This window comes from Streptomyces sp. NPDC041205, from assembly GCF_055591765.1.
This window is the reverse complement of sequence record NZ_JBVIZH010000002.1, coordinates 173,015-401,799: the sequence shown is the minus strand read 5'-3', so window position 1 is coordinate 401,799 and position 228,785 is coordinate 173,015. Positions and strand designations below refer to the sequence as shown.

The following is a 228,785-nucleotide window of genomic DNA, read 5'->3' as shown; positions in this document are numbered from 1 at the left end:
CGTGAGCCGCCCCGTCGTCGGCATCACCGTCCCCACCGGGTACTCCTTCAACCTCGACGGCACGATGATCTATCTGACGATGGCCTCGCTGTTCATCGCCGACGCGATGGACCAGCCGCTGGGCGTCGGCGAGCAGATCTCGCTGCTCCTGTTCATGATGATCGCGTCCAAGGGCGCGGCGGGTGTCTCCGGCTCGGGCATCGCGGTCCTCGCGAGCGGCCTGCAGTCCCACAAGCCCGCCCTCGTCGACGGCGTCGGCCTGATCATCGGCGTCGACCGCTTCATGAGCGAGGCTCGGGCGCTGACGAACTTCGCGGGCAACGCGGTGGCCACGTTGTTGATCGGTACGTGGACCAAGGAGGTCGACCGGGAGCGGGTTGCCGCCGTCCTGGACGGCAAGCTTCCCTTCGACGAGCGGACGCTGCTCGACGACGACCACGGGGACGTGAGGCCTTCCCTGGAGAAGAAGCCCGCGCCTGGGGGCGACGATGAGGGCGCGTCGGGGCGGCCTGTTGACGAGGCGGCCGCTGTGAAGGTCTGACGGGGACGTCGACCTTGGACGGGGCCGGGGCCGGATCGGCCTTCGGCCTCGTCCTCAAGCGCCGGACGGGCTCATATCGGCCTTCGGCCTCGTCCTCAAGCGCCGGACAGGCTATTGCCCCCGCAGCAACGCCGAACCCAGGGGCGTCAGTACGTGGCGTACCGCGTTGCTCTGGCGGACGCTGGAGACCAGGCCCGCTTCGCGCAGGACACCGCGGCGTGTTCGCTCGCCGAGGAGAGGGAGACCCCGGCCCGGCGTGCCAGTTTCGTGGTGGTGGGGTCGCCGCCGAGTGCCTGGAGGACGGCGGCACGGGTGTGGCCGAGCAGAGGGGCGTGGGCCTCCTTCTGGGCGCCCGCCGTCCGGCAGCCGGTGTCCGCTGCCAGGCCGTGCTGGCCTTCGGCGAGCTGATCGAGCGCCTTGCCGATGCCCTCGCGCAGCGAGCCGATGTCATGGCCCGCCTTCGCCCAGGCCCTCTTGTTCGACACCAGGTTTCCGGTGTCGACCCCGGAGTCGGGCTCCGCCTGGTTCAGTTGCATTCGTGCGGTGTGCTGCTCGGCCGCTTCGGCTTTGAGCCGCTCCCACTCCTCCCACGCCATCCGTGCTCTTCCCCGTTCTGTCCGCCGTACCGTCGGGCAACGCGCGTGTGCCACTGCGACGTTGCATTGATCGACTTGTACCGTACGGCTTCGCGCGCGTGTGCCCGATCCGTTTCGGTCATCACGGCTTCTGAGTACGCGTACTCAGGCCCGGACGACCGACGTCAGGAATGCCGTCCAGGCGGGGAGGGTGAGGAGGAGGGCGGGGCCGTCGGGGTCTTTGGAGTCGCGTATGCCGACGTGAGGGCCTTCGGCGGGGTGGGGGAGCAGGTCGGCGACCTCTATGCAGTTGTTTCCGGTGCCGCCGCTGTACGACGACTTGAACCAGGCAGTCTCAGGGGCGAGTTCGGGCGCGGTCCGGTAGCGCGTGCTCATCGGGCTTCAGCTCTCTGACTAGTTCGGTCACGAAGTGGGCGGTGTCCTCCGGCGGCAGGGCCGAAGCGACCATGGCGTCGAACCGACGGGTGAAGCGGTCCACCTCGCGAGGCTTGTCCGAGGTGGAGACGGCTCCCCACGCGTTGTCGATCTGGACTCGCGGGGGCAGCTGGTCGCCGAGCTGGAGGATCGCGAAGTCGCTCGCGGACCGGTAGCCCGTGCGGAACGGCAGCACCTGAATCGTGACATGGCTCCAAGACGTCAGCTCAGCGATTTTTGCGTACTGCTCGCGCATCACCTCGGAGCCGCCGACGGGGTACCGCAAGGCGGCCTCGCCAAGAATGACGTGCAGCCGGACCGGGCTCTCGCGGGTCAGGATCTCCTGGCGCCTCATCCGCAAACTCACGCTGCTACGGATGAGTTCGGACGTGGTCTCCTCGATCGGTTTCTCGACCTCGTGGATCGCTTGGGCGTAACCCTCGGTCTGGAGGAGGCCGTACACCAGCGTGGGGTGGTACGCCTTCATGCTGCGTGCCTCGGGTTCCAGGCCGACAAAGCCCGGCATCCCGGCGGGCATCAGGCCTCGGTACTGGGTCAGCCAGTCCTGGCGGGACGAGTCACGGTTGAGGCTGATCAGAGCCTCGATCACGTCCTCGTCAGTCACCCCGTACTTGTCCAGGAGCTTCCGCAGGTCACCCACGTTGCGGAAGTTGAGGTCGCCGTTCTCGATGCGTTGGAGGGACGCCTCGGAGATGCGCAGACCCTGGGCCGCCTGCTTCCGGGTGAAGCCGCCCCCGCGATCTCCTAGCCCGCAGGTCTCCCGCAATTGCCTCAGTTGCAGGCCCAGTTCGAGTCGCTGAACGGTCCGCCCGCGCTTTGCCGCCATGTGCACCACCTGTGCGCTGCTGTACGTGCCACTCGGCTCCGTCCGCCGAGTGTGGCGTTCCCTCCGCCGGTCGCGCAGCCGTTTGTGCAAACTCGGGCATAGTCCAATTATCAACTCACTGATTAATCAGGCGGCTTTCGATTGAACCCGAACGCATCGCCCCGCGACCGTAGACCCATGACCAACTCCATCGGGCTCCCCACCCGAAACTGGTTCTCCAGCTACCCCCTGACCCCCGCCTCCGCCCGCCTCGCGCGACAGCACTCCCGCCTTCGGCTGACCGCCTGGCGCTGGCCGGGCGACCTCGACGACGCCGTCCTCGTCGTCTCCGAACTCGTCGCCAACGCAGCCCGGCACGGCAAGGTGACCGGCCACCACCTCTGGCTGCGCCTCGCCCTCGCCGAGGAGGACGAGCTGATCGTCGACGTATCGGACCCGAGCCGGGAGTTCCCCGGGTTCGAGGGCGGGGCCACCGCACCCGGCGAGGGTGGCCGCGGCCTGCTCGTCGTGCGTCAACTCGCCCACGAACTGGAGTGGTTCCTGCGGGACGGGCAGGGCAAGACCGTGCGCGCCACGCTGCCCCGCAGGGGGTGAGGGCGGGCGGGTGGGGAAGTCAGGCGCCCCGCTCCGGCACCCGCCCCGACGCCGCCTCGGAGGCCACCTCGGCCACAAGCGCCTGCGCCTCCGCCGGAGGCAACCCCGCCGCGCACAGGAACGTGACCGCCGCCGCCCGCCCGGCCTCCTCCGCCGCCATGAGGCCGTCGTTCACGGTCTCCATCAGGGCGAACATGATGTTCTCGACGACGTAGGCGAGGGCGTTCGCGGGCATCGGGGAGACGAACCGGCCCTCGTCCAGGCCCCGTTGGAGCATCGCGGTGCCGCGCTCGTGGACGGGGGCGAGGCGTTCGCGGATGCCCTCCATGGCGATGGCGCGCTGCGCGAGGGAGATCAGCAGGCGGTAGCGGTCGGTGACGTCCCAGACGGCGAGCATCGCGCCGGCGACGGCGCGCGGCGGGTCGTCGACGCCCTCGTACCCGGCGGCGTGCGCGGCGCTGACCGCCTCGACGGCCTCGTCGAGGATCGCGGTGACGAGGGCGTCGCGGCTCGGGAAGTGGCCGTACACGGTGCGGCGTACGACTCCGGCGGCGCGGGCGATCTGGTCCATGGACGCGTCCGGGTCCCGGGTCAGCTCGGTGAAGGCGACGTCGAGGATGCGGCGACGGTTGGCGTCGGCGCGGGCCTGCGCGGGGGACACGGCGACGGGCGCGGCGGCCGGTGCGGTGGCCGGTGCGGTGTCAGCCCCCGCGGAGGACGTGGCGGCAGCCCCCGCCGAGGGACCTGCGGAGGGCACGGGCGGCGTCGGCTGCGTACGGCTCATGGGCTCATTCTGCCGCCCAGCACGCACTTGCACACCGATGTGCAACATGACCGTCCGTCGCGTACATTGCACAGGGACGTGCAATTGCACAGCACTGTGCAAGATCTGTGCTGTGCGGGATTCGATGTCTGCCGTACGCGCCCTGCGGGCGATGGTGGAACGTTGCGAGGGGTGGACCCGATGCCTTTGCTGATCAAGGAGCCGGTCGAGCGGATGGACCGGCCCTACGCCCGCCGCTGGTGGGCCCTGCTGGTGCTGTGCCTGAGCCTGCTGATCGCCGTCATGGCGAACACCGCGCTCACGGTCGCGGCCCCGGACATGACCCGCGACCTCGACCTGTCCAGCTCCGACCTGCAGTGGGTCATCGACGCGTACACCGTCCCGTACGCCGCCCTGATGCTGCTGCTCGGCGCGATCGGCGACAAGTACAGCCGTCGCGGCGCCCTCGTCCTCGGGCTCGTGGTCCTGAGCGCGGGAGCCGGGGCCGGGGCGCTCGCGGACAGTTCGACCGCCGTGATCGTCGCCCGCGCGGTGATGGGCGTGGGCGCGGCCATGATCATGCCCGCGACGCTCTCCCTGCTCGCCGCGACGTTCCCGCGCGAGGAGCGGGCCAAGGCGATCACGCTGTGGGCGGCCACCTCCGGCATCGCGATCGCCGCCGGACCGCTGATCGCGGGCGCGCTCCTGGAGCACTACGGCTGGGCCTCGACGTTCCTGATCGACATCCCGGTCGCGGCGGTCGCGGTCGTCGGCGCCTTCGTCCTCGTACCGCCGTCGAAGGCCGTGACCACCGGCCGCATCGACTACGTCGGCGGGCTGCTGTCCGTCGTCTGGATCGGCGCGCTCATCTACATGATCATCGAGGGTCCGGGCTTCGGCTGGGGCGCGAGCGCGGTGACGGCCGCCGTGATCGCCGCCGTGGGCCTCGCCCTGTTCGTCGGCTGGGAGCTGCGGCACCCGCGGCCCGTCCTGGACGTACGGAAGTTCGCCGAGCGCGGCTTCTCCGGCGCCAACCTCGCCGTCGCCCTGTTCTTCGTGGCCGTCTTCGGCGCCTTCTACTACCTCACCCAGCACCTCCAGTTCGTCCTCCAGTACGACCCGCTGGAGACCGGCGTCCGCATGTTGCCGCTGGCCGGAGCGGTGTTCGTCGGCTCGGCGCTCACCGGCGTCCTCACCCCGCGCCTCGGCGCGAAGGTCATGGTGACGGCGGGCATGGTCGGCGGCACCACGGCCCTCGCCCTGCTCACGGCCACCGACGCGGGCTCCTCGTACGGCGACTTCGTGCCCTCCCTGATCATCCTCGGCGTGTCCCTCGGCTTCGCCGTCTCGCCGTGCACGGACGCCATCATGGGCGCCTTCCCGGAGTCCGAACTCGGCGTCGGCGGCGCCGTCAACGACACCTCCCTCGAACTCGGCGGCTCCCTCGGCATCGCCGTCCTCGGCTCCGTGCTCGCCAGTTCCTACGCCGACGGCCTCGCCGACGAGACCAAGGGCAGCAAGCTGCCGGCGTCCGCCCTGGACCAGGCGCAGGACTCCGTGGGCGCGGGCGGCGGCGTCGCCCAGGCCATCGGCGGCCAGGCCCGCAAGCTCGCCGAGCAGGCCGGGGCGCCCGGCACCACGCCCCAGAAGGCCGCCGAACTGAAGGCTCAGGCGGGCGAACTCGCCCAGGGCGCCGAGCAGATGAAGCACGCGGTGGGCTCGGCGTTCTCGGACGCGGTGGCGCACACGAGCCTGATCGGGGCGGTGGTCCTGGGCGCCGGGACGGTGATCGTGGCCTTCCTGCTGCCGAGGAAGGGCCAGGAGAAGCGACAGCCCGCCGAGGCGGCCCCCGAGGAGGTCCGGGAGACGGTCGAGGAGCCGGTGGCGTAGGGGCGGGGGCCTGCCCGACGGGTCCGCGCGGTGTCGCGGACCCGTCGGACGGGCCTCAGTCGCGTGGCGCGTCGGACCGGGCCGCGGCCTGGTTCTGTCGCCACTGGTCCATGGCCTGGCGCAGCGCCTCGTTCACGAGCAGGAGGAACTCGGCGGAGGAACCGAAGCGGGCCCCGGCCGGGGTCGCGGCGCCGAGCACCTCGGCGCCGCGCTGCGACGCGGCCGCGAGCACGTCGTTCATCTGGAACGCCGCGAGCGTGGACCGGAGCCAGATCTCGTCGTCGACGACATAGCGTTCGCGACGCGCGCCGGGGGCCCGGTCCCGCGTGATCATCCCTTGCTCTTCGAGGAAGGTGACCGCGTGCGAGACGGACGCCGGGCTGACGCCCAGCCGTTGGACCAGTTCGGCGGCGGTGAGGGCGCCGGAGTCGGCGACGAGCAGGCAGGCGAGGACCCTGGACATCATCCGGGGCAGGCCCTGCTGTAAGAGGAGTTCGGTGAAGGACTCCGTGAAGTCCTGGACCGCCTGCGGGTCGCGCCCGTGGCTGCTGTCGGGCAGCGGCGGCGCCGGCGGCGCGTCCTGCTTCTGGCGGCGCGCGCGGTGCCGGGTGGCCTCCTGCGCCCGGTCCGCCCCGTAGCCCTCGGGGCCGCCGTTGCGGGTGACCTCCCGCATGATCGTCGAGGCGGGCCGCTCAAGCCGGCGGCCGATCTCCGTGTATCCGAGCCCCTCCGCCAGTCCCGCGGCGATGAGTCGGCGGTCCTCATTGGTGAGTCTGCCTCCGGGCATGGGTGTTCCTCTTTCGTCTGTCGCCCCGCGCGGGGCTCGGTGCCCGCATCTGCGAAGTATGCGTTCATTCACAGTCCATTGCAATCGCGCATGAGCCGCCCCCTTGCGTTCAGTTCCAGACTCATTGCAATGGCAATCTGCGCTTCCCGACGTGAAGGGGGAGATTGGTCTTCATTAACCTTTGACGGATCGGTGAATGCAATGTACCTTCGTGCTCGTTCAGTGATTGCTGAACGCAGGAGACGGTACGCAGGGGGTTCGTGATGGGCAAGGGCAACGGCTTCTCCGAGGCAGGGCTGAACCGGCTTCGTGAGGTGCTGGCAGGGCACGTCGAGTCCGGCAGGATCCCCGGGCTCGTCGCCCTGGTCGGCCGGGGGGACGAGACGCACGTCGAGGCGGTCGGCACGATGCGGCACGAGGGCGGCGCGCCGATGGCCCGGGACACGATCTTCCGGATGGCGTCCACGTCCAAGCCGGTCACGATGGCGCCGGTCATGGTCCTGCTCGACGAGTGCCGGCTGCGCCTCGACGACCCGGTCGACGAGTGGCTGCCCGAACTCGCCGACCGCCGGGTCCTGAAGCGGATCGACGGCCCGCTGGACGACACCGAGCCCGCGCGCCGGGCGATCACCGTGCGGGACCTGGTCACCTCCACGTTCGGGCTGGGCATCGACCTGACGGCGCTCGGCACCCCGATCATGAACGCGGTGTTCGGGAGCGGCGTCTTCAGCCAGGGCGCGACACCGCTGCCCGGCCCCGACGCGTGGATGCGCGCCCTCGGTGAACTGCCCCTGATGCGGCAGCCCGGAGAGCACTGGCAGTACCACCTCAGCCACGACGTGCTCGGCGTGCTCGTCGCGCGGGTCACGGGGCAGCCGTTCGAGACCTTCCTGCGCGAACGCGTCCTCGACCCGCTGGGCATGAAGGACACCGGCTTCCACGTCCCCGCCGACAAGATGGACCGGCTGCCGCCCAGCTACGCCCCCGACCCGGAGTCCGGCACGTTCAACGTCTGGGACGAGGCCGTCGGCGGGCAGTACAGCTCAGCCCCGCCGTTCCAGGCGGGCGGCGGCGGCCTCGTCTCCACCGCCGACGACTACCACGCGTTCTTCCGGATGCTGCTCAACGGCGGCACGCACGGCACCGAACGGATCCTGTCCCGGCCCGCCGTCGAGCTGATGACCACCAACTGCCTCACCCCCGAGCAGGAGAGGGCCCGCACCACCCTGGCCCGCGACAGCGTCCAGGTGTCGTTCGGGCAGGGGCAGCAGGGCGGTTGGGGCTTCGGCATGGCGGTGCGCACCTACCGCGGCGACTACGCGCCCGTCGGCCAGTTCGGCTGGGACGGCGGCACCGGCACCTCGGCGTACGCCGACCCGCACACGGGCCTCACCGGGGTCCTGCTGACCCAGGTCGGCCTGACCACGCCGCACCCGGCGCGGCTCATCCACGACTTCTGGACCACGCTCTACCAGGCGATCGAGGACTGAACCCGACCCGCCCGCACCGACTCGACACTCTCGTACCGACTCTCGACACACTCTCGTACCGACTCGAAGGAGCACACCACCATGTCCGTCAACCTCACCGACCAGGACAAGTCCACCCTCCGCACCGCCGCGTACGGCGCCGTCGCGCTGATGGCCGCCGCCGACGCCGCCGGGAAGCCCGGCAAGATCGCCACCGAGGGCTCCATCGCCCTGACCTCCGCGACCGGCCTGGTCGGGCACGTCCTCGCCGAGTACCCGAAGGAGAGCGACCTCAGCGGCAAGTCCGTGGCCGATCTGGCCGACCGCGTGCTGCCGGACCTGACGGCGGCCATGGCCCTGCTCAAGAAGCAGGACCAGACCGAGGCCGGCAACTTCCGCACCGCCGTCCTCGTGGCCGTCGAGACCGCCGCCCGGGCCGCCAAGGGCCAGCCGAGCCCGGTCCTGGTCGACATGGAGCGCAAGATCACCGAAGCCCTCGACGCCGCCTGACGGCAGGCGGGGTGACGGAGGGGGCCGGGCCCGTACGGGCCCGGCCCCCACGGCTTTCCCGGCTAGGACGCGTACGGGATCCGTACGAACGACTGGTTGCCGGTCCCGACCGTGCTCGCGGCGTTGCCGATCGCGTTCCACACCTCGACGCGCACCGTGCCGTTCGTCATCGTGCCGTGTGCGCCGGTGGTTGATTTGAGCCCCTTGGACCGGGTGTAGTGCTCATATCCCGGTACCGGATCGGTGGCGAAGTACTGATACGTCTCGGTGCGTTCCCAGGAGCCGTCGCCCGTCCGGTCGTAACTCACCCGCACCTGCTGGCCGTTGGCGACCGCCGAGCCCGCGTCGACGAGCAGGTCGAACTCCGTTGCCCCGCCGCCGTAGGTGCCGTTCACGCCGGTGGCCGTGAACGTCTGCGGGCTGTGCGGGGTGCCGTCGTGGTTGGCGCCGCCCGCCGAGGCGAGGGTGGTGGCCGCCGCGGCCCCCGTCGACTGGCCGAGGGTGCCGCCCGGGCGCAGATGCAGGGTGGCGGGCGTGCCGGGGTCGCCGCCCCCGCCGCCGCGCGTCCACACCGCCACATAGTCCACGGCCATCGCACGGCCCGGCACGGTGGCCGCCACCGGGGTCGCCCGGCCCGCGACGCCGTCGGGGAACGCGCCGCCCATCGCCACGTTCAGGAGGATGAAGTAGCCCGCGTGGCTCGTCATGTTGTTCCACGCCTCGGCACCCACCCGGTTCTCGTCGACGCTGTGGTACAGCTGCCCGTCGACGTACCAGCGCAGGACGTTCGGGCTCGCCGACCGGTCCCACTCGAAGCGGTACGTGTGGAAGGCCGACTGGCACGAGGCTCCCGGGCAGGCGCGGCTCGCGCCGATGCCGTTCGTCTCGTTGCAGGGGCCGCCGGGGTTCACCCCGCAATGCAGCACGCCCCAGACCGAGTTGATGCCGTTGACGTTCTCCATCACGTCGAACTCGCCGATGCCCGGCCAGTTCCAGTAGTTGCCCCGGTAGGGCGCGCCCAGTGCCCAGAACGCGGGCCAGTAGCCGAGAGCCTGCTCGCCGGTGACGTTCGGCATCTGGATGCGGCCCTCGATGGCGAGGGTGCCGCCGGCCGGGGCCTTGAAGTCGGCGCGTCTGGTCTCGATCCGGGCCGAGGTCCAGTTGCCCGATCCGTCCCGCAGCGGGGTGATGCGCAGATTGCCGTTGCCGTCCAGGCCCAGGTTGTCGGGGGACGAGGTGTAGTTCTGGATCTCGCCCGTGCCCCAGTCCGCGGGGCCTCCGGGGTAGTTGTGGCCGGTGTCGATCTGCCAGTTCGCGGCGGAGGGCAGCGAGCGGGCGGGGCCGTTGAAGTCGTCGCTCCACTGAAGGGTCCAGCCGGGGGCCGGGGGGACGTCGCCCCGTGCCTCGGCGGGGCTCAGGAGCGCGGCGCACAGGCCCGCGGCTGCGAGCCCGGCGAGGAGGGGGGTGGTGCGTCTCGTACGGAAGAGGCGGCTCGTGCGGCTCGTGCCCATGGGGCACCTCCGTGAGGCTGGGGGAGGAAGTGGCGGGGACGTGGGGCGGATGGCACGGTGACGCTGTTCGCTGAGAGCGCTCTCAGGGTTTTGTAGTTGTGGGCGGCGGTGCCGTCAATGGCCGTACGCCGTCAACTTCTCGAAGAGGGTGGGGAGTTCGCCGTCGGGAGTCGCCGACAGGGCCGACCGGGTCCGGTCCGCCCGCAATCCGGTTGCGTCCCGCCCCGGCCGCCCCGCAGGCTGAGAAGCCATCACTGGCGTGCCGCCTGACCAGCGGCAGCCGGACGCGGCCTCACAAGGAGTGGACGACATGGACCAGGGGGAAGACGGCGTGACGGAGATCGAGGCGGAGGGCCCGTCCGGCGACGGGAGCGTCGGGTTCGAGCGCGTGAGCCAGCTGTTCGAGGAGTTCCTGGAGGCCGTGGCGCGCCCGGCGAGGGCCGACGGTACGGACCGGGACCTCACCGCGCGCCTGCGCGACCACCTCGGCATCGAGCCCGGCGAGGCCCCCGTGGTCAAGGCCACCTACGCGGCGTACGACCATCCGAACGTCCACCTCGCCCTGGAGCGTTGGTTCACGGCCGAGTCGCGCTCGTACGAACTGCTCGGCATGACGGGCTCCGACCACCGCAACCACTACTCGCTCTCGGAGATCATCGAATCCGCCGACCGCCACGACAGGTTCGTGGTCGGCGCCGTCGACTACACCCACCTGCCGATCTCGCCCGACGACGAACTCGCCTGCGTGTCCTTCGGGTTCTACCTCGGCACGGAGCGCACCCCCGACGGCGGCGAGGAGCGCTGCGTCGCCCTGCTGCGCGGCCCGAACGAGGACTACGGCCGTGAGAAGGTCCAGCTGGAGGTGCTCGCCGCGTCCCGCGACACCGCCCGGCGGCTGCTCGCCCGCGTCGACGCGTACCTGACCGAGCACAACATCTTCCGCGGCCAGGTCCTGTCCTTCCAGGGTGACGCCTTCGGCGAGGGCCTCGGCCCGTTCCGCTTCCACCGCCGCCCGGGCCTGACCCGCGACGACATCGTGCTTCCCGACGGGCTGCTGGACCGGGTGGAGCGGCAGGTCGTGGGCGTCGCCCGGCAGCGCGAGCGGCTGCGCGCAGCGGGCCAGCACCTGCGCCGCGGCCTGCTCCTGTACGGTCCGCCCGGCACCGGCAAGACGCACACGATCCGCTACCTCCTCTCCGGCCTGCCGGACTTCACCGTCGTCCTGCTCTCCGGCACCACCATCGGCGCCATCGGCCCGGCCTGCGCCCTCGCCCGGATGCTCCAGCCCGCCCTCGTCGTCCTGGAGGACTGCGACCTCATCGCCGAGTCGCGCGACTTCGGTGGCGGCGAACAGCCCCTGCTCTTCCAGGTGTTGAACGAGATGGACGGCCTCGGTGACGACGCCGACGTGGCGTTCCTGCTCACCACCAACCGCGCCGACCTCCTGGAGCCCGCCCTCGCCCAGCGCCCCGGCCGCGTCGACCTCGCCGTCGAGATCCCGCTGCCCGACCCGCCGGGACGGCGCCGCCTGCTCGACCTGTACGGCGGCACGCTCGGCCTCGACGAGGAGGTCCTCACTGAGGCCGTCGAGCGCACGGAGGGCACGACGGCGTCGTTCGCGAAGGAGCTGGTGCGGCGGGCGGTGCTCATCGCCGCCGAGCGGGACGCCGACACCGGCGCCGAGGACGTCCGCGCGGCCGTCGGTGAACTCCTGTCCGACCAGGACCAGTTGACGCGTCGGCTGCTCGGGGTGTCGGCGGACGAGGACCCCGACGACCCGGAGGACGAGTTCGCCTTCGACGATGATGACGATGACGATGACGATGACGACGACGGGGGCGGTGACGGAGGTGGCGGCTCTGGTGGCCGTCCGCGTCCCCGCCGCCCGGGGCCCGGACGCCTGGGGGAGAACGGCGGCGGGTTCTTCACGGCGGCTTCGTACCGTCCCCTGCCGCGGCGCTCTCCGTGACGGCCCGCCGCGGTGACGGCCGCGCGATGCGCTGACGGCTGTCGGCGGGATCTTCGGTCACCGAGTCGGCGCCCCCGGGTCCTCGTGCCGCAGCAGCCGCGCGATCGCCGGGACGGGGAACAGGAGCAGCGCCAGGTTCGGGATCCACCACGTCGGGGACCAGTCGCCGCGCAGCGCCCAGAACACCACGGCCTGGAGCCCGGCCGTGCTGGTGAGGGTGAGGGAGACGAGCATCAGGGGGCGCCAGGCGATCCGCTGCGGAGGGCCGCCCCGGCGCGCGCGGCGGCACAGGTGCAGGGACGCGAGTCCGGTGGCGCTCGCGGCGACGTCCAGCGGCAGGAACGAGTAGTTCCAGTCGCTCATCACCGGGTCGTCGTAGTCCTTGTACGCGTACTCGGCGGGGATCAGGCCGAGCAGCGCGGCGCTCCAGTACACGAGGAAGCCGACATCGGTGACCAGCATGGCGACCTTGACGGCGGTGAAGCCAGGGCTTGCAGGGCGGTCGGTGCGGGGCCGCGGGGGTGCCTGGACCATCAGTGCTCCAGGCCTCCGCCCACATACATGACCGCCACGCCGAGCGCGATGAGCAGGGCGCCCGCGACCGTGGCGAGGCGGACGCTCTCGTCGAACAGGAGCACACCGCCGACCAGCGCGCCGATGGTGCCGAGGCCGGACCAGACCGCGTACACGGGGCCGACGTCGAGGGTCTTGAGTGCCTGGGCGAGGAACACGAACGCGGCGCCGTAGCCGAGGACCACGAGGATGCTCGGGCAGAGGCGGGTGAGGCCGTGCGAGGCGCGCAGGGAGAGAGTGGCGGCGATCTCGGAGACGATGGCGCCCGCGACCAGGAGGATGCCCATCACCCGACCTCCTCGGTCAAGTCGGTGAGAAGCCGCCGCAGTCGGCGGTGGTCCTCGCCCTTGGGGTCGGCGAGGCCGAGGAGGCGGGCGGTCCACCAGCCGTCGACGGCCATGCGGACGAGCGTGGCGACGCCCGGGGGCAGGCCGTCCTGCTCCAGGCGCAGCTGCCATGTTCGATACCGCTCCTGGAGGATGTCGAGCACCTCCGGGCCGTTGGCCGCCGCGAGGAGGGCGACCGGGACCGAGTCGGACGCGGTGGTCTCGCCCTCGGGCGCCTCTGCCGGGATCGAGGCGTCGAGCCAGGCGCGCGCGAACGCGCCCGGTGGCGCGTCCGGGCCCGGCAGCACTTCTTCGAAGCGGTCCGCGAGCCGCTCCACCACGCCCTGTACGAGGGCCAGTCTGGTCGGGAAGTGGTAGAGCAGGCCGCCCTTGCTCACGCCTGCCTCCGCCGCCACCGCGTCCAGGCGGATGGCGTCCACACCCTGCTTGACCAGGAGTCTCTCCGCCGCGTTCAGGAGCCGGTTGCGCACGCCTCACACCGTCTTTCGGTCGTCGGTCGTTCTTCTTCTCTGATCACTCGCGGACCACTGGAAAGAGATCGCCGATCTTCTTTTAGATCTTGTTTTCCGTGGTCATGTTCCGAGTTTCCGACCGTCTGGACGGTCGAATGCAGGCTAGCATGGGCCAAGAGCGAGGTGCGAGGAGATTCCGCGGGGGGTGTCGTGGAAGCGGAACGGTTAATTCTGCATTTCACCGCACGGGGTTGGTCAAAAGATTGGTTGACGCTTTCGTCGAAGGTTGTCTAAAGTCGCTGCCTGGCTGATTCGGTCGACGAATCCCGGCCAGAATTGATCATCAATCGGGGGCTGCATGTTCGAGTCATCTGCGTATTAACTCTCTGTGTCAGCCGGTGGACGGGCCCTGACGCCCGTTGCCCGCGGGCCTCACGCTGCCCGCCGGGGCCGGTATCTGCCCAGGTCAAAGGCGACCTTTCGAGTCCGCTGCGGCAGCGGCGGACCGTGCACCGGTTCGCTCCCATGCTTCGGATGTTCCCGCCGGCGGCGCCTGTGTCTGCCCGTGCCCAGGGGAATCCGGTGGCATGCAAAGTCCTGCGCGCATCCCTGAATCCGGTGCGGTTACGCCGTGCCGCTTTGCTTTCGGGGACGCGCCTGAATTCACAGAGGGAAATAAATGTTCAATGCATCGGAACCGCCCGACCTATTCTCCCGCTGCGCGAGTTATACCGCGGCGTCCGACCTGATGAAGGCCGGTCTCTACCCCTACTTCCTGCCGCTCGCCGGACAGGAGGGAGCGACCGTCCGCAGGAGCGGACGGGAACTGATCATGTGCGGCTCGAACAACTATCTGGGTCTCACCGCCGACCCGCGTGTCCACGCCGCCGCCCGCGCCGCTCTCGACCAGTACGGCAGTTCGAGCACCGGATCGCGCTTCCTCAACGGCAACACCGATCTGCACGAGGAGCTGGAGGCCGAACTCGCCGACTTCCTCGGCAAGCCCGCCGCCCTGGTCCTGTCCACCGGCTACCAGGCCAACCTCGGCGCCCTCGCCGGACTGCTCACCCCGCGCGACTACGCCGTCGTCGACCGGGACGCCCACGCCTCCCTCGTCGACGGCTGCCGGCTCAGCGGCGCCAAGGTGCGCAGGTTTCCGCACAACGACGCCGAAGGCCTGCGGCGCACCCTGGAGCAACTGCCCGACACCGCCGCCCGGCTCGTCATCGTCGACGGCGTCTACTCCATGGAAGGAGACATCTGCGACCTGCCCGCCATCACCGCGGTCTGCGCCCAGTACGGCGCCCGGCTGCTGGTCGACGACGCGCACGGCCTCGGCGTCCTCGCGGGCGGCCGCGGCACCGCCGCCCACTTCGACCTCACCGACCAGGTCGACCTGATCACCGTCACCTTCAGCAAGGCCCTCGCCTCCCTCGGCGGCGCCGTCGTCGGCAGCGAGGAGGCCATCCACTACCTGAAGCACAAGGCCCGCAGCCTGATGTTCAGCGCCTCCATGACGCCCACGAGCACCGCCGCCGCGCTCACCGCGCTGCGGATACTGCGCGCCGAGCCGCACCTCACCACCGACGTCCGGGCCAAGGCCGACCACGTCCGGCGCGGGCTCACCGCCGCCGGGGTCGGCACCGGCGACAGCACCACGCCGATCATCCCCGTGCCGGTGCCCGACGCCGCCGGGACCCTCGCCATCTGGGAACGCCTGGTCCGCGCGGGCGTCTACGTCAACCCGGTCCTCCCGCCCGCCGCCACGCCCCGGCTGCGGACCAGCTACATGGCCACCCACACCCTCGCCCAGCTCGACCGCGTCGTCGAAGTCCTCGGCGCCGAGCCGGAGTTGCGGCGCGCCGGGGAACGGGTCGCCTCGTCGGTGAGCGTGGCGTGAACTCCCCGGCCGAAGAGGGGCGCGCGGGCGCGGCGCGGGGGCCCGACCGAGGCGGGCCGGGGGCCACTGGGTCCGGGGCCACTGGGTCCGGGGTCGTTGGGCCCGGGGTCGCTGGGCCGGGGGTTGCTGGGCCGGGGGCCGCTGGGCCGGAGGGCGCCGACTCCTCCGGCCCCGGCCTCGCCCTGGTCGCCGCGGCGAGCGTGGCCGGGGTGTCCGCCGCGGCCTGCTTCGACCCGGCGGGCGGCTCCGGCGTGCCGAGGCTGTCCCTGCTGGGCTGGGGGCTTGCGCTGGCAGCGGGTGCGGTGGTGGCCCACCGAGGGGTGCTTGCTCGGCGGGGTGGCACCGGGGCCTTCGCTGCCCGGGGCGGCTCCGGGGTGCTCGCTCGGCGGGGTGGCACCGGGGTCCTCGCCCGAGGTGGTGGCTCCGCCCGGCCCGACGTCTCCACCCAAGTTGGTGCCTCCGCCCACCGTGGCGCCCCCGCCCGCCCCGGCACCCTCCGGCCGCGCGGCGGCGACCTCCGCCCCGTAGTCGCCGCCGCGCTCCTCGTCCTCGGCACGGCGCTGCTGTGCGCGGGCGGCGGGGGCGCGGCCGCGGCGGCGGTGGTGGCGCTGTGCGTGTGCGGGGCCGGGGTGGGGTTCGTGGGCGTGTCGGGGGCGGCGGGGGTGTCCGGCGTCGGCGGGGCCGCGTCGGTGTCCCGGTACGCCGCCCTGGTCGTCGTGACCCTCGCCGCAGGCGCCCTCACCGCCGCCTGGTGGCTGCCGCAGGCGCAGGGCGCGGCGGGCACCTTCGCCTGCGCGGCCGGACTCCTGCACCTCGCCCGCGCGGCCCCCGCACCGAGATCGGTCCACTGATGCGGTGGCCCTCGCGCGGAGGCCGACCCGCTGCAGCGAGGCCTCCACGCCGAGACCGACCCGCTGAAGCACGGCCCCGCGTGGAGACCGACCGCTGACACGCGGCCCCCGCGCAGACCCGACCCGCTGACGCACAGCCACCGGCCCACGGGCCACCGCGACGACGGGCCCCGACCCGTCGACGTACGCCCCACCGAAGAAACGGACGCCGACCCCGTCGACGTACGGCCCACCGCGAGGGCGGCCACCGACCCGCTGCCGCCCCGAACACCGCCCACCGACCACCCACCGAACCTCACCCAGGGAGCCGCACATGTCCCGCATACGTCTAGCCGCCCGTGCCCTGCGTCTCGCGTTGAACCGGGCGCATGCCGATCCGACCGCGGACTACGACGCGGCCAGTTCCGACTACGACACGTTCTTCAGTCCCGTCATGGGCGGGCACTCCACCGCCGCCCTGGACGAGGTGCCCATCGCGCCCGGGGACCGGGTCGTCGAACTGGCCTGTGGCACGGGGCACTTGACCGCTGAGATCATCCGGAGGCTGGACGGGCGGGGCTCCGTGCGGGCCATCGACAAGTCGCCGGGGATGCTGGAGGTCGCCCGGCGGAAGGTGGACGGGCTCACCGAGGGCAGGCCGGGCCTGGACGTCCGGCTGTTCGTGGACGACATGGACGCGTTCATCCGGGCGCAGCCCGACCGCAGCGCCGACCTGGTCGTGGTGGGCTGGGCCATCTGCTACACGAAGCCGACGCGGCTGCTCGCGGAGATCGGGCGGGTGCTCAGGCCGGGCGGCCGGGTCATGGTCATCGAGACCCGGGCCGACGCCCACCAGGCGCTCACCGAGGGCCTGGAGAAGGTCTTCGCCGACGACCCCTCGCTGCTCACCAGCCTCATCCGGGTGTCGCTGCCGAAGAACGCGGCGGCGGTGGCCGGCTGGTTCGGCAAGGCGGGCCTGACCGTCACCGGCCAGCGCGACGGCGCCCAGATCATCCCGGCGCACACCCCGGCGGCCGTCCTTGAATGGGTGCAGCGCTCCGGCGCCGCCGCGGGCTTCAAGACCGCCGTGGACAACGAACGCCAGCAGCTCGTCCTCGACCGCGTCGAGGCGGCGCTCGCCGAACTCCTCGCCCGCAAGGGCACGCTGGAGATCCAGCACACCTTCGTCGTGGTCACCGGCGCCAAGCCCGTGGCCCCCCGCGCCCGGCACGGGGCCCGCACCGGCGAGGAGGCCGGCGTCGCATGACGAACCCGACCAGGGCCGCGGGACCGCCCGCGCCGACGCCGCCGGACGGCGACCGGACCCGGCCGGGCCCGGCGCGCGGCGCCGTACAGCGGGCCCTGCACCGCTTCGCCGGGAGACTGGCCGCCCGGCCCAAGACCGTGATCGCGGTGTGGGCGGTGCTCATCGCGGTGTGCACGCCGTACGCCCTCGGGCTCGACGACGTGCTCACCGACCAGGGCGCGTCCAAGGTCGTCCCCGGCACCAGCAGCGCCCGCGCCGACGAGCTGACGAAGAAGGCCTTCCCGCACCGCTCCGAGCGGGAGGTGACCGTCGTCGTCGAGGCGCCCGACGTGCGCGGCGGTGAAGTGCGGTCCCTGTTGGCGCAGTTGGACGGCAGGATCGCGAAGCTGCGCGGCACCGGCGAGGTCGAGCGCACGTCGTCCGCGTACACCCTGTACCGCGACGCGACCGCCGCGTTCCTCACCCAGGTGCGCGACGGCGCCCGCGCGGCGGCGGACGACCCGAAGGGGCGGCGCGCGTACGTGGACCGCGAGACGGGCCGTGGCCGGGTCCCGGCCGCGCTCGCCGGGCCCGCCCGCGAGGCCGCCGAGGCGCCCGGCAAGGCCGCCGTGCCCCGCATCGCGGGGAAGTTCGCGGCGGCCACCGACTGGCGCGACTATCCGCTGCCGGTGCCGGGCGACGCGGTCGCGCGGCTCATCTCCGAGGACGGCAAGTCCGCGCTCGCGTCCGTGAGTTACACGGACAAGGCGGGCGCCGACCCGGACGTGGAGTGGCTGCGCGACACCGCCCGCGACCTGCTCGCCGACAGCGGTCTCGGCAAGGCCGCCGAGGTGCACGTCACCGGGGAACTCGCCCTCATCCACGACACGTACGAGCAGGCGGAGGCCGACAACTCCCTGATGGAGTCGGTGGCGTACGTCATCATCTTCGTCATCCTGCTGGTGTTCTTCCGCGCCCTGGTGCCCGCGATCCTCACCCTCGCCGTCATCGGCCTGTCCATGAACGTCAGCCAGGCGGGCCTTCGGCTGCTCGGCGAGCAGGTGACACTCACTCAGTTCACCGTCACCATCATGACGTTCGTGATGCTGGGCGCGGGCGTCGACTACAGCATGCTGCTTTCGTCGCGCTACCGGCAGGAACGCCTCGCGGGACGCCCGCCGCGCGAAGCGGCCGTGCACGCCACCGTGCACGCGGGCGAGAGCATGCTCCTCGCCGCCGTCGCGGTGGCCCTCGCCTTCGGCGCGACCCTGCTCTCGCCGGTGGACTGGATCCCGCCGCTCGGCTACGGCGGCCTCATCGGCATCCCCATCGTGCTCGCCGCCGCCCTCACCCTCACGCCCTGCCTGCTGGTGCTGCTCGGCGACCGGTTCTTCGCGGTCGGCCGCGACCCGCTGTCCGACCTGGAACACCGGGGGGCGATGGGCAGGCACCTGCGCCGCACGGCGGAGTTCGCGCGCCGCCGCAAGGTGTGGATCGTGGTGGCGTTCCTCGCCGCGACCATCCCCTTCGCGCTGCTCGTCGCCGGGAACCGCTCCACGTCCGACCCGGTCGCGCTCAGCCCGGCCACCGACTCCCGCGACGGCTTCGAGACCGTCGCGCGGGAGTGGGGCGACGCGGCCGTCATGCCGACGATCGCCGTGGGCCGCGCCGAGTCCGGCGTCGTCCGCGACGGGCGCCTCACGCCCGAGGGGCGGGCGGCGGTGGCGAGGCTCACCGACCGCCTGGGCGCCGTCCCCGGCGTCGCCTCCGTGGACTCGGCGACCCACCCCTTCGGCACCCGCTGGTCCGACCGGCAGCTCGCGGAGGCGGGCCGCCCCCTCCTCGACGACTACGTCTCCCGCGACGGCACGCTGCGCTTCGTGATCGCCCTCGACGGCGACCCGTACGCCGAGGCGGCCGCCGCCACCGTCGACCGCGTCGAACGCGTCACCGCCGAAGCGGGCGGCGGCGTGGGGGAGTTGGAGGTCGGCGGCACCACCCAGGTCGACCGGCAGTACGGGTCCGCGCTCAGCTCCAGCTTCTGGCAGATGGTCGCGCTCGTCAGCGTCGGCGTCTTCGTGATGCTGATGTTCACGCTGCGCTCGCTGCTCGTACCGCTGCGCCTGATCGCCACCATCATGCTCAGCAACGTCTGGGCCGTCGGGCTCACCGTGCTGATCTTCCACCACTGGCGCGGCGAGGCGATCATCGACGATCTGCCGATCTTCCTCACCGTCCTGATGATGGGGCTCGGCATGGACTACGAGATCTTCCTCGTCACCCGCGTCCGTGACCTGCTGCGCAGCGGTCTGTCGCAGGAGGAGGCCACGATGCGGGCGGTCGTCGACACCGGGCGCGTCATCAACGCGGCGGGTCTCGTGATGGCGGGCAGCCTCGGCACGATGGCCCTGTCGTCCACGCTGATGCTCCAGGAGTACGGTGCCGGGCTCGGCCTCGCCGTCCTGCTCGACGCGACCGTCATCCGCATGCTCTTCGTCCCGGCCACCCTGCTGCTCCTGCGCAAGTACAACTGGTGGCTGCCCGGCCTCGGCGTGCGCAGGCGCCGCCTCGACAAGGCGACGGCGGGGTGACACGGATGACGCTGGAGATCCACGACGAGCCCGGCACCCCGGGATCCGGCACCCCCGGACCAGGGGCGTCCGGGCCGGGCGCGCCCCGGCCCGGCAGGCTCGACCGGCTGCGGCTGCACCACGCCGCGTACCCGGTGACCTCGGCCGCCGCGCTGTTCGCGGTGCTCGCGGCGGTGCGCGTCGCCGGGGCCTTCACCTTCGTGGTGATGGTCCTGTCCGTGGCGCTGAGCGCGGCCGTGCTCCTGGTCCTGCCGCGCACGGACTGGGCCGCCGCCGGGGTGCGCCGGTTCGCCCTCGCGCCCGCCGCCCTCGGCACCGCCCTCGTCGCCGTCGTCTACGGCCAGACGTTCCTCGCCACCCGGGACGCCTTCGGCGACGGCGACGACAACTGGACCACGTGGATGCCCAAGCTCTTCGAGGGCATGGTGCCGGGCGCGCCCTGGGCGGACGTCGTCGCGATGGTGCTCGCCCTCGGCGTGCTCGTGCCGCTGGTCGAGGAGGTCTGCTACCGGGGCGTCCTGTACCGGGCCGTGGAGGTGCGCTGGGGCGGCTACGCGGCCGTCGTGACCACGGCCGCCGGGTGGGCGGCGGTCCACGTCGGCGACTACGGCCTCAACCCCTTCAACCTGAAGGTGCTCTGCGGGCTGTTGCCCTCGGTGTTCCTGATGGGCCTCGCCCTCGGCGTCCTCAGGGCCGTCACCGGCTCCGCGCTCGCCTGCGCCGCCGCGCAGGGCGTCTGCAACCTGCTGCTCCTCGGGGCGGCGGCCGCCTGGCTGTGACGGCCCGGCTGTGACCGCCGCCCCCGACCCATGGTTCCGACAACACCAACACCTCTGTACGAAAGGGAAGTTCATGCCGCGACGCCTGTTCACCTCCGAGTCCGTCACCGAGGGCCACCCCGACAAGATCGCCGACCGGATCAGCGATACGGTCCTCGACGCCCTGCTGCGCGCTGATCCCACCGCACGCGTGGCCGTGGAGACCCTGGTCACCACCGGCCTGGTGCACCTCGCGGGCGAGGTCACCACCACCGCGTACGTCCCCATGGCCCAGCTCGTCCGCGACGCCGTCGTCGACATCGGCTACGACTCCTCCGCCAAGGGCTTCGACGGCACGTCCTGCGGGGTCTCGCTGTCCATCGGCGCCCAGTCGCCCGACATCGCCCAGGGCGTGGACACCGGCGGCGCGGGCGACCAGGGCATGATGTTCGGGTACGCCACCGACGAGACGGCGACGTACATGCCGCTGCCGATCCAGCTCGCGCACCGGCTCGCCCGCCGCCTCACCGAGGTCCGCAAGAACGGCTCCGTGCCGTATCTGCGCCCGGACGGCAAGACCCAGGTCACCATCGAGTACGAGGGCAGCCGCCCGGTGCGCCTGGACACCGTCGTCGTCTCCTCCCAGCACGCCGCCCACATCGACCTGGACGCGCTGCTCCTGCCCGACATACGCAAGTTCGTCGTGGACCACGTCCTGGAGGAACTGCGCGACGAGGGAACCGAGTTGGGGGCCGAGGGCTACCGGCTCCTGGTGAACCCGACGGGCCGGTTCGAGATCGGCGGGCCGATGGGCGACGCGGGCCTGACCGGCCGGAAGATCATCATCGACACGTACGGCGGGATGGCCCGCCACGGCGGCGGCGCGTTCTCCGGCAAAGACCCCTCCAAGGTGGACCGTTCGGCGGCGTACGCGATGCGCTGGGTCGCCAAGAACGTCGTCGCCGCGGGGCTCGCGCGGCGCTGCGAGGCGCAGGTCGCGTACGCCATCGGCCGCGCGGAGCCGGTCGGCCTGTTCGTGGAGACCTTCGGCACCGCGACGGTGTCCCAGGCCCGCATCGAGCAGGCCATCGCCGACGTCTTCGACCTGCGTCCGGCCGCCCTCGTCCGCGACCTCGACCTGCTGCGCCCGATCTACGCGCAGACCTCGGCGTACGGGCACTTCGGGCGCGAACTGCCCGACTTCACCTGGGAACGCACCGACCGCGCGGACGCCCTGCGCACGGCGGCCGGGGGCTGAGCCGGTGTCCGCCCCGACACGGGAGCCGGCGGGCGACGCGCTGCCCGGCACGCCCCTGGGAGCGGTGACCCCGACGGGCCCCGGCGCGCGGATCGCCGTCACCGGATCCATCGCCACCGACCACCTCCTCACCTACCCGGGCCGGTTCGCCGAGCAGATCGTCGCCGACCGGCTCGACCGCGTCTCGCTGTCCTTCCTGGCCGACGACCTGGAGGTACGGCACGGGGGCGTGGCCGCCAACATCGCCTTCGGGCTCGCGGGACTCGGCCTCAGGCCGCTGCTCGTGGGCGCGGCCGGGCGGGACTTCGCCGAGTACGCCGCCCGGCTGCGCGCCGCCGGGGTCGACACCTCCGGCGTGCGCGTCAGCGCCGAGCGGCACACCGCGCGCTTCGTCTGCACCACCGACCGCGACCAGAACCAGATCGCCACCTTCTACGCCGGTGCGATGGCCGAGGCCCGCGCCATCGACCTCGCCGCCCTCGTCCCGCGCCCCGGCGGCCTGCTCCTGGTGCACATCGGCGCGGACGACCCGGCGGCGATGCTGCGCCACACGGCGACCTGCCGGGCCCTCGGCATCCCGTTCGCGGCCGACCCGGCCCAGCAGCTCGCCCGGCTCGACGAGACCCAGACCCGCCAACTCGTCTTCGGGGCGAGCCTGTTGTTCACCAACGCCTACGAGGCGGGGCTGCTGTGCAAGCGCACAGGCTGGAGTGAGGACGAGGTCCTCACCCGCGTCGGCTCCTGGATCACCACGCTCGGGGCGGACGGTGTGACCATCGCCCGCGCGGGCCGGACGCCGCTGCGCCTCGCCGCGGTGCCCGCACGCCGGATCGCCGACCCGACGGGCGCGGGTGACGCCTTCCGCGCCGGTTATCTCGCGGGGGTCGCGCGGGGCTGGCCGGCCGACCGGTCGGCGCGCCTGGGGTGCGCGCTTGCCGCGCTGGCGCTGGAGTCGGTGGGCACGCAGGAGTACGAGCCCTCGCGGGTGCGCGAGACGGCTTACTTACCTTTTGGTGAGTACCTGACCAAATAGTAGGTACTTGTGGGTCGGATCGCGCGAATCAAGGATGGAGGCATGCCCGACGAAACGAACTCCCCGAACTCCACGAACTCCGCCGACCCCACCGCCACGCCCGTCACCGTCCTCGGCCTCGGCGCCATGGGGCAGGCCCTCGCGGGGGCCTTCCTCAAGGCCGGTCACCCGACGACCGTGTGGAACCGTTCGGCGGGCAAGGGCGAGGACCTGGTCGCCCAGGGCGCCACCCGCGCCGAGAGCGCCGCGGAGGCGGTGCGCGCGGGCGAGGTCGTCGTCGTGTGCGTCGTCGACTACGACGCCTCCCAGGCCATCCTGGAGCCGCTCGCCGCCGACCTCTCCGGGCGCGTCCTCGTGAACGTCACCTCGGACTCCCCGGAGCGCGCCCGCGCGGCGGCCGAGTGGGCGGCCGAGCACGGCATCGCCTATCTGGACGGCGCGGTCATGATCCCGACCGTGATGGTCGGCACCCCGGAGGCGCTGCTCTTCTATTCCGGTGACGAGGCCGCGTACAAGAAGCACGAGGCGCTCCTGAAGTCCCTCGGCGGCCAGGCCGCGTACGTCGGCGCGGACCACGGCCTCGCCGCCGTGTACGACCTGTCGATGCTCGACTTCTTCTGGACGTCGATGGCCGGTCTGGTGCACGGGTACGCGCTCGCCGCCAAGGACGGCGTCCCGGCCTCGTCGATCGCCCCGTTCCTGCGGTCCCACTTCTCGCTCCTCGCGATGCTGATCGGTGAGACGGCCAAGGACGTGGACCGGGGCGTGTACCCGGGCGAGGAGGGGAACCTCGCCATGGAGCTGGAGGGCGTTGAGCACATCCTGCACGCCGCGGAGCGCCGCGGCCTGGACGTGTCCGTGCTGCGCGGGGTGCGGGACGTGGCCAAGCGGGCGGTGGACCTCGGCCACGGCGCCGACAGCTGGACGGCGACGGTCGAGGGGATCCGCCACCCCCGCGCGTGACCTCCCCCGGCTCCGGTGCCCGGGCGCTGGCCTTGACCCCGACGTCAAGGATTACCGTCGGGGGCATGCGAATCGGCGAGCTCGCGGACCGGGTGGGGACGACCACGCGGACGCTGCGTTACTACGAGTCGCGCGGGCTGCTGCCCGCGCGGCGCGAGGGCAACGGCTATCGCGCGTACGGCGAGGACGATGTGCGTCTTCTCGAACAGATCAGGACCCTGCAGGACTTCGGGTTCGAGCTGGAGGAGACCCGCCCGTTCGTGGAGTGTCTGCGCTCGGGGCATCCGGCCGGGGACTCGTGCCCGGCGTCCGTCGCCGTCTACCGCCGCAAGCTCGGTGAACTCGACGCGCTGATCGGCGAGTTGAGTGCCGTGCGGGCGCAGGTCGGCGCGCAGTTGGCGCGCGCCGAGGAGGCGATGGCGGGGCTCGCCGCCGACGCGGGGGCGGCTCCGGGTGGTCCGGAGCCGCGGTGCGAACTGGGCGACGTGAGGGGTGTGGCGGGATGAGCGTGGTGAAGGCCGAGGGTGTCGGTGAGGCGACGGACGCGGACTTCGGGTTCGAGGTTCTTTCCGGGGACCGGCCGGTGCTCGTGCAGTTCACGGCGGAGTGGTGCGGGCCGTGCCGGCAGCTCACGCCGGTCCTCGGCGAGATCGCCAGGGACGAGGCGGAACGCCTGAAGGTGGTGCAGCTCGATGTGGACCACAACCCGGAGACGACGATGGCGTACGGGGTCCTGTCGACGCCGACGCTGATGGTGTTCCGCGACGGGGAGCCGGTGTGGCAGAGCGTGGGCGCTCGGGCGAAGCGGCGGCTGCTCGCGGACCTGGAGGGTGCGGGGGTGCTTTAGCCCTGGGGTCGGCCTGCCCCCGTGGTCGGGTCGGTCGTGGCCGGTCCCGTTCGTAAGAAAAGCCCCGGACGAATTGACGTCCGGGGCTTTTCTCTGCGTATATTGGATTCTTTCGCGAAGCCCTGCTCATTTGCATGCATTGCTGCGTGCGGGAGCGACGCGGGAATCTTTATAAGAGCACTGTAACTGGCGAGGGGCTGAATTGTCAAGCGAGGAATTGCGGGAAGAGCAGCAATTCGTCTCCGGGCTGTACGCGCGCCTCGACGCGCTGCGCGAGGAGGCCGAGTCCGCCGTGCAGGCGTCATTGGCGCAGGTGGGCAACGGGTCACAGGCACGTCTTGAGCGCGATGTCATGGTCGCCGAGCAGTCCGGTCTGCTCGCCGCCTTCGACGCGGGCGAGAACGGTCTCTGCTTCGGGCGCCTTGAATTCAGGGACGGCCGTGACCATCACATCGGGCGCATCGGAATCCGCGCGTCCGACATCGAGCGCACGCCTTTGGTCATCGACTGGCGGGCGGAGGTGGCGCGGCCCTTCTATCTCGCCACCGGACACACTCCGATGGGCCTGCGGCGACGCCGGCACATCACCAGCGAGGGCCGCCGGGTCACGGCCCTGCACGACGAGATCCTGGACCTCGCCGACACCACCCGCACCGGGCACGAGGCCGCCGACGCCGACGAGGTGCTGCTCGCCGCGCTCGACTCCGCGCGCACCGGCCGCATGCACGACATCGTGCAGACCATCCAGGCCGAGCAGGACCGCGTGATCCGTGCCCCGCACCAGGGGGTGCTCGTCGTCGAGGGCGGGCCCGGCACCGGCAAGACGGTCGTGGCGCTGCACCGGGCGGCGTTCCTCCTGTACGCGCACCGGGAGCTGCTGGCCAAGCGGGCCGTCCTGGTCGTCGGGCCCAACCCGGCGTTCCTCGGCTACATCGGCGAGGTGCTGCCCGCGCTCGGCGAGACGGGGGTGCTGCTCGCGACGCTCGGCGAGCTGTTCCCCGGGGTGACCGCGACCGGCACCGACTCGCCCGCCGCCGCCGAGGTCAAGGGCCGGGTGGAGATGGCCGACGTGCTCGCGCGGGCACTGCGGGACCGGCAGCGACTGCCGGAGCCCGGGGCGCCGTTGGTCATCGAGCACGACGACGGCGAGCTGATCCTGGACTGGGAGATCGCCTACGAGGCGCGGGACGCGGCGCGCGCGGCGGACCTGCCGCACAACCTCGCCCGGCCCACGTTCGCCTTCCACGTCATCGACGCGCTCACCCGGCAGCTGGCCGAGCGCATCGGCCACGACCCGTACGGCGGGCCCAACTTCCTCGGGCCCGACGACATCGCCCAGCTCGGCAAGGCCGTCGCCGTCAGCGCCGAGGTGCACGCCGCCGTCGAGGAGCTGTGGCCCACGCTGACGCCGCAGCGGTTCGTCGCCGAGTTCCTCGCCGAGCCCGTGCACCTGTCCGACGAGGACGCGGCCGCGGTCCGGCGGGCGCCGGGCGCCGACTGGACGTCCGCCGACGTACCCCTCCTCGACGAGGCCGCGGAGCTCCTCGGCGTCGACGACAGTGCCGAGCGGGCCCGAGCGGAGGCTAAGCGGCAGCGCGAGGTCGCGTACGCGCAGGGGGTGCTCGACGTGTCGTACGCCTCCCGCACCTACGAGTTCGAGGACAAGGAGGAGACCGACCCCGAGGGCGCCGAGGTGCTGCTCGCGCACGACATCATGGACGCCGAGCGGATGGCCGAGCGTCAGGAGGAGGCCGACCACCGCAGCGCCGCCGAGCGGGCCGCCGCCGACCGGACCTGGGCGTTCGGGCACATCATCGTCGACGAGGCGCAGGAGCTGTCCGCGATGGCCTGGCGGCTGCTCATGCGGCGCAGTCCGACGCGGTCGATGACGCTCGTCGGGGATCCGGCACAGACTGCCGAGGCCGGGGGTGTCGGCTCCTGGCGGGAGATCCTCGCGCCGTACGTCGAGGACCGCTGGGAGTACGCGCGCCTCGGCGTCAACTACCGCACGCCCGCCGAGATCATGGACGTCGCGGCGGAGGTGCCGCGGGCCGCGGGGGTGGCCGGGTTCGAGCCGCCGTCGTCGGTGCGGAGCACTGGCGTGCGGCCCTGGGCGCGGCGGGTCGACGATCTCGCCGCGGGGGTCGCCGACGCGGTCGCCGAGGAGGCCTCGGGGGTGGGGCGGCTCGCCGTCATCGCTCCGCGTGCGCTGCACGGTGCCCTCGCGGGCAAGCTGGTGGACGTGCCCGCGCCCGGGGGCGAGGTCGATCTGACGCGGGGTGTCGTCCTCATCGATCCTCGGCAGGCCAAGGGGCTCGAATTCGACACGGTGTTGGTTGTCGAGCCCGCTCTGTACGGGACCAGTGATCTGTACGTTGCCCTCACCCGGGCCACGCAGCGGCTGGGGATCCTCACGTCGGGGGAGCTGCCGGACTCCTTGGCCTCGCTGCTCTAGTCCCGCCGCTACCGCGGCGGGTTTCTCCCACCCGCCCACCCGTTGCTGTCGGACCAGTCGCACCCCTGGGGGGAGTGGGGTGGTGCGGTCGTTCGGCGGGTTGTGGCGGGTGGGCGGGGTGTTGCTGTTGGGCCTGGCGCGTCCGGGGGGCGCGGTTGGTTCAGCGGGGTTGTGGTGAGTGGGCGGGGCGTTGTTGTTGGGCCCGGAGTGCCCTGGAAGGGCGGGGTGTTGGGGTCGGGTCGGCGGGTTGTGGTGGGTGGGTCAGCGGCAGAGGGACTCTTCCACGACCTTGTCCACGTGGGACATCGCTGTCTTGTCCCTCGGCTGGGTCGTCACCGCCACGTTCGCCGCGCGGCCGTCCGCCGTCGCGCCGCCTCGGGTCTCGTAGCCGGGGAAGCTGCCGCCGTGGCCCCAGTAGACCTCGCCGGGGCGGCAGGGGAGGGGCTTGCTGACCAGGCCGAGGCCGTAGCGGGCGCCGGGGCCGAAGGTCTCGTCGGCGCCCTTGACGGTGGTGCGCATCTGGTCGAGCTGGGGCTTCTTGAGGAGGTGGCCGGTGAGGAGCTTGGTGTAGAAGCGGTTGAGGTCGGAGTTGGTGGAGACGAGCTGGCCGGCCGACCAGGTCCAGGACGGGTCCATCTCCGTGACGTCCTGCAGGGGCGCGCCCGGCTTCTCCTGGATGTAGCCCTGGGGGTGGGCCTCGCGGATGGTCGCGTCACGGGGGGCGGGGAAGTAGGTGTGGCGCAGCCCGGCGCGCTTGATGACGCGGCGGTCCAGTTCCTCCGCGTACGAGTGGTGGGTGACCTTCTCGATGATCATGCCGGCGAGGACGTAATTGGTGTTGCTGTACTGCCACTTCTCGCCGGGCGCGAAGTTCGCCTTGTGCCGCAGTGCGATGTCGACGAGGTCCTTGGGCTCGTAGTGCTTGAGGGGGATGTCGTACTCGGTGTAGTTGGGCAGGCCGCTGGTCTGCTGGAGGAGGTGGCGGACCTTGATGGCGTGGCCGTCGATGCCGTCGCCGCGCAGGAGGCCGGGGAGGTGCTTCTCGACCGGGTCGTCGAGGCGGAGCCTTCCCTCGGCCACCAGTTGCAGGACGACCACGGCGGTGAACGCCTTGGTGTTGCTGCCGACCCGCACCTGGCCGTCCCGGGGCACCTGCGCGCCGGTGGCAAGGTCGGCGACCCCCGCGATGTAGGTGCGGGTGCGGCCCGTCGGGTCCTGGACGCTCGCCAGCGCGGCGGGCATGCCGTCGTCGCGCACCAGCTTGTCCAGGCCCTGCTGCACGGAGTCCGGCCGGGTCGCGGCCGTCGCCGCGGACGGCGCCAGGGCGCCCAGGGTGAGGGCGCCGACGGCCACCGCGGCCGCCGCCGTCACGACGCGGCGCCGACCGCCCCGCTGCCACCGGGACGCATGGACGGTCTGCCTGTTCTGCTCACGCATGTGCCAACTCCTGGGAAGGTGCGAAACCGGCGGTGATCGCCGCCGTGATCAGCCTTTCCCGACGTGGCACCTCCGGGCGATCCGGCCACCCCGCCGCCTTCAGGTGGGGTTAGCCCCATGTCACCGGACGGCGCCTTCGGCAGAGGATGGTGCCACCGGGATGCCCCGGTCGGCTCGTATGGCGCCAGTGCGCCGAAGCCGTGCCACGTCGCTGACCTGCGTATTCGTGACACCAGTCAGAGTGTGGCGCCACTGATGACATCGGTGGTGCCATAAGTGGCTCGCCATGGCGCCATGAGTGTGCCATGATGGCGTCATGAGCAGCGCACCCCTCGGCCCCACGGTCGGGGGGCGCGCGTTTCGCGGAGTGAGTCGAAGGGGTCGGATCATGGAGACAGCGCAGAGCCAGGAGCGGACGGCACCCGGCGCCTTCACCGCCTTCGCCCGCTTCGTGCTCTGCGGCGGCGGGGTGGGAGTCGCCTCCAGCTTCGCCGTGGCGGCCCTCGCCTCCTGGATCCCCTGGGTCCTGGCCAACGCCCTGATCACCGTGGTCTCCACGCTCCTCGCCACCGAGTTGCACGCCCGCTTCACCTTCGGCGCGGGCGGGCGCGCGACCTGGCGCCAGCACACCCAGTCGGCCGGGTCCGCGGCGGCCGCGTACGTGGTGACCAGCGTGGCGATGCTCGTCCTGCAGCAGTTGGTGGCCGCGCCCGGCGCGGTCGTCGAGCAGGTCGTCTATCTGTCCGCCTCCGCGCTCGCCGGTGTCGCGCGGTTCGTGGTGCTGCGCCTCGTCGTCTTCGCCCGGACCCGCACGCAGGCCCCGGCCGCCCCCCGCCCCGCCCTGCCGGTGCCCGCGACCGTGGCCCGCGCCTCGGCCCCGGCCGACCCGGCGGCGCTCTGCTACGCGGCCTGACGGCGCCGCCCCTGACGGCACCGCCCCCGGTCGGCATCCCTGGCCGGGGGCGGACCCGGTCCTAGGCCGGGCGGAGCCAGATCGTCGCGAGCGGCGGCAGCGTCAGGCGCAGGGACGTGGGGTGGCCGTGGGACGGGGACGCGTCCGGCTTGAGGGTGTGGGGGTTGAGGGTGTCGCTGCCGCCGTAACGGGCGGCATCGGTGTTGAGGACCTCCTGCCAGGCCGCGTACTCCTCCGGGACGCCCAGGCGGTGGTCCCGCCGGACCACCGGCGAGAAGTGGGACACCGCGAGCAGCGGCGAGCCCTGCGCGTCCCGGCGGAGGAACGCGAACACGTTGTCCTCGGCGGCGTCCCCGTCGACCCACGCGAACCCGCCCGGGTCGGTGTCCCGCTGCCAGAGCGCGGGCACCGCGCGGTAGCAGGCGTTCAGGTCGCGGACCAGATCGCGGACGCCCCGGTGGTCGGCCTCCGCGCCGTACGCCGGGTCGAGCAGCCACCAGTCGGGCCCGTGCCCCTCCGACCACTCCGCGCCCTGCGCGAACTCCTGCCCCATGAAGAGGAGTTGCTTGCCGGGGTGAGCCCACATGAAGCCCAGGTAGGCGCGGTGGCTGGCGCGCTGCTGCCACCAGTCGCCCGGCATCTTCGACACGAGCGCCCGCTTGCCGTGCACCACCTCGTCGTGCGAGATCGGCAGGACGTAGTTCTCGCTGTAGGCGTACACCATCGAGAACGTCATCTCGTGGTGGTGGTGCTTGCGGTGCACCGGGTCCTTGGACATGTAGCCGAGCGAGTCGTGCATCCAGCCCATGTTCCACTTCAGGCCGAAGCCGAGCCCGCCGAAGCCGCCGGGTCCGGTGTGGTGCGTGGCCCGGGTCACGCCGTCCCAGGCCGTGGACTCCTCGGCGATGGTGACGACGCCGGGGCAGCGCCGGTAGACGGTCGCGTTCATCTCCTGGAGGAACGCCACCGCGTCCAGGTTCTCCCGGCCGCCGTGCTCGTTCGGCGACCACTCGCCGTGCTCGCGCGAATAGTCGAGGTAGAGCATCGAGGCGACCGCGTCCACGCGCAGCCCGTCGATGTGGAACTCCTCGCACCAGTACGTCGCGTTGGCGACGAGGAAGTTGCGCACCTCCTTGCGCCCGTAGTCGAACTCCAGGGTGCCCCAGTCGGGGTGCGCCGCCCGCGCCGGATCCTCGTGCTCGTACAGCGGCCGCCCGTCGAACTCGGCGAGCGCCCAGTCGTCGCGCGGGAAGTGCGCGGGCACCCAGTCCATGAGCACGCCGATCCCGGCCCGGTGCAGCGCGTCGACGAGATGCTTGAAGTCGTCGGGCGGGCCGAGGCGGGCGGTCGGCGCGTAGAAGCCGGTGACCTGGTAGCCCCAGGAGCCGCCGAAGGGGTGCTCGGCGACCGGCATCAGCTCCACGTGCGTGAAGCCCAGGTCGGCCACATAGGCGGGGAGCTGGTCGGCGAGCTGGCGGTACGTGAGGCCGGGGCGCCAGGACGGCAGGTGCACCTCGTACACCGAGAACGGCGCCTCGTGCACGGGGGTCTCGCCGCGCCGCCGCAGCCACTCCTCGTCCCGCCACACATGGGTCGACTCGTGGATGACGGAGGAGTTCGCGGGTGGCGCCTCCGTGCGGCGCGCCAGCGGGTCCGCGCGGAACGTCATGCCGCCGTCCGGCCGCGTGATCTGGAACTTGTACAGCTCACCCGCGCCGAGCCCCGGCACGAACAGCTCCCACACCCCGCTGCCGCCGAGCGACCGCATCGGGAAGCCGACGCCGTCCCAGAAGTTGAAGTTCCCCACGACCCGCACGCCCCGGGCGTTCGGCGCCCACACCGTGAAGCGGGTGCCGCGCACCCCCTGGTGCGTCATCGGCCGCGCCCCGAGCGCGTCCCACAGCCGCTCGTGCCGCCCCTCGCCCAGCAGATGCAGGTCGAACTCGCCGAGCGCGGGCAGGAACCCGTACGCGTCCGGGGTCTCCAGCTCCGTCTCGTCGTACGTCACCCGCAGCCGATACGCGTCCGGTACGGCACGCAGCGGCACCACGGCCGAGAAGAACCCGTCCCCGTCGTCGGCCAGTTCGGCCCGCAGCTCCCCGGCGACGACGGTCACGGCACGGGCGTACGGCCGCAGCGCGCGGAACGCCACGCCGTCGCCGGTGAGGTGGGCGCCGAGGACGGAGTGCGGGTCGTGGTGGGTCCCGTCGAGCAGCCGGGCGCGGTCGGCTTCGGGGACACGAGAAAGGGGGGCAAGGGGGGCGAGGGGCGAGAGTGGGGCGCCGGGGGAGACGGGAGCCGTGGGGGAGGTGGGAGGAGCAGGGGCGTCGGGAGAGGCGGTCGCCTTGGCCGTCGCCGTCGTCCGGGGCGTCTCGGCGGCGGGCGACGGGGCCCTGCCGCTCTTCGCGGGCACGGCGGCCTTGGCCGTTTTCGCCGTCTTCTTGGCTGTCTTCTTCGTGGCCTTCGTGGCCTTCGTGACGGTCTTGTCGGCGGCCGTCCTGGCGGCTGATTTGGCGGCCTTCTTGGCCGCCTTCGCCGTACCGGACGACTTCGCCGTCCTCGACGACTCGTCCGTACTCGCTGATGTGGCCGCCTTCGGGGCCCTCGTCGGCCGCGCCGGATCCGGCTGCGGGGGAATGCTGTCGGGCTCGTGTTCTGGCTGGTCCGACGGGGTGCGGGAGGTGGGGCGGCGGGTCACGGGGGCGGCCTCCTGTCAGCGGGCGGGGGATGCGCGGCGGGGCGGGGCGGCGGGGTGGCTGGGCGGTGAGGCGGTCAGAGGGAGGCGTCGGTGCCGGGGTCGGCGGCTCCCTCCCGCGTCGAGGACCCCGCGGCGAGCCGGTCGAGGGCGGCCAGCGGCACGGGCAGCCAGTCCGGGCGGTGCCGGGCCTCGTACACGGCTTCGTACACGGCCTTGTCCACCTCGTGGGCGCGAAGGAGCACCGGCGAGGTGCGGGGGTCGCGGCCGGAGACGTCGGCGTAGCCGGAGCAGTACGCCGCGCGGCAGGTGTCGGCCCACTCCGGGGACCAGGGGCGGTAGACGCGGGCGGCGTAGTCGAAGGAGCGGAGCATGCCCGCCACGTCGCGGGCGGCCGGCTGCGGCAGACGGCGTTCGGCGAGCGGGCGCGCGGGCTCGCCCTCGAAGTCGATGAGGGACCAGGCGCCGGACGGTGCGCGCAGGCACTGGCCCAGGTGCAGATCGCCGTGGACGCGCTGGGCCGTGAGGCCGGCGCCGCCCTCCCCGAAGTCACCGCCGAGGTCGGCGAGCGCGTCGTAGGCGGTGCGCAGCGCGGGCGCGTACGGGCGCAGCGCGGGGACGGCCTGCGCCGCCGCGTCCAGGCGTTCCGCCATGCCCCGTGCGAGCAGCTCGACCTGCGCGCGGCCGAGCGTCACCGTGGGCAGCGCCGCGGCGAGGGCGGCGTGCACCTCGGCGGTGGCGCGGCCGAGCGCGCGGGCCTCGGCGCTGAAGTCGGCACCCTTGGCGAGGACTTGGAGGGCCAGCTCCCAGCCGTCCGTCGCCCCGGCCACATACGGCTGGAGGACCCCGAGGACCAGCGGTTCGTCGGCGCCGTCGGCCGTCATCCACGCGGCGGGCGGCGGCACCCGGCGGCAGCCCTGCGCGGCGAGGGCGAGCGGCAGCTCCAGGTCGGGGTTGACGCCTGGCACCACCCGCCGGAACAGCTTCAGGATGAACGTATCTCCGTACACGAGTGAGGAGTTGGACTGCTCCACGCCGAGCGCGCGGGGCACGAGGCCGGGCGGTATGTCGACGCCGCGCGTGTTCCCCGCGGAGGGCGAGTCCGGGAAGTCGGGGAGGTCTGTGCCCCCGTGGACCCCCCGCGCCCGCAGGAACCGCAGCACGCCGAGCCGCCCCGGCAGCCGCAGCCGCTCCAGGAGCAGCGCGGCCAGGCGCGGGTCGTGCAGCGCCTCGTACACCGTGCGCCCGGCCAGCGCGCCGCCGGTCACATGGCCGATCAGCGCGGGCGCGAGCCGGGGCGGGAGCTCGGTGCGGACGCCGAGCAGCAACTGGTAGCAGTCGGCGGGCAGTTCGTGGTCGGCTCCCGGGGCGGCTCCCGGCAGTGACTGGCGTACGCGGACGAGCAGATGCAGCAGTCCCTGCTCGGCACCGGGCGGAAGCAGTTCCGTTGCCGCCACCAGATCGAAACCCGCGACCGGGCGGCCCTTGCCCGCGAACCACCGCTGGCGCGGCAGCCAGCCGCGCAGCAGCGGATCGAGGGACGCGAGGAGCGCGCCGGGGTCGGCACTGGGGCGGGTGGCGGCTTCCGACATGATGTCCCGTCCTTTCCGCGGCGCGGACAAGTCAGGTACCGAGGGAGGTGCCGAGCAGGGGAGGTGCCGTGTGCGGGAGGTGCCGAGCGGGGACGTGCCGTGTACGAGTGCCCTGTGCGGAGTGGGTCACGCCGGAAGAGGCCGACTCACGCCGCCTGTGACGGCGACCCTACGCCGAGTCGTCGCGCAGTCGGAACCAGTAGAACCCGTGCCCCGCGAGTGTCAGCAGGTACGGCAGTTCACCGATGGCCGGAAAGCGCACTCCGCCGATGAGTTCGACGGGATGGCGGCCGTTGAATGCCTGCAGGTCGAGTTCGGTGGGCTGGGCGAAGCGGGAGAAGTTGTGCACGCACAGGACCAGGTCGTCGCCGTCCTCACCGGTGGAGGGCGCCTCGCGCAGGAAGGCGAGCACCGCCGGGTTGGACGAGGGCAGTTCGGTGTACGAGCCGAGGCCGAACGCCGGGTTCTGCTTGCGGATCTCGATCATGCGGCGGGTCCAGTGGAGCAGCGACGACGGCGAGGACATGGCGGCCTCGACGTTGGTGACCTGGTAGCCGTAGACCGGATCCATGATCGTGGGGAGGTAGAGGCGGCCCGGGTCGCAGGAGGAGAAGCCCGCGTTGCGGTCGGGTGTCCACTGCATGGGGGTGCGCACGGCGTCCCGGTCGCCGAGCCAGATGTTGTCGCCCATGCCGATCTCGTCGCCGTAGTACAGGATCGGCGATCCGGGCAGCGACAGGAGCAGGGCGGTGAACAGCTCGATCTGGTTGCGGTCGTTGTCGAGGAGCGGGGCCAGGCGGCGGCGGATGCCGATGTTGGCGCGCATGCGCGGGTCCTTGGCGTACTCCGCGTACATGTAGTCGCGTTCCTCGTCGGTGACCATCTCCAGGGTCAGCTCGTCGTGGTTGCGCAGGAAGATGCCCCACTGGCAGCCGGACGGGATGGCCGGGGTCTTGGCGAGGATCTCCGACACCGGATAGCGGGACTCGCGCCGCACGGCCATGAAGATCCGCGGCATCACCGGGAAGTGGAACGCCATGTGGCACTCGTCGCCGCCGTGCGCGAAGTCGCCGAAGTAGTCGACGACGTCCTCGGGCCACTGGTTGGCCTCGGCGAGCAGCACCGTGTCGGGGTAGTGCGCGTCGATCTCCGCGCGGACCCGCTTGAGCAGGTGGTGGGTGCGCGGCAGGTTCTCGCAGTTGGTGCCCTCCTCCGCGTACAAATAGGGCACGGCGTCCAGGCGGAAGCCGTCGATGCCGAGGTCGAGCCAGAACCGCAGGGCCGAGATGATCTCCTCCTGGACGGCCGGGTTCTCGAAGTTGAGGTCCGGTTGGTGGGAGAAGAAGCGGTGCCAGTAGTACTGCTTGCGGACCGGGTCGAAGGTCCAGTTGGAGGCCTCGGTGTCGACGAAGATGATCCGGGCGTCCTGGTACTGCTTGTCGTCGTCCGCCCAGACGTAGTAGTCGCCGTAGGGTCCTTCGGGGTCGTTGCGGGAGGCCTGGAACCACGGGTGCTGGTCGCTGGTGTGGTTCATCACGAAGTCGATGATCACGCGCATGCCGCGCTGGTGCGCGCAGTCCACGAACTCCACGAAGTCCGCGAGGTCGCCGAACTCGGGAAGGACCGCCGTGTAGTCGGACACGTCGTAACCGCCGTCGCGCAGTGGCGACTTGAAGAACGGCGGCAGCCAGAGGCAGTCCACGCCCAGCCACTGGAGGTAGTCGAGCTTGGCGGTGAGGCCCTTGAGGTCCCCGATGCCGTCGCCGTTGCTGTCCTGGAAGGAGCGGACCAGGACCTCGTAGAAGACGGCGCGTTTGAACCAGTCGGGGTCGCGGTCCTTGGTGGGTGTGTCCTCGAAGGTGTCCTGGACGGGCTCGTTGAAGATCATGTTGTGGGTGACCCTCCGATCAGCGGTGAGGACGGTCGCAGGACGAGCACGTGCGCGGGGGCCCGGCCCGGGTCGAGGCGCACGTAGTTGGTCCTGCCCCAGTGGTAGGTCTCGCCGGTGAGCTCGTCGCGCACCGGCACGGACTCGTGCCATTGGAGCCCGAGCTGTGGCATGTTCAACGAGACGGTGGCTTCCTGGGTGTGGTGAGGGTCGAGGTTGACGACCACCAGAACCGTGTTCGAACCGCCGGTGTCCGCCGCCGACTTGGAGTAGGCGAGCACCGAGTCGTTGTCGGTGTCGTGGAAGTGCAGGTCACGGAGGGTGGCGAGGGCCGGGTTGGCGCGCCTGACCCGGTTCAGGGTGCTGATCAGGGGCGCGATCGTGGTGCCCGCGCGCTCGGCGGCCGCCCAGTCGCGCGGGCGCAGTTGGTACTTCTCCGAGTCAAGGTACTCCTCGCTGCCGGGGCGCGCCGGGGTGTTCTCGCACAGCTCGAAGCCGCTGTACACGCCCCACGTCGGCGAGAGCGTCGCGGCGAGCACCGCGCGCGCCGCGAACGCGGGCCGCCCGCCCTCCTGGAGGTAGGCGTGCAGGATGTCCGGGGTGTTCACGAAGAAGTTGGGCCGCAGGTAGTGCGCGGTCTCACCCGCCAACTCCCTTAGGTACTCGGTGAGTTCCTGTTTCGTGTTGCGCCAGGTGAAGTACGTGTACGACTGGTGGAAGCCGATCGCCGCGAGGGTGCGCAGCATCGCGGGGCGGGTGAAGGCCTCCGCGAGGAACAGCACGTCCGGGTCGGTGCGGTGGATCTCGGCCAGCACCTCCTCCCAGAACACGACGGGTTTGGTGTGCGGGTTGTCGACGCGGAACACCCGCACGCCGTGGCTCATCCAGAACCGCAGCAGCCGGACCGTCTCGGCCACCAGGCCCGGCAGGTCACGGTCGAAGGCCAGCGGGTAGATGTCCTGGTACTTCTTCGGGGGGTTCTCCGCGTACGCGATGGTGCCGTCGGCCCGGTGGGCGAACCAGTCGGGGTGCTTGTCCACCCAGGGGTGGTCCGGCGAGCACTGGAGCGCGAAGTCCAGGGCCACCTCCAGGCCGAGCCGCGCCGCCTCGGCCACGAACGCGTCGAAGTCGTCCAGGGTGCCGAGGTCCGGGTGGACGGAGTCGTGGCCGCCCTCGGGGGAGCCGATGGCCCAGGGCACGCCGACGTCGTGGGGGCCGGCCGACAGGGAGTTGTTCGGGCCCTTGCGGAAGGTGCTGCCGATGGGGTGGATCGGCGGCAGGTACACGATGTCGAAGCCCATGTCCGCGACGGCGGGCAGCCGCCCCGCGGCCGTGCGGAAGGTGCCGCTGACGGGCGGGGCGCCCTCGCGCACCACGGCGCCCTCCGAGCGCGGGAAGAACTCGTACCAGGCCCCGAAGAGCGCCCGTTCGCGGTCGACCCGCAGCGGGAACTCCGCGCTGGAGGCCAGGGGTTCGCGCAGCGGATGGCGGGTGAGGACGGCGTCCACCTCGGGGGTGAGGGCGGCGGCGAGTCTCGCGGCGGGCTGCCGGGTGCGGTCGCGCAGCGCCTCGGCGGCGGCGCGGAGGATCTCGGCGGGGGCGGTCGTTGCGGCCGGGGGCGTGGACACCTCCGCGGCGGCCCGTTCGTACAGCCGGGCGCCCTCCTCCAGGACCAGTTCGGTGTCGATGCCCGCGGGTATCTTGATCGCCGCGTGCCGTCGCCAGGTCGTCACCGGGTCGCCCCACGCCTCCACGGCGAAGGTCCACTCGCCCTCCCGGCCGGGCGTGACCCGCGCGCCCCACCGGTCGGTGCCCGGCGCAAGCTCCCGCATCGGGGTCCAGGGGCCGGGGCGCCCCGAGGGATCCCGCAGCACGACGTTGCCGCCCACCGCGTCGTGCCCTTCGCGGAAGAGGGTGGCGGTGACCTGGAACGTCTCGCCGACGACGGCTTTGGCGGGGGCGCGGCCGCCGAGCACGACCGGTGCCACGTCCAGGACGGGGACCCGTCCGGTACGGGGTCGTACGGTGAACTCCCTGGACGCCTTACGGGGTTGAGGCATGACCGCTCCTGTTCCGCGTGCGAGTGGGCGGAGATGAGTCGTGGAGGGGTTCCGCGGCGCACCCGCACCGGGCCCGTGGGGGGGCGTGTGCGCGTGCGTACCGGAGGAGCCTTCCCACGCTTCTCGGGTGGGCAATCCGGCGCTCTGTTAACTACTCGCGCGTAACGGCACGCACAAGACCGACCGCTCCCCGAGCATGGTCCGAAAGGAACGGAAACCGGCCCCGCCCGGGTGGGCGGAGCCGGTCCCCGCGCTGGCGCGCCGTCGGCGCGACCCGTACGAATTGGCCGATTACAGGCCGCTCACCTGCAGCAACCTGTTCGGCGACCCGGCCCCGGGGCCGGACACGCGGCCCTTGACGGAGCGCGCGACGAGCGCCTTGGCGACATCGGCGGGCCGTGCCGAGGGATGGCCGGAGAGATACAGCGCGGCCGCGCCCGCGACGTGCGGCGCCGCCATCGACGTACCCGACGAGACCGCGGACGCGGTGTTGTTCCTGTTCGACGCGGACCGGATCGCCACGCCCGGCGCGAACAGGTCGAGGCCCGCGCCCCGGTTGGAGAACGCGGCGCGGGCGTCAAGGCGGTCGGTGGCGCCGACCGTCAGGGCCTGCTCGACGCGGGCCGGTGAGGACTGGCTGACGGGCTTGTTCTCGTTGCCCGCCGCGACCGTGTACGTCACGCCCGACGCTATGGACGCGCGGACGGCCGCGTCGAGTTGGGCGTTGGGCGGGCCGCCGAGGCTGAGATTGGCGACCGCGGGCTTCCGTGCGTGCCGGGTCACCCAGTCGATGCCAGCGAGGACCTGGCCGAGGGTGCCGGTGCCCTCGTCGTCGAGCACCCGCACGGCCACGACCTTCGCCTTCTTCGCGACGCCGTACTTGGTGCCCGCGACCGTGGCGGCCACATGCGTGCCGTGGCCGTTGCCGTCCTGCGCGACCCCGTCGTTCTGCACGAAGTCCCGCCCGGAGCGGGCACGTCCGGCGAAGTCCCGGTGCGAGGTGCGCACGCCGGTGTCGATGACGTACACCGTGACGCCCGCGCCCGCCCGCCGCGGCGCGGTGTACGACTTGTCGAGCGGCAGCCGCTTCTGGTCGATGCGGTCCAGGCCCCAGGACGGCGGGTTCTGCTGGCGCGCGCCCGTGCGCACGCGGGTGTCCGGGACGACGGACGCGACCGCCGGGTCGGCGGCGAGGCGGGCCGCCTGCGCCGCGTCCGCCCGTACGGCGAAGCCGTTGAGCGCCGCGCTGTACGTGCGGTCGATGCTCGCCCCGTACCGCTCGGCGAGGTCGCGGCCCGCGTCGGACGCGGCGCTCGTGCCCGGCGCGAGCGTCACGACGTACCCGAACCGGGCCGCCCCCGGGCCGGTGGGCGTGTCGGGGCCCGCGGGCGCGCCGTGCGCGGTGGTCGGGACGATCGAGAGCGCGGCCGCCGTGACGGCGGCCGCCAGAACTCCCTTGATCCGTAGGTGTCTTGCCCGTGGTTCAGCCATGACTGGATTCCCTCCCCTGGGTCCGACGGCAGGTCCCGCCGGGGTGCGCGCGCGTCCGCGGGCACGGTGTTCGGCGGCGCCGTCCCCCGCAGCGTCTCGTGCGGGGAGAAGTGCGACAAGGCCGCACCAGCGGGTGGAACGGGTGCTATCGGCACGAAGCATGATCAAAGCGCCGTGCATCCAAGCTCTGACTTGGCGCCATACGAGCAAATCCGAGGATTGACTTGGGGTTTGGGGGTTCGGGAAGATCACATCAGGGCCCTGGGCGGCAACCCGTCCCGGACCCCCGCCGCAGTCCGGACTCCGGCGGGGGAGCGGGCGGGTGCCGACCCGACCCGGACCCACCGCGCGGACCGGCCGACCGGGCCGGCCCGCGCCGACCCGGGCCGGAGCGTCGGCGGGGCGTCCCCGTCCGCGTTGACAGCACGCGGAAACGCCGTCTGTAATGGGCGGGTGCCGCGTGGCACCGGCCGAAGAGCAGTGGGCGGGCCGGTGACCGGGTGAGCACCCACACCAAGGGACATGACCTTGCGTACACATCACTTCACCTCGCCGCGCACCGGCACGACGTCCTCGACGTGACCGTGCCCGCGCGCCGGGCCCTCCGAGCCTGAGCGCGCCCGCGCACCCCCCTTTTTTCTTCTTTCCTGCTTCCTTTCCTGCTGTCTTCTCGCGGTCCGCGTGCCGCGCACCCACCTGTCTGGAGAACCCCTTACGCATGTCCACGCCCACCCTCGCCGACAAGCTCCTCGAAGTGCACGACTGGCTGCGCGAGCAGCTGGTCCAACTGCGTGCCGAGGCCGCCGCGCACTTCGCCGAGCGCGCCGCCCACCAGGGGCCGGGGCAGCCGCCCGCGCCCGGCCTCGGGCTGCAGATCCGGCAGCGCTGCCTGGAGTTCTGCGACGCGCTGACCTTCCACCACACCGGCGAGGACGACCACGTCTTCCCCGGCGTCGCCGCACACCACCCGCACCTGCGGCCCGCCCTGGAGCGGCTGAGCGCGGAGCACCGCGCCATCGCCCGGCTCAAGGAGAGCCTCGTCGGGCTGCTCGCCGACCTCGCCGCGGCCGACCCCGGGGAGTTCCTCGGGGAGTTCGACCGGCTCGCGGCGGACCTGACGGAACATCTGGAGTACGAGGAGACCTGGCTGGTTCCGGTCCTCGCCGAGGTACCGTTCCCGCCGGTAGATCCCGCATCTGAGGAAGGAACAACAGTGACCACTGAGCAAAGCGTCGTGCGCGTCAAGGACTTCGACCACCTCGTCCTGAACGTCGGGGACGTCGAGCGCGCCCTGGACTTCTACTGCGGCACCCTCGGCCTGGAGCCGGTCCGGGTCGAGGAGTGGCGCGCCGGGAAGGTGCCGTTCCCCTCGGCGCGGGTCAGCCCGGTGACCATCATCGACCTGGTCTCGGGCGAGCGCGGCGAGTCCAACGTCGACCACATCTGCCTGGTCGTGGAGCCGCTGGACTGGCAGGAGGTCATCGACTCCGGCAGGCTCACCGTCCTGGAGGGCCCGGTCGGCAGATTCGGCGCCAGAGGCAGCGCCGAGTCGATCTACGTGCGCGATCCGGACGGGAACTCCGTGGAGCTGCGCTGGTATCCGCAGGACCGGTGACCGCGGGCCCTCACAGGACCCGGCCCGAGACGATCGGCCCCTTGCCCGACTCGGCGAACACCGCGCCGCCGAGGAAGAGGGGCGTGTACAGCGTCTTCGGCTCCGGGCCCGTGGCGGAGTAGGGGATGGACCAGGTGGTGACCCGCTCCGCGTCGCCGCTGAGCGGAACACCGCGGACGTCGTGCGAATTCACGACGAACACCCGGTCCCCGGACAGCGCGAGCGCCGTGGCGTCGCCGCCCGCGGGCAGGTCCCACAGCCTCTTCCCCGACCGCCAGGCGTAACCCGCCAGGCGGTTGGGGGTCCGGGCGCCGGGGGAATGGGCGATGACCAGGACGTCGGCGGTGCCCACCACCGGCGGGGCGAGCGGCTTGCCCGCCCCGATGGTCCGGCGCACGGCGAGGGTGTCCCCGTCGAGGACCCGCACCCCGTCCTCCGTCCGGGACCAGCAGACCACCGCGTCGCCGTGGCCGAGGAGGCTGTCGCACCGCGGCTTCGCGACGCGGGCGGTCCGGTCGCCGTCCTTGGCGGACAGCGCGACCACGCCGCCGTTCTCCAGGGCGGTGTACAGCGCACCGCCCCGGACGAGCGGGGTGCCCTGGGGCTTGCCCTTGATCGTGGTCCGCCAGATCTCGTCGCCCGTCACGGCGTTCCTGGCGCGCACGGTGGTGGTGTACGGGTCGGGGGCGCCGTCGAGGTTGAACTCGGCGGTGTACACCACCCCTCGCGTGTACGTCATCGAGATCAGGCCCGCGTACCCGGGCGCCTTGTGCCGCCAGACCACCTCGCCCCGCTTCACGCCGAGCGCGCTGACGCCTCGTTCGCTCGGGACGAAGACCCGCTTGGCGTCGGACTCGGGAGGAACCTCCTGGAAGCCGCTCGGCGCGGTGGAGAAGCCGGGCGTCGACCAACGGTCGGCACCCGTGGCCGCGTTGAGGGCCCGCGCGGCGCCGCGCCCGTCCCGGCACACGAGCGTGTCCCCGGCCAGGACGCAGCCCTTCCCCATGCCGTCCATGCCGCCGGACCGCTCGCGGGACCAGAACCGCCAGCCGTCCGGACGCTCGGCACGCCCGGCCGCCGACGGGCCGAACTCGCCGGAGTGGTCCTCGTTCCCGTACGCGGTGACCACACGGTCGGCCGCGACCCGCGGAGCGCTCGGCGCCTTCTTCGACGGTTCGCCGCCCGGACGGTCCCGCAGCGCGTCCGGCAGCGTCACGGCGGCCACCGCGAGCCCGGCCGTGGTGAGCGTCGCGGCCAGGACCCACAGCCGACGGCGGCCGCGCCGGGGCGTGGCGGCGGCGGGCGGCGGGACCGGCCGTGGCGCCGGAGCCGCGCCGAGCGTCGGGGACGGCTCGGCGCGCAGCCTGGGCCCCGAGCTGCCCGCCGTGGTCGCGGCGTCGGCGAACCCGCCCTGTTCGTGGGCGCGTTCGCGGTCCGCCACGGCTTCCCGGTACTCGGCGAAGAGCGACAGGACGTCGGCGGGCCACGGGAAGGGGGAGGGGCCGGGGGACGGGCCCGGGGACGCGCCGCTCTCGGGCTCGGACAGGGCTCTGGCGAGGTCCGCCGGGGTGGGGCGGCCCTCCGGGGCGGGACGCAGGCACGCGGCGAGGGTGTCGCGCAGCTCGGGCGGTACGCCGGACAGGTCGGCGTCGCCCCGCACGATGCGGAAGACGACGGCGGCCGCCTCCGGGTCGTCGAAGGGTCCGTGGCCGGTCGCCGCGTGGCACAGGACCGCGCCGAGCGAGAACACGTCCGACGCGGGCACGACCGCGTGCGAGCCCTCGATCTGCTCCGGGGCGAGGAAGCCCGGCGTGCCCACCAGGACGCCCGTCATGGTCAGGGCCGTCGCCTCGAAGGCCTGGGCGATGCCGAAGTCGATCAGACGCGGCCCCTCCGGCGCGAGCAGCACGTTGCCCGGCTTCAGGTCCCGGTGCAGGACCCGCGCCCCGTGCACGGCGGTGAGCGCGCGGGCGAGCGCGGCACCCAGCGCGCGCACCGCGGGGACGGGCAGCGGACCGCGGCGCTCGACCACGTCGGCCAGGGACGGGCCCGCGATGTACTCCGTGGCGAGCCAGGGGCGTTCGGCGTCCGCGTCGGCGTCCACCAGGGCGGCGGTGAACGGGCCCGTGACGGCCCGGGCCGCGGCGATCTCCCGCCGGAAGCGCACCCGGAACGCGTCGTCCAGGTCCAGGTCCTGCCGCACCACCTTCACCGCGACCAGCGCGGACGCGCCCTGCCCGTCCCGGCGCGCCAGGAACACCTCGCCCATGCCGCCCGCGCCGATCCTGGCGAGCAGGGTGTGCGGGCCGATGCGGCGGGGGGCGCCCGGAGGGAGGGGGGCGAGCATGGGACTCCTCGGGTCGGTTCAGGGGCGGTTCGGGCGGTTCGGGGCGGTGCGGGGGGCAGTTCGGGCCGGGGGACGGGCCTTGCCGGGGAGGTGGCTTGCCAGGGAGACGGCCTGCTCGGATTCGGCCCGCCGGGGATTCGGCCCGCTAGGGAATGGCCACCGACGAGATCCGGCCCTCGTCGTAGACGATGTGCGCCACGCCCCCGAGGGCAAGGACGGTCGGCGGGCGCAGCGTCTCGGAGATGACCGTGGCGGCCGCGTTCGGAGGCGGCTCGGGGCGGTCGCCGGGCGCACCCGGCACCGGAAGGCGGGTGGCCTTGCCGTCGCCGGGGCCGAGCGCAAGCGTGTACAGCGCCGCGCTGCCGGCGTAGACGACGCGGTTGCCGAGGATGAGCGGAGCCGAGGGCGGGACGTTGCCCTTCGGTGTCCGCTCGGAGTACAGGGACTTGCCCGTGCGCAGGTCGTGCACGAGGACCCGGCCCGCGCGGCCGTCCTTGACCACCGCCACGGCGTTGTTCACGGCGGTCACGACGGGCGCCGGGCCGCTGCCGTCGGACGACGGGTACGGCAGGGGGCCGTCCAGCCTCTTGAGGGTGCGTGGCGTCAGCCGCAGCATCGGCGGGCGCGCCGCCGAGCTGCCGCCCTCGTCGTAGGCGGCGCACAGCACCGCCTTCTCGGTCGCGAGGACCGCGCCGCAGGAGTCCGAGGACCGGCCGACGAGGTCACCGGTCCGGGCGTCGTACGCGGCGAGGCCCTTCTCCCGGTCGGCGTAGACGACTCCGTCGCGCAGGGCCCGTATCCCGTAGAGGTTGAGGTCCACCTTGGCCCGCGGGGCCTCGCCGAGCCGCTTCTCCCAGAGGGGGCGGCCGGTGGCGGCGTCGTACGCGTACAGGGACGGCGCCGGGTCGTCCTCCTGGACGAACGGCACCTGCGCGACGACGAGGACGACGTCGTCGTCGAGGAACGGGGTCCGGCTGAACACGCGCCGCTCGTCCGGGGGTTCGGCCTTCCAGAGGACCTTGCCCGTCGTGGAGTCGCGCAGTTGCAGGACGCCGTCGCGGGCGATGGCCGCCCTGCCGCCCCTGACGGCCGGTTCGAGGCGGTCGCCGGGCATGAAGAAGGACCCGCTCGGCCCGTAGTACGCCTCGTCCATGCCGCCCTCCGGGTCGACCTTCCCGGACGTCCACAGCCGCTTGCCGTCGCTCGTGCGCACGGCCTCGTACGTGCCGTTCGTGAGCAGGCACACGAGGGCGCGGGTGTCGGCGGAGCAGCCCATCGGAGCGTGGCCGAGCTTGCCGCGCCAGGCCTTCCAGCCCTTGGGGCGCTGGGTCGCGATCTGCGGCACGGACCCCGACGCGTCCGCCGTGCCGCCGCCGCTCACCTCGGCCCGCGCGATCAGCTTCCTGATGGCCGCGGGGTCCTTCGGGCCGGGCTCGACCCAGCCGCGCTCCGCGCTGTTCCCGGGGCCCTTGGTGCTCCCGCCCCCGCCATCACCCCCGCCCCCGTCCGACGTCCCAGGACCCCACACCGCGAGCGCGCCGCCGAGCGCCGCCGCCACCACGCCGACGGCGACGATGCCGAGGACGGCCCGGCGGCGCCGGGAGCGTGCGGGACCGGCGGCGCCCCCCGGCACGGGCGGCGGGGAGCCGCTCATCGTCGGCAACTGGTGCGCGCCGCCGGGACCGCGCCCGGCACCCGCCCCCGCCGCCTCGGCCGCCGACTGCCCCGCCGCGGCCCCCGCCTGCCCCGGCGCCGTCGCGGGCCCGTCCTGGGCCGTCGCCGGATGCCCGGCCCCGGCCGCCGCCTCCGGCCACACCGGCACCGGCAGCAACGGCCGCCCCGAGGCGCACAGTTGCTCCACGTCCCGGCGCGCCTCGGCTATCCGGGCGCGGACGGGCTCGGGCCACTGGGGGGCGTCCGCCGCCTCCCGGAGGGCGCCGAACCGTTCGACGAGGTCGGCCGGCGCGGGCCGTTCGTCCGGGTCGCGCACGAGGCAGGCCGCGAGCACCGACCGCAGCTCGTCGGGCATCCCGCCGAGGTCGGTCTCGGCCTGCGAGACCCGGTACAGGACGGCCGCCACAGGACCGTCGCCGAAGGGATCGCGCCCGGTCACCGCGTAGGTGAGCACGGACGCGAGGCAGAAGACGTCGGACGCCGCCACCACGTGTCTGCCGCCCGCCACGTGCTCGGGCGACATGAAGCCCGGCGTGCCCACGAGGAGCCCCGTCGACGTCATGGTGGACGCGGCCTGCGCCCGGGCCACGCCGAAGTCGATCATCTTGGGCCCGTCGAGGGCGAGCAGGACGTTCGCGGGCTTGAGGTCGCGGTGCAGCGCCCCCGCCTCGTGCACCCCGGCCAGGGCCCGCGCCAGGCCCTCGCCGAGGGAGGCGACGGCGCCCGCGGGCAGCGGTCCGTGGCGGCGCACGGCCTCGGCGAGGGTGGGGCCGACGACGTACTCCGTGGCCAGCCAGGGCTGTTCGCCGTCGGTGTCGCTGCCGACCAGGCGCGCCACGTACGGGTTGGTGATCGAGGCGGCGACCTCGGCCTCCCGCCGGAAGCGGCGCTGGAACACCGCGTCCGTCGCCAGCTCGTTGCGGATGGACTTGACGGCGACCAGGTCCCCGGGCCCGTACCCGGACAGTTCGAGCGGCCGCGCGAGGAACACCTCGCCCATGCCGCCCGCGCCGAGCCGCGCCAGCGTCTCGTACGGGCCGATCCGGCGTGGTGACGCCTCCCGAAGCTGGCCGATCATCCCCCGTACCCCCTGTGACCGCGTGAACTCTCGTGACCGGGGGTCACGTTATCCCTGCGGCAGCCCCTCTGGCGCGGCAGGTCCACGTCAATGTGGGGCGCCTCGGGTGCGCCCCGTGCGCCGTGGTTGCCGAGCCCGCGCGCCGCTACCTTCGATACGCCGACAACGTCACGTACGTCTTTCCGACAGAGGTGCCCCTTGAAAGCCATCCGTCGATTCACCGTACGTCCCGTCCTGCCCGCCCCGCTCGGCCCGCTCGCCGAGCTCGCCCGCAATCTGCGCTGGTCCTGGCACCCGGCGACCCGCGAACTGTTCCGCGACGCCGAGCCGGCCCTGTGGGAGGCCGCGGGCCGCGACCCCGTGCGGCTGCTCGGCTCGGTGCCGACCGCGCGGCTCACCGCACTCGCCACCGACGACGGCTATCTGCGGCGCCTCGGCGAGGCCGCGGACGACCTGCGCGAGTACGTCACCGGGGAGCGCTGGTACCAGGAGCGGCAGCGCGAGCCGGGCGGCGAACTGCCCGGCGCCATCGCCTACTTCTCGCCCGAGTTCGGCGTCACCGCCGCCCTGCCGCAGTACTCCGGCGGGCTCGGCATCCTCGCCGGCGACCACCTGAAGGCCGCGAGCGACCTCGGCGTGCCCCTCATCGGCGTCGGACTGCTCTACCGGCACGGCTACTTCCGCCAGTCCCTGACCCGCGACGGCTGGCAGCAGGAGCACTACCCCGTCCTCGACCCCAACGAGCTGCCCCTCACCCTGCTCCGCGAGACCGACGGCACCCCGGCCCAGGTGCGGCTCGCCCTGCCCGGCGGCCGGTCCTTGCGCGCACACGTCTGGCAGGCGCAGGTCGGCCGCGTACCGCTGCTCCTGCTCGACTCCGACGTCGAGGAGAACGACCCGGCCGCCCGCGAGGTGACCGACCGGCTCTACGGCGGCGGCAGCGAACACCGCCTCCTCCAGGAGATGCTGCTCGGCATCGGCGGCGTGCGGGCCGTGCGCGCCTACTGCCGGCTCACCGGGCACGCCGAACCCGAGGTCTTCCACACCAACGAGGGCCACGCCGGGTTCCTCGGCCTGGAACGCATCCACGAACGCGTCGGCGACGGGCTCGGCTTCGACGCGGCCCTGGAGTCCGTGCGCGGCGGCACCGTCTTCACCACCCACACCCCCGTACCCGCGGGCATCGACCGCTTCGACCGCGAACTGGTCGCCCACCACTTCGGCCCCGACGCCGAACTGCCCCGCATCGACGTCGAGCTGATCCTGCGCCTGGGCATGGAGACCTACCCCGGCGGCGAGCCCAACCTCTTCAACATGGCCGTCATGGGCCTGCGCCTCGGCCGCTGCGCCAACGGCGTCTCCACCCTGCACGGCAAGGTCAGCCGGGAGATGTTCCAGGGCCTGTGGCCCGGCTTCGACGCCGAGGAGGTGCCCATCACCTCCGTCACCAACGGCGTGCACGCCCCGACCTGGGTGGCCCCCGAGGTGATCCGGCTCGGCGCCCGCCAGATCGGCCAACGGCGCACCGACCAGGCCCTGTCCGTCGGCGGCTCCGAACGCTGGGACGCCGTCGCCGACATCCAGGACGGCGACATCTGGCTGCTGCGCCGCGAACTGCGCGCCCAGCTCGTCGACGAGGTCCGGCGGCGGCTGCACCTCTCCTGGCGCCAGCGCGGCGCCGCCACCGCCGAGCTGGGCTGGATCGACGAGGTCCTCGACCCCGACGTCCTCACCATCGGCTTCGCCCGCCGCGTCCCCTCGTACAAACGCCTGACGCTGATGCTCCGCGACCAGGACCGGCTGATGGAGCTGCTCACCCACCCCGAGCGGCCCGTGCAGATCGTCGTCGCGGGCAAGGCGCACCCCGCCGACGACGGCGGCAAGAGGCTCATCCAGGACCTGGTGCGCTTCACCGACGACCCGCGCGTGCGCCACCGGATCGTGTTCCTGCCGGACTACGGCATGGCGATGGCCCAGAAGCTGTACGCGGGCTGCGACGTCTGGCTCAACAACCCGCTGCGCCCCCTGGAGGCCTGCGGCACCTCCGGCATGAAGGCCGCCCTCAACGGCTGCCTCAACCTGTCCGTCCTGGACGGCTGGTGGGACGAGTGGTTCGAGCCCGACTTCGGCTGGGCCATCCCCACCGCCGACGGCGCCGCCACCGACGACCACCGCCGTGACGAGCTGGAGGCCGCCGCGCTCTACGACCTCCTGGAGCGCCGCATCACGCCCCGCTTCTACGAGCACGGCCCCGGCGGCCTGCCCGACCGCTGGATCGAGATGGTCCGCAGGACCCTGACCCGGCTCGGCCCGAAGGTGCTCGCGGGCCGCATGGTGCGCGAGTACGTGGAGCGCCTGTACGTCCCCGCCGCCCGCGCCCACCGCATGCTCGTGCCGGAAGCAGCCACCTCCCTCGCCGTCTGGAAGTCCCGGATCCGCGCGGCCTGGCCCCGCGTCGCCGTCGACCACGTGGAGGCCTCCGCGATCGGCGCCACCGCCGAACTCGGCGCCACCCTCGCCCTGCGCGTCCGCGTCCAGCTCGGCGACCTCACCCCGGACGACGTGGAGGTCCAGGCCATCGCGGGCCGCGTCGACCCGGAGGACCACATCGCCGACGCCACACCGGTACCACTGAAGCCCGCGAGCGGCCCCGACACGGAGGGGCGCCTCCTGTACGAGGGCCCCCTCGCCCTGGACCGCACGGGCCCGTTCGGCTACACGGTCCGCATCCTGCCCGCCCACCGCCTCCTGGCGGACGGCGCGGAGTTGGGGCTGGTGGCGGTGCCTTCGGAGGGGACGGGGGAAGGGGCAGGCGTCCTCATGCGGTGAGGGGAAGTGCCCCGAAGGGGCGCGGGGAACTGCGCGACCAGCCACAGCGGACCCGCGGGTTCGAACACAGTGGTGCGGGCGGCACCCGGGGTTCGGTACCCCCGGGTGCCGCCCGGCTCTACAGGCCCAGAGGCCCGGTTACTTGACGTTCACGCCGGTCCACGCGGCCTCGACGGCCTTCTGCTCGGCAGAGTCCGCGCCGTAGAGCTCGGAGGCGGCCTTGACCGTGTCCTTGCGCGCCTGCGCGTAGTCCGTCGTGGTGGTGAAGTACGTGGTGAGCGCCTTGAACCAGATCTTCTCGGCCTTCTCGCGCCCGATGCCCTCGACCTTGGAGCCGTCCTTGGTCGGGCTGTCGTACTTGACGCCGTTGATCTCCTTCGCGCCGCTGCCCTCGCTCAGCAGGTAGAAGAAGTGGTTGGCGATGCCGGACGAGTAGTGCACGTCGACGTTGCCGGCGTTCTCGTCCCAGTAGTCGAGCGACGAGCCGTCCTTGGAGGGCTTGTCCATGTAGCGCAGCGGGGTGCCGTCGCCGTTGATGTCGATCTTCTCGCCGACCATGTAGTCGCCCTTGTCCTGGGCGTTGTCGGCCTTGAACTCGACGGCGGCGGCGAAGATGTCGCTGGTCGCCTCGTTGAGGCCGCCGGACTCGCCGCTGTACTCCATGTTGCCGGTGGCCGAGGTGACGCCGTGGGTCATCTCGTGCGCGGCCACGTCGATGGACGTGAGCGGCTTGGCGTTGCCCTCGCCGTCGCCGTACGTCATGCAGAAGCAGGAGTCCTGCCAGAAGGCGTTGACGTAGTTGTTGCCGTAGTGCACGCGGGACGTGGCGCCCTTGCCGTCGCCCTTGATGCCGCTGCGGCCGTGCACGTCCTTGTAGTAGTCCCAGGTGAGACCCGCGCCGTAGGCGGCGTCGACGGCCGCGGTCTGGGTGTCGGCCGGCTTGCCGGTGCCCCAGGTGTCGTCCGCGTCGGTGTACAGCTTGCCGCCGCTGGAGCCGTGGTTCAGGTCGAGCGTCTTGTGGCCGCCGCGCCCGCCGTCGGTCAGCTCGAAGCCGCTGCCCGCCTTGGTGGAGCCCACCTCGACGTCGCCGCTGTACTGGCTGTGGCCCTTGCCGTTCTCGACGGCCTGGTACTGGAACAGCTTCTTGCCGGTGGCCGCGTCCGTGATGACGTGCAGCTCGCTCGGCGTCCCGTCCTTCTGCGTGCCGGTGACGACCGTCTCGAAGGCCAGGGTCGGCTTGCCCTCGGCCGCCCAGACGACCTTGCGCGGCGCGTTCGCGTCCGCCTTCTTCGTCTCGCCGGTCTTCGCCGCCGTCGACTCGGCGGCCTTCGCGACCGCCTTCGGCGCGAGCTTCGCGCTGGTCGACCTGACCTTCACGGAGGCCTTCGTGGCCTTGCTGACGCCCTTGACCGCGCCGCTCTTGGCGGTGTGCACGACCAGGTCGCCGCCGAGGACGGGCAGGCCGTCGTAGGTCCGCTCGTAGCGGGTGTGCGTGGTGCCGTCGCGGTCCTTGACGACGTCGCGGACGACGAGCTTCTCCTTGGCTCCGAGGCCGATCTTCTCGGCCGTGGCCGCCGTCTTCGTCTCGGCGTCCTGGATCAGGCCGGTGCGGACGGAGGCGGAGAGCCGCATGGGGGAGGCGGCGGAGGCCTCGGCGGCGTTGCCGCTGACGTCCTGCTGTGCGGAGGCGCCGGTGGTCAGTCCGGCGGTGAGCAGCGCTCCGGCGGCGACTGCGGTGGCGATGACCAGGGTGGAACGCTTCCTTGATATGTGGGGGGTCACGCAAGCTCCTTGTGTGGGGGAGCCCGGGTGGCATGGGGGACCACCCGGGCCGATAAGTGCTGTGCGGGATGTAACTGGTGCGCCGTGCGGGGGAAGCGTGCCATTTGGGCCAGGTACATGTCATGACCTTGATTGAATGTTGGCCAAAAGAAGTTCGTTGGCCGAAGGTCAAGGTCCGCAATGCGAACAGTGGGTGAAGCCGCGGGTGAAGAGGGGTGCCGTCCCGGGCGGTTGGCGGAAACATGCTGCCCGGGACGGCGTTGTCGTACGTCGCCGTGGCTACGACGTCGTGTTCATCGCGTCACGCCCAAGGCGTCCTGACTACGGCCGCGTACCGACGTTGACCGCGGCCCACGCGTTGGCGACCGCCTTGTACTCGGCGCTGGCCGTGCCGCCGAACAGCTCGCTCGCGGCCGTGAGGGTGCCGGTGCGCGCCGCCGCGTAGTTGGTGGTCGTGTTGAACTTCGTGGTGAGTGCCCTGAACCAGATCTTGGCGGCCTTGTCGATACCAATTCCGGTCACGGGCTTGTTGTCGTACGTCGGCGAGTCGTAGGAGACGCCGTTCACGACCTTCTTCCCGCTGCCCTCGCTGAGCAGGTAGAAGAAGTGGTTGGCGATGCCCGAGGAGTAGTGCACGTCGACGTTGCCCGCGCTGCTGCTCCAGTTGTCGAGCGAACGGCCGTCCTTGGAGGGCTTGTCCATGTAGCGCAGCGGCGTGCCGTTGCCCCGGATGTCGATCTTCTCGCCGACGAGGTAGTCGCCCACGTCGCTCGGGTTCTTGGCGTTGAACTCGACGGCGGCGGCGAAGATGTCGCTGGTCGCCTCGTTCAGACCGCCGGGCTCGCGGCTGTACTGCATGTTGCCCGTCGCGGCCGTGACGCCGTGGGTCATCTCGTGCGCGGCCACGTCGATGGACGTCAGCGGCTTGGCGTTGCCGGAGCCGTCCCCGTACGTCATGCAGAAGCAGGAGTCCTGCCAGAACGCGTTGACGTAGTTGTTGCCGTAGTGCACGCGCGAAGTCGCGCCGCGGCCGTCGTTCCTGATGCCGTTGCGGCCGTGCACGTTCTTGTAGTAGTCCCACGTCAGCGCCGCGCCGTAGTGGGCGTCCGCGCCGGCCGTCTCCGCGTTGGAGGCCTGGCCGTTGCCCCAGACGTCGTCCGGGCCCGTGAACAGCGTGCCGGAGCCGGACGTGCCGCGGTTCAGGTTGCGCGTCTGGTGGTTGCCGCGCGCCGTGTCGGTGAGCGTGTACTGCGTGCCCGACTTCTGCGTGGTGAGCTGCACCTGGCCGCTGTACTGCGTGTTGCCGGTGCCCTTGTGCACGCCCTGCCACTGGCGGAGCTTCTTGCCCGTGGCCGCGTCCGTGACGACGTGCAGCTCGTTCGGCGTGCCGTCCTTCTGCAGCCCGCCGATCACCGTCTCGTACGCCAGGACGGGGGCGCCGTCGGCGAGCCACACGACCTTGCGCGGCGCCTGCGCCGCCTTGGTCTTCGTGGACTTCTGCGACTTGGCCGCGCCGAGCGCCTGCTTCTCGGCCGCTGCGGGCTTCACCTCGGCCCCGGTGTCGGTGCCGGCGAGCCGGGCCTTGGAGGCGCGGTTGACGTCCGTCACCTTGCCGCTCTTGTCGGTGGCGACCACCATGTCGCCGCCGAGGACGGGCAGTCCGGCGTAGGTCCGCTCGTAGCGGGTGTGCGTCGTGCCGTCGCGGTCCTTGATGACATCACGGACCACGAGCTTCTCCTTGGCGCTGAGGCCGAGGGTGTCGGCGGTCGCCGCCTTCGCCGAGTCGGCGTCGCGGAGCAGTTCGGCGCGCTGCGACGGGGAGAGCTTCGCGGGCAGGGCGCCGGTGTCGACCTTGGTGCCCGAGGCCGGGTTGTCGGCTGACGCGGTGCCCGCCTGCACGGCCATGCCGAGGAGGGCGGCGACGGCCGTGAAGGTGCCGATGGCGGTGGTGCGTCGGCGGGCGGAACGTCTGCGGGGTGTGGGGGAGTTGCTCAACACGGACTCCTTCTGCGCGGCCGCTGGTGGAGCGGCCAGGGGGCGACCGGACGGCGGGTGACCGTCCGGGGCGGAGCAGGCAGTACGTGGTGCGGTGAGCTGAGGTGCGTGGTGCTGTTCGCTGTGGTGCGGTGCGCACGGTGCGGTGCGGTGCGCGGGAGCCGCCCACGCGTGAGTGCGCGTGCGACTGGTGAGGGGAAGAGTGCCATTCGAGACAGGGACATGTCAGGTCGGTGAACGTACTTTGGCTGGATTCCGTTCGGTGCCCGAATTTTTGAGTCCGGTATGCGGTTTCTCGCGGGGGCGCGGTGAGGGGGTGCGGTGGGGGTGCGGTGGGGACGCGGTGGGGTTGCGGTCCTTCGCCTTCGCTCCGGTTGGGGGGGCGGGGCCGTGCCGGTATGTCCGTGCTCGCGTGTGTCTCGTCGTCGACAGTTCCTGTGCGCCCGTCGTGGTGGGCCGAGCTGCGCGCGGACATACCGGCACGTCCCCTCCGGTTCGGATGGCGGGGATCGGTCCGGTGGGGGGTGCGGTCAATGCCGGCTGCCTCTACCTGCTGTGGGCAGCTGGGCCGTCCAGAGGGTGGTGGGGGTCCCGCCTGCTCGGGCGAAGCCGAGAGCTCGGGGGAGGGGGGGCACGGCCCCGGCCGATGGCGCCCGTGATGTAGAGGGGAGGGGAGGGGGGTGTGGCCTGGTAGGGGCGCGCTTAAGGGCGGGTGTGGCCCGTCGTGCGTTCGGTGTGGGCTGAGTGGGGGGTCGGCCACGGCTCGGGCGGCGGTGCTTCGTGGTGTAGGCCGGTGAGCGTGGCGCGGACGACGCGCTCCGCCTGGCGGTCCGCGGCCTCCGGGCCGTCGACGGCGATGAGGCCGTCGGCGAGCAGAACGGCGAGCCCGTGGACGGCCGTCCAGACGACGAAGTCGGCTCCGGGCCGGGTCGAGGCCGCCAAGTGGCCGGATTCCACCAGGAGGTCGAGCTCGGCGTCGAGGACCTGGTGGGGGTGCGGGGCCGGGCGGTCGACCCCGCACTCCTGCCCCTGCCCGGCCGGCGAGGCCCCCGCCCCGAAGGCCAGCCGCGTCACCGCCGGATCCTCCAGCGCCGCGCGCACATAGGCCTGTCCGACGGCCACGAGCCGCCGGTGCGGGTCGGTCGCGTCGGAGAGGCCGACGGCCCGGCCCATGCGCTCACCGAGCTGGCCGAGCACGCGCTGCGACAGCGCCCTGACCAGCGCGTCGCGCGAGGCGAAGTGGTGGTACGCGGCACTGGCGCTGACCCCGACCCGGGCGGACGCCTCCCGCAACGACCAGCCGTCGACGCCGCGTTCGCGGACCAGCGCCTCGGCGGCGTCCAGGAGCGCGCCGCGCAGGTCTCCGTGGTGATAGCGCCCTCGCCCCGTACCGCTTCCCGTGCCCTTTCCCATGCGCCGGATCTTAACAGCGCTCAGATTGGTGTTACGGTGCCCGTGCAATCTGAACGCTGCTTAGATTGGAGGGGTCATGGGCGCGCAGGGACCGCTGGAGGGGCCGGTGCGGGGGCCGGTGGAAGGGGTGCCGGACGGGGTGTCGGAGGGGGCGGGGGAGGGGGTGTCGCCGGGTGCGGCGGAGAGTGCGCGCACCGCGGCCGCGGAGACCGCCCCCGATCTGACCACCGCACCCCCGCCCCTCGTGCGCGGAGAGCCCGTCGAGGTGGCCGACGGCGTCCACGTGATCCCCGACGGGCGCGTGGAGCTGGTCCCGAACGTGGGCATCGTCGTGGGCGCGGACGCCGCGCTGGTCGTCGACACCGGCATCGGCCCGCGCAACGGCGCGTACGTCCTGGAGCGCGCCCGAGAGCTCGCGGGCGACCGGAGGCTCTATCTCACCGTCACGCACTTCCACCCCGAACACGGCTTCGGGGCCCAGGCGTTCAAGGGCGCCGCCACGATCGTCTACAACCAGGGCCAGCGCGCCGAGCTGCGCCGCAAGGGCGCCGCGTACCTCGACATGTTCAAGGGCCTGAGCGACACCGTGGCGGCCGAGCTCGAGGGCGTCACGCTGGTCGACCCCGACGTGACCTACGAGGGCCGCGCCGAGCTCGACCTCGGCGGCCGCGTCGCCGAGCTGCGGACGGTCGGCCCGGCGCACACGGCGTCCGACCAGACCGTCCTCGTCGACGGCCGGGTGCTGTTCGGCGGCGACCTCCTGGAGACCCGGATCTTCCCGATCGCCCCGTACTTCCCGCCGTACGACACCGACGTCGACGGCGACCGCTGGATCGCCGTCCTCGACGAACTCCTCGCCCTCGACCCGGAGATCGTCGTCCCCGGCCACGGCGAGGTGACCGACGCGTCCCTGATCCGCGACGTCCGCGACTACCTGGTGTACGTCCGCGCTGAGACGCACCGGCTGCGGACCGGGGGCGCCTCCGCCGACGAGACGGCCGCCGCCGTCGACAAGACCGCCCGCGCCCGCTGGAGCACCTGGGAACGGCCGGAGTGGATCGCCCTCGCGGCCCGTGCGTTCTACGCGGCCGGGGGCGCCGTCTGAGCACGTGCGGGTGTACGCCGACGCGCGGGCGTTGCGCGCGCCCGCCGAGTCCGGATGATGGGCCTCGTCGCGGTGCGGTCGACGCCTGCGGCGAGTGGTCCACCGTGCTCACCCCCGAGCCCGCGCGCCGGGAGCCGGGGGCCGACGAGCCGTGGCCGCTGCGCGTCGAGCCGTTGCCGGGGGAGTACGCCGACGCCTGCGGCCTGGGCCCGGACGGAGCCCTGCTCGTCCGCCCGGGCGGCCACATCGCGGCCCGTTGGCCCGCAGGCCCCGGACCGACACCACCCTCCACCAGGCCCTCACCGCCGTGGCGGGCCCGGCGCGCGCCTGATACGGCCCGCCCGGCGGAACCGCTACGCGCCGCTGCCCACGACGCTGTCCCGCCACGCCCGGTGCAGCTCCGCGAACGGGCCCGTCCCCGCGATGAGTTCGGCGGGTGTGCCGTCCTCCACGATCCGGCCGTGCTCCATCACCAGGACCCGGTCGGCGATCTCCACCGTCGACAGGCGGTGGGCGATCACGACGGCCGTGCGGCCCCGCAGCACGGTGTCCATCGCCCGCTGCACGGCCCGCTCGCCGGGGATGTCCAGGGAGCTGGTGGCCTCGTCGAGGATGAGGACGGCGGGGTCGGCGAGCAGGGCGCGGGCGAACGCGACGAGTTGGCGCTGGCCCGCCGAGATGCGGCCGCCGCGCTTGCGTACGTCGGTGTCGTAGCCGTCGGGCAGCGACATGATGAAGTCGTGGGCGCCGATGGCCTTCGCGGCGCGCTCGATGTCCTCGCGGGTGGCGTCCGGGCGGCCGATCGCGATGTTCTCCGCGACCGTGCCGGAGAACAGGAACGCCTCCTGCGTGACCATCACGACGCCCCGCCGCAGCTCGGCGCCCGCCAGCTCGCGCAGGTCCACGCCGTCCAGCAGGACCTGCCCCTGCGAGGGGTCGTAGAAGCGCGCGAGCAGCTTCGCCAGCGTCGACTTGCCCGCGCCCGTCGAGCCGACGACGGCCACGGTCTGCCCGGCGGGCAGCGTCAGGTCGAAGCGCGGCAGGATCTCACCGCCCGTGCGGTACGCGAAGCGCACGCCGTCGAACTCGACGGTGCGGCCGGGGTGCTCGGAGGCGAGCGGCGGCAACTGCTTCTCGGTGCCGGGCTCCGGCTCCGGCACCGAGGGCGTCTGCGCGAGCAGCCCCGCGATCTTCTCCAGCGACGCCGCCGCCGACTGGTACGAGTTGAGGAACATCCCGAGCCGGTCGATCGGGTCGTACAGGCGCCGCAGATACAGCACCGCGGCGGCGAGCACACCGAGCGCGAGCGTGTCCTGCGCGACGCGGTACGCGCCCCACAGCACGATGCCCGCGACGGCCGTGTTCGCGACGAGCCGCGAGCCCACCACGTACCGCGCCATCTCCAGGAGCGCGTCGCCGTTGGTGCGCTCGTGCCGGTGGTTGAGCGCCGCGAACTGCGCCTCGTTGGCCCGCTCGCGGCGGAACGCGCGCACCGGACGGATGCCGTTCATCGTCTCCGTGAACTTCACGATGACGGCGGCGACAGCGGTCGAGCGGACACGGAACACCTTGCCCGCGCGGCGCTGGTAGAGCCGGATCAGCGCGTACAGGGGGACGAACGACAGGACGGCGACCGCGCCGAGCCCCAGGTCGAGCCAGAGCAGCATCGCCGAGATGGTGACGAACGAGAGCACCACCGTGAGGAGTTCCTGAAGCCCCTCGTTGAGCAGCTCCCGCAGCGACTCCACGTCCGTGGTGGCGCGGGATATCAGCCGCCCCGACGTGTACCGCTCGTGGAAGTCCACGCTGAGCGCCTGCGCGTGCCGGAAGATCCGGCCCCGCAGATCGAGCAGCACGTCCTGGTTGACGCGGGCGGACGCCACGATGAAGGCGTACTGGAACGCCCCCGCCGCCCCCGCGCACACCAGGTAGGCCACGCCGACCGCGATCAGCGGGCCGTGGTCGTCCGCGCGGAACGCGGGCACGGCACGGTCGATGGCGTACGCGACGAGCAGCGGCCCGGCCTGGATGACGGCCTGCTGGACGAGGAGCAGGACGGCGGCCAGCGTGACGCGGGCGCGGCGGGGCGCGAGCAGGGAGCGCAGCAGGGCGCCGGTCGCGCCCGGGGGAGCGGGGAGGGTGTCCTGGTCGAAGGCGTCGTCCAGGGCTTCCTGGGCGGCCTTGTGGGACATGTCTGGTCTGTTCGGTCGATCCGGTCCGCCCGGGGGTTCGACGGTCGTGTCGGCGGGTGTGCCGGTCGTGTCGTCGGGCGTGACGGCTTTCTCGAAGGGCCCGGCGGGTTCGCCGGGCCGCTCGTCGCCCGGCTGGGTCTTCTTGTCGCCGACCGTGCTCATTCGTCCGTCCCCCCAGACATCAGCCATGCGTACTCGGCGTTCTCCCGCAGCAGTTCCTGGTGCGTGCCCACGGCCGTGACGCGGCCGCCGGACAGCAGCGCGACCCGGTCCGCGAGCAGCACCGTCGAAGGGCGGTGCGCCACCACCAGCGCCGTGGTGTCCTTCAGGACCCGCCGCAGCGCCGCCTCCACCAGCGCCTCCGTGTGGACGTCCAGCGCCGACAGCGGGTCGTCCAGGACGAGGAAGCGCGGCCTGCCCACCACCGCGCGGGCCAGCGCGAGCCGCTGCCGCTGCCCGCCGGACAGGCTCAGGCCCTGCTCGCCGACCTGGGTGTCCGCCCCCTTCGGCAGCCCGTGCACGAACTCGGCCTGCGCGACCGCGAGGGCCCGCCCCAACTCCTCGTCGCCCGCGCTCCCGTCGGCCCCCATGAGCACGTTCTCGCCCACGGACGCGGAGAACAGGGTGGGCTCCTCGAAGGCCATGGACACCAGCGTGCGCACGCGTTCGCGCGGCATCGCCGCGATGTCCTCGCCGTCGAGCGTGATGCGGCCGCCCGTCACCTCGTGCAGCCGGGGCACGAGAGCCGTCAGCGTGGTCTTGCCGCTGCCGGTGGCGCCGACCAGGGCCAGCGTCTCGCCGGTGCGGATGTGCAGGTCGATGTGGTCCAGTACGGGCGGGGTGTCGGCCGGGGCGTCGGGGTAGCGGAACTCGACGGATTCGAAGCGGATGCCGTCGGTCGGGGTGCCGTCGGCCGGAGTGTCGCCGGCCGGAGCGCCGCCGGTGGGGGTGCGGGGCGCGGGGACGGCGGTGACCGCGCCAGCCTTGCCCGTGCCCGTCAGCGAGTTGGAGTTGCCCGCGTCTGTCCCCGAGCCGCCCGAAGCCGTCCCCGCGTCCGACTCCGGCTCCGCGTCCATCACCTCGAAGTACCGCTCCGTGGCCGTCGCCGCCTCCTGGCTCATCGCGAGCAGGAAGCCGATCGACTCCACCGGCCAGCGCAGCGCGAGCGCCGTCGACAGGAACGCCACCAGCGTGCCCGTCGAGAGGTCGCCGTCGGCCACCTGGACCGAGCCGAGGACGAGCGCCGCCCCGATCGCCAGCTCCGGCAGCGTCATGATCACGCCGTAGATCGCGGCGAGGAGGCGGGCCTTGACCAGCTCCGTGCCGCGCAGCGTGCCCGACAGCTCGCGGAACGCCCGGGCCTGACTGCGGTGCCGCCCGAAGCCCTTGATGATCCGGATGCCGAGCACGCTCTCCTCGACGACCGTCGTCAGATCGCCCACCTGGTCCTGCGCGCGCCGCGCCACGGCGGCGTACCGCCCCTCGAAGTACGCGAGGAAGACCACCATCGGCACCACGGGGGCGAGCAGCACCAGGCCGAGCGTCCAGTCCTGGGCCAGCAGAATGGCCATGCCGACCGCGATCGTCGTGCCGTTGACCACCAGGAACGTCAGCGGGAACGCGAGGAACATGCGCACCAGCATCAGATCGGTCGTGCCGCGCGACAGCAACTGACCGGACGCCCACCGGTCGTGGAAGGCGACGGGCACCCGCTGGAGGTGGCGGAACAGGTCCGCCCGCATCTCCGCCTCCACCCCCGCGAGCGGCCGCGCGACCAGCCAGCGCCGGAAGCCGAACAGCACGGCCTCCACGACACCGAGCCCCAGCAGGAGCAGCGCCCCGAGCCAGACGCCCCCGGTGTCCCGGTCGGCCACCGGGCCGTCCACGATCCACTTCAGGACGAGCGGGAACAGCAGGCCCGTACAGGACGCCACGATGGCGACGAACGCCGCCGTGAACAGGCGTGTTCGTACGGGGCGCACATACGGCCACAGCCGTGTGAGCGTCCTGACGGCGGAGCGGCCGCCGGGGTCCTGGGCGGGTGCGTGTGTGGTGGACATCAGGAGCGAGCTTACGTTTCACCACTGACAGCGCCCACCGAGTTTTGGCCCGGTCCGGGTCGGCCGCTGGTCCTAGTCCGCGGGGCGCTGCCGCGCAGCCCCTGGGGGTCGTAGGGGGCCATCAACCGATCGGTGGATGGCGGTCGCGGCGGGATGGCCGATGTGGGGCGGGGGCCGTGACGGCGAGGCTTGTCGCATGCCTCCTCCCATCATCGAAGTCAGGGACCTGCGCAAGTTCTACGGCGGCCGGGCCGTCGTCGACGGCGTCTCGTTCGCCGTCGAGCAGGGCGAGATCTTCGGCGTCCTCGGGCCCAACGGCGCGGGCAAGACGACCACCGTCGAATGCGTCGAGGGCCTGCGCGTGCCCGACGCGGGGGCGGTGCGCGTCACCGGACTCGACCCGGTGGCGGACCACGCCCGGGTCACCCGCGTCCTCGGCGCGCAGCTCCAGGAGAGCGAACTGCAGCCGAAGCTCACGGTCCGCGAGGCCCTCGAGCTGTACGCCGCGTTCTACGCCCGCCCGGCCGACTGGCGCCCGCTCGCCGAGCGCCTCGGCCTCACCGACAAGCTCGACACCCGCTTCGCCAAGCTCTCCGGCGGCCAGAAGCAGCGCCTGTTCATCGCCCTCGCCCTGATCGGGGGCCCTCGCGTCGTCGTCCTCGACGAGCTGACCACCGGCCTCGATCCCCGGGCCCGCCGGGACACCTGGCAGCTGATCGAGGAGGTGCGGGACGGCGGGGTCACGGTCCTGCTCGTCACCCACTTCATGGAGGAGGCCCAGCGGCTGTGCGACCGCATAGCGGTGATCGACCGGGGCCGGGTGGCCGCGCTCGACACCCCCGCGGGGCTCATCGGCCGCTCCGCCGGCTCCACGGTCATCTCCTTCACGCCGTCGGTGCCGCTGGCCCCCGCCGACCTGGCCGCACTGCCGCGGCTCAGCTCCGCCACGGAGAAGGACGGCCGCCTCACCCTCAACGGCACCGACGCCACGGTCGAAGCCCTCCTCACCCTCCTGGCCCGCCACCGCGTCACGGCCCACCAACTCCGCGTCACCGACGCCACCTTGGACGACGCCTTCCTCGACCTGACGGCCACCGAGACCGACGCGTCCACCCCGGCCGACGGCCACGCGTCCACCCCGACCGACCCTCACGCGCCCACTCGCCCCGGACACCACGGAGCCCCGGCATGACCTCTCCCGCCGGCCCGGCCGGCCCCGCCAGCCCGGCCGCCACAGCCACCAGCCCCGCCGCCCCCGGGCCCGCGTCCGGTCCGCACGCCGCCCCGGCCCGCGCCCCCGGTGCCGCCCGAGCCGTCCTCAAGGCCGAAGTGCGGCTGTTCCGGCGCGAACCGGGCTCCCTCTTCTGGATCCTCGCCTTCCCCACGGTGCTCCTGGTGGTCCTCGGGTCCGTCCCCTCCTTCCGGGAAGCACAGGACGACCTGGGCGGCATCCGCCTGGTCGACGCGTACGTCCCCGTGACCGTGCTGCTCTCCATGATCATGGCGGGGGTCCAGGCCATGCCGCCGGTCATCACGGGCTATCGCGAGCGCGGGATCCTGCGCCGGATGTCGGCCACCCCCGTGCGGCCCGCCGCGGTGCTCGGCGCGCAGATGGGACTGCACGGCGCCGCCGCGCTCGGCTCGGCGCTGCTCTCCCTGACCGTGGGCCGGGCCGTCTTCGACGTGCCGCTGCCCCGGCAGATATTCGGGTACGCGGTCGCGCTGGTGCTTGCGACAGCCTCCGCGCTGGCGCTCGGCGCCCTGGTGTCGGCGCTTTCGCGCACCTCCAAGGCGGCGACGGCGGTCGGTTCGGCGGTGTTCTTCCCGATGATGTTCAGCGCGGGCGTCTGGCTGCCGGTGCAGGCGATGCCGGACACCCTCGCCCGGATCGTCGAGGCCCTGCCGTTCGGCGCGGCCGCGGAAGCGCTGAACCAGGCGGCGGCCGGGGACTGGCCGGGACCGGTCCACCTCGGCGTCCTCGTGCTGTGGACGGCGGCACTCACCGCGGCGGCGGCGCGATGGTTCCGCTGGGAGTGACCGGGGGCACAGCGGGTGCCGTCGGCCGCGTGGACGAGACTGGGCGCATGGCACGACCCGGCACGCCGAACGGCCCCGACACCCCCGCCGACTCCGGCAGGCCCCCAGCTCGGGACACCCCCAGCACCCCATCCGTCCCCAGCGCCACGCCGACGCCCGCCTCCACGCCGACGCCCGCCTCCACCCCCACCACCCTCGTAACCGAACGCTGGGAGCTGTTCCACCGCTGGGGCCCCCTGGTCCTCCTCGCCTTCGGCACCCTGCTCTCCGCGGCCACCGCCGATGTCGTCGGCATGGGGCGGGGCGCGTGGATCCTGGCGGCGGGGCTCGTCGCCGCCGCCGTGGGCCTGCAGGTCCGGTGGATCGGGGCCGCGCGCTCCCGCCCGGGGCCATCGTGCTTCGGGACCGCGTACTACTTCCTGCGCTGGGCGCTGGCGTTCACGCTGTCGTGGCTGAACCCGTTCTTCGTGTTCTACGCCGTGACGGGGTACTTCGGGTCCGAGCGGCTGCTGAGACACCGCCTGGTCCCGGTGGGCCTGTTCGCGACCGCCGTGACCATGGCGGGCGCGCAGGCGGGCGGGCTGCCGCCGCAGGGGCGGGTCGGCTGGGTGGTGTTCGGCGCGATGCTCGGCGTGAACGTCGGGCTGCTCACGGTCTTCGCGCACATCGCCAACAAGGAGGAGGAGCGCACCCGGTTCCACGAGCAGACCATCGACCAGCTCGAAGCGGCCAACGCCGCACTCCAGCAGGCCCTGGACGAGAACGCCGCGCTGCACGCCCAACTCCTGCTCCAAGCGCGCGAAGCGGGCGTAGCCGACGAGCGCAGACGCCTCGCCGCCGAGATCCACGACACCATCGCGCAAGGCCTCACCGGCATCATCGCCCAGCTCCAGGTCGTCGCGAACACCCCCGACCAGCAGCTCGCCCGCGAGCACCTGGACCGGGCCACCGGCCTGGCCCGGCACAGCCTCGGCGAGGCCCGCCGCTCCGTGCACAACCTCGCCCCGGTCGCCCTGGAGCACGACAGCCTGCCCAAGGCACTCGGCAAGACGGTCACCGCGTGGGGCGACCGCACGGGCGTGCGCGCCGACTTCACGGTCACCGGCACCGACGGGCCACTGCACGAGGAGATCGAGGCGACCCTGCTGCGCATCGTCGAGGAGGCCCTGTCGAACGCGGCCCGGCACGCGGCCGCGACCCGCGTCGGCGTCACCCTGTCGTACATGGCGGGAGAGGTCACCCTCGACATCCGCGACGACGGCCGCGGCTTCGACCCGCTCGCCAGGACCGCCCGCACCAGTGCCGGCGGCTTCGGCCTCACCGGCATGCGGGCCCGCGCCGAGCGCATCGCGGGCACCCTCACCGTCGAGTCGGAGCCCGGCGGCGGAACGGCCGTGTCGGCGCGCGTACCGTTGGTGGGCGATGAACACTGACGTGATCACCCTCCTCGTCGTCGACGACCACCCGGTCGTGCGCGACGGGCTGCGCGGCATGTTCGCGTCGGCGCCCGGGTTCCAGGTCCTCGGTGAGGCGGCCGACGGCGTTCAGGCCGTCGAGCTGACCGCCCGGCTCGACCCGGACGTCGTCCTCATGGACCTGCGGATGCCGGGCGGCGGCGGGGTCGATGCCATCGCCGAGCTGTCCCGGCGCGGTGCCCGCGCCCGCGTCCTGGTGCTCACCACGTACGACACGGACACCGACACGCTGCCCGCCATCGAGGCCGGTGCGACGGGCTATCTGCTGAAGGACGCCCCGCGCGACGAACTGTTCGGCGCCGTCCGCGCCGCCGCCGAGGGCCGCACGGTGCTGTCGCCGGCCGTCGCGTCCCGCCTGGTGCGACGCGTACGTGCCCCTGACGACGAGCGGCTGAGCACCCGCGAACGGGAAGTGCTCGCACTCGTCGCCAGGGGCACGTCCAACCGTGACATCGCGAAGGGGCTGTTCATCAGCGAAGCCACGGTCAAGACCCATCTCACCCATATCTACGGCAAGTTGGACGTCAAGGACCGGGCCGCGGCCGTAGCGACTGCCTATCGCCGCGGCATCCTCGACTGACCGTCCACGCGGTCGGCCGAGACCGGAATCCGGTCCTTGCGGCCACGTCTCCCCCCGGAGTCGTGACCTGACGGCCCATGGGTCCGCATCCACGCTCCCACCAGCGCGGATGAGCAGTGATCCCGCCTGGGACCCGGACGGGCCCGCCGGTCAGGGCGGGCCCGGGGCAAGGGTCAGGCGGCCTCCCACAGGGCGGGAGTGTTCGGCGGCTCCCAGCCGGGCTGGGCCTGGTGCGGCTGGAGGCAGCGGTAGGTGGCGCCGTCGTGGGTGACGGTGTCACCGGCCGCGTAGACGGAGCCCGCCGCCCAGGTGCCGCTCGGGTCACCGGGGCCGGGGCCCGGGTCCTGGCCGCCGCCCGTCGTCTTCAGCGTCAGCTGGTACTGCTGAAGGAGCGGGTTGATCGGCTGGTGGAAGGTGGTGCCACCGGAGCGGCAGTTGCCCGAACCGCCGGAGGTGACGCCCTGCGCCTGGCTGCCCGAGATGTACGAGCCGCCGGAGTCACCGGGCTCCGCGCACACGGTCGTGCGGGTCACACCGCTGATGGTGCCCTCGGGGTAGGTGACGCTGGTGTTGTGCTGCGAGATCGTGCCGCAGTGCCAGCCGGTGGTCGAACCGGAGCGGCAGATCGAGCCGCCCACCGGCGACTGCGTCGAGCCCGCGACGCTCACGCGCTGGCCGCCGGAGCCCTTGACGTACGGCGTCGACGTCCACTGCGCGTTGGCGGCCACCCACGCCATGTCCCGGCCCGGGAAGATCGAGGCGCGGAACGTGCCCTGGGCCTGCTGGTTGACGCCACGCGTGGTGGTCCCCGCACGCCCGCAGTGGCCCGCCGTCGCGAAACCCTGCGTGGACCCTTGCGTGATGGAGAAGCCCACGGAACAGCGGCCGCCGCTGCCCATGTAGTAGGCCTCGCCGCCCACGATGTCGTAGAACGGTCGCGGTCGTTCGCTGGTCCTCTCGACCTGGACCAGCCCGCGGTCGACCTTCGCCGCCTTCACCAGCTTGTGCGCCGCGGCGGCCTTGACGGCCTTCACCACGACCGCGTTGGACTTCACATCGACGAACCACACGGGCGCGTCGGCGGTACGCGTGCTCTTCGCGGCCCGGTCCAACTTGGCCTTGGTGGCGTCCAGTTGACCGAGGGAGTGGCGCACCACCAGGGCGCGGGCGCCCTCGGCCTCGATGGCCGCGACGTCCCGGGCGTCGGTGGTGGCGACGGTGAGCGAGGCCGAGGTGGCGCCGCTCACCCAGGCGCCCGCGAAGTCACGGCCGAGCGCGGACCGCAGGGCGCCGCCCGCGGCCCCCGCCTCCGCCTCGTTGGCCAGCCGCGCCTTGGCCTGCCCTGCGGTCAGCCGCAGATCACGCTGCATCGCCTTCAGGACCTCGGGCGACGTCTGAGCCACGGCGGCGGCAGCCGCGGCGTCACGGGGAGTGGGGGAGGGGGACGGGGAGTCGGACTGCGCGAACGCCGTGCCGGGAAGGCCGGCGAGCACGAGCGCACCAGCGGCGGCGAGCGCGGCACCCGCTGCCTGCGCGCGGCGGAGGACTTTACAACTGTCGTGAGTCGGGGAGGCATGTCTGAGCTGCATGGGGGTCTCTCCTCGGTGTGGACGGGGAGCGGCGGATCCCTGAAAGCGGGGAAGCGGGACCCGCGCGTTCTCCGGTCGACCACACCGTAGAAGGGTCAACAGGCGGTAAATAGATGCCAGTTGCCCCCCTACGCCAACGTTATGGACGGCGGGAACAGGAACAGCCCGTCCGGCGTTCGAGGGTGAGGCCGCAGGCCGATCGGGCTAACCCACTTCCGCCCCCGGCAAAGCCAGCCAAGCCGAATAGCTCTCACTGCGCGCCGCCGCCGCCGCATGCGCCGCCCGAGCATGCGCAAGCACCTCCGCCGCGCTGTCGTGCGCATACGTATCCGGATGCCACCCCAGCAGATGCCGCCAGTACAACGGCGCCCCCGCCAGCGGCCGCGTCACGATCCCCCCGGTCGGCGGAAACGTGGCCCGGCACAACCCCACGGCCCGCCCCACCTGCACCAGATGCACGCACGACGCGGTGTCGGTCTCGTACACCGAAGACGGCGCGAACCCCGCCCGCGCGCACGCCGCGGTGAAGCAGTCCCCGAAGCACCCGTCCCCGGGCACGTCCGTCCACGCCTCCCCCGCGAGATCGGCGAGATCGATCTCCGTGGCCCCGGCCAGCGGATGCCCGGTGGTCAGCATGACGAACACCGGATCACGCGCCACCTCGCGCCACACGAGCCGCTCGTTCTCCGGCGGCATGCTCGCCCCGCACGTCCCGACGAGCGCGAAGTCGAGCCGCGCGTCGGCCACCTGGGCGGCGATCTCCCGCTCCGACCAGGAGGTGTACGTGGACACGGGCTGGTCGGGGTGCGCGGCGGCGAGCCGGTCCACCAGCCCCCCGAGCAGCGGCCCGTGCGTACCGCCGAGCCGGAACCCGCGCCGGTCCTGCCATCCGCGCGTGAATCGCTCGGCCTCCTCCTGGAGTCCGGTGACGGCGGGCAGCACGATCCGGGCCCGGGCGAGCACGAACTCACCGAGCGCGGTGGCCCGCACCCCGGACCGCCCGCGCTCGAACAACTCCCCGCCCAGGGCCCGTTCGATCCGTTTCAGCTGGGTGCTGAGCGCGGGCTGCGCGAGGCCGAGCGCGGTGGCAGCCTTGGTGAGGCTGCCCGCGTCGGCGATCGCCCGGATCGTCTTCAGGTGCCGCAACTCCAGGTCCATGCGGTGAGCTTCGTCCGGGTCCGCGCCATGGGCAATACCTTGGTACGGACCTGAAAGCCCATCAAGTCCCTTGCGCGCCCCCCGTCCCAGCGTCCCCAGCCCCGGCGTCCCCGGGCCCCGCGTCCCCCGGCACCGCCCGCAGCAGCAGCACCGACCGCGCGTCCACCCGCACCGCCGCCCCCGCGGCGAGCAGCGCCCCCGGCGCGTCCTCCTGCTCCTCCAGGGAGGTGTCGACGAGCACTTCGTAGGCGGCGGCCCACGGCGGTCCCGGCAGGGCGAAGTCGACGGGACCCTCTGCCGTGTGCAGGACCGCGAGGAAGCTGTCGTCGGTGACCGCGGCGCCGCGCGCGTCCCGCCCCGGTATGTCGCGGCCCGACAGATACATGCCGAGCGTCGCCGCGGGCGCGTACCAGTCGGCCTCCGTCATCTCCGTACCGCGCGCCGTGAACCACGCCAGGTCCCGCAGCCCGTCGGCCGAGTGCGCCCGGCCGGAGAAGAACGCCCGCCGCCGCAGCACCGGATGCCGGTGCCGCAGCGCGATCAGCCGCGCGGTGAGCTCGAACAGTGCCCGCCATCCCGGCTCGTCCCGCAACTCCCAGTCCACCCAGCTCATTTCGTTGTCCTGGCAGTACGCGTTGTTGCTGCCGCCCTGGGTGCGCCCCATCTCGTCGCCCGCGACGAGCATCGGCACGCCCGTCGAGAGCAGCAGCGTGGTCATCAGGTTCCGCAGTTGGCGGCGCCGCAGCGCGGCCACGTCCGCGTCGTCCGTCTCGCCCTCGACCCCGCAGTTCCAGGACCGGTTGTCATCCGAACCGTCCCTGTTGCCCTCGCCGTTGGCCTCGTTGTGCTTGCGTTCGTACGTCACCAGGTCGCGAAGCGTGAACCCGTCGTGGGCCGTCACGAAGTTCACCGACGCGTACGGCCGCCGCCCGCCCCACGCGTACAGGTCGCTCGACCCCGAGAGCCGGTAGCCGAGGTCCCGCACATCGGGCAGCGCGCCGCGCCAGAAGTCCCGCACGGCACCCCGGTACCGGTCGTTCCACTCCGTCCACAGCGGCGGGAACGCCCCCACCTGATAGCCGCCGGACCCGACGTCCCACGGCTCGGCGATCAGCTTCACGCGCCGCAGGACCGGGTCCTGTGCGATGACCGCGAGGAACGGCGAGAGCATGTCGACGTCGTGGAAGGAGCGCGCGAGCGCCGCAGCGAGGTCGAAGCGGAAGCCGTCCACGCCCATCTCCGACACCCAGTACCGCAGCGAGTCGGTGATCAGGCGCAGCACGTGCGGCTGGACGACGTGCAGGGTGTTGCCGCACCCGGTGTAGTCGGCGTACCGGCGGGCGTCGCCCTGGAGCCGGTAGTAGCCGCGGTTGTCGATGCCTTTCAGGGACAGCATCGGCCCCAGCTCGCCCGCCTCGGCCGTGTGGTTGTAGACGACGTCCAGGATCACCTCGATCCCGGCCTCGTGCAGGGCCCGCACCATCCGCCGGAACTCGCCGACCTGCTGGCCGCGGGTGCCGGACGCCGCGTACGCCGCGTGCGGGGCGAAGTAGCCGATCGAGTTGTAGCCCCAGTAGTTCCTCAGGCCCCGGCGCAGCAGATGGTCCTCGTGCGCGAACTGGTGCACGGGGAGCAGTTCGACGGCCGTCACCCCGAGGCGTACGAGATGGTCGACGGCGGCCGGGTGCGCGAGCCCCGCGTACGTACCGCGCAGCGGCTCCGGGACGCCGGGGTGCAGCCGTGTGAAGCCCCGGACGTGGAGTTCGTAGATGACCGAGTCCGCCCAGGGGGTCTTCGGGCGCCGGTCGTCGCACCACTCGTCGTCCGGCGCGTCGTCGTGCACGACGACTCCCTTGGGGACGTACGGCGCCGAGTCGCGGTCGTCGCGCACGGTGTCGGCGACGTGCTGCTGCGGCCAGTCCCGCACATGGCCGTACACCTCCGGCGGCAGCGCGCCGTAGTCGTTGCCCGCGCCCGCGTCGACCGCGCGGGCGTACGGGTCGAGCAGCAGCTTCGCCGCGTTGAACCGGGCGCCCGTCCACGGGTCCCAGCGGCCGTGCACCCGGAAGCCGTACCGCTGCCCCGGCAGGACCCCCGGCAGGAAGCCGTGCCAGATCTCGTGCGTCAGCTCCGTGAGCGGGCAGCGCGTCTCGATGACCTGGCCGCCATGGCCGCCGCTGCCGCCGCTGCCGCCGTCCTCGTCGAACAGGCACAGCTCGACGGCCTCCGCACCGCCCGCCCACAGCGCGAAGTTGGTGCCCGCGACGCCGTCGGGCCCCACCCGGAACCGGGCGCCGAGCGGCGTCGGCGCCCCCGGCCACACGGTCCGCGCGGGCGCCTGCCGCGCCCGCGCCCCGCGCCCGCCGTTGGGCCCGCCGTTGGGCCCGGCGGCGGTGTCCGTGCCGTCGTCCGGCCGGCCACGGACCCGGGCCCGCGCCCGCTGGACTGCCTCCTGCTCGGCTGCGCTCGACACCTGCTTGCCTCCCGCGGCTCCGGCCGGTCGACGCGCGCGCTCAGGGCGTGCGGCGTCCCGGCCGCGGCTGCCCGCACGACGTCCTTGCTGTCTGTTCTGCCCAGCCGGTGCGTCGCACTCACGTTTCCCCGGGCGGGCACGGTCGTTGGGACCCACGTGAGACAGGCAACGAGGCGCGCTCGGCGCGCAGGGGCCGCGCTGGCCGCAGCGGTGGCATGGACAGGACTGGTACTGGGGGCCACGGGCTGCTCCGGCTCCGCGCTCGACGGGGCGCTCGGCAAGCCGCCGCGGCCCGCCGACGCGATCCGGGTCACGCCCGGCGACGGCGACAAGAACGTGCGCGCCGGGGAGCGCCTTGAAGTGCGGGTGCCGGACGGCCGCCTGGAGTCCGTGCGGGTGGTGCGGTCCCAGGACGCGCAGGAGGCCGAGGTGCGCGGGCGCATCGGCGCGGACCGCACGACCTGGCGCCCGGTGGACGACGGGCCGCTCGCGCTCGCCGCCAAGTACACGGTGGACGCGGTCGCCCTCGACGGCCACGGGCGGCGCACGGCGCGGCACACCACCTTCACCACGTTCGTCCCCGACGAGCGCTTCATCGGGTACGTCACGCCGGAGCACCGCGCCACGGTCGGCACCGGCATGATCGTCTCCCTGGAGTTCAACCGCGAGGTCGCCAACAGGACGGCCGTCCAGCGCGCCGTCCGCGTCACCGCGGAGCCTGCCGTGGAGATCCGGCCGCACTGGTTCGGCGCCACCCGCCTCGACTTCCGCCCCGAGGAGTACTGGAAGCCCGGCACCAAGGTCACCGTCGATCTGGACCTGCGCGATGTGAGGGCCGCGCCCGGCGTCTACGGCCTGCAGGACAAGACGTTCTCCTTCACCGTCGGCCGCAGCCAGGTCAGCCTGGTCGACGCCGCCGCGCACACCATGGAGGTACGCCGCGACGGCAAGCTGCTCTCCACGGTCCCGATCACCGCGGGCGCCCCGAAGACCACGACGTACAACGGCAAGATGGTCGTCACCGAGATGCTCGAGGTGACCCGCATGAACAGCCGCACCGTCGGTTTCGGGGGCGAGTACGACATCCCGGACGTGCCGCACGCGATGCGCCTGACCACCTCCGGCACCTTCCTGCACGGCAACTACTGGGCGCCGCACGCGCCCGGCAACACCAACGTCAGCCATGGCTGTGTGGGCCTGCGCGATGTGAAGGGCGGCAGTTCGCGGACGCCCGCGGGCTGGTTCTTCGACCGCAGCCTCATCGGCGACGTCGTCGAGGTCGTCAACAGCAACGACAAGAAGGTCGCTCCCGACAACGGACTCGGCGGCTGGAACATGGACTGGCAGGAATGGAAGACGGGAAAGAAAGCCACAGATGGGAAAAAGGGCGACAAGAGGCCGCGCCCCGGCCGCCCCTGACGGCCACAGGTCCGCACCGTGAACGCAGTTGGAACGGAACGGTGACATTGGCGGGGAGTCATCGCTTCGGGGCCTGTGGTTATCTAGCGCAGTGCGCGAGTCGGCTCATTCTCGACCACCGCGCGGGGCACTGGAGTGCGGGCCTGATCGGGCCGTGCGAGGGGAGAAAATCTTGAACGGGCGACCGATATCGGGGGCGTCGGCCCACGCGCGAAAGCGCGGGCGGCGGCGGGGCGCCAACACACTGTTCGCGGCGGCGTCCGGGGCGACGCTGCTGCTCGTCACCGCGTGCGGTGGCGGTTCCGACTCCGGCGACGGGGACGGCGGCAAGGGCAAGGCGGACGACAACAAGCCCTCGCAGGCCGTCGTCACCATCGCCCCCAAGGACGGCGCGGACGCCGTCGCCACCAGCGGGGCGCTGAGGATATCCGCGGCCAAGGGCAAGCTCTCCGAAGTGACGGTCAAGGACCCCAAGGGCAAGACCGTCCCCGGAAAGATCGTCGCCGATGGCGCGAAGTGGACCCCCGACCGGCACCTCGCCGCCGGGACCAAGTACAAGGTGCACGCGATCGCCAAGGACTCCGAGGGCCGTACGTCCGCCAAGGACTCGGCGTTCACGACCCTGGTGCCGAAGAACACCTTCGTCGGCCAGTTCAACCCGGAGGACGGCACCAAGGTCGGCGTCGGGATGCCGTTCTCGGTGAACTTCTCGCGCGGCATCACGGCGCCGGGCGCGGTCGAGAAGGCCATCGAGATCAAGACCGAGCCCTCCGTGCCCGTCGAGGGCCACTGGTTCGGCAACGACCGTCTGGACTTCCGCCCGGAGAAGTACTGGAAGCCCGGCACCAAGGTCACCGTGAAGATGAACCTCGACGGCGTCGAGGGCCGCCCGGGGGTCTACGGCAAGCAGGCCAAGACGATCACCTTCGAGATCGGCCGCAGCCAGGTCTCCACGGTCGACGTGAAGACCAAGAAGATGACCGTCGTGCGCGACGGCAAGGTCCTCAAGAAGATCCCCGTCACCACCGGCAAGCCCGGCTACGAGACGTGGAACGGCCAGATGGTCATCAGCGAGCGCCTCAAGGTGACCCGCATGAACGGCGAGACCGTCGGCTACGGCGGCGAGTACGACATCAAGGACGTGCCGCACGCCCAGCGCCTGTCCACGTCCGGCACGTTCATCCACGGCAACTACTGGGGCGGCGGCGCGTTCGGCAACTACAACGCCTCGCACGGCTGCATCGGCCTGCGGGACGTGCGCGGCGGCTACGACAAGCAGGTGCCGTCCGCCTGGTTCTTCAACCACTCGATGGTCGGTGACGTGGTCGTGGTGAAGAACTCGAACGACAAGATCATCGCCCCGGACAACGGCTACAACGGCTGGAACATGTCCTGGGAGAAGTGGAAGGCGTAGGCCTTCCCGGAAGGGGGGGCGGCGAGGGGAGCGCCCCGAAGGGGCGCGGGGAACTGCGCGACAAGCCACGACGAAGCCGCAGACGACCGACGCCACGGCGCGGCACAACCAGCGGAGCGCTAGCGTGCCCCGCATGACAACTGTGCATCTCGAAGTCGCCGAGGGCGTCGGCACGATCCGGCTCGACCGCCCCCCGATGAACGCCCTGGACATCGCGCTCCAGGACCGCCTGAAGGACCTCGCGGCGGAGGCGACCGCCCGCGACGACGTGCGGGCCGTCGTCCTCTACGGCGGCGAGAAGGTGTTCGCGGCGGGCGCGGACATCAAGGAGATGCAGGACATGGACCACGCGGCGATGATCGTGCGGTCCCGGGCCCTGCAGGACTCCTTCACCGCCATCGCCCGCATCCCCAAGCCCGTGGTGGCCGCCGTCACCGGCTACGCCCTCGGCGGCGGCTGTGAACTGGCGCTGTGCGCCGACTTCCGCATCGCCGCCGACGACGCCAAGCTGGGCCAGCCCGAGATCCTGCTCGGCCTGATCCCGGGCGCGGGCGGCACCCAGCGGCTGCCGCGGCTCGTCGGCCCGGCCAAGGCCAAGGACCTCATCTTCACCGGCCGCATGGTCAAGGCGGACGAGGCGCTGACCATCGGCCTGGTGGACCGGGTCGTGCCCGCCGCCGAGGTGTACGAGCAGGCGCACGCGTGGGCCGCGAAGCTCGCCCAGGGTCCGGCGTTCGCGCTGCGGGCCGCCAAGGAGAGCGTGGACGCGGGCCTTGAGGCGGACATCGACACCGGTCTCGCCATCGAACGCACGTGGTTCGCGGGCCTGTTCGCCACCGAGGACCGCGAGCGGGGCATGCGCAGCTTCGTGGAGGACGGCCCCGGCAAGGCGAAGTTCCGCTGAAGTCACGCCAGTTGAAGGCTCGTCAGCCAAAGTGTCCCCCGAAGGGGCGGATTATGGCAGGCTTAAGACAACCTTAAGGCAGCGCTCTCGCGGGCACTCCGTGATCACTTGTGAGCAAGAAGTCATCGCAGGTGGGGGCGGGTGCGGCAGAGGATGAACTGCCACAGGCATATGCCTGGACGGCCCCCCGGAACGGAAGCTTCCGGGGGGCTTATTCCGTCGGAACGGCCCCAATGCGGTCGTGGGGCGGCCATGATGGGGGGCATGGCGGGGCAGGAGGGTTTCGAACAGCAGCGGCGGCGCACAGGCGCGACCGCGGCGCGCTGGTCTCCGGCGGTGGAGGACGAACACGCGCTGAAGGCACTGGAGTTGTTCGGCAATCCGGCCGACGCCGAGGTCCCGCTGCCCTCGCGCCCGGAGTCCGCGGCCATCGCCCGCCGCCTCGCACAGGTGGTCGTCCTGCGTCACTGGGGCCTGACGCCCAAGCTCACCGAGGACGTCGTGCTCCTGGTGTCCGAGCTCGTCGGCAACGCCGTGCGGCACACCGGTGCCCGCGTCTTCGGTCTGCGTACGCTGCGGCGGCGCGGCTGGATCCGGGTCGAGGTGCGCGACCCCTCGCGGGGGCTGCCGTGTCTGATGCCCGTCCATGAGCTCGACATCAGCGGCCGGGGTCTGTTCCTCGTCGACAAGCTCGCCGACCGCTGGGGCGTCGATCTGCTGCCGCGGGGCAAGACGACCTGGTTCGAGATGCGGGTCACCGAACGCTAGCGCGTACGCGAAAGCCCCCGGGGCCGTGGGTGCGGCGCTGTCGGGGGCCTTCGAGCGGGACCGTGAACGACAGGGGTGAGTTCACGGCCGTGAAGACGACGTAGCTCGGGTCAAGGAGAGTCGCTCGTCCCCGACTATGGCAGACGGGCGCCACCGATCCCAAAGTCTCAAATGGGGCGTATCGGGTCAGAGTGCGACAGTTTAAAGGTGAATCCTTGGTGAGATAGAGCACTCACCTTGTAAACGATGGCTAAACGGTGGCCGCGTGAGGCGATAGGAAGGGCTGATGAGGCCCTCCTGGTCCAGGCCAGCGACCCGCAAACGTCCTGAATCAGGTCAATCATCAGCTTTCGCCACTGATCCCCATTAAATGGTCCCGTGACTGAGCGTGCAGACGGGACGGACCGCCGCCGAGTACTGCGCACGTCGGTGGGCCTGGCCCTCGCGGGCGCCCTCACCACCGGCTGCTCCACGACGGAGCACCGGAACAAGCCCCGGCCCACCGGATCCCCCCACCGCGGCCCCGCACCCGGCCCCCGCGGCTTCCCCGGCCTGCCCGTCCAGATCGCCCACAGCCCCCGCGGCCGCCCCGAGGTCGCCCTCACCTTCCACGGCCAGGGTGCCCCCGCCACCGCCCGCGCCCTGCTCGCCGAAGCCGAACGCGCGGGCGCCCGCGTCACCGTCCTCGCCGTCGGCACCTGGCTCGACGAACACCCCGCCTTGGCCCGGCGGATCCTCGACGGCGGCCACGACCTCGGCAACCACACCCTGAACCACCGGGACATCAACGCGCTGCCCGAGCGGGCCGCGTACGCGGAGATCACCGGCTGCGCCGAACGGCTGCGGCGGCTCACCGGCGGCATCGGCAACTGGTTCCGGCCCTCGCGGGCCCAGCGGGCCAGCCCGCTCGTCACCCGCCTCGCGCGCCGCGCGGGCTACCCGCACGTCCTGTCGTACGACGTCGACTCCCTGGACTTCACCTCGCCCGGCGCCGCGGCCGTCACCCGCACCGTCGCCGCCGAGGTCCGCGCGGGCTCCGTGGTGAGCCTGCACTTCGGGTACGCGGACACGGTCGCCGCGCTCCCCGCCGTCCTCGACGAACTCCACCGCCGCGGTCTGCGCGCGGTCACGACCACGGAGCTGCTGACCTGATGCGAAACCTGACCCTGGCCACGCGCGCCGCCGCCCTGCTCGCGAGCGCGGCCGTCCTCAGCGCCCTCGCGGGCTGCGGCACCGAGCGCGGGGGCCGCGAGACCAAGGCCCTCGCGACCAAGGCCCCCGTCAAACCGGCCGAGCCGAAGAAGATCCACGGTCTGCCCGGCATGCCTCCCGTCCTCGACCCCAAGGACGTCTACGCCGCCGACCGCCCGAACAAGCTCTCCCCGGTGGTCAAGGACTTCCCGTCCCGGGTCTACGTCCCCAACACCAACTCCAACACGGTCTCGGTCATCGACCCGGCGACGTACAAGGTCATCGACACCATCCCCGTGGGAGTCCAGCCGCAGCACGTCGTGCCGTCCTGGGACATGAAGACGCTCTGGGTCAACAACAACCGCGGCCACACCCTCACGCCGATCAACCCCAAGTCCGGCAAGGCGGGCAAGCCGGTGGAGGTCCACGACCCCTACAACCTCTACTTCACGCCCAACGGCAAGTACGCGGTCGTCATGGCCTCGCTCGACCGGGAACTCGTCTTCCGCGACCCGCACACCATGAAGCGCGTCAAGACCGAACCGGTGAGCTGCTACGGCGTCAACCACGCCGACTTCTCCCTCGACGGCCGCTACTTCATCGTGTCCTGCGAGTTCAGCGGCGAACTGCTGAAGGTCGACACGGAGAAGATGAAGGTCGTCGGACAGCAGAAGCTCCCCTTCGACGGGGCCATGCCGCAGGACGTGAAGATGTCCCCCGACGGCAAGAAGTTCTACGTCGCCGACATGATGGCCGACGGCATGTGGGTCCTCGACGGCGACACCTTCGGCAAGCCGAAGCTCCTGCGGACCGGCAAGGGCTGCCACGGCCTGTACGTCAGCCGCGACTCCCGCGAGATGTACGTGTCGAACCGGGGCGAGGGCACGGTCTCCGTCTTCGACTTCACCCAGGACAAGCTCACGAAGAAGTGGCGCCTGCCGGACGGCGGGAGCCCCGACATGGGCGGGGTCTCGGCCGACGGCAACACGCTGTGGCTCTCCGGCCGGTACGACTCGGAGGTCTACGCGATCGACACCCGGACCGGCGTCCAGGTGGCCCGCATCCCCGTGGGCGGGGGCCCGCACGGCCTGGCCGTGTACCCGCAGCCAGGCCGCTACTCACTGGGTCACACCGGCATCTTCCGCTGAGCGGCATACGCGGTGAACAGCTGACGCCCCGGGAGCTGAGCGCGACGGCGTCGGCGAGACCGTCGCGCAGGGTCTCGGCGCCGATCTCCGGCGTACTGGGGAAGGACTCGGCGTCCGGGTGCGCGCACAGGATCAGCGGGCCCGGCCACTCGGCACGCCCCGCTGATCCGCGCGACTGCGCGTCAACGGCGCCATCACCAGACGGTTCGGCAGCTCCAGTTTGCCCATGGGCAACGGTTCGAAGTACCCGGCCACGACGTCACTCCTCCAGGAAGGGGCCCCGCCACGGTCTGGGCGGAGGCACGCCTCGAAGGTCGCGGTGCGGCGCGGCCGGAACAACGCGCGATATCGCAAGAATCCCGGCGTGGGAGTGAATGATCCAGCGCGTTCGCCCGCCTCGGGGGCGGCGAGCGCGCCGGATCTCACCGAGGGCGGCGGCATCGAGGACACCGTCCGGCGCCACCGGTGCGCTGGCCAGGCCGTACTCCCTGCGAACCGCGCCCGGAGCGGCCGTTACCCTAGCCCCCGTCAGTAGGACACGAAGAAGGGGCGGACCCGGTGGCGGACATCGAAGAGGCACGCAAGACGTTCGAGCGATTCGACGCGGACGGCGACGGATTCATCACGGCGACGGAGTACAAGACGGCCATGGCGCAGATGGGGGACTGGAACGTCACCGAGTCGGTCGCCGAGGCCATCATCAAGTCCAAGGACACCAACGGCGACAAGCTGCTGTCCTTCGACGAGTTCTGGGCGAGCCTGAACAAGTAGCGCGTGCGGCACGGCCGCCCCGCGCCCACGAAGGGGCCGCACCCGGTGTCCGGGGTGCGGCCCCTTCGCACGCCGGGCGGGGCGGGGCCGCGGGTATCGTTCACTTCAGCTCGTCGTGTTCGCAAAGTCTGACGGGGGATGGTCATGACGTCGCCGCACTCGGCCCTGACGCGCCGCGGATTTCTCGGGGCGGCGGCGCTGGTCCCGCTGGCCGCCTGCGCCAAGGACGAGGACCCGGTCACACATCCACGCGGCACCACCTCGGCCCCGACCGAATCCCCGTCCGCGTCCGCCCCCGCCGCGCCGGACGCCCGCCGTCACCGCCGCCGATTCGCCGACCTGGAGCGCGAGTTCGACGCCCGCCTCGGCGTCTACGCCCTCGACACCGGCACCGGCGCCACCCTCGCCCACCGGGCGGACGAGCGCTTCGCGTTCTGCTCCGCGTTCAAGGCGCTCGCCACGGCCGCGGTCCTCGACGGCAACCCGCTGTCCCACCTCGACCGGCGCGTCACGTACAGCCAAGCCGATCTCATGAAGCACGCGCCGGTCACCGCGCGCCACGTCGACACCGGCATGACCATCCGGCAGCTGTGCGACGCCGCCATCCGCTTCAGCGACGGCACCGCGGGGAACCTGCTGCTCCGCGACCTCGGCGGCCCCGACCGCCTGACCGCGTACGCCCGCGGCCTCGGCGACAAGGTCACGCGCATGGACCGCGTCGAACCCGCGATCACCCAGGCCACCCCCGGCGACCCCCGCGACACCAGCTCGCCCCGGGCCTTCGGCGGCACGTACCGGAAGATCGTCATCGGCGACGCGCTCGCGGGCCGCAAGCGTGCCTTCCTCCTCGACCTCCTGAAGCGCAACGCCACCGGCGCCGAGCGGATCAAGGCCGGGCTGCCGCGCGGCTGGACCATCGCCGACAAGACCGGCACCGGCGACTACGGCACCCTCAACGACATCGCCGTCCTCTGGCCCCCGAAGTCCGCGCCGCCCCTGCTCCTCGCGATCATGACGAGCAAGGCCGCGAAGGACGCCCCGTACGACCAGGCGCTGCTCGCCGAGGCCGCCGCCTACGTGACGTCCGTGCTGCCCGGGAAAACCCCTCGGTAGGGTGGACGGCACATCGTGAACCGGAACAAGGAGCCAGACGTGAGCGAGTCGGGGGCCATCGCCCTGCAGCAGGAGATCGCCCGGGAACTCCAGGTGGCCGAGGTCTTCGAGGCCGAGCGCGAGATCGAGCGCCGGGTGGCGTTCCTCGCCGAGCGGCTGACCGCCACCGGGCTGCGCTCCCTCGTGCTCGGCATCAGCGGCGGGGTCGACTCCACCACCACCGGACGGCTCTGCCAGCTCGCCGTCGAGCGGGCCCGCGCCGCCGGGCACGAGGCCCGCTTCCACGCGATGCGGCTGCCGTACGGCGTCCAGGCCGACGAGCACGACGCGCAGCTCGCGCTCTCCTTCATCCGGGCCGACGACGTCCTCACCGTGGACATCAAGCCCGCGAGCGACGCCGCCCTCGACGCCTCGTTGGCCGCCGGGGTGCGCTTCCGCGACGCCCACCACCAGGACTTCGTGCACGGCAACATCAAGGCCCGGCAGCGCATGATCGCCCAGTACGCGGTCGCCGGGGCGCACGACGGCCTGGTCGTCGGCACCGACCACGCGGCCGAGGCGGTCTCCGGCTTCTTCACCAAGTTCGGCGACGGCGCCGCCGACCTGGTCCCGCTCACCGGCCTCACCAAGCGCCGGGTGCGCGCCGTCGCGGACGCCCTCGGCGCCCCCGCCGAGCTGGTGTGGAAGACCCCCACGGCCGACCTGGAGACCCTCGACCCGGGCAAGGCCGACGAGGACGCCCTCGGCGTCACCTACGACGACGTCGACGACTTCCTGGAGGGCAAGCCGGTGGACGCGCGCGCCTTCGACACGATCGTCCGCCGCTACCGCCTCACCGACCACAAGCGGCAGTTGCCCGTCGCGCCGTGAGACCACCGGCGCCGGTGCGGCCCCGCCGACCGCGAGGCCGGCCCCGCCGCATCGGCCCACGGGGCGGAACCTACGCGTCCCGCCCCCTGCGGTACCGCCCCGGCGCCACCCCGAACTGCCGCTTGAACGCCTTGGCGAACGCGAACTCCGAGGCGTAGCCGCAGCGTTCCGCGACCTCGCGCAAGGGCGTGTCCTCCGCGCGCAGGACGCGGCCCGCCGTCGTCATCCGCCACCACGTCAGGTACGCGAGCGGGGGCGAGCCCACCGTCGCCGCGAACCGGCGGGCGAACGGGGCCCGGGAAAGCCCGCCGAGCGCGCCCAGCTCCGCCACCGTCCACGGGTGTCCGGGGTCGGCGTGCACGGCCCGCAGCGCCGCCGCCACCGCCGGGTCGGCGAGCGCGGCCGCCCAGCCCGTCGGATGCCCCGCGCCGTGCTGCTCGCCCAGCCACCAGGCCCGCAGGATGTACAGCAGCAGCGTGTCGAGCAGCGCCGACACGATGGTGTCCGAGCCCGGCTTCGGGTCGTCCAGCTCGGCGCCGAGCAACTCCACGGCCGCGCGCAGCGAGCTGTGGGCGCCGACGCGGGCGGGCAGGTGGATCACCTCGGGCAGCTCCGACAGGAGCGGGTGGGCGTGGGCGCGGTCGAGGCGGTAGGCGCCGCAGAGGAGCACCGCGGCGGGCGGCTCGCCCGGCGCCGGGTCCGGCAGCCGCGCGGGCGGCCGCGGCCAGGACCCGTCCGGGTCCAGCTCGAACCGGTCGAGGGGCACACCGGGCTCGCTCATCAGGGCGTGCCCGCTGCCGTGCGCGACGAACGCGATGTCGCCCGGCGCGAGCGCGATCGGCTCCGTCCCCTCCCGCCCCGGCACCAGCCAGGCCGACCCCCGCAGCAGCACATGGAACCCGGCCCCGCTGGACGCCCCGAACCGCGCACCCCACGGCGCGTACTTGTCCCAGAGCGCGGAGTGCGGCCGCCCGAGCCGCATGGCGGCGATCGCGTCGCTGAGTACGTCCATGTCCGAACGGTAGCGCGCACACCGAGCCGCGAGACGCACGGACAGAAAACCGAGATCGGCGAGCATGGTTCGTCTCGGGGGAGCTGCATAGCGTGTGCGTCATGACGACGACAGCGACAACAGCGACAGCGGCAACGACGACGGCATCAACCACCGCTCAGGCAGTGCTCTTCGACGAGATCGGCGGACCCGAGGTCCTGAAGGTGCGCGAGGTGGAACTCCCCGCCCTGGGCCCGGACGACGTCCTGATCCGGGTCGAGGCACTCGGCCTCAACCGCGCCGAAGCCCTCCTGCGCTCCGGCACCTACTACTACCAGCCCACCCTGCCCGCCTCCCGCAACGGCTACGAGGCGGCCGGGGTGGTCGAGGCGGCAGGCGCGGGCGTCACGGACTTCGCGCCCGGTGACACCGTGCTGACGACCGGCAACTTCGAGCTGAGCGCCCACGGCGTGTACGCGGACCGCGTCGTGCTGCCGCAGCACGCGGTCGCCCTGCGCCCTGCCGACGTCGACGCGGTCACGGCGGCCGCCGTCTGGCTCACGTACACCACCGCCTACGGCGCCCTGCACCTGCGCGCGGGGATGCGCCCCGGCGACCATGTCCTGATCACCGGCGCGTCCAGCGGGGTCGGCACGGCGGCTCTCCAGGTCGTACGCCGAGCAGGCGCGACCCCCATCGCCACCACCCGCACCGAGGACAAGCGCCGCCAACTCCTCGACCTGGGCGCCGAACACGTCATCGTCACCGACACGGAAGACGTGGTGAAGGAGACGAAGCGCCTCACCGAAGGCCGAGGCGCCGACATCGTCCTGGACGCGATCGGAGGCCCCGCTTTCCAGACCCTCGGCGAGGCCGCCACGGAGAACGCCGCATACGTCCTCTACGGCTGGCTCGACGGCCGCCCTGCCACCGTCCCGATGACCTGGCCCGTAACCGTCCATGGCTACAACAACGCCATCGTCACCGATACCGCGGAGGGCCGCCGCCGCGCTGCCGCCTACCTCAACTCGGGCCTGCGGGACGGCACCCTGCGCCCCGAGATCGCCAAGGTCTTCGACGGCCTCGACCGGATGCCGGACGCCCACCGCCTGATGGAGGCGAACACCCACACCGGCAAGATCGTGGTGCGGCCCTAGCCGTCCTGGCGGCGGGGCGGCGCCGGTGCCGGGCTACGGCGTGGCCCAGTCCCGCAGCGCGTCCTCGCTCTCGAAGTCCGCCACGTTCTTGTCCAGCGGCGTCGACGTGTACTGGTGGATGCGCCACTTCGCCTGGATGCGGGGCTTGCCCGCCGGCACGTAGTCGGCGATCCAGAGGCCGTCGCCCGCGTACGACGTCGTGTCCCTGTTGAGCCAGAAGTCGCGGTTGCAGTACAAGATGGTCCGATGGTTCGGGCGCAGCCGCTTCACCTCGCGGATGAAACGGTCCTTCTCCGCGTTCGTCGCGGCCGTGTGGTCGCCCGTCCACTCCCAGTCGACGGCCAGGATGTCCCCGGCCTTCTCCGGTGCCTTGCTCACGAAGTACTCGGCCTGGGCGGTGATGTTGCCCGGCCACAGGAAGTGGTAGAAGCCGACGACGCAGCCGCCGTCGCGGGCGAGTTTGGTCTGGGCGGTGAGGCGGGGGTTGATGTAGGAGCGGCCCTCCGTCGCCTTGATGACGACGAAGGACAGCCCGTCGGTGGAGAAGGACGACTGGTGGGAGCTGACGTCGATGCCGCGCAGCATGGGGCCTCCAGCGGTGGGGGGGAGTGGGTCCGGCGGCGGGGCCGTGGGGTGGCCGAGTCCGGCGCGCGATGGGTGATCGGTTCGATCCTGATGGGTGAACGGTCAAAGGTTGACTGTTACTTGACCGTTCCCCGCGAGGGGTTGGTTCCACCCTCGTACTGGCGTTCCTTGCCTCCGCCCGTGTATGGAGTACGGGCACACGCGTCCGCCACCCCCCACTCACGGATACGGGATCCCACATGCCCCTGACCCGCCGCGCCTTCCTCACCGGCGCCACAGCCACCGCCGCCACCGCCCTGCTCACCACCCCCGCGTCCGCCGGGAGCCGCACGCGTGCGCTCGGCGTACAGAACTGGATGGCGGGCATCGACGCCGCGACGCCCCTGCAGCGCCTGACGATCCCCGGGACGCACGACTCGGGCGCCCGCTTCGGCGGCTGGTGGGTGGAGTGCCAGAACACGACGCTGGGGCAGCAACTCGGCTCCGGCATACGCTTCCTGGACATCCGGTGCCGGGCCTTCGAGGGGTCCTTCACCATCCACCACGGCGCGTTCTACCAGAACCTGAACTTCGACGACGTCCTCGGCGCCTGCCGGGACTTCCTGCGCGGCCAGCCCACGGAGACCGTCCTGATGCGCGTCAAGCAGGAGTACTCGCAGGAGAGCGACGCGACGTTCCGGGCGCTCTTCGACGACTATCTCGACCGGCGCGGCTGGCGCTCCCTGTTCCACATCGGCAACGCCTGGCCGCGCCTCGGCGAGGTCCGCGGGAAGGTCGTCCTCATCGCCGACAACGGCGGTCTGCCCGGCGGCATCCGCTGGGGCGACGGCGGCCTCTTCGACATCCAGGACGACTACAACGCGGTGCCCGCCGCCAAGTTCCCCAAGGTCGAGGCCCACTTCAGGAAGGCCGCGGCCCAGCCGGGCAAGCAGTACATCAACTTCGTCAGCACGGCCGCAGCGATCCCGCCGCGCTGGAACTCCGACGACCTCAACCCGCGGACGCACACCCTCCTGGAGAGCGCCGAGGGCCGCACCTGGCGCGGGCTCGGGATCGTCCCGATGGACTATCCCAACACCCGCGCCGGTCTGGTGGAGTCACTGATCGCGCACAACTAGCGCCCGTCCCAGGGGCCGGCGCGCGGTGGGGCTCAGCACTCGATGATGTTCACGGCGAGCCCGCCGCGCGCCGTCTCCTTGTACTTCACGCTCATGTCGGCGCCGGTCTCCTTCATGGTCTTGATGACCTTGTCGAGGGACACCTTGTGGCTGCCGTCGCCGCGCATCGCCATCTTCGCGGCGGTCACGGCCTTCACGGCCGCCATGCCGTTGCGCTCGATGCACGGGATCTGGACGAGCCCGCCGACCGGGTCGCAGGTGAGGCCGAGGTTGTGCTCCATGCCGATCTCGGCGGCGTTCTCGACCTGCTCCGGGGAGCCGCCGAGAACCTCGGCGAGGGCGCCCGCGGCCATCGAGCAGGCGGAGCCGACCTCGCCCTGGCAGCCGACCTCGGCGCCGGAGATGGAGGCGTTCTCCTTGAAGAGCATGCCGATGGCGCCCGCGGCGAGCAGGAAGCGGACGACGCCCTCGTCGTCGGCGCCGGGCACGAAGTTCATGTAGTAGTGCAGGACGGCGGGGATGATCCCGGCGGCGCCGTTCGTCGGGGCGGTCACGACGCGGCCGCCGGCGGCGTTCTCCTCGTTCACCGCCATCGCGTACAGCGTGATCCACTCCATGGCGCGGGCGTGCGGGTCGCCCTCGGCGCGCAGCTGCCGGGCGGAGTTCGCGGCGCGGCGGCGGACCTTCAGGCCGCCGGGCAGGATGCCCTCGCGGGACATGCCGCGGGACACACAGGCCTGCATGACGCGCCAGATGTCGAGGAGGCCCTCGCGGATCTCCTCCTCGGTGCGCCAGGCCTTCTCGTTCTCCAGCATCAGGGCGGAGATCGACAGGCCGGTCTCGGAGGACAGGCGCAGCAGCTCGTCGCCGGTGCGGAAGGGGTACTTCAGGACGGTGTCGTCCGGGACGATCGGGTTCTCGCCCGCCACAGCGTCCTCGTCGACCACGAAGCCGCCGCCGACGGAGTAGTAAGTCTTCTCCAGGACGAGCGCGCCGTCGGTGTCGTACGCGAAGATCGTCATGCCGTTGGCGTGGTACGGCAGGGCCTTGCGGCGGTGCAGGATCAGGTCGGCGTCGAAGTCGAAGGCGATGTCGTGCATGCCGAGGACGTTCAGGCGGCCCGTGGACTTGATCTCCTCGACGCGGTCGTCCGCCGACTCCACGTTCACCGTGCGCGGGGACTCGCCCTCCAGGCCGAGCAGGACGGCCTTGGGGGTGCCGTGGCCGTGGCCGGTGGCGCCGAGGGAGCCGTACAGCTCCGCGCGTATCGAGACGGTGTGGGCCAGCAGGCCCTCGTTCTTCAGGCGGCGGGCGAACATGCGCGCCGCGCGCATCGGGCCGACCGTGTGGGAGCTGGACGGGCCGATGCCGATCGAGAACAGGTCGAAGACCGAGATGGCCACGGGAGAACTCCAATGATGGGTGGTAGACGCCGTTGTCCGCCGGGTGGTGCGGGGGCAGCTTGCCGTGCTTGCGGGCACGTGGTGCGGGGCACCGCGCGCACTGTCCTCATGTCCAGTGTGCGCGGTGCCCCGGAAGTCCGTACCAACTAAAGCGTACGAAACTACTTCAGGCCGGGGTACAGCGGGTGCTTCGCGGCCAGAGCGGACACCCGGGCCTTGAGGGCCTCGGCGTCGAAGTCCGGCTTGAGGGTCTCGGCGATCACGTCCGCGACCTCGCGGAAGTCCTCGTCCTGGAAGCCACGGGTGGCCAGGGCCGGGGTGCCGATGCGCAGGCCGGAGGTGACCATCGGGGGGCGCGGGTCGTTCGGGACGGCGTTGCGGTTGACCGTGATGCCGACCTCGTGGAGGCGGTCCTCGGCCTGCTGCCCGTCAAGAGCGCTGTCGCGCAGGTCGACCAGGACCAGGTGCACGTCCGTGCCGCCGGACAGTACGGAGACGCCGTGCTCCTTGACGTCGTCCCGCACCAGGCGCTCGGCCAGGATCCGGGCGCCGTCCAGGGTGCGCTGCTGGCGCTCCTTGAAGTCGTCCGAGGCGGCGACCTTGAAGGAGACGGCCTTGGCCGCGATCACGTGCTCCAGCGGGCCGCCCTGGAAGCCGGGGAAGACCGCGGAGTTCAGCTTCTTCGCGAAGTCCTTGTTGCGGGCCAGGATGATGCCGCCGCGCGGGCCGCCGAGCGTCTTGTGCGTGGTGGAGGTGACCACGTCCGCGAACGGCACCGGGTTCGGGTGCAGACCGGCGGCGACGAGACCGGCGAAGTGCGCCATGTCGACCCACAGCTTCGCGCCGACCTCGTCGGCGATCCGGCGGAACTCGGCGAAGTCCAGCTGACGCGGGTAGGCGGACCAGCCCGCGATGATCACCTTCGGGCTGTTCTCCTTGGCCAGGCGCTCGACCTCGGCCATGTCGACCAGGCCGGCCGCGTCCACGTGGTACGCGACCACGTTGAACTGCTTGCCGGAGAAGTTCAGGCGCATGCCGTGGGTGAGGTGCCCGCCGTGCGCCAGGTCCAGGCCGAGGATCGTGTCGCCGGGCTGGGCGATCGCGAAGAGGGCGGCCTGGTTGGCGGAGGCGCCGGAGTGCGGCTGGACGTTGGCGTACTCGGCGCCGAACAGGTCCTTGACCCGGTCGATCGCGATCTGCTCGGTCACGTCCACGTGCTCACAGCCGCCGTAGTAGCGGCGGCCGGGGTAGCCCTCGGCGTACTTGTTGGTGAGGACGGTGCCCTGGGCCTCCATGACGGCGACCGGAGCGAAGTTCTCCGAGGCGATCATTTCCAGGGTGGACTGCTGGCGGACGAGCTCGGCGTCGACGGCGGCGGCGACGTCCGGGTCGAGCTCGTGCAGAGGGGTGTTCATAAGCGACATCGGAAGATCAGTCCTTACGCCGTGGTCAGCTGCCGGAGAACGCGGTGTACTCGTCGGCGGAGAGCAGGTCGCCCGGCTCCTCCGCCACGCGCACCTTGAACAGCCAGCCGCCCTCGAAGGGTGCCGAGTTCACCAGGGACGGGTCGTCCACGACGTCCTGGTTGGCCTCGACGACCTCACCGGAGACCGGCGAGTAGAGGTCGCTGACCGACTTCGTCGACTCCAGTTCGCCGCAGGTCTCACCCGCGGCGACCGTGTCGCCGACCGCCGGGAGCTGGGCGAAGACGACGTCGCCGAGCGCGTTGGCCGCGAACTCGGTGATGCCGACCGTCGCCACACCGTCCTCGGTGGCCGACAGCCACTCGTGCTCCTTGCTGTAACGCAGCTGCTGGGGATTGCTCATGGCCTGAATTCTCCTGTACGCGGGCGAGTGCTGATGAACGTGGGTCTTACGGACTGAGACGGGCGTGTGCCACCCCGGGCGCCGACGGGACGCGGAGGCGTCCGCGGACCAGGCGGGGCACGGGCGCGGACCGGTCGGGGACCGGCGCCGCCGGGCTACTTCTGGCGCTTGTAGAACGGCAGCGCGACGACTTCGTACGGTTCGTGCGTACCGCGGATGTCCACACCCACGCCCGCCGTGCCGGGGGCGGCGTGCGCCGCGTCGACGTACGCCATCGCGATCGGCTTGCCGAGGGTCGGGGACGGCGCGCCGGAGGTGACCTCGCCGACGACCTCGCCGCCGACGACCACGGACATGCCCGCGCGCGGGACCCGGCGGCCCTCGGCGATCAGGCCCACCAGCTTGCGCGGGGGAGCGGCCTCGGCGCGCTCGGCGGCCGCGCGCAGCGCCTCGACGCCCACGAAGTCGTCCGCGTGGGACGTCTTGTCAAACTTGACGACCCGTCCCAGACCGGCGTCGAACGGCGTCAGGGCCGTCGTCAGCTCGTGCCCGTACAGCGGCATGCCCGCCTCCAGGCGCAGCGTGTCGCGGCAGGACAGGCCGCAGGGGACCAGGCCCACCGGGGCACCGGCCTCGGTCAGCGCCCGCCACAGCTGCTCGGCGTGCTCGGGGGCCACGAACAGCTCGAAGCCGTCCTCGCCGGTGTAGCCCGTGCGGGCGATCAGGGCGGGGACGCCCGCGACGGTGCCGGGCAGGCCCGCGTAGTACTTCAGGCCGTCGAGGTCGGCGTCCGTGACCGCCTTCAGGATGCCGGGGGACTCCGGGCCCTGGACGGCGATGAGGGCGTAGGCGTCGCGGTCGTCGCGGACCACGGCGTCGAAGCCTTCGGCGCGCTCGGTCAGCGCGTCGAGCACGACCTGGGCGTTGCCGGCGTTGGCGACGACCATGTACTCCTGGTCCTGGAGCCGGTAGACGATCAGGTCGTCCAGGATGCCGCCGTCGGCCTGGCAGATCATGGTGTAGCGGGCGCGGCCGACGCCGACGGAGCCGATGTTGCCGACGAGCGCGTGGTTGAGCAGGTCCACCGCCGCGGGGCCGGTGACCGTGATCTCGCCCATGTGGGAGAGGTCGAAGAGACCGGCACGGGTACGGACCGCGTTGTGCTCGTCGCGCTCGCTGGCGTAGCGCAGCGGCATGTCCCAGCCCGCGAAGTCGGTCATGGTCGCACCGAGGTCGCGATGCAGGGCGTCCAGGGCGGTGTGGCGTGGGGTATTGCTCATCAGTACTGGCTCCCGGGGCATGACGGGCGAGGTCGATCCTCCCCATCTGTCATCGAACCTGAGAGGTTCACCACGTCCCGTGCGTATGACGGGTCATGACTTGCACCTTGGGTGGAGCCGCCCCTGTGACCGGTGTGGCCGGGTGTGACCGGGGATCGACCCGCTTTTCAGATGTGCCTCGCCCGCGCGGTACGGGGCCTGAGAGATTCAAGGGAGGAACTTGCTCCTTCGGCGCCCCGGGACGACGTCCGCGTCAGAGTGCGGTCACGTCTCCGGGAACTCTCCCGCGCGGATTCAAGCGGCCGGTATGGAGTTGGCGCGCACATCATTGCACGCGCCCCCGCTTCACGACAGCAGCAACTTCTTCACAACAGCGGCTACGGCGGAATGCCCTTGTGCGGCATTACCGTCTCTTTACACTCAACGGAGAAGTACTGGGGATGAGTGACGTGACCAGCATGGGGAGGCCGATCACGGTGCGCAGGAGCGGTGCTTATGCGACCACCACGGGTGCGGCGTTGCCCGGCAGCGACGTGGTGCCGCCGCAGCCCGGCGCCCCCGTGCGCGAGTGCCTCGGGTACTTCCCGCGGCCCGTCGTGCGCGACCTCAGGGACCGGGCCCGGCGCGGCCCGCGCCGCCTGGTGTTCGGCGCGAGCGACGTCGTGGTCGTGTCCGGGCTGCCCGGCAGCGGCAAGTCCACGCTGATGCGGCGCGCGGTGGCGGGGCCGCGCGTGGACTCCCAGGACACCCGGGACCGCTGGGCGGCCCGTATGCCCCGGCTGCTGCCGTACGCGCTCTATCGCCCCCTGGTCCGCCTCGCGCACTACGCGGGCCTGCACCGGGCGCTGCGCTCCGGCGCGGGCGTCGTCGTGCACGACTGCGGTACGCAGCCGTGGGTGCGCCGCTGGCTGGGCCGCGCGGCCGCCCGGCGCGGGGCCACGCTGCACCTCCTGCTGCTCGACGTGCCCGTCGAGGTCGCACTCGACGGGCAGCGCGAGCGCGGCCGCGGGGTCTCCCGGTACGCCTTCGCGCGGCACCGCAGGACGGTCGGCCGTCTCGTCCGCGCCGCCGAGCGGGGCGAGCTGCCGCGGGGCTGCGGCTCGGCGGTGCTCATGGACCGGGAGGCGGCGGGGGCGCTGCGGGAGATCGGGTTCGGGGGCTCAGGGGTCTGAGGGGGCTGAGGGGGCGGTGCGGCGGGGGTGCCGGTTAGGGTCGGGCCCGCAGCACAGGAGCAGGGCAGAGCGCAGAGCAGGGGTCGAGGACAGATGAACTATCCGGGGGACTACCCGGGAGGCGTTCCGGCACAGGGACCGGGCCCGGACCAGGGACATCCGCATGGGCATCCCCACGCGCATTCCCACGCACATCCGCACGGGCATCCGCACGAGGGATGGCCGGCCAATGAGCTGGAGGAGGTCCTGGCCGCGTCGCTCGGCGCCCCGCCGTCGGACGCGGTGGGCGCCCGCATCGTCGAGACGCTGGGCCGCGGCCGGGTCTGGGTCCCGCTCCCGTCCGGCGGCGGCCCCGACCAGGGCACGCTCGACCTGCCCACGCTGGAGATCGACGGGCAGGCGTACGTTCCCGTCTTCACGTCGGAGCAGCAGTTCCAGCAGGTGACGGGGGGCCGGATGAGCTGGACGGTGGCGCCCGCGGTGGAGTTCGCGCGCGGGCTTCAGCCGGAGCTCGGCATCGTCCTGAACCCCGAGGGCACGGTCGCCGTGCCGCTGCCGCCGCCCGCCGTGGCCGCGCTGTGCCAGGTGGGGCGCACCGAGCTGGACGGCCCGACGACCGGCGGCCGGGTCCGCCTCTTCGAGCCGGACTGGAAGGAGGACCCGGTCGACTTCCTGAGCGCCGCGTCCCGCGAGTTCCAGGCGACCGGGGTGGTCCTGACGGCCCGCCGCTGCCTGGCCAGCGTCGAGGGCGAGGACCCGTCCCTCTTCGTGGGCGTCGAGCTCTCCTCCTTGGAGGGCGACGCCCGCGACGCCCCCATGCAGGCCCTGACCCGGGCCCTCACGGCCTTCCCCCCTCCCTGGCCGGTCAACCTGGTCCTCCTGGACGCAGCCCAAGACCCGGTCTCCTCCTGGCTACGCACCCACATCCGCCCCTTCTACACGTCCCACTAGCCGACCACCGGAAGCTTCTCCCCACCCACCCCTGCCCTGGCGAGAGCGGACGGCACGGAGCCGGGGCCTGGGCCGGGTGGGGCGGGCGACGGGCTTGCCGGGGTTCGCCGGGCCGGACGGCAAGGCCCCCGGGGCCTGGTGAGGCCGCTGGCGGGACTGCCGGGCTGTCGGGGAGGTCGCTGGTGGGGCGCCGGCGAGGCGGATGGCGGGGTACCGGGGTGCCGTGACGTGCCCTCGCTTCGGGTCGCGGAGCGCCGACCTGCCCCCGCTTCGGGTCGCGGAGCGCTGTCCTGCCCTCGCTTCGGGTCGCGGAGTGCTGTCCTGCCCTCGCTTCGGGTCGCGGAGCGCCGACCTGCCCCCGCTTCGGGTCGCGGAGCGCTGTCCTGCCCTCGCTTCGGGTCGCGGAGTGCTGTCCTGCCCTCGCTTCGGGTCGCGGAGCGCCGACCCGCTCTCCCCCCCCCCCGGATCGCACAGCGCCGACCCACCCCCGCCCCGAGCCCCACAGCGCCGACCCACCCCCGCCCCGAGCCCCACAGCGCCGACCCACCCCCGCCCCGGGCCCCACAGCGCCGACCCACCCCCGCCCCGGGCCCCACAGCAACGGGTGGGCGGGTGGGGAAGCCGCCGCGCAGCGGCGGTAGAGCTTCCGCGCCTTGGACGGCGCGGACGGCACGGACGGCGCGCGCGACCGATGGCCCCGCAGGGGAGGGCGGCCAGGCGGTGGCGGGAAACGGGGGGAGCGGGGTGCCCGAGGCCCGATCAAGGCGACCACGCCAGAAGTAAGCTGGTTCCATTGACTCGGTCGGAGCCCGGCCGTGCGGACAGGTCGAGTACGTCGGGCAAGTCGTGAAGGGGCGGTTACGGGTGAGTGCGTCGGGCACGGCCGCGGGCGACGGGGCCTCCCCTGTTCGAGCGCGCCCGCGAGCTTGGGGAAACGTCGAGCACATGCTGCGCCAGGTGGCGCCGGGGCGTTACGACGCGTACGAGGCGCTGCTCGGAGCCCTCGCCGGCGACCAGGTGTGGATGCTGCTCTGGCACGGCCAGTCGGGTTCCCCCGACGCGCAGTACGGCAACATGGAGGTCGACGGCCTCGGCTACGCCCCCTGCGTGACCTCAGCCCAGGAGCTCTCGGCCAGCGGCTGGAACCGCGGCTACGAGGTGCTCGGCGGCCTCGACGCGGCCCGCGCCCTGTACCCCGACCACTACGGCCTGTGGCTGAATCCGCACGCCCCGGGCGGCGGCGTCGGCATCCCCTGGCTGGACCTGCGCCGCATCGCCAGTGGCCTGGACCTCCAGCCCGCGGGGCCCCTGCGCCTGACCGAGCCGGCCATCGAACTCCCGCAGTTCTACGCCCTGTTGAGTCAGAACGCCCACCGCACCCCGACGGTCCGCTCGCTGCGCCGCGCCTGGGTGCAGCCCGCGCTCGGCGCCCCGTACCTGGCCATCGGCCTCGACGTGTACGACACCTCGCCGGGCGCGGTGGACTCGGTCCGCGCGATGATGCGGCAGTCCATCGGCGCCGTCCCCGAGGGCCTGCCGGTCTCCACGGTGGCGATGGCCGACCCGCACGACCCGGTGGCGATGTGGCTGCGCGCCAACGCCCGCCCGTTCTACGACCGCGACGCGCAGGCGGCCCCGGCCCCCGCCGCGGGCGGATACGGCTATCCCGCCCCGTACTGAACAAAAGGTCGCAAACCCCTCCGCAGTGATCAGGGCAGCGTCCGGTTTTCGCTGCTCCGGAGCCTGCTGATCAGCACCGTCATGCGCGATGTCCCTCAATGGTGCCTGAGTGGCGGTATGGACCCCCGTGGCGCCTTGGCCCCGAAGTGCCCCGCGTTCGCCCGGCGTTCAGCCTCGTCCGGATAACGGAACACCTCGATCAGCATCACGGTTGCGCATCCATTCCCCGACAAGTCTGGTAACAGATCACGACCCCGTTGAAGACTCCCGCTCCAAGGGGCCTTCGCCCCTGTGTACGACGGACGATCACGTCGCTACAGCGGCAAGTGCGGGCCGGTCACCGCCGGTTGAGAGGGGTCCCTGCCACGATGACGGCGCCATTGCATGACACACCTGCGGACGCGAAACCCACCGAGGACGTCGCTCCCGCAGCTGGTGCGGGGGTGAAGAAGGTCGAGGGACGGTCGCTCAAGCAGATCGCCTGGAACCGACTCAAGCGGGACAAGGTCGCCCTGGCCGGCGGAATCACCGTGCTTGTGCTGGTCCTGGTCGCGGTCTTCGCGCCCCTGATCGTCAGCCTGCTCGGCCACCCGCCGAACGACTTCCACCAGGACAAGCTGGATCCGCTGACCAACCTGCCCACGGGCTCGCTCGGCGGTGTGAGCAGCGACTTCCTGTTCGGCGTCGAGCCCAACAAGGGTCGCGACGTGTTCAGCCGGATCGTCTACGGCGCGCGGATCTCGCTGCTCGTGGCCTTCCTCGCCGCCGTGGTCGCGGTGGTGCTCGGCACGCTCTTCGGCATCATCGCCGGCTACTTCGGCGGCTGGGTCGACGCGCTGATCAGCCGGGTGATGGACGTGCTGCTGTCCTTCCCGCAGCTGCTCTTCATCATCTCCCTGGTCTCCGTGCTCCCGGACGATCTGCTCGGCCTGCAGGGCACGAGCGTGCGCGTGGCGATCCTGATCCTGGTGATCGGCTTCTTCGGCTGGCCGTACGTCGGCCGCATCGTCCGCGGCCAGACGCTCTCGCTGCGCGAACGCGAGTACGTCGAGGCGGCCCGCAGCCTCGGCGGCGGCCGACGCCACATCCTCTTCAAGGAGCTGCTGCCCAACCTGGTCGCCCCCATCACCGTCTACGCGACGCTGATGATCCCGACCAACATCCTGACCGAGGCCGCCCTCAGCTTCCTCGGCGCCGGCGTCAAGCCGCCGACAGCCTCCTGGGGCGGAATGCTCCGCGACGCCCTGGAGACGTACGAGCACGATCCGATGTTCATGGTCTTCCCCGGCGTGACGATCTTCATCACGGTGCTCGCCTTCAACCTCTTCGGGGACGGTCTGCGCGATGCGCTCGACCCCAAGGGAACCCGCTAGCAGTCCCCAACTGACTTGCCCCTGCCGCAGTCAGGTGGCTCTTTCCATGGTTCTCAGGCAGCTCATGGCCAGGGACCGCGAATCTCGGAGGTTTGCGACAAAATGCCAACAGTTTCCTCGAAGCGACGGCTCACCGCTGGTGCGGCCTTCGTCGTCGCGGCGCTGGTGACCACCACCGCGTGCGGTGGCGGCGACGGCGACGGCGAAGGCAAAGGCAAGGGCGCCGGGTACAACGCCGCCCTGAACAAGGTCGCCAACCCGTCGAAGAAGGCCGGCGGCACCCTGCGCATGGTCGGCAAGCAGGACCTCGACTCGGCCGACCCGCAGCGTGCCTACTACGGCATGTCCTGGGACTTCATGCGCTTCTACACCCGGCAGCTGGTGTCGTACGACACCAAGCCGGGCAAGGCGGGCACCAAGCTGGTCCCGGACCTCGCCGAGGCCAACGGCAAGATCTCGGACGGCGGCAAGACCTACACGTACAAGCTGCGTGACGGCGTCACCTGGGAGGACGGCTCGCCGCTGACCTCCAAGGACGTCAAGTACGGCATCGAGCGCATCTGGGCGACGGACACCATCACCGGTGGCCCGCAGTACCTGATGAAGGCGCTCGACCCCAAGGGCGAGTACAAGGGCCCCTACAAGGACTCGTCCAAGGACAAGCTCGGTCTGAAGGCGATCGAGACGCCCGACGACAAGACCATCATCTTCAAGCTGCCGAAGCCCAACGGTGACTTCGAGCAGTTCCTGGCCATGCCGTCCGGCTCGCCGGTGAAGGCGGCCAAGGACACCAAGGCCAAGTACACCCAGCGGCCGTTCTCCGCGGGCCCGTACAAGTTCTCGCAGTACAAGCCGGGCAAGAAGATCGTCCTGGTGCGCAACGACAAGTGGAAGAAGGACTCGGACCCGATCCGCGCCGCGCTTCCCGACAAGGTCGACGTGACGATCTCCGCCAACCTGGAGGAGAACGACAAGCGCCTGATGGCCGGCGACTACGACGTCGACCTCAACGGCACCGGCATGACCCAGTCCGGCCGCGTCACCGCGATCCAGGACCACCGCGACAGCATCGACAACATGCACACGTCCTTCGTGCGCTACGTCGCGCTGATCCACACCGCGAAGCCGTTCGACAACGTGCACTGCCGCAAGGCCGTCTTCTACGGCACGGACTTCGCGGCCCTGCAGCAGACCCGCGGCGGCAAGCTCGCGGCCGGTGACATCGCCAACAGCACCTTCCCGAAGGCGATCCCGGGCTACAGCGACTACGACCCGTACGGCGTCCTGGAGCGCAAGGGCAAGCCGGACCCGGCCAAGGCCAAGGACGAGCTGAAGCAGTGCGGCAAGCCGGGCGGATTCAGCGCCAAGATCACCGCTCGTAACAACAACCCGGGCGAGGAGGACACCGCCGAGGCGCTGCAGGCCCAGCTCAAGAAGGTCGGCATCAACCTCTCCGTCGAGACCCTCGACGGCGCGGACTCCTCCAGCATCACCGGTTCGCCGTCCGTGGTGAAGAAGCGCGGCTACAGCATGCAGATGAGCGGCTGGGGCCCGGACTTCCCCTCCGGCCAGGGCTACGCGCAGCCGCTGTTCGACAGCCGCTTCCTCGCCCAGACCGGTAACTACAACGAGTCCCAGATCAAGGACAAGAAGATCGACGGGCTCTTCGACAAGGCGATCGCCGAGACCGACCCGGTCAAGGCCGGCGAGACCTACAAGGCGCTCGACAAGCGGATCCTCGACCAGGCCGACTGGATGCCCTTCCTGTACGAGAAGAACATCACCTGGCGCGGTCCGCGGCTGACGAACGCGTACATGTCCGACGCGTTCAACGGCCGGTACGACTACGTCTCGCTCGGCGTCAACGAGAAGAAGTAACACCGCCAGTGTGCCGCCGCGGCGGGCTCAAGTCCCGCCGCGGCGACCGCTCTTGACCGACCGTCACGCCACCGCCGCATCCCGCCAGTCCGAAGGGCAGGTGATGGCCCCGGGCGGTGACCGGAGCCCCTCACGAGGGGGCCCCGGGCCACCGCCGGGCCGCGCACAGTGCTTGCTTATCTCATCCGGCGCCTGATCGCCGTAATCATCATGGTGCTGGTCGTACTGCTCGCGACCTTCACCGTCTTCTTCATGCTGCCCAAGTGGGCGGGACAGGACATCGCCGTCCTCTTCGCCGGCAAGGCGTCCGGAGCCGAGCAGCTCGAAGGCATCCGGACCAAACTGGGCCTCGACGACCCGCTGCTCGTGCAGTTCTGGGAATTCGTCAAGGGCATCCCGATGGGCCGCGACTACGCCAACGGCAGTGATGTCACCCACTGCCCGGCGCCCTGCTTCGGCTACTCCTTCCGTACCGAGGCCCCCGTCTGGGAGACCCTCAAGGACGCCCTGCCCGTCACCGCTGCGCTCGCCGCCGGTGCCTGTGTGCTGTGGCTCGGCGCCGGTGTCCTCACCGGTGTGGTCTCCGCGCTCAAGCGGGGCACCATCTGGGACCGCGCCGCGATGACCACCGCCCTCGGTGGCGTCTCGCTCCCCGTCTTCTTCACCGGCATGATCGCGATGGGCGTCTTCGTCCACAACCTCGGCTGGGTGAAGATCGCCGACAGCCTCAGTACGGACGACTCCATCGACGTCTGGTTCCAGACGCTGATCCTGCCGTGGGTCGTGCTCGCCTTCCTGAACGCCGCGATGTACGCCCGCCTCACCCGCGCCACCATGCTGGAAGTGCTCGGCGAGGACTACATCCGCACCGCGCGGGCCAAGGGCCTCGGCGAGGCCGTCGTGATCCGCAGACACGCGCTGCGCTCCGCGATGACACCGATCCTCACCGTCTTCGGACTCGACCTCGGCGTGCTCATGGGCGGCGCCGTGCTCACCGAGTCCACCTTCAACCTTCCGGGCCTCGGCCTGGAAGCGGTCAGGGCCATCAGCAGCAAGGACCTGCCCGTGATCCTCGGCGTCACCCTGTGTGCGGCCCTCGCGATCGCCGTGGCCAACCTCGTCGTCGACCTTCTGTACGCCGTCATCGACCCGCGAGTGAGGCTGGGATGACCGAACTGTCCAAGAGCGGAGCGGCGCCCGAGGGCGGCGCGGAAGCCACCGTGTCGAAGACCGGCACGGCCGTCGGCGAAGTCGTCGCCGGCTCGCCCGCTCCCTCCGCCTTCCTCGAGGTGCGCGACCTCAAGGTGCACTTCCCGACCGACGACGGTCTGGTCAAGTCCGTCGACGGGCTCAGCTTCAGCCTGGAGAAGGGCCGCACCCTCGGCATCGTCGGCGAGTCCGGGTCCGGCAAGTCCGTCACCTCGCTCGGCATCCTCGGCCTGCACACCGCCGGGCAGTACGGCCGCCGCAAGGCGCAGCTGTCCGGCGAGATCTGGCTGAACGGCACCGAGCTGCTCAGCTCCCCGGCGGACGAGGTGCGCAAGCTCCGCGGCCGCGAGATGGCGATGATCTTCCAGGACCCGCTGTCGGCGCTGCACCCGTACTACTCGATCGGCAAGCAGATCATCGAGGCGTACCGGGTCCACAACAACGTCGACAAGAAGGCGGCGCGCAAGCACGCCATCGACATGCTCGACCGGGTCGGCATCCCGCAGCCCGACAAGCGCGTCGACTCCTACCCGCACGAGTTCTCCGGCGGCATGCGCCAGCGCGCGATGATCGCCATGGCGCTCGTCAACAACCCCGAACTGCTGATCGCCGACGAGCCGACGACGGCCCTCGACGTGACGGTGCAGGCGCAGATCCTGGACCTGATCCGGGATCTGCAGAAGGAGTTCGGCTCCGCGGTCATCATGATCACCCACGACCTCGGCGTGGTGGCGGAGATGGCCGACGAGCTGCTCGTGATGTACGGCGGCCGCTGCGTCGAGCGCGGCTCCGCGCAGCAGGTCTTCTACGAGCCCCAGCACCCCTACACCTGGGGCCTGCTCGGCTCGATGCCGCGCATCGACCGCGAGGAGACCGAGCGACTCGTCCCGGTCAAGGGCTCCCCGCCCAGCCTCATCAACCTGCCGAGCGGCTGCGCCTTCAACCCGCGCTGCCCGTACGCGGACGTGCCCAAGGACCAGATCACGCGCAGCGAGCGCCCCGAGCTGAGGTTGGTCGGCTCCGGGCACTACTCGGCCTGCCACATGTCGCGCGAGGAGCGCACCAAGATCTGGACCGAAGAGATTGCGCCGAAGCTGTGAAGGACCAGGACATGACCATCCCCGCGCAGGCGAAACCCGCCCCGGACTCCGAGCGGGACGTGCTCCTCAAGGTCGAAGGGCTGGTGAAGCACTTCCCCATCAAGAAGGGGCTCCTGCAGCGCCAGGTCGCGGCCGTCCAGGCCGTCGACGGGATCAGCTTCGACGTGCGCTCCGGTGAGACCCTCGGCGTCGTCGGCGAGTCCGGCTGCGGCAAGTCGACCATGGGCCGGCTCATCACCCGGCTGCTCGAACCGACCGGCGGGCGGGTGGAGTTCGAGGGTACGGACATCACGCACCTGGGCACGGCGAAGATGCGGCCGCTGCGCCGCGACGTCCAGATGATCTTCCAGGACCCGTACTCGTCGCTGAACCCCCGGCACACCATCGGCACGATCGTCGGCGCGCCCTTCAAGCTCCAGGGCGTGAACCCCGAGGGCGGCGTCAAGAAGACCGTCCAGGGGATGCTGGAGCGGGTCGGCCTCAGCCCCGAGCACTACAACCGCTACCCGCACGAGTTCTCCGGCGGTCAGCGGCAGCGCATCGGCATCGCGCGGGCGCTCGCCCTGCAGCCGAAGCTGGTCGTGGCGGACGAGCCGGTGTCGGCCCTGGACGTGTCCATCCAGGCCCAGGTGGTCAACCTCCTGGACGACCTCCAGGACGAACTCGGCCTCACGTACGTGATCATCGCGCACGACCTGTCGGTCATCCGGCACGTGTCCGACCGCATCGCCGTCATGTACCTCGGCAAGATCGTCGAACTCGCGGACCGCAAGGACTTGTACACCAAGCCCATGCACCCGTACACGAAGGCGCTCCTGTCCGCGGTGCCGGTGCCCGACCCCAAGCGGCGCGGCGCCAAGAGCGAGCGGATCCTGCTGCGCGGCGACGTGCCCTCGCCGATCGACCCGCCGACCGGGTGCCGCTTCCACACGCGGTGCTGGAAGGCGACGGAGATCTGCGCGGTCAAGGAGCCGCCGTTCGTCGCCCTGGAGACGGCGCACCAGGTGGCGTGCCACCACCCGGAGAACGCGCCCGACCAGGCGCCGGAGGACACGAAGCTGCTCTCCGTGGCCCGAGAGGCCATTGATGTGGTGTCGGTCACCACCGCGGCCGACATCGCCGCGGAGCCCGCTGGCGCTGAGCCCGCCGGCGCGGAGGCCGAGGGCGACGGTGCCTCTGCTGAGGTCGGGGCGACCGACGCGACGAAGGACTGAGCGCACGCCGATCGGCGCTTCGCGCCTCGTCCTCAAACGCCGGACGGGCCATCCATGGCCCGTCCGGCCGCTGAGGACGAGCTCGGCGGAGCCGACGATTCGGGGGTGACCCCGGGCCGGGGGACAATGCGGCGTGCTTCAGGAATTGTTCAGCCCGGGGGTCCAGCACGCACTGGACATCGTCGGCATCTTCGTCTTCGCGATCTCCGGCGCCCTCCTCGCCGTCCGCAAGAACTTCGACGTCTTCGGGATCGCCGTACTCGCCGAGGTCACGGCCCTGGGCGGCGGCCTCTTCCGCGATCTGGTGATCGGCGCGGTGCCCCCGGCCGCGTTCACGGATCTCGGCTACTTCCTCACCCCGCTGTTCGCCGCGCTCCTCGTGTTCTTCCTGCACCCGCAGGTCGAGCGCACCCAGTTCGCGGTGAACGTCTTCGACGCGGCGGGCCTCGGCCTGTTCTGCGTCACGGGCACCACGAAGGCGTACGACTACGGGCTCGGCCTGACCGCTTCCGCGACCCTGGGCCTGGCCACGGCGGTGGGCGGCGGCGTGCTGCGCGACATCATCGCCAACGAGGTCCCGTCCCTGGTGCGCTGGGACCGCGACCTGTACGCGGTCCCCGCCATCGTGGGGGCCACCATCGTCGCCCTGTCCATCCGCTTCGACATGCTGAACGGTTTCACGACGGCGCTGGCCATCGTCACGGCGTTCGTCCTGCGGCTGCTCGCGATGCACTACCACTGGCGGGCGCCGCGCGCGTGGAACCGCCGCTCCTCGGCGTCCGAGGAGCCGGAGCATAAAGCTACCGCTTAGTAGTTTTCTGTTGTACGTTGCCGGTATGGCTGACACAGCAGCGGCGCCCACGGCGCGCGCCACGGTCGGGGACAGCGAGTTCGACCGCGACACCGCGGTCACCCAGCGGGAGCCCGGCGTCTACGACATCGACCTCTCCGCGGGCTGGACCATCGTGAGCGCCGTCAACGGCGGCTACCTCCTCGCCGTCGTCGGCCGCGCCCTCGCGCACGCGCTGCCGCACTCCGACCCGTTCACGATCTCCGCGCACTATCTGACGGCGTCCGACCCGGGCCCCGCGGTGATCCGCACCGAGACCGTGCGCACCGGGCGCGGCCTGTCCACCGGGCAGGCGTCGCTGGTGCAGTTCGAGGCGGACGGCACCGAGGTCGAGCGGCTGCGGGTGCTCGCCTCGTACGGGGACCTGGACGCCCTGCCCGACGACGTGCGCACGACGGCCAAGCCGCCGGATCTGCCCCCGGTCGACCAGTGCTTCGGCGCCGACGACGCCCCGGCCGAGCAGCGGGCGGTCCCCGGCTCGTCCGCGATCGCCGACCGGCTGTGGCTGAAGCTGGACCCGTCCACCCTCGGGTGGGCACTCGGCCAGCCGTCCGGCAAGGGCGAGATGCGGGCGTGGTTCGGGCTCGCCGACGGGCGCGACGCGGATCCGCTGTCGCTGCTGCTCGCCGTGGACGCGCTGCCGCCGACGGCGTTCGAGATGGGCCTCTCCGGCTGGGTGCCCACCATCGAACTCACCGTCCATGTGCGGGCCAGGCCCGCGCCCGGACCGCTGCGCGTCGCCATCACCACGCGCAACCTCGCCGGCGGCTTCCTGGAGGAGGACGCCGAGGTCTGGGACTCCGCGGACCGCCTGGTGGCCCAGTCCCGCCAACTGGCCCGGGCCCGCCTGCGCTGACCGGACCGCGCGCCCCGCCCGGGCCGACTCCCGCGGCCCGGGCACCGCTCAGCCGGTCAGGCGCACCTGACCGGGCCAGGCGCACCTGACCGGGGCAGACACACTCACCCGGTCAGGCACACCCCCGCGTACGACACCCCGCCGACCACCACCCACGCACAGAGCCCCACGAGCCCCACGCGGCCCCCGGTGCGCATCAGCGTCCGCAGGTCCACCGCGCTGCCGAGGCCGAACAGGGCGGCGGCGAGGAGCAGTTCCTGGGCGACCCCGGCCGCGTCGAGGGCCGAGTCCGGGAGCCACCCGGTGCTGCGTACGCCGACCATCGCCACGAAGCCCGCGACGAACAGCGGCACCAGCGGCGGTCGCCGCTCACCGGCGCCAGGGGTGCCGTCCGCGGCGGCCGCGCGCCGGGCCCGTACCGCGATCGCCACGCCCGCGACCAGCGGCGCGAGCAGCGCCACCCGCATCAGCTTGACCAGCACGCCCTCGCCGAGGGCGGTGCCACCGGCGGTCTGCGCGGTGGCGACGACCTGCCCCACGTCGTGCACGCTCGCCCCGACCCAGCGGCCGAACTCCGCGTCCGTGAGGCCCAACGGCCCCTGGAGCAGGGGAAGCACGGCGATGGCGAGCGTGCCGCAGAGCGTGACCACCGCCACCGAGGTGGCCGTGTCGCGCTCCTCGCTGCGGGAGACGTCACTGACCGCCCCGATCGCCGACGCCCCGCAGATCGAGTACCCGGTGGCGATGAGCAGCGGCTGGTCGCCGGGCAGGCCCAGCTTCCGGCCGAGCCACCAGGTGCCGAAGAACGTCGCCGCGACCACCACGAGCACCATCGCGACGGTCGGCCAGCCCACCCCGAGCACATCGCGCAGGCTGAGCTTCAGGCCGAGCAGCACCACGCCGACCCGCATCAGACGCTTCGCGGCGAAGGTGAGGCCGGGCCTGGCCCAGCCGCGTACCCACACCCGGGACCCCGGCGCTTGCGCGGCGGCGAGGCCGAGGACGATGGCGACCGTCAGCATCGGCACGTCCGGCACGAGCCGGTGCGTCAGCCAGGCGACGGCGACACCCGCCGCGGCGAGCGCGAGGCCCGGCCAGGGGCCGGTGGCGCGCGCGGGCGGCCGCGGCGCCGACGCCGTCCGCGGCGGGCGCTGTCCGAGCAGGGCCATCAGCGGTCGGCCGGGAGGTCGTACACCCGTCGCACGCTGCTGCCGAGCCGCCCGATGTCCGCGCCGTAGACGTGCAGGGACAGCGCGCGTCCGGCGCCCGCGTTCCACACCCGGTGGATGTCCCCGGGCGGCGCGAAACCGCACACCGCGCCCTGCGGGTTCACCACGTCCTCGGTGGCGACGAGGTGCGCGGGGGCGTTGTCCTCGGCGGGCACGAGCCGGTAGCGCCGCTCGTGCTCCTCGCCCTCGTGCACGCCGGTCACGCACCATGACACGTGGTCGTGCACGGACGTGCGCTGGCCGGGCAGCCACACCAGGCCGACGAGGGAGAAGCTGCCGTCGCTCTCGGCGTGCAGCAGGTGCTGGCGGTAGCGGTCCGGGTCGCCCTCGCACTGCTCGGGGGTGAGCAGGTCGGCGGCGCCCAGGTGCGGCGCGAGGCGCTCGCCGACCAGGTACGCGGTCAGGTCCGGGGGCAGGCCGCGGCCGACGGCCTCGCGTATCTCGGCGACGAGGGCGTCGAGGCGCGGTGTCGTACAGGGGCGGGCGGGCGCGGTGCGGGTGTGCGCGGTGGGGGTGGTCATACCGGCAGGGTCGGCCCGCCGCATCCATCACGTCCAACGACAGTTTTTTGGCATTACCTCAAAAATTGCTTATGTGTTGGCCGTTCAACGGTCGGCGGCGGTCAGCGGCGGGGCAGCGGTCAGCAGCCGACGCGGTTCGCCGCGACCGCCTTCAGCTCGTCGAGCACCAGGGCCGTGGCCGGAATGCGCAGGTGCTCCCGCAGGACGTACGCCGACACCTGCCGCCGGGACGCGGGGTCGAGGGGGCGGCCGGTGACCGAGCGGTGGCACAGGAAGTTCAGGACCAGGCCCGGCATCATCGCGATGCCGAGGCCCTCGGAGACGAGGCTCTGGATGACGAGGTTGTCGTCGGTGGTGAAGGCGATGTCCGGGGCGAAGCCCTGCTCGGCGCACTCGTGCAGGAAGTTGGCCCGGCAGCGCAGGCACCCGGCGATCCAGCGCTCGTCGGACAGATCGGCGAGCCGCACCGAGCGGCGCCGCGCCATCGGGTGCCTGGTGGGCATCAGGACCGTCAACTGGTCCTCCATCAGCGGTACTTCGACGACCTCGTCCGGCACCTCTTCGAGCAGGCCGGGGTAGGTGAAGGCGAGGGTGACGTCGGCGTCGCCGTGCACCAGGCGCTGCAGGGACTCCGGCGGTTCGTACTCCTGGAGTTCGACGCGGATGCCGCGGTGGTTGCGGGCCAGACGGGCCAGCGCCTCCGGAATCAGCGTGGCGGTGGCGCTCGGGAACGCGCACAGTCTGACCCGGCCGGTGCGCAGCCGCGTGATCGCGTTCATCTGCTGCTGGGCCGCGTCGATGTTGCCGAGGATCACCCCGGCGTGCCGGGACAGCGCCTCGCCCGCCTCGGTCAGCCGCATCCGGCGGCCGACGCGGGTGAACAGGACCGTGCCCACGGACCGTTCGAGCGCCTTCATCTGCTGGGTGATCGCCGGTTGCGTATAGCCGAGCGAGCGGGCCGCGGCGGAGTACGAACCGGTGCGGACCACTTCGTGGAAGGACCTGATGTGCCGGGAGTCGAACACAGTCGAATCATAAGCAAAATTTGGGAACAGCTGACGGGCCTTTTCCGTCGCTTCTGGATGTGGGACGCCGAGCCGTCCCGGATCGTGGACGTGCGCGATCCTTGACCGCGTGAAGTCCGACCGGCTGCTCTCGATCCTGCTGCTGCTCCAGACCCGCGGCACCGTCCCCGCGCCCGAACTCGCCGAGCGCCTTGAGGTGTCCGTCCGCACCATCTACCGCGACGTCGACGCGCTGTCCGCGTCGGGCGTCCCGGTCTACGCCGAGCGCGGGCGGCACGGCGGCATCACGCTGCTGCCCGGCTACCGCACCGACGTCACGGGTCTGACCGCCGACGAGTCGCGCGCCCTGTTCGTCCTCGCCGCGCAGGGCGCCCACGCCGCGCTCGGCCTGGACGCGGCCATCGGCTCGGCGCTGCGCAAGGTGATGGCGGCGCTGCCCGCACCGCACCGGCCCGCCGCCGAACTCACCAGCCGCCGGATCCTCGTCGACGCCTCGCGCTGGACGCGCGGGCCCGGCGCCGGCCTGCCCCTGGACCATCTGGGCACGCTCCAGGACGCGGTCTTCGCCGACCGGCGGGTGCGCGTGAGCTATGTGCACAGCGGGTCCGAGGGGGCGCGGGACTACACCCTTGACCCCTACGGGCTCGTGTCCAAGGCGGGCGTCTGGTACCTCGTGGCCGACCGGGACGGCGAGCCGAGGCTCTTCCGGGCCGACCGGGTGCGCTCGGCCGGCCTGACGGACGAGCCGGTGCGGCGCCGCCCCGGCGTCGAACTCGCGGACGCGTGGGAGGGGTTGAAGCAGTGGGTGGAGCGGCGCACCGGCGGCATCCAGGTCACCGCGCGGGTACGCCGCGACCGCTACGGGCGCTTTCTGCGGCTGCACGGGGGCGCGGTGACGGAGGTCGTGGAGGAGGGCGGGGGCACAGGGGATGCCGAGGGGGTCGGGTGCGGGGAAGACGAGGGCACGGGGGAGTGGGTGACCGTGCGCCTCGTCGTCGAGGAGGAGCGCGCGGCGCGCGTCCTGCTCGCCTTCTCCGACGCCGTCGAGGTCCTGTCGCCGCCGGAGATCCGGGAAGAGCTGGCGCGGGCCGCCGCGGCTGTCAGCGCACTGTACGAGGGCCCGCATTGAGGAAACGCGCGAGGGCCCCCGTGAGTTCCGCGGGAGCGTCCTCCTGTACGAGATGTCCCGCACCTTCGATCAGCCGCAGCTCGGCGCCGGGGATCAGCTCGGCGAGCTCGTGGCCGCGCGCCACCGGGATCCAGGTGTCCTCGGTGCCCCAGCAGACCAGGACGGGCAGCGCCAACTCGCCGTACCTGCCCTGGATCTCGTCCGTGAAGCGCTGGTCGTTCTGCTCGATCTGGCGGTAGAACGCGGGCCTGCCCGCCTCCGTGCGCCAGGGCGCCACGAGCCGGTCGAGCACGGCCGGGTGCAGCCCGCGGTGGCTCGCCGAGCCGACGTACTCCCGCACCAGCGCCTCGTGCAGCGCGGGCGGCAACTGCGCGAACACGTCCGCGTGCGCGCCGAGCAACTGGTACGTGGGCGAGCCCCACGGCGCGAGGGCCACCGGGTCGACCACGGCGAGCCGGGCGTAGCGCGCGCCGTGCAGCAGGTGCGCCCGCAGGGCCACGCAGCCGCCGAAGTCATGGGCGACGACGGCCGGGGGCTCCTGCCCGTCCAGGCCCCAGTGCGCGAGCAGTTCGGTGAACACGCGGGCCTGCGCGGCGAGCGAGACGTCCTGCCCGGCCCGCATCTCGGACGCCCCGTAGCCCGGCAGGTCCCATACGTACACCCGGCGTTCGCGCGCGAGCGCCTTGGCGACGCCCCGCCAGACGTACGACGAGAACGGGGTGCCGTGGACCAGGACGACGGGGGGCGCGTCGGCCGGCCCCAGGGCGGCCCAGCGGACGGCGCCCGACGAAGAGGCGAAGGTCTGGTCGAGGGGCCAGTCGGGATGCGTGGTCGTCATGACCGACAAGGCTAGTTGACCCTTACGGCTCCGTCGAGTACCGGCCAGACTTGTCCACTGCCTCGTCCAGCCAGTGCCGCCGCCCCAGGGTGAGCAGGCGCAGCTGTCTGCGGGCCCGGTCGGCCACGGGCTCCTCGGCGTCGGTCCCCAGGAGCGCGGACGCGGTCATCACCATGTGGTCCACGTACATCCGGGCGAGCATCAGCAGGTCCGCCTCGCTCCAGCCCGCCGCCTCCGGCTCCTTGGCGAACTGCGCCGCCACCTCCTGGGCGAACAGCGCGAGTTGGCCTCCTATGGCCTCGCGCACCGCCTTCACGCCGCCGTGCTGCTCGCGCGCGATGAAGCGGGCGTGGGCGGGGTACGTCCGGACGTACGCGACGATCAGGTCCACGGCGGCCGTGATGCGCTCCTCGCCGTCACCGGTCGCCGCGAGCGTGGCGACGAGCGTGGTGTGCAGGCTGCCCAGGGCCTCCTCGACCAGGGCCACGCCCAGGTCGGCCGTGTCGCGGAAGTGCCGGTAGAAGGCGGTGGGGGCCACACCGACGGCGCGGGTCACCTCGCGCAGGCCGAGGCTGGACAGGCTCTGCTCCGCCAGCAGGTGCAGCGCCGCGTCGAGCAGGGCCTGCCGGGTCTTCTGCTTCCGCGCCTGCCGGGCGCCCGGGGCCGGCCCGTCGAGGGTGTGACTCATGCCATGCAGTTAACAACTGTTCTCCGAGATTTGAAAGCCGTGGGGGGAGTAGACTCTCCAGTCAGTGAACAGTTGTAACCACAAATGTTCACCGAAGGGTCGACGGCCGGCCATCGGGTCGGCCCGGCCGACCGGCCATCCAGTCATCTGGCCAGCCGTGCACCTGTCCGGCCGTCCGTACGGGAGGGGTTCTCCTCATGCTGTTCCTCGTCGCCGCGCTCCTGCTCCTCGGCGTCGCCATGGGCACCGTGGCGCACGCCCCGCTGTCCGTCTCACTCGTCCTGGCCGCCGTCATCGGCGTCTGGCTGCTGGTGTTCGCGCTGCGCGAGCGGCACGCGCGCCACCGCTGACCGCCGTACGGCCGCCCGACTCCGTACGGCCTTCGGCTCCGTACGACCTCCGACCACGACTTGAGGAGTCGCACCATGGAACTCACCGCGCAGGCGTCCACCGACAGCGCTCCGCGGTCGACCGACAGCGGGCCGCGGAACCGTCCCGTCGGCCGCCGCGACACCGACGGCATGGCCGTGGCCTCCTTCGTCCTCGGCCTGCTCGGGCTGCTCGTCCTGAACATCGTGCTCGGCCCCGTCGCCATCGTCCTCGCGTCCCTCGCGCTGTGGCGCGGCACCGCGCGGCGCGGCCGCGCGCTGCTCGGACTCGGGCTCGGCGTGGCCGACCTCGTGGTCCTCGGCACCCTGATGTCCCTGAACAACTCGGTGTCCTGGAGCTTCGCGGGCTGACCGGCGCAGACGCGCCACCGCGGGGTCGGGGCCGTCGGCCACGGCTCGTAGAATCGTGCCCACCATGGCCTACCTCGACCACGCCGCGACCACCCCGATGCTCCCGGAAGCGATCTCGGCGATGACCGCCCAGCTCGCCGTCACCGGCAACGCCTCCTCGCTGCACGCGGCGGGCCGCCGGGCCCGTCGTACCGTCGAGGAGGCCCGCGAGACGCTGGCCGAGTCGCTCGGCGCGCGCCCCAGCGAGGTCGTCCTCACCTCGGGCGGCACCGAGGCGGACAACCTCGCCGTGAAGGGCCTGTACTGGGCGCGGCGCTCCGGCGCGGACGGCGGCCCGGCCCGCACCCGGGTCCTCGCCAGCCCCGTCGAGCACCACGCCGTCCTCGACGCCGTCGACTGGCTCGGCGAGCACGAGGGCGCCACCGTCGAGTACCTCCCCGTCGACACGCACGGCCGCGTGCACCCCGACGCGCTGCGCGAGGCCATCGCCCGCAACCCCGACGACGTCGCCCTCGCCACCGTCATGTGGGCCAACAACGAGATCGGCACCCTCCAGCCGGTGCGGGAACTGGCCGACGTCTGCGCCGAGTTCGACGTGCCGCTGCACGCAGACGCCGTGCAGGCCTTCGGGCAGGTGCCCGTCGACTTCGGCGCCTCCGGACTGGCCGCGATGACCGTCTCCGGGCACAAGGTCGGCGGCCCCTACGGCATCGGCGCGCTGCTGCTCGGCCGTGCCTACAGCCCCGTGCCCGTGCTGCACGGCGGCGGCCAGGAGCGGCATGTGCGCTCCGGCACCCTGGACGTGCCCGCCGTCGCCGCGTTCGCCGTGGCCGGGCGGCTCGCCGCCGAGCGCCGCGAGCGGTTCGCCCGGGAGATCGGAGCGCTGCGCGAGGAACTGGTCGCGGCCGTCCGCGCCGCCGTCCCCGACGCCATCCTCGGCGGCGACCCGGACCCCGGGGGGCGGCTCCCGGCCAACGCCCACTTCACCTTCCCCGGCTGCGAGGGCGACTCGCTCCTGCTGCTCCTGGACGCGCAGGGCATCGAGTGCTCCACCGGCTCGGCGTGCACCGCGGGCGTGGCCCAGCCCAGCCACGTCCTCCTCGCCACCGGCACCGACCCGGACCTGGCCCGCGGCACCCTCCGCTTCTCCCTCGGACACACGTCGACGAAGGCGGACGTGGAGGCGGTGGCGGCGGCGATCGGCCCGGCGGTGGAGCGGGCGCGGACGGCGGGCCTGAGCTAGCGGCGGCCAGATCCAGCCCCCCCGGCGGGAAGACTCGGCCCCTCCGGCGTTTGAGGAGCGGGGTCCGGGGCGGAGCCCCGGTTACGGGAAGGGGCGGGATTGGGGGCTCCCGGCCGGGTCCCCCCCGCAGTGCCCCCCTAGGTCGGCGTTCCAGTCCGGGCGGGCCGGGCGGCCCGATCCCGCTCCCGCCGCACCAGCCGCAGATACCGGTCCCAGTTCCAGTGCGGCCCCGGATCCGTGTGATCCGTCCCCTCCACCTCCACATGCCCGATGATGTGCTTCCGGTCCACCGGAATGTCGTACCGCTCACAGATCCCCGCCGTGAGCCGCGCGGACGCCTCGTACATCGCGTCCGTGAACGACTCCTTCTTGTCCACGAAACCCTCGTGCTCGATCCCCACGCTGCGCTCGTTCATGCTCCTGCTGCCCGCATGGAACGCCACGTCGAGCTCACGGATCATCTGCGCGATGTGGCCGTCCTTGCGGACCACGTAGTGCGCGGCGGCGCCGTGGCCGGGGTCCTTGAAGACCTTCAGGGCGGTGCGATAGCCGCCCTGTACGACGTGGATGACGACGCGGTCGATCTCGTAGTCGTCGGGGCGGTCGGCCCGCCGCCAGTTCGCGGAGGACGCGGCTATCCACTGTGCGCCCCGGGCGTCGACCGCGCCCTCCTTCCGCTTCTTCACCACTCCGGGGATCCGCCACCGCAGCCGCCCCAGCTCGTCGTGGGCGAGCGCATACACCCCCACGCCCACGGCGGCGGTGGCGCCGAGCAGGAGCGCGCGCCGACTGACCGCACGACCCTGCGGTGGCTCGGCGGTCCCGCCGTCCTCGGTGCTCTCCGTCTTCTCGGCCCCCATGTGATCCCCAACGCATACTCAGGGGCGCCGGGTTCCCGCGGACCCGTACCCTGTTAGGGCTATGACTTCGCAGATCCCGTCGGCCCCGCCGCGCACCAGCCGCCCGCTCCGTGTCCTCGCCGCCATGTCCGGCGGGGTGGATTCCGCCGTCGCCGCCGCCCGTGCCGCCGAAGCCGGGCACGACGTGACCGGTGTGCATCTGGCGCTGTCGGCGAACCCGCAGTCGTTCCGCACGGGCGCGCGCGGCTGCTGCACCATCGAGGACTCGCGCGACGCCCGCCGCGCGGCGGACGTCATCGGCATCCCGTTCTACGTGTGGGACCTCGCCGAGCGCTTCCGCGAGGACGTGGTCGAGGACTTCATCGCCGAGTACGAGGCGGGGCGCACCCCGAACCCGTGCCTGCGCTGCAACGAGAAGATCAAGTTCGCGGCGCTCCTGGACAAGGCCCTGGCCCTCGGCTTCGACGCGGTCTGCACCGGCCACTACGCCCAGGTGATCACGGGCGCGGACGGGGTGCGCGAGCTGCACCGCGCCTCGGACATGGCCAAGGACCAGAGCTACGTCCTCGGGGTGCTCGACGACCGTCAGCTCGCGCACGCGATGTTCCCGCTCGGTGACACGGTCACCACGAAGGACGAGATCCGCGCGGAGGCCGAGCGCCGGGGCCTCGCCGTCGCCAAGAAGCCCGACAGCCACGACATCTGCTTCATCGCGGACGGCGACACCCAGGGCTTCCTGGCCTCGCGCCTCGGCAAGGCGGAGGGCGACATCGTCGACGAGTCCGGCGCCGTCGTCGGCAGCCACGAGGGCGCGTTCGGCTTCACGATCGGCCAGCGCAAGGGGCTCAGGATCGGCACCCCGGCCCCCGACGGCAAGCCCCGCTACGTCCTGGACATCTCCCCGGTCGACAACCGCGTCACGGTCGGCCCCGCCGCCGCCCTGGACGTGACGGCCCTGACGGCCGTCAAGCCCCGCTGGTGCGGCGCGGCCCCCTCCGGGCCGGGCACGTACACCGCCCAGCTCCGCGCCCACGGCGGCGAGACCGAGGTCACCGCCGAGCTGGTCGGCGACCGCCTGCACGTCAGCTTCACCGAGCCCGTGCGCGGCGTCGCGCCCGGCCAGGCGATCGTCCTGTACGACGGCTCGCGGGTGGTGGGCTCGGCGACGATCGCCGCGACGGCTCGCGCGGGGGCGTTGGCTTGAGGTCTGTGATCGTCGGCTGAGTAGGGGGCTGCGCCCCTCTCCCCCCGGCATCGCCGCTCCGCGGCTCGTCCTCAATCGCCGGACGGGCTTTCAGCCCCCTGTGCGTCACCGCACCGTGAGGACCAGCTTGCCCTGGGTGCGGCCCAGCTCGCCCAGGGCGTGCGCCTCGGCCGCCCGCGCCAGCGGGAACGTCGCGGCGACCTGGGCGCGCAGGCGCCCCTCCGCGACCAGGCGGGCGATCTCCAGCATGCCGTGCCGGTCCGGCTCCACGATGGTCCAGCCGGTGCGGACGCCCGCCTCCCGCGCCCGCTCGGCGTCCGGCAGGCCGCCCGGGTCGGGCAGCGTCACCAGGTGGCCGCCGCGCCGCAGCACGGGCAGGGAGCGGTCTCCGTACGCCCCGCCGACGCCGTCGAGGACCACGTCCACGTCCCGCACGGCCTCTGCGAAGTCCGTCGTCGTGTAGTCGATCAGCTCGTCCGCGCCGATCGAGCGCAGGAAGTCGTGCTTGTCGGCGCGCGCCGTCCCGATGACGTACGCGCCCTGCGCCTTGGCGATCTGCACGGCGAGGTGGCCGACGCCCCCGGCCGCCGCGTGGATCAGGACGCGCTGGCCCGCACGCAGCTCCGCCGTCTCGATCAGGCCCTGCCAGGCGGTGAGCGCCGCCAGGGGCAGCGCCGCCGCCTCCACGTGGTCGATGTTCGCGGGCTTGTGCGCGAAGCGCCGGGCCGGGGCGACGACGTACTCGGCGTAGCCGCCCGCCTGCTCCGGGAAGCGCGGCATGCCGAACACCTCGTCACCGGGCGCGAACAGCGTCACCCCGGGGCCCACGGCCTCGACCGTGCCGGACACGTCGTAGCCGAGGATCGGGGTGTCGCCCCACGTCCCGAACTCGCCCGCGGCCCGCGTCTTCCAGTCGACCGGATTCACCCCGGCCGCGTGCACCTTGACCAGGATCTCGGTGATCCCGGGCTCGGGCCGGTCCACCTCCACGGGGACCAGGACGTCGGGGGCACCCCACGCGCGCGGGCTGACGGCACGCATCGCGGCGGGCGTGGACGGGGCGGCGGGAGTGGTCGTACGGGAGCTCATTGATCTTGTCCTCTCTGGTGAGCGATCACCAGAGTGCGCTCGGGAGCCCGACAGCGGTGCTGGCAGTTTGGCCATCATGTGACAGAATCTGGCCATGGCCTCCCGCAGTCCGCACCGTCCCCACCGGGTCGTCGTCCTCGCCCTGGACGGCGTGTACCCCTTCGAGCTGGGCATCCCTTCGCGCGTGTTCGGCAACGCCGAGGACGCGGACGGCCGGGCGCTGTACGACGTGGTGGTGTGCACGGCGGACGGCCGTCCCGTACGGACCGACGCGGGCTTCTCCGCCGCCGTCGAGCACGGCCCGGAGGCCCTGGAGACGGCGGAGACGGTGGTGATCCCGCCCGCGGGCCCCTGCGACGGCGCGAGGGCCGCCGACGGGCTGCCGGGGCCGCTGGCCGCCGCCCTCGCCCGGGTGCGTCCGGGCACGCGCCTGGTGTCGTTCTGCAGCGCCTCGTTCGTCCTCGCGGCGGCCGGACTCCTCGACGGCCGGCCCGCGACCACGCACTGGCAGGTCGCCGAGCAGTTCCGGCGCGAGTTCCCGAGGGTGCTGCTCGACGAGGACGTCCTCTTCGTGGACGACGGGGACATCCTCACGTCGGCGGGTGTCGCCGCGGGCGTCGACCTGTGCCTGCACCTCGTCCGCCGTGACCACGGGAGCGCCGTCGCCAACCACGTGGCGCGCCGCTGCGTCGTACCGCCCTGGCGCGACGGCGGCCAGGCACAGTACATCGAACGGCCCGTCCCGGAGCCGACGGTCGCCACGACGGCCCCCACGCGCGCGTGGGCGCTGCAACGCCTCCAGGAGCCGCTGACGCTCGGTGAGCTGGCGGACCACGCGCGCATGAGCCTGCGCACGTTCACGCGCCGCTTCCGCGACGAGGTGGGCACCACACCGGGCCGCTGGCTCACCGCCCAGCGCATCGAACTGGCCCGCAACCTCCTGGAGACCAGCGACCTGCCCATCGACCTGGTGGCCCACCGCGCGGGCTTCGGCACCGCCAACTCGCTGCGCCAGCACATGCGGTCCGTACTCGGCGTTTCTCCGGCTGCCTACCGCAGGACGTTCACGGCGACCGCCGCGTAGCGCCCCGCGGGAACGGCGGCTCCTCACCTGCGGGCGCGTCGTGGCTGGTCGCGCAGTTCCCCGCGCCCCTATCGGGGCACGTACCCAGCACGCCCTGCCATCGCCGCTCAGGCGGCCGCCACCTCCTCCACCTCGTAGAAGCAGAAGTGGTCCTTGATCTGGGCCACTTCGGGCTTCGGCTCGGGGTACGCCCACACGGTGTCCGCGGCGTCCGGCAGCGACCAGTAGGAGGCCGTGCCCTTGAAGGGGCAGTACGTGTGCGTCTGCGACGGCGTCAGCAGGTCGGTGCGTACGTCCTCCGGGGGCAGGTAGTAGCGCGCGGGGTAGCCGGTCTCGCGCAGCACCAGCGGGCGCCTGCTCTCCGCCACCACCTGGCCGCCTTGCGTCACGCGCACGTGCTGGGTGCCCTGCTCGACAGTGATGCGGTGCCCTTCGGCCATGGCGTTGCCTTCCGTAGGTTGCCCTTTCCGGGTACAGCGCGCGCTCCGGGACGATTCTTCCCGGTACGCCCGTGCCGCCGGAGGCTGTCGGAGCGTCAGAGGCGGAACGTACCGTGGGAGCCATGAACATCTGCGTCTTCCTCTCCGCCGCCGACCTGCCCGAGATCTACACCCGCCCCGCCCGCGAGTTCGCCGAGCTGCTCGGCAAGGGCGGGCACACGCTGGTGTGGGGCGGTTCGGACGTGGGCCTGATGAAGGTCGTGGCGGACGGCGTGCAGGAGGCCGGTGGCCGCCTCGTGGGCGTCTCGGTCGACTTCCTCGCCGCGAAGGCCCGGCACGGCGTCGACGACATGGTGATCGCCAAGGACCTCGCCGAGCGCAAGGCGCTGCTCCTGGAGAAGGCCGACGCCGTCGTGATCATGGTCGGCGGCACGGGCACCCTCGACGAGGCCACCGAGATCCTGGAGCTGAAGAAGCACGGCAGGACCACCAAGCCGGTGGTGCTGCTCAACTCGGCCGGGTTCTACGACGGGTTGAAGGAGCAGTTCCGCCGCATGGAGGACGAGGGCTTCCTGCCGGTGCCGCTGACCGACCTGGTCTTCTTCGCGGAGGAGCCGGTGGGCGCCCTCGCGTACCTGGAGGAGGCCATGGGCACGCGCTGACCGGCCGCAATGCGACCATGGGCACATGGCAACTCATGTGATCACCGGGGCGGGCTCCGGCATCGGCGCGGCCGTCGCCCGCCGCCTCCACGCGCGCGGGGACTCCCTCGTCCTGCACGCGCGCGACGCGGGCCGCGCCAAGGAGCTCGCCGCCGAGTTCCCGGGCGCGAGCACCCTCGTCGGCGACCTCGCCGACCCCGACAAGCTCTCCTGGGCCTTCTCGCACCAGAGCCTCCCGGACCGCGTGGACTCGCTGCTGCACATCGCGGGCGTCGTCGACCTCGGCCCCGTCGGCGACCTCACCCCCAAGGCCTGGCGCCACCAGCTGAACGTCAACCTGATCGCGCCCGCCGAGCTGACCCGGCACTTCCTGCCGCAACTCCGCGTCACCCAGGGGCACGTGATCTTCGTGAACTCCGGCGCGGGCCTGCGCGCGAGCGCCGAGTGGTCGGCGTACGCCGCCTCCAAGCACGGCCTGAAGGCCCTCGCCGACTCCCTGCGCAACGAGGAGCACGGCAACGGCGTGCGCGTCACCTCCGTGTACCCCGGGCGCACCGCGAGCCCCATGCAGGCCAAGGTGCACCAGCAGGAGGGCAAGGAGTACGACGCCGAGCGGTGGATCGACCCCGAGTCGGTCGCCACGACGATCGTGATGGCCCTCGACCTGCCGCGCGACGCCGAGGTCAACGACCTGACGGTGCGGCCGGGACGGTGAGCGAGGCGGTGAGCACGGCAGCGAGCACGATGCGCTGGGGCGGCGCCACCGGCGTCGGATCGATGCCCGGAGGCGACGCGCGCGAGACTGCGAAGACCGTCACCGGCACCTTCGAGGGTTCCGACGGAGCCGAGCACGGCATGCCGTACCTGGCCGAGCTGCCCGCGCGCGGCCCCGGCGCCGACATGATCGGCCGCACGGCCGGGATGCTCGTCGAGCTGTACGCGCGCGTGGAGCCCAGCGGCTGGCGCCTCGGCGACCGGCCGGGGCGCGACACGCGCCGCGCGGCGTCCTGGCTCGGCGAGGACCTGGACGCCCTGGAGGAGTTCACGCAGGGCTACACGGGCCCGCTGAAGGTCCAGGCCGTCGGCCCCTGGACGCTCGCGGCCGCCCTGGAACTGCGCAACGGCGAGGCCGCGCTCTCCGACCCCGGCGCCTGCCGGGACCTGGCCGGATCGCTCACTGAGGGGCTGCGCGGCCACCTCGCGGAGGTCAAGCGGCGGGTGCCGGGCGCGGACCTCGTCCTCCAGCTCGACGAGCCCTCGCTCACCGCCGTGCTGCGCGGACAGATCAGGACCGCGAGCCAGTACCGCACGCACCGCGCCGTGGACCGCCAGCTCGTCGAGAGCGCGCTGCGTGACGTCCTCGCCGTCCACGACGGCCCCGCTCTGGTCCACTCCTGCGCGCCCGACGTACCGTTCGCGCTGCTGCGCAGGGCGGGCGCGGACGCCGTGTCGTTCGACTTCTCGCTGCTCACCGAGCGTGATGACGAGGTGCTCGGCGAGGCCGTCGAGGCCGGCACGAAGCTGTTCGCCGGTGTCGTACCGGGCACGGACGGCTCATTGTCAGACCCTGCCGGTAGCGTCATGGGTGTCAGGACGCTGTGGCGCAGGCTGGGGCTGAATCCGGGGTCACTCGCGGAGTCGGTCACGGTCACGCCGTCGTGCGGTCTCGCGGGTGCTTCGCCCGCATATGCCCGTGCGGCGCTCGCGCACTGCGCCCGGGCGGCGAGATCACTCGCGGACGCTCCAGAGTAACGCTGAGCAACTGGGTCTGAAGGTAACGGGAGGACGAGACGGTGGCTGTCGAACAGGAAGGCACGGTGCCGGCCGAGGCACGCGACGAGCATGCCCGGCTCGCCGAACAGATCGAGGAGCACCGCTTCCGGTACTACGTGAAGGACCAGCCCGTCGTCAGCGACGCCGAGTTCGACAAGCTGCTGCGCTCGCTGGAGGCACTGGAGGAGCGGTATTCGGAGCTGCGCACACCGGACTCGCCGACCCAGAAGGTCGCCGGTTCCTACGAGACCGACTTCGCCTCCGTCGAGCACCGTGAGCGGATGCTGTCCCTGGACAACGCCTTCGACGACGAGGAGTTGGCCGCCTGGGCCGACCGCGTCGCCAAGGAAGTGGGCACCGGCGACCACCACTTCCTGTGCGAGCTGAAGATCGACGGCCTCGCGGTCAACCTGACGTACGAGAACGGCCGCCTGACCCGCGCCGCCACCCGCGGCGACGGCCGCACGGGCGAGGACATCACGCCCAACGTCCGCACCATCGCGGACATCCCCGAGCGCCTCCAGGGCGACCGCGTCCCGGCCCTCGTCGAGATCCGCGGCGAGGTCTTCTTCCCCATGGAGAAGTTCGAGGCGCTGAACGCCCGCCTGGTGGAGGCCGGCGACAAGCCCTTCGCCAACCCGCGCAACGCGGCGGCGGGTTCGCTGCGCCAGAAGGACCCCCGGGTCACGGCGACCCGCCCCCTGCACATGGTGGTGCACGGCATCGGCGCCCGCGAGGGCTTCGACATCGACTGCCTGTCGCACGCGTACGACCTGCTGCGCGAGTGGGGCCTGCCCACCGCCAAGCACAACAAGGTGGTCGACGGCCTCGACGGCGTCCGCGAGTTCATCACGTACTTCGGCGAGAACCGCCACTCCGTGGAGCACGAGATCGACGGCGTCGTCGTCAAGCTCGACGAGATCCCGCTCCAGGGCCGCCTCGGCTCCACCTCCCGCGCCCCGCGCTGGGCCATCGCGTGGAAGTACGCGCCCGAGGAGGTCAACACCAAGCTCGTCGACATCAGAGTCGGCGTCGGCCGCACCGGCCGCGTCACGCCGTACGCGGTGGTGGAGCCCGTCACCGTCGCGGGCTCCGAGGTCGAGTTCGCCACCCTGCACAACCAGGAGGTGGTGAAGGCCAAGGGCGTCTTCATCGGCGACACGGTGGTCCTGCGCAAGGCGGGCGACGTCATCCCGGAGATCCTCGGCCCGGTCGTCGACCTGCGCGACGGCACCGAGCGCGAGTTCGTGATGCCCGCCGAGTGCCCCGAGTGCGGCACGGCGCTGCGGCCCATGAAGGAGGGCGACATCGACCTCCGCTGCCCGAACGGGCAGACGTGCCCCGCTCAGTTGCGCGAGCGCCTGTTCTACCTCGCGGGCCGCAAATGCCTGGACATCGAGAACTTCGGCTACGTCGCCGCGGCCGCGCTGACAAAGCCCCTCGAGCCCGCCGACCCACCGATCCTCGACGAGGGCGACATCTTCGACCTGAAGGTCGAGGAACTGCTGCCCATCAAGTCCTACGTCCTCGACCAGGACACCGGCCTGCCCAAGCGCGACCCGAAGACCGGCGAGGAAAAGGTCGTGACCTTCTTCGCCAACCAGGAGGGCGAGCCGAAGAAGAACACGCTCGCCATGCTGGAGAACATCGCGGCGGCCAAGGAGCGCCCGCTCGCCCGCGTCCTCACCGGCCTGTCCATCCGCCATGTGGGCCCGGTCGCCGCCGAGGCGCTGGCCCGCGAGTTCCGCTCCATCGACCGCATCGAGCAGGCCTCGGTGGAGGAGCTCGAGGCCGTCGAGGGCGTCGGCAAGACCATCGCGGAGTCCCTCAAGCAGTGGTTCGCCGAGGACTGGCACCGGGAGATCCTGCGCAAGTGGCGCGCCGCCGGGGTCCGGATGGAGGAAGAGGGTGGGGGAGAGGACGAAGGGCCGCGTCCCCTGGAAGGACTCACCGTCGTCGTCACGGGCACACTGGTGAACCACACCCGGGATGGCGCGAAAGAGGCGCTGCAGAGCCGCGGGGCGAAAGTCACCGGTTCCGTTTCAAAGAAGACGGGATTCGTCGTAGTGGGGGACAACCCCGGTTCGAAGTACGACAAGGCCATGCAACTGAAGGTTCCGGTTCTCAATGAGGACGGCTTCGCCGTCCTGCTCGAACAAGGGGCGGACGCCGCCCGGGAAGCCGCACTTCCGGCCGAAGAATAGCGGTTGAAGGCCACCCGTTCAGCGCATATCAGATGCATACGGGTGGCCGGGGCGCATTCGGGCAACCGTAGACGACCGCTGCCCGTGGAAGCCTTCTGCGGCCTACTGTTGAGGTGTGCGCCTGCCGTGCCCCGCTGCTGATGGGGTCTCCCCTGCTCGCCGAGAGCCGGGGCAGGGTTTTCGGACGCGGCTGTCCAGGGATCTTCAAGTCCGCGTGGCTCCGCGTGGCGTGGGCACCGCCGGCTGTGAGAGGGACGGGAATGGAACCGACCGAGAGCGTCGCCCCGGACTCATGGCTGCGGTCGCGCCTGCGGCGCGTGCTCGGCGCCCGGCGCGGGCGTGCGCGCGACACGGCGCGTGACCCGAATGACGCCGCGGCCGCGCGGGTCGACGGGACGCCCGGCTTCCGTCCCCGCGAGCGCGCCTGGACCTCGGGTGGCGCGGACGCGGACGCGATCCTCGGCCGGGCGGCCGTTTCCGGCCCCGATGCGGCCCCGCAGGAGGAAGTAACGGGCATACGGGGTAAGCCAGTTGGTGAGGGACCGGAGCCGGGCGGACGACGGGCGCCTGTGCGGGGAACCGGCGGTCACGGAACTGCGGTCCCGGCGGAGGCTGGTGTGACGGCGAGTGCCGAAGGTGAACGGCGGGGTGCGGGTGGCCACGGTGCGCCCTGGCCCGACAGGGACGAGACGGGCACCGCGGCGGACGGCACGCCGTCCGCCGCGTCACCGGCCGTGCGGGCGGCGGCAGTTGACGCCCCGTCGGGTGCCGGATTCGCCGAGAGCGCCGCGGTGGGCGCGGCGGCCGCGCGCGGTGCGGCGAGCGCTCCGGGCACGGTCGTGGCTTCGGGTGTTGTGGCGGCTTCGGGTCCTGTGGTGGCTTCCGGCGCGGTGACGACTTCGGGGGCCGTGGTGACCTCGGGGCCCGTGACGGCTTCCGGCGGTGGGAGTCCGGCCGTGCTGGCGGCGGGAGGCTCCGGGTTCGGAGACGGCACGGGAGCGGGGTCCGCCGGTGTGCGGGGCGCCGCGGGTGGATCCGGGGGTGCCGCGGGCGGCATGGGCGGCGGCGCGGGCGGTGACGCCGGGAGTGTCCGGGGCGCGGTGGCCGGGGTCGACGGCGGCAGCGGGGCCGGGGGCGGCGGTGATGTGGGTGCCGGCGGCGCTGGTGGTGCCGGGACCGGCGGGGTCGGGATCGGTGCCGTGGGGACCGGCGGGGTCGGGATCGGTGCCGTGGGGACCGGCGGGGTCGGGATCGGCAGGGTCGGAGGTGGTGCCGTCGGCGGGGATGCCTCGACCGTTCGGGGAGCTCCGCGCGGCGCCGGAGCGGAATCCTCGGGCGGCGGTGCGCGGCGCGGGCTGTGGCGCGGCGGGCGCGGGACGGACGTGCGGGGCCAGGGCGCCCTGGACGGGTCCGGGGTGGACGGGGTCGACAGGGGTGCCGACGAGGCCGAGGGGCGCGGGAGCTGGCAGCTGCTGCCCGCGGCCGTCGTCGCGGCGGCCGCCGTCGTCCTCGGCACGGGCTTCTTCCACGCGTTCACCGGCGGCCACCCGCTCTTCCCCTCCGGCGCGGTCGGCTGGTCCCTCGCCGTCCTGACCGGCCTCATCGTCGGCCACCTCGTCGCGCTCGGCCGCGACCGCTGGTGGGGCGGCACGGGCTCCGGCGGCGCGCTGACCGTCGCCGTACTGCTGCTGTACGGCTGGATGCCCGCGGGCATGGTCAGCCTCACCGTCGTCGTCCTCGTCGGCGTCGCCCGCCGCCACCGCTGGCGACAGGGCGTGCTGCACGGCGCCGTCGACATCCTCGGCATCGGCGCGGGCGCCCTCACGCTCGCCGCGTTCGGCACCTCGCCGGCGGCCGACTCCCCCTGGAACCCGGAGAGTTGGGACCTCTACACGGCGCCCGAGGTCGCCCTCGTCGCCGTTGCGTATCTCGCCGTCACCCGCGTCCTGCTCTGGTACGTCCACGCCCCGCGCACCGGCGCGCTGCCCACGGTCACCCGCACCGCGCTGGTCAGACAGGGGCTGCTCGGTGTGGCCCTGCTCGGTATCGCGCCGCTGATCTGCGTCGTCGCGATGTCCCTGCCGCTGCTCCTGCCCCTGTTCACCATCCCGCTCGTGGCCCTGGACTCGACGCTGTGGATCGCGCGCGCCAGAGCCGAGGAGCAGTTGCGGGACCCGCTGACCGGACTGCCCAACCGGCAGTGGCTCCTGGAGCGGACCTGGACGGCCCTCGACGACGCGGAGCGCATCGGTGCGCGCTCCGCCCTGATGCTGATCGACATGGACCGCTTCCGCTCGGTCAACGACACCCTCGGCCACCTCGCCGGTGACCGGCTGCTGCTCCAGATCGCCGACCGGCTGCGGCTCGCGCTGCCGCGCGGCGCGGAGGCGGCCCGGCTCGGCGGCGACGAGTTCGCGGTGCTCCTCCCGGTCGCCGACTCCACCACGTCGGCCACGCGCGTCGCCCGCTCCCTGGTCGCCGCCCTCGGCTCACCCCTGGACCTGGACGGCCTCACCCTCGTCCTCGAGGCCAGCGCCGGGCTCGCCGTCTTCCCCGACCACGCGCTCGACGCCGAAGGGCTGCTCCGGCGCGCGGACGTGGCGATGTACCAGGCCAAGCGGGACCGCACGGGCGTGGAGGTGTACGAGTCCAAGCGCGACTCCAACACCCCCGACCGGCTCGGCCTCCTCGGCGACCTGCGCCGCGCCCTGGACGCGGGCGACGTGGAACTGCACTACCAGCCGAAGGTCCGCTTCGACGGGCAGGTCGCCGGCCTCGAGGCGCTGGTGCGCTGGGTGCACCCGGAGCGGGGCAAGGTGCCGCCGGACGAGTTCATCGCCATCGCCGAGTCGTCCGGGCTCATGCCGCACCTCACGGAGTACGTCCTGGAGTCAGCCCTAGCCCAGGTCGCCAGGTGGCGGGCGCAGGGCCTGAAGGTCCCGGTCGCGGTGAACGTGTCGCCGCGTGACGTGCACACTCCCGGCTTCGCGGGCGCCGTCGCCGCACGCCTGGCCCGCCACGGAGTGCCCGCGGGAGCGCTCCAGTTGGAAATAACGGAGCACGTCCTCCTGGAGGACCCGCAGCGCGCCGCCGACACCCTCGCCGGGCTCACCGGCCACGGCGTGAAGATGTCCCTCGACGACTTCGGCACCGGCTACTCCTCGCTGGTGCACCTGCGCCGCCTGCCCGTCAGCGAGCTGAAGATCGACCGGTCGTTCGTGGCCCGGCTCGCCGTCGACAACGAGGACGCCGAGATCGTGCGCTGCACGGTCGACCTCGCGCACTCCCTCGGCCTGCTCGTCGTCGCCGAGGGCGTCGAGGACGACGAGACCTGGGAGCGCCTGCGCGACCTGGGCTGCGACGCCGTCCAGGGCTGGCTGGTCGCCGCCGCGATGCCGCCGAACGAGACGACGGCGTGGCTGCGCACCCGCGGCGAACGCGGCTGGCACCGCGCCGTCGACCCGCCCCCGCCCGCCACCACCCCCGACACCCCGGACCCGGCCCCACCGTCCCCCACCCGCGCGGCCAAGTGACGTAACCGCCACCACGCCGCCCCCCCCGGGGGCCCACCCGCCCTCAACGCCCCAGGCCCCGCCCGCTCCTCAGCGCCCCGGCCCCGCCCCCACCGCACTACCCCGGACGCCGCCCGATCCCCGCGGCCCCCTGCTCCGCCCCCACCCTTGAAGAGCCCCCCGGCGCCCCCACTTCCGCCCCGGGCCCCGGCACCTCGGCCCCCGCCCCCGCCCCCAGCGACTCCCCGACGTCCCGCGCACCACGCACCCCGCGCGCCCGCCCCGAAGACCCCCATCCCCCGAACACGCAGACCGCCCACACCACGTACCCGAGCCCGAGCCACACATAGAAGTTGCCCGAGACGAAGTGGAACGGGTCCCAGTCCTGCTCGCGGTGCCAGTGCGGGGTGTACCAGAGGAGGCCGTAGGGCAGGAGCGGCCGGGCCGGGTCCCAGGTGCCGAAGCCGTCGATGCGGATCGGCCACGCCGCGAACAGCGTGAACAGGCCAGCCACCCACAGCCAGGCGCGGGCCGTGGCCCGCCGGGCCGCCGCGTCGGCCGCGAGGACGAAGGCCGGGACGATCCACACCCAGTGGTGGGTCCACGACAGCGGCGAACACAACAAGGTCAGCGCTCCTACGACGCAGATCGCCACCAGTTCACGGCCCCGCCGCGAAGCCACCGCCGCCGCGGCGAGCCCGGCCACCACGAGCAGCCCGCACGCCGCGCCCCACACCGGCCCGCCGACCCCGTCACCACCGAAGCCCAGGCGGACGAAGACGCCGTTCAGGGACTGGTTCGCCAGATACTCCCTGCCGCCCGGGCTGCCCGCGAGCGCCCCGCCCCAGAAGTCCGCCGACGCCTCCGGCAGCGCGATCCAGCCGCTGAGCACGGTCCCCGCGAACGCCGCCGTCGCCAGCCCTGCGGCCCGGAACCGGCGGGTGAGGAGCAGGTACACGATGAACAGGCCGGGCGTCAGCTTCAGGCCCGCCGCGATGCCGACGCCGAGCCCCTTCCACGGGCGCCGGTCGGCCGTCGCGAGGTCCGTGACGACCAGCGCCATGAGGACGAGGTTCACCTGCCCGAAGTCCAGGTTCTGCAGCACCGGCTCGGTCCACAGCGCGGCCGCGGCGACGGCGCACGCCAACCCGGCGGTGACCGCCCCCGACCGCCGCCCGGCCACGGCCCGCGCCGCCGCCCAGGCGACCAGCACCATCGCGAGGATCGACACCCCCGCCATTACCCGCACCGCGACCGTGAGGTCCGCCCCCGCGAAGGCACGGAACGGCAGCAGGGCGAACGGCGGATACAGGTACGGCAGCCCGTGGATGCCGTACTTGCCCTCGTACAGGCCCTCGTCCGGCGCGTCCGCCGCGTCCAGGTACACGCTCAGGTCGGCCGGGCTGCGCGCCCCGGCGTACACCGGGTCCGTCACGACGTACCACCAGGCGACGAGCGAAGCGGTCAACAGGAGCGCGCCGACGAGGGGCGCCCCCAGGATCGGGGCCCGACGGCCCTCGGCGGTACGGAGCCCGGTGCGGGCGTGACGCAGTCCCATGCCCGCATGGTCGGCCCCGCCCCGCCCCTCGTCCGGGCAGCTCACCGGCGGCTCACCGGGGGAGCGGGGGAACAGTGCGCCGGGTGGCGCAACGACGGCGGTGCGCCACCTCACCGGCCATCCCACCGGCACCTCACCGGGCCCCGCCAGCACCCCGCAGGGGCCCCGCGCGCGGCGCCGGAGGGAACTCGGGCGCGGGCAGCGCGGCCAGCCCCATAGGATTGGGGGCGAAACCATCACACTCACCCCTGAGGATCGCTGCATGCCTGGCATCACGCGCGAGGAGGTCGCCCACCTCGCCCGCCTTGCACGTCTGGAGCTGAAGGACGAAGAGCTCGACCACTTCGCCGGACAGCTCGACGACATCATCGGCGCGGTCGCACGCGTCTCGGAGGTCGCCGACCAAGACGTACCGCCGACCTCCCACCCGCTGCCGCTGACGAACGTCATGCGCGCGGACGAGGTCCGTCCGTCGCTCACCCCCGAGCAGGCGCTCTCCGGAGCCCCGGCACAGGAGCAGCAGCGTTTCAAGGTGCCGCAGATCCTGGGGGAGGACTAAGAAGTCATGACGGACAGCAACATCATCAAGCTCACCGCGGCCGACATCGCCGCGAGGATCGCCGCCGGTGAACTCACCGCCGTCGAGGTCACCGAGGCCCACCTGGCCCGCATCGAGGCCGTCGACGAGAAGGTGCACGCCTTCCTGCACGTCGACCGCGAGGGCGCGCTCGCGCAGGCCCGGGCCGTGGACGAGAAGCGCGCGCGGGGCGAGAAGCTCGGCCCGCTCGCCGGCGTCCCGCTCGCGCTCAAGGACATCTTCACCACCGAGGGCGTGCCGACGACCGTCGGCTCGAAGATCCTCGAAGGCTGGATCCCGCCGTACGACGCGACGGTCACCAAGCGGCTCAAGGCCGCCGACGTCGTCATCCTCGGCAAGACCAACATGGACGAGTTCGCCATGGGGTCGTCGACGGAGAACAGCGCGTACGGACCGACGGGCAACCCGTGGGACCTCACCCGCATCCCCGGCGGCTCCGGCGGCGGCTCCTCCGCGTCCCTCGCGGCGTACGAGGCCCCGCTCGCCATCGGCACCGACACCGGCGGCTCCATCCGCCAGCCCGCGGCCGTCACCGGCACGGTCGGCGTCAAGCCGACCTACGGCGGCGTCTCCCGCTACGGCATGGTGGCGTTCTCGTCCTCCCTGGACCAGGGCGGGCCCTGCGCCCGCACGGTCCTGGACGCGGCCCTGCTGCACGAGGTCATCGCCGGGCACGACCCGCTGGACTCCACGTCCATCGACGCCCCGGTCCCCGCGGTCGTCGAGGCCGCCCGCAACGGCTCGGTCCAGGGCATGCGCGTCGGCGTCGTGAAGCAGTTCCGCGGCGAGCACTACCAGGCCGGGGTGATGCAGCGCTTCGACGAGTCCGTCGAGCTGCTCAAGTCCCTCGGCGCCGAGGTCGTCGAGCTGGACTGCCCGTCCTTCGACCTGGGCCTGTCGGCGTACTACCTGATCGCGCCGTCCGAGTGCTCCTCGAACCTGGCCCGCTTCGACGCCATGCGCTACGGCCTGCGCGTCGGTGACGACGGTACGAAGTCCGCCGAGGAGGTCACCGCGCTCACCCGCGAGGCCGGCTTCGGCGACGAGGTCAAGCGCCGTGTGATGCTCGGTACGTACGCGCTCAGCTCCGGCTACTACGACGCGTACTACGGCAGCGCCCAGAAGGTCCGCACGCTCATCACGCGCGACTTCGAGAAGGCCTTCGAGCAGGTCGACGTGATCGTCTCGCCGACCACGCCCACCACCGCCTTCCCGATCGGCGAGCGCGCCGACGACCCGATGGCGATGTACCTGGCCGACCTCTGCACCATCCCGACCAACCTGGCGGGCAACGCCGCCATGTCACTGCCCTGCGGCCTCGCGCCGGAGGACGGTCTGCCCGTCGGACTGCAGATCATCGCCCCCGCCCTGAAGGACGACCGTCTTTACAAGGTGGGCGCAGCCGTCGAGGCCGCCTTCGTGGAAAAGTGGGGCCACCCGCTCCTTGAGGAGGCACCGTCGCTGTGAGCAACAAGTCATCGAGCAAACTGGCCAAGGCCAAGGGCTTCAAGAAGTCCAAGACCGGCACGTATCTGTCCATCGGTACCACCGCGTTCGGCGCGCTCAGCACGCTCAAGCAGGTCAAGAAGGCCCGCGCCGAGCACGACACGCTCAAGCTCGTCGACGCGGTCGTCTCCGCCGCCGCCATCGTCACGGGCATCGCCATCCTGGTGCGTGAGCTGAAGCGCATCGGCGACGACGACGTTCTGCTCGGCTGAGAGGGAAGTTCCAACACCGTGACTGCCACGACCACCCCCGAGCTGGTGTCGTACGAGGACGCGCTCGCGACGTACGACCCGGTCATGGGCCTTGAGGTCCATGTCGAGCTCGGCACGAAGACCAAGATGTTCTGCGGCTGCTCCACGGAGCTGAAGCAGGACGCCAACACGCAGACCTGCCCCACCTGTCTCGGCCTGCCCGGCGCGCTGCCGGTCGTCAACGAGATCGGTGTGGAGTCCGCCATCAAGATCGGCCTCGCGCTGCACTGCGAGATCGCCGAGTGGTGCCGCTTCGCCCGGAAGAACTACTTCTATCCGGACATGCCGAAGAACTTCCAGACCTCCCAGTACGACGAGCCGATCGCCTTCAACGGCTATCTGGACGTCCAGCTGGAGGACGGCGAGGTCTTCCGCGTGGAGATCGAGCGCGCCCACATGGAGGAGGACACCGGCAAGTCGACGCACGTCGGGGGCGCCACCGGTCGTATCCACGGCGCCTCGCACTCGCTGCTCGACTACAACCGCGCGGGCATCCCGCTCATCGAGATCGTCACCAAGCCGATCGAGGGTGCGGGCGAGCGTGCTCCCGAGGTCGCCAAGGCGTACGTCGCCGAGCTGCGCGAGCTCATCAAGGCCCTCGGCGTCTCCGAGGCCCGCATGGAGCAGGGCCAGATGCGCTGCGACGTGAACCTCTCGCTGCGCCCGCACGGGCAGGAGAAGTTCGGCACCCGCTCCGAGACGAAGAACGTCAACTCGCTGCGCTCCGTGGAGCGGGCCGCCCGCTTCGAGATCCAGCGCCACGCCGCCGTCCTCGGCGCGGGCGGGACGATCATCCAGGAGACCCGGCACTTCCACGAGGACGACGGTTCGACCACGTCGGGCCGGGTGAAGGAAGAGGCGGAGGACTACCGCTACTTCCCGGAGCCGGACCTGGTGCCGGTCGCCCCGTCCCGCGAGTGGGTCGAGGCCCTGCGTGCCACGCTGCCCGAGCTGCCGCTGGCCCAGCGCAACCGGCTGCGCGAGGAGTGGGGCGTCTCCGCCCACGACATGCAGTCGATCCTCAACGCCGGTGCCATCGGCCCGATCGTCGCCACGATCAACGCGGGCGCGGACGCCGTCTCCGCCCGCAAGTGGTGGATGGGCGAGCTGGCCCGCAACGCCAACGAGCAGGGCGTGGACCTCGGTTCGCTGCCGATCACCCCGGAGCACGTGGCGCGGGTCTCCGCGCTCGTCACCGCCGGTGAGCTGAACGACAAGCTGGCCCGCCAGGTCATCGACGGCGTCCTCAAGGGCGAGGGCACGCCCGACGAGGTCGTCGACAAGCGCGGCCTGAAGGTCGTCTCCGACGAGGGCGCGCTGACGGCGGCCGTCGAGGAGGCCATCGCCGGCAACCCGGCCATCGCGGACAAGATCCGCGGCGGCAAGGTGGCGGCGGCAGGCGCCCTCGTCGGCGCGGTCATGAAGGCCACCCGGGGGCAGGCCGACGCGGCCCGCGTCAAGGAGCTGATCCTGCAGCAGTTGGGCGTCGAGGGCTGACGCCGACTCGTTCCCGTACGCGAAGGGGCGCCGCACCGAACGGGTGCGGCGCCCCTTCGCGTGGCGGCGACGTTCACGCCGACTTCGGTCATCGGTCTTCCATGGGCCACCAGGAGTCACTACCGTCCCAGCTCAGCAGACCAATGGATCAATGGACAACCATTGGGTGTCGACTGGAGGTTGGGCGTGGCAGAGATATCGCGCAGACGGCTGATGGCTGTGGGCGGTGGTGCCCTGGGCGCCGCCACCGTGGGTTCGTTCCTGCCGCCGTCCCTTCAGCAGGCGCTCGCCAAGGAGCCGCCGAAGGGCGGGCTCGGCGCCATCGAGCACGTGGTGATCCTGATGCAGGAGAACCGCTCCTTCGACCACTACTTCGGGACGCTGCGCGGTGTGCGCGGCTTCTCCGACCGCAACGCGATCCAACTGCCCGGCGGCAAGAGCGTGTTCGAGCAGCCCGGTCCGCTGCGTTCCGTCCTGCCCTTCCCGGTCCGCGAGGCCGCGGCCGCCCAGCAGAAGGACCTCCAGTACATCGGCGCCCTCGACCACTCCTGGAGCGGCGGCGCCAAGGCCTGGCACGACGGCTGGATGGACGGCTGGATCACCGCCAAGACCGCGGCCACGATGGCGTACTACACGCGCGAGGACATCCCGCTGCACTACGAGCTCGCCGACACCTTCACCGTCTGCGACGCCTACCACTCCTCCATCCACACCTCCACCAGCCCCAACCGCAACCACCTGTGGAGCGGCAAGACGGGCTTCGAGGCGAACGGCAGACGCGCGGTCGAGAACGACGCGTACGACGAGGGCACGCACCCCGGCTACGACTGGGGGACGTACGCGGAGCGCCTGGAGAAGGCCGGGGTCAGCTGGCAGACGTACACCGAGTGGGAGAACTTCACCGACAACCAGATCGAGTTCTTCACCACCTTCAAGGCCATCGCGCGCAAGGTCCTCGCCAAGACCGGCGACACCTTCATGGAGGCGTTCTACGCCAAGGTGCGGGACGCCAAGGACGAGGCCGCGCGGGCCAAGCTGCTCGCCGCGCTCGACGAGGGCGTCAAGACGCTCAGCAAGCGGGAGCGGTCCCTGTTCGAGCGGGGGCTGCGGCGGGTGCCCACCGGCACGCTGGCCGACCGGTTCGCCAAGGACGTGGCGCGCGGCAAGCTGGCCAGGGTCAACTATCTGGTGCCGTCCGCCCTGGACTCCGAGCACCCGTCGGTGTCCTCGCCGGTGCACAGCGCCACCATCGTCTACAAGGTCCTGGACGCGCTCGCCTCGCACCCCGAGGTGTGGCGGCGCACCGCCGTCTTCATCAACTACGACGAGAACGACGGCTTCTTCGACCATGTGCCGCCGCCCGTGCCGGGCGGGGACTCCGCCGAGGAGCGGGCGGAGCGCTGGGAGGGGCGGCCGACCGGGCTCGGGGCGCGGGTGCCGATGCTCGTGGTGTCGCCGTGGACCGTCGGCGGCTACGTCTGCTCCGAGGTCTTCGACCACACCTCCGTCGTGCGCTTCCTGGAGAAGTGGACGGGCGTGCGCGAGCCCAACATCGGCCACTGGCGCAGGAAGGTCGTCGGCGACCTCACCAGCGCCTTCGACTTCCACCGGGGCCACCGCCAGCCCGAGGTCGAACAGCCCGGCGCCATCCCGGTGTTCAGCGGCCGCTGGCAGCCGAAGCCGCCGGAGAAGCAGTCGATGCCCGTGCAGGAGCCGGGCGCCCGCCGCGCCCGCCCGCTGCCGTACCAGCCGGACGCCGACCTGAAGCGCACCAAGGACGGCGCCCTGAAGGTGCGGCTGCGCAACGGCGGACGGCGCGCCGCGCACTTCGCGCTGTACCCGTACGCGGGCGAGTTCCCCATTCCGCAGCACCAGGACGTGGCGCACGACGGCTCCTGGATCCTGCCCGAGCAGAGTGACGCTTATCACTTCACCGTCACCGGGCCGAACGGATTCCGTCGCGAATTCGTAGGACAGAGGGAAGGCGCGGCCGCCCTCTCCTCGGCGATCACCCGGCGCGAGATCCACCTGACGCTGGCCAACCGGGGCAAGGGGCACCTCGTCTTCACGGTCAAGCCGCTCGGATACGTGGAGGAGGCGGACGTCCGACGGCGCACCCGCACGGTTCGGATCAAGGCAGGAAGCAGCCGCACCATCGCCTGGCAGACGGGCGACGAGCGCGGCTGGTACGACATCGAGGTCACCGCCGAGGGCGACAAGGGCTTCCGGCGGCGCCTGATGGGGCACATCGAGAACGGTCGCGCCAGCGTCTCGGGCTGATCCGCGCACGGGGGTCCCAGCGGGCATCGATGCCCTCGATGCCCGCTGGCCCCCCTTGTGATCTTGTGAGTAAGGCCACGAAAGGGACCAAGGATCTCCGGGGACTGTCAGAGTGTCTGCGCATGGGTCATCTCGCCGCATAAGCGATGATCGTGATCCATTTCCCCGCTCATGTCGCTCATGTGTTCTTTACGGGTCACTCCGACGCTTCCCGGCTGCTCCCGCTGAAGATCCAGGAATCACTCAGGGAGCCAGTCCGTGGCAGCACTCGCCCGGTGGTGCGTCCGGCACCGCCTAGTCGCCGTACTGCTCTGGCTCCTCGCACTCGGCGGCACGGCCGCCGCTGCCGCCGCCGTCGGCTCCGCGTACTCGAACAACTACGAGGTGCCCGGCACCGAGTCCGACCGCGCCACCAAGCTCCTGGGCAAGGGCTTCCCCGACCTCGGCGGCGACAGCGACACCGTCGTCTGGCACACCCCCGCGGACCAGAAGGTCCGCTCCGCCGCCGTCGAGCAGACGATGACGGAGACCCTCGACAGGATCGCGGAACTGCCCGGGGTCGCCACCGTCACCAGCCCGTACGCCGACCGGGGCGCCACCCAGATCAGCGCGGACGGCCGCACCGCGTACGCCACCGTCACCTTCCGTGAGCAGATCGACTCCGTCGACCGGGCAGAGGCCCAGGCCGTCGTCGACACCGCCAAGGCCGCCGAGAGCGACGGCCTCGACATCGAACTCGGCGGCGGCGCCATCGGCCTCACCGAATCCAAGAGCGCCAAGACCGCCGAGATCGTCGGTGTGGCCGTCGCCGCCGTCGTGCTCTTCCTGGCCTTCGGCTCGCTGGCCGCCTCACTGCTGCCCATCGCCACGGCGGTCGTCTCCGTCGGCACGGCGTACGCGGGCATCGTGCTGCTCGGCCACTTCATGACCGTCGCCGACTTCGCGCCGATGCTCGGCACCCTCATCGGGCTCGGCGTCGGCATCGACTACGCCCTGTTCATCGTGACCAGGCACCGCAAGGGCCTCAAACGCGGCCTGCCCGTGGCCGAGGCCGCCGAACGGGCCGTCGCCACCACCGGCCGCGCCGTCGTCTTCGCGGGCGCCACCGTCTGCATCGCCCTGCTCGGCATGCTGATCCTGCGCCTGAGCTTCCTCAACGGCGTCGCCATCGCCGCATCGCTCACCGTGATCCTGACCGTGGCCGCCTCGGTGACGCTGCTCCCGGCGCTGCTGTCCTTCATCGGCCCCCGCGCCCTCAGCCGCCGCGAGCGGCGCAGGCTGGCCGAGCGCGGGCCCGAGCCGGAGGTGCCGACGGGGCTCGCCGCCCGCTGGTCGGCTTTCGTGGAGCGGCACCCCAAGCTGCTCGGCGGCGTCGCCGTGGCCGTGATCGCGCTGCTCGCCATCCCCACCCTCTCCCTGCACCTGGGCACCTCCGACCAGGGCAACAACCCCTCGTCGGCCACCACCCGGCAGGCCTACGACCTCCTCGCCGACGGCTTCGGCCCCGGCGTGAACGGCCCCCTCACCCTCGTCACCGAGGTCAACGGCGCCGCCGACCGGCTCGCCCTCGACAACCTCGGCAGCACCCTGAAGTCCGCGCCGGGCGTCTCCTCCGTGAGCCCCGTGACGTACGACGACGGCGGCAGCGCGGCCTTCCTCACCGTCGTGCCGGACTCCGCGCCCCAGTCCCAGCAGACCAGCGACCTGGTCGACCGGCTCCGCTCCGACGTGCTGCCCAAGGCCCAGACCGGCACCTCCCTCGACGTGCACGTCGGCGGGGTGACGGCCGGGTACGACGACTTCGCGGAGATCATCGTCGGCAAGCTCCCGCTGTTCGTGGGCGTCGTGATCGGCCTCGGCTGCGTCCTGCTGCTTCTCGCCTTCCGCTCGGTCGGCATCCCGCTCAAGGCCGCCGTGATGAACGTGGCGGCGGTGGCGGCGGCGTTCGGCGTCGTGGTGGCGGTGTTCCAGTGGGGCTGGGGGAGCGAGCTGATGGGCCTCGGCCGGGCCGGGCCGATCGAGCCCTTCCTGCCCGTGATCATGGTCTCGGTCCTCTTCGGCCTCTCCATGGACTACCAGGTGTTCCTGGTCAGCAGGATGTACGAGGAGTGGCTTGAGACCGGCGACAACCGCGTCGCCGTCCGGGTGGGCCTCGCCGAGACCAGTCGCGTGATCAACTCCGCGGCCGTGATCATGATCTCGGTCTTCCTGGCGTTCGTGCTCAGCGGGGACCGGGTGATCGCGATGTTCGGCATCGCGCTCGCCGCGGCCGTCGCGCTCGACGCGTTCGTGCTGCGTACGCTCCTGGTGCCCGCGCTGATGCACATGCTCGGCGGCGCCAACTGGTGGCTGCCCAAGCGCCTCGACCGCTGGCTGCCCCGGATCAGTATTGAGGTGCCCGAATCCCGCGTGCGTGCGAAGATCCCCGGACAGCGTGCGACGGGGGACGCTCCGCTCGCGCTGGAGGACGTGACGGCTGAGCGGCACGGGGGCGTGCGGTAGGCGCGCGGGCGTGCCAGGACGGGTGAGGAGCGGGATGTTCGCGATATCCGTGGGCGAAGGGGCCGAACTGCGGCCGATCGAGCCGTGGCAGGCCGAGGAACTGCTCGCCCACGTGGAGCGGGCGCGCGAGTACGCGGGCCCCTGGGTCCCGTTCACCGTCAAGGTCACCGACGTGGAGTCGGCGCGGGCCCACCTCCAGCGCTTCGCCGAGCGGCAGGCCGCCGACACCGGGCGCTTCTACGGCATCTGGCTCGACGGGACGCTCGTCGGCGGCGTCCTCTTCCGGATCTTCGACACCGCCGCCGAGTCGTGCGAGGTCGGCGTGTGGCTCGAGCCTTCGGCGGCCGGGCGCGGGCTGATCACCAACGCGTCCCGGGTCATCATCGACTGGGCCATCGACCAGCGCGGCATGCACCGCGTGGAGTGGCTGGTGTCCTCCCTCAACGAACGCAGCAAGAAGGCGGCGCGGCGGCTCGGCTTCGTGTGCGACGGGGTGCTGCGGGAGAGCTTCCCGTGGCAGGGAATCCGGCACGACATGGAGGTGTGGTCGGTGCTCGCGCCGGAGTGGCGGGAGGCGCGGGCGGCCCGGGAGGCTGTGGAGGCCCAGGGTTAGGGCGGGGGCTCCGGCGGGTGTCGCGCAGGGCTGTGTCCTTCGGGGGGCTCGGCCGCGTTCGGCTTTAAGCGGGTTCTCATAAACGGGCCTTCTCCGTAAGGGAGTTCTCATACTGCGTCCGTACGGTGCGGGGCATGGGAACCAAGGCAGTTGACGAGTCCGCAGAAACCTCCGAGGCCGGCGCCGGGGCGGAGGCCGAAGCCGACCTCAAGAAGACCGAGGGAGCCGACGAGGCGGACGGCGCCGCGAAGGCGGACGGCGCCGCGAAGGCGGACGGCGTCGCGAAGGTCAACGGCGGCGCGGCGGACGGGGAGTTCGCCGCCGACGATGCCGCCGACGCCGATGAAGACGACCTGGACGACGACTTCGAGGCCGCCGCGGCCGACGCCGCCGCCTCGTCCGCCGGGGTCGGCCAGGGCGCCGGTGCCGTCGTCGCCGCCGCCCTCGGCGTGGTCGGGCTCTCCGGTGGCTGGCTCGGCACCGTCGCGTCCGCGCGCGAGTCACTGATCGGCCAGCTCAAGACCTCGCAGAGCGCGAGCGTGGCCCAGCAGGTGCAGGAGGTCTACGGCGACTCCTGGAAGACCACCGCCCTGGTCGGCGGGCTGTTCGCGCTCGCGGCCCTGGTGGTCGGTGTCGGCGTGCTCCTGCGGCCCGCGTTCGGCGATCCGGCGCGGACGCAGGCGCCCTGGATCAAGTCGGTGGCGTGGGCCGGAGTCGCGCTCGGCGCGATCGGTCTGGTGCTGGCGATCGCGAAGTACACGAACATCCTTCTGGGACTGCCGTCGACGAGTTGACGCACCGTGCGGGAGCGGGCACACCGTCGGTCCGGACAGACGTCCGGGAGCGCGGCGCAGCTTCCCGCCACGCTGTCAACTCCCTTCTGGCCTCGCCTTTTTCCCGTCCGGCAAGGACGCGGGGGGCGAGGCCGACGATCTTTGCGAGGGTGAGAACATCGGCCCATGGAAACGGTCGAACTCCTGCTGCACCCCGTACGGATCCGCATCGTCCACGCGATGTACGACGGTCGCACCCGCACGACCACCGAGCTCCGCTCGCTGCTGCCCGACGTCTCCAAGGCCACCTTGTACCGGCACATGAGCCTCCTGGTCGAGGGCGGACTCCTCGTCGTGGCCGACGAGCAGCCGGTGCGCGGCTCCGTGGAGCGCCACTACCGGCTGCACCGGGGCCGCGTGGTGCTCGACCACGAGGCGGCCGCGTCGCTGTCCCTCGACGACTTCCGGCGCGCCTTCGCCGTGGCGACCGCGACCCTCATGGCCGAGTTCAACACGTACCTCGACCGGGGCGACGCCGCCCCCGTCGCCGACCTGGTGGGCTTTCGCCAGTACTCGCTCTGGCTCAGCCCCGACGAACTCGCGGAAATGATCGCCGAGCTGCGCGAGGTGATCGTCGCCAGGGCCGTCAACGAACCCACGCAGCACCGCACCCGCCACCTCCTCAGCCCCATCGTGTTCCCCGCCGAGGGCCCGCCGAGCGGGGGCGACACCCCGTCCTAGGCATACACCCCCTCCTGGCACACACCCCGTCCTGGGTACAAGGACCGGCCCCCGCCCCCCTGCCTAAGCCCTTACCCGCCCTAAGGACCCCCTCAGTCCTGTCCTAAGGCCCCCACCCACCCCAAGATGCGGCACTCTCCCGATGTGCCGCACCCCCCTGGCAGACGAAAGTGGAGTCATCGCCGAGAGCGAAGGCGAAACCCACCGAGCACCACTGACCAGCCAGGGAGCACACCATGTACGAGTACGAACTCCACCAGCAGCGGACCGCCGAACTCGCCCAGGCCGCCCAGCGCGACCGCCTCGTGCGGGAGGCCCGCAAGGCCGCCCGCGCGGGCCGCCGGGGCCGACGCGGCGACGAAGCCGAGGGGCGGGTGAGCCCCGGGCGCGTGACGGAACGGTTCACGGACCGCTTCACCCGCGCCGCGTGAGGGGCCGGGCGTGCCCGCCCCGCACCCGGAGCCCGGGGTGAACCCCACCCCGGGCACGGCACCCGAGGCCGCCCCGGCCTCACCGCACCAGGCCGCCCCGGTTTCGCCCACCGGGAAACGCCCTGCCGCGAAGTCGCAGGTCTGTGCCATGCTCACCGCCATGGAGACCAGGTCCGTCAGCCCGGTGTTCGTCGGCCGGACCGACGAACTGGGCACCCTAGAGGACGCGCTCGCCCGCGCCGCCGAACAGGCGGCGGGCGAGCCGCAGGCATTGCTGCTCGGCGGCGAGGCGGGCGTCGGCAAGACCAGGCTCCTGGAGGAGTTCGCGGCCGTGGCCTGCGCGCGCGGCGCGGTCGTCGCCGTCGGCGGCTGCGTCGAGATCGGCGCCGACGGACTGCCCTTCGCCCCCTTCTCCACCGCCCTGCGCACCCTGCGCCGCATGCTGCCCGACCAGTTCGCCGCCGCGGCCGCGGGCCAGGAGGAGGAACTGGCCCGGCTGCTGCCCGAACTGTGCGACAGCGCCCCGCCGCGCGGCACCGGCGGCCCCAACGGCGAAGAGGCCACCGCCAGGCTCTTCGAGCTGACCGCCCGCCTCCTGGAAGCCCTCGCCGACGAGCAGACCGTCGTCCTCGCCCTCGAAGACCTGCACTGGGCCGACGCCTCCACCCGCCACCTCCTGTCGTACCTCTTCCGCACGCTGCGCCGCGGCCGCCTCGTCGTCCTCGCCACCTACCGCGCCGACGACATCCACCGCCGCCACCCGCTGCGCCCCCTGCTCGCCGAACTCGACCGGCTGCGCACGGTCCGCCGCGTCGAGGTGGCCCGCTTCACCCGCGACGAGGTCGGGTGCCAGATGGCCGGGATCCTCGGCGCCGAGCCCGCGCCGAAGCTGGTCGACGACATCTTCGCGCGCTCCGACGGCAACGCCTTCTTCGTCGAGGAACTCGCCGTCGCCTCCCACGGCGGCAGCTGCGCCGCCCTCACCGACTCGCTGCGCGACCTGCTGCTCGTCCGCGTCGAGGACCTGCCCGAGGACGCCCAGCGGGTGGCGCGGATCGTCGCCGAGGGCGGCTCCACCGTCGAGTACGACCTGCTCGCGGAGGTCAGCGGCCTCGGCGAGGACGACCTGATCGACGCGCTGCGCGCCGCCGTCGGCGCCAACATCCTGATCCCCTCGCCCGGTGGCGACGGCTACCGCTTCCGGCACTCCCTGGTCCGCGAGGCCGTCGGCGACGACCTGCTGCCCGGCGAGCGCTCCCGCATCAACCGCCGCTTCGCCACCGCCCTGGAGGCCGACCCCGCGCTCGTCGCCCCCGACCAGCGCACCACCCGCCTCGCCAGCTACTGGTACCACGCCCACGACCCCGCCAAGGCCCTGCCCGCCGTCCTCAACGCCTCCGTCGAGGCCCGCCGCAGATACGCCTACGCCGAGCAACTGCGGCTCCTGGAGCGGGCGATGGAACTGTGGGACGCCGTCCCCGACGACGTCCGCGTCCAACTGCGCCCCGTCGACTACACCGAGGTCTACCCGCCCTGCGGCTGCGACCCCGAGACCACCCCGCTGTGCTATCTGGACCTGATGGCCGAGGCCGCCGTCGCGGGCCGCCTGTGCGGCGAGCGCGAACGCGCCCTGAAGATCACCAAGCGGGCCCTGCGGCGCCTGGACGACGAGCCCGACGCGCTGCGCGCCGCCTGGTTCTGGGTACAGCGCTCCCGGCTGGTGCAGACCCTCGCCCGCGGCGACGGCTGGAAGGAACTCGCCACCGCGCAGGACCTCGTCCGCGGCCTGCCGCCGTCGGTCGTGCACGCCGAGGTGCTCGCCATGGTCGCCGGGTGGTCGATGCTCCACGAGCCGGGCCCGGAGGCCTTCGCCGCCGCCGAACAGGCCGTGGAGTACGCCCGCATGGTCGGCGCCCGCGACATCGAGCTGTCCGCCCGCCTCACCCTCGGCGGACTGATGGTCGACGCGGGCGACGTCGACGCCGGGGTCGCCGAGATGTTCGCGGTGCGCGAGCAGGTCCTCGCCGGCGGCAGCGTCGGCCCGATCGGCCGCACCTTCATCAACCTGCCGTCCGTCCTCGAAGGCATCGGCCGCTCCCGCGAGGCCGCCGAACTCCTCGACGAGGGCATCCGCCTCGCCCAGCGCTACGGCCTCCTCGAATCCGAGCCCTGGATGTGGGCCAACCAGTCCGAGTCCCTCTACGCCCTCGGCCGCTGGACCGAAGCCGTCGACGCGGCCCGCCGCGCGGGCCTCAGCGCCAAGCCGCGCGGCGGCGCCTGCCTGCGCCTGGCCCACCTCGCGCTCGCCCGCGGCGACATCGCCGAGGCCGCCCACCAACTCGCCGAGGCCCGCGCGCACTTCGGCACCCACGACCCGATGCCGCAGAACTCCCTGCCGTTGCACCGCGTCGCCATCGGCGTCGCCGCGGGCGAGGGCCGCCTCCTCGACGCCCGCACCGAACTCGACCGGGCCGTCGCCGAGGGCTTCCCGCCCGGCACCCAGCGCTACGGCTGGCCGCTGCTCCTCGCCGCCGCCACCGCCGAGGCCGACGCCCGGGGCCTGCCCATCGCCGCCCCCGGCCGCGCCGACACCCTCCACCTCATCCGCACCACCGCCAAGTCCCTGGCCACGACCGCCCCGGTCTGGCAGGCGTACGAGCTGTGGGTCCGCGCCGAACTCCTGCGCGCCGAAGGCCGCGCCACCCCCGAGGACTGGCTGGCCGCCCTCACCGCCGTCGGCCCGCTGGAGCGGCCCTACGACCTCGCGCGCGTCCGCCACCGACTCGCCGCCGCCCTGCTCACGGCCGGAGCGGGAGCCGGTGACGCCGACCGGGACCGCGCCGCCGAACTCCTCCGCCAGGCCGGAGCCGTCGCCGAGCACCTGGGCGCCCGCCCCCTCGCCGAGTGCGTCGACCGCCTCGCCCAGCGCACTCGGCTCTCCCTCACCGGGGCGCCCCCGGCCGGGCCCGCCGACCCGGCCGACGCCCTCGGCCTGACCTCCCGCGAACGGGACGTCCTGCGCCTGGTCACCGCCGGCCGCACCAACCGCCAGATCGCCGAGGAACTGTTCATCTCCCCGAAGACGGCGAGCGTGCACGTCTCCAACATCCTCGGCAAGCTCGGCGTCGCGGGCCGCGGCGAGGCGGCGGCCCTCGCCCATCGCCTACAGCTCTTCCCGGACGACGGGCCGCAGACGGCCGACGCCGCGGTGCGCGCCCCTTGAGGCGCGGGGAACTGCGCGCTCGGCCCGAGAAGAGCCGCGGACGCGTCTGCTCCGTGTCTCCGCGGACGCGTCCGCGGCTTCGTCGAGGCCGGGCGCGCAGTTCCCCGCGCCCCTGACGGGGCGCCCAGCCCGGCTCGTTTCCGGCGGCGTCGCTTAGGCTGGGAAGGGCAGGACCACCGTCCGGCCTTGGAGGCGCAGTGTTCAACGTGTTCGAGCAGCTTTTCGCACCAGGGCGCAAGCACACGGACGACGAGAAAAAACGCTTGGAGCTGACGCGGGTCGACGTGGACGACGGGGACCCCGGCCGCGGGCCGATAGACCTGTCCTCCGGCAAGGTCGTGGTGCGGGTGCCGCAGCAGGCGCCCGGGGACCAGGCCGACCGCACGGACCCCGAGGGCGAGCCCGAGGCCTGACGCCCCGCCCCTGCCCCGGACCCTGTCGGCGGCCGCCCTACTTCACGCGCACCTCCAGAATCCTGTCGTCCTCCTTCCCCGGGGTCCCCCGGGAGTCCGTCTCGCTGGTCACCAGCCACAGCTTGTCGCCGCCCGCCGCGACCACCGTGCGCAACCGTCCGTACTTCTCGGTGAGGAACGCCTCCGTCTCCGGCTCGCCGGTCACGCCCCGCACCGGGATCCGCCACAGCCGCTCGCCGCGCAGGCCCGCCATCCAGACCGAGCCCTTCGCGTAGGCAACGCCGCTCGGCGAGGCCTCGGAGGTCTTCCACTGGGCGACGGGCGCGTGGAAGGCGTCGTCGGAGTCGTCCTTGCCCTCGGCCTCCGGCCAGCCGTAGTTGTCGCCGGCCTTGATCTCGTTCAGCTCGTCCCAGGTGTCCTGGCCGAACTCCGAGGCCCACAGGCGCTTGTCCTCGTCCCAGTCCAGGCCCTGGACGTTGCGGTGGCCGTACGAATACACGGGGGAGCCGTCGAAGGGGTTGCCCGGGGCCGGGTCGCCCTCCGGGGTCAGGCGCAGGATCTTGCCGCCCAGGGACTTCTTGTCCTGCGCCAGGTCCGTCTCGCCGGTCTCGCCCGTGCCCGCGTACAACATCTTGTCCGGGCCGAAGGCGATCCGGCCGCCGTTGTGGATGACGCCCTTCGGGATGTCCTTGAACACCGTGTCGGGGGCGCCCAGTTGCTGGCCGGACGGCTTCTTCTCGTCGTACAGCATGCGGGCGATGCGGTTGTCGGACTCCGTGGTGAAGTAGGCGTACACCTGGTGGTCCGACGCGTACGTCGGAGAGAGGGCGAGGCCCATCAGGCCGCCCTCGCCCGCGGCGGCGACCCCGGGGACCGAGCCGACCTCGGTCTTCTTGCCGCTCCCGCCGTCGATCCGGGTGATCGTGCCCTCGTCGCGTGAGGACACGAGCAGGTCACCGCCCGGCAGCGGGGCCAGGCCCCAGGGGGACTTCAGGCCCGTGGCGAGGGTCTTGGTGACCTCGGCCGAGCCCTTCTCGGGCGGCGCGTCGGCGGCGTCGCCCGACGGCGACGCGCCCGTGTCCGCGGAGCTGGACTCCGCGCTCTTGTCGCCCGAAGGGCCGTCGTCGTCCGACGAGCACCCGGTCGCCAGCAGGAGCGCGACGGCGGCCCATACGGCTGTCGTGGCGGCACGACGAGGATGGTGAGCACTCAGCACGGTCAGGATCCCTTCGACGCGGAGCTTCTACTGTTCATACACCGCAGCCGCCCCGCAGGTTCCCATCCACCGTGCGCCATTTACGACCGGCTTCCAACCGGCTTGCGGTCGGCCCTCGTCACCTCCGCCCCGGCCCCCGTGTCCGCCCGGCCCCCGCGCATGCGAACGCGAACGCGCGCCCGGACCGGGGCCCCGATCCGGCCCCGGCCCTCAGTCCCACGACCCCTGCGCCGGAGGCAGCTCCGCCAGCTCCGCCAGGTCCGCGGGAGTGAGGACCACTTCCGCGGCCCCGGCGTTCTCCCGCGCCCAGCGCTCCCGCTTGGCGCCGGGTATCGGGACCACCTGCGGCCCCTGCGCGAGCACCCACGCAAGCGCCACCTGCGCGGGCGTCGCGCCGTGCCGTGCGGCGACCCGGCGCAGGCCCACCACCAGCGGCTGGTTGGCCGCCATCATCTCGGCGGTGAACCGGGGATGCCGGGCCCGCAGGTCGTCCGGCTCGAAGCCCTGCCCCGGCGTCAGCGTGCCGGTGAGGAAGCCGTTGCCCAGCGGCATCGCCGCCAGCAGCCCCACCCCGCGCGCGGCGCACCACGGCAACAGCGCCACCAGCGCCTCCGGCGACCACACCGACAGCTCGGCCTGCACCGCCGCCACCGGGAAGACCTGCTGGACGCGCTCCAACTGCCGGATCGTGGCGTCGTGAAGACCCGTGCGCGCCCCCGCGCGGCGGCCCGCCCGCGCGCCCACCGCGCACAGCCCGAGCGCGCGCACCTTCCCGGCCGACACCAGCTCGGCCATCGCGCCCCAGGTCTCCTCGACGGGCACCTCGGGGTCGGCGCGGTGCAGCTGGTACAGGTCGATGGTGTCCGTCTGCAGGCGCCGCAGCGACGCGTCGCAGGCCCGCTTCACATAGCCGGGGCGGCCGTTGGCGACGATGTGCTGCTCGCCGACGAGCAGCCCGCACTTCGTGGACACGAAGGCCTCCGCACGCCGCTCCTTCAGCACCCGGCCGATCAACAGCTCATTGGTGAACGGCCCGTACATGTCCGCCGTGTCGAGGAGCGTCGAACCCTCGTCGAGCGCCGCGTGCACGGTGCGCATCGAGGCGTCACCGCGCTGTCGGGAGCTGGTGTAGGCCCAGCTCATCGGCATGCAGCCGAGTCCGACGGCGCCCACCCCGAGCGCCCCCGCGCCGATCGTCCTGCGCTCCACCTGGCCGTACCCTCCCCTGTCCGGTGATCTTCGTCCGGGCGGCCCCCAACGTAACCTCTGCGCCCGGGCACACCGCGTGCGGCCTGTGCGCATTAGCCTCCTGGGCATGACGACCGACGTATGGCTGCCCGTGGCGGCGTCCGAGATCGAAGGCCTGCCCGCCGCCCACGACGAAGGCTTCACCTACCGATTCTGGGACGGCGGCGGGGACTATCCCGCCGACCCCGCCGACTGTGTCTTCTACGGGGTCCCCTACATGATCGACCCCGCGGTCTGCGCGCGCCCGCTGTCCAGGATGACGTCGCTGCGCGTCGTCCAGACCCTGACCGCGGGCGTCGACCACGTGCTGCCCGCCGTCGAACAGCTCGCTCCGGGTGTTCGGTTGTGCAACGCGCGCGGGGTGCACGAAGCCAGCACCGCCGAGCTCGCCCTGACGCTGACCCTCGCCTCCCTGCGGGGCATCCCGCGTTTTGTGGAGGGACAGCGGGTACAGGAGTGGCGCCAGGGGTTCAATCCGGCCCTCGCCGACAAGTCCGTCCTCATCGTGGGCTACGGAGCGATCGGTTCGGCGATCGAAGACCGGCTCACGGGCTTTGAGTGTGCGCGGGTGGCGCGCGTTGCGCGCTCCGAGCGTGCCACGGAGCGCGGTCCTGTGCTTCCGCTCTCCGAACTGCCCCGACTGCTGCCCGAAGCCGATGTCGTGATCCTCTCCACGCCGCTCACCGACTCCACGCGCGGCATGGTGAACGCCGATTTCCTCGCGCACATGAAGGACGGCGCGCTCCTGGTGAACGTGGCCCGCGGCCCCGTCGTCGACACCAAGGCGCTCCTGGCCGAGCTGGAGAACGGCCGCCTCACCGCCGCCCTCGACGTCACCGACCCGGAGCCGCTGCCCCCCGGCCACCCCTTGTGGCAGGCCCCCGGCGTGCTCATCAGCCCGCACGTGGGCGGCCCGACATCCGCGTTCCTGCCCCGCGCCAAGCGCCTCCTGGCCGGCCAGTTGAACCGGTACGCGGCCGGGGAACCGCTCGCCAACGTCGTCCTGACGACCGCGTAGCGAAGGGGCGCGGAAGCGGTAGGGAACGTTCCGCGCACGCTCCGCACCCGCCCGCGTGCGCCGCGTGTCCGCATTGACGCTGGCAGTCACGGAGAGTAGAGCGGCCCTGTCCCTGAGTGACGAGACTGGTGTATCGTCCCGACTGGGGACGCGCCGTGGACCATTCGGCGCCGGGGACGTGGCAACAGGACTGCGAGGGGGGCGACGGGCGATGTACGGCCTATGGGCGAACGATCCGACGCGGCGGGACCACCGCCGACGACTCTCGCGCACACCGATCCGCAGACGCCGGGACGCCATCCGGCGTCACCGCCTGCTGCCGTGCCGCACCGCGCGGCGGATCAGCGACTTCCGCACCGTGAGCCCGTCCTGTCGCGGCCCCGCACCGGGCCCGGTCCGTGGTCGTGGCGCCCCCGGCCGGGGCGTCACCGCGAGGAGCGGGGCGGGCCGGTGAGCGGGCAGTCGGCTTCCGCGACCGTCCTGGAGAGCAGGATCGGGCCGCCCGCGCCGCCCGGAGCGCCGCTCGCCCGGCGCCCGGCCCCCGGCTCCGGACTGCTCTCACAGGTCGTCCTGCTGCTGGTCTGCGGGGGATACGCGACCGGGTCCGCGCTCGGCTGGGGATCGAACCGCCTGGCGCTCATCATGGGGGACTTCGGGCTCAGCACCGCCGCCGCCATCGCGGCCGTCTCCTGCTTCCGGTACTCCCGCACCCGCCGCAGCCGCTTTCGACCCGCCTGGCTGCTGTTCGCGCTCTCCTCGGCGATGGCAGCCTGCGGCAACGGCGTCTGGGGATGGTACGAGGTCGTCCTCGAGCGCCCCGTGCCCAGCCCGGGCTACGCGGACCTGTTCTTCCTGTGCTTCGCGCCGCCCGCCATCATCGGGCTGCTCGTGCTCGCCAAGCGGCCGGTCACGAAGGCCGGTTGGGTGTGCCTCGCGCTCGACGCCTGGCTCATCGGCGGCTCCCTGCTCACGCTGTCCTGGAGCCTCGCCCTCGCGCACAACGCGCAGTTCGAGGGCCCCAGCGTCGCGCACGCCGCGCTGTCGCTGGCGTATCCGCTCCTGGACATCGCGCTCGTCAGCATGGTCCTCGCGCTGCACTTCAGACGGTCATCGGCGAACCGCACCGCCGTGAACACCGCCATCGGCGCCCTCGCGCTCACGGTGATGTGCGACGCGCTGTTCACCTCGCCGATGCTGCACAACAGCTACCGCTCGGGCCAGCTCCTCGACGCGGGCTGGTTCGCCGGTTCGCTCCTGCTCGCCTACGCGCCGTGGGCGGTGTCCGGGCACACCCGCGGCGACTCCGGATCCGCCCGCGCCGACGAAAGCCCGGTGCGCGCGGCGTACCGGGGGTACGGCAGGACCCGCTGCCCCGACGGCCGCGCCCCCCGCGCGCACGACGACCGCCCTGACCGCGACGACCGTCCCGGCGACCGCCCCGACGGCCGTGTGCGCTACGCCACCACCCGGCCCATCGCCGGATCGCTCGCCGCCCTCACGCCCTACCTGGCCGCGGCCGTCTGCACCCTGGGGATCCTCTACAACGTCCTCAACGGCCGCAGCGTCGACGAGGTCGTGCTGTTCACCGCGGGCACGGTCGTCCTCGCGCTCGTCGTGCGCCAGGGCATCATGCTGCTCGACAACATCACGCTCACCCAGGAACTGGCCCAGAAGGAGAACCACTTCAGGTCCCTGGTCCAGGGGTCGAGCGACGTCATCATGATCGCCGCGCCCAGCGGCATCCTGCGCTACGTCAGCCCGGCCGCCGCCGGGGTCTACGGCCGCGAGGCCGACGACCTCGTGGGCTCCGAACTGGCCACGCTCATCCACCCCGAGGACCTCGGCCGCGTCGTCCACGAAGTGCGCCGCTTCCTCGCCGCCAACCCCGTGGAGGAACCCACCACCCGCATCGAATGCCGCTTCAAGTCCGGCTGCGGCGACTGGCTCAACGTCGAGTCCACCGTCAACCGCCATCACGGCGGCCTCATCTTCAACAGCCGCGACGTCACCGAACGCGTGCGCCTGCAGGCGCAGTTGCAGCACAACGCCGAGCACGATCCACTCACCGACCTGCCCAACCGGGCACTCTTCACCCGCCGGGTCGCCGCCGCGCTCGGCGGTCGCAGAGTCACCGACCGGGGCACCGCAGTCCTCTTCATCGACCTCGACGGATTCAAGGCCGTCAACGACACGATCGGGCACCAGGCAGGCGACACGCTGCTCGTGCAGGCCGCCCAGCGGCTCCAAGAGGCCGTCCGTGCCTCGGACACCGCGTCCCGGCTCGGCGGGGACGAGTTCGCCGCCCTCATCGTCGGCGACGGCACCCGTGACCACGCCGCCCGCGAGCGGCACATCTTCGAACTGGCCGACCGCCTGAGAGTCCGCCTCTCCCAGCCCTACGACATCGACGGCAACGACGTCCGGGTCGCCGCGTCCATCGGCGTGGCCTTCGCCGAACCAGGCGTCGGCGCGGGCGAGTTGCTGCGCAACGCCGACCTCGCGATGTACCGGGCGAAGGCGGCGGGCAAGGGCCGCGTCGAGCTGTACGCGCCCCAGATGCAGGCCGACGTGGCCCGCAAGGCCGAGCTGGCCACGCGGCTGCGCAGCGCCCTGCACGACGGCGAGTTCGTGCTCCTGCACCAGCCCGTGGTGTCCCTGGAGACCGGCCAGGTCACCTCCGTGGCGGCCCAGGCGCGCTGGCGCTCGGCCCAGGGCATCCTGTTCACGCCCGCCGAGTTCCTGCGCACCGCCGACGGCGGCGACCGCGCCGCCGAGCTGGGCCGCTGGCTCCTGGAGGAAGCCGTCGAGCAGGCCGCCGAGCGCGGCAGGACGGGCCACGCGGTGCCCGTCTGCGTGCGGGTCGGCGCCCGCCGCCTGGTCGACCGCTCCATGCCGCTCGGCTCCATCGAGGCGCTGCTCACCCGGCACGGCCTGCCCTCCGGCGGACTCGTCATCGAGCTGGCCGACAGCGACCCGCGAGTGTCCTTCGACGACCTGGAGCGCCGCCTGGCGTCCCTGCGCCGCCTCGGCGTCCGCATCGCCCTCGACGGGTTCGGCAGCGGCGGCGCGGCGATCACCGCGCTGCGCCGGCTCCCCGTCGACGTACTGAAACTGGACCGCGGTCTGGTCGAGGGCGTCGTGGAGTCCGCGCGGCTTCACAAGATCACCTCGGGGCTCCTTCGGATCGCGGGCGACCTCGGCCTGAGCTCCGTCGCCGAGGGCGTCGACCTGCCCGAACAGGTCATCGCCCTGCGCGCGATGGGCTGCACGCACGGCTACGGCATGGCGTTCTCGGGCCCGCTCGACGAGTACCGGCTGCGCCGGGCGCTCGCGGTGGGGGAATATCCCGTGCCGCACGGCGCCGTGGAGCCGGTGTGCGTGGGCGGCCCGGCCCCCGAGTCCGTTGTCTACGGGGAGGGCGCGCCCGCCTTCAAGGCCGCCTCGGCGGCGTACGGCGACTCGCCGACGCCCTTCGGCGGTCCCACCACACCCTTCGGCGCGGCGGGGGCCGCTCTCGCGGCCGGATCTCCCTCCTATGGGCGCTCACATGCTGAGACGCCCGTCCCACCTACTTGACAGGTGTGGCGCGCCAGGGGGAGGGTCAGAGCCATGCGCACCCGAATTCTCGTACTTGGAAAGCGCGTCGGCTGAAGCTGGGACGCACCGGTCCGGACACCGGAGAAACCCAGCGACCGCACCCGGCGCGCTCCCCTCGCTTGCCTCACGGCACGAGGGGTTTTTTGTTGCACTGGCACCTGCCAAACCCTGGCAAAAACCCCGCGCCACCCCCGCAGAATCCTCAGCAAAGACCCTCAGCTTCGAGAAGAGAATGCCGATGACCGAGCAGGCCACCGGGGCCCACCATCCGCAGCCCCGGCCCCGATCCTCAGGACCGCAGTCCGTCTCCGTCGAGCACGTCACGGGCGCGCAGTCGCTGATCCGTTCTCTCGAGGAAGTCGGGGCCGACACGGTATTCGGCATTCCCGGAGGTGCCATCCTCCCCGCGTACGACCCGATGATGGACTCCACCCGGGTGCGTCACATCCTGGTCCGCCACGAGCAGGGCGCGGGCCACGCGGCCACCGGGTACGCGCAGGCCACCGGCAAGGTCGGCGTCTGCATGGCGACGTCGGGGCCCGGCGCAACCAACCTGGTCACGCCCATCGCGGACGCCCACATGGACTCCGTCCCGCTGGTCGCGATCACCGGCCAGGTGGCGTCCAAGGCGATCGGCACGGACGCCTTCCAGGAGGCGGACATCGTCGGCATCACGATGCCGATCACCAAGCACAACTTCCTGGTCACCAAGGCCGAGGACATCCCGCGCACCATCGCGGAGGCCTTCCACATCGCCTCCACGGGCCGCCCGGGCCCCGTCCTCGTCGACATCGCCAAGGACGCCCTGCAGGCGCGCACCACGTTCTCGTGGCCGCCCCAGCAGGAGCTGCCCGGCTACCGCCCGGTGACCAAGCCGCACGCCAAGCAGATCCGCGAGGCCGCGAAGCTCATCACCGCCGCCAAGCGCCCCGTCCTCTACGTCGGCGGCGGCGTCATCAAGGCCGGTGCCACCGCCGAGCTGAGGGTCCTCGCCGAACTCACCGGAGCGCCCGTCACCACCACCCTGATGGCGCTCGGCGCGTTCCCCGACAGCCACCCGCTGCACGTGGGAATGCCGGGCATGCACGGTGCGGTCACCGCCGTCACCGCGCTGCAGAAGGCCGACCTGATCGTCGCCCTCGGAGCCCGCTTCGACGACCGCGTCACCGGCAAGCTGGACAGCTTCGCGCCGTACGCGAAGGTCGTGCACGCCGACATCGACCCCGCCGAGATCGGCAAGAACCGCACCGCCGACGTCCCGATCGTCGGTGACGCCCGCGAGGTCATCGCCGACCTGGTGCAGGCCATCCAGGCCGAGCACACGGCAGGACACACCGGCGACTGCGCCGCCTGGTGGGCCGACCTCAACCGCTGGCGCGAGACGTACCCGCTCGGCTACGACCACCCGGACAACGGGCAGCTCGCGCCCCAGCAGGTCATCGAGCGCATCGGCCAGCTGGCCCCGGAGGGCACGATCTTCGCCGCGGGCGTCGGCCAGCACCAGATGTGGGCCGCGCACTTCATCCAGTACGAGCAGCCCGCGACCTGGCTCAACTCCGGCGGCGCCGGGACCATGGGCTACGCCGTCCCGGCCGCGATGGGCGCGAAGGCCGGACAGCCCGACCGCACGGTCTGGGCGATCGACGGCGACGGCTGCTTCCAGATGACCAATCAGGAACTGACCACCTGCGCCCTGAACAACATCCCGGTCAAGGTCGCCATCATCAACAACGGCGCGCTCGGCATGGTCCGCCAGTGGCAGACGCTGTTCTACAACCAGCGCTACTCCAACACCGTGCTGCACAGCGGCCCGGACGCGGACGGCAAGCAGCCGAGCGCGGGCACCCGGGTCCCGGACTTCGTCAAGCTGTCCGAGGCGATGGGCTGCCACGCGATCCGCTGCGAGGACCCGGCCGACCTCGACAAGGTCATCGAAGAGGCCAACTCCATCAACGACCGCCCCGTCGTGATCGACTTCATCGTCCACGAGGACGCCCAGGTGTGGCCGATGGTCGCCGCAGGCACCTCCAACGACGAGGTCATGGCCGCCCGGGGCGTGCGCCCCGACTTCGGCGACAACGAAGACGACTGAGAGCAGCAGGAACCAGGAAGAGGAATGACCGCCATGACCCCCATGTCGAAGCACACGCTCTCGGTCCTCGTCGAGAACACCCCCGGCATCCTGGCCAGGATCGCCGCCCTCTTCTCCCGCCGCGGCTTCAACATCGACTCCCTCGCCGTCGGCGTCACCGAGCACCCCGACATCTCCCGCATCACCATCGTCGTGAATGTCGAGGAACTCCCGCTCGAACAGGTCACCAAGCAGCTCAACAAGCTGGTCAACGTCCTGAAGATCGTCGAACTCGAGCCGGGTGCGGCCGTGCAGCGCGAGCTGGTCCTCGCCAAGGTGCGCGCCGACAACGAGACCCGCTCCCAGATCGTCGAGATCGTCCAGCTGTTCCGCGCCAAGACCGTGGACGTCTCCCCGGAGGCCGTCACCATCGAGGCCACGGGCAGCAGCGACAAGCTGGAGGCCATGCTCAAGATGCTGGAACCCTTCGGCATCAAGGAGCTGGTGCAGTCCGGCACCATCGCCATCGGCCGCGGCTCGCGCTCCATCACCGACCGCAGCCTGCGCGCGCTCGACCGCTCCGCGTAGCGCCCGCCCCCGCGCGCGGGTCACCCTCCCGCGCGCGGGGCGCGGGTCCCGGATAGCGAGACCCGACAACTTCCCTCACCCAGCCCGCCGTACGGTGGGACGCAACACCAGCACACATAGGAGATATCCAGTGGCCGAGCTGTTCTACGACGCCGACGCCGACCTGTCCATCATCCAGGGCCGCAAGGTCGCTGTCATCGGTTACGGCAGCCAGGGTCACGCCCACGCCCTCTCGCTGCGCGACTCCGGTGTGGACGTGCGGGTCGGCCTCCACGAGGGCTCCAAGTCCAAGGCGAAGGCCGAGGAGCAGGGCCTGCGCGTGGTCACGCCCGCCGAGGCCGCCGAGGAAGCCGACGTCATCATGGTCCTGGTGCCGGACCCCATCCAGGCCCAGGTCTACGAGGAGTCCATCAAGGACAACCTCAAGGAGGGCGACGCGCTCTTCTTCGGCCACGGCCTGAACATCCGCTTCGGCTTCATCAAGCCCCCGGCGGGCGTCGACGTCGCCATGGTCGCCCCCAAGGGCCCGGGCCACCTGGTGCGCCGCCAGTACGAGGAGGGCCGCGGCGTCCCGTGCATCGCGGCGGTCGAGCAGGACGCCACCGGCAAGGGCTTCGAGCTGGCCCTGTCGTACGCCAAGGGCATCGGCGGCACCCGCGCGGGCGTCATCAAGACGACCTTCACCGAGGAGACCGAGACCGACCTCTTCGGCGAGCAGGCCGTCCTCTGCGGTGGTACGGCCGCGCTGGTCAAGGCCGGCTTCGAGACCCTCGTCGAGGCGGGCTACCAGCCGGAGATCGCCTACTTCGAGTGCCTGCACGAGCTGAAGCTCATCGTCGACCTGATGTACGAGGGCGGCCTGGAGAAGATGCGCTGGTCGGTCTCCGAGACCGCCGAGTGGGGCGACTACGTCACCGGCCCCCGCATCATCACCGACGCCACCAAGGCCGAGATGAAGAAGGTCCTCGCGGAGATCCAGGACGGCACGTTCGCCAAGAACTGGATGGACGAGTACCACGGCGGCCTGAAGAAGTACAACGAGTACAAGACGCAGGACTCCGAGCACCTCCTGGAGACCACCGGCAAGGAGCTGCGCAAGCTCATGAGCTGGGTCGACGAGGACAAGTAGGACGGGCTTCGGGGCCGGGGCGGTGTGCCCCGGCCCCGACGTTGTCCGTGGCGTCCAGCCACGTCCGGGTGATCCTTCCAGTGAGGCGCATAAGGCCCCCGGACGCGCCACTACACTGCAAACCACATTCGCGTCAGGCCCACAGCGTCGTGCGTCTTCGCGGCTAGCCACCTCCACCGCCTGCGGCCGTCGGGACGGCCGTCCGCATTGGACTAGTGAGGACTCACGTGAGCACTGCTGCCAACGGCAAACCGGTCGTACTCATCGCTGAAGAGCTGTCGCCCGCCACCGTCGACGCCCTGGGCCCGGACTTCGAGATCCGGCACTGCAACGGCGCGGACCGCGCCGAGCTGCTGCCCGCCATCGCCGACGTCGACGCCGTCCTGGTCCGCTCCGCGACCAAGGTCGACGCCGAGGCCATCGCCGCCGCTCCCAAGCTGAAGGTCGTCGCCCGCGCGGGCGTCGGCCTGGACAACGTCGACGTCTCCGCCGCCACCAAGGCCGGCGTGATGGTCGTCAACGCCCCGACGTCCAACATCGTCACCGCCGCCGAGCTGGCCTGCGGTCTGCTCGTCGCCACCGCGCGCAACATCCCGCAGGCCAACACCGCCCTGAAGAACGGCGAGTGGAAGCGCTCCAAGTACACGGGCGTGGAGCTGGCCGAGAAGACGCTCGGCGTCGTCGGCCTCGGCCGCATCGGCGCGCTCGTCGCGCAGCGCATGAGCGCCTTCGGCATGAAGGTCGTCGCCTACGACCCGTACGTACAGCCCGCGCGCGCCGCCCAGATGGGCGTGAAGGTCCTCTCCCTCGACGAGCTCCTCGAAGTCTCCGACTTCATCACCGTGCACCTGCCGAAGACCCCCGAGACCCTCGGCCTCATCGGCGACGACGCGCTGCACAAGGTCAAGCCGTCCGTGCGCATCGTCAACGCCGCGCGCGGCGGCATCGTCGACGAGGAAGCGCTGTACTCCGCCCTCAAGGAGGGCCGCGTCGCGGGCGCCGGTCTCGACGTGTACGCCAAGGAGCCCTGCACCGACTCCCCGCTCTTCGAGCTCGACCAGGTCGTCTGCACCCCGCACCTCGGCGCCTCCACCGACGAGGCCCAGGAGAAGGCGGGCATCTCCGTCGCCAAGTCCGTGCGGCTCGCCCTCGCGGGCGAGTTGGTGCCCGACGCCGTGAACGTCCAGGGCGGCGTCATCGCCGAGGACGTACGCCCCGGGCTTCCCCTCGCCGAGAAGCTCGGCCGGATCTTCACCGCGCTCGCGGGCGAGGTGGCCGCGCGGCTCGACGTCGAGGTGTACGGCGAGATCACCCAGCACGACGTGAAGGTGCTCGAACTCTCCGCCCTCAAGGGCGTGTTCGAGGACGTCGTCGACGAGACCGTGTCGTACGTCAACGCGCCTCTCTTCGCCCAGGAGCGCGGCGTCGAGGTGCGGCTCACCACCTCCTCCGAGTCGCCCGACCACCGCAACGTCGTCACCGTGCGCGGCACGCTCGGCGACGGCGAGGAGATCGCCGTGTCCGGCACGCTCGCCGGGCCCAAGAACCACCAGAAGATCGTGGCCGTCGGCGACTACGACGTCGATCTCGCGCTCGCCGACCACATGGTCGTCCTTCGCTACGCCGACCGGCCCGGTGTCGTCGGCACCGTCGGGCGCGTCCTCGGTGAGGCCGGGATCAACATCGCCGGGATGCAGGTTGCCCGGGCCGATGTCGGGGGTGAGGCGCTTGCCGTTCTCACCGTCGACGACACGGTGCCGCAGCCGGTCCTCGCGGAGCTGGCGGAGGAGATCGGGGCGACTTCGGCGCGGTCCGTGAACCTGGCGGACTAGGGCCCTGCGGGGCTTTCCCCAGTCCCACCCCTTTCCCGAAACCGGGGGCTGCTGCCCTCGGACCCCCGCTGTCGGCGCTTCGCGCCTCGTCCTCAATCGCCGGACGGGCTATGGACAGCCCCTCCGGCGATTGAGGAGCGGGGGGCTGGGGGCGGAGCCCCCAGGTTCGGGGAGGGGCGGGACCGGGGAGCCTCGCGCAGCGCCAGCACCCCCACCCCCGCCGCACCCAGCAGGATCCCCGCCCCCACCAGCGCCGCTACATGCATGCCGCTGGTGAACGCAGAGCGCGCCGCCGCCGTCAGCGCCTCCGCCGCCGGCGACGGCAGGTGCGCGGCGACCGCGACCGCGCCCCCGAGCGTCTCCCGGGCCTCATCCGGCGCCCCCGCGGGCATCTCGCCGCGATACACCCCCGTGCCGATCGACCCGAGCACGGCCATCCCGAGCGCCCCGCCGAACTCCTGCCCGGTCTCCAGGAGCGACGACGCCGCCCCGGCCTTCTCCGCGGGCGCCGCACCGAGCGCCAGGTCGGTCAGCAGCGAGCCGACGACGACCGCGCCGCAGGCGAGCACGCCCGCCCCGGCGAGCACCGTCCACAGGGCGTCGGTGTCGGCGAGGAACAGCAGCCCGTACCCGCACGCGGCGACCGCGAAGCCGCCCGCGACCACATACGCCCGGTCGGTGCCGCGCCGCACCAGCGCCGACGCGACCGGCGCCGCGCAGCCGATGAGGACCGACGGGAGCAGCGCCCACAGGGCCGCCTCCAGCGCGCTCTTGCCGAGCACGGACTGCAGGTACTGCGTCGTGTAGTACGCCGAACCCATCATCGCGAACGACGAGACGAGGTTCAGGACGACGGCGGGACCGAAGCCGCGCGCCCCGTGGAACAGGGCGGGGGAGACCAGCGGTGACGCGGCCGTGCGCTGGCGGCGTACGAAGAGGACGGCGAAGACGAGGCCCACGGCGATCGACACGACGTACTCCGGGCGCGGGCCCTCGGACGGGATCTCCTTGAGGCCGTAGACGACGGGGAGCACCGCCGCAAGGGACAAGGGCACGCTCAGGAGGTCGAAGCGGCCCGGGCGCGGGTCCCTCGACTCGGGGATGAGGACCGGCGCGAGGACCAGGAGCAGCGCCATCGCGGGCAGGTTCACCAGGAACACCGAGCCCCACCAGAAGAACTCGACGAGCAGCCCGCTGAGCACCGAGCCGAGCGCCACCCCGGCGACCAGCACGCCGGACCAGATCCCGATCGCCTGCGCGCGCTGCCCGGGGTCGCGGAACAGGGTGCGCACCAGCGCGAGCGTGGACGGCATCAGCGTGGCGCCGCCGATGCCGAGGACGGCGCGGGCGGCGATGAGGAGTTCGGCGCTGTCGGCGTACGCGGCCGTGAGGGAGGCCGCGCCGAACGCGGCGGCGCCGCACAGCAGGAGCTTGCGGCGGCCCACGCGGTCACCCAACGAGCCCATGGTCATGAGCAGTCCGGCGAGCACGAAGGCGTACACGTCGAAGATCCACAGCTGTTGGGTGCCGGTCGGCTCCAGATCGGCGTTGATCGCGGGGACCGCGAAGTACAGGACGGAGACGTCCATCGAGACGAGCAGCAGCGGCAGCATCAGGACGGCCAGGGCCGTCCACTCCTTGCGGCCCGCGCGGTCCGGGACGGGTGCGGAGGCAAAGGGGGGCGTCCGAGGGGACCCCTGCGGGGGTGGGTTCGTAGGCATGACCGGGACTGTACGGTCGTATAAAACAGTTGTCTAGTACGGGTGTGTGGGACGAACGTGTAGGACGGGTGTCTGGATCGTGGGTAGAGTTGGTGCATGGGACACCGTGAGGATCTGCTGGAAGGCGCCAAGCGCTGCCTGCTGGAGAAGGGGTTCGTGCGCACCACGGCGCGCGACGTCGTCAAGGAGTCGGGGACGAACCTCGCCTCGATCGGCTACCACTACGGCTCGAAGGACGCGCTGCTCGCGCAGGCCTACATCGCGCTCATCGAGTCCATCGGCGACGCCTTCGACCCGGTGGGCGACGCGGGCGCGGCGCCGGGCGGCTCGCTGGAGCGGTTCCGGGAGGTGTGGGGCAACGTCATCCGTACGTTCCCCGAGGCGCGCGGGGTGTGGTTGCTGAGTCTGGAGTTCGTCACCCACGGCGACCGGCTGCCCGGCGTGCGCGAGCTCGTCGCCAAGGCGCAGCGGGAGGGGCGGGCGGGGCTCGCCGCGGTGCTGCTCGATGTGGACGAGGACACGCTGGGCGACGACGTCCTCGACGCGGAGGGGCGGCTCTACACGACGCTGCTCAACGGGCTGATGGTGCAGTGGCTCTTCGACCCGGATTCGGCGACGGACGCGGCGCAGTTGACGGAGGGGCTGCGGCGCGTGATGGAGCGGGCGGGGGCGCCTGGGGTGTCTGGGATGCCTGGGGCGCCTGGAGTGGACGGCTGACACGGGTTTCTGGCGCGGAGGCCGGTGCCCGTGTGCCGCGCGGCCGGATGCCCGGCGCGGGCCTCTCGCGTGTCCGGATGTGACAGAAGTCCGTCATTGTGGATGCGCGGGGCGCGGGCGACGATAAGGGCATGCCCCGTTCCCGACGCATCGTCATCGCGGTCTTCCCGGACGTCGACCTTCTCGACGTGACCGGTCCGGCCGAGGTGTTCGCGCTGGCCAACCGGGAGACCGGCGGCCGCGCGGGCTACGACGTGCAGTTGGCGGGGCCGACCGGCGGCGCCGTCACGACGTCGGCGGGGGTGCGGCTGCTGGCCGACCTGTCCTTCGCCGAGGTCGGCGGGGGCGGTGCGGGCGGCGAGGGCGGCGGGCGTGGCGGTGTCATCGACACGCTGCTCGTGCCCGGCGCCGTCGACATGCTCCCCGAAGGTCCGGTCGCCCGGATCGACCAGGACGTCGTGGCGTGGGTGAAGGAGACCGCGCCCGGCGCCCGGCGGGTGGCGTCGGTGTGCGTCGGCGCGCATGTCCTGGCCGCGGCGGGGCTGCTCGACGGGAAGCGGGTGACCACCCACTGGTCGACCGCCGCCCAACTCGCCGCCGAACACCCGGAGGTGACGGTCGACGCCGACCCGATCTTCGTGCGGTCGGGGCGGGTGTGGACCGGGGCGGGGATCAGCGCCTGCATGGATCTGGCGCTCGCCCTGGTCGCCGAGGACCTGGGCGAGAAGGTCGCCCTCACGGTGGCCCGGCAACTGGTGATGTACCTCAAGCGCCAGGGCGGGCAGAGCCAGTTCTCCGTACCGCTGAGCCGGCCGCCCGCGTCCCGGCGGGACATCGAGGAACTGCGGATGTACATCGCGGAGCACCTCCACGCCGACCTGTCGGCGGCGGCGCTCGCCGGGCGGATGTCTCTGAGCGAACGGCACTTCGCGCGGGTCTTCCGCCAGGAGACCGGCACCGGACCCGCCGCCTACGTCGAGGCCGTCCGCGTGGAGGCCGCCCGCCGAATCCTCGAAAGCACCGACGAGCCGCTGGAGCAGGTCGCCGCCGCCAGCGGGTTCGGCTCCGTGGAGACCCTGCACCGGGCGCTGCGCAAACAGCTCGACACGACCCCCGCGGCCTATCGCCGCCGCTTTCGCACCACGACCTGATCCGCCGGATCCGGCACCGCCTTCCACCGACCGACACCCGGGCCACCGGGCACACGCGCGAGCCGCGCCGCTTCGCCGTGCCCGTACGCCCGTCGCGTACCCCCTTGGACCCGTACGCCCGTCGCGTACCCCCTTCGAAAGGAACCCCTGCCATGACCGCTGCCACGAAGCCCTCGGCCACCCTCCGCCAGGTGATCGGCCTGGAGGCCGAGCTGCCCCGCCTCGGCGACAGCACCCTCGTCCTGATCGACTACCAGAACACGTACACCACCGGCGTGATGCAGCTGGAGGGCGCGAGCGAGGCGCTCGCCGCCGGGGCCAGGCTCCTCGCCGCCGCCCGCGCCGCCGGAATCCCCGTGATCCACATCGTGAACGACGGCGGCGAGGGCACTCCCTACGACATCCGCGCGGAGATCGGCGCGATCTGCGACGAGGTCGCCCCCGTCGACGGGGAGCCCGTCGTGGTCAAGCAGTTCCCCAACTCCTTCCACGAGACCCGGCTCCAGGAAGTCCTCGGCGAGCTGGGCGTCGAAGCGGGCGCGGAGCTGGTGCTCGCCGGGTTCATGACGCACATGTGCGTCACCTTCACCGCCCAGGGCGCCTTCAACCTCGGCTACCGGCCCACCGTCGTCGCCGAGGCCACCGCCACCCGCACCCTCGCCGACACCCACGGCACCGCCCTGCCCGCGGCGGCCCTGCACAGCGCCGCACTGGCCACGATCGGCGACCTGTTCGGCCGGGTCGCGCCCACGGTGGACGACCTGATCGGCCAGACGTCCGCTACAGGCGTGACGCCTTGAGGATCATGTGCAGCAGGAGCCGGTCCTCGCCCTCGTCCAGGTCCAGCTTCGTGAGCTGCTCCACGCGCGAGAGCCGGTAGTAGAGGGTCTGACGGTGGATGCCAAGCTCGGCCGCCGCACGCCCCGCCTGGCCCGCGCGGTCGAGGAACACCTCGGCCGTGCGGGCCAGTTCGCGATGGGAGGGGGAGAGCAGTTCGCGGGCCACCGCGTCCCGCGCCGCCTCCGGGGGCAGCGCCGTGAGCAGCCGGTACGGCCCGATGTCGGACCAGCGCGCGAGCGGCGCGAACCGCGGTTCGGCGAGCGCCGCCCGCGCCGCCGCCGTCGCCTCGCCCCAGGCCGCCGCCAGGTCGTCGAGCCCCCGCCGCGCCCCGGCCACCCCGGCCGCCGAGCCCTGCCCCGCCGACTCCGCCAGCCGCGCGGCCGCCGTGAGCGCGGGCGTCAGGGCGTCCGCCGACCGGAGGCGCACCAGGACCGCGAGCGCCTGGCCGAGGACGCCGGGCGCGGTGGTCCACGGCACCGTGCACAGCGCCGCCGCGCCCGGCACCGTCCGCAGCGCGGGCGCGTCGTCCGGGTCGGCGAGCGGGTCGAGGGCCGGTGCGGTGGCCGCCGGTCCGCTGCCGGAGTGGCGCCGGGAGCCGGGGGAGTGCCAGGGCGCCACGCACACCAGGGCGTGCGGCCCGTCCGCGCGCGGCCCGAGCGCGGTGTGCAGCGCCGCCACCGTCATGTCCCGCTGCCAGCCGCGCTCCGCCGTCAGGGCCGCCCGGAACTCCCGGGTGAGGTCGGCACCCGCCTGGGTCTCCTCCGCGAGCAGCGCCCCGATCCGCGCGGCCACCTCCATGGCGGCGGTGAGCTGCGTGTCCGTGGGGCCCGGCTCGTCGTCGAGCAGCCAGACGTAGCCCAGGGCGAACCCCCGATGGCGTACCGGAAGGCAGACGCGGCCGCGGTGCACGCCCGCTTCCGGGGTGGGCGGGATCCGGACCGGGCGGGTGGCGCGGGTGATGCCGAAGCTCTCGAACCAGGCGCGGACCTGGGCGGTGGAGCGGCGGGTGAGGATCGAGCGGGTCCTGACCGGGTCCAGGTCGGGGGCGTCGAGGCCGTCGCCGCCGTCGTGCGCGCCGAAGGCGATCAGCTCGAAGTCGCGGTTCTCCAGCGTGGCCGGCGCGCCGAGCAGGGTCGAGATCTCGTCGACCAGTTCCTGGTAGTCGCCCTTCACCCGCCGCCGCCCTTCGGTCGTGCCATCCGTACGAAGCCCATTCTCACGTAGTCCGGCCCGGACCTCATACATATGTCTGAGATACAGCCCACGGATGCGTGACAGGTGTCGATGGCTCACGGTCGGAGGGATCCATAAGTTTCACGGTGGTTCTCCGTGTCGTACCGGTTTTGTCGCAAAATTGTCCGTACGGCACTCGCTCGTACTCCCGTGGAGGTGCCCGTGCTGGGTCCCGTGATCCTTGCCGCGTCGCGCAGTGACCAGATGCGCCGTTTCGTGTCGGCGGCGCCGGGCACCAAGCAGGTCGTCGACCGGTTCATCGCCGGTGAGACGGTCGACCAGGTGGTCCCGATCGTCGTCGACGCCGCCGACAAGGGCCTTGAGGTCACCCTGGACGTGGTGGGCGAGGACATCACCACCGTGGAGCAGTCCCACGCCGCGCGCGACGCCTACCTGGAGCTGATCGACCGGCTCAAGGACCTGGGCCTCGGCACGAAGGCCGAGATGTCCGTGAAGCTGTCGATGTTCGGACAGGCCCTCCCGTCTCCCACCACCGCCCTCAACGGAGAGGCCTCCGGCCTCGCTGAACAATTCCAGGGCGGCCATGAGCTGGCCCTCGCGAATGTCCGCCCGGTCGTCGAGGCCGCCGCCGAGATCGGCACCACCGTCACCCTCGACGCCGAGGACCACACCACCCTCGACTCGATGTTCGCCATCCACGAGGAGCTGCGGAAGGACTTCCCGCAGACCGGCTGCGTCATCCAGTCGTACCTGTTCCGCACCGAGGACGACGCCCGCCGCCTGGCCGCCGACGGCAGCCGCGTGCGCGTCGTGAAGGGCGCCTACAAGGAGCCCGCCTCCGTCGCGTACCAGGACAAGGCCGAGATCGACAAGGCGTACGTCCGGATCCTGAAGATCCTCATGGAGGGCTCCGGCTACCCCATGATCGGGTCCCACGACCCGCGGCTCATCGCCATCACCCAGGAGCTCGCGCGCCGCGCCGGGCGCAAACTGGACGAGTACGAATTCCAGATGCTGTACGGCATCCGCAGCGACGAGCACCTGCGGCTCGCCGCCGAGGGCCACCGGATGCGCGTGTACACCGCCTACGGCACCGACTGGTACGGCTATTTCATGCGCCGTCTCGCGGAGAAGCCGGCGAACCTGCTGTTCTTCGCCCGGTCGGTCCTCACCAAGGGCTGAGCCCGCCCCCGGCCGCCAGATTTCCCCCGCACAAAGGAGTTACGGAACTCATGGACGCTGTGACCCAGGTCCCCGCCCCGGTCAATGAGCCGGTCCACGGCTACGCCCCCGGCTCCCCGGAGCGCGCCCGGCTCGAGACCAAGCTCAAGGAGCTGTCCGAGAACCCGATCGAGCTGCCGATGACGATCGGCGGCGTCAAGCGCCTCGGCGGCGGCGAGCCCTTCCAGGTCGTGCAGCCGCACAACCACAAGGCCGTCATCGGCACCGGCCGCGGCGCCACGCAAGCGGACGCCCAGGACGCGATCGACGCCGCCCTGGCCGCCGCTCCGGCCTGGCGCGCGATGTCCTTCGACGACCGCGCCGCGATCATCCTGCGCGCCGCCGAGCTGCTGTCCACGACGTGGCGCGAGACGCTGGCCGCCTCCACCATGCTCGGCCAGTCCAAGACCGCCCAGCAGGCCGAGATCGACACTCCCTGTGAGCTCGTCGACTTCTGGCGCTTCAACGTGAAGTACGCCCGCGACCTGCTCGCCGAGCAGCCCCCGGCGAACTCCACGGGCGTCTGGAACCGTCTGGACCACCGCCCGCTCGAGGGCTTCGTCTACGCGATCACGCCGTTCAACTTCACGGCCATCGCGGGCAACCTCCCCACCGCCCCGGCCCTGATGGGCAACGTGGTCGTGTGGAAGCCGTCCCCGACGCAGACGCACGCCGCCGTCCTCCTCATGCAGCTCCTGGAGGAGGCGGGCCTGCCCAAGGGCGTCATCAACCTCGTCACCGGCGACGGCATCGCGGTCTCCGAGGTCGCCCTGCACCACCGTGACCTCGCGGGCATCCACTTCACCGGCTCGACGGCGACCTTCCAGCACCTGTGGAAGACGGTCGGCGAGAACATCGCGAAGTACCGCACCTATCCGCGTCTGGTCGGCGAGACCGGCGGCAAGGACTTCGTCGTCGCCCACCCGAGCGCCGACCGCGCCGTCCTGAAGACCGCGCTGACCCGCGGCTCCTTCGAGTTCCAGGGCCAGAAGTGCTCCGCGTCCTCGCGCGCGTACATCCCGGCCTCCATCTGGAACTCGGGCTTCAAGGAGGAGTTCGCGGCCGAGGTCGACGCCATCAAGATGGGTGACGTCACCGACCTGTCGAACTTCATCGGCGCCGTCATCGACGAGCGCTCGTTCGCCAAGAACAAGGCCGCGATCGACCGCGCCAAGGCGGACGACTCCTGCACGATCGTCGCGGGCGGCACCTACGACGACTCCGTCGGCTACTTCGTGCGCCCGACCGTCGTCGAGTGCTCGGACCCGGCCAACGAGGTCTTCACGACCGAGTACTTCGGCCCGTTCCTCGCCGTGCACGTCTACGAGGACGACAAGTACGACGACATGCTGGCCCAGATGGAGTCGGTGTCGGACTACGCGCTCACCGGCTCGGTCATCGCGAACGACCGCGCGGCGGCCGCGTACACGATGGAGAAGCTCCGCTACGCCGCGGGCAACTTCTACATCAACGACAAGTCGACCGGCGCCGTCGTCGGCCAGCAGCCCTTCGGCGGCGGCCGCGCCTCCGGCACCAACGACAAGGCCGGCGCCCCGCAGAACCTGCAGCGCTGGACCCTGACCCGCGCCATCAAGGAGACGCTGGTCCCGCCGACCGACTACTCCTACCCGCACATGGGCTGAGGCCCCCGACCGGCGTCGGGCCCCGCCCGCGGCCCGACGCCACCTTGACCCCCGCCCCCGGCCTGGGCCCCACCCCGGCCGGGGGCGGTGACGTATCCGCGTCAGCCCACCCGCCGGGTGAGGAAGTCGTCCATCAGGCCCGCGATCTGCGCCGCGTGCGTCTCCAGGGCGAAGTGGCCCGTCGGCAGCAGGTGGATCTCCGCCTCGGGCAGGTCGCGCTGGAAGGCGAGCGCCCCGGCGGGCACGAAGATCTCGTCGTGGCCGCCCCACACGGCGAGCACCGGCACCTGGCTCGCGCGGAAGTACGCCTGGAAGTCCGGGTAGAGGTCGATGTTGCTGCCGTAGTCACCCATCAGGGCGAGCTGGATCTCGTCCTGTCCCGCCCGTGCCATCAGGGCCACGTCGTGCTCCCAGGCGTCCGGGCTGACCGTGCTCGGGTCCGGGACGCCGTGCGTGTACTGCCACTTGACGCCCTCGGGGGAGCGGATCGCGCGGACGGGCCCGGCCGTCTCCTCGCTCGGCGCCGCGATGTACGCGAACACGGGCGCCCACGCCTCCTTGCCGAGGCCCTCCTCGTACGCGTTGCCGTTCTGCGTGACGATCGCCGTGACCCGGTCCGGGTGGGCGAGCGCGAGGCGCAGACCGATCGGGGCGCCGTAGTCCTGCACGTACAGCGCGAACCGGGTCAGGCCGATCGCCTCCGTGAACTCGGCGGTGACGAGGGCGAGTTCGGCGAAGGTGTAGGGGAAGTCCGCGGCGGCGGGCGTCGCCGAGCGGCCGAAGCCGATGTGGTCGGGGGCGATGACGCGGTAGCGCCCGGCGAGGCGCGGGATCAGGTCGCGGAACATGTGCGAGCTGGTCGGGAAGCCGTGCAGGAGCAGCAGGGCGGGGGCGTCGGCGGGGCCCGCCTCGCGGTAGAAGATCTCGTGGCCGCGGACCTCGATGGACCGGTAGTGCGCCTGGGTGCTCATCTCTAACCCCTCATCGCTCTTTCAGTGGTTGCCGATGAGGTGATTCGAGCACGCCTCTGGCTAACCAGTCAAGTGTCTTTTGCTAGTTAGCCAGAGGGTGGGGGTGCGCGGGCGGGGGCGGGCCTGTGCGGCTACACCTCCACGAGGACCTGGTCCAGGGACTTCCGTACGAGGTCGGGGACCTGGCAGTCCGGGGCCGGATAGCCGACGGGGAGCACCGCGAACGCCTTCTCGTTCGCCGGACGGCCGAGCACCTCCGACAGGAACCGCATCGGGCTCGGCGTGTGCACCAGCGCGGCCAGGCCCGACAGATGCAGGGCCGAGAGCAGCATCCCGACGGCGATGCCGACGGACTCGTCCACGTAGTAGTGCTTGTGCTTGGTGCCGTCCTCGCCCAGCCAGTACCGCTGCTGGAAGACGACGATCAGCGCGGGCGCGTCCGTCAGGTGCCGCTTCACCTCGTCCGTGCCGAGCGGGCGCAGCGCGGCCAGCCACTCCTCGCCGAGCCGCCCGTCGTAGGAGATGCGCTCCTCGTGCTCGGCGGCCTCGCGGATCCGGCGGCGTATCTCCGGATCCTGTACGAGGACGAACGTCCACGGCTGCTGGTGCGCGCCCGACGGCGCGGTGGCCGCGCAGGCGATGGCGTCCCGCACGGCCTGCGTCGGCACCGGGTCCGGCGAGAACTGCCGCACCGTGCGGCGCTCCCGCATGCGGTCCCTCAACTCCGCCGCCTGGCTGAGGGATTCGGCCTCCGGCATGCGGGCCGGGCGGTAGGGGACGGAGCGGTAGGGCTGCCCGTGGATGGGGGTCCAGCGCTCTTCGGGGTGTCCGGTCTCCGGCTTGCTCTGTTCGGTATCAGGCATGAGCCGAGTGTGCCGCGCGGGGGCGGGGGCGGACAGGGGGCGGTGCGGGGTTTTCCGGGGGCGGGTCCGGTGCCCCTGGGCCGTCCCCGGCGGCTGTCGTCGGTCAGCTCCAGCTCCGTACGATCAGCGACAGGCCGATCGTGAATCCGGTGCCGAGCAGCGCCAGGTACAGGCCGTAGTACCGGCGCAGGCGGTGGGCCAGGAAGCCGAACGCGCCGCACGCCAGGCCCACCGTGAGGGTGCGCGATCCGCGCGCGAGGGCCGACTGGGCCAGCCAGTCCGGGGCCGGGATGTCGGCGTGGCCCGCCCCGGCCGCGTACACCTTGAAGGGGATGCCGTTCCACGGCTGCTCGCGGACGGCCGCCGCCGCGTCCGTGGTCAGCTCCTGGCGCACCTCCGCGCGCATGCGGTCCGTCGTGAGGGGCTGCGGCAACTGGGCTCCGGACGCCGCGAGTTGGAGAGCGAGGGCGCCGCCCGCCAGCGTGCCCGCGAGCGCCGCGAGGGACAGCTTCAACGTGCGCCGCGGCACCGCCACGCACACGATCGCCAGGAGCAGCTCCGGCATCAGCGGCCAGCTCAGGGCCTCCGCGAACGCCCAGGCGAACGCCAGGGGGAGGGCCCAGCGGCTCGCGAGGACCCGGGCGACACGCTTGCGGACACCGGAGTCCTTGAGCGGTTCGTCGGTCGTACGGCGGTGCAGTGCCGACACCGCCTCGCGGGCCTCCTCCGGGGTCGCCGTCGGCGGGAGCGGGGTGCCGATGCGGACGCGGACCAGGGACGGGCGGAGCTTGCCGTGCTTCGGCAGGAGGCGGTCGGTGCCCGCGATGCCCACGGGGACCACGGGGACGTTCGCCTCCCTCGCCAGGACCAGGGCGCCCTTGTGGAACGCGCCCAGCTCGCCCGCCCGGGCGCGGGTGCCCTCCGGGAACAGGACCACCGCGCGGCCCGCGCGCAGGTCGCCCGTCCGGGCCAGCAGGTCGTCCATGCCGCCGCCCGTGCGGCGTACGGGGAAGCCCGCGGCCAGGCGGGAGCAGACGCGGCTGCGCCAGCGGGAGGCGAACCAGTAGTCCGCCGCCGCGGCGATCGTGGGGGCGTGGGCCGCGTCCAGGGCGGCCAGGAGGGCCGCCGTGTCCGCGTGGGAGGTGTGGTTCGCCACGACCACGCAGCCGCCCCGGGGGAGGTGGCCTCGGCGGGAGACGCCGCCGGTGAGGGTGAGGAGGGTCCACCAGAGGGCTCGGCGTAGGAGCGCTGCGCTGTGCCTTCCCCGGTCCCGCCCCTTCCCGTAACCAGGGGGCTCCGCCCCCTGGACCCCCGGGGTGGGTGTTCCCTTCGGGTGGGGCCTGGCTCCGTTGATCGGCGCTTCGCGCCTCGTCCTCAAACGTCGGACGGGCTGGGGGGTTGCCGGGGTGGGTTGGTGGGTTGCCGTGGCGGGGTGGTGGGTTGGCGTGGTGGGCTGATGGGCTGTCGTAGGCGTCCTCACAGTGTCACCGCCATCGTCACGAGCAGGGCCAGGAGCAGGGAGTCGACGCGGTCCAGGAGGCCGCCGAAGCCGGGGAGCCAGGTGCCCGCGTCCTTGACGCCCGCCTCGCGTTTCACCATCGACTCCAGGAGGTCGCCCAGGACGCAGCCGGTCAGGACGGCGAGCCAGAGCAGCGGTGTGAAGGCACCGACCGCGGCCAGCGCGGCGGCGGTCGCCGCGGCCGAGCCGAGGACGCCCGCCCAGGTCTTGTTGGGGGAGAGGGCGGAGAGAGGGTGGGCCAGGGGGCCGCGGCGGCCCAGGGCCGTGCCGCCGCACCACGCGCCCACGTCGCCGAACGCCACCGCCACGCCCACCGCCACCGCCGTGTCTCCGAGCAGGACCAGGCCGGTCAGGGACACGGGGATCCACAGCAGGCCGAAGACGGTACGGGCGGCGCGGGTGAAGCCGTGGGCCGCGTCGCCCGAGAACAGCGCGGGCAGCGCGGCGACGAGCAGGAGAGCGCCGAAGACCCGTACGTCGAGGGCGTCCGGCGCGGCCCAGGCCGCCGCCGGGAGCAGGACCGCCGCCGCCCACAGCACCGCGCGTTCGCCGCGCGGCAGGTCCGCCATCCGGGCGTACTCGCCGACCGCGACCGCCCCGAGCCCCGCCGCGAGCACGAACGCGCCCGCCGGGCCCGCCCAGAACGCCCCGAGGAACAGCGGCGCCGCCAGCGCCCAGGTCCGCCACCGCCGCCGCAACTCGGCCCGCATCCGCACCCGCGCGGGCAGCGCGGCCACGGCCACACCCCCGGCCCCGAGCACCCCCGCCACCACCGGCGCGGCCCGCCCGACCGCCTCCCCGACCAGAACCACGAGACTCATCGCGCCCCCAACTCCCCCCACAGCCGCACACACCGCGTCCCCGCCGTCACCGCCGAGCCCACCGCGATCACCGTGAGGACCGGGACCCACCATCCGGACGCCGCCGCCACGACCACCAGCGCGCAGCGTTCCGTCTTGCCGACCGGGCCGCCGTTGAGGCGCGGTGCGCCCGCCGCCGCGCCCGCGAGGGAGACCCAGGACGGGAGGGTCGCCGCCAGGGCCGCCGTCGCCACCAGCCACAGCGGGGCCAGGGTGAGGAAGCCGGCCAGGACCGCCAAGTCGGCCGCCCTGTCGCCCAGTTCGTTCAGTAGGGCGCCGCGGCGCGTGGTGCGGCCGGTGTCGCGGGCCAGGGCGCCGTCGAGGTTCGCGAACGCCAGGCGGGCCGCGAGCAGGAGTGCCACCGGCAGGGCCGCCAGCGGGGCCGGGAGCCAGGCCAGGGCCGCCCCCGCGCCCGCCGCGCACACCACGCCCGCCGCGGTCAGCGTGTCCGGGGACACCTCGCGGCGGGCCAGCGCGCCGCGCACGCCGGAGAGCTTCCGCGCGTACCAGGGCTTCAGCGCGTACAGGCCGGGGCCGGGCGATCCCGAGGAGCCGGAGGAAGCGTTCATGCAGGTGACTCTGCCGCCGCCGGAGGTCCCGGAAAATCGGGGTGCGTACTCAAATGGGGTCTGAGTACGGTAGGTCCGTGATCACCCCAGCCAACTCCCTTCCCACGGGCGACGCCGTGCCGCGCACGGCCCACACCGCCGACCTGTCCGCCGCCGAACTCCGCGCGGCCCGCGCCCTGATGGACCTCGCCTTCGACGGCGACTTCAGTGACGAGGACTGGGCGCACGGGCTCGGCGGCATGCACGCGCTCGTGCACGACGGAGACGGCACGCTGCTCGCCCATGGCTGTGTCGTCCAGCGGCGCGTCCTGCACAACGGCCGTTCCCTGCGCGTCGGTTACGTGGAGAACGTCGCCGTGCGCCCCGACCGGCAGCGCCAGGGCCTCGGCGGGCAGGTGATGAGCGCCCTGGAGCGGATCATCGACGGCGGCCACGACCTCGGCGTCCTCTCGCCGTCCGACGAGGGCGAGAAGCTGTACCGCGCGCACGGCTGGGTGACCTGGCCGGGACGCGTCGGCACGCTCGGCCCCGAGGGCCCGGTCTCCATGCCGGACGAGGACCCGCCGATGCTGTGGGGCGCCGACCTCGACCCGGCCCACGAACTGCTCATCGACTGGCGGGACGGGGACGTGTTCTAGGGCCCGGCCCGCCCGCGGGGGGGACGGCCGCGCGGTACCGCTACGCAGGCGTCGCGCGGATGATCATCTTGCCCACGTTCTCGCCCCGCAGCATCCCCAGGAACGCCGTCACGATCTGGTCGAAGCCGTCCACGATCGTCTCGTCGAGTCCGATCCGGCCGCTCTGCAGATGCGGCACCACGAAGTCGTACAACTCGTCCTGCAGATGACGGTGGTGGCGCACGTGGAAGCCCTCCATGCGCAGGCTCTTCTCCACGATCTCGGTGAGGTTGCGGGGCGCGGACAGCGGCTCGGGGGCGTTGTACTGCGCGACGGTGCCGATCCGCACGATCCGGCCGAATTCCCGCAGGCCCTCGATCGCCGCCTCCAACTGCTCGCCGCCGACGTTGTCGACGTACACGTCCACGCCGTCGGGGGCGGCCTTCGCGAGCAGGTCCACGGCAGGACCCGCGTGGTAGTCGAAGGCGGCGTCGTAGCCGACCTGCTCCGTCAGATACGCCACCTTCGCGGGGGAGCCCGCGCTGCCGACGATCCGGCCCGCGCCCATGACCCGCGCGAGCCGCCCCGTGGCCGTCCCCACGCCGCCCGCCGCCGCGGAGACGAACAGGTCCTCGCCCGCGCGCAGCTTCGCGATCCGGGTCAGGCCCACGTACGCGGTCAGGCCCGTGCCGCCGAGGATGCTCATGTACGCCGACAGCGGCACCCCGTCGAAGCGCGGCAGGCGCCGGACCTCCTCCGGGGTCACCACCGCGTGGGTGCGCCAGCCCTGCCGGTGGAAGACGATCTCGCCCTCGGCGATGTCCGGCGTCCGGGAGGCGGTCACGCGGCCGATGGTGCGGCCTTCGAGCGGGGCGTTCAGGGCGAACTCGCCGTCCATCATCTCGCGGTGGTAGGGGTCGACGGACCAGTAGAGGTTCTCCACCAGGGCCGTGCCCGGCGCGGGCTCCGGCACCGCGGACTCCACGAACGCGAAGTCGTCGGGGGTGGGGAAGCCGTGCGGGCGGGCGATCTGGTGGACGGTGCGGGCGGGGGCGCCGGAGATGCTGTTCATGGAGCCGACCGTAAGCGGGGAATGCGGGGGAGCGGCAGAGGGTTCGGTTCATGGAACGCGCCGAAGCATGAGCGCTCCTCATGGGAGAGGGTGCTCGGCGGAGGGCCCGGACAGGACGGGAACAGCAGCGGACGGGGCCGGATCGGCGGCGGACCCGACCTGACTGGGCCGGACAGGATCAGAGAGACCAGGTGGGAACCAGTGGCCGAGCCCGACCTCGCCCCGCACGAACTGCGGATCATCGTCGCCGTCGAGCGCGCCCGGAGCTTCTCCGGCGCCGCCCGGGACCTCGGCCTCACGCAGTCGGCGGTGTCGCACTCGGTGCGCGGCACGGAGCACAAGCTCGGCGCGGTGCTCTTCGAACGCGGCCGCAAGGGCGCAACGCCCACCCCGGCGGGCGAGCGGGCCGTCGCCCACGCGCGCCGCGTGCTGCGGCTCCTTGAGACCCTCGTCGCCGAGACCCGGGGCGCCGCGCGTGCCGCGAGCACCGCCGACGGCCCCGGGGCGCCCGCCCTCACCGGCCCCCTGCGCATCGCCGCCTTCCGCAGCGCCGCCCTGTACCTGCTGCCGCCCGCCCTCGCGAACCTGCGGGCCCGCCACCCCGGCCTGGAGCCCGAGGTCCGCGTCGTCCGCGAGCTGGGCCGCGGCACCGCGGGCGAGGTCGCCGACGGCCGCGCGGACCTCGGGATCGCGACCATCGGCACCAGCTCGCCGATCCCGCCCGGACTGGTCGGCGGCGTACTCGTCGAGGAGCCCTACTCCTTCGTGCACCCGGCGGGCCACCCGGACCCGCGCTCCCTGCCGCTCGTGGACTGGGCCGAGAACTGCACCTCGTACACCCGCGACTGGTGGGCGGGCCAGGACTGGATCCCGCGGGCGACCACGCAGACCGAGGACGACGGGGCGGTGCTCGCGATGGTGAGCGCCGGGCACGCCATGGCGATCATGCCCGCGCTGTCCCTGACCGGAGCGCCGCCGACGGTGCAGGTCACCGATCTCGGCGCCGACCGGCCGACGCGCTCCGTGGGCTATGTCACCACGCCTGAGCTGGCCGGATCGCTGGCCGTCCGGGCCCTCATCCGGGAGCTGAGGGCGCTCCGGGAGCGCACGGAAGCGGAAGCGGAGTCGGCCGACCCGGTGAGAGCCGTCTCAGATAGTAGGAAGTCCGAGTAACTGTAGAGACAAGTGGGCGATGCTGTCTTAGCTTTGTAGGAGCCGAACGTCTCGCTCGATCAAGCGATTGGCGGCTGCGAGCCGGGCCCCGCGCAGGCGAACCCTGCGGCCCGCGCTCCCCGGCTTCTCTGGGGGTCCCCCCACACCCATTAGGTAGTGGGGGATGTCTCGAAACCCCCTTCTCCGCGTACGACCGTGCGTACGTGGATCCGCACTCCCGGATGCGATCTAAGGAGCCGATGTCCCATGGCCGAGACGACCGCCCGCCGAGTCCGCCATTCCGTCCGCCCCAGCGAGTCCGAGCGCAAGAACGCCGCCGCCGCCCTCCAGCGGGCCCTCGACCGCAGGGACAACGGCGGCGAGACGGGGCACTGAGCCCCGCCCGCCCCTTCTCCGCTGCCGCTGCCGCTGCCCAAAGGGGGCGCGCTACTTGCCGCGCCTGATCTCGAAGTGGTCCACGCGCTCGCCGCTCTCCGCGAGCGCCGAGACCGTGAGCTTCGGGTCGGCCCCGGCCGTCACCTCCACCGCGAGGAACGAGAAGCCGGTGTAGCGCACCCGTGACCACCGCACCGTGTCCGGATCGGGCAGGCGCAGCTTGGTCCAGTGGAAGGTGAGGATCGTGCCCTCGTCCTTCTCGTGGCCCTCGTAGCTGTCGTCGACCCCGACCGGGAAGCTGTACAGGTCCTTGCCGGCGCCGCCCGCGGTGACGTACACGATGCCGTCGCGCGTCGGATCGGTCGACGCGCCGACCGGCACCGGCTTGCCGACCTCGCCGCCCTTGATGGCGTCGGTCCGCTCGTAGACGTGGTTGTGGCCGTTGATCACCAGGTCCACCTGGTGCTTGGTGAACAGCGGCAGCCACGCGTCGCGCACCCCGCCGTCGGAGCCGTGCGTCGCCGTGGAGTACGCGCAGTGGTGGAAGAACACCACGATGAAGTCGATGTCCTCGTCGGCGCGCAACTGCCCGAGCCGCCTGTCGAGCCAGGCGGTCTGTTTGCCGTCCGTGTAGCCCTTGTTGGCGGGGATCTCGTACGAGACGTCGTTCGCGTCCAGGGCGACGACGCCGACGTTGCCGTAGCGGAACGAGTAGACGCCCGGCGCGTTCTTCGCGTCGAAGCCGTTCTCGGGCAGCGACCAGCGGGCCGACTGGCCGCCGTAGCCGTTCGGCGAGTACCACGCCTCCATGTCGTGGTTGCCGGTCGTCACCATCCACGGCACGGACTTCGCCACCGACTCGGTCTGCGCGAGGAACTGGTCCCACACGCGTGCGTCGTAGGTGTCGCCCTCCTTGCCGTGGCCCGTGGTGTCCGCGTAGCAGATGTCACCCGCGTGCAGATGGAACGACGGGTTCTGGCCCAGGATCAACTGGTCGTTGGCCAGCGCCTCGTAGCTCACGCCCTGGTCGCCGAAGGCCGTGAAGACGAACTTCTCCGGCCGTGCGGGCGCCGTGCGGAACGAGCCGAGCGTGGCCATCCGCTCCGGCGACGCAGGGTCGAAGCCGTCGTGGCCGACGCCGTAGTAGTACGTGGTGCCCGGCTTCAGGCCGTCGAGCGCCACGTGCAGGTAGTACTGCTCGACCTTCGGGAGCTTCTTCGACAGGGACGGCGTGTGCAGGTCGCGCACCTCCGCCTCGATCTTCCGGCTCAGCTCCCAGGGCTTCAGACCCACCCGTACGTAAGGGGACTTGACCGCGAACGGCACCTGCCAGGAGATCCGCATCTGGGTCTTCGGGTCCGCGCCGAACGCGAGATGGCGGCCGAAGGGCGCGACCAGCTTTCCGTCGACCCGCACCGGACCGCGCGGGGCCGCGAGCGGGGACGCGGCGGTGGGGCGCTCGGCGTACGCGCTGCCCGAGCTGCCCGCGAGCAGGCCGATGCCGCCCGCGACGCCCGCCGTCGCGAAGGAACTGGCGAGCACCTTGCGGCGCGAGAACTTCCCGCGCAGGTACTCGTGCTGCTCCGGCATGCTCAGGCGGCTCGCGAGCTCGTCCGGGAGCCCGACGTTGGGGGTGTCCATGACCAGGGAACTTCCCAGGGGCGTCCAACTCAGGCCGGACGTACAGGTGAAGGATGCGTGTCCATGTGGTGGCGCACGCGCGGAAGCCGCCGTCCGCCGTCCGTCGGCCGCCCCCAGGGCTGTCCGTATGGCGGACAGGGAATGTCATTGGATGGGACGAGGAGTACGGTGCCGTCATGTCTCGCAGCATCAATCTCGCAGTGATCCCCGGAGATGGGATCGGCCAGGAAGTCGTGGCCCAGGGGCTCAAGGTCCTCAACGCCGTCCTCCCGCAGGATGTGAAGCTGGAGACCAAGGAGTACGACTTCGGGGCCCGCCGCTATCACGCCTCCGGTGAGACCCTCACCGACGCCGACCTCGCGGACCTCAAGGAGCACGACGCGATCCTGCTCGGCGCCATCGGCGACCCCTCGGTCCCCTCCGGCGTCCTGGAGCGCGGCTTCCTGCTCAAGCTCCGCTTCGCCTTCGACCACCACGTGAACCTGCGCCCGTCCCGGCTGCTTCCGGGCGTGGCCACGCCGCTCGCGGGCCAGCCCGAGATCGACTTCGTGGTCGTGCGCGAGGGCACCGAGGGCCCCTACACCGGCAACGGCGGCACCATCCGCAAGGGCACCCCGCACGAGGTCGCCACCGAGGTCTCCGTGAACACGGCCTTCGGCGTCGAGCGCGTCGTCCGGGACGCCTTCGCCCGTGCGCAGGCCCGCCCGCGCAAGAAGCTGACGCTGGTCCACAAGAACAACGTGCTCGCCTTCGCGGGCCACCTGTGGACGAACGTCTTCAACAAGGTGGCCGAGGAGTTCCCCGAGGTCACCACCGACTACATCCACGTCGACGCGGCCACGATCTACCTGGTCACCGACCCGGCCCGCTTCGACGTGATCGTCACCGACAACCTCTTCGGCGACATCATCACCGACCTCGCCGCGGCCGTCTCCGGCGGCATCGGCGTCGCGGCCTCCGGCAACATCAACCCGAGCCGCGAGTTCCCCTCGATGTTCGAGCCCGTGCACGGCTCGGCGCCCGACATCGCGGGCCAGGGCAAGGCCGACCCGACCGCCACCGTGCTGTCCGTCGCCCTGCTGCTTCGCCACCTCGGGTACGACAACGAGGCGAACCGCGTCGAGGAGGCCGTCTCCGCCGACCTCGGCGGACGCGGTGACACCACTCGTACCACCGACGAGATCGGCGACGCGCTCGCCGTACGCGTAGCGGGCTGATCCGCCGGCTACCAGCTCCGTCACAGCAAGCCGCCGGGTCGCACCAGCACCCGGCGGCTTCTCGTTTGCGGCCACCGGGTGTCACCATCGAACCCAGGGCCGCCCCAGGCCGCCGTTTCGTCCAGGTCGTCCCGCGAGCGATAATCGAACGTGGGGCCGCGAAACGGCGCACGCCCGGACGCCGCGAGGAACGCGCGCGTACGGGTCTCGGCGCGGTCCGTCACACACAAACCGGTGAAGGACACGCAACCATGACGACGCCCACGATCGAGCTCAAGCCCTCCTCGACCCCGGTCTCCGCCAAGGAGCGCGAGGCGGTCCTGGCCAGCCCCGGGTTCGGCCGCCACTTCACCGACCACATGGTGACCATCCGCTGGACGGAGGGCCGCGGCTGGCACGACGGCCAGCTCGTGCCCTACGGCCCGCTCTCCCTGGACCCGGCGACGACCGTCCTGCACTACGCCCAGGAGATCTTCGAGGGCCTGAAGGCCTACCGCCAGCCCGACGGCTCCGTCGCCCTGTTCCGCCCCGAGGCCAACGCCCGGCGCTTCCAGGCCTCCGCCCGTCGCATGGCCATGCCTGAGCTGCCCGTCGAGACCTTCCTCGACGCCTGCGACGCCCTGGTCCGCCAGGACATCGACTGGGTGCCCGCGCACGGCGGCGAGGAGTCGCTGTACCTGCGCCCGTTCATGATCGCGACGGAGGCCGGGCTCGGCGTGAAGCCCGCCAACGAATACCTCTTCGTCGTCATCGCCTCGCCCGCCGGCGCCTACTTCCCCGGCGGCGTCAAGCCCGTCTCCATCTGGCTCTCCGAGGACCGCGTGCGCGCCGTCCCCGGCGGCATGGGCGACGCCAAGACCGGCGGCAACTACGCCGCGTCCCTGCTCGCCCAGGCCGAGGCCGCCGAGAAGGGCTGCGACCAGGTGGCCTACCTCGACGCCGTCGAGCACAAGTGGGTCGAGGAACTGGGCGGCATGAACCTGTACTTCGTGTACGGCGCTGCGTCCAATGAGAAGCCGGTGATCGTCACCCCCGAGCTGACCGGCTCCCTGCTCGCCGGGATCACCCGCGACTCCCTGCTCTCCGTCGCCCGCGACCTCGGCTACGCCTCCGAGGAGGGCCGCGTCTCCATCGACCAGTGGCAGGCCGACACCGCGAACGGCACCCTCACCGAGGTCTTCGCCTGCGGCACCGCCGCCGTCATCACGCCCGTCGGCACGGTCAAGTCCGCCCGCGGCGAGTGGACGCAGAGCGGTGGCGCGCCCGGGGAGGTCACCATGAAGCTGCGGGACGCGCTGCTCGACGTGCAGCGGGGCGTCGCGGCCGACCCGCACGGGTGGATGCACCGCCTGGGCTGAGCCCTTCCTCGATCGTCCTTCCCTGATCGTCTTTCCTCGATCGTCCGGCCACGGAGGCCGGGTCCGGCAGTCCGCCTGCCGGACCCGGCCTCCGTGCCGTTCCGGGGTCGTTTCAGGCCGGTCCGGTCAGGCGGGTCCGGTTCGGTGAGGCCGGTCCGGTCAGGCCGGTCCGGGGTGCGCGGTGAGCGCCAGGCTCTCCGGCACGGCCGCGCTCGCGCGGCGGAACGCGGCGGCGAGAGCGGCCCGTTCGGGTGCGGGCACACCGGTCGTCCACGCGTCCAGGCCGCGGTGCCAGGCTGCCACGAGCAGGTCGACGGCCAGGTGCGCGCGAAGGTGGTCCGGGTCGTCCGGGGTGCCGCCGAGGTCGAAGCGGCGCACGACGATGTCCAGGGCGGCACGGCCGGTGCGGTCGCAGAACGCGAGGCCGTGCGCGTCCATCGACGGGTTGCGCGCGGCGAGGCGGCGGCTGAGCAGTACCCGGTGCGCCCACTCCTCGCCGGGCATCCGGTCGAGCGTCGTGAGCAGGGTGTCACGCAGCAACTCGTGCAGCGGGCCGCCCTCCGGCCGCGCCTGCTCCAACTCTTCGAGGAACGCCGTCCACAGGTCGTGCAGCGGCGCGCAGGCCACATCCTCCTTGCTGGTGAACGTGCGGAAGAAGGTCCGCTTGGACACCTCCACGGAGTCGCAGAGCTCGTCGAGCGTGACGCCGTCGAAGCCGCGCTCCGTGAACAGCTCCAGGGCGGTGTCGACCAGGGCCTGGCGGGTGCGGAGCTTCTTGCGTTCGCGCAGGGGGAGCTGGGGGGTGGGGCGGGCGGTGTCCATGCGGGGAGTGTAGCCCGGTAGCCAATGCCGCTTGATGGCTTGTGCCACTGAGTGGCACTATTGGCTGCGTCCCGGTCCGGGGCGACGACGGTGCCGTGCCCTGCCCGGCTGCGCCTTGGCCTGCTCTGCGGTACCTCGCTCGGTCGTGCCCCGCTTTGTCTTGCCCCGCTTTGTCTTGCCTGTGAAAGGTGACTTCGTCATGCGTGCTCTTCTCGTCGACCCCGCCGCCCCCGCCGGACTCCGCCTCGGCTCCGCGCCCGACCCCGAACCCGGCCCGCACCAGGCGCTCGTCCGGGTCGCCGCGACCTCCCTCAACTACGGTGAGGTCGCGAGCGTCGTGCCCGGCGCCGCGCCCGGCACCGTCCTCGGCTGGGACGCCGCCGGACACGTCGAGCGGGCCGCCGCCGACGGCTCCGGGCCCCCGGTCGGCACCCCCGTGGTGACCCTCGGCGGCGACGGCGGCTGGGCCGAACTCCGCGCCGTGGACACGCGGTTCATGGGCGTGGTGCCGGACGGGGCCGACCTCGGTGCCATCAGTACGATCCCCGTCGCCGGGGCGAGCGCGCTGCGGGCCCTGCATCGGGTGGGGCCCCTGCTCGGGCGTCGGGTCCTGGTCACCGGGGCCACGGGTGGGGTCGGGCGGTACGCCGTGCAGTTGGCTCGGCGGGGTGGCGCGTACGTGGTCGCCTCGACCGGGGATCCGGGTGCGCGGGGGGAGTTGCTTCGGGGGCTCGGCGCGCACGCCGTCGTGGGTGACCCCGGGGAGGTCGAGGTGCCCCTGGACGGGGTCGTGGATCTTGTGGGTGGGCGGCAACTGGTCGCCGCGTACGAGAAGTTGGCGGCTGGTGGGGTGTTGGTCTCGGTGGGGCACTCGGGTGGGGATGACGAGCACTTCGCGCACGGGGTGCTGTACGGGGACCAGGGGCGGCACGATCGGGCGGTCGTGAGCTTCTTCCTGCTGGGGTGTGAGGGGCTCGGGCGGGATCTGGAGTGGCTGGCCGGGGAGGTTGCCGGGGGGCGGCTTGACGCGGGGGAGGCATGGCGGGGGGCCTGGGGAGATGTGGGGGTGGCGGTGGAGGCGCTGCGGGGGCGGAGGCTGCATGGCAAGGCCGTGCTGACGCTGCGCTGAGCTGTCCCCAACCCCGCCCCTTCCCTGCTGTGTCAATGTGCGACTCCGCCGCGCGGGGGGCTCCGCCCCTGGACCCCGGGGGTGGGTGTCCCCTTCGGGTGGGACGGGGGCACCGCCGATCGGCGCTTCGCGCCTCGTCCTCAATCGCCGGACGGGCTGAAACTTCGCCGGGACAGGCCGGAAGGTGTCCGTGGGGCGGGGCCGTGGGTGCCGGGCTGTTGGTCAGTCCGTGGACAGGTGGGGCGGGTGGGTGGGCGACAGCCCCTCCGGCGTTTGAGGAGCGGGGTCTGGGGCGGAGCCCCGGGATCGGGAAGGGGCGGGGTTGGGGTACATCGCGTAAGCGGCACCCCCCACCACCCCCGACAACAGGAAACTGCAGTCCACCCCGCCCGTGAGGGGCAGCAGCGGCCCTTCCCAGGAGGGGAGGGACACCGCGAGGAGCCCGACGCAGGCACCGAGGGCCCACGCGCCGGTGGCCCCGGGATGCCAGCCGGACCGGAACCAGTAACGCCCACCCCGGGCGCGGCGGTTGAAGACCTGGAGGGCGTCGGGGTCGTACACGCCGCGACAGCGCACGAAACCGATGAGGGTGATCACGGCCCACGGCGTCCCGACGGCCGTGAGGAGCAGCACGAAGGAGGTCATCGCGTCCTGCGCGGACCAGGCGAAGTGCCCGACGAAGACGCACCCCGCGGCCACCACCGCCACGGTGTACGTGGCCCGCGCCCGCGAGGCCCGCGGCACGATCGCGTCGAGGTCGAGCCCCATGGAGTACAGCATCAGCCCGGCGTTGCCGACGGACCCGGCGGACGCGGCGAGCAGGAGCGGGACGAGGTACCAGCCGGGCGCGGCCGAGACCAGCGGCTCGGCGTAGTCGAGGGCCGCGCCGACGGCGTAGGCGGTGAAGGTGCCGAAGAGCTGGGGGACGAGGAGCCCGGCGGTCAGCCCGAGACAGGTGGCGCGCAGGACGGAGCGGGGGCTGTGCCGGGCGGGTGAGACGTAGCGGGTGTAGTCGCCGAGCAGGGTGATGAAGGCGATGGGTCCGGAGAGCCCCGCGGCGACGAGCGCGAGGAGCCACGTCGGCCAGAACGAGCCGAGCGCGTACCCGCCCGCGCCGGGCAGCGCCGAGGCGCTGAAGTCGGGGGCGTACGCGAAGACGCCGAGGACGAGCAGGGCGGTCATGCCGACGGCGAGGATGCGGGAGAGGCGCAGCAGGACCCCGTAGCCGTACACCGCCCCGGCCACCGTCGCCGCCGTGAGCAGCGCGTACACCAGGCTGTAGGAGAGGCCGCCCGTGGGCAGGCCGGTCAGGCGGTGCAGGGTGCCGACCATGACGTCGCCGCCGATCCAGATGGTCAGCGCGGTGTAGCCGAGGGACAGGAGCAGTCCGACGACCGAGCCGACGAGGCGGCCGCGGACGCCGAACTGCGCGCCCGACGACGTCGACAGGTTCGTCGCGGTCCGCAGGGACACGAGTGCGAGCGGCGCCGTGAGCGCCGTGCCGATCAGCGTGCCCGCCACCACCGCGCTCGCCGACTGCCAGAAGCCGAGCCCGAAGGAGACCGGCAGCCAGCCGAAGACGATCACTCCGAGGCAGAGGTTGGAGCCGAGGAGGATCGAGACCACGTCCCGCGGCCCGCTGGTGCGTTCGTCCTCGGGGATGGTGTCGACTCCGCGCTGTTCTCTCGGCATGGGCTGCCCCTGACGCTCGCTCGAATCGGACTTCGGTTTTTGAGTGCCGTTCAATGTGGAGGATGGGCTGCGCCCACGTCAATGCTTTCGATCCGGGAGATTGCCGTTTAGAGTGATGTTCTAAGTGGTCGATCCGGAGTGTCCGGGTCCGGACCCGGTGACCCACGGATGCGAGGAGTGGCGGCGTGCGCCTTACCCCCACGGAACGCGACCGGCTGCTGCTCTTCGGCGCCGCCGAACTGGCCAGGGCCCGCAGGGCGCGCGGCCTCAGGCTCAACGTGCCCGAGGCGACCGCCCTCATCGCCGACACCGTCTGCGAGGCCGCCCGCGACGGGGCCCGGCTCGCTGAGGCCATCGAGCGGGCGCGGTCCGTCCTCGGCCCCGACGACGTGCTGCCCGGCGTCGCGGACGTCGTCACCGAAGTGCACGTGGAGGCCGTCTACGACGACGGGTCGCGCCTCGCCGTGGTCGCCGACCCGATCGGCGGCGGCTCGCTGGGCCCGGACGCCCCCGGCGCGCTGCGGCCCGCCCCGCCCACACCGGACCGCGAGCCCGTCGTCACCCTCACCGTCCACAACACCGCGACCGTGCCCGTCAGCGTGACCTCCCACTTCCACTTCTTCGAGGCCAACCCGCGCCTGGACTTCGACCGCGCCGCCGCCTACGGCATGCGGCTCGCCGTCCCGGCGGGCTCCTCCCTGCGCTTCGGCCCCGGCGAACGCGTCGAGGCCGGGCTCGTGCCCATCGGCGGCGCGCGCGTCGCCATCGGCTTCGCCGGGCTCGTCGACGGCCCGCTCGACGCGTCCGGCGCGAAGGAGGAGGCCCTGCGGAGGGCGGCGGCCTGCGGCTATCTCGGAGCGAGCGCTCCTGAGGCCGCGGTCGGCCGTCCCGAGGCCGCGGCGAGCACCCCTGAGGAGGGCGAGTGATGGACCCCTACGAGTACGCCTCCGTGCATGGGCCGCGTGCCGGGGACCGTGTCGTCCTCGGTGACTCCGGGCTTGTGGTGCGGGTGGAGTCCGACGCGCAGTCGGCGGGGGACGAGTTCCTGGCCGGGTTCGGCAAGACCGCCCGTGACGGGCTGCACCTCAAAGCCGCCGCCGTCCGTGAGACCTGTGATGTCGTGATCAGCAATGTGCTCGTCATCGACGCCGTGCTGGGGATCCGGAAGGTGTCGATCGGGATCCGGGAGGGGCGGATCCACGCCATCGGGCGGGCCGGGAATCCCGACACCCTGGACGGGGTGGATGTGGCCGTGGGGACGGGGACTTCCATCGTGTCCGGTGAGGGGCTGATCGCCACCGCCGGTGCCGTGGACACCCATGTGCATCTGCTGTCGCCACGGATCATGGAGGCGTCGCTGGCCTCGGGCGTCACCACGGTCATCGGTCAGGAGTTCGGGCCGGTGTGGGGGGTGGGGGTGAACTCGCCGTGGGCGCTGCGGCACGCGTTCAGTGCTTTCGATGCCTGGCCGGTCAACATCGGGTTCCTCGGGCGCGGCTCGTCCTCCGACCAGGCCCCGTTGGTCGAGGCGCTGGCGGAGGGCGGGGCGTGTGGCTTCAAGGTGCATGAGGACATGGGCGCGCACACGCGGGCGTTGGACACCGCGTTGCGGGTCGCCGAGGAGTACGACGTCCAAGTCGCCCTGCACAGCGACGGGTTGAACGAGTGCCTGTCGGTCGAGGACACCCTGAGCGTGCTCGACGGGCGGACCATCCACGCCTTCCACATCGAGGGGTGCGGCGGCGGGCACGTGCCGAACGTGCTGAAGATGGCGGGCGTGCCGAACGTCATCGGCTCCTCGACCAATCCGACGCTGCCCTTCGGGCGGGACGCCGTCGCCGAGCACTACGGCATGATCGTGTCCGTCCACGATCTGAAGACCGACCTGCCCGGTGACGCGGCCATGGCCCGTGACCGCATCCGCGCCGGGACCATGGGTGCCGAGGACGTCCTGCACGACCTCGGCGCCATCGGGATCACGTCCTCGGACGCGCAAGGGATGGGGCGCGCGGGGGAGACCGTCCGCAGGACCTTCGCCATGGCCGGGAAGATGAAGGCCGAGCTGGGGCCGATGGAGGGCGACGGGCCGCACGACGACAACGGACGCGTGCTGCGCTACGTCGCCAAGCTGACCATCAACCCCGCCCTCGCCCACGGCCTCGCGCACGAGGTCGGCTCCATCGAGGTCGGCAAGATGGCCGACATCGTGCTGTGGCGCCCGGAGTTCTTCGGCGCGAAGCCACAGCTGGTGCTGAAGTCAGGGTTCCCGGCGTACGGCGTCGTCGGCGACCCCAACGCCGCCACCGACACCTGCGAGCCCCTCGTCCTCGGCCCGCAGTTCGGCGCGTACGGCGCGACCCCCGCCGACATCTCCGTCGCGTTCGTCGCCGGAGCCGCCGTCGAGCAGGGCAACGACCTGATGCCCACCCGGCGCCGCCGCGTCGCCGTCCGCGGCACCCGCGGCATCGGCCCCGCCGACCTGCGCCTGAACTCCCGCACCGGCGCCGTCGACGTCGACCAGCGCACCGGCCTGGTCAGCCTCGACGGCGACCCGCTCCGCTCGGCGCCCGCCGACTCCGTCTCCCTCAACCGCCTGTACTTCCTGTGAGGACCGCAGCCATGACCTTCCGCATGCCCGCCGAGTGGGAGCCGCACGAGCGCACCTGGATGGCCTGGCCGGGGCCGAACGTGACCTTCGACGACCCCGGGGCGCTCGCGGAGTCCCGCCGCGCCTGGGCCGCGGTGGCCCGCGCCGTGCGCCGCTTCGAGCCGGTCACCGTCGTCTGCGGGCCCGGACAGTCCGCCGGGGCCGGGGAACTCCTCGGCCCGGACGTCGAGTTGGTGGAGCGCGAGCTGGACGACGCCTGGATGCGGGACATCGGCCCCACCTTCGTGACCGACGACGCAGGCCGGCTCGGCGCCGTTGACTGGACGTTCAACGGCTGGGGCGCGCAGGAGTGGGCCAGCTGGGAGCACGACGCGAAGATCGCCCGCCATGTCGCGGACCTCGCGGGCGCCGAGCCGCACTCCTCGCCGCTGGTCAACGAGGGCGGCGGCATCCACGTCGACGGCGAGGGCACCGTGCTCCTCACCGACACCGTGCAACTCGGCCCCGAACGCAACCCCGGCTGGACCAGGGAGCAGGTCGAGGCGGAGGTGCACGCCCGCATCGGCACCCGCAAGGCCCTGTGGCTGCCGCGCGGCCTCACCGCCGACTACCCCGGCCACGGCTTCGGCACCCTCGGCCACGTCGACATCGTCGCCGCGTTCGCCGCCCCCGGCGTCGTCCTCGTGCACTCCCAACAGGACCCGGCCCACCCGGACTTCGAGGTCAGCCGCGAGGTCGTCGGCGTACTGAGGGGACAGACGGACGCGCGCGGCCGTGCCCTGGAGATCGTCGAGGTGCCCGCGCCGACCGCGCTCGCCGACGACGACGGCTGGGTCGACCACTCGTACATCAACCACTATCTGTGCAACGGCGGCGTCGTCCTGTGCGCCTTCGACGACCCGCACGACGAGCTGGCCGCGGGCATCTTCCGGCGGCTGTTCCCGCGCCGGACCGTGACGCTCGTCGACGCCCGTACGATCTTTGCCGGGGGTGGTGGCATCCACTGCGTCACCCAGCAGCAGCCAAGGATCTAGCAGCCGGAGTACCACGTGGCCGAAGCGAGCGCCCCGCGCAGCGCACGCAGGAACGCGCCCCCGCGGGAGGACGTCCTCGCGACGGCCATGGAGATGATCGCCGACCGCGGCCTGGAACAGCTCACCATGGCCGCGCTCGGCCGCGAGGTCGGCATGAGCAGCGGCCACCTCCTCTACTACTTCGGTTCCAAGGACGAGCTGCTCCTGCGCACCCTGGAGTGGAGCGAGGGGCGGCTCGGCGCCGAGCGCGGACGGCTGCTCGCCCGCCAGGAACCGGCCCGCGCCCGCCTCGACGCGTACGTCGACCTCTACGTCCCCGTCGGGCACCGCGACCCGCACTGGACCCTCTGGCTCGAAGTGTGGAACCGGTCCCTGAACGCGGACGAGAAGGGGCGCGACCGGCAGGCCGCCATCGAGGGCTCCTGGCACCGCGACCTGGTCGCGCTGCTCGCCGAGGGCGTCTCGCGCGGGGAGTTCCGTGCCGTCGACGCCGACCGGTACGCGGCCCGCCTGCGGGCACTGCTCGACGGCTTCTCCATCCATGTGGCGATCGGCCTGCGCGGCACCGGACGGGACCAAGTCCTCGCCCACGCAAGGGAGTTCCTGGACGAAACGCTCGCCCCGCAGGGGTAGCTTCCTCGCCCACGGACGCGCGAGGGGCCGTCCAGGTTGTACGCACTCCTGCGGATTGCGGGGCGTGGGAGAAAGCGCTTGTATCCCGGTGGGTCCTCGGCGCCGGGCCGGGGGAGGCGCGCCCGGAGGCACCGCGGGCGTGCCGAGGGGATTCCGGGGGGAATCATGCGCAGAGCAGTACGTACCCTGTCCGCGGCCGCGCTCACCACCGCACTCGCCGCCGTCGCGTTACCGTCGGCCGCGCTCGCGGCCGACCCGTCCGCCCCATCAGCCTCGTCGGAGCGGTCCGCGCCCCGCGTGCAGCGCGTCAGCGTCGCCGCCGACGGCACCGAGGCCAACGGCTCCTCGGGGGCCGCCACCGTCACGACGAACGGCGGGCACGTCGCCTTCGGCAGCGCGGCCACCAACCTCACGCCCGACACCTACCCGCGGCCCCAGAGCTCCGCGCACGTCCGCGACCAGGACTCCCGCAAGGTCAGCAGGATCCGGGACAGCCTGACCGCGCCGAGCGTCAGCGACGACGGCCGGTTCGCCACGTACCTCGACTGGGGCTCGCACACCACCAACGCGTTCGTGGTGGACCTGACGACGGGGGAGAAGCGCCGCGTCGACGCCAAGGGCTTCAAGGAGGGCTCCGGCGAGTCCGAGATCAGCGCCGACGGCCGCCACGTCGCGTACGTCCTGCGCCCCCAGCACCCCGCCGACCCGTACCGGATCGAGGTCTACGACTGGACCACCGATACCCGCGAGGTCGTCAGCGACGGCCCGCCCGACGCCGCCCGCGACATGGTGAACCCGTCCATCAGCGACACCGGCCGCTACGTGGCCTACGAGGACTCCGGCACCAAGCAGGTCTGGGTCCGCGACCGCGGGACCGGCGGCCTCAAGCGCGTCGACGACGGCACCGCGTCCACCCTCGTCGAGATCAGCGGCAACGGCCGCACGGTGGTGCTGAACTCCGCGAACGGCGCCTACGTACGCGATCTGCGCACCGGCAAGGCCAGGCACTTCTCCGGCACCAGGGCCAAGGCCGTCGGCCCCGAGGGCCGCCACCTCCTCTACTCCGACGACGCGTCGACGCTGCGCCTGCGCGACCTGCGCACCGGCCGCGTGCACGTCGTCGGCACCGGCACGGCCGTCCCCGGCGCGGTCGGCGCCAAGGGCCGCACCGTCGTCTACACCTCGGCGGAGACCGACGTCGTGCCCGGCGACACCAACGGCCTGAACGACGTCTTCAAGTGGACGCGCGGGTGAGCACGGCCCGGCGGGGCGGCGGCAGACGCGCGAGAACGCTGTCGACCGCCGCCCTCGCCCTCGCCCTGAGCGGCGCGGTCCTCTCGGCCGCCGCGGCGGACGCGCCGCCGCGCGAGCCGCGCACCGAGCGGGTGAGCACCGGGGGCGACGGGGCGCAGCTCGACGGGCGCTCCCTCGAAGCGGGGATCAGCGCCGACGGCCGGTACGTCGCCTTCGCCACCAAGGCGGAGCGGCTGCGCTGCCACCAGCAGACGTACACCTGCCTCGTCCTGAAGAACCGGGTCACGGGCGAGCTGACCCGGATCCCGAACGACGGCGACTCCTCCTGGGGCACGCCGCTGCTCAGCCGCGACGGCCGCCGCGTCGGTCACACGGCGGGCACCAAGTCCCCGGCGCCCATGCTGTACGACCGGGAGACGGGCCGGAACGTGAACGTGGGGGCGCCGGGCAACGGCACCGGCCTGCTCCGCGCCGTCTCGCCCGACGGCGGCACGGTCGCGTACACCTCGGGCGACCGCTTCCGCCCGGCCCAGAACCTGCGCGTGCGCGACCTGGCCACCGGAGCCGACGAACTGGTCGGCGGCGACAGCTGGTTCGGGGCCGCGTCCCTGAGCGCCGACGGCGGGCTCCTCGCGTATGTGACCCGGGGCGCGGGCGGCGCGGACCTCTTCGTCCGCGACCGGAGGACCGGGGCGACGACGCGGCTCGACGAGGGCCTCGGTGAGGCGGGGTTCGTCCAGCTCGCCGAGAACGGCCGCAGCGCGCTCTTCGTCGCCGGGGGCCGGACGTACGCGTACGACGTGCGCAAGGGCGCGGCCCGCGAGGTCGCCGACAGGCCCGCCGAGTCCGCGAGCCCGGACGCGCGGCACGCCGTCCTGGCCGAGGGCGCGGACGGCACCGCGCTCACCCTGCTCGACGTCCGCACCGGCAGGCGCACGCCCGTCGGCCCCGGCGCCGTCGTGCCCGGAGCCGTCACCGCCAAGGGCCGCGCGGTCGCCTTCACCTCGGCCGCCACCGACCTGGTGCCGGACGACACGAACGGCAGCACGGACATCTTCCTGCGCCACACCCGCTGAACCCACCCACGGGGGACCTTCATGAGCGAGGCAAGCACGGCGAGTACACGCACGGCCGCGAGAACCGCGGCTTTCCTGGCGGCCGCGGTTCTCGCGGCGACGGCCGCCGGACCGGCCCAGGCCGCCCCGGATCCCGCCGTGCCCACGACGGTGCGGGCCAGCGTGGACAGGAACGGCGCCCAGCTCCAAGTGCCGTCGTACGGACAGGACGTGTCCGCCGGGTACGACGCCAGGCCCACCTTCACCACGGCCGGGCCGGTGTGGGAGGGCGACACCAACGGCCTGACCGACGTGTACTTCGGCGACTCCGCCATCAGCTCCGGGTACCCGCGCGGCATGGGCAACGGCCCGTCCCGCGGCGGCTCGCCGTGCGTGAACGGCCGGATGACCGCGTTCGTCTCCGAGGCCACGAACATCACGTCCACACCGGCCCCGGACGCCCGCCCGACGGTCTACGTCCGCAACCGCGCCGTGGGCAAGGTCTCCCGCGCCAGCCAGTCCTTCGAGGGCACGCCCTTCGCGTGGGCGGCCCGGCCCAAGGTGAGCGACGACTGCATGTGGGTGTCGTTCACGGCCGCCCTCGAAGGCCCCGACGGCACCGCGGGGCAGCCGCGCGTGTACCGCTACCGCATCTACGACGGCACGGTCCGCCTCGTCAGCGAGCCGTCGGCGCGGGCCGACCGCTCCTCGATCAGCTACGACGGCCGGTACGTGGCGTACGAGTCCGGGGGGAACGTCCACGTACGCGACCTGGACACCGGCACCCTGGAGAAGGCATCCACGGCCCGGGACGGCGGCCCGGCCAACGGCCGCTCGTCCGGCGCCTCGTTGAGCGGCGACGGCCGCCACATCGCCTTCGACTCGACCGCCTCCAACCTCACAGCGGGCGACCGCAACGGCGGCGTCAACGTCTTCGTGCGCGACCTCGACGCGGGCACGACCCGGCTGGTGCGCGGCGAGTCGAAGCGCGCGACGACCTACGACGCGGCGCTCGGCGCGGACGGCACGCACCTCGCGTACGTCTCGGCGGTGAGGGGCAAGGGCAAGGCCGCCCGGGTGCCCGCCGTGTTCCTGCGCGAACTGGCCACGGGTGAGACGCAGTTGGTCAGCGCGGACGTCGACGGCGGGCGCAACGACCTGGCGGCCCGGCGTCCGTCGGTCAACGACGACGGCAGCGTCGTCGCCTTCGACTCCGCGTCGCCCGATCTGGTGACAGGAGACACGAACAGGTTGTCGGACGTGTTCCTGCGGACAGTGAAGGACGGACAGTCCGGCTAGCAACCAGAAGCGCCCATGCGGCACTCCCTACAGGCACGGGAGCCAAGCAACACGCACCGGAACCCGGAAACAGACACGAGAACCAAGCAACAGACACGAGAACCAAGCACCAAGCACGAGAACCGAGCACTCATCTCACGGGGGAACCACCCATGCGTCTCACCACCCGCGCGGCGCTCGCCGCCGCGCTCGTCGCCGCCGTCACGGGCGCGGTCCTGCCGGCCGCGGCCGCCGCGGACACCCGCGCCCCCGCTCCCCGCACCGAGCGGGTGAGCGTGGCGGCGAACGGCACCCAGGCCAACGGGCCTTCCGACGCCACGGACATCAGCGCCGACGGCCGCTACGTCGTGTTCGCGTCCGAGGCCACCAACCTGGTGCGGGGCGACACCAACGGCATGACCGACATCTACCTGCGCGACCTGAGCACCAAGAAGGTCGAGCGGATCAGCCTCCAGGCCTCCGGCGCGCAGTACACCTCGCACGCCGGTGACCCGTCGATCAGTGCGAACGGCCGGTACGTCACCTACTCCGCCCAGGTGGACCGGGCGGGAGGCCTGTACAGCGGCACGTTCCTGAAGGACCGCAAGACCGGGCGCACCGAGATCGTCAGCCTCTCCGACGACGACAAGCCCGTCTTCGGGGACTACGTGATCGGCGCCCGGGTCAGCGCCGACGGCCGGTACGTCGCCTTCGTGTCCGCCCTGAAGGACCACGGCGACGGCGGCGGCGACGGCATGTGGACCGGCGTCTACCTCCGCGACCGCGAGGAGGGCACGACGCGCCGGGTGAGCGAGATCGTCACCGGCCAGCCCACCTGGACCATCGGCGGGATGAGCCTGAGCGCCGACGGCCGCCACGTCGGCTACACCCTGGGCCAGGTCCGTCCCGGCCTCGGCGGCAGGACGTACACGTACGACGCGAACACCGGCACCACCAAGCGCCTCGACCTGTCCGCCACCGGCCAGGACCTCAAGGTCGGACTGCCCTCGCTGAGCAGGAACGGCCGGTACGCGGCGTTCGAGACGGCCGAGCCGATGGTGTCCGGCGACACCAACGGCAAGAGCGACGTCTACCGCCTCGACACCCGCACCGGCGCCCTCAAGAAGGTCACCAGGAAGGCGGGCGGCGGCCAGACCGACGCCGACTCCCACCAGGCCCGCGTCAGCCCCGACGGCCGCCACGTCGCCTTCATCTCCTCGGCGTCCGGCCTCACCGCGGGTGACCCGGCGAAGGGGCCGCTGTACGTACGGGACCTGAAGGACGGCGTGACCCGGCGCGTCAACGTGCCCCGGGGCGGCGGCCAGAGCGAGGACCAGGGCTGGCCCGCCTACGCCCTGAGCGCCGACGCCAAGAGGTTCGCGTTCACCTCGGACGCGGCGAACATGGTCCCGGGCGACACGAACGCGGCACGCGACGTCTTCGTACGCCGGAACGTGCGCTGACGCGTACGCCGTAGGGCGCGCCGACCGGCGCGCCGAACCGATCCGGCCAGTCGTGAACCGGAGCGATCCATGAGCCGGACCGCATAGTGAGACAGCGAGGCGGGTGCCACAGGACCTGTGGCACTCTGCCGGACATGCTCATGTTCGCCATGATTATTGGCAGCAAGCGCGCCGGTCCGCAGTGACCGCCCCGTACACATCACGTACAGAGCGGACACCGTCGTCCTCGACCCGCGCGCAGACCTCTCGCACCCGCGAGGGGTCTTTTCGTTTTCCGGCCCACCCGCAGTCGGCAAACGGGGCGCGAGGGATCATGGAGGTGGTGGAGCCGGTCCTTCCGGTAGACCGACATCCGACACAGGAGCCAGACAGCATGACGGAAACCAGCAAGCCCGACGATTCCTCACCTGTGCCCGACGATTCCTTCCACGTGTTCGACACCACGCTGCGCGACGGAGCGCAGCGCGAAGGCATCAACCTGACCGTCGCGGACAAGCTGACCATCGCCCGGCATCTGGACGACTTCGGCGTGGGCTTCATCGAAGGCGGCTGGCCCGGCGCCAACCCGCGCGACACCGAGTTCTTCGCCCGCGCGCAGGCAGAGATCACGTTCAAGAACGCCCAGCTCGTCGCGTTCGGCGCCACCCGCCGCCCCGGCGCCAAGGCCGCCGACGACCCGCAGGTCAAGGCGCTCCTCGCGTCCGGCGCCCCGGTCGTGACGCTGGTCGCCAAGGCCCATGACCGGCATGTCGAGCTGGCCCTGCGCACCACGCTCGACGAGAACGTGGAGATGATCCGCGACACCGTCTCGCACCTGCGCGCCGAGGGCCGCCGCGTCTTCGTCGACTGCGAGCACTTCTTCGACGGCTACCGCGCGAACCCCGAGTACGCGAAGGCGGTCGTCCGCGCGGCGGCCGAGGCGGGCGCGGACGTCGTCGTGCTGTGCGACACCAACGGCGGCATGCTCCCCGCCCAGGTCCAGGCCGTCGTGGCCACCGTCGCCGCCGACACCGGCGCCCGGCTCGGCATCCACGCCCAGGACGACACGGGCTGCGCGGTCGCCAACACCCTGGCGGCCGTCGACGCGGGCGCGACGCACGTGCAGTGCACGGCCAACGGCTACGGCGAGCGGGTCGGCAACGCCAATCTGTTCCCGGTCGTCGCCGCGCTGGAGCTGAAGTACGGCAAGCGGGTGCTTCCCGAGGGCGCGCTGCGCGAGACGACCAGGGTCTCGCACGCCATCGCCGAGGTCGTGAACCTCACCCCGTCCACCCACCAGCCCTACGTCGGCGTCTCCGCGTTCGCCCACAAGGCGGGCCTGCACGCCTCCGCGATCAAGGTCGACCCGGACCTGTACCAGCACATCGACCCCGAACTCGTCGGCAACCGCATCCGGATGCTGGTCTCCGACATGGCAGGGCGCGCCTCCATCGAGCTCAAGGGCAAGGAACTGGGCGTCGACCTCGGCGGCGACCGCGAGCTGATCGGCCGGGTCGTGGACCGCGTCAAGGAGCGCGAACTCGCGGGCTACACCTACGAGGCCGCCGACGCGTCCTTCGAACTGCTCCTTCGCGAGGAGGCCGAGGGCCGCTCCCGGCGCTACTTCCGCACGGAGTCCTGGCGCGCCATCACCGAGGACCGCCCCGACGGCACGCACGCCAACGAGGCCACCGTGAAGGTGTGGGCCAAGGGCGAGCGGATCGTCGCCACGGCGGAGGGCAACGGCCCGGTCAACGCCCTGGACCGGGCGCTGCGCGTGGGCCTGGAGCGGATCTACCCGCAGCTGGCCAAGCTGGAGCTGGTGGACTACAAGGTCCGCATCCTGGAGGGCAAGCACGGCACGTCCTCCACGACCCGGGTGCTGATCTCCACGACCGACGGCGACGGCGAGTGGTCCACGGTCGGCGTCGCGGAGAACGTCATCGCCGCGTCGTGGCAGGCCCTGGAGGACGCGGTCACCTACGGCCTGCTGCGGGCCGGGGTCGAGCCGACCGAGTAGTCCGGCGCGGCCCGGCCCCGGCCCCGGCACCCCGCCCGGCCGGCGGGGTGCCGTCAGCTCTTCCAGGTGAACGTCGCCGACGTCTTGCCCGGCGGCGAGCAGGTCGCGTGCTGCCCGCCCCAGTAGACGGTGACCGTCCTCGCCGACGTGGAGTCGTCGTAGGCGATCAGGGCCTTCGTGCCGTCCGTGTTCCGCCAGGCCCCGCCTTCCAGCCCGGCACGGGCGGCGGCGGCACGAACATCACCGTCGACGAGAGCACCCGCTATCAGGGGTCTGCGGCTGCGGGCCCGGGGTGACGTGGTGGCCGCCGCTGCCGTCCGTCGTGGTCAGCCAGCTGGAGACCTGTTCGCCCGCCGCCTCGGCGGAGGAGACACCGAGACCGGTGAGCCCGGCGGTGGTGAGGAGTCCGGCGGTCAGCAAGCGGGCGAGGCGGCGGGGTGTGGAGGGTCTGCGCATGGGACGTTCCGCCCTTCGTGGGGGGCGGGCCGGGAGCCACGGCGGATGTCATGGCTACGCCATGCCTTGGTTCAAGGTGCGAGTCAACTGCTGCCCCAAGGGCCCGTCAGGACTTCGGGAGCCGAACGCGGTGGGCCCTTTCCGTGCCGAACGGAGGGAACGTTCCGGCCGGGGAGGAGTTAGCGTGAAGTATGAGGCCCACCAGGCAGACGGCGTCGCGGCTGACCCTGATCCTGTCCGGACTGCTCCTGGCCCTCGGCGCCACGCTCACGGTGGCGCCCGGAGCCCAGGCCGCGACGGACGTCCAGGCGGTGGCCGACGCCTTGAAGAAGAACCCGGTGTACGTCGACGAGGCCGCCGCCTCGCAGCTCTCCGCCGCCGACGCGGCCGCCCTCGCCGACAAGATCAAGAAGGCCGACAAGCCGGTGTTCGTCGCGGTGCTCCCCGCCTCGTTCCCCGGCCGCGACGACCTCTTCCGCGACCTGCGCACCGCCACCGGCGTCACCGGCGTGTACGCCGTCCGCCTGGGCGACCGCTTCGACGCGAAGGCCGACGGCTCCGTGCTCTCGAGGAACGCCGTCGGCAACCTGTCCGCCCTGGTCCAGGGCGAGGACGCGAAGTCCCAGCTCAACGACTTCGTCGACCAGGCCCTCCCGCAGGTGTCGGGCTCGGCCCCCGCGTCCTGGGGCAGCGCGTCGGGCGACGACGACGGGGTGCCCGTCGGCGCGTTGATCGGCGTCGGCGCGGTGGTGGTCGCGGGCGGCGCGGGCGCCTACGCCATCGCCCGCCGCAAGCGCCGCGTCCGCGAGGACGAGCAGCGCGCGGCCCTCGACAAGCTGCGCGTCGTCGTCGACGAGGACATCACCGCCTTCGGCGAGGAGCTGGACCGGCTCGACTTCCACCCGGCGGAGGCGGGCGCGGACGACGCCATGCGCGCGGACTACGAACGCTCCCTGGACGCCTACGAGAAGGCCAAGTCGTTCATGGCGTCGGCGGAGCGCCCCGAGCAGGTGCGGGCCGTCACCCAGGCCCTGGAGGACGGCCGGTTCTCGCTGGCGCTGCTCGCGGCCCGGCGGGAGGGCCGCCCGCTGCCCGAGCGCCGGGCCCCCTGCTTCTTCGACCCCCGGCACGGGCCCTCCGTGAAGGACGCCGAGTGGACCCCCGACGGGGGCGCGACCCGCGAGGTGCCGGTGTGCGCGGCCGACGCGGTGCGCCTGGCCGACGGGGACGACCCGATGGCACGCACCGTGACCACCGACTCCGGCGAACGACGGCCCTACTGGGAGGCCGGACCCGCCTACGGCCCCTGGGCGGGCGGCTACTTCGGCGGCGGCCTGCTCCCGGGCCTCCTCGTCGGCACGATGCTCGGCTCGATGATGGCGAGCCCCGCGTACGCGGCGAGCTACGGCGCCGGATACGGCGACTTCGGCGGAGGCGGCTACGAGGGCGGCGACGTGTCCGGCGCCGACTTCTCGTCCGGGGACTTCGGGGGCGGGGACTTCGGCGGGGGCGGGGACTTCGGGGGCGGGTTCTAGGGCCGACCCGTCGGCCGGGCCCCTAGGCCGGGGTCGCGCCCGCCGCCACGAGGAGGGCGGCCGTCTCGGGGTGGGGGCCGTGGTGCGCCCAGCGCAGCGGGGGCGAGCCGGTGCCCTGGTTTTCGCGGAGGTTCGGGTCGGCGCCGTGCGCGAGGAGTGCCCGTACGGTCTCGGTGTGCCCCCAGCAGGCGGCCGCGCACAACGGCGTGCCGTCCGCACCGATGCCGAAGCTCTCGGTGTCGGGGGCGGCCCCGGCGGCCAGGAGCAGGCGGGCGATCGCGGCTCGACCGCCCACGGAGGCCTCGTACAGCGGAGTGACCCCCTCGCGGTCACGGCGCTCCGGGTCGGCTCCGGTCCGCAGCAGGGCCCGCACGACGGTGGGGGTGTCCTGCCAGATGGCCTCGAAGAGCTGCCGGGAGAGCTTCTTCTGCCGTCGCTGTTTCATCGGGGCCGAGGCTAACGCCCGGGTACGTGGCGGGACCACTCATTTCCTCCGAGGCCGGTGTCGGTGCCCGGGCCCACGGTGGCCCCGCACACGTCCGGCTTGACGTGAGGCCCAGTTGAACGAGACGATACGTATCGTCAAGAAGTGGTCGACGTGGCGGCACCCCATGCCCGCGGCCCCGCACCACCGATTCCGGGAGGCCCCGATGCACCACCCCGCCACCGAGCAGTACGTCGACGCGGCCCCCGGAGTGCGCCTGTGGACCGAGCGCCGCGGCTCGCCCGACACCCCGCCCCTGCTCCTGGTCATGGGTGCCGCGGCCGCCGGCGTCGGCTGGCCGGAGGAGATGGTGGACGCCCTGGCCGAGCGCCACCACGTGATCCGCTACGACCACCGCGACACGGGCCGCTCGACGACGGCGTACGACGAACATCCGTACCGCATAGTGGACTTGGCGCAGGACGCGGTCGCCGTCCTGGACGCCCTTGAGGTCCCGCGGGCGCACGTGGTCGGGCTCTCCCTCGGCGGCATGCTGACCCAGCTGGTCCTCGCCGACCACCCCGACCGCGTCCTGAGCGCGACGCTCATGGGCACGTGCGCCCTGAGCACCGAGCCGTACGTCGCCCCGGACGGCACGTCCACACCGGCGGACGAGCTGCCCCCGATCTTCCCCGAGGTCCTCGAGATGTGGGCGCGCCCCGTCGAGGACAAGGGCCTGGAGGCCGAGCTGGACCGCCGCGTGGAGCACTGGCGGGTGCTCGGCGGCGATCAACTCCCCTTCGACGAGGGGTACTTCCGCGATCTGGAGCGGCGCGTCGTGGTGCACGCGGGCACGTACAAGGCGTCGATGGCGCACGGTCTCGCGGACGACTCGGGGATGCTGCGGACGGCGCGCCTCGCGTGCAACGAGGTCCCGGTCCTGGTGACCGTGGCCCCCGCCGAGCCGGTCTTCCCGCCGCCGCACCCGCAGCACCTCGCCCAGGTCGTGGCCAACGCCCACCTGGTGGAGATCCCGGGCATGGGCCACGCGCTGCCCCCGGCCGTGCAGGGCCCACTGGTGACGGCGATCCTGGAGCACACGTCGGCCGCGGCGGCGCGCCGGGCCGGGTGAGGGCGGGCCGGGGGGGACGGCCATGTCGCGTGCGGGGCGCAGCACGGACGCGCGCCGCGCCGCGTGCGGGTCAGCCGACCGGCGGCCTGAGTCCGGGCAGTTCCCACCGGCCCGAGTGGCCGGGCGGCAGCCCCAAGTCCTCCCGCACCGCGGCGTAGTAGCCCTCGCGGGCCGTCCGCTGGCGGGCGAGGAGGTCCTGCCAGGCCTCCGGGTCATGGGCGCCCGCGCGCAGGAACCGCTCCATCTCGATCACGACGATCACCCACACCCGGGCCCGCTCCACCACCCGCGCCGAGCCGAGCAGAAGCAGCGCCTCGCCCGCCGGGTCGCGCGCGTCGGCCGCCTCGGCGAGGTGCGGCTCGCCCTCCTCCGCGGACAGGGGGTGCGGGTGCGGGTCGTTGCCCTGGTGGGCGGCGATCCGGTAGGTGAGCGTCACGGTCTGCTTCAGTACGCGGGCGTACTCGGTGTAGACCGCGAGGCGCCGCTCTTCCCAGCGGGCCTCGCGCTCGCGCCGGAAACGGACCCGCTCGCCGCGCATCACCGCGACGTACGACCCCATGGCGCCGATCACCACGCCTATGAGGGCGGGCAGTTGGGACAGGAACTCGGACACCGCCGCACGGTACCGCGCCGCCGCGTCCGGCGGCCGGGCGTTACGCGGCGTTCTTGATCGCCGAGATGTCGAAGTTGAGCTTGATCTTGTCGGAGACGAGCACACCGCCGGTCTCCAGGGCCGCGTTCCAGGTCAGACCCCACTCCGAGCGCAGGATCTCCGCCTTGCCCTCGAAGCCGACGCGCTCGTTGCCGAACGGGTCCTTCGCGGCGCCGTTGAACTCCAGGTCGATGGTCAGCGGCCTGGTGGTGCCGAGGATCGTGAGGTCGCCGGTGATGCGGTAGTCGTCGCCGCCGAGGGCCTCCGCCTTGGTGGAGCGGAAGGTCATCTGCGGGAACTCGTCGGTCTTGAAGAAGTCGGCGCTCTTCAGGTGGCCGTCGCGGTCCGCGTTGCCGGTGTCGATGCTGTCCATCGTCACGTCGAGGGCGGCCGTCGACGCGGCCGGGTCGGCGCCGTCCAGGTGCAGCGTGCCGCTGAACTCCTTGAAGGAGCCCTTGACGTTGGTGACCATCGCGTGCCGGGCGACGAAGCCGATCGACGTGTGCGCCGGGTCGAGCGTGTACTCACCCGTCAGCGCGCCGAGCTCCGGGGCGGTCTCGGCGGTCGCGGGGGCGGCGCTGTCGTCCTTGCGGCTGAAGATTCCCATGACGTGCTCCTCGGGGGACGGGCCGGGCTCCGGGCCTTCGGAGGGTGCTGAACCACGGCCGTGAGTAGTTGAGTGTTCAACGAGATTGACTGTAACGCTACTCGGTTCAATATTCAACATCAAGCGGAGTGTGTCGAGGTGATTACGCGCCGAGTGTGAAGAAGTGGGGCCGAATGGCGGAGTTCCGGCCGGGTGGATGGCGATGCGGGGCGGGCGCTAGGTCGGCGCGGGGTCGCCGCGGGCCGGGCGGTGGGCGGCATGGGTGGGCGCGGGTGGCGCCCTGGGTGGCGCCGTCGCGGGCCGGGGAAGATGGCGGTTTTGAGACGTTAAGAACTTGCCATGGCGCCATTGTGGTGCCAGAATGGTGCCATGAATCTCACGCCGTATGTCGACCAACTCCGGCAGGAGCTCGCGGTCGCCGCAGAGGCCGGTGGTGAGGACGCTCGCGCGATCGCCGAGCGTCTGATCGCGCCGCTGGAGTCGGCCACCCGGCTCACCATGCTGAACGTGCTGTCCGCGGCCATGGACGAGATTACCCGAGACCTGGCCCCGGGCTCGGTCGACGTGCGTCTGCGTGGGGGCGATCCGGACTTCGTGGTGACGCCCGCCCCGGCGGGCGAGGGCTTCGACGCGGCACCCATGGACCTGCGCGCGCCCCGGCCCGCCGCCCCGGCTCCCGTGCCCGTGCCCGAGCCGGAGGAGGGCGGCACGGCCCGCATCAACCTCCGGCTGCCGATGCACCTCAAGGCCCAGGCCGAGGAGGCCGCGGCCGCCGAGAGCCTGTCGGTCAACGCCTGGCTGGTCCGCACCGTCGCCGACGCGCTCAAGCAGGGCGACCCGGCCCACCAGCCCACGCCCCGCGGCTCCCAGGGCGCGGGCAACAGCTATACGGGATGGGCGCGTTAGCGGCTCCGCCCCGCCGGCCCGGCCCGCGCGACGCGTCCGGACGCAAGGCCGGACGACCCATCAGGATCAGGATGAGGACAGCCCCATGCCAACCTTCGACACCGCCAAGCCCGTCTACGCCTCGGTGATCCTGGAGGTCGGGACGGTGCGGATCACCGCCTCGGACCGCGCCGACACCGTCGTCGACGTGCGCCCCAGCACCGAGTCGCGCCCGGCCGACGTGCGCGCCGCCGAGCGCACCCGGGTCGAGTACGCGAACGGACGGCTCCTGGTGAAGGGCCCCAAGGAGCGCTCGCTGTTCGGCCGGGGCTCGTCCGTCGACGTGGAGATCGCGCTCCCGGAGGGCTCGCATCTGGACGTCACCACGTCCATGGCCGACTTCGGCGCGACCGGGCGGCTCGGGGAGTGCGAGGTGAAGACCTCGGCCGGGGACGTCCGGGTCGAGTGGGCGGGCTCGGCGCGGCTCCACACCGGGTACGGCCAGGTCGTGGTCGACCGAGCGGAAGGTCCCGTCGACGTCACCACCGCGTCCGGCGGGGTCCGGCTCGGCGAGATCGGCGGCGCCGCCGTCATCAAGAACTCCAACGGCCCGACGGAGGTCGGCGAGGTCGTCGGTGACCTGCGCGTGAAGGCGGCCAACGGCACCATCACCGTCGGCCACGCGCTCTCCGACGTCACCATCAGGACGGCCAACGGCGCCATCGCGGTCGGCGAGGTCGTGCGCGGCGGTGTCGTCGTGGAGACCGGCATGGGCCGCATCGACATCGGCGTCCGCGAGGGCACCGCCGCCTGGCTCGATGTCCGCACCAAGGCCGGGACCGTGCGGCAGGCCCTCGGCTCCTCCGAGGGGCCCGGCGAATCCGGGGAGACGGTCCAGGTGCGGGGGCGTACGGGGACCGGGGACATCGTGATCCACCGGGCCTGACCGAGCCTGAGCGGGGTGCCGGCCAGGGGTGCGGAGGGCCCTCCGGCGGCCTCCGCGCGGGCCGCGCTCGACCGCCCGCCGGTTGTCGGGCCCCGCCAATTCAGTGAGCGGTCAGCCCGGTCCGTCGTCCTCCGTCGGCCGCGGGTGTGCCGCGCGCCCGCGCGGGCCTTCCCGTCGACGTCCTGCGGTGACCGTCACGGGCCGTGACCCGCGACTGCGCAGCGCGTCCGGAGCGGCCCGCTCCGACCCTGGGTGTGACCTGAGTCTCACTCCCTGCGGTTGTGGAATCCCTACAGCCGAATGGGCCTCTGAGCAGTCACTTCGGCTGCACCCCGGCACGCTTCTGTTCGGGGGTGCCAGGAAAACGGTCCGGAGACTGTGCAGAGTCGACGGTCCGTTTTCCCTCGTGTCCTTCGTAAGGTCGAGAGCATGACCGTTTTGGACGAAGCTGGATCTTCGGCGGGGGAGCCCACCGACGCGCGGGGCCGAGTGGCCGAATTGGCCGAGATCCGCGCGCAGGCGCTGGCGGGACCCAGTGACAAGGCGACCGAGGCGCAGCATGCCAAGGGCAAGCTGACCGCACGGGAGCGGATCGCGCTCCTCCTCGACGAGGGGTCGTTCCAGGAGGTCGAGCAGCTGCGGCGGCACCGGGCCCAGGGCTTCGGCCTGGAGGCCAAGAAGCCGTACACCGACGGTGTCATCACCGGCTGGGGCACGGTCGAGGGCCGCACGGTCTTCGTGTACGCCCACGACTTCCGGATCTTCGGCGGTGCCCTCGGCGAGGCGCACGCCACCAAGATCCACAAAATCATGGACATGGCCATCGCGGCCGGCGCGCCCCTGGTCTCCCTGAACGACGGCGCGGGCGCCCGCATCCAGGAGGGCGTCTCCGCCCTCGCCGGATACGGCGGCATCTTCCAGCGCAACACCAAGGCCTCGGGCGTCATCCCGCAGATCTCGGTGATGCTCGGCCCGTGCGCGGGCGGCGCGGCCTACAGCCCCGCCCTGACCGACTTCGTGTTCATGGTCCGCGACACCTCGCAGATGTTCATCACCGGACCCGACGTGGTCCGCGCGGTGACCGGCGAGGAGATCTCCCAGAACGGCCTGGGCGGCGCGGACGTGCACGCCGAGACCTCGGGCGTCTGCCACTTCGCGTACGACGACGAGGAGACCTGCCTCGCCGAGGTCCGCTACCTGATCGCGATGCTCCCGCAGAACAACCGCGAGAACCCGCCGGTGGCGCACTCCGACGACCCCGTCGAGCGCCGCAGCGACGTGCTGCTCGACCTGGTCCCCGCCGACGGCAACCGGCCGTACGACATGACGAAGGTCATCGAGGAACTCGTCGACGACGGCGACTACTTGGAGGTCCACGAGCGCTGGGCGCGCAACATCATCTGCGCCCTGGCCCGCCTGGACGGCCAGGTCGTCGGCATCGTCGCCAACCAGCCGCAGTCCCTCGCGGGCGTCCTGGACATCGAGGCCTCCGAGAAGGCGGCCCGCTTCGTCCAGATGTGCGACGCCTTCAACATCCCGATCGTCACGCTCCTCGACGTCCCCGGCTTCCTGCCCGGCGTCGACCAGGAGCACGGCGGCATCATCCGCCACGGCGCCAAGCTGCTGTACGCGTACTGCAACGCGACCGTGCCCCGGATCTCCCTGATCCTGCGCAAGGCCTACGGCGGCGCGTACATCGTCATGGACAGCCAGTCCATCGGCGCCGACCTGACCTACGCCTGGCCCACCAACGAGATCGCCGTCATGGGCGCCGAGGGCGCGGCCAACGTCATCTTCCGCCGCCAGATCGCCGCCGCCGAGGACCCCGAGGCCATGCGCGCCCGCATGGTCAAGGAGTACAAGGCCGAGCTGATGCACCCGTACTACGCCGCCGAGCGCGGACTCGTCGACGACGTGATCGACCCGGCCGAGACCCGCGCCGTGCTGATCAACTCCCTCGCGATGCTCCGCAACAAGCACGCCGACCTGCCCTCGCGCAAGCACGGCAACCCGCCGCAGTAGCGGCGCACCCCAGACCTTTTCCGTCCGCCGCAGTTCCCACAAGGAGCACACTGCAATGAGCACTCCCGACATCCGTGTCGAGAAGGGCCACGCCGAGCCCGAGGAGGTCGCGGCCCTCACCGCGATCCTGCTCGCCCGCGCCGCCGCGCAGCCCACCGACGCCCCCGTCCACCGCGGCCGCGACAAGGCCGGCTGGCGCCGCCTCGAGCGCACCCCGGGCTTCCGGGCGCCGCACAGCTGGCAGGGCTGAGCGACACCGACGTACGGCGGGCCCCGTTCCTCCTTCCCGGAGGGCGGGGCTCAGCCGTGTCCGGGTGCGGGCGGCAGGGTGCAGTCGGGGAAGGCCGTCTTGCACCGCGGGGGGATGGTGGAGTCGAGCAAGGGCGGCCACGCGGTGAGGTCGAAGCCGATGAGGTTCAGCTCCTTGAGGCCCGGTGGCAGCGAGTCGAGACCTCGTGGGCGACCGCTGCCGGACAAGGTGAGCCTCGACAGGGGGAAGCCGGTCAGCGGACTCAGGTCGGCGTCGGGAGCGAGCCGACCCAGCTCCAGATTGTCCAGCTTCAGATGTGCGGGGAGCTCAGCCAACGGTGGCAGCGACGCCCAGCCGTTGAGAACCAGAATGGTCAGCTTGGCCAACCCGCCGAGTGCGTCCAGATTCCGCAGGTGGCCCGTCCCGGCCAGATACAGGATGCGCAGCTGTGTCCGGGACCGCAGTGGAGCCAGGTCGACATCTCCGCGCAGCTCGTACAGCCACAGTCCCCGAGGCGCAGGCAGCTCATCAAGGCAGTCGAGGCTCCAGGGGAAGGAGTAGTGGACGGTGATCCACCGGTCCTCGCCCAGTCGGGTCGCTGCCGAGAACTGCCCGGGGTGGGTCAGGGGCAGGATGACGTCGCCCAGGGGCATGCGCCGCAGTACTTCCTCGGCGAAGGCGTCGGCGTCGAAGTACCCCCAGTAGTTCACCAGGTGCCGCCGGACAGCCGCCCGCGCATCCGCGGCGTACGCCGTCAGCCGTGTCAGCGCGGCCTCGCCGCCGATCCGCGCGACGGTGGTGACGGTGGCCAGAGCGACTGTCTCGCTCAGGCCGTCCAATGACGGCGGCAGACGTGACAGGAGCGGCGGACCCACCGCCGCCAACGACGCCACCTCCGACTGCCGCCGCGGCGGCACCAGGCGCGCCACGGCCTCGTCGAGGCGTACCGCCAGGGTGTCCGGCACCGACGGCATCGTCTCCTGGCAGGAGGCCGCGACGAGGCGCAGCGCCCGCGAATGCCGGGGCTCGCACTCGGCGCGCTCCAGGACACCGCCCAGTAACTCCTCCTGCTGGGTGCGGTTGGCGTGGCCCGCCGCCATGACCACGGTCTCGCGCCACAGGTCCAGGTGCGCCCGCCCCACCAGATTCCCGATCCGGTCCTCCACGGCCGCCTCGTACGCCGCCAGATACTCCTGGAACGTACGGTGCACGAAGTCCAGACGGCCCTCGGCGGGGGAGCGGAGCACCCCGGAGCGGTGCAGCAGATGGTCCAGGACTGCGGGCCCGTCGAGGCCGTCCAGATGCCGCATCGCGGCGAGCTTCGCGGTGACGTGGCCCGCGGCCCGCTCCGCCGCGATCTCGGTGCGGCTGTTGTCCGACAGGCGCCAGGCCAGATCGCGCAGCAGGCACAGCTTGTCGGTCAGCGTCAGGGGCACCGGCAGCTCGCTGAGCACGCCCCGGTCGTTGTCCCGCTGCTGCACGAGGACTTCGAGGGTCATGCGGTACAGCTCCATGCGGTTGCGGGGGAGCTGGCCCCGGCGCGCCAGGTGCAGCGCGCAGAGCAGCGCCGCGAGCAGCGGGTTCGTCGCCAGGGACTGCAGGTGCGGGCGGTCCTGGAGGTTGGTCACCAGGGAGCGTTCGTAGCGCGGCAGGTCCTCCTCGGCGCAGGAAAGGCCGGAGCCGTCCCGCACCGCCTGGTGCCACTGGCGGATGAAGGAGGTCAGGTCGGCCGGGGTCATCCGGGCCAGGTGCAGCGCGGTGAACTCCTCGGCGCGCAGCCAGTCGCTGCGCGCCGCCGCGGGACGGGACGTCACGACGACGCGGGAGTCCGGATACTGGTGCAGCAGCCCGCGCAGCCACTCCCGCACGCCCCGCCGCTCGCCCGCGAGCAGTTCGTCGACGCCGTCCACCAGGAGCAGCACCCGCCCGTCCGCGAACGCCCTGTGCATCCACCCGGCCGGCATCAGCCCCGTCAGCGGCCCCGCCACCCGGTCCAGCATCGCCTCCGGGGCGGGCGGCCGGCTCCCCGCGTACTGCCGCAGCTTGACCAGGACCGGGATCAGGCCGTTCCACCCGGCGAGGTCCCCGGTGAAGGCGCCGCGCGCCGCCGTCACCGCGAGCCACTGCAGGAGCGTCGTCTTGCCGGACCCGGCCTCGCCGCGCAGCAGCACCCGGGGCGCGTCCCGCAGCGCCGCCTCCACCCGCATGCTGGGGGACCGCTCGGCCTCCCGCGGCTCCCAGTCCTGGGCGCCGGACCGCAGCGCGGGACGCGGCCGGTCCCGGCGACGGGACCCGCCGTCCTCCGAAGTGCGCAGGCTGACGTACGCCACCGACAGCTTGGTGCGCGGCGCGCGGTCGGACGGGCCGAGGCCGAACAGCTCGATCTCGTCCAGGGACTTGCTCACCAGGCTCAGGTACTGATTGCGGAACGCCTCGTCCTCGCCGGTGCCCTGCGGCGCGTACAGGGAGCGGGCCGGGAGGCGTTCGAGGACCTTCTGGAGCTCGTCGGCGAGCGAGGTCGACCGGGCGAGGAGGTCGGTGACGGCGCGCTCGGTGAACACCGGCAGCCTGCGCAGCACCCGGACGTAGCAGTCGCAGCACTCGGCGAGCACGATCTCGTGGAACCGGGTCTCCACCTCGGAGAAGCCGTCGGGCACCGGCACCGCCGCGCGCACCCGCCGGGTCAGCTCGGCCGGGTCCGCGTCCGACCCGAGCACGGCCTCGTCGGAGAGGTCCGCGCGTACGAAGGCGTCGGTGACCGCCGTGAGCACCGCCTCGCGGCCGTTGTCGGTGAGCCCGCGGAACTCGTGCTCCAGGAGGGGCTGCACGCGCCCGGCGACGGCGTCCGCGATCTGCTCGAACTGCCGCTCCACACCGCGCCGCGCCCGCAGGCCGGGCACCCGCACCCGGATCAGCTCGCTCATGGACGACCGGGCCTGCTGCTCGCGCTCCCTGGGGGCGAACCACAGCCGCACCGCCCTCGTCGCCACCGTGCTGCCCAGCCGTACCGCCGCCGCCTCCGCGCTCATGCACGCAATTGTGGGCGAACACACACACCGGCGGGGCCCGTTCCGGCGAGATCCGGCAAACGGGCCCCGCCCGGCGAGGTTTTCGGCGTGCTACCGCAGGCGGGCCATCAGCGCGTGCTCGACCAGCGTGATCAGAGCGGACTTCGCGTCGGCGCGGTGGCGGGCGTCCGTCGTGATGATCGGGGTGTCCGGGCCGATCTGCAGGGCCTCGCGGACCTCGTCGGGGGTGTACGGCTGGTGGCCGTCGAAGCCGTTGAGGGCGATGACGAACGGCAGCCCGGAGTTCTCGAAGTAGTCGACGGCGGGGAAGCAGTCGGCGAGCCGCCTCGTGTCGACCAGGACGACCGCGCCGATGGCGCCACGGACCAAGTCGTCCCACATGAACCAGAAGCGGTCCTGGCCGGGCGTGCCGAACAGGTACAGGATCAGGTCCTGGTCCAGGGTGATACGACCGAAGTCCATGGCGACGGTGGTCGTCGTCTTGTCCCCGGTGTGGGTGAGGTCGTCGATGCCCGCGGACGCGGACGTCATCACGGCCTCGGTGCGCAGCGGGTTGATCTCAGAGACCGCCCCGACGAACGTGGTCTTGCCCACGCCGAAGCCGCCCGCCACCACGATTTTCGCGCTGGTGGTGGAGCGGGCTGTTGCTCCGCCGCTAGAGCTTGCGAAGTCCACTGAGCACCCTTTCGAGCAGTGTCACGTCTGGCTGGCCGCCGGCGGTCTCGTCGCCGCCGGGCTGATGGATGGCGACAAGTCCGGCCTCCGCCAGGTCGGCGACGAGGATCCGGGCAACGCCGAGGGGGATGGAGAGCAGGGCCGAGATCTCGGCCACTGATTTGATCTCGCGGCACAGGGTGCAGATGCGCTGGTGTTCCGGCAACTGCCCCTGCAGCTGATGCGGTTGTGCAGTGGTGTGCACCAGCGCCTCGATGGCGAGCTGGTACCGGGGCCTGGTGCGGCCGCCCGTCATGGCGTACGGGCGCACCAGGGGGTTGGACGCGGCCGGTGCCGGTGCCGGTGTCGGTGCCGGCTCCGGGGAGCGGCGCTGCGGCTGCACCGGCTGGATCCGGGGTGCGTACGGCTGGTCGTACGGGCTGGGGCCGGGCGCCTGGGGGCCCGGCTGCCGGTACGGCGGCTGGCGTCGGTGGCTGGGCGCGGAGGGGAAGTTGTACCGGTTCTGCGAACCGTCACCCTGGCCCTGGCCGTGGCCGGAAGGCCAGTTGGCCGAAGACGAACCGTCTGGGGGTGTTGCAGCCACGTACTCCTCCTCCGAAACTGTGCTCGGCGCCATCACTGTGGAGCCGCGTCCCGAAACCTTACGACCCCGGGACGCGAATACGCACCGTCTGTCTGTCAGTTGAGCAGGCTCCCCTGAAGCTCCGCGCGCAGGTCCGGCGTGAGGACGGTGCCCGCACGGTCGACGAGAAGTGCCATCTCGTACCCAATGAGACCGATGTCCGCCTCTGGGTGGGCGAGTACGGCAAGGGAGGAACCGTCGGAGATGGACATGATGAAGAGAAATCCTCGCTCCATCTCCACAACGGTCTGGGTCACAGAGCCGCCCTCGAAGATCCGGGAGGCCCCGGCCGTGAGGGAGGTCAGGCCCGACGCGACCGCCGCGAGCTGATCGGCTCGGTCGCGCGGGAAACCTTCGGACATCGCCAGAAGGAGTCCGTCGGCGGAGACCACCACGGTGTGGGACACCCCGGGGGTGTTGTCCACGAAGTTGGTGATCAACCAGTTCAGGTTCTGCGCCGCCTGGCTCATCGGGCTCACACTAACGCTCCTGGTTGTAGGTGCTATCAGGGCTGAAGCCCTGGCCATTCGTGTCACTGCCCGCGCTGCGGCCCCGCTGGACGCCGCGGCGCAGGTTGCTCAGCCTGCCCCGTACTTCCTCGGGGTCGCGGGAGACCTGGGGGCCGCCCTGCGGGGTCTGCTCCGCGGTGCCCTCGACCAGGTTGGCCTTGGGCACCCGCCGCGGGAGACCGGACGAGGTGACCCCGCCCGCCTTGGGCTCCCGCAATTGCTCGGCGCGCTGCCAGCGGTCGTCGTTGGACGAACGCCAGCCGGGGCTCTGCTGCTCGTCCTGCTGGGCCTCGCCCCGCAGGTCGCCGTCGTGGCTGTCGCCGCTGCGGCTCTCGGGGGGCTGCGCGGCGGGGGCGGCACCGTTGCCGTTCGCCGCCGTGCTGCCGCGGCGCGGAAGGCCCGCGTCGGTCAGCTCGTGGGCGGCGGACGGAGCCGGCGGCGTCGACGCGGCAGGTCCCGGACGGTCGAAGCCTACGCGCTCCTGCTCGCCCGCGTCAGTCGTCGATGCGGGTTCCGCTTCGGGAGCGTAGCCGTCCTGGTACTCGTCCTGGTAACCGTCTCGCAACGGCCAGTCGTCCTGGTGGGCACGCTCCGGGTAGGTGGCGAACGGCTCCTGGAGACCGCCCGTACGAGCGTCTTGACCGCCCTGGCCGGACTCCGTATAGGCGGCGTCCTGATAGCCGTCCTGGGTCGTGTAGTACGACTCGTCGTACGCCTGCGCACCCTGGTCGTAGCTCTGCCGCGCGTCGTAGCCGGACTGGTCCTGGTCGTATCCGGGCGTCTGCTGCCCGTCGTACGAGGTACCCGCGGGGTCGTACGCGGCGTGCTGGTCGTCGTACGCCGGGTGCGGCACCGCCCCGTCCGCGAATCCGCCCTGCTGGTCCGGGTAGTCGTAGCCGGACGGCTGCTCGTACGTCTCCTGGCCGCCCTGGACCTCGTCGCGGAACAGCGGGCGCTCGGCGGCGGGCTGGGCGGGCTGACCCGAGTGGGCCTGCGCCTCCAGTGCGGCACGGCGCTCCTCGCGCATCAACGAGCGGCCCACGGGGTCGAGTTGACCGCCGCTCTCGGCGCCGTCGGCCTGGTAGCGGCTGTCGTCGAAGCCCAGCTCAGCGGCCGTGCGCAGCGGCTCGACCTCGGGGACCTGCTGCTCCGGGATGATCGAGGAGACGGTGAACTCGGAGTCGTTCCCCTGCAGTTCGCCACCGCCACCGTGGGTGATGTTGTCCGGCAGCATGACGAGGGAGGTGGTGCCCGCCTGCTCGCCCGAGGGGCGCAGCTGGACCCGGATGCCGTGCCGGTCGGACAGGCGGCCGACCACGAACAGGCCCATGCGCTGGGAGATCGCGGCGTCCACGGTCGGCGGGTTGGCGAGGCGGTGGTTGATGTCCGCGAAGTCCTCGGCGGTCAGGCCGATGCCCTTGTCGTGGATCTCGACCATCACCCGGCCGTCCGGGAGGCGGGTCGCGGTGACCTTGACCTTGGTCTGCGGCGAGGAGAACGCGGTGGCGTTCTCGAGGAGCTCGGCGAGCAGGTGCACGAGGTCGGTCACGGCCAGGCCGTGGATCTCGGCCTCGGGGACGCCCGACAGCTCGATGCGCTCGTACTGCTCCACCTCGGAGGAGGCGGCGCGGAGCACGTCGACGAGCGGCACCGGCTGGTCCCAGCGGCGGCCGGGCTCCTCGCCGGAGAGGACCAGGAGGTTCTCGCCGTTGCGGCGCATGCGGGTCGCGAGGTGGTCCAGGCGGAAGAGGTTCTCCAGCTGGTCCGGGTCGGCCTCGTTGTTCTCCAGGTCGGTGATGAGGGTCAGCTGGCCCTCGATCAGCGACTGGTTGCGGCGCGACAGGTTGGTGAAGATCGCGTTGATGTTGCCGCGGAGCAGGGCCTGCTCGGCGGCGAGCCGGACGGCCTCGCGGTGCACCTGGTCGAAGGCGCGGGCGACCTCGCCGATCTCGTCGGTGGTGGTGATCGGGATGGGCTGCACGCGGGTGTCGACGCGGCCCGGGTCGGTGCGCGAGAGCTGGTCGACGAGCATCGGCAGGCGCTGCTCGGCGATGCCGAAGGCGGCGGTGCGCAGGCTGCGCATCGAGCGGCTCATCTGGCGGGCCATGAGGCCGGCCAGGATGAAGGCGGCGAGCAGCGCGACCACGACGGCGGCGCCGGTGATGAAGGCGTCGGTCTTGGCGTTGTCGGCGATGTCGGACGCCTCGCTCACGGCCTTGTCCGCGAGGTCCGCCTCGATGGCGCGGTAGGCGTCGAACTTCAGGCTGGTGGCGTTCCACAGGGCGGGGGCGGTGACGCCCTTGCCCGCGAGCGCGACGAGCGCGCTCGGCTGGGTGGAGGGCAGGCCCGCGATGAGGGCGACGGACTTCTCGCCGCTCGGCATCGGGACGTACTTCTTGCCCTGGGCGCGGGCGGCGGCCGCGGCCTCCTCGGACTGCTTCTCGCCCGCGGCGGTCAGCTTCTTCTTCGCCTCGTCGAGCTTGCGCACGTCCTGGGGCGTGCCACCGCCGGTGTACTCCTGGATGGCGATGTTCTCCAGGTACACGTACGAGGAGAAGGCGATCTTCTGCCGGGACAGGTCGGACTGGGTCGGACCCGGCTTCGTGAGGATGTGGGTGCCGATGGAGCGCTGCAGCGAAAGGGCCGCCTTGGCCAGCGACACCGCGTAGACGGTGCGGCCGTAGGAGGTGATGTTTCCGGTGCCGAGGCCGAGCTCGTTGGCGAACTCCATCAGCGGGTGCTGGATGCCGACGTAGGCCTCTTCGGTCTGGACGCCGGGGAGCTTGCTGGTGTACGCGGCCTCGCGCAGGCCCGCCAGCTTCGGCTCCACCTTGCGGAAGCCCTCCAGGCGGCGCTCGAGGCCCTCCTTCTGCGGCATGTCCTTCGCGGCGTCGTCGAACGCGGCGGCGGCGGCGTCGGTGGCCTTGCGGGCCTTGACCACGGCCGGGCTGTTCTTCTTGCCCTTGAGCAGCGGCGCGGCGGAGACGTCGCGCTCCTCGATGAGACGGTTGCCGTAGTCCAGGGAGGCGCGCACCAGCCGGGCGGTGGCCTCGGCGTCGCGGGCCTCGTCCCAGGTGTCGATGGCGCCCTTGACCTGGAAGCCGCCCATGACCAGGCCGACGAGCACGGGTATGAGCAGGATCGCGTTCAGGCGGGTCGGCACGCGCCAGTTCCTGGGCGACATCCGACCGCCGGAGGCGGCCCCCGGCTCGTTGCCGGGCGCGTCCGCGGCGGGTGCAGCGGCGCGCGGCGGCGGGGTGAAGTTGCCCCGCGTGTCCCGGTCCGGGGATGCGGGGCTCGTCTTGCTTCGCCTCACTCGACCAACAACCTCTCGGCGGCGGCTCCCGCGCTGGTGCCGCTGTCGTCTCCAAAGGCCCGTGCTACTGGGCAGTTCAGCGCATTCCAGCACGTCAGGCAGTGCTCTTCCAAACAGTAGGAAAGAACAGTTCCGAGTGGTGTAAGCCTCAGATAAATCGGTCATAAAGAGCGAGCCCCGCCAAAAGGCGGGGCCCATGTGAGCACAGCGAGACCAGCCGACCGCGATGTGTGGCGGGGTCGGCGCAATTCTCTGTCGAAACGTTATGAACACGGCAGCCGTCCGTGTCAAAGGACACAGATCGTTCCGTGTGCTCTACGGCAACTTCCGTATGCCCCCGCCTACTTGAGACGTGCCATCAGTGCGTGCTCAACCAGTGTGATCAGGCCACTCTTTGCGTCCGCACGGTGCCGGGCATCGGTGGTGATGATGGGAGTGCCCGGTCCGATCTGCAGTGCTTCGCGCACTTCGTCGGGGGTGTACGGCTGGTGGCCGTCGAAGCCGTTGAGGGCGATGACGAACGGCAGCCCGGAGTTCTCGAAGTAGTCGACGGCGGGGAAGCAGTCGGCGAGCCGCCTCGTGTCGACCAGGACGACGGCACCGATCGCGCCGCGCACCAGGTCGTCCCACATGAACCAGAAGCGGTCCTGGCCGGGCGTGCCGAACAGGTAGAGGATCAGGTCCTGGTCGAGCGTGATGCGGCCGAAATCCATCGCCACCGTCGTGGTGGTCTTGTCCCCGGTGTGGGTGAGGTCGTCGATGCCCGCGGACGCGGACGTCATCACGGCCTCGGTGCGCAGCGGGTTGATCTCCGAGACCGCGCCCACGAACGTGGTCTTGCCGACGCCGAAGCCGCCCGCCACCACGATCTTGGCGGACGTGGTGGACCGGCCGGCACCGGCGTCGGAGCCCGCGAAGCCGCCCCCGTTAGAGCTTGCGAAGTCCACTGAGCACCCTTTCGAGCAGTGTCACGTCGGGCTGGCCGCCGGCGTTCTCGTCGCCGCCGGGCTGGTGGATGGCGACGAGCCCGGCCTCGGCCAGGTCGGCGACGAGGATGCGGGCCACACCGAGCGGCATCGAGAGCAGCGCGGAGACCTCGGCCACCGACTTGACCTCACGGCACAGGTGGCAGATCCGCTGGTGCTCGGGGAGCAGCCCCATCAGCTGGGCCGGGTCGGCCGTGGTGCTCACCAGCGCCTCTATCGCGAGCTGGTAGCGGGGCCGGGTCCGGCCGCCGGTCATCGCGTACGGACGCACCAGCGGCTGGTCGCCCTCGCCGTACCCGGCATGGGCTGCGCCGTACGGGTCGTGAGAGGCGGTGGGCGGGTTCATGGATCCTCCGGGCGGGACAGCAGTTGTCTGCGTTCCGTCTGACAGAGCCGGGTGGGGGCATGACTGGCGGCCGGACGGTGGTCGGTACGTTCGGTCGGCTCGCTCGGACGGTGGGGCGGCCGGGCGAGGGCGGGCGGGCCGTGGGGGCGGCCTAGTGGAGCAGGCTGCCCTGGAGTTCGGCGCGCAGGTCCGGGGTGAGGACGGTGCCCGCACGGTCGACGAGGAGGGCCATCTCGTAGCCGACGAGGCCGATGTCGCACTCGGGGTGCGCGAGAACGGCGAGTGACGAACCGTCGGAGACGGACATGATGAACAGGAAGCCGCGCTCCATCTCCACCACGGTCTGCGTGACCGCGCCGCCCTCGAAGATCCGGGAGGCCCCGGCGGTGAGGGAGGTCAGGCCGGAGGCGACGGCCGCGAGCTGGTCGGCGCGGTCGCGCGGAAAGCCCTCGGACATCGCGAGAAGCAGGCCGTCGGCGGAGACCACGACCGTGTGGGACACCCCGGGGGTGTTGTCCACGAAGTTGGTGATCAACCAGTTCAGGTTCTGTGCCGCCTGGCTCATCGGACTCAACTAACGCTCCTGCTGGTGAGTGGGGAAACTGCCGGTCTGGCCGGTACCGGCCTGGCGACCCTGCTGGATGCCCCTACGGAGATTGGTCAGCCGGCCGCGCACGTCGTCGGGCGCACGGGAGACCTGCGGTCCCGCGCCTTCCTGAGCCTGCTGTGCGGTGCCTGCCACGAGGTTCGCCCGTGGCACCCGGCGCGGCAGCCCGGAAGTGGTGACGCCGCCCGCGGAGGGCTGCCGGACGCGCTCGGCCTGGCGGCCGAGTTCGTCGTTCGGCGATGTACGCCAAGCGGTGTTGCTGGTGTTGCCGGTGGTGCTGCTCGTGTTGCCGTTGCCCGCGGTCGGAGCCGTGGTCGGGGAGCCGCCCGGACGCTGGGGCAGCGGGGGAGTGCCGAGGCCACCCGCGCGGCCCTGGTCGGGCGCCGGGCGCTGCGGCAACTGCTGCTCGCGCTGCGGAAGCGGCTGCTGGGCGGCACCGGCGTCGGGACGGCGGACCGGCTCCGGGCGGTGTCCGGGCTCGGAGCCGTTGCCGCGCTGCGGGGCCTGCGGCTGCTGGGAGCGGCGCGGCTGCGGGCGCTGCGGGAGCCCCGGGTGGCGCTGCTCGGCCTGGCGGTTCTGCTCGGCCTGCTGCTGAGCCTGGGCCTGGCGCTCTTCCTGAGCCTGGCGCTCCTGCTCGGCCTGCTCCTGGGCCTGCTGGGAGAACCAGTTGGTCTCCAGCGTGTCGTACAGCGGCGTACGGCCGTCCAGCGGTCCGGACGCGGGCGGCAGGGCCTCCGGCTCGGACTGCTGCGGGGCCTGCTGCTGTGGAGCCGACTGCTGCGGAGCCTGCGGCAACTGGGCCTGCGGGCGCTGCGGGGCGGGCGGCTGCTGACCCTGGGGCTGCTGCGGGGCGTCCTGGCGATCGCCGCGCTGGCCCTCGCCCGGACCCTGGCCGCGGCGCGGCGCGGGCGGACGCGGCACGGAGAACTCACCGGTGCCGTGCGGGGTCTGGCCGCCCTGCGGGGCACCCTGGGCGGGGCCGCCGAAGACGTCGGAGCGCATGAACTCGCCGGTGCCCTGCCCGTCCGGGGCCTGGGCGGCGCCGTTCTGCCCTGACGTGCCCGGGGGCGGGCCGTCGAAGTCGGGGCGGTCGAACTGCGCGGTGGAGCCGGGGCCCTGGCGGTCGTCGAGGCCCGCGGGGACCGCGAACTGACCGGTGGACTCGGGCTCCTCGTGGCCGCGGGGGGCGTCGAACGGCTCCCGGGAGACCTGCGGCTGCGCGTTCTCGTCGCTCCAACTGGGCGTACGGGGCTGCGGGTTGCCGCCCGGCAGCTCAGCGCGCGGGGCGTTGCCGCGCTGACCGGAGCCCGGCCGCGGCGGCAGCTGCGGCCGACGGCCCTGCTCGCCGCCCGCGTCGTTCGTACGCTGCTGGGGCACCGGAGGCTGGGCCATGCCCGCACCACCGGGGCGGCTGCCCTGGGAGAAGCCGCTCCGGCCGCCCTGCGGGGTCTGCGGCAGCTGCGGTGCCTGTGGACGCTGCGCGCCGGAGGGGCCGTTCGGCGCCGAAGGACCGGCGAGCCCCGCGGGACCACCCGGACCGGCACCCCCGCCGGGCCCGGACGCACCGGCCCCCGCGAGACCGCCCGGGGCCACCGGGGACCCGGCCGACGGACCCTGGTTGCCGCCGCGTGCGGGCAGTGCCGCGCGCGGTCCCGGGCCGGAGGACACCTGGCCGCGCTGCGCACTCGCGCCGGGGCCGACCTGGCCGCCACGGGCGCGTGCGGCGCCGCCGAGACCGGCCGCCACGCCACCGCCGCGCCGGGCGGCGGCGGCACCCGCGGCCGCCTGGGCCGCGGCCGGACCGCCGGTCGGGGCGGGCGCGCCCGCCTTGCTCGGGACCTTCTTGCCGCCCTGGGCGACATCGACGGGCAGCATGACCAGCGCGGTCGTACCACCGGAGTCGGAGGGGCGCAGCTGGATGCGGATGCCGTGGCGCTGCGAGAGGCGGCCGACCACGAACAGACCCATGCGGCGGGAGACGGAGACGTCCACGGTGGGCGGCGAGGCGAGCCGCTCGTTGATCGCGGCGAGGTCCTCGGGGGAGAGGCCGATGCCGGTGTCGTGGATCTCGATGAGCACGCGGCCGTCGGGCAGCGCGTGACCGGTCACCTTGACCTTGGTCTGAGGCGAGGAGAACGAGGTGGCGTTCTCGAGCAGCTCGGCGAGCAGGTGCACGAGGTCGTTGACGACGCGTCCCGCGACCTCGGTCGAGGGCACGGCGGACAGCTCGATGCGCTCGTACTGCTCCACCTCGGAGGCGGCGGCGCGGAGCACGTCGACGAGGGGCACGGGCCGGGTCCAGCGGCGGCCCGGCTCCTCACCGGCGAGGACGAGGAGGTTCTCGCCGTTACGGCGCATGCGGGTCGCGAGGTGGTCGAGCTTGAACAGCGAGGACAGCTGGTCCGGGTCGGCCTCGCGGGACTCCAGCTCGGAGATGAGCGAGAGCTGGCGCTGGATGAGGCCCTGGGAGCGGCGCGAGAGGTTGGTGAACATCGCGTTGACGTTGCCCCGCAGGAGGGCCTGCTCGGCGGCGAGGCGGACGGCCTCGCGGTGCACGTCGTCGAAGGCCGCGGCCACCTGGCCGATCTCGTCCCGGGAGTGCACACCGACCGACTCCACGGACGTGTCGACGTCCTGCGGGTCGGACTCGGAGAGCTGCTTGACCAGCTCGGGCAGGCGGTCCTGGGCGACCTTGGTGGCGGTGTCCTGGAGCCGGCGAAGAGAGCGGATCATGGACCGGGCCACGACGAAGGCGCCGACGAGCGAGACGCCGAGCACGAGCAGGATGAGGGCACCGTTGAGGATGGCCTGCTGCTCGGACTCGTTCCTGAGCGACCGGGCCTTCTGCTCCATCTCGTCGAGCAGCGTCAGCTCGATCTTCGACATCTCCGAGATCTTGGTGGAGTCTGCGTCCACCCAGTCCTTGTAGGAGCGCTTGCCGCGGAGCTTGATGCCGCCCTCCTGCTCAAGCACGCGCTTGGCGTAGGAGTTGGCGGCCTGGATGGCGGAGTTGCCCTCGCTGATGGGCTTGAGGAGCTTCTCGCGGTCACCGGTGTAGATCCGGTTGAAGGACTGGAGCTCCGAGCCCTCCTTGTCCAGGGCGGAGAAGGCGTAGCGGCGGTCGGTCTCGGAGAGCTTGCCGAACTCGCGGTTGTTCGCGGGCAGCGCGGCCGCGATGATGGCGCGCTGCACGGAGGCGTACTCCTTGGCGGAGGAGAACGCGGACAGCGCACGGGTGCGCTGGATCATGTCCGGGTTGCTGGTCGCCTGCGCCATGTCCTGGGAGAGCTTCAGGAGCTGCTCGATGAGCTGGCTGTAGGCGTCGACCGTCTGCGAGAAGGACTTGTCGTCGGAGTACGCGTTGCGGCGCACTTCGTTGATCTTCTGCAGCTGCCGGGTGATCTGGATGGTGCTCTGGCGGACGCCGAGCAGACCCTTGTCGTTGTCGCTGTCTTCCAGCTGCTGGGTGCCGCGCAGGAAGGTGCGGTAGGCGCGGTCCGTCTTGACCCGGGTGCCCTTGACGGCGAAGTCCGAGTCCTTCGCGCCGTGCGCGAGGGGGCCCGCCGACTGGTCGCGCTCCTCCTGGAGAGCCACGGCCAGGTCGGTGGCCTGCTTGGTCATGTCGGTCAGCAGCTTCATGTTGTCGAGCTGCTCGATCTCGTCGAGGGACGAGTTGATACGCAGCGCGCCCAGCGAGGTCGCGGCGATGACGGGGAGCGCGAGGAGCGAGACCAGACGTGTGGAGATGCGCCAGTTGCGCAGGGCTATTCGCGGGCCGGGACCCGGGGGTGTCTTGGATCCCTTCGGCAGCGCTCCGCCCGCGGCCGGGCCGGAAGCGCCCGCACCGCCGTCACCGGACTGCACCTGTCCGAGGTTCTGGGCGTGCTGGGCCGAGGAGCCGCGGTCACTTCCGCCGCGCTCCGGCTCCGCCGAAGCATCCCCTCGGCCGCGACCGGCCTGGGGAGACCCCTTGCCATCCCTCTTGAAACGTCCCTGCACTAGCGTCGCAACCTCTGGACCAGGCGTCCTGCCGCGTGGACGGCGGGACGGTGTCGGCGTCTCGGGGCGCCAGGCACCCCTTGGTGGTCGTGAGACCGGCGCTGCTCTCCCCCTTCCCGCCGCCACTCGGCGCTGCGTTGCGCCCCTGTGCGCCGGTTCGATCCCGCGGCGGTCCCGGGAATTCCAGCACAGTGCAGGATCTCCAACAAGGCCCGTGGGTCAGCCAGCGAACTCCGTGACACCACGTGATTGGCGCGTTACGAGACGTAGAAAGTGAAGTCGCCCATAACGGACTTTCCAGTACAAGAACGTCGGGCGCGACGGGTGTCCCAGTCTTCATGATCAGGAGCGGAATGGGCGCTTCAGGCGGGCAATGTCCGTTTTCAATGGTTGGACCGCGAGCCGGAATTGCCCCTTTTGCCCACTACTAAGTGAGCAAACTCACATGAAGATCATGGCCTCTTCTGGACTTTGGTCGGGAATTGCATGTTTAGCCTGACGCTTTACAGGGATGGCGAAACCGACAACCGGCGTCCACCGAGCGGCGCCCCAACCGACAGGGTCGAAACGGCAGATGAAGTCCACGTTGATGTTCCGCAACATAGCCAACCCGCGCCGCACCACCCTCGCGCACCTCAAGGACGCCGACGAGGTGCAGGCCGCGACGGAGCAGCCGGAACACACCACGGAACTGCCGGCCCAGACGGCCAACCCGAAGCGCACCACCCTCATGGACGTGCCGCAGTAGCCGACCGCTCGGCGCCCCGGGTGGCGAGCCGCACGGCGGTGGATAAAGAGGACAGCGGCGAAGCCCCATAGACTCGACGCGTCACACTCCACCCAGACGCAAGGGGCCCCGTTGCGCATCGCCAGGTTCTCCATCGACGGCAATGTCGCCTTCGGCGCGGTCGAGGGCGACGCCCCCGACGAGCTCGTCCTCGACATCATCAAGGGCATCCCGTTCGCCGACTTCGAGCTCTCCGGCACGAAGGTCCCGCTGAACAAGGTCCGCCTGCTCCCGCCGGTACTGCCCAACAAGATCGTGGGCATCGGCCGCAACTACGCGGACCACGCCCGGGAACTCGGCAACGAGATCCCGGACACCCCGGTCGCCTTCTTCAAGCCGTCCACCTCCGTGTGCGGCCCCGGCGACCCCGTCGAGTACCCCTCGTTCTCGCAGGAAGTGCACTACGAGGCCGAGCTGGCCGTGGTCATCGGCCGGATGTGCCGCGAGGTGCCGCGCGAGCGCGTCGCCGACGTCATCCTCGGCTACACCTGCGCCAACGACGTCACCGCGCGGGACGTGCAGAAGCGCGAGAACCAGTGGTCGCGCGCCAAGGGCTTCGACACCTCCTGCCCGCTCGGCCCCTGGGTGGAGACCGACATCGACCTGGCCCGCGCCGCCGACCTGACCGTGCAGTGCACGGTCAACGGCGAGCAGCGCCAGCTGGGCCGCACCGCGGACATGATCCGTCCCATCGAGGACCTCATCGTCCACATCACCGAGGCCATGACGCTGCTCCCCGGCGACGTCGTCCTCACGGGCACCCCGGCAGGGGTCGGCCCCCTCAACGTCGGCGACGAGGTCGCCGTCACCATCGAAGGCATCGGCACTCTCACCAACAAGGTGATCAAGCGTGGCTAACGCGACGAATGTACGCGTACGTTTCTGTCCCTCCCCGACCGGCAACCCGCACGTGGGTCTGGTCCGCACCGCCCTGTTCAACTGGGCCTACGCCCGGCACAACGAGGGCACCCTGGTCTTCCGCATCGAGGACACGGACGCCGCCCGGGACTCCGAGGAGTCGTACGAGCAGCTCCTGGACTCCATGCGCTGGCTGGGCTTCGACTGGGACGAGGGCCCCGAGATCGGCGGCCCGCACGCGCCGTACCGGCAGTCGCAGCGCATGGACATCTACCGGGACGTCGCGGCCAAGCTCCTCGACGGCGGCTACGCCTACCCCTGCTACTGCACCACCGAGGAGCTGGACGCCCGCCGCGAGGCCGCCCGCGCCGCCGGCAAGCCGTCGGGCTACGACGGCCACTGCCGCGACCTCACCGACGCGCAGAAGCAGGCGTACGAGGCCGAGGGCCGCAGCCACATCGTGCGCTTCCGGATGCCCGACGAGGCCACCACCTTCACCGACCTGGTGCGCGGCGAGATCACCGTCCAGGCCGAGAACGTCACCGACTACGGCATCGTGCGCGCCAACGGCGCTCCGCTGTACACGCTGGTCAACCCGGTCGACGACGCCCTGATGGAGATCACCCACGTGCTGCGCGGCGAGGACCTGCTGTCCTCGACCCCGCGCCAGATCGCCCTCTACAAGGCGCTGATCGAGCTGGGCATCGCCCAGGGCATCCCCGAGTTCGGCCACCTGCCGTACGTGATGGGCGAGGGCAACAAGAAGCTCTCCAAGCGCGACCCGCAGGCGTCCCTGAACCTGTACCGCGAGCGCGGCTTCCTGCCCGAGGGCCTGCTGAACTACCTGTCCCTCCTCGGCTGGTCGTTCTCCGCCGACCAGGACGTCTTCACGATCCCCGACATGGTCGCGAAGTTCGACCTCGCGGACGTGAACGCCAACCCGGCCCGCTTCGACCTGAAGAAGGCCGAGGCGATCAACGCCGACCACATCCGGATGCTCGACGTGAAGGCCTTCGCCGAGGCCTGCGCCCCCTGGCTCAAGGCCCCCTTCGCCCCCTGGGCGCCGGACGCCTTCGACCAGGAGAAGTGGGACGCGATCGCCCCGCACGCCCAGACCCGCATCAAGGTCCTCTCCGAGATCACGGACAACGTCGACTTCCTGTTCCTGCCGGAGCCGGTCTTCGACGAGGCGTCCTGGACGAAGGCGATGAAGGAGGGCAGCGACGCCCTGCTCCGTACGGCCCGCGAGAAGCTGGACGCGGCCGACTGGACCTCGGCGGAGTCCCTCAAGGAGGCCGTCCTCGCCGCCGGCGAGGCGCACGGCCTGAAGCTCGGCAAGGCGCAGGCCCCGGTCCGCGTCGCCGTCACCGGCCGCACGATCGGCCTGCCGCTCTTCGAGTCCCTGGAGATCCTGGGCAAGGAGACGGCACTGGCCCGCGTCGACGCGGCCCTGGCCAAGCTCACCGCGTAACCGCGCAGGTACGTCCCGTACGAAGGGCCCGGAAGCCACCATGGCTCCCGGGCCCTTCGCGTACGTTCGGAGCATGACGATCAACGCTGTGCCGATCAAAGCCATTGTCTGGGACATCGACACTGCGTTCTTCGGGGGATAACCCCCGAACCCCCAGCCGAAAGAGCCCGCGCGGCTTACCGTCGGCCTCATGACGATCAAAGCCATTGTCTGGGACATCGACGACACGATCTTCGACTACGCGCACGCCGACACCGAGGGCATACGCGCCCACCTCGTCGCCGAGGGCCTCCTGTCCGGATACGGGACCGCCGAGGACGCTCTCGCGCTGTGGAAGGAGACCACCGAGCGCCACTGGGCCCGCTTCGGGGCCGGTGAGGTCGACTTCGAGACGCAGCGCCGCGACCGCGTGCGCGACTTCGTGGGCGCCGCGCTCGACGACACCGAGGCCGACGCCTGGTTCGCTCGCTACCGCGCGCACTACGAAGCCGCCTGGACCCTCTTCCCGGACGCCCTGCCGACCCTGGACGCCCTCGCCGACCGTTACCGGCACGCGGTCCTGTCCAACTCCGCCCACTTCGTGCAGGACCACAAGCTCCGCACCCTCGGCGTGCGCGACCGCTTCGAGGCCCTGCTGTGCGCCGCTGACCTGGGCGTTTCCAAGCCCGCGGCGGAGGCGTTCCACGCCGTGTGCGCGGAGCTCGACCTCGCGCCCGCGGACATCGCCTACGTCGGCGACCAGCCGGAGATCGACGCCCGCGGCGCCCGTGACGCGGGCCTGCTCGGGATCTGGCTCGACCGCAACGGCTCGGCCCAGGAAGGCCCGTCGGGCATCCACCGCATCGGCGGCCTCGCCGAGCTGCCCGCGCTGTTGCTGGCCGATACCCGTTTTGGAGCGCCGTCCACCTTCGGGTAATGTTCTTCCTGCGCCGCCCGAGAGGGCCGAGAGGTCCGGCCGGGAAGCGCAAGTCAAACAAAGCCCCCGCAGGGGGTTGCGCTTTGATGGCCTATGGTGTAATTGGCAGCACGACGGTTTCTGGTTCCGTTAGTCTAGGTTCGAGTCCTGGTAGGCCAGCTCGCAGAGCTCATCTGCAACCGCGGATCACGATCCGCAAAGCCCCCGTTGTGTAGCGGCCTAGCACGCTGCCCTCTCAAGGCAGTAGCGCCGGTTCGAATCCGGTCGGGGGTACAGATCCTTCCCGTGAGGACAGTTCGGGTCGCACCCACTGACTTCAATGCAGGATCGCTAGGGCCCCCGTTGTGTAGCGGCCTAGCACGCCGCCCTCTCAAGGCGGTAGCGCCGGTTCGAATCCGGTCGGGGGTACTGTGGTCTGGTTTAGACCACTAGTGGGCTATGGTGTAATTGGCAACACGAAGGTTTCTGGTTCCTTTGTTCTAGGTTCGAGTCCTGGTAGCCCAGCGCAGTATCAGCAGTACGAGCAAGCCCCCGTTGTGTAGCGGCCTAGCACGCCGCCCTCTCAAGGCGGTAGCGCCGGTTCGAATCCGGTCGGGGGTACGCGAAGAGGAAGCCCTCCCCGGTCGGGGAGGGCTTCTTCGTGTTTCGTGTGGGGATGTACGACACCCCCCAACTCCCGCCCGCCGCTGCGGCGTTGGAGCCGCGGGCCGGAGATGAGGGGTGGCTGCGTCAGCTGGTGCGGCGCAGTGCCTCGGAGAGACGGCCGGCCGCGTCGATGACGGCCTGGGCGTGCATCCGGCCCGGGTGCCGCGTCAGCCGCTCGATCGGCCCGGAGACCGAGACGGCCGCCACCACCCGGTTCGAAGGCCCGCGCACCGGCGCCGACACCGACGCCACCCCCGGCTCCCGCTCACCGATCGACTGCGCCCAGCCCCGGCGGCGCACACCCGACAAGGCCGTCGCCGTGAACCGCGCTCCCTGCAGGCCCCGGTGCAGCCGCTCCGGCTCCTCCCAGGCCATCAGGATCTGCGCCGACGAGCCCGCCTTCATCGTGAGCGTCGAACCGACCGGCACCGTGTCCCGAAGGCCCGAGAGGCGCTCGGCGGCGGCCACGCAGATCCGCATGTCGCCCTGGCGGCGATACAACTGCGCGCTCTCGCCCGTCACGTCCCGCAGATGCGTGAGCACCGGACCGGCCGTCGCGAGCAGCCGGTCCTCGCCCGCCGCCGCGGCCAGCTCGGCCAGGCGCGGGCCCAGAATGAAACGGCCCTGCATGTCTCGCGCCACCATCCGGTGGTGTTCCAGGGCCACGGCCAGACGATGGGCCGTGGGTCGTGCGAGCCCGGTGGCCGCGACCAACCCGGCAAGGGTGGCGGGACCGGACTCCAGGGCGCTCAGGACAAGGGCAGCCTTGTCGAGAACGCCTACGCCGCTAGAGTTGTCCATGCAACGATACTCGCGTCTCACTCTGTGAAACGCAAGTTCAAAAAATCCGGGAACCCGCCACTCTGTAGGAGCGGTCCGCAGACCAACGGATTCGCGGCCGGCGTCCGGCACGCAGTCACGAGGGGTACGGCGTCGGCGAACCGATTCTCTAGTTGGGCCGGCGCACGACGCCGGTCGGAGGGAAAGCGATGGGTAGGACTCTCGCGGAGAAGGTCTGGGACGACCACGTCGTCCGGCGCGCCGAAGGCGAGCCCGACCTCCTCTTCATCGATCTGCACCTGCTGCACGAGGTGACAAGCCCGCAGGCGTTCGACGGCCTCCGGCAGGCCGGGCGCCAGGTGCGGCGCCTCGATCTCACCATCGCCACCGAGGACCACAACACCCCGACCCTCGACATCGACAAGCCCATCGCCGACCCCGTCTCCCGCGCCCAACTGGAGACGCTGCGCAAGAACTGCGCCGAGTTCGGCGTCCGGCTGCACCCGCTGGGCGACGTCGAGCAGGGTGTCGTCCACGTAGTGGGACCGCAGCTGGGACTGACCCAGCCCGGCACCACGGTGGTCTGCGGCGACTCCCACACCTCCACGCACGGCGCTTTCGGCGCGCTGGCCTTCGGCATCGGCACCTCCCAGGTCGAGCACGTGCTCGCGACCCAGACGCTGCCGCTGGCCCGCCCGAAGACCATGGCCATCACCATCGACGGCGAACTGCCCGACGGCGTCACCGCCAAGGACCTGATCCTCGCCATCATCGCCCGGATCGGCACCGGCGGCGGCCAGGGCTACATCCTGGAGTACCGCGGCGCGGCCATCGAGAAGCTCTCGATGGAGGCCCGCATGACCATCTGCAACATGTCCATCGAGGCCGGCGCCCGCGCGGGCATGATCGCCCCCGACGAGACGACCTTCGCGTACATCAAGGACCGCCCCCACGCCCCGCAGGGCGCCGACTGGGACGAGGCCGTCGCGTACTGGCGGACGCTGCGCACCGACGACGACGCCGTCTTCGACGCCGAGGTCTACATCGACGCCGCCGAGCTGTCGCCGTTCGTCACCTGGGGCACCAACCCGGGCCAGGGCCTGCCCCTGTCGGGACACGTCCCCGACCCGGCTTCGTACGAAGACGCCTCGGAGCGGCTCGCCGCCGAAAAGGCCCTGGAGTACATGGGGTTGAGCGCCGGGCAGCGGCTGCGGGACATCAAGGTGGACACCGTCTTCGTAGGCTCCTGCACCAACGGCCGTATCGAAGACCTCCGATCGGCCGCCGCCGTCCTCGACGGGCGCAAAGTCGCCGACGGCGTACGGATGCTGGTCGTGCCCGGCTCGGTGCGGGTCGCCCTGCAGGCCGTCGAGGAGGGCCTCGACAAGGTGTTCACGGCGGCGGGCGCCGAATGGCGGCACGCGGGCTGCTCGATGTGCCTGGGCATGAACCCCGACCAACTCGCCCCCGGCGAGCGCTCCGCGTCCACGTCCAACCGCAACTTCGAGGGCCGCCAGGGCAAGGGTGGACGCACCCATCTGGTGTCGCCGCAGGTCGCCGCCGCCACCGCGGTCACCGGCCACCTGGCCTCGCCCGCCGACCTCGCCGACGCCCCCACGACCGCCGGAGTCTGATCAGCCATGGAAGCCTTCACCACACACACCGGCCGGGCCGTGCCGCTGCGCCGCAGCAACGTCGACACCGACCAGATCATCCCCGCCCACTGGCTGAAGAAGGTCACCAGGGACGGGTTCGAGGACGGGCTCTTCGAGGCCTGGCGCAAGGACGCCGACTTCGTGCTCAACAAACCGGAGCGGCGGGGCGCCACGGTCCTGGTCGCCGGACCCGACTTCGGCACCGGATCCTCCCGCGAGCACGCCGTCTGGGCGCTGCAGAACTACGGCTTCAAGGCCGTCATCTCGTCCCGCTTCGCCGACATCTTCCGTGGGAACTCGCTCAAGAACGGCCTGCTCACGGTGGTTCTGGAGCAGTCGGCCGTGGACGAGCTGTGGGCCCTGACGGAGGCGGACCCGACCGTCGAGATCACCGTCGACCTGCACGAACGCCAAGTCCGCGCCCCCGGCGTCAGCGCCTCCTTCGAGCTGGACGAGAACGCCCGCTGGCGGCTCCTGAACGGCCTGGACGACATCAGCATCACCCTCCAGAACGAGCAGGACATCGCGGTCTACGAGTCCCGCCGCCCCGCGCACAAGCCGCGCACCGTGCAGGCCGTCTGACGCGCGTCCCCCGGGCGGCCCAGCGCGCCTTCGCGAGTTGCCCGACGGTGCCCCGGCACCCGATGTACCCCCAATCGTGGACGGTTGGGGGTACATCTGTGTCCGGCCCCCGTATGCCCCCCGATGACCTGAACGGGTGGTCTCAACTGCCTTGATCTGAAGGGCAGAAGAGGCCGGAAATCCACTTGCACCCCAGGGATGCGGTTATCCTCAGATGGGCGCCGGAGGAGGGTAGTTACCCCCTGCGGAGGCGACAACTCGCCCCAGATGGCACAATCGGTGCATGGGACGCGACGACCAACTCGAGCTCTACGGACTCGTGGCGGACCAGTTGAAGGAAGCGCACTCCCGAGTGCGCGCACTGCAAGTCCCGGAGGGCGTACGGATGGCGCTGACCCGGAAGCTGCTGGTCATTACGGCCGCGGCCAAACACGATCTCGCCGATGCGGCAAGGCGTCTGGAGCGGTTGATGGCGTACCTCGACGACGGCGACGAGGGCCGAATCCCTGAAGACGACTGAGCGGCAGGCCTCAACGGGCCTGCTGGGTCCCGACGGGCCTCAACGGGCCTTCGAGGAACTCCTCGAGAGCCCAGGTCGTTGCGGCACAAGGGTGATTAGCCCGTTTCGTGTTTGATTTGCGGTATATATCTGCCTAACGTGCGAAAAAGCCTGGCGCATTCGCTCAGGCAATGTCTCCGAAGGGGAAGACGTGAACAAGGCGCAGCTCGTAGAAGCGATTGCCGACAAGGTTGGTGGCCGTCAGCAGGCCGCCGACGCCGTGGACGCGGTTCTGGACGCCATCGTCCGTGCCGTTGTCAGTGGAGACCGTGTTTCGGTCACCGGCTTCGGCTCGTTCGAGAAGGTCGACCGCCCGGCCCGGTACGCCCGCAACCCGCAGACCGGGGAGCGCGTTCGGGTCAAGAAGACCTCGGTGCCCCGCTTCCGTGCGGGCCAGGGCTTCAAGGACCTGGTGAGCGGCTCGAAGAAGCTCCCGAAGAACGACGTGGCGGTCAAGAAGGCGCCCAAGGGCAGCCTTTCGGGCGGCACCAAGACCACCGCCAAGGCGGCCACCAAGAAGGCCACCGCCAAGAAGGCCACGGCCAAGAAGACGACGGCGAAGAAGACCACCGCCGCCAAGAAGGCCACCACCGCCAAGAAGACGGCGACGGCCAAGAAGGCCACCACCGCCAAGAAGGCGGCGAAGACGGCCACGGCCAAGAAGACCACGGCCAAGAAGACGGCCAAGGCCGCCACGGCGAAGAAGACCACCGCCAAGAAGGCCGCCGCCAAGAAGGCGCCCGCCAAGAAGGCCACGGCGAAGAAGGCGCCCGCCAAGAAGTCCACGGCGCGCAAGACCACCGCCAAGAAGGCCACCGCCCGCAAGAAGTAAGGGCAGAGGGCACTCACGCGCCGGGCCGGGCTCCCTAGGGGGAGCCCGGCCCGCGGCGTGTTCGGGGGCGTGTTCAGGGGCTTGGGGGAGTGGCGTGCCCGGGGGTTCCGGGGACGGGGGCGCCGCCGAGACCGGTCGGCCCGCGGGCGGCGGCCCGCTCGGCCCCCTCAGAACGTCTGCAGCGTCACCAGCGTGATCCGGCGCCCCTCGCCCTCTCCGGTCACCTCGATGCGTACGCGCTGGCCGGGCCGGAGCAGCCGCAGGCCGCCGGCGTCGAACGCCGGGGCGTCGAAGGGCACCGGGGTGCCGTCGTCGAGGAGCACGCTGCCGGTGCGGGTGTCGGAGTCGTACGTGTACGCGGTGGCCTGCATGGGGGCAGCGTACTCAGTCCGGGATCAGCAGCCCGGCGGCGGCCGCCGCCGTGTGCGGGCCCACGCCCAGGGCGAGCGCGGCCCGCAGGTCGTCGCCGGTGTCCACGTCCTGGCGCACGGAACCGGCGTACCCGATGTCGTCGACGGCTCCGGCGGTGACCGCGGGCTCCGTGGCCCCGGTGCGCCCGCCGAGTTCCACCGCGCCCGAGTCCCGGTGGCGCGCCCGTGACGGCCCGCCGAATTGGGGGTGCAATTCCGTGCCGGGGCCCGCGGTGAGCAGTGTCGTGCCGATTCCCGCGGCGTCCGGGAGGAAAGCGCGGGGGAATGGGGCGGCGGCGTCGAGCACGCGGGCCAATTCGCGGGGGCGCAGCGCGGGCAGATCGGCGTTGAGGGCCGCCACCGGTGCTTCGGGGCGCCGGGAGCGGACCTGGCGGGCCGCGTGCGCCAGCGCGGCGTTGAGGCCGTCCCCCGGGGCGTCGGGGACGACGTGGGCGCCGAGCGCGGCCAGTTCACGGCCCGCGCGGACGTCGTCCGTGACGACCACCACATCCCGCACCGACGGGCAGGCCACCGTCGCGGCCACCGTGTCCTGCGCGAACGCGAGGGCGAGCGCGGGCCGCAGACCGTCCCCGGCGGCGGGCGCGAGACGGCTCTTGGCCCGCTCCAGGGGCTTGAGCGGTATCACCACGGTCCACTGCACGCCCGGCTCCGTCCTTCGCGTGAGCCCATTGTGACCTGGGAGAAGGGGGCGGACGGGAGGTGGGGTGCGGGGGCGGCCGCCGGTGCGGCGGGCCGGTGCCCGGCGCGCACGGGCCAGGCGGGGCGTGACGGGGAGAGGGCGGACGGGTGGGCGTACGGTGTTCTCGACAGGACGGCAGCCTGGGGCGACACTTGTGCGGCCGACCAGGCTCATGGAGGAAGGTGTCCGAGTGTCCCGCCGCAGAATCGGCTTCTGGTACCGCTTGGCGGCGGTCATCGCTAAACCGCCGCTGTTGGTTCTGATCAAGCGGGACTGGCGGGGAATGGAGAACATTCCGGCCGACGGCGGTTTTATCACCGCCGTGAACCACAATTCCCATCTCGACCCGTTCGCGTACGCCCACTTTCAGTACAACACCGGGCGGGTCCCGCGTTTCCTCGCCAAGCACGGGCTCTTCAAGAAGGGCTTCGTCGGGGCGTTCATGCGGGGCACCGGGCAGATCCCGGTCTATCGCGAGACCACCAACGCGCTGAGCGCCTTCCGGGCCGCCATCGAGGCCGTCGAGCGCGGCGAATGCGTGGCGTTCTACCCCGAGGGCACCCTCACCCGCGACCCCGACCTGTGGCCCATGACGGCCAAGACGGGCGTCGCGCGCGTGGCCCTGCAGACCAAGTGCCCGGTCATCCCGGTGGCCCAGTGGGGCGCCAACGAGGTGCTGCCGCCGTACGCGAAGAAGCCCGACGTGCTGCCCCGCAAGACGCACCACGTGCTCGCCGGCGAGCCGGTGGACCTGGCGCGCTTCTACGACAAGGAGATGACACCGGACCTTCTGAAGGAGGCCACCGAGGCCATCATGGCGGCCATCACCGAGCTCCTGGAGGAGCTGCGCGGCGAGCGGGCCCCGCAGAAGCGTTACGACCCGCGTGAGGTTCGTCTCGCGCAGCGCCGCAAGGCCAAGGAGATCTCCGCCGACGGGAGCTCCACCGCCAGCGGCCGTACAGAGCAAGGCAGTTCGGAGGAGAGCAAGTGACCCGATCCCTGAAGGCCGCCGTCTTCGGAACCGGCTCGTGGGGGACGGCCTTCGGGATGGTCCTGGCCGACGCCGGCTGCGACGTCACCCTGTGGGCCCGCCGCGCCGAACTCGCCGAGGCGGTCAACTCCACCCACACCAACCCGGACTACCTGCCGGGCGTCGAGCTGCCGCGGAACCTGACCGCCACCACCGACCCGGCCGCCGCCGCGGCCGACGCCGACTTCACCGTGCTCGCCGTGCCCTCGCAGACGCTGCGCGGCAACCTCGCCGCCTGGACCCCGCTGCTCGCCCCCGACACGGTGCTCGTCTCGCTGATGAAGGGCGTCGAGCTGGGCTCCGCCATGCGCATGAGCGAGGTCATCGAGGACGTCACCAAGGCACCCGCCGAGCGGATCGCCGTCGTCACCGGGCCCAACCTGGCCCGTGAGATCGCCGCCCGCCAGCCCGCCGCGTCCGTGGTCGCCTGCACCGACGAAACGGTCGCGCAGCGCCTCCAGGCCGCCTGCCACACCCCGTACTTCCGGCCGTACACGAACACCGACGTCGTCGGCTGCGAGCTGGGCGGCGCCGTGAAGAACGTCATCGGGCTCGCCGTCGGCATCGCGGACGGCATGGGGCTCGGCGACAACACCAAGGGCTCGCTCATCACGCGCGGGCTCGCCGAGACCACCCGGCTCGGCCTCGCCATGGGCGCCGACCCGCTGACGTTCTCGGGGCTCGCGGGCCTCGGCGACCTGGTGGCCACCTGCTCCTCGCCGCTCTCGCGCAACCACACCTTCGGCACCAACCTCGGCAAGGGCATGACCCTGCAGGAGACCATCGCGGTCACCAAGCAGACCGCGGAGGGCGTCAAGTCCTGCGAGTCCGTGCTCGATCTGGCCCGCAGGCACGGCGTCGACATGCCGATCACCGAGACGGTCGTCGGCATCGTGCACGAGGGCACGCCGCCGCTGGTCGCCCTCAAGGAGCTGATGTCGCGCAGCGCCAAGCCCGAGCGTCGCTGACCCCCTGCTCACGGGCGGCACACTGACTCCGCCGGGGCCAGCGGGTACGCTCAACGCGATATGAGCAGCGAGAACCTCCCCCAGAGCCCCCGCAAGCCGCGTGTGGCCGTCGTGTTCGGCGGCCGCAGCTCGGAGCACGGCATCTCCGTCGTCACCGCCGGTGCCGTCCTGCGCGCCATCGACCGGACCAAGTACGACGTGCTGCCGATCGGCATCACGACGGACGGGCGCTGGGCGCTGACCGCGGACGACCCCGACCGGATGGCCATCGCCGACCGCAAGGTCCCCAGCGTCGCCGAGCTCGCCGAGTCCGACGGCGGCGGCGTGATCCTGCCCGTCGACCCGGGCAACCGCGAGGTCGTCTACAGCGAGCCCGGCGCGGTGCCCAAGGCGCTCGGCGAGGTCGACGTGGTCTTCCCGATGCTGCACGGCCCGTACGGCGAGGACGGCACCCTCCAGGGGCTCCTGGAGCTGTCCGGTGTGCCGTACGTGGGCGCGGGCGTGCTCGCCTCGGCCGTCGGTCAGGACAAGGAGTACATGAAGCGGGTCTTCACCTCCTTCGGGCTGGCCGTCGGCCCGTACCTGGTGATCCGGCCCCGCGAGTGGGAGCGCGAGGAGAAGAACGCCCGGCAGCGCGTCGCGGACTTCGCGGGCGAGCACGGCTGGCCGCTGTTCATCAAGCCCGCGCGCGCGGGCTCCTCGATCGGCATCACCAAGGTCGACTCCTTCGAAGGCCTCGACGAGGCCATCGCGGAGGCCCAGCGGCACGACCCGAAGATCATCGTGGAGTCGCTGCTGCGCGGCCGCGAGATCGAGTGCGGCGTCCTGGAGTTCGAGGACGGACCGCGCGCCAGCGTGCCCGCCGAGATCCCGCCGGTGCAGGCGCACGACTACTACGACTTCGAGGCGAAGTACATCGACTCGACGCCCGGCCTCGTGCCCGCCCCGCTGACGCCCGAGGAGACCGCCGAGGTCCAGCGGCTCGCGGTCGAGGCCTTCGAGGCGACGTCCTGCGAGGGCCTGGTGCGCGCGGACTTCTTCCTCACCGAGGACGGCCGGTTCGTCATCAACGAGATCAACACGATGCCGGGCTTCACGCCGATCTCCATGTACCCGCAGATGTGGGAGAAGAGCGGCGTCGGCTACGCGGAGCTGGTGGACCGCCTCATCCAGGCGGCGCTGAACCGCTCCACCGGGCTGCGCTAGCGCCCGGCCGGGCGTGGCTAGGCCACGCCCTTGGGGATCGTCTTCTTGATGGGGGCGGCGAAGTCCGTGAGCGGACCGAGGCCGCCCCCTGTCCGCTCCTTGGGCAGCGTCACCTCGACGTAGGCGAGGCGCAGCGCGGTGGTGAAGACGTACGAGCCGTCGTCGCGCTTCTGCAGGAGCCAGGCCACGCCGTTGACCTTCACGCCGTCCGACTTGGCCACCTCGGGATCGGACATCTCGGGGGGCCGCTCCACACCGCAGCGCAGTATGATCGCCGGGTCTCCCCACCCGGCGGTCAACTCCGACTTCGGTCCGGGGTCGGTGCGCTCGAGACCGTCGACCTTCTTCGGGAGCTGCGCGCGCAGATCCCGGCAGAGCCCCGCGGCCTTCGCCGCCGGGGACGGAACCACCACCGACGCTGTGTCGTCCGTTGATGAGCAGGCCGTTGACGCGATCAGCGTTGCGCAAGCGGCCACGCCCATGAGGCAGCGGCGCCGGAGACGGGGGATGTTCACCGGGCCAGGGTAGACGGGGGCTACAAGTGCACGACCGGGCAGGTCAGGGTTCTGGTGATGCCGTCCACCTGCTGGACCTTGGCGACCACCATGCGGCCGAGTTCGTCGACCGTGTCCGCCTGCGCGCGCACGATGACATCGTAGGGACCGGTCACGTCCTCGGCCTGGATCACTCCCGGGATCTTGCCGATCAGCTCGGCGACGGTCGACGCCTTGCCGACCTCGGTCTGGATCAGGATGTACGCCTGTACCACGGAACCTCCAGGGCGGCCACGAGGATCATGTGGGGAGAAGGGACGCCACGGTACCGCGTCGCCGCTCGCCACGGGGAGACCCGGGGGAGCTGTGGCGCGCACATCGCGGCGGACGGACAACACAGGTTGACGGCTCCGTCGACCGTACCGACGACAGGGACGGCTCGCGACCGCAAGCGGACCGCGGCGACCGTGGCAGAAGGAGCAGCACGCGCATGAAGGGCACCGTCGGCGAGTTGGGCGAGTTCGGGCTCATCAAGGAGCTCACCTCGCGGCTCACCTCCACCCCGGCCGTACGCCTCGGCCCCGGCGACGACGCCGCGGTCGTGGCCGCCCCGGACCGCAGGGTCGTGGCCAGCACCGACATCCTCCTGGAGGGCCGGCACTTCCGCCGCGACTGGTCCACGGCCTACGACGTCGGCCGCAAGGCCGCCGCCCAGAACCTCGCCGACATCGCGGCCATGGGGGCCGTGCCCACGGCGATCCTGCTCGGCCTCGTGGTGCCCGCCGAACTCCCCGCGAGCTGGCCCATCGAGCTCATGGACGGCCTGCGCGACGAGTGCCAGGTCGCGGGCGCGGCCGTGGTCGGCGGCGATGTCGTGCGCGGCGACACGATCACCGTCTCGATCACCGCGCTCGGCGACCTGCGCAACCACGAACCCGTCACGCGCGCGGGCGCCCAGCCCGGCGACGCCGTCGCCGTCACCGGCTGGCTCGGCTGGTCCGCCGCCGGGCACGCGGTGCTCTCCCGAGGTTTCCGCTCGCCGCGCGCCTTCGTGGAGGCCCACCGCAGGCCCGAGCCGCCCTACCACGCGGGCCCCGCGGCCGCCGGGCTCGGCGCGACCGCCATGACGGACGTGAGCGACGGCCTGATCGCCGACCTCGGCCACATCGCCGAGGCCAGCAAGGTGCGCATCGACATCCGGTCCGGCGACGTCGACGTGCCCTCGCAGATGAACGACATCGGGCAGGCCGTCGGCGTCGACCCGCTGCAGTGGGTGCTCAACGGCGGCGAGGACCACGCGATCGTGGCGACGTTCCCGTCCGACGTGAAGCTGCCCGCCCGCTGGAAGGTCATCGGCGAGGTCCTCAACCCCTCCGCGCAGCCGCAGGTCACGGTCGACGGCGCGCCCTGGACCAGCAAGGGCTGGGACCACTTCGGGGAGAACGGCGGCGACTCGTGAGCGCGGCGGGCCTACCGCACACGCCCCGTACGGCCCGTACGGCGCCGCCCCGGGTGCTCACCGTCGCGGGCTCCGACTCCGGGGGCGGGGCCGGGATCCAGGCCGACCTGAAGACGATGCTCGCGCTCGGCACGCACGGCATGAGCGTCGTCACGGCCGTCACGGCGCAGAACTCCCTGGGTGTCCAGGGCGCTTGGGAGCTGCCCGTGGAGGCGGTGCGGGCGCAGTACCGCAGCGTCGTCGACGACATCGGCGTCCAGGCCGTCAAGACGGGGATGCTGGCCTCCGCCGAACTGGTCGAGGCGGTCGCCGAGTTGATCTCCGCCACGGACGCCCCCGCCGTCGTCGACCCGGTCGGCGTCTCCAAGCACGGGGACGCGCTGCTCGCCGCCTCCGCGCTCGACTCCGTCCGTACGAAGCTCCTCCCGGCCGCCGCCGTCGCCACCCCCAATCTCGACGAGGTCGCCCAACTGACCGGCGTGCGCGTCGGGTCCGAGGGCGACATGCGGCGCGCCGCCGCGGCCGTCCTGGCGTACGGCCCCGCGTGGGTCGTCATCAAGGGCGGCCATCTCGCCGGGGACGCCGTCGACCTCCTGACGGACGGCTCCGAGGAGCACTGGCTGCGCTCCCCGCGCCACGACAACCGCCACACGCACGGCACCGGCTGCACCCTCGCCAGCGCCATCGCCGCGCACCTGGCCCGCGGGCGGTCCGTGCCGGATGCCGTCACGGCCGCCAAGGAGTACGTCACCGGGGCCATCGCGGCCGGGTTCGCGCTCGGGGGCGGGATCGGCCCGGTGGATCACGCCTGGCGGCTTGGGGAGGGCGCGGGGCTTTCGTCGTGGACGGGGTCTCGGACCGAGTCTCCGTAGAGTGCGTTTCCGGGGTGGACCTCCGCCTCGTACGGCCCTCTGGGGGGCCGCCCGCACGCGGGCATACGAAAAGCCGGTCCTCCCGAAGGGGGACCGGCTTTCAGCAACCGGCTAGGTGGCCGCGCAGATGCGTCAGCGCGAGACCTTGCCGGCCTTGATGCACGAGGTGCAGGCGTTGAGGCGCTTCGGCGTCCCGCCGACCACGGCACGCACGCGCTGGATGTTCGGGTTCCAGCGACGGGGCGTACGGCGGTGCGAGTGCGAGATGTTGTTGCCGAAGCCCGGCCCCTTGCCGCAGACGTCGCAGTTGGCAGCCACGGGTCACTCCAAAGACTTCAGATGCACTTACGGTTAAACCCGGCATGCCGGGATCAGTGCAATGATCGTAGTGGCGTTGCCAGGAGGAATGGCCCGATGCGTATCGGGCAACCGGAGCAGCATACAACGACTGCTTCGGTACAACGAAACTACCATGTCTCGCCCCCGGCCCCACCCCCCGGACCTCCTCCGGCCCAGGTCTACGCTGCGTCCCACCATCCCGTGACGCACGACGGAGGCGTCCCGCGACGCTCCTAGGAGGCGACCGTTGCCGCAGAACCTCGACGCTGTCGCAGTCCGCGCGTGGAGCGTGCTCGCTCTGGACGCGCTGGGACAGGCCCGCGAGGAGATCGACGCGATCAACGTCTATCCGGTCGCGGACGCGGACACCGGGACCAACCTCTACTTGACGATGGAATCGGCCTCCCAGGCCGTCGACGCGGTCTTCACGGGCCTGGAACCGGCCAGGCCCCAGCTCGCCGAGGTGGTCCGCGCGATGGCCCACGGCGCGCTGATCGGGGCCCGGGGCAACTCCGGGACGATCCTGGCCCAGCTGCTGCGCGGGATGGCGCAGGTCCTCGCGGAGTCGGCACGGGGTCCGGAGCGGCCGGGTGACGGCGAAGCCGGCGGCATCGCGCATGGTCGGCGTGAGAGCAGTGACGCACGCGACAGGCATGACGCACGTGACAGCCGAGACATAAGTGACCTTCGTGGCGCCCGGGGCGGGGACAGGCGAGGCGGCGACGAGCGTCGACGTGACGCTCATCACGCCGACGCGACGCGCCTCGCCCTCGCGCTGGAGCGCGCGGCCCGGTCCGCGTACCAGGCGGTGGCACACCCCGTGGAGGGCACGGTCCTGACGGTCGCGGGGGCGGCAGCGGCGGCCGCGGCGCAGGCCGCGCGCTCACCGGCCGACTGCGCGGTGGTGGCCCGCGCGGCCTACGACGGCGCCTGCGCGGCGCTGGACGCGACGCCCGGACAACTGGCGGTACTCGGCCGGGCGGGAGTCGTGGACGCCGGCGGACGCGGCCTGGTCGCGGTCCTGGGGGCGCTGGTGGGGGCGCTGTCGGGGGAGACGGTGCGGCCTTGGTCGGGCGGCAGCGCGCTGGTGTCCGGTCTGGGGCCGGAGGCCGGCGGGGGCGGCGTGCGGGGTGGCGCGGAGGGCTCCAGGGGGTCCGCCGACCCGCGTGGAGGTGCCGCGGCCTCGGCGGGAGTGACGGCTGGCGGGCCTGGCGGCGGGACCGAGTCGTCTCGTGGGGTCGGCGGGCTGCCCGGAGGGGCCGCTGGCTCGCGTGGAGGTGCTGCTGGCGGAGTCGGCGGTGCGGCTGAACGGCCTCATGGGACCACTGACCTGCCGGGAGGTGCCGCGGGCTCATGTGGGGGCGCTGTCGGCGGGGGCGGAGGTGTGGTGGGGGCGTCTCGTGGGGGTGCCGGCCTGTCTGGAGGTGCCCCGGGCTCACACGGAGGTGCTGTCGGCGGAGCCGGTGGTGCGGCTGGCTCGCCCCGTGGGTCCGCCCATCCGCCCGGGAGCGCCGTCGGCGCGGCCGGAGGGCACGGCGCCACACCCGGAGGCACCGCGGATGCCGCCGGACTGCCCGCCACCCCACCCGCAGGAGCCGTAGACCCACCCGGACGCCCAGCGGACGCCCCCGGAAGCCCCGCCCCCGCACCGGCCGAGAGGGCTGCCCCCGCCGCCGAGTGCGGGCCTCCGGCCACCGGGTGCGCGGCTCCCGCCGCCGACCGCTCCGTTCCCGCCGCCGGCCACTCCCTCCCGGCCGCCGGTCGCGCCGATCTCACCACCGAAGGCCAGGGACCCGCCTTCGAGGTGATCTATCTCCTGGAGGCCGATGACGCCGCCGTGGACCGGTTGCGGGTCCGGCTCGACGGGCTCGGGGACTCGCTCGTGGTCGTCGGAGGCGACGGCCTGTGGAACGTCCACGTCCACGTGGACGACGCGGGCGCGGCTGTCGAGGCGGGCGTGGAGGCGGGCCGCCCGTACCGCATCCGGATCACGCACTTCGGCGTCGGTGACGCCCACACCGTACGGACGCAGCCGCCCAGGGAGCGCGTGCAGCGCGGCATCGTCGCCGTCGTACCGGGGGACGGCCTCGCCGCCCTGTACGCCGAGGCCGGGGCGACCACGGTGCCCGCGCGCGCGGGGGAGCCGCCCGCCAGCGGGGAACTCGTGGAGGCGATCCGGCGCGCCCACGCGCGCGAGGTGGTGGTGCTGCCCAACGATGCCGGGCTGCGCCACACCGCGGCGGCGGCCGCCGAACAGGCCCGCTCCGAAGGCGTACGCGTCGCCCTCATCCCCACCCGCTCGGCCGTCCAGGGCATCGCGGCGCTCGCCGTGCACGAGCCGGACCGCCGGTTCGACGAGGACGTCGTCGCGATGACCTCGGCGGCCGGGGCGACCCGGTACGCCGAACTGGCCGTCGCCGAGCGGCAGTCCTGGACGACGGCGGGCATCTGCCAGGCCGGGGACGTGCTCGGCCTCATCGACGGCGACGTGGCGGTGATCGGCCCGGAGGTCGCGCGCACCGCGGCGGCCGTGCTCGACCGGATGCTGGCGGCGGGCGGTGAGATGGTGACGCTCGTTCTCGGGGACGCGGTGTCCGACGCGGTCGCCGAGTACCTGGAGAAGCACGTACGCGACGGCCACCTGGCCGTAGACACGGTGTTGTACCGGGGCGGGCCCCAGGCGCCCCTGCTCCTCATCGGCGTGGAGTGACCCCAAGGCCGGTGGCGCCCCCGATCGCGCTGCGCGCTCGTCCTCAAACGCCGGACGGGCTCTCTCCCACCCACCCGCCTTTTCTCCGAGGTTGACCAACAGCCCGGCACCCTCAGGCCCGCCCGGCGAGTATTCAGCCCGTCCGGCGTTTGAGGACGAGGCGCGAGGCGCCGATGAGCGGGGGCCCGGGGGCGCAGCCCCCGGGTCCGGGAAGGGGCGGGACTGGGGAAAGCCCCACAGGGCCCCGGCCCCCTTCACCCGCCCCCTGCCCCCAATTGTCAGTCCCGTGGTGTGCAATGGATCTCGTGCACGCGCTCCAGGAACCATTGAAGAACGCGCTCGGCCAGGCCACCGCGAAGGTGATGGCCGAGCACCTCGGCCTGCACACGGTCGGCGACCTCCTGCACCACTACCCACGGAGGTACGCGGAGCGGGGCGAGCTGACCCGCCTCTCCGACCTCCCGCTGGACGAGCACGTCACGGTCGTCGCCCAGGTGGCGACCGCCCGCGTGCTGCGGTTCAACGGCGGCAGCGGCCAGCGCCTGGAGGTGACCATCACGGACGGCAGCGGCCAGCTCCAGCTGGTCTTCTTCGGCCGAGGCATCCACAAGCCGCACAAGGACCTGCTGCCGGGCACGCGCGCGATGTTCGCGGGCAAGGTGTCCGTGTTCAACCGCAAGATGCAGCTGGCCCACCCGGCGTACGAACTGCTGCGGGGCGACGGCGACTCGGCCGCGGACGCGGTGGACTCCTGGGCCGGGGCGCTCATTCCGATCTACCCGGCCACCGCCAAGCTGGAGTCCTGGAAGATCGCCAAGTCCGTCGACGCGGTCCTGCCCAGCGCCCAGGAGGCCCTGGACCCGCTGCCGCCCGCCCTGCGTGAGGGCCGGGGCCTGATCCCGCTCCCCGAAGCCCTCCTGAAGATCCACCGGCCGCACGCGAAGGCGGACATCGCCACCGCCAGGGACCGGCTGAAGTGGGACGAGGCGTTCGTGCTCCAGGTCGCCCTGGCCCGGCGCCGGTTCGCGGACGCCCAGCTCCCCGCGGTGGCCCGCAGACCGAGCCAGGACGGCCTCCTCGACGCCTTCGACGCGAAGCTGCCCTTCACCCTCACCGACGGCCAGCGCACGGTCTCCAAGGAGATCTTCGACGACCTCGCCACCGAGCACCCGATGCACCGCCTCCTCCAGGGGGAAGTCGGATCGGGCAAGGCGCAGCCCCTCGACTCTTCGGTGCTGACCCCTGAGGGCTACAAGCGTATGGGCGACATTCGCCTGAGGGACCAGGTAGTGGTTCCCACGGGCGAAATCGCTCTTGTGGACGGTGTCTTCCCGCAGGGCGAGCGGGACGTATGGCGCATTACCCTTTCGGACGACTCCGTCGTGGAATGCGACGACGAGCATCTGTGGATCGTCGGAACCAGCAGTGCCTGGGATCGAGGGCAGGCACCGAAGGTGCTGACCACCCGTGAGATCAGAGGGGACATCCACAAGGCCAACGGCTCGCCGAAGTGGTACATCCCGTCAGCCACACCGGTTGATTTGAGCGACGGCACTTCGCTGCCCCTCGACCCCTACTTCTTCGGGCTTCTGCTGGGGGATGGCTCATTCCGTCACAACCTTCGCCTGTCGACGATCGACGAAGAGATCCTGGCGGCTGCGCGCTCCGCTGTGGCCCCGGACTGTGAACTCGTTCCGGTGTCCGGCTCCCGTTGCGACTACACGATCCAGATGGCGGTTCCGAAGGGCGGTGCACGGAGAAATCCGGTGATCAGCGCGCTGCGCGGGCTGGGGCTCTGGGGGATGTCGTCGCACGACAAGTTCCTTCCGCCTGCTTTCAAGGACACGTCGATCAAGAACCGCCTCGCGGTACTGCAAGGGCTCATGGACACGGACGGGACCGTGGACGCTCAAGGTCTGAGTGTTTCGTTCTGTTCGGTGTCCCGACGGCTGGCCGATGATGTGGCCTGGCTGGTCCGATCGCTGGGTGGCCGAGCTCGAGTGCTGACGAAGAAGACCGCCTTCAACGTGTCGATCGCCATGCCCGACGAATACGGCCCCTTCCGGCTCACGCGGAAGGCGGCCCGCATGCGGCCCCGTCCGAAGTACAAGACGTTCCGGCGTGGGATCCGGTCGGTTGAATATGTGGGGCGAAAGCCGGTCCAATGCATCAGCGTCGCCCACTCGAGTCACGCCTACATCACGGATCACTTCACCGTCACGCACAACACCATGGTGGCCCTGCGCGCCATGCTCGCCGTCGTCGACTCGGGCGGTCAGGCCGCGATGCTCGCGCCCACCGAGGTCCTGGCCCAGCAGCACCACCGCTCGATCACCGAGATGATGGGCGAGCTGGCGGAAGGCGGCATGCTCGGGGGATCGGAGCACGCCACGAAGGTCACGCTGCTGACCGGCTCCATGGGCATGGCCGCCCGCCGTCAGGCCCTGCTCGACCTGGCCACGGGCGAGGCGGGCGTCGTCATCGGGACGCACGCCCTGATCGAGGACAAGGTGCAGTTCCACGACCTCGGCCTGGTCGTGGTCGACGAGCAGCACCGCTTCGGTGTCGAGCAGCGCGACGCCCTGCGCGGCAAGGGCAAGCAGCCGCCCCACCTCCTGGTCATGACGGCGACCCC

Annotated in this window: 187 protein-coding genes, 5 tRNA genes, 3 pseudogenes and 2 riboswitches (2 of these 197 running past the window's edge); of the genes and pseudogenes, 122 read left to right on the top strand and 73 right to left on the bottom strand. The window is 72.2% G+C overall.

The features are described 5' to 3' along the window. On the top strand, window positions 1-541 hold the final stretch of the coding sequence (locus ACZ6BG_RS08720) for a cation:dicarboxylate symporter family transporter (protein WP_468998743.1). It extends 896 nt beyond the left edge of the window; 541 of the gene's 1,437 nt are visible here — the last part of the coding sequence; its start codon lies off the left edge, out of view; the stop codon is at window positions 539-541. A 111-nt stretch (window positions 542-652) separates the two neighbouring features. Here ACZ6BG_RS08720 and ACZ6BG_RS08715 read toward each other — a convergent pair. The 3 genes and pseudogenes from ACZ6BG_RS08715 to ACZ6BG_RS08705 all read right to left on the bottom strand — a co-directional run. Then, a pseudogene (locus ACZ6BG_RS08715) lies at window positions 653-873 on the bottom strand (ArsR/SmtB family transcription factor); the annotation flags it as partial. Between the two features lie 408 nt (window positions 874-1,281). After that, entirely contained in the window at window positions 1,282-1,512 is a 231-nt protein-coding gene (locus ACZ6BG_RS08710; RefSeq protein WP_468998741.1) for a DUF397 domain-containing protein, read from the bottom strand. Beyond that, window positions 1,472-2,398, bottom strand: coding sequence for a helix-turn-helix domain-containing protein (locus ACZ6BG_RS08705; protein ID WP_468452308.1), 927 nt, complete (start codon window positions 2,396-2,398; stop codon window positions 1,472-1,474). The genes ACZ6BG_RS08710 and ACZ6BG_RS08705 overlap by 41 nt, the downstream gene beginning before the upstream one ends. A 177-nt stretch (window positions 2,399-2,575) precedes the next feature. Between ACZ6BG_RS08705 and ACZ6BG_RS08700 the strand changes: the two genes are divergently transcribed. Next, a complete protein-coding gene (locus ACZ6BG_RS08700; protein WP_468998737.1) occupies window positions 2,576-2,992 on the top strand; it encodes an ATP-binding protein in 417 nt (138 codons plus the stop codon). A 19-nt stretch (window positions 2,993-3,011) separates the two neighbouring features. On the opposite strand, the gene ACZ6BG_RS08695 is transcribed toward ACZ6BG_RS08700, so the two are convergent. Next, window positions 3,012-3,776 (bottom strand): TetR/AcrR family transcriptional regulator, encoded by a 765-nt coding sequence (locus ACZ6BG_RS08695; RefSeq protein WP_468998735.1) that lies wholly within the window; start codon window positions 3,774-3,776, stop codon window positions 3,012-3,014. A gap of 180 nt (window positions 3,777-3,956) precedes the next feature. Between ACZ6BG_RS08695 and ACZ6BG_RS08690 the strand changes: the two genes are divergently transcribed. Further along, complete coding sequence (locus ACZ6BG_RS08690; protein ID WP_468998733.1) at window positions 3,957-5,645, top strand: MFS transporter; 1,689 nt, start codon at window positions 3,957-3,959, stop codon at window positions 5,643-5,645. A gap of 55 nt (window positions 5,646-5,700) precedes the next feature. Here ACZ6BG_RS08690 and ACZ6BG_RS08685 read toward each other — a convergent pair whose 3' ends face one another. Then, window positions 5,701-6,432, bottom strand: coding sequence for a GbsR/MarR family transcriptional regulator (locus tag ACZ6BG_RS08685; RefSeq protein ID WP_468998731.1), 732 nt, complete (start codon window positions 6,430-6,432; stop codon window positions 5,701-5,703). Between the two features lie 263 nt (window positions 6,433-6,695). On the opposite strand from ACZ6BG_RS08685, the gene ACZ6BG_RS08680 reads away from it, so the two are divergent. Then, window positions 6,696-7,922 (top strand): serine hydrolase domain-containing protein, encoded by a 1,227-nt coding sequence (locus ACZ6BG_RS08680; RefSeq protein ID WP_468998729.1) that lies wholly within the window; start codon window positions 6,696-6,698, stop codon window positions 7,920-7,922. An 81-nt stretch (window positions 7,923-8,003) separates the two neighbouring features. Further along, window positions 8,004-8,411 carry a hypothetical protein gene (locus ACZ6BG_RS08675; RefSeq protein WP_468998727.1) on the top strand — a complete coding sequence of 136 codons (408 nt, stop codon included), beginning with the start codon at window positions 8,004-8,006 and terminating at the stop codon, window positions 8,409-8,411. 62 nt (window positions 8,412-8,473) lie between these two features. Here ACZ6BG_RS08675 and ACZ6BG_RS08670 read toward each other — a convergent pair whose 3' ends face one another. Next, on the bottom strand, window positions 8,474-9,922 hold the full coding sequence (locus tag ACZ6BG_RS08670) for a glycoside hydrolase family 16 protein (RefSeq protein WP_468998725.1): 1,449 nt from the start codon (window positions 9,920-9,922) through the stop codon (window positions 8,474-8,476). A gap of 310 nt (window positions 9,923-10,232) precedes the next feature. Between ACZ6BG_RS08670 and ACZ6BG_RS08665 the strand changes: the two genes are divergently transcribed. Continuing rightward, a complete protein-coding gene (locus ACZ6BG_RS08665; RefSeq protein ID WP_468998721.1) occupies window positions 10,233-11,891 on the top strand; it encodes an AAA family ATPase in 1,659 nt (552 codons plus the stop codon). A 57-nt stretch (window positions 11,892-11,948) separates the two neighbouring features. Here ACZ6BG_RS08665 and ACZ6BG_RS08660 read toward each other — a convergent pair whose 3' ends face one another. Genes ACZ6BG_RS08660 through ACZ6BG_RS08650 form a run of 3 tightly spaced genes read right to left on the bottom strand, consistent with a single transcriptional unit; the run spans window position 11,949 to window position 13,281 of the window. Further along, window positions 11,949-12,425 (bottom strand): DUF5360 family protein, encoded by a 477-nt coding sequence (locus tag ACZ6BG_RS08660; RefSeq protein WP_468998719.1) that lies wholly within the window; start codon window positions 12,423-12,425, stop codon window positions 11,949-11,951. Beyond that, window positions 12,425-12,751 carry a DMT family transporter gene (locus tag ACZ6BG_RS08655; protein ID WP_385712346.1) on the bottom strand — a complete coding sequence of 109 codons (327 nt, stop codon included), beginning with the start codon at window positions 12,749-12,751 and terminating at the stop codon, window positions 12,425-12,427. Before ACZ6BG_RS08655 ends, ACZ6BG_RS08660 begins: the two co-directional genes overlap by 1 nt. Then, window positions 12,751-13,281 (bottom strand): TetR/AcrR family transcriptional regulator, encoded by a 531-nt coding sequence (locus tag ACZ6BG_RS08650; protein ID WP_468998717.1) that lies wholly within the window; start codon window positions 13,279-13,281, stop codon window positions 12,751-12,753. Before ACZ6BG_RS08650 ends, ACZ6BG_RS08655 begins: the two co-directional genes overlap by 1 nt. A gap of 661 nt (window positions 13,282-13,942) precedes the next feature. Here ACZ6BG_RS08650 and ACZ6BG_RS08645 point away from each other — a divergent pair. The 11 genes from ACZ6BG_RS08645 (at window position 13,943) to ACZ6BG_RS08595 (ending at window position 27,144) form a co-directional block, all read left to right on the top strand. Next, window positions 13,943-15,163 (top strand): aminotransferase class I/II-fold pyridoxal phosphate-dependent enzyme, encoded by a 1,221-nt coding sequence (locus ACZ6BG_RS08645; protein ID WP_468998715.1) that lies wholly within the window; start codon window positions 13,943-13,945, stop codon window positions 15,161-15,163. Window positions 15,164-15,372: 209 nt separating this feature from the next. Further along, complete coding sequence (locus ACZ6BG_RS08640) at window positions 15,373-16,014, top strand: hypothetical protein (protein ID WP_468998713.1); 642 nt, start codon at window positions 15,373-15,375, stop codon at window positions 16,012-16,014. Between the two features lie 313 nt (window positions 16,015-16,327). Beyond that, on the top strand, window positions 16,328-17,260 hold the full coding sequence (locus tag ACZ6BG_RS08635) for a class I SAM-dependent methyltransferase (RefSeq protein ID WP_468998711.1): 933 nt from the start codon (window positions 16,328-16,330) through the stop codon (window positions 17,258-17,260). After that, on the top strand, window positions 17,257-19,830 hold the full coding sequence (locus tag ACZ6BG_RS08630; protein ID WP_468998710.1) for an MMPL family transporter: 2,574 nt from the start codon (window positions 17,257-17,259) through the stop codon (window positions 19,828-19,830). The genes ACZ6BG_RS08635 and ACZ6BG_RS08630 overlap by 4 nt, the downstream gene beginning before the upstream one ends. Before the next feature lie 5 nt (window positions 19,831-19,835). Beyond that, the gene (locus tag ACZ6BG_RS08625; RefSeq protein WP_468998708.1) at window positions 19,836-20,609 is read left to right on the top strand and encodes a CPBP family intramembrane glutamic endopeptidase; all 774 of its coding nucleotides are present in this window, start codon (window positions 19,836-19,838) and stop codon (window positions 20,607-20,609) included. 73 nt (window positions 20,610-20,682) lie between these two features. Beyond that, complete coding sequence (gene metK, locus ACZ6BG_RS08620) at window positions 20,683-21,846, top strand: methionine adenosyltransferase (RefSeq protein ID WP_468998707.1); 1,164 nt, start codon at window positions 20,683-20,685, stop codon at window positions 21,844-21,846. 91 nt (window positions 21,847-21,937) lie between these two features. Next, window positions 21,938-22,879: a carbohydrate kinase family protein gene (locus ACZ6BG_RS08615; RefSeq protein WP_469000147.1), complete on the top strand. Its 942-nt coding sequence runs from the start codon at window positions 21,938-21,940 to the stop codon at window positions 22,877-22,879. Between the two features lie 42 nt (window positions 22,880-22,921). Further along, window positions 22,922-23,842, top strand: coding sequence for an NAD(P)-dependent oxidoreductase (locus ACZ6BG_RS08610; protein WP_468998704.1), 921 nt, complete (start codon window positions 22,922-22,924; stop codon window positions 23,840-23,842). A 65-nt stretch (window positions 23,843-23,907) separates the two neighbouring features. Further along, entirely contained in the window at window positions 23,908-24,348 is a 441-nt protein-coding gene (locus tag ACZ6BG_RS08605; protein ID WP_468998702.1) for a MerR family transcriptional regulator, read from the top strand. Further along, window positions 24,345-24,689 carry a thioredoxin family protein gene (locus ACZ6BG_RS08600; RefSeq protein ID WP_468481156.1) on the top strand — a complete coding sequence of 115 codons (345 nt, stop codon included), beginning with the start codon at window positions 24,345-24,347 and terminating at the stop codon, window positions 24,687-24,689. The genes ACZ6BG_RS08605 and ACZ6BG_RS08600 overlap by 4 nt, the downstream gene beginning before the upstream one ends. Window positions 24,690-24,891: 202 nt before the next feature. Further along, complete coding sequence (locus ACZ6BG_RS08595) at window positions 24,892-27,144, top strand: HelD family protein (protein WP_468998700.1); 2,253 nt, start codon at window positions 24,892-24,894, stop codon at window positions 27,142-27,144. A 261-nt stretch (window positions 27,145-27,405) separates the two neighbouring features. Here the strand turns inward: ACZ6BG_RS08595 and ACZ6BG_RS08590 are convergent, their stop codons facing one another. Then, window positions 27,406-28,581, bottom strand: coding sequence for a serine hydrolase domain-containing protein (locus ACZ6BG_RS08590; protein ID WP_468998698.1), 1,176 nt, complete (start codon window positions 28,579-28,581; stop codon window positions 27,406-27,408). A gap of 388 nt (window positions 28,582-28,969) precedes the next feature. Between ACZ6BG_RS08590 and ACZ6BG_RS08585 the strand changes: the two genes are divergently transcribed. Further along, complete coding sequence (locus ACZ6BG_RS08585; RefSeq protein ID WP_468998696.1) at window positions 28,970-29,494, top strand: GtrA domain-containing protein; 525 nt, start codon at window positions 28,970-28,972, stop codon at window positions 29,492-29,494. 61 nt (window positions 29,495-29,555) lie between these two features. Here the strand turns inward: ACZ6BG_RS08585 and glgB are convergent, their stop codons facing one another. The 5 genes from glgB to ACZ6BG_RS08560 all read right to left on the bottom strand — a co-directional run bounded on the left by glgB (window position 29,556) and on the right by ACZ6BG_RS08560 (window position 39,220). Next, the gene (gene glgB / locus ACZ6BG_RS08580; protein WP_468998692.1) at window positions 29,556-32,192 is read right to left on the bottom strand and encodes a 1,4-alpha-glucan branching enzyme; all 2,637 of its coding nucleotides are present in this window, start codon (window positions 32,190-32,192) and stop codon (window positions 29,556-29,558) included. Between the two features lie 74 nt (window positions 32,193-32,266). Beyond that, on the bottom strand, window positions 32,267-33,781 hold the full coding sequence (locus tag ACZ6BG_RS08575; RefSeq protein ID WP_468998690.1) for a maltokinase N-terminal cap-like domain-containing protein: 1,515 nt from the start codon (window positions 33,779-33,781) through the stop codon (window positions 32,267-32,269). 169 nt (window positions 33,782-33,950) lie between these two features. Continuing rightward, window positions 33,951-35,669 (bottom strand): maltose alpha-D-glucosyltransferase, encoded by a 1,719-nt coding sequence (gene treS / locus ACZ6BG_RS08570; protein WP_468452256.1) that lies wholly within the window; start codon window positions 35,667-35,669, stop codon window positions 33,951-33,953. Further along, window positions 35,666-37,729 carry an alpha-1,4-glucan--maltose-1-phosphate maltosyltransferase gene (locus ACZ6BG_RS08565; protein WP_468998688.1) on the bottom strand — a complete coding sequence of 688 codons (2,064 nt, stop codon included), beginning with the start codon at window positions 37,727-37,729 and terminating at the stop codon, window positions 35,666-35,668. Before ACZ6BG_RS08565 ends, treS begins: the two co-directional genes overlap by 4 nt. A 291-nt stretch (window positions 37,730-38,020) precedes the next feature. Beyond that, window positions 38,021-39,220 (bottom strand): S8 family peptidase, encoded by a 1,200-nt coding sequence (locus tag ACZ6BG_RS08560; protein WP_468998686.1) that lies wholly within the window; start codon window positions 39,218-39,220, stop codon window positions 38,021-38,023. 718 nt (window positions 39,221-39,938) lie between these two features. On the opposite strand from ACZ6BG_RS08560, the pseudogene ACZ6BG_RS08555 reads away from it, so the two are divergent. Together ACZ6BG_RS08555 and ACZ6BG_RS08550 are read left to right on the top strand one after the other, a co-directional pair. Beyond that, window positions 39,939-40,370, top strand: a pseudogene (locus ACZ6BG_RS08555) (hemerythrin domain-containing protein); the annotation flags it as partial. 84 nt (window positions 40,371-40,454) lie between these two features. Continuing rightward, complete coding sequence (locus tag ACZ6BG_RS08550) at window positions 40,455-40,835, top strand: VOC family protein (protein ID WP_469000143.1); 381 nt, start codon at window positions 40,455-40,457, stop codon at window positions 40,833-40,835. A gap of 10 nt (window positions 40,836-40,845) precedes the next feature. Here the strand turns inward: ACZ6BG_RS08550 and ACZ6BG_RS08545 are convergent, their stop codons facing one another. Both ACZ6BG_RS08545 and ACZ6BG_RS08540 read right to left on the bottom strand, forming a co-directional pair. Continuing rightward, window positions 40,846-43,182, bottom strand: coding sequence for a protein kinase domain-containing protein (locus ACZ6BG_RS08545; protein WP_468998683.1), 2,337 nt, complete (start codon window positions 43,180-43,182; stop codon window positions 40,846-40,848). 145 nt (window positions 43,183-43,327) lie between these two features. Beyond that, on the bottom strand, window positions 43,328-45,934 hold the full coding sequence (locus tag ACZ6BG_RS08540) for a protein kinase domain-containing protein (RefSeq protein ID WP_468998679.1): 2,607 nt from the start codon (window positions 45,932-45,934) through the stop codon (window positions 43,328-43,330). Window positions 45,935-46,132: 198 nt separating this feature from the next. Between ACZ6BG_RS08540 and glgP the strand changes: the two genes are divergently transcribed. Further along, window positions 46,133-48,763 carry an alpha-glucan family phosphorylase gene (glgP, locus tag ACZ6BG_RS08535; protein ID WP_468998676.1) on the top strand — a complete coding sequence of 877 codons (2,631 nt, stop codon included), beginning with the start codon at window positions 46,133-46,135 and terminating at the stop codon, window positions 48,761-48,763. A 138-nt stretch (window positions 48,764-48,901) separates the two neighbouring features. On the opposite strand, the gene ACZ6BG_RS08530 is transcribed toward glgP, so the two are convergent. From ACZ6BG_RS08530 to ACZ6BG_RS08520, 3 genes are all read right to left on the bottom strand, one after another. Next, window positions 48,902-50,545 carry a M4 family metallopeptidase gene (locus ACZ6BG_RS08530; RefSeq protein ID WP_468998673.1) on the bottom strand — a complete coding sequence of 548 codons (1,644 nt, stop codon included), beginning with the start codon at window positions 50,543-50,545 and terminating at the stop codon, window positions 48,902-48,904. Between the two features lie 321 nt (window positions 50,546-50,866). Continuing rightward, on the bottom strand, window positions 50,867-52,540 hold the full coding sequence (locus ACZ6BG_RS08525; protein WP_468998671.1) for a M4 family metallopeptidase: 1,674 nt from the start codon (window positions 52,538-52,540) through the stop codon (window positions 50,867-50,869). A gap of 702 nt (window positions 52,541-53,242) precedes the next feature. Next, entirely contained in the window at window positions 53,243-53,953 is a 711-nt protein-coding gene (locus ACZ6BG_RS08520) for a TetR/AcrR family transcriptional regulator (protein WP_468998669.1), read from the bottom strand. Between the two features lie 76 nt (window positions 53,954-54,029). Between ACZ6BG_RS08520 and ACZ6BG_RS08515 the strand changes: the two genes are divergently transcribed. After that, window positions 54,030-55,058, top strand: coding sequence for an MBL fold metallo-hydrolase (locus ACZ6BG_RS08515; RefSeq protein ID WP_468998667.1), 1,029 nt, complete (start codon window positions 54,030-54,032; stop codon window positions 55,056-55,058). A gap of 353 nt (window positions 55,059-55,411) precedes the next feature. On the opposite strand, the gene ACZ6BG_RS08510 is transcribed toward ACZ6BG_RS08515, so the two are convergent. Both ACZ6BG_RS08510 and ACZ6BG_RS08505 read right to left on the bottom strand, forming a co-directional pair. Next, entirely contained in the window at window positions 55,412-57,250 is a 1,839-nt protein-coding gene (locus tag ACZ6BG_RS08510) for an ABC transporter ATP-binding protein (protein ID WP_469000141.1), read from the bottom strand. Between the two features lie 158 nt (window positions 57,251-57,408). Next, the gene (locus ACZ6BG_RS08505; protein ID WP_468998665.1) at window positions 57,409-59,310 is read right to left on the bottom strand and encodes an ABC transporter ATP-binding protein; all 1,902 of its coding nucleotides are present in this window, start codon (window positions 59,308-59,310) and stop codon (window positions 57,409-57,411) included. A gap of 196 nt (window positions 59,311-59,506) precedes the next feature. Between ACZ6BG_RS08505 and ACZ6BG_RS08500 the strand changes: the two genes are divergently transcribed. From ACZ6BG_RS08500 to ACZ6BG_RS08485, 4 genes are read left to right on the top strand one after another with little or no spacing between them, the layout of a single operon-like run. After that, entirely contained in the window at window positions 59,507-60,502 is a 996-nt protein-coding gene (locus ACZ6BG_RS08500; protein ID WP_468998663.1) for an ABC transporter ATP-binding protein, read from the top strand. Beyond that, window positions 60,499-61,347 (top strand): ABC transporter permease, encoded by an 849-nt coding sequence (locus ACZ6BG_RS08495; protein WP_468998661.1) that lies wholly within the window; start codon window positions 60,499-60,501, stop codon window positions 61,345-61,347. The genes ACZ6BG_RS08500 and ACZ6BG_RS08495 overlap by 4 nt, the downstream gene beginning before the upstream one ends. Window positions 61,348-61,394: 47 nt before the next feature. Beyond that, the gene (locus tag ACZ6BG_RS08490) at window positions 61,395-62,780 is read left to right on the top strand and encodes a sensor histidine kinase (RefSeq protein WP_468998658.1); all 1,386 of its coding nucleotides are present in this window, start codon (window positions 61,395-61,397) and stop codon (window positions 62,778-62,780) included. Next, entirely contained in the window at window positions 62,770-63,402 is a 633-nt protein-coding gene (locus ACZ6BG_RS08485; RefSeq protein ID WP_468998655.1) for a response regulator, read from the top strand. The genes ACZ6BG_RS08490 and ACZ6BG_RS08485 overlap by 11 nt, the downstream gene beginning before the upstream one ends. Before the next feature lie 173 nt (window positions 63,403-63,575). On the opposite strand, the gene ACZ6BG_RS08480 is transcribed toward ACZ6BG_RS08485, so the two are convergent. The 3 genes from ACZ6BG_RS08480 to glgX form a co-directional block, all read right to left on the bottom strand. After that, window positions 63,576-64,991, bottom strand: a complete 1,416-nt coding sequence (locus ACZ6BG_RS08480; protein WP_468998651.1) for a carbohydrate-binding protein — start codon at window positions 64,989-64,991, stop codon at window positions 63,576-63,578. Between the two features lie 204 nt (window positions 64,992-65,195). After that, window positions 65,196-66,149: a LysR family transcriptional regulator gene (locus tag ACZ6BG_RS08475; RefSeq protein ID WP_468998648.1), complete on the bottom strand. Its 954-nt coding sequence runs from the start codon at window positions 66,147-66,149 to the stop codon at window positions 65,196-65,198. Window positions 66,150-66,210: 61 nt separating this feature from the next. Continuing rightward, window positions 66,211-68,622, bottom strand: a complete 2,412-nt coding sequence (gene glgX, locus ACZ6BG_RS08470) for a glycogen debranching protein GlgX (protein WP_468998646.1) — start codon at window positions 68,620-68,622, stop codon at window positions 66,211-66,213. A 156-nt stretch (window positions 68,623-68,778) separates the two neighbouring features. Between glgX and ACZ6BG_RS08465 the strand changes: the two genes are divergently transcribed. The 9 genes from ACZ6BG_RS08465 to nadE all read left to right on the top strand — a co-directional run bounded on the left by ACZ6BG_RS08465 (window position 68,779) and on the right by nadE (window position 78,220). Then, window positions 68,779-70,041, top strand: a complete 1,263-nt coding sequence (locus tag ACZ6BG_RS08465) for a L,D-transpeptidase (protein WP_468998644.1) — start codon at window positions 68,779-68,781, stop codon at window positions 70,039-70,041. A gap of 172 nt (window positions 70,042-70,213) precedes the next feature. Beyond that, entirely contained in the window at window positions 70,214-71,455 is a 1,242-nt protein-coding gene (locus ACZ6BG_RS08460) for a L,D-transpeptidase (RefSeq protein ID WP_468998641.1), read from the top strand. Window positions 71,456-71,588: 133 nt separating this feature from the next. After that, window positions 71,589-72,359 carry an enoyl-CoA hydratase/isomerase family protein gene (locus tag ACZ6BG_RS08455; protein WP_405661391.1) on the top strand — a complete coding sequence of 257 codons (771 nt, stop codon included), beginning with the start codon at window positions 71,589-71,591 and terminating at the stop codon, window positions 72,357-72,359. Between the two features lie 264 nt (window positions 72,360-72,623). Next, window positions 72,624-73,127: an ATP-binding protein gene (locus ACZ6BG_RS08450; RefSeq protein WP_468998635.1), complete on the top strand. Its 504-nt coding sequence runs from the start codon at window positions 72,624-72,626 to the stop codon at window positions 73,125-73,127. 378 nt (window positions 73,128-73,505) lie between these two features. After that, a complete protein-coding gene (locus ACZ6BG_RS08445; protein WP_468998632.1) occupies window positions 73,506-74,279 on the top strand; it encodes a polysaccharide deacetylase family protein in 774 nt (257 codons plus the stop codon). Next, on the top strand, window positions 74,279-75,466 hold the full coding sequence (locus ACZ6BG_RS08440; protein WP_468998628.1) for a YVTN family beta-propeller repeat protein: 1,188 nt from the start codon (window positions 74,279-74,281) through the stop codon (window positions 75,464-75,466). Before ACZ6BG_RS08445 ends, ACZ6BG_RS08440 begins: the two co-directional genes overlap by 1 nt. Window positions 75,467-76,024: 558 nt before the next feature. Further along, a complete protein-coding gene (locus ACZ6BG_RS08435; RefSeq protein ID WP_190114211.1) occupies window positions 76,025-76,237 on the top strand; it encodes an EF-hand domain-containing protein in 213 nt (70 codons plus the stop codon). 144 nt (window positions 76,238-76,381) lie between these two features. Next, window positions 76,382-77,350 carry a class A beta-lactamase gene (bla, locus tag ACZ6BG_RS08430; protein WP_468998622.1) on the top strand — a complete coding sequence of 323 codons (969 nt, stop codon included), beginning with the start codon at window positions 76,382-76,384 and terminating at the stop codon, window positions 77,348-77,350. Between the two features lie 39 nt (window positions 77,351-77,389). Beyond that, window positions 77,390-78,220 carry an ammonia-dependent NAD(+) synthetase gene (gene nadE / locus ACZ6BG_RS08425; RefSeq protein WP_468998620.1) on the top strand — a complete coding sequence of 277 codons (831 nt, stop codon included), beginning with the start codon at window positions 77,390-77,392 and terminating at the stop codon, window positions 78,218-78,220. A gap of 70 nt (window positions 78,221-78,290) precedes the next feature. Here the strand turns inward: nadE and ACZ6BG_RS08420 are convergent, their stop codons facing one another. Beyond that, complete coding sequence (locus ACZ6BG_RS08420; protein WP_468998615.1) at window positions 78,291-79,232, bottom strand: AraC family transcriptional regulator; 942 nt, start codon at window positions 79,230-79,232, stop codon at window positions 78,291-78,293. Window positions 79,233-79,333: 101 nt separating this feature from the next. Here ACZ6BG_RS08420 and ACZ6BG_RS08415 point away from each other — a divergent pair, with 101 nt between their 5' ends. Then, window positions 79,334-80,368, top strand: a complete 1,035-nt coding sequence (locus ACZ6BG_RS08415) for a zinc-dependent alcohol dehydrogenase family protein (protein WP_468998613.1) — start codon at window positions 79,334-79,336, stop codon at window positions 80,366-80,368. 33 nt (window positions 80,369-80,401) lie between these two features. Here ACZ6BG_RS08415 and ACZ6BG_RS08410 read toward each other — a convergent pair whose 3' ends face one another. Continuing rightward, the gene (locus ACZ6BG_RS08410; RefSeq protein WP_468998611.1) at window positions 80,402-80,953 is read right to left on the bottom strand and encodes a glycoside hydrolase family 25 protein; all 552 of its coding nucleotides are present in this window, start codon (window positions 80,951-80,953) and stop codon (window positions 80,402-80,404) included. A 239-nt stretch (window positions 80,954-81,192) separates the two neighbouring features. On the opposite strand from ACZ6BG_RS08410, the gene ACZ6BG_RS08405 reads away from it, so the two are divergent. Continuing rightward, window positions 81,193-82,071: a phosphatidylinositol-specific phospholipase C gene (locus ACZ6BG_RS08405; RefSeq protein WP_468998609.1), complete on the top strand. Its 879-nt coding sequence runs from the start codon at window positions 81,193-81,195 to the stop codon at window positions 82,069-82,071. 32 nt (window positions 82,072-82,103) lie between these two features. On the opposite strand, the gene ACZ6BG_RS08400 is transcribed toward ACZ6BG_RS08405, so the two are convergent. From ACZ6BG_RS08400 to gcvT, 4 genes are all read right to left on the bottom strand, one after another. Further along, window positions 82,104-83,474 carry an L-serine ammonia-lyase gene (locus ACZ6BG_RS08400; protein WP_468998607.1) on the bottom strand — a complete coding sequence of 457 codons (1,371 nt, stop codon included), beginning with the start codon at window positions 83,472-83,474 and terminating at the stop codon, window positions 82,104-82,106. A gap of 161 nt (window positions 83,475-83,635) precedes the next feature. Further along, window positions 83,636-84,898: a serine hydroxymethyltransferase gene (gene glyA / locus ACZ6BG_RS08395; protein WP_468998605.1), complete on the bottom strand. Its 1,263-nt coding sequence runs from the start codon at window positions 84,896-84,898 to the stop codon at window positions 83,636-83,638. Window positions 84,899-84,923: 25 nt separating this feature from the next. Beyond that, on the bottom strand, window positions 84,924-85,301 hold the full coding sequence (gcvH, locus tag ACZ6BG_RS08390) for a glycine cleavage system protein GcvH (protein ID WP_468998603.1): 378 nt from the start codon (window positions 85,299-85,301) through the stop codon (window positions 84,924-84,926). A gap of 155 nt (window positions 85,302-85,456) precedes the next feature. Then, window positions 85,457-86,581, bottom strand: a complete 1,125-nt coding sequence (gene gcvT, locus ACZ6BG_RS08385; protein ID WP_468452193.1) for a glycine cleavage system aminomethyltransferase GcvT — start codon at window positions 86,579-86,581, stop codon at window positions 85,457-85,459. A 36-nt stretch (window positions 86,582-86,617) separates the two neighbouring features. Next, a riboswitch (glycine riboswitch) is annotated at window positions 86,618-86,758 on the bottom strand. Then, window positions 86,759-86,878: riboswitch (glycine riboswitch) on the bottom strand. It lies immediately after the preceding riboswitch. A 143-nt stretch (window positions 86,879-87,021) separates the two neighbouring features. Between gcvT and ACZ6BG_RS08380 the strand changes: the two genes are divergently transcribed. The 10 genes from ACZ6BG_RS08380 to ACZ6BG_RS08335 all read left to right on the top strand — a co-directional run bounded on the left by ACZ6BG_RS08380 (window position 87,022) and on the right by ACZ6BG_RS08335 (window position 98,864). Next, entirely contained in the window at window positions 87,022-87,753 is a 732-nt protein-coding gene (locus ACZ6BG_RS08380) for an AAA family ATPase (protein ID WP_468998601.1), read from the top strand. Between the two features lie 93 nt (window positions 87,754-87,846). After that, the gene (locus tag ACZ6BG_RS08375; protein WP_468998599.1) at window positions 87,847-88,704 is read left to right on the top strand and encodes an enhanced serine sensitivity protein SseB; all 858 of its coding nucleotides are present in this window, start codon (window positions 87,847-87,849) and stop codon (window positions 88,702-88,704) included. 864 nt (window positions 88,705-89,568) lie between these two features. Beyond that, complete coding sequence (locus ACZ6BG_RS08370) at window positions 89,569-90,384, top strand: enhanced serine sensitivity protein SseB C-terminal domain-containing protein (protein WP_468998596.1); 816 nt, start codon at window positions 89,569-89,571, stop codon at window positions 90,382-90,384. 368 nt (window positions 90,385-90,752) lie between these two features. Next, window positions 90,753-91,757: an ABC transporter permease gene (locus ACZ6BG_RS08365; protein WP_380847438.1), complete on the top strand. Its 1,005-nt coding sequence runs from the start codon at window positions 90,753-90,755 to the stop codon at window positions 91,755-91,757. 102 nt (window positions 91,758-91,859) lie between these two features. After that, window positions 91,860-93,635, top strand: a complete 1,776-nt coding sequence (locus ACZ6BG_RS08360) for an ABC transporter substrate-binding protein (protein ID WP_468998594.1) — start codon at window positions 91,860-91,862, stop codon at window positions 93,633-93,635. A gap of 168 nt (window positions 93,636-93,803) precedes the next feature. Further along, window positions 93,804-94,805, top strand: coding sequence for an ABC transporter permease (locus tag ACZ6BG_RS08355; RefSeq protein WP_468452181.1), 1,002 nt, complete (start codon window positions 93,804-93,806; stop codon window positions 94,803-94,805). Then, the gene (locus tag ACZ6BG_RS08350) at window positions 94,802-95,944 is read left to right on the top strand and encodes an ABC transporter ATP-binding protein (protein ID WP_468998589.1); all 1,143 of its coding nucleotides are present in this window, start codon (window positions 94,802-94,804) and stop codon (window positions 95,942-95,944) included. Before ACZ6BG_RS08355 ends, ACZ6BG_RS08350 begins: the two co-directional genes overlap by 4 nt. An 11-nt stretch (window positions 95,945-95,955) precedes the next feature. Beyond that, the gene (locus ACZ6BG_RS08345) at window positions 95,956-97,158 is read left to right on the top strand and encodes an ABC transporter ATP-binding protein (RefSeq protein ID WP_468998587.1); all 1,203 of its coding nucleotides are present in this window, start codon (window positions 95,956-95,958) and stop codon (window positions 97,156-97,158) included. Between the two features lie 133 nt (window positions 97,159-97,291). Next, window positions 97,292-97,969, top strand: coding sequence for a trimeric intracellular cation channel family protein (locus ACZ6BG_RS08340; RefSeq protein WP_468998585.1), 678 nt, complete (start codon window positions 97,292-97,294; stop codon window positions 97,967-97,969). 25 nt (window positions 97,970-97,994) lie between these two features. Further along, entirely contained in the window at window positions 97,995-98,864 is an 870-nt protein-coding gene (locus ACZ6BG_RS08335) for a thioesterase family protein (RefSeq protein ID WP_468998583.1), read from the top strand. A 104-nt stretch (window positions 98,865-98,968) separates the two neighbouring features. Here the strand turns inward: ACZ6BG_RS08335 and ACZ6BG_RS08330 are convergent, their stop codons facing one another. From ACZ6BG_RS08330 to ACZ6BG_RS08320, 3 genes are all read right to left on the bottom strand, one after another. After that, entirely contained in the window at window positions 98,969-100,033 is a 1,065-nt protein-coding gene (locus tag ACZ6BG_RS08330) for a YeiH family protein (RefSeq protein ID WP_468998581.1), read from the bottom strand. Beyond that, window positions 100,033-100,614, bottom strand: coding sequence for a cysteine dioxygenase family protein (locus ACZ6BG_RS08325; RefSeq protein ID WP_468998579.1), 582 nt, complete (start codon window positions 100,612-100,614; stop codon window positions 100,033-100,035). The genes ACZ6BG_RS08330 and ACZ6BG_RS08325 overlap by 1 nt, the downstream gene beginning before the upstream one ends. 119 nt (window positions 100,615-100,733) lie before the next feature. Beyond that, entirely contained in the window at window positions 100,734-101,639 is a 906-nt protein-coding gene (locus tag ACZ6BG_RS08320; protein ID WP_468998576.1) for a LysR family transcriptional regulator, read from the bottom strand. Window positions 101,640-101,748: 109 nt separating this feature from the next. On the opposite strand from ACZ6BG_RS08320, the gene ACZ6BG_RS08315 reads away from it, so the two are divergent. Continuing rightward, window positions 101,749-102,768, top strand: coding sequence for a helix-turn-helix transcriptional regulator (locus ACZ6BG_RS08315; protein ID WP_468998574.1), 1,020 nt, complete (start codon window positions 101,749-101,751; stop codon window positions 102,766-102,768). On the opposite strand, the gene ACZ6BG_RS08310 is transcribed toward ACZ6BG_RS08315, so the two are convergent. Both ACZ6BG_RS08310 and ACZ6BG_RS08305 read right to left on the bottom strand, forming a co-directional pair. After that, window positions 102,740-103,606, bottom strand: a complete 867-nt coding sequence (locus ACZ6BG_RS08310; RefSeq protein ID WP_468998572.1) for an alpha/beta fold hydrolase — start codon at window positions 103,604-103,606, stop codon at window positions 102,740-102,742. The genes ACZ6BG_RS08315 and ACZ6BG_RS08310 overlap by 29 nt on opposite strands. A 22-nt stretch (window positions 103,607-103,628) precedes the next feature. Continuing rightward, a complete protein-coding gene (locus ACZ6BG_RS08305) occupies window positions 103,629-104,294 on the bottom strand; it encodes a TetR family transcriptional regulator (protein WP_468998570.1) in 666 nt (221 codons plus the stop codon). A gap of 197 nt (window positions 104,295-104,491) precedes the next feature. Between ACZ6BG_RS08305 and ACZ6BG_RS08300 the strand changes: the two genes are divergently transcribed. The 3 genes from ACZ6BG_RS08300 to ACZ6BG_RS08290 all read left to right on the top strand — a co-directional run bounded on the left by ACZ6BG_RS08300 (window position 104,492) and on the right by ACZ6BG_RS08290 (window position 106,277). Continuing rightward, on the top strand, window positions 104,492-104,644 hold the full coding sequence (locus ACZ6BG_RS08300) for a hypothetical protein (protein ID WP_468452161.1): 153 nt from the start codon (window positions 104,492-104,494) through the stop codon (window positions 104,642-104,644). Window positions 104,645-104,719: 75 nt separating this feature from the next. Next, window positions 104,720-105,034: a DUF4190 domain-containing protein gene (locus ACZ6BG_RS08295; protein ID WP_468998568.1), complete on the top strand. Its 315-nt coding sequence runs from the start codon at window positions 104,720-104,722 to the stop codon at window positions 105,032-105,034. Between the two features lie 64 nt (window positions 105,035-105,098). Further along, entirely contained in the window at window positions 105,099-106,277 is a 1,179-nt protein-coding gene (locus tag ACZ6BG_RS08290) for a cysteine desulfurase family protein (protein ID WP_468998566.1), read from the top strand. A 137-nt stretch (window positions 106,278-106,414) separates the two neighbouring features. On the opposite strand, the gene ACZ6BG_RS08285 is transcribed toward ACZ6BG_RS08290, so the two are convergent. Further along, window positions 106,415-107,137 carry an N-acetylmuramoyl-L-alanine amidase gene (locus ACZ6BG_RS08285; protein ID WP_468998564.1) on the bottom strand — a complete coding sequence of 241 codons (723 nt, stop codon included), beginning with the start codon at window positions 107,135-107,137 and terminating at the stop codon, window positions 106,415-106,417. Window positions 107,138-107,198: 61 nt separating this feature from the next. Here ACZ6BG_RS08285 and mnmA point away from each other — a divergent pair, with 61 nt between their 5' ends. Next, on the top strand, window positions 107,199-108,341 hold the full coding sequence (mnmA, locus tag ACZ6BG_RS08280; protein WP_468998562.1) for a tRNA 2-thiouridine(34) synthase MnmA: 1,143 nt from the start codon (window positions 107,199-107,201) through the stop codon (window positions 108,339-108,341). 105 nt (window positions 108,342-108,446) lie between these two features. On the opposite strand, the gene ACZ6BG_RS08275 is transcribed toward mnmA, so the two are convergent. Further along, window positions 108,447-109,430 carry an NADP-dependent oxidoreductase gene (locus ACZ6BG_RS08275; protein WP_468998560.1) on the bottom strand — a complete coding sequence of 328 codons (984 nt, stop codon included), beginning with the start codon at window positions 109,428-109,430 and terminating at the stop codon, window positions 108,447-108,449. Window positions 109,431-109,524: 94 nt separating this feature from the next. Here ACZ6BG_RS08275 and ACZ6BG_RS08270 point away from each other — a divergent pair, with 94 nt between their 5' ends. Continuing rightward, a complete protein-coding gene (locus tag ACZ6BG_RS08270; protein ID WP_468998557.1) occupies window positions 109,525-110,514 on the top strand; it encodes a GlxA family transcriptional regulator in 990 nt (329 codons plus the stop codon). Window positions 110,515-110,621: 107 nt separating this feature from the next. On the opposite strand, the gene ACZ6BG_RS08265 is transcribed toward ACZ6BG_RS08270, so the two are convergent. After that, window positions 110,622-110,954, bottom strand: coding sequence for a DUF427 domain-containing protein (locus tag ACZ6BG_RS08265; protein WP_468998555.1), 333 nt, complete (start codon window positions 110,952-110,954; stop codon window positions 110,622-110,624). Between the two features lie 122 nt (window positions 110,955-111,076). Between ACZ6BG_RS08265 and ACZ6BG_RS08260 the strand changes: the two genes are divergently transcribed. From ACZ6BG_RS08260 to ACZ6BG_RS08240, 5 genes are all read left to right on the top strand, one after another. After that, the gene (locus ACZ6BG_RS08260; protein ID WP_468998554.1) at window positions 111,077-111,616 is read left to right on the top strand and encodes an LOG family protein; all 540 of its coding nucleotides are present in this window, start codon (window positions 111,077-111,079) and stop codon (window positions 111,614-111,616) included. A 25-nt stretch (window positions 111,617-111,641) separates the two neighbouring features. Continuing rightward, the gene (locus ACZ6BG_RS08255) at window positions 111,642-112,331 is read left to right on the top strand and encodes an SDR family oxidoreductase (protein WP_468998552.1); all 690 of its coding nucleotides are present in this window, start codon (window positions 111,642-111,644) and stop codon (window positions 112,329-112,331) included. Between the two features lie 29 nt (window positions 112,332-112,360). Next, window positions 112,361-113,368, top strand: a complete 1,008-nt coding sequence (locus ACZ6BG_RS08250; protein ID WP_469000139.1) for a methionine synthase — start codon at window positions 112,361-112,363, stop codon at window positions 113,366-113,368. 41 nt (window positions 113,369-113,409) lie between these two features. Continuing rightward, window positions 113,410-115,593 (top strand): NAD-dependent DNA ligase LigA, encoded by a 2,184-nt coding sequence (ligA, locus tag ACZ6BG_RS08245; protein ID WP_468998550.1) that lies wholly within the window; start codon window positions 113,410-113,412, stop codon window positions 115,591-115,593. 1,055 nt (window positions 115,594-116,648) lie between these two features. Beyond that, window positions 116,649-119,126 (top strand): putative bifunctional diguanylate cyclase/phosphodiesterase, encoded by a 2,478-nt coding sequence (locus tag ACZ6BG_RS08240; protein WP_469000137.1) that lies wholly within the window; start codon window positions 116,649-116,651, stop codon window positions 119,124-119,126. A gap of 97 nt (window positions 119,127-119,223) precedes the next feature. Here ACZ6BG_RS08240 and ACZ6BG_RS08235 read toward each other — a convergent pair whose 3' ends face one another. Next, a complete protein-coding gene (locus ACZ6BG_RS08235) occupies window positions 119,224-120,663 on the bottom strand; it encodes a glycosyltransferase family 87 protein (RefSeq protein WP_468998548.1) in 1,440 nt (479 codons plus the stop codon). A 262-nt stretch (window positions 120,664-120,925) separates the two neighbouring features. Here ACZ6BG_RS08235 and gatC point away from each other — a divergent pair, with 262 nt between their 5' ends. The 12 genes from gatC to ACZ6BG_RS08175 all read left to right on the top strand — a co-directional run bounded on the left by gatC (window position 120,926) and on the right by ACZ6BG_RS08175 (window position 135,491). Continuing rightward, window positions 120,926-121,222, top strand: coding sequence for an Asp-tRNA(Asn)/Glu-tRNA(Gln) amidotransferase subunit GatC (gene gatC, locus ACZ6BG_RS08230; RefSeq protein WP_016642027.1), 297 nt, complete (start codon window positions 120,926-120,928; stop codon window positions 121,220-121,222). A gap of 6 nt (window positions 121,223-121,228) precedes the next feature. After that, complete coding sequence (gatA, locus tag ACZ6BG_RS08225; protein ID WP_468998545.1) at window positions 121,229-122,728, top strand: Asp-tRNA(Asn)/Glu-tRNA(Gln) amidotransferase subunit GatA; 1,500 nt, start codon at window positions 121,229-121,231, stop codon at window positions 122,726-122,728. Further along, window positions 122,725-122,979 carry a hypothetical protein gene (locus ACZ6BG_RS08220; RefSeq protein ID WP_468998543.1) on the top strand — a complete coding sequence of 85 codons (255 nt, stop codon included), beginning with the start codon at window positions 122,725-122,727 and terminating at the stop codon, window positions 122,977-122,979. Before gatA ends, ACZ6BG_RS08220 begins: the two co-directional genes overlap by 4 nt. Window positions 122,980-122,997: 18 nt before the next feature. Continuing rightward, window positions 122,998-124,515: an Asp-tRNA(Asn)/Glu-tRNA(Gln) amidotransferase subunit GatB gene (gene gatB / locus ACZ6BG_RS08215; protein WP_468998541.1), complete on the top strand. Its 1,518-nt coding sequence runs from the start codon at window positions 122,998-123,000 to the stop codon at window positions 124,513-124,515. Window positions 124,516-124,701: 186 nt separating this feature from the next. Next, the gene (locus tag ACZ6BG_RS08210) at window positions 124,702-126,795 is read left to right on the top strand and encodes a phosphocholine-specific phospholipase C (protein WP_468998538.1); all 2,094 of its coding nucleotides are present in this window, start codon (window positions 124,702-124,704) and stop codon (window positions 126,793-126,795) included. Window positions 126,796-127,053: 258 nt separating this feature from the next. After that, window positions 127,054-129,297, top strand: coding sequence for an MMPL family transporter (locus ACZ6BG_RS08205; RefSeq protein ID WP_468998536.1), 2,244 nt, complete (start codon window positions 127,054-127,056; stop codon window positions 129,295-129,297). A 34-nt stretch (window positions 129,298-129,331) separates the two neighbouring features. Continuing rightward, a complete protein-coding gene (locus tag ACZ6BG_RS08200; RefSeq protein WP_468998533.1) occupies window positions 129,332-129,910 on the top strand; it encodes a GNAT family N-acetyltransferase in 579 nt (192 codons plus the stop codon). Window positions 129,911-130,044: 134 nt separating this feature from the next. Further along, window positions 130,045-130,704: a hypothetical protein gene (locus ACZ6BG_RS08195; RefSeq protein WP_468998529.1), complete on the top strand. Its 660-nt coding sequence runs from the start codon at window positions 130,045-130,047 to the stop codon at window positions 130,702-130,704. A 165-nt stretch (window positions 130,705-130,869) separates the two neighbouring features. Next, window positions 130,870-131,424 (top strand): helix-turn-helix domain-containing protein, encoded by a 555-nt coding sequence (locus tag ACZ6BG_RS08190; protein ID WP_468998526.1) that lies wholly within the window; start codon window positions 130,870-130,872, stop codon window positions 131,422-131,424. Between the two features lie 236 nt (window positions 131,425-131,660). Further along, entirely contained in the window at window positions 131,661-131,855 is a 195-nt protein-coding gene (locus tag ACZ6BG_RS08185; RefSeq protein ID WP_468998524.1) for a hypothetical protein, read from the top strand. A gap of 148 nt (window positions 131,856-132,003) precedes the next feature. After that, window positions 132,004-135,078 carry a helix-turn-helix transcriptional regulator gene (locus tag ACZ6BG_RS08180; RefSeq protein WP_469000133.1) on the top strand — a complete coding sequence of 1,025 codons (3,075 nt, stop codon included), beginning with the start codon at window positions 132,004-132,006 and terminating at the stop codon, window positions 135,076-135,078. A 206-nt stretch (window positions 135,079-135,284) separates the two neighbouring features. Continuing rightward, complete coding sequence (locus ACZ6BG_RS08175) at window positions 135,285-135,491, top strand: DUF6191 domain-containing protein (RefSeq protein WP_468998522.1); 207 nt, start codon at window positions 135,285-135,287, stop codon at window positions 135,489-135,491. Between the two features lie 37 nt (window positions 135,492-135,528). Here ACZ6BG_RS08175 and ACZ6BG_RS08170 read toward each other — a convergent pair whose 3' ends face one another. Next, a complete protein-coding gene (locus ACZ6BG_RS08170) occupies window positions 135,529-136,707 on the bottom strand; it encodes a PQQ-dependent sugar dehydrogenase (RefSeq protein WP_468998520.1) in 1,179 nt (392 codons plus the stop codon). A 210-nt stretch (window positions 136,708-136,917) separates the two neighbouring features. After that, entirely contained in the window at window positions 136,918-137,916 is a 999-nt protein-coding gene (locus tag ACZ6BG_RS08165) for an aldo/keto reductase (RefSeq protein ID WP_468998518.1), read from the bottom strand. A gap of 106 nt (window positions 137,917-138,022) precedes the next feature. Between ACZ6BG_RS08165 and ACZ6BG_RS08160 the strand changes: the two genes are divergently transcribed. From ACZ6BG_RS08160 to serA, 6 genes are all read left to right on the top strand, one after another. Continuing rightward, window positions 138,023-138,973 (top strand): 2-hydroxyacid dehydrogenase, encoded by a 951-nt coding sequence (locus ACZ6BG_RS08160; RefSeq protein WP_468998515.1) that lies wholly within the window; start codon window positions 138,023-138,025, stop codon window positions 138,971-138,973. 450 nt (window positions 138,974-139,423) lie between these two features. Further along, on the top strand, window positions 139,424-142,549 hold the full coding sequence (locus ACZ6BG_RS08155; RefSeq protein ID WP_468998513.1) for a putative bifunctional diguanylate cyclase/phosphodiesterase: 3,126 nt from the start codon (window positions 139,424-139,426) through the stop codon (window positions 142,547-142,549). Window positions 142,550-142,802: 253 nt separating this feature from the next. After that, on the top strand, window positions 142,803-144,662 hold the full coding sequence (locus ACZ6BG_RS08150; RefSeq protein WP_468998511.1) for an acetolactate synthase large subunit: 1,860 nt from the start codon (window positions 142,803-142,805) through the stop codon (window positions 144,660-144,662). 42 nt (window positions 144,663-144,704) lie between these two features. Beyond that, window positions 144,705-145,229: an acetolactate synthase small subunit gene (gene ilvN / locus ACZ6BG_RS08145; RefSeq protein WP_030358981.1), complete on the top strand. Its 525-nt coding sequence runs from the start codon at window positions 144,705-144,707 to the stop codon at window positions 145,227-145,229. A gap of 130 nt (window positions 145,230-145,359) precedes the next feature. After that, entirely contained in the window at window positions 145,360-146,358 is a 999-nt protein-coding gene (ilvC, locus tag ACZ6BG_RS08140) for a ketol-acid reductoisomerase (RefSeq protein ID WP_468998509.1), read from the top strand. Window positions 146,359-146,585: 227 nt separating this feature from the next. Continuing rightward, window positions 146,586-148,190, top strand: coding sequence for a phosphoglycerate dehydrogenase (gene serA, locus ACZ6BG_RS08135; RefSeq protein ID WP_405661527.1), 1,605 nt, complete (start codon window positions 146,586-146,588; stop codon window positions 148,188-148,190). Between the two features lie 92 nt (window positions 148,191-148,282). On the opposite strand, the gene ACZ6BG_RS08130 is transcribed toward serA, so the two are convergent. Further along, a complete protein-coding gene (locus ACZ6BG_RS08130; protein WP_468998507.1) occupies window positions 148,283-149,911 on the bottom strand; it encodes an MFS transporter in 1,629 nt (542 codons plus the stop codon). A gap of 96 nt (window positions 149,912-150,007) precedes the next feature. Here ACZ6BG_RS08130 and ACZ6BG_RS08125 point away from each other — a divergent pair, with 96 nt between their 5' ends. The 3 genes from ACZ6BG_RS08125 to ACZ6BG_RS08115 all read left to right on the top strand — a co-directional run bounded on the left by ACZ6BG_RS08125 (window position 150,008) and on the right by ACZ6BG_RS08115 (window position 152,579). Beyond that, on the top strand, window positions 150,008-150,628 hold the full coding sequence (locus ACZ6BG_RS08125; RefSeq protein WP_468998505.1) for a TetR/AcrR family transcriptional regulator: 621 nt from the start codon (window positions 150,008-150,010) through the stop codon (window positions 150,626-150,628). A gap of 131 nt (window positions 150,629-150,759) precedes the next feature. Next, window positions 150,760-151,779 (top strand): GlxA family transcriptional regulator, encoded by a 1,020-nt coding sequence (locus tag ACZ6BG_RS08120; protein ID WP_468998503.1) that lies wholly within the window; start codon window positions 150,760-150,762, stop codon window positions 151,777-151,779. A 152-nt stretch (window positions 151,780-151,931) separates the two neighbouring features. After that, the gene (locus ACZ6BG_RS08115) at window positions 151,932-152,579 is read left to right on the top strand and encodes an isochorismatase family protein (protein WP_468998501.1); all 648 of its coding nucleotides are present in this window, start codon (window positions 151,932-151,934) and stop codon (window positions 152,577-152,579) included. Here ACZ6BG_RS08115 and ACZ6BG_RS08110 read toward each other — a convergent pair. After that, window positions 152,560-153,864, bottom strand: coding sequence for a PucR family transcriptional regulator (locus ACZ6BG_RS08110; protein WP_468998499.1), 1,305 nt, complete (start codon window positions 153,862-153,864; stop codon window positions 152,560-152,562). The genes ACZ6BG_RS08115 and ACZ6BG_RS08110 overlap by 20 nt on opposite strands. Window positions 153,865-154,014: 150 nt before the next feature. On the opposite strand from ACZ6BG_RS08110, the gene ACZ6BG_RS08105 reads away from it, so the two are divergent. After that, on the top strand, window positions 154,015-154,995 hold the full coding sequence (locus ACZ6BG_RS08105; protein WP_468998497.1) for a proline dehydrogenase family protein: 981 nt from the start codon (window positions 154,015-154,017) through the stop codon (window positions 154,993-154,995). Between the two features lie 50 nt (window positions 154,996-155,045). After that, a complete protein-coding gene (gene pruA, locus ACZ6BG_RS08100) occupies window positions 155,046-156,677 on the top strand; it encodes an L-glutamate gamma-semialdehyde dehydrogenase (RefSeq protein WP_468998495.1) in 1,632 nt (543 codons plus the stop codon). Between the two features lie 101 nt (window positions 156,678-156,778). On the opposite strand, the gene ACZ6BG_RS08095 is transcribed toward pruA, so the two are convergent. From ACZ6BG_RS08095 to ACZ6BG_RS08075, 5 genes are all read right to left on the bottom strand, one after another. Next, complete coding sequence (locus ACZ6BG_RS08095; RefSeq protein WP_468998493.1) at window positions 156,779-157,648, bottom strand: alpha/beta fold hydrolase; 870 nt, start codon at window positions 157,646-157,648, stop codon at window positions 156,779-156,781. 131 nt (window positions 157,649-157,779) lie between these two features. Further along, a complete protein-coding gene (locus ACZ6BG_RS08090; RefSeq protein WP_468998490.1) occupies window positions 157,780-158,511 on the bottom strand; it encodes a nitroreductase family protein in 732 nt (243 codons plus the stop codon). Between the two features lie 103 nt (window positions 158,512-158,614). Next, the gene (locus ACZ6BG_RS08085; protein ID WP_468998487.1) at window positions 158,615-159,991 is read right to left on the bottom strand and encodes a lysophospholipid acyltransferase family protein; all 1,377 of its coding nucleotides are present in this window, start codon (window positions 159,989-159,991) and stop codon (window positions 158,615-158,617) included. Further along, a complete protein-coding gene (locus ACZ6BG_RS08080) occupies window positions 159,988-160,851 on the bottom strand; it encodes a phosphatidate cytidylyltransferase (protein WP_468998483.1) in 864 nt (287 codons plus the stop codon). The genes ACZ6BG_RS08085 and ACZ6BG_RS08080 overlap by 4 nt, the downstream gene beginning before the upstream one ends. Next, complete coding sequence (locus ACZ6BG_RS08075; RefSeq protein ID WP_468998479.1) at window positions 160,848-161,459, bottom strand: CDP-alcohol phosphatidyltransferase family protein; 612 nt, start codon at window positions 161,457-161,459, stop codon at window positions 160,848-160,850. The genes ACZ6BG_RS08080 and ACZ6BG_RS08075 overlap by 4 nt, the downstream gene beginning before the upstream one ends. A gap of 77 nt (window positions 161,460-161,536) precedes the next feature. On the opposite strand from ACZ6BG_RS08075, the gene ACZ6BG_RS08070 reads away from it, so the two are divergent. Beyond that, window positions 161,537-162,097, top strand: a complete 561-nt coding sequence (locus ACZ6BG_RS08070) for a GNAT family N-acetyltransferase (protein ID WP_468998476.1) — start codon at window positions 161,537-161,539, stop codon at window positions 162,095-162,097. Between the two features lie 40 nt (window positions 162,098-162,137). On the opposite strand, the gene ACZ6BG_RS08065 is transcribed toward ACZ6BG_RS08070, so the two are convergent. Further along, on the bottom strand, window positions 162,138-163,148 hold the full coding sequence (locus ACZ6BG_RS08065; protein ID WP_468998474.1) for an NADP-dependent oxidoreductase: 1,011 nt from the start codon (window positions 163,146-163,148) through the stop codon (window positions 162,138-162,140). A gap of 201 nt (window positions 163,149-163,349) precedes the next feature. On the opposite strand from ACZ6BG_RS08065, the gene ACZ6BG_RS08060 reads away from it, so the two are divergent. Together ACZ6BG_RS08060 and ACZ6BG_RS08055 are read left to right on the top strand one after the other, a co-directional pair. Next, complete coding sequence (locus ACZ6BG_RS08060; protein ID WP_468998471.1) at window positions 163,350-164,321, top strand: LysR family transcriptional regulator; 972 nt, start codon at window positions 163,350-163,352, stop codon at window positions 164,319-164,321. Window positions 164,322-164,567: 246 nt separating this feature from the next. Beyond that, window positions 164,568-164,696 carry a hypothetical protein gene (locus ACZ6BG_RS08055; protein WP_468998467.1) on the top strand — a complete coding sequence of 43 codons (129 nt, stop codon included), beginning with the start codon at window positions 164,568-164,570 and terminating at the stop codon, window positions 164,694-164,696. A gap of 51 nt (window positions 164,697-164,747) precedes the next feature. On the opposite strand, the gene ACZ6BG_RS08050 is transcribed toward ACZ6BG_RS08055, so the two are convergent. Further along, window positions 164,748-166,337 (bottom strand): purple acid phosphatase family protein, encoded by a 1,590-nt coding sequence (locus ACZ6BG_RS08050; protein ID WP_468998463.1) that lies wholly within the window; start codon window positions 166,335-166,337, stop codon window positions 164,748-164,750. A gap of 176 nt (window positions 166,338-166,513) precedes the next feature. On the opposite strand from ACZ6BG_RS08050, the gene ACZ6BG_RS08045 reads away from it, so the two are divergent. Next, window positions 166,514-167,554 carry a 3-isopropylmalate dehydrogenase gene (locus ACZ6BG_RS08045; protein WP_468998461.1) on the top strand — a complete coding sequence of 347 codons (1,041 nt, stop codon included), beginning with the start codon at window positions 166,514-166,516 and terminating at the stop codon, window positions 167,552-167,554. A gap of 251 nt (window positions 167,555-167,805) precedes the next feature. Further along, complete coding sequence (locus ACZ6BG_RS08040) at window positions 167,806-168,912, top strand: branched-chain amino acid aminotransferase (protein WP_468998458.1); 1,107 nt, start codon at window positions 167,806-167,808, stop codon at window positions 168,910-168,912. A gap of 159 nt (window positions 168,913-169,071) precedes the next feature. Here the strand turns inward: ACZ6BG_RS08040 and ACZ6BG_RS08035 are convergent, their stop codons facing one another. Further along, window positions 169,072-169,734 (bottom strand): TetR/AcrR family transcriptional regulator, encoded by a 663-nt coding sequence (locus ACZ6BG_RS08035; RefSeq protein ID WP_468998454.1) that lies wholly within the window; start codon window positions 169,732-169,734, stop codon window positions 169,072-169,074. Window positions 169,735-169,933: 199 nt separating this feature from the next. On the opposite strand from ACZ6BG_RS08035, the gene ACZ6BG_RS08030 reads away from it, so the two are divergent. Continuing rightward, entirely contained in the window at window positions 169,934-170,863 is a 930-nt protein-coding gene (locus ACZ6BG_RS08030; protein ID WP_468998450.1) for a zinc-binding dehydrogenase, read from the top strand. 222 nt (window positions 170,864-171,085) lie between these two features. Here the strand turns inward: ACZ6BG_RS08030 and ACZ6BG_RS08025 are convergent, their stop codons facing one another. Then, the gene (locus ACZ6BG_RS08025; protein ID WP_468998446.1) at window positions 171,086-172,555 is read right to left on the bottom strand and encodes a cytosine permease; all 1,470 of its coding nucleotides are present in this window, start codon (window positions 172,553-172,555) and stop codon (window positions 171,086-171,088) included. A gap of 185 nt (window positions 172,556-172,740) precedes the next feature. On the opposite strand from ACZ6BG_RS08025, the gene ureA reads away from it, so the two are divergent. From ureA to cimA, 9 genes are all read left to right on the top strand, one after another. Next, window positions 172,741-173,481 carry an urease subunit gamma gene (ureA, locus tag ACZ6BG_RS08020; RefSeq protein WP_468998442.1) on the top strand — a complete coding sequence of 247 codons (741 nt, stop codon included), beginning with the start codon at window positions 172,741-172,743 and terminating at the stop codon, window positions 173,479-173,481. Beyond that, window positions 173,481-175,163, top strand: a complete 1,683-nt coding sequence (locus ACZ6BG_RS08015; protein ID WP_468998439.1) for an urease subunit alpha — start codon at window positions 173,481-173,483, stop codon at window positions 175,161-175,163. The genes ureA and ACZ6BG_RS08015 overlap by 1 nt, the downstream gene beginning before the upstream one ends. Window positions 175,164-175,174: 11 nt before the next feature. Next, window positions 175,175-176,197 (top strand): agmatine deiminase family protein, encoded by a 1,023-nt coding sequence (locus tag ACZ6BG_RS08010; RefSeq protein ID WP_468998436.1) that lies wholly within the window; start codon window positions 175,175-175,177, stop codon window positions 176,195-176,197. A gap of 87 nt (window positions 176,198-176,284) precedes the next feature. Continuing rightward, window positions 176,285-176,830: a TetR/AcrR family transcriptional regulator gene (locus ACZ6BG_RS08005; protein ID WP_469000130.1), complete on the top strand. Its 546-nt coding sequence runs from the start codon at window positions 176,285-176,287 to the stop codon at window positions 176,828-176,830. A gap of 165 nt (window positions 176,831-176,995) precedes the next feature. Continuing rightward, complete coding sequence (locus ACZ6BG_RS08000; RefSeq protein WP_468998432.1) at window positions 176,996-178,084, top strand: protein TolB; 1,089 nt, start codon at window positions 176,996-176,998, stop codon at window positions 178,082-178,084. Continuing rightward, window positions 178,081-179,160, top strand: coding sequence for a TolB family protein (locus ACZ6BG_RS07995; RefSeq protein WP_468998428.1), 1,080 nt, complete (start codon window positions 178,081-178,083; stop codon window positions 179,158-179,160). The genes ACZ6BG_RS08000 and ACZ6BG_RS07995 overlap by 4 nt, the downstream gene beginning before the upstream one ends. 21 nt (window positions 179,161-179,181) lie before the next feature. After that, a complete protein-coding gene (locus ACZ6BG_RS07990; protein WP_468998423.1) occupies window positions 179,182-180,438 on the top strand; it encodes a TolB family protein in 1,257 nt (418 codons plus the stop codon). A gap of 152 nt (window positions 180,439-180,590) precedes the next feature. Beyond that, window positions 180,591-181,880, top strand: coding sequence for a TolB family protein (locus tag ACZ6BG_RS07985; RefSeq protein WP_468998420.1), 1,290 nt, complete (start codon window positions 180,591-180,593; stop codon window positions 181,878-181,880). 373 nt (window positions 181,881-182,253) lie between these two features. Next, entirely contained in the window at window positions 182,254-183,879 is a 1,626-nt protein-coding gene (gene cimA / locus ACZ6BG_RS07980) for a citramalate synthase (protein WP_468998416.1), read from the top strand. A 62-nt stretch (window positions 183,880-183,941) separates the two neighbouring features. On the opposite strand, the pseudogene ACZ6BG_RS07975 reads toward cimA, so the two are convergent. Together ACZ6BG_RS07975 and ACZ6BG_RS07970 are read right to left on the bottom strand one after the other, a co-directional pair. Beyond that, a pseudogene (locus ACZ6BG_RS07975) lies at window positions 183,942-184,112 on the bottom strand (glycoside hydrolase family 30 beta sandwich domain-containing protein); the annotation flags it as partial. 7 nt (window positions 184,113-184,119) lie between these two features. Then, the gene (locus ACZ6BG_RS07970; protein WP_468998412.1) at window positions 184,120-184,335 is read right to left on the bottom strand and encodes a hypothetical protein; all 216 of its coding nucleotides are present in this window, start codon (window positions 184,333-184,335) and stop codon (window positions 184,120-184,122) included. A 191-nt stretch (window positions 184,336-184,526) separates the two neighbouring features. On the opposite strand from ACZ6BG_RS07970, the gene ACZ6BG_RS07965 reads away from it, so the two are divergent. After that, on the top strand, window positions 184,527-185,870 hold the full coding sequence (locus ACZ6BG_RS07965; RefSeq protein WP_468998409.1) for a hypothetical protein: 1,344 nt from the start codon (window positions 184,527-184,529) through the stop codon (window positions 185,868-185,870). Between the two features lie 22 nt (window positions 185,871-185,892). Here the strand turns inward: ACZ6BG_RS07965 and ACZ6BG_RS07960 are convergent, their stop codons facing one another. Then, window positions 185,893-186,315 (bottom strand): ankyrin repeat domain-containing protein, encoded by a 423-nt coding sequence (locus ACZ6BG_RS07960; RefSeq protein ID WP_468998405.1) that lies wholly within the window; start codon window positions 186,313-186,315, stop codon window positions 185,893-185,895. A 205-nt stretch (window positions 186,316-186,520) separates the two neighbouring features. On the opposite strand from ACZ6BG_RS07960, the gene ACZ6BG_RS07955 reads away from it, so the two are divergent. Continuing rightward, on the top strand, window positions 186,521-187,426 hold the full coding sequence (locus ACZ6BG_RS07955; RefSeq protein ID WP_469000128.1) for an alpha/beta fold hydrolase: 906 nt from the start codon (window positions 186,521-186,523) through the stop codon (window positions 187,424-187,426). Between the two features lie 70 nt (window positions 187,427-187,496). Here ACZ6BG_RS07955 and ACZ6BG_RS07950 read toward each other — a convergent pair whose 3' ends face one another. Then, entirely contained in the window at window positions 187,497-188,039 is a 543-nt protein-coding gene (locus ACZ6BG_RS07950; protein WP_468998401.1) for a hypothetical protein, read from the bottom strand. A 40-nt stretch (window positions 188,040-188,079) separates the two neighbouring features. Further along, the gene (locus ACZ6BG_RS07945; protein WP_468998398.1) at window positions 188,080-188,685 is read right to left on the bottom strand and encodes a YceI family protein; all 606 of its coding nucleotides are present in this window, start codon (window positions 188,683-188,685) and stop codon (window positions 188,080-188,082) included. A gap of 369 nt (window positions 188,686-189,054) precedes the next feature. On the opposite strand from ACZ6BG_RS07945, the gene ACZ6BG_RS07940 reads away from it, so the two are divergent. From ACZ6BG_RS07940 to ACZ6BG_RS07925, 4 genes are all read left to right on the top strand, one after another. Further along, window positions 189,055-189,591 (top strand): toxin-antitoxin system HicB family antitoxin, encoded by a 537-nt coding sequence (locus ACZ6BG_RS07940; protein ID WP_468998394.1) that lies wholly within the window; start codon window positions 189,055-189,057, stop codon window positions 189,589-189,591. An 85-nt stretch (window positions 189,592-189,676) separates the two neighbouring features. After that, window positions 189,677-190,516, top strand: a complete 840-nt coding sequence (locus tag ACZ6BG_RS07935; protein WP_468998390.1) for a DUF4097 family beta strand repeat-containing protein — start codon at window positions 189,677-189,679, stop codon at window positions 190,514-190,516. Between the two features lie 429 nt (window positions 190,517-190,945). Beyond that, window positions 190,946-192,538, top strand: a complete 1,593-nt coding sequence (locus ACZ6BG_RS07930) for an acyl-CoA carboxylase subunit beta (protein ID WP_468998387.1) — start codon at window positions 190,946-190,948, stop codon at window positions 192,536-192,538. 55 nt (window positions 192,539-192,593) lie between these two features. Continuing rightward, window positions 192,594-192,788 carry an acyl-CoA carboxylase subunit epsilon gene (locus tag ACZ6BG_RS07925; RefSeq protein WP_468452020.1) on the top strand — a complete coding sequence of 65 codons (195 nt, stop codon included), beginning with the start codon at window positions 192,594-192,596 and terminating at the stop codon, window positions 192,786-192,788. 50 nt (window positions 192,789-192,838) lie between these two features. On the opposite strand, the gene ACZ6BG_RS07920 is transcribed toward ACZ6BG_RS07925, so the two are convergent. The 9 genes from ACZ6BG_RS07920 to ACZ6BG_RS07880 all read right to left on the bottom strand — a co-directional run bounded on the left by ACZ6BG_RS07920 (window position 192,839) and on the right by ACZ6BG_RS07880 (window position 206,877). Next, window positions 192,839-195,817: an NACHT domain-containing protein gene (locus tag ACZ6BG_RS07920; protein ID WP_468998382.1), complete on the bottom strand. Its 2,979-nt coding sequence runs from the start codon at window positions 195,815-195,817 to the stop codon at window positions 192,839-192,841. A gap of 90 nt (window positions 195,818-195,907) precedes the next feature. After that, window positions 195,908-196,492 carry a GTP-binding protein gene (locus tag ACZ6BG_RS07915; RefSeq protein WP_030361923.1) on the bottom strand — a complete coding sequence of 195 codons (585 nt, stop codon included), beginning with the start codon at window positions 196,490-196,492 and terminating at the stop codon, window positions 195,908-195,910. Continuing rightward, window positions 196,473-197,108 carry a DUF742 domain-containing protein gene (locus ACZ6BG_RS07910; protein WP_468998376.1) on the bottom strand — a complete coding sequence of 212 codons (636 nt, stop codon included), beginning with the start codon at window positions 197,106-197,108 and terminating at the stop codon, window positions 196,473-196,475. The genes ACZ6BG_RS07915 and ACZ6BG_RS07910 overlap by 20 nt, the downstream gene beginning before the upstream one ends. 62 nt (window positions 197,109-197,170) lie before the next feature. After that, the gene (locus ACZ6BG_RS07905) at window positions 197,171-197,584 is read right to left on the bottom strand and encodes a roadblock/LC7 domain-containing protein (protein WP_030361925.1); all 414 of its coding nucleotides are present in this window, start codon (window positions 197,582-197,584) and stop codon (window positions 197,171-197,173) included. Between the two features lie 10 nt (window positions 197,585-197,594). Then, window positions 197,595-200,939, bottom strand: coding sequence for a nitrate- and nitrite sensing domain-containing protein (locus ACZ6BG_RS07900; protein WP_468998369.1), 3,345 nt, complete (start codon window positions 200,937-200,939; stop codon window positions 197,595-197,597). 341 nt (window positions 200,940-201,280) lie between these two features. After that, the gene (locus ACZ6BG_RS07895) at window positions 201,281-201,886 is read right to left on the bottom strand and encodes a GTP-binding protein (RefSeq protein WP_190119844.1); all 606 of its coding nucleotides are present in this window, start codon (window positions 201,884-201,886) and stop codon (window positions 201,281-201,283) included. Continuing rightward, window positions 201,867-202,271: a DUF742 domain-containing protein gene (locus ACZ6BG_RS07890; RefSeq protein ID WP_190119845.1), complete on the bottom strand. Its 405-nt coding sequence runs from the start codon at window positions 202,269-202,271 to the stop codon at window positions 201,867-201,869. Before ACZ6BG_RS07890 ends, ACZ6BG_RS07895 begins: the two co-directional genes overlap by 20 nt. 151 nt (window positions 202,272-202,422) lie before the next feature. Next, the gene (locus tag ACZ6BG_RS07885; RefSeq protein WP_030361929.1) at window positions 202,423-202,836 is read right to left on the bottom strand and encodes a roadblock/LC7 domain-containing protein; all 414 of its coding nucleotides are present in this window, start codon (window positions 202,834-202,836) and stop codon (window positions 202,423-202,425) included. A gap of 9 nt (window positions 202,837-202,845) precedes the next feature. Next, a complete protein-coding gene (locus tag ACZ6BG_RS07880) occupies window positions 202,846-206,877 on the bottom strand; it encodes a sensor histidine kinase (RefSeq protein WP_468998362.1) in 4,032 nt (1,343 codons plus the stop codon). Window positions 206,878-207,466: 589 nt separating this feature from the next. Between ACZ6BG_RS07880 and ACZ6BG_RS07875 the strand changes: the two genes are divergently transcribed. The 9 genes from ACZ6BG_RS07875 (at window position 207,467) to ACZ6BG_RS07835 (ending at window position 211,509) form a co-directional block, all read left to right on the top strand. Continuing rightward, on the top strand, window positions 207,467-207,625 hold the full coding sequence (locus tag ACZ6BG_RS07875) for a hypothetical protein (protein ID WP_468482028.1): 159 nt from the start codon (window positions 207,467-207,469) through the stop codon (window positions 207,623-207,625). Between the two features lie 111 nt (window positions 207,626-207,736). Continuing rightward, on the top strand, window positions 207,737-208,522 hold the full coding sequence (locus tag ACZ6BG_RS07870) for a fumarylacetoacetate hydrolase family protein (RefSeq protein ID WP_468452009.1): 786 nt from the start codon (window positions 207,737-207,739) through the stop codon (window positions 208,520-208,522). Next, entirely contained in the window at window positions 208,515-209,993 is a 1,479-nt protein-coding gene (gene gltX / locus ACZ6BG_RS07865; protein ID WP_468998358.1) for a glutamate--tRNA ligase, read from the top strand. The genes ACZ6BG_RS07870 and gltX overlap by 8 nt, the downstream gene beginning before the upstream one ends. A 190-nt stretch (window positions 209,994-210,183) precedes the next feature. Then, entirely contained in the window at window positions 210,184-210,909 is a 726-nt protein-coding gene (locus ACZ6BG_RS07860) for an HAD family hydrolase (protein ID WP_468998356.1), read from the top strand. An 87-nt stretch (window positions 210,910-210,996) separates the two neighbouring features. Beyond that, a tRNA-Gln gene (locus tag ACZ6BG_RS07855) sits at window positions 210,997-211,068 on the top strand. A 41-nt stretch (window positions 211,069-211,109) separates the two neighbouring features. Then, window positions 211,110-211,182: transfer RNA gene (locus tag ACZ6BG_RS07850), tRNA-Glu, on the top strand. A gap of 62 nt (window positions 211,183-211,244) precedes the next feature. Continuing rightward, window positions 211,245-211,317: transfer RNA gene (locus tag ACZ6BG_RS07845), tRNA-Glu, on the top strand. 24 nt (window positions 211,318-211,341) lie between these two features. Beyond that, window positions 211,342-211,413: transfer RNA gene (locus tag ACZ6BG_RS07840), tRNA-Gln, on the top strand. A gap of 23 nt (window positions 211,414-211,436) precedes the next feature. Then, window positions 211,437-211,509 (top strand) — tRNA-Glu (locus tag ACZ6BG_RS07835). 129 nt (window positions 211,510-211,638) lie between these two features. Here ACZ6BG_RS07835 and ndgR read toward each other — a convergent pair. Beyond that, a complete protein-coding gene (gene ndgR, locus ACZ6BG_RS07830; protein ID WP_030361934.1) occupies window positions 211,639-212,355 on the bottom strand; it encodes an IclR family transcriptional regulator NdgR in 717 nt (238 codons plus the stop codon). 188 nt (window positions 212,356-212,543) lie between these two features. Between ndgR and leuC the strand changes: the two genes are divergently transcribed. From leuC to ACZ6BG_RS07810, 4 genes are all read left to right on the top strand, one after another. Then, a complete protein-coding gene (leuC, locus tag ACZ6BG_RS07825) occupies window positions 212,544-213,968 on the top strand; it encodes a 3-isopropylmalate dehydratase large subunit (protein WP_468452003.1) in 1,425 nt (474 codons plus the stop codon). Between the two features lie 6 nt (window positions 213,969-213,974). After that, entirely contained in the window at window positions 213,975-214,571 is a 597-nt protein-coding gene (gene leuD, locus ACZ6BG_RS07820) for a 3-isopropylmalate dehydratase small subunit (RefSeq protein WP_468998352.1), read from the top strand. 283 nt (window positions 214,572-214,854) lie between these two features. Continuing rightward, window positions 214,855-215,091, top strand: coding sequence for an SCO5555 family protein (locus ACZ6BG_RS07815; protein WP_030361937.1), 237 nt, complete (start codon window positions 214,855-214,857; stop codon window positions 215,089-215,091). A gap of 190 nt (window positions 215,092-215,281) precedes the next feature. Continuing rightward, window positions 215,282-215,962, top strand: coding sequence for an HU family DNA-binding protein (locus ACZ6BG_RS07810; protein WP_468451998.1), 681 nt, complete (start codon window positions 215,282-215,284; stop codon window positions 215,960-215,962). Window positions 215,963-216,129: 167 nt separating this feature from the next. On the opposite strand, the gene ACZ6BG_RS07805 is transcribed toward ACZ6BG_RS07810, so the two are convergent. Next, a complete protein-coding gene (locus tag ACZ6BG_RS07805; protein ID WP_030361939.1) occupies window positions 216,130-216,333 on the bottom strand; it encodes a hypothetical protein in 204 nt (67 codons plus the stop codon). A 13-nt stretch (window positions 216,334-216,346) separates the two neighbouring features. Further along, window positions 216,347-217,033 (bottom strand): 2-phospho-L-lactate guanylyltransferase, encoded by a 687-nt coding sequence (gene cofC, locus ACZ6BG_RS07800; RefSeq protein ID WP_468998345.1) that lies wholly within the window; start codon window positions 217,031-217,033, stop codon window positions 216,347-216,349. Window positions 217,034-217,262: 229 nt separating this feature from the next. Between cofC and ACZ6BG_RS07795 the strand changes: the two genes are divergently transcribed. From ACZ6BG_RS07795 to ACZ6BG_RS07785, 3 genes are read left to right on the top strand one after another with little or no spacing between them, the layout of a single operon-like run. Then, window positions 217,263-218,063 (top strand): lysophospholipid acyltransferase family protein, encoded by an 801-nt coding sequence (locus ACZ6BG_RS07795; RefSeq protein WP_468998341.1) that lies wholly within the window; start codon window positions 217,263-217,265, stop codon window positions 218,061-218,063. Further along, on the top strand, window positions 218,060-219,070 hold the full coding sequence (locus ACZ6BG_RS07790; protein WP_468451992.1) for an NAD(P)H-dependent glycerol-3-phosphate dehydrogenase: 1,011 nt from the start codon (window positions 218,060-218,062) through the stop codon (window positions 219,068-219,070). Before ACZ6BG_RS07795 ends, ACZ6BG_RS07790 begins: the two co-directional genes overlap by 4 nt. A 60-nt stretch (window positions 219,071-219,130) precedes the next feature. Continuing rightward, a complete protein-coding gene (locus tag ACZ6BG_RS07785; protein WP_468998338.1) occupies window positions 219,131-220,276 on the top strand; it encodes a D-alanine--D-alanine ligase family protein in 1,146 nt (381 codons plus the stop codon). Window positions 220,277-220,293: 17 nt separating this feature from the next. Here ACZ6BG_RS07785 and ACZ6BG_RS07780 read toward each other — a convergent pair whose 3' ends face one another. Continuing rightward, the gene (locus tag ACZ6BG_RS07780; RefSeq protein WP_468451988.1) at window positions 220,294-220,791 is read right to left on the bottom strand and encodes a DUF3515 domain-containing protein; all 498 of its coding nucleotides are present in this window, start codon (window positions 220,789-220,791) and stop codon (window positions 220,294-220,296) included. A gap of 20 nt (window positions 220,792-220,811) precedes the next feature. Then, a complete protein-coding gene (locus tag ACZ6BG_RS07775) occupies window positions 220,812-221,045 on the bottom strand; it encodes an Lrp/AsnC family transcriptional regulator (RefSeq protein ID WP_016642988.1) in 234 nt (77 codons plus the stop codon). A gap of 215 nt (window positions 221,046-221,260) precedes the next feature. Here ACZ6BG_RS07775 and ACZ6BG_RS07770 point away from each other — a divergent pair, with 215 nt between their 5' ends. Together ACZ6BG_RS07770 and thiD are read left to right on the top strand one after the other, a co-directional pair. Beyond that, window positions 221,261-222,229 (top strand): thiamine-phosphate kinase, encoded by a 969-nt coding sequence (locus ACZ6BG_RS07770; RefSeq protein ID WP_468451986.1) that lies wholly within the window; start codon window positions 221,261-221,263, stop codon window positions 222,227-222,229. Beyond that, window positions 222,226-223,101, top strand: a complete 876-nt coding sequence (gene thiD / locus ACZ6BG_RS07765; protein ID WP_468998332.1) for a bifunctional hydroxymethylpyrimidine kinase/phosphomethylpyrimidine kinase — start codon at window positions 222,226-222,228, stop codon at window positions 223,099-223,101. Before ACZ6BG_RS07770 ends, thiD begins: the two co-directional genes overlap by 4 nt. A 132-nt stretch (window positions 223,102-223,233) precedes the next feature. On the opposite strand, the gene rpmB is transcribed toward thiD, so the two are convergent. Beyond that, entirely contained in the window at window positions 223,234-223,419 is a 186-nt protein-coding gene (rpmB, locus tag ACZ6BG_RS07760) for a 50S ribosomal protein L28 (RefSeq protein ID WP_030195073.1), read from the bottom strand. Between the two features lie 268 nt (window positions 223,420-223,687). Here rpmB and ACZ6BG_RS07755 point away from each other — a divergent pair, with 268 nt between their 5' ends. Continuing rightward, entirely contained in the window at window positions 223,688-226,150 is a 2,463-nt protein-coding gene (locus ACZ6BG_RS07755; RefSeq protein ID WP_468998328.1) for a DAK2 domain-containing protein, read from the top strand. Window positions 226,151-226,446: 296 nt separating this feature from the next. Beyond that, window positions 226,447-228,785, top strand: the 5' portion of a protein-coding gene (locus ACZ6BG_RS07750; protein WP_468998326.1) for a helicase-related protein. It continues 928 nt past the right edge of the window; the window shows 2,339 of its 3,267 coding nt (coding positions 1-2,339); the start codon lies at window positions 226,447-226,449; its stop codon lies off the right edge, out of view.

Excerpts from the sequence above, each read along its gene's own strand:
- ACZ6BG_RS08710 (WP_468998741.1), bottom strand. The coding sequence starts at position 1,512 with ATGAGCACGCGCTACCGGACCGCGCCCGAACTCGCCCCTGAGACTGCC.
- ACZ6BG_RS08705 (WP_468452308.1), bottom strand. The coding sequence starts at position 2,398 with ATGGCGGCAAAGCGCGGGCGGACCGTTCAGCGACTCGAACTGGGCCTG.
- ACZ6BG_RS08700 (WP_468998737.1), top strand. The coding sequence starts at position 2,576 with ATGACCAACTCCATCGGGCTCCCCACCCGAAACTGGTTCTCCAGCTAC.
- ACZ6BG_RS08695 (WP_468998735.1), bottom strand. The coding sequence starts at position 3,776 with ATGAGCCGTACGCAGCCGACGCCGCCCGTGCCCTCCGCAGGTCCCTCG.
- ACZ6BG_RS08690 (WP_468998733.1), top strand. The coding sequence starts at position 3,957 with ATGCCTTTGCTGATCAAGGAGCCGGTCGAGCGGATGGACCGGCCCTAC.
- ACZ6BG_RS08685 (WP_468998731.1), bottom strand. The coding sequence starts at position 6,432 with ATGCCCGGAGGCAGACTCACCAATGAGGACCGCCGACTCATCGCCGCG.
- ACZ6BG_RS08680 (WP_468998729.1), top strand. The coding sequence starts at position 6,696 with ATGGGCAAGGGCAACGGCTTCTCCGAGGCAGGGCTGAACCGGCTTCGT.
- ACZ6BG_RS08675 (WP_468998727.1), top strand. The coding sequence starts at position 8,004 with ATGTCCGTCAACCTCACCGACCAGGACAAGTCCACCCTCCGCACCGCC.
- ACZ6BG_RS08670 (WP_468998725.1), bottom strand. The coding sequence starts at position 9,922 with ATGGGCACGAGCCGCACGAGCCGCCTCTTCCGTACGAGACGCACCACC.
- ACZ6BG_RS08665 (WP_468998721.1), top strand. The coding sequence starts at position 10,233 with ATGGACCAGGGGGAAGACGGCGTGACGGAGATCGAGGCGGAGGGCCCG.
- ACZ6BG_RS08660 (WP_468998719.1), bottom strand. The coding sequence starts at position 12,425 with ATGGTCCAGGCACCCCCGCGGCCCCGCACCGACCGCCCTGCAAGCCCT.
- ACZ6BG_RS08655 (WP_385712346.1), bottom strand. The coding sequence starts at position 12,751 with ATGGGCATCCTCCTGGTCGCGGGCGCCATCGTCTCCGAGATCGCCGCC.
- ACZ6BG_RS08645 (WP_468998715.1), top strand. The coding sequence starts at position 13,943 with ATGTTCAATGCATCGGAACCGCCCGACCTATTCTCCCGCTGCGCGAGT.
- ACZ6BG_RS08635 (WP_468998711.1), top strand. The coding sequence starts at position 16,328 with ATGTCCCGCATACGTCTAGCCGCCCGTGCCCTGCGTCTCGCGTTGAAC.
- ACZ6BG_RS08630 (WP_468998710.1), top strand. The coding sequence starts at position 17,257 with ATGACGAACCCGACCAGGGCCGCGGGACCGCCCGCGCCGACGCCGCCG.
- ACZ6BG_RS08625 (WP_468998708.1), top strand. The coding sequence starts at position 19,836 with ATGACGCTGGAGATCCACGACGAGCCCGGCACCCCGGGATCCGGCACC.
- metK (WP_468998707.1), top strand. The coding sequence starts at position 20,683 with ATGCCGCGACGCCTGTTCACCTCCGAGTCCGTCACCGAGGGCCACCCC.
- ACZ6BG_RS08610 (WP_468998704.1), top strand. The coding sequence starts at position 22,922 with ATGCCCGACGAAACGAACTCCCCGAACTCCACGAACTCCGCCGACCCC.
- ACZ6BG_RS08605 (WP_468998702.1), top strand. The coding sequence starts at position 23,908 with ATGCGAATCGGCGAGCTCGCGGACCGGGTGGGGACGACCACGCGGACG.
- ACZ6BG_RS08600 (WP_468481156.1), top strand. The coding sequence starts at position 24,345 with ATGAGCGTGGTGAAGGCCGAGGGTGTCGGTGAGGCGACGGACGCGGAC.
- ACZ6BG_RS08590 (WP_468998698.1), bottom strand. The coding sequence starts at position 28,581 with ATGCGTGAGCAGAACAGGCAGACCGTCCATGCGTCCCGGTGGCAGCGG.
- ACZ6BG_RS08585 (WP_468998696.1), top strand. The coding sequence starts at position 28,970 with ATGGAGACAGCGCAGAGCCAGGAGCGGACGGCACCCGGCGCCTTCACC.
- ACZ6BG_RS08575 (WP_468998690.1), bottom strand. The coding sequence starts at position 33,781 with ATGTCGGAAGCCGCCACCCGCCCCAGTGCCGACCCCGGCGCGCTCCTC.
- treS (WP_468452256.1), bottom strand. The coding sequence starts at position 35,669 with ATGATCTTCAACGAGCCCGTCCAGGACACCTTCGAGGACACACCCACC.
- ACZ6BG_RS08565 (WP_468998688.1), bottom strand. The coding sequence starts at position 37,729 with ATGCCTCAACCCCGTAAGGCGTCCAGGGAGTTCACCGTACGACCCCGT.
- ACZ6BG_RS08560 (WP_468998686.1), bottom strand. The coding sequence starts at position 39,220 with ATGGCTGAACCACGGGCAAGACACCTACGGATCAAGGGAGTTCTGGCG.
- ACZ6BG_RS08545 (WP_468998683.1), bottom strand. The coding sequence starts at position 43,182 with ATGCTCGCCCCCCTCCCTCCGGGCGCCCCCCGCCGCATCGGCCCGCAC.
- ACZ6BG_RS08540 (WP_468998679.1), bottom strand. The coding sequence starts at position 45,934 with ATGATCGGCCAGCTTCGGGAGGCGTCACCACGCCGGATCGGCCCGTAC.
- ACZ6BG_RS08520 (WP_468998669.1), bottom strand. The coding sequence starts at position 53,953 with ATGGGAAAGGGCACGGGAAGCGGTACGGGGCGAGGGCGCTATCACCAC.
- ACZ6BG_RS08515 (WP_468998667.1), top strand. The coding sequence starts at position 54,030 with ATGGGCGCGCAGGGACCGCTGGAGGGGCCGGTGCGGGGGCCGGTGGAA.
- ACZ6BG_RS08510 (WP_469000141.1), bottom strand. The coding sequence starts at position 57,250 with ATGTCCCACAAGGCCGCCCAGGAAGCCCTGGACGACGCCTTCGACCAG.
- ACZ6BG_RS08505 (WP_468998665.1), bottom strand. The coding sequence starts at position 59,310 with ATGTCCACCACACACGCACCCGCCCAGGACCCCGGCGGCCGCTCCGCC.
- ACZ6BG_RS08500 (WP_468998663.1), top strand. The coding sequence starts at position 59,507 with ATGCCTCCTCCCATCATCGAAGTCAGGGACCTGCGCAAGTTCTACGGC.
- ACZ6BG_RS08495 (WP_468998661.1), top strand. The coding sequence starts at position 60,499 with ATGACCTCTCCCGCCGGCCCGGCCGGCCCCGCCAGCCCGGCCGCCACA.
- ACZ6BG_RS08490 (WP_468998658.1), top strand. The coding sequence starts at position 61,395 with ATGGCACGACCCGGCACGCCGAACGGCCCCGACACCCCCGCCGACTCC.
- ACZ6BG_RS08485 (WP_468998655.1), top strand. The coding sequence starts at position 62,770 with ATGAACACTGACGTGATCACCCTCCTCGTCGTCGACGACCACCCGGTC.
- ACZ6BG_RS08480 (WP_468998651.1), bottom strand. The coding sequence starts at position 64,991 with ATGCAGCTCAGACATGCCTCCCCGACTCACGACAGTTGTAAAGTCCTC.
- ACZ6BG_RS08475 (WP_468998648.1), bottom strand. The coding sequence starts at position 66,149 with ATGGACCTGGAGTTGCGGCACCTGAAGACGATCCGGGCGATCGCCGAC.
- ACZ6BG_RS08455 (WP_405661391.1), top strand. The coding sequence starts at position 71,589 with ATGACAACTGTGCATCTCGAAGTCGCCGAGGGCGTCGGCACGATCCGG.
- ACZ6BG_RS08450 (WP_468998635.1), top strand. The coding sequence starts at position 72,624 with ATGGCGGGGCAGGAGGGTTTCGAACAGCAGCGGCGGCGCACAGGCGCG.
- ACZ6BG_RS08440 (WP_468998628.1), top strand. The coding sequence starts at position 74,279 with ATGCGAAACCTGACCCTGGCCACGCGCGCCGCCGCCCTGCTCGCGAGC.
- bla (WP_468998622.1), top strand. The coding sequence starts at position 76,382 with ATGACGTCGCCGCACTCGGCCCTGACGCGCCGCGGATTTCTCGGGGCG.
- ACZ6BG_RS08420 (WP_468998615.1), bottom strand. The coding sequence starts at position 79,232 with ATGGACGTACTCAGCGACGCGATCGCCGCCATGCGGCTCGGGCGGCCG.
- ACZ6BG_RS08415 (WP_468998613.1), top strand. The coding sequence starts at position 79,334 with ATGACGACGACAGCGACAACAGCGACAGCGGCAACGACGACGGCATCA.
- ACZ6BG_RS08410 (WP_468998611.1), bottom strand. The coding sequence starts at position 80,953 with ATGCTGCGCGGCATCGACGTCAGCTCCCACCAGTCGTCCTTCTCCACC.
- ACZ6BG_RS08405 (WP_468998609.1), top strand. The coding sequence starts at position 81,193 with ATGCCCCTGACCCGCCGCGCCTTCCTCACCGGCGCCACAGCCACCGCC.
- glyA (WP_468998605.1), bottom strand. The coding sequence starts at position 84,898 with ATGTCGCTTATGAACACCCCTCTGCACGAGCTCGACCCGGACGTCGCC.
- gcvH (WP_468998603.1), bottom strand. The coding sequence starts at position 85,301 with ATGAGCAATCCCCAGCAGCTGCGTTACAGCAAGGAGCACGAGTGGCTG.
- gcvT (WP_468452193.1), bottom strand. The coding sequence starts at position 86,581 with ATGAGCAATACCCCACGCCACACCGCCCTGGACGCCCTGCATCGCGAC.
- ACZ6BG_RS08380 (WP_468998601.1), top strand. The coding sequence starts at position 87,022 with ATGAGTGACGTGACCAGCATGGGGAGGCCGATCACGGTGCGCAGGAGC.
- ACZ6BG_RS08375 (WP_468998599.1), top strand. The coding sequence starts at position 87,847 with ATGAACTATCCGGGGGACTACCCGGGAGGCGTTCCGGCACAGGGACCG.
- ACZ6BG_RS08365 (WP_380847438.1), top strand. The coding sequence starts at position 90,753 with ATGACGGCGCCATTGCATGACACACCTGCGGACGCGAAACCCACCGAG.
- ACZ6BG_RS08360 (WP_468998594.1), top strand. The coding sequence starts at position 91,860 with ATGCCAACAGTTTCCTCGAAGCGACGGCTCACCGCTGGTGCGGCCTTC.
- ACZ6BG_RS08350 (WP_468998589.1), top strand. The coding sequence starts at position 94,802 with ATGACCGAACTGTCCAAGAGCGGAGCGGCGCCCGAGGGCGGCGCGGAA.
- ACZ6BG_RS08345 (WP_468998587.1), top strand. The coding sequence starts at position 95,956 with ATGACCATCCCCGCGCAGGCGAAACCCGCCCCGGACTCCGAGCGGGAC.
- ACZ6BG_RS08335 (WP_468998583.1), top strand. The coding sequence starts at position 97,995 with ATGGCTGACACAGCAGCGGCGCCCACGGCGCGCGCCACGGTCGGGGAC.
- ACZ6BG_RS08330 (WP_468998581.1), bottom strand. The coding sequence starts at position 100,033 with ATGGCCCTGCTCGGACAGCGCCCGCCGCGGACGGCGTCGGCGCCGCGG.
- ACZ6BG_RS08325 (WP_468998579.1), bottom strand. The coding sequence starts at position 100,614 with ATGACCACCCCCACCGCGCACACCCGCACCGCGCCCGCCCGCCCCTGT.
- ACZ6BG_RS08310 (WP_468998572.1), bottom strand. The coding sequence starts at position 103,606 with ATGACGACCACGCATCCCGACTGGCCCCTCGACCAGACCTTCGCCTCT.
- ACZ6BG_RS08305 (WP_468998570.1), bottom strand. The coding sequence starts at position 104,294 with ATGAGTCACACCCTCGACGGGCCGGCCCCGGGCGCCCGGCAGGCGCGG.
- ACZ6BG_RS08300 (WP_468452161.1), top strand. The coding sequence starts at position 104,492 with ATGCTGTTCCTCGTCGCCGCGCTCCTGCTCCTCGGCGTCGCCATGGGC.
- ACZ6BG_RS08295 (WP_468998568.1), top strand. The coding sequence starts at position 104,720 with ATGGAACTCACCGCGCAGGCGTCCACCGACAGCGCTCCGCGGTCGACC.
- ACZ6BG_RS08290 (WP_468998566.1), top strand. The coding sequence starts at position 105,099 with ATGGCCTACCTCGACCACGCCGCGACCACCCCGATGCTCCCGGAAGCG.
- ACZ6BG_RS08285 (WP_468998564.1), bottom strand. The coding sequence starts at position 107,137 with ATGGGGGCCGAGAAGACGGAGAGCACCGAGGACGGCGGGACCGCCGAG.
- mnmA (WP_468998562.1), top strand. The coding sequence starts at position 107,199 with ATGACTTCGCAGATCCCGTCGGCCCCGCCGCGCACCAGCCGCCCGCTC.
- ACZ6BG_RS08275 (WP_468998560.1), bottom strand. The coding sequence starts at position 109,430 with ATGAGCTCCCGTACGACCACTCCCGCCGCCCCGTCCACGCCCGCCGCG.
- ACZ6BG_RS08270 (WP_468998557.1), top strand. The coding sequence starts at position 109,525 with ATGGCCTCCCGCAGTCCGCACCGTCCCCACCGGGTCGTCGTCCTCGCC.
- ACZ6BG_RS08265 (WP_468998555.1), bottom strand. The coding sequence starts at position 110,954 with ATGGCCGAAGGGCACCGCATCACTGTCGAGCAGGGCACCCAGCACGTG.
- ACZ6BG_RS08260 (WP_468998554.1), top strand. The coding sequence starts at position 111,077 with ATGAACATCTGCGTCTTCCTCTCCGCCGCCGACCTGCCCGAGATCTAC.
- ACZ6BG_RS08255 (WP_468998552.1), top strand. The coding sequence starts at position 111,642 with ATGGCAACTCATGTGATCACCGGGGCGGGCTCCGGCATCGGCGCGGCC.
- ACZ6BG_RS08250 (WP_469000139.1), top strand. The coding sequence starts at position 112,361 with ATGCGCTGGGGCGGCGCCACCGGCGTCGGATCGATGCCCGGAGGCGAC.
- ACZ6BG_RS08240 (WP_469000137.1), top strand. The coding sequence starts at position 116,649 with ATGGGCGGCGGCGCGGGCGGTGACGCCGGGAGTGTCCGGGGCGCGGTG.
- ACZ6BG_RS08235 (WP_468998548.1), bottom strand. The coding sequence starts at position 120,663 with ATGGGACTGCGTCACGCCCGCACCGGGCTCCGTACCGCCGAGGGCCGT.
- gatC (WP_016642027.1), top strand. The coding sequence starts at position 120,926 with ATGCCTGGCATCACGCGCGAGGAGGTCGCCCACCTCGCCCGCCTTGCA.
- gatA (WP_468998545.1), top strand. The coding sequence starts at position 121,229 with ATGACGGACAGCAACATCATCAAGCTCACCGCGGCCGACATCGCCGCG.
- ACZ6BG_RS08200 (WP_468998533.1), top strand. The coding sequence starts at position 129,332 with ATGTTCGCGATATCCGTGGGCGAAGGGGCCGAACTGCGGCCGATCGAG.
- ACZ6BG_RS08195 (WP_468998529.1), top strand. The coding sequence starts at position 130,045 with ATGGGAACCAAGGCAGTTGACGAGTCCGCAGAAACCTCCGAGGCCGGC.
- ACZ6BG_RS08190 (WP_468998526.1), top strand. The coding sequence starts at position 130,870 with ATGGAAACGGTCGAACTCCTGCTGCACCCCGTACGGATCCGCATCGTC.
- ACZ6BG_RS08185 (WP_468998524.1), top strand. The coding sequence starts at position 131,661 with ATGTACGAGTACGAACTCCACCAGCAGCGGACCGCCGAACTCGCCCAG.
- ACZ6BG_RS08180 (WP_469000133.1), top strand. The coding sequence starts at position 132,004 with ATGCTCACCGCCATGGAGACCAGGTCCGTCAGCCCGGTGTTCGTCGGC.
- ACZ6BG_RS08160 (WP_468998515.1), top strand. The coding sequence starts at position 138,023 with ATGACGACCGACGTATGGCTGCCCGTGGCGGCGTCCGAGATCGAAGGC.
- ACZ6BG_RS08150 (WP_468998511.1), top strand. The coding sequence starts at position 142,803 with ATGCCGATGACCGAGCAGGCCACCGGGGCCCACCATCCGCAGCCCCGG.
- ilvN (WP_030358981.1), top strand. The coding sequence starts at position 144,705 with ATGTCGAAGCACACGCTCTCGGTCCTCGTCGAGAACACCCCCGGCATC.
- ACZ6BG_RS08130 (WP_468998507.1), bottom strand. The coding sequence starts at position 149,911 with ATGCCTACGAACCCACCCCCGCAGGGGTCCCCTCGGACGCCCCCCTTT.
- ACZ6BG_RS08125 (WP_468998505.1), top strand. The coding sequence starts at position 150,008 with ATGGGACACCGTGAGGATCTGCTGGAAGGCGCCAAGCGCTGCCTGCTG.
- ACZ6BG_RS08120 (WP_468998503.1), top strand. The coding sequence starts at position 150,760 with ATGCCCCGTTCCCGACGCATCGTCATCGCGGTCTTCCCGGACGTCGAC.
- ACZ6BG_RS08115 (WP_468998501.1), top strand. The coding sequence starts at position 151,932 with ATGACCGCTGCCACGAAGCCCTCGGCCACCCTCCGCCAGGTGATCGGC.
- ACZ6BG_RS08110 (WP_468998499.1), bottom strand. The coding sequence starts at position 153,864 with ATGTATGAGGTCCGGGCCGGACTACGTGAGAATGGGCTTCGTACGGAT.
- pruA (WP_468998495.1), top strand. The coding sequence starts at position 155,046 with ATGGACGCTGTGACCCAGGTCCCCGCCCCGGTCAATGAGCCGGTCCAC.
- ACZ6BG_RS08095 (WP_468998493.1), bottom strand. The coding sequence starts at position 157,648 with ATGAGCACCCAGGCGCACTACCGGTCCATCGAGGTCCGCGGCCACGAG.
- ACZ6BG_RS08090 (WP_468998490.1), bottom strand. The coding sequence starts at position 158,511 with ATGCCTGATACCGAACAGAGCAAGCCGGAGACCGGACACCCCGAAGAG.
- ACZ6BG_RS08080 (WP_468998483.1), bottom strand. The coding sequence starts at position 160,851 with ATGAGTCTCGTGGTTCTGGTCGGGGAGGCGGTCGGGCGGGCCGCGCCG.
- ACZ6BG_RS08075 (WP_468998479.1), bottom strand. The coding sequence starts at position 161,459 with ATGAACGCTTCCTCCGGCTCCTCGGGATCGCCCGGCCCCGGCCTGTAC.
- ACZ6BG_RS08065 (WP_468998474.1), bottom strand. The coding sequence starts at position 163,148 with ATGAACAGCATCTCCGGCGCCCCCGCCCGCACCGTCCACCAGATCGCC.
- ACZ6BG_RS08055 (WP_468998467.1), top strand. The coding sequence starts at position 164,568 with ATGGCCGAGACGACCGCCCGCCGAGTCCGCCATTCCGTCCGCCCCAGC.
- ACZ6BG_RS08050 (WP_468998463.1), bottom strand. The coding sequence starts at position 166,337 with ATGGACACCCCCAACGTCGGGCTCCCGGACGAGCTCGCGAGCCGCCTG.
- ACZ6BG_RS08045 (WP_468998461.1), top strand. The coding sequence starts at position 166,514 with ATGTCTCGCAGCATCAATCTCGCAGTGATCCCCGGAGATGGGATCGGC.
- ACZ6BG_RS08040 (WP_468998458.1), top strand. The coding sequence starts at position 167,806 with ATGACGACGCCCACGATCGAGCTCAAGCCCTCCTCGACCCCGGTCTCC.
- ACZ6BG_RS08035 (WP_468998454.1), bottom strand. The coding sequence starts at position 169,734 with ATGGACACCGCCCGCCCCACCCCCCAGCTCCCCCTGCGCGAACGCAAG.
- ACZ6BG_RS08030 (WP_468998450.1), top strand. The coding sequence starts at position 169,934 with ATGCGTGCTCTTCTCGTCGACCCCGCCGCCCCCGCCGGACTCCGCCTC.
- ACZ6BG_RS08025 (WP_468998446.1), bottom strand. The coding sequence starts at position 172,555 with ATGCCGAGAGAACAGCGCGGAGTCGACACCATCCCCGAGGACGAACGC.
- ACZ6BG_RS08015 (WP_468998439.1), top strand. The coding sequence starts at position 173,481 with ATGGACCCCTACGAGTACGCCTCCGTGCATGGGCCGCGTGCCGGGGAC.
- ACZ6BG_RS08010 (WP_468998436.1), top strand. The coding sequence starts at position 175,175 with ATGACCTTCCGCATGCCCGCCGAGTGGGAGCCGCACGAGCGCACCTGG.
- ACZ6BG_RS08005 (WP_469000130.1), top strand. The coding sequence starts at position 176,285 with ATGGAGATGATCGCCGACCGCGGCCTGGAACAGCTCACCATGGCCGCG.
- ACZ6BG_RS08000 (WP_468998432.1), top strand. The coding sequence starts at position 176,996 with ATGCGCAGAGCAGTACGTACCCTGTCCGCGGCCGCGCTCACCACCGCA.
- ACZ6BG_RS07990 (WP_468998423.1), top strand. The coding sequence starts at position 179,182 with ATGAGCGAGGCAAGCACGGCGAGTACACGCACGGCCGCGAGAACCGCG.
- ACZ6BG_RS07985 (WP_468998420.1), top strand. The coding sequence starts at position 180,591 with ATGCGTCTCACCACCCGCGCGGCGCTCGCCGCCGCGCTCGTCGCCGCC.
- cimA (WP_468998416.1), top strand. The coding sequence starts at position 182,254 with ATGACGGAAACCAGCAAGCCCGACGATTCCTCACCTGTGCCCGACGAT.
- ACZ6BG_RS07970 (WP_468998412.1), bottom strand. The coding sequence starts at position 184,335 with ATGCGCAGACCCTCCACACCCCGCCGCCTCGCCCGCTTGCTGACCGCC.
- ACZ6BG_RS07965 (WP_468998409.1), top strand. The coding sequence starts at position 184,527 with ATGAGGCCCACCAGGCAGACGGCGTCGCGGCTGACCCTGATCCTGTCC.
- ACZ6BG_RS07960 (WP_468998405.1), bottom strand. The coding sequence starts at position 186,315 with ATGAAACAGCGACGGCAGAAGAAGCTCTCCCGGCAGCTCTTCGAGGCC.
- ACZ6BG_RS07955 (WP_469000128.1), top strand. The coding sequence starts at position 186,521 with ATGCACCACCCCGCCACCGAGCAGTACGTCGACGCGGCCCCCGGAGTG.
- ACZ6BG_RS07945 (WP_468998398.1), bottom strand. The coding sequence starts at position 188,685 with ATGGGAATCTTCAGCCGCAAGGACGACAGCGCCGCCCCCGCGACCGCC.
- ACZ6BG_RS07940 (WP_468998394.1), top strand. The coding sequence starts at position 189,055 with ATGAATCTCACGCCGTATGTCGACCAACTCCGGCAGGAGCTCGCGGTC.
- ACZ6BG_RS07935 (WP_468998390.1), top strand. The coding sequence starts at position 189,677 with ATGCCAACCTTCGACACCGCCAAGCCCGTCTACGCCTCGGTGATCCTG.
- ACZ6BG_RS07930 (WP_468998387.1), top strand. The coding sequence starts at position 190,946 with ATGACCGTTTTGGACGAAGCTGGATCTTCGGCGGGGGAGCCCACCGAC.
- ACZ6BG_RS07925 (WP_468452020.1), top strand. The coding sequence starts at position 192,594 with ATGAGCACTCCCGACATCCGTGTCGAGAAGGGCCACGCCGAGCCCGAG.
- ACZ6BG_RS07920 (WP_468998382.1), bottom strand. The coding sequence starts at position 195,817 with ATGAGCGCGGAGGCGGCGGCGGTACGGCTGGGCAGCACGGTGGCGACG.
- ACZ6BG_RS07910 (WP_468998376.1), bottom strand. The coding sequence starts at position 197,108 with ATGGCGCCGAGCACAGTTTCGGAGGAGGAGTACGTGGCTGCAACACCC.
- ACZ6BG_RS07905 (WP_030361925.1), bottom strand. The coding sequence starts at position 197,584 with ATGAGCCAGGCGGCGCAGAACCTGAACTGGTTGATCACCAACTTCGTG.
- ACZ6BG_RS07890 (WP_190119845.1), bottom strand. The coding sequence starts at position 202,271 with ATGAACCCGCCCACCGCCTCTCACGACCCGTACGGCGCAGCCCATGCC.
- ACZ6BG_RS07885 (WP_030361929.1), bottom strand. The coding sequence starts at position 202,836 with ATGAGCCAGGCGGCACAGAACCTGAACTGGTTGATCACCAACTTCGTG.
- ACZ6BG_RS07875 (WP_468482028.1), top strand. The coding sequence starts at position 207,467 with ATGTTCCGCAACATAGCCAACCCGCGCCGCACCACCCTCGCGCACCTC.
- ACZ6BG_RS07860 (WP_468998356.1), top strand. The coding sequence starts at position 210,184 with ATGACGATCAAAGCCATTGTCTGGGACATCGACGACACGATCTTCGAC.
- ndgR (WP_030361934.1), bottom strand. The coding sequence starts at position 212,355 with ATGGACAACTCTAGCGGCGTAGGCGTTCTCGACAAGGCTGCCCTTGTC.
- leuC (WP_468452003.1), top strand. The coding sequence starts at position 212,544 with ATGGGTAGGACTCTCGCGGAGAAGGTCTGGGACGACCACGTCGTCCGG.
- leuD (WP_468998352.1), top strand. The coding sequence starts at position 213,975 with ATGGAAGCCTTCACCACACACACCGGCCGGGCCGTGCCGCTGCGCCGC.
- ACZ6BG_RS07815 (WP_030361937.1), top strand. The coding sequence starts at position 214,855 with ATGGGACGCGACGACCAACTCGAGCTCTACGGACTCGTGGCGGACCAG.
- ACZ6BG_RS07805 (WP_030361939.1), bottom strand. The coding sequence starts at position 216,333 with ATGCAGGCCACCGCGTACACGTACGACTCCGACACCCGCACCGGCAGC.
- ACZ6BG_RS07785 (WP_468998338.1), top strand. The coding sequence starts at position 219,131 with ATGAGCAGCGAGAACCTCCCCCAGAGCCCCCGCAAGCCGCGTGTGGCC.
- ACZ6BG_RS07770 (WP_468451986.1), top strand. The coding sequence starts at position 221,261 with ATGAAGGGCACCGTCGGCGAGTTGGGCGAGTTCGGGCTCATCAAGGAG.